This is a genomic window from Gordonia hongkongensis, assembly GCF_023078355.1.
Classification (GTDB): Bacteria; Actinomycetota; Actinomycetes; order Mycobacteriales; family Mycobacteriaceae; genus Gordonia; species Gordonia hongkongensis.
Map to the genome: position 1 here is coordinate 4,199,124 of NZ_CP095552.1, position 230,686 is coordinate 4,429,809.

At 68.3% G+C, this 230,686-nt stretch carries 195 protein-coding genes, 7 pseudogenes and 1 riboswitch (1 of these 203 running past the window's edge); of the genes and pseudogenes, 85 read left to right on the top strand and 117 right to left on the bottom strand.

Going from position 1 to position 230,686, the window contains the following annotated elements; all coding sequences use genetic code 11:
• A protein-coding gene (locus MVF96_RS18980) for an amino acid permease (RefSeq protein ID WP_247450047.1) crosses the window boundary here: on the bottom strand, positions 1-1,373 show its 5' portion. Its footprint begins 217 nt before the window's first position; 1,373 of the gene's 1,590 nt are visible here — the first part of the coding sequence; it begins with the start codon at positions 1,371-1,373; its stop codon lies beyond the left edge, outside the window.
• A gap of 278 nt (positions 1,374-1,651) precedes the next feature.
• Between MVF96_RS18980 and MVF96_RS18985 the strand changes: the two genes are divergently transcribed.
• Positions 1,652-2,281 carry a TetR/AcrR family transcriptional regulator gene (locus tag MVF96_RS18985; protein WP_137810304.1) on the top strand — a complete coding sequence of 210 codons (630 nt, stop codon included), beginning with the start codon at positions 1,652-1,654 and terminating at the stop codon, positions 2,279-2,281.
• A gap of 52 nt (positions 2,282-2,333) precedes the next feature.
• Here MVF96_RS18985 and MVF96_RS18990 read toward each other — a convergent pair whose 3' ends face one another.
• The 3 genes and pseudogenes from MVF96_RS18990 to MVF96_RS19015 form a co-directional block, all read right to left on the bottom strand.
• Positions 2,334-3,284: a hypothetical protein gene (locus tag MVF96_RS18990; RefSeq protein ID WP_418930402.1), complete on the bottom strand. Its 951-nt coding sequence runs from the start codon at positions 3,282-3,284 to the stop codon at positions 2,334-2,336.
• 92 nt (positions 3,285-3,376) lie between these two features.
• Positions 3,377-21,795: pseudogene (locus MVF96_RS24775) on the bottom strand (amino acid adenylation domain-containing protein).
• A 641-nt stretch (positions 21,796-22,436) separates the two neighbouring features.
• Positions 22,437-22,928, bottom strand: a complete 492-nt coding sequence (locus MVF96_RS19015) for a DUF4188 domain-containing protein (protein WP_068970986.1) — start codon at positions 22,926-22,928, stop codon at positions 22,437-22,439.
• A 51-nt stretch (positions 22,929-22,979) separates the two neighbouring features.
• Here MVF96_RS19015 and MVF96_RS19020 point away from each other — a divergent pair, with 51 nt between their 5' ends.
• The 3 genes from MVF96_RS19020 (at position 22,980) to MVF96_RS19030 (ending at position 25,136) form a co-directional block, all read left to right on the top strand.
• Positions 22,980-23,576 (top strand): TetR/AcrR family transcriptional regulator, encoded by a 597-nt coding sequence (locus MVF96_RS19020; protein ID WP_068970985.1) that lies wholly within the window; start codon positions 22,980-22,982, stop codon positions 23,574-23,576.
• 72 nt (positions 23,577-23,648) lie between these two features.
• Positions 23,649-24,152, top strand: coding sequence for a MarR family winged helix-turn-helix transcriptional regulator (locus tag MVF96_RS19025; RefSeq protein WP_165629681.1), 504 nt, complete (start codon positions 23,649-23,651; stop codon positions 24,150-24,152).
• A gap of 114 nt (positions 24,153-24,266) precedes the next feature.
• Entirely contained in the window at positions 24,267-25,136 is an 870-nt protein-coding gene (locus tag MVF96_RS19030; protein WP_211538265.1) for a DUF559 domain-containing protein, read from the top strand.
• 68 nt (positions 25,137-25,204) lie between these two features.
• Here the strand turns inward: MVF96_RS19030 and mmsB are convergent, their stop codons facing one another.
• The 3 genes from mmsB to MVF96_RS19045 all read right to left on the bottom strand — a co-directional run bounded on the left by mmsB (position 25,205) and on the right by MVF96_RS19045 (position 28,874).
• The gene (gene mmsB, locus MVF96_RS19035) at positions 25,205-26,074 is read right to left on the bottom strand and encodes a 3-hydroxyisobutyrate dehydrogenase (RefSeq protein ID WP_058253828.1); all 870 of its coding nucleotides are present in this window, start codon (positions 26,072-26,074) and stop codon (positions 25,205-25,207) included.
• Between the two features lie 79 nt (positions 26,075-26,153).
• The gene (locus tag MVF96_RS19040; RefSeq protein ID WP_247450053.1) at positions 26,154-27,335 is read right to left on the bottom strand and encodes an acyl-CoA dehydrogenase family protein; all 1,182 of its coding nucleotides are present in this window, start codon (positions 27,333-27,335) and stop codon (positions 26,154-26,156) included.
• A 6-nt stretch (positions 27,336-27,341) separates the two neighbouring features.
• Positions 27,342-28,874, bottom strand: coding sequence for a CoA-acylating methylmalonate-semialdehyde dehydrogenase (locus tag MVF96_RS19045; RefSeq protein WP_078113656.1), 1,533 nt, complete (start codon positions 28,872-28,874; stop codon positions 27,342-27,344).
• 158 nt (positions 28,875-29,032) lie between these two features.
• Between MVF96_RS19045 and MVF96_RS19050 the strand changes: the two genes are divergently transcribed.
• Positions 29,033-29,473: a flavodoxin domain-containing protein gene (locus tag MVF96_RS19050; RefSeq protein ID WP_058253830.1), complete on the top strand. Its 441-nt coding sequence runs from the start codon at positions 29,033-29,035 to the stop codon at positions 29,471-29,473.
• A 25-nt stretch (positions 29,474-29,498) separates the two neighbouring features.
• On the opposite strand, the gene MVF96_RS19055 is transcribed toward MVF96_RS19050, so the two are convergent.
• Positions 29,499-30,416, bottom strand: a complete 918-nt coding sequence (locus MVF96_RS19055; RefSeq protein WP_247450055.1) for a DMT family transporter — start codon at positions 30,414-30,416, stop codon at positions 29,499-29,501.
• A gap of 115 nt (positions 30,417-30,531) precedes the next feature.
• Here MVF96_RS19055 and MVF96_RS19060 point away from each other — a divergent pair, with 115 nt between their 5' ends.
• The 4 genes from MVF96_RS19060 (at position 30,532) to MVF96_RS19075 (ending at position 34,250) form a co-directional block, all read left to right on the top strand.
• Positions 30,532-30,825 carry a hypothetical protein gene (locus tag MVF96_RS19060; RefSeq protein WP_247450056.1) on the top strand — a complete coding sequence of 98 codons (294 nt, stop codon included), beginning with the start codon at positions 30,532-30,534 and terminating at the stop codon, positions 30,823-30,825.
• Complete coding sequence (locus MVF96_RS19065) at positions 30,822-31,316, top strand: SixA phosphatase family protein (protein ID WP_065629727.1); 495 nt, start codon at positions 30,822-30,824, stop codon at positions 31,314-31,316. The genes MVF96_RS19060 and MVF96_RS19065 overlap by 4 nt, the downstream gene beginning before the upstream one ends.
• Before the next feature lie 21 nt (positions 31,317-31,337).
• Positions 31,338-32,162: an ammonia-dependent NAD(+) synthetase gene (gene nadE / locus MVF96_RS19070; protein WP_247452139.1), complete on the top strand. Its 825-nt coding sequence runs from the start codon at positions 31,338-31,340 to the stop codon at positions 32,160-32,162.
• Between the two features lie 66 nt (positions 32,163-32,228).
• Positions 32,229-34,250, top strand: a complete 2,022-nt coding sequence (locus tag MVF96_RS19075; RefSeq protein WP_247450058.1) for an NAD(+) synthase — start codon at positions 32,229-32,231, stop codon at positions 34,248-34,250.
• 319 nt (positions 34,251-34,569) lie between these two features.
• Here the strand turns inward: MVF96_RS19075 and MVF96_RS19080 are convergent, their stop codons facing one another.
• The 4 genes and pseudogenes from MVF96_RS19080 to MVF96_RS24715 all read right to left on the bottom strand — a co-directional run bounded on the left by MVF96_RS19080 (position 34,570) and on the right by MVF96_RS24715 (position 38,826).
• Positions 34,570-35,967 (bottom strand): WS/DGAT/MGAT family O-acyltransferase, encoded by a 1,398-nt coding sequence (locus MVF96_RS19080; RefSeq protein ID WP_247450059.1) that lies wholly within the window; start codon positions 35,965-35,967, stop codon positions 34,570-34,572.
• A gap of 132 nt (positions 35,968-36,099) precedes the next feature.
• Positions 36,100-36,507 carry a hypothetical protein gene (locus MVF96_RS19085; protein ID WP_247450061.1) on the bottom strand — a complete coding sequence of 136 codons (408 nt, stop codon included), beginning with the start codon at positions 36,505-36,507 and terminating at the stop codon, positions 36,100-36,102.
• Complete coding sequence (locus MVF96_RS19090) at positions 36,450-36,935, bottom strand: hypothetical protein (RefSeq protein WP_247450062.1); 486 nt, start codon at positions 36,933-36,935, stop codon at positions 36,450-36,452. The genes MVF96_RS19085 and MVF96_RS19090 overlap by 58 nt, the downstream gene beginning before the upstream one ends.
• Positions 36,935-38,826, bottom strand: a pseudogene (locus tag MVF96_RS24715) (serine/threonine-protein kinase). The gene MVF96_RS19090 and the pseudogene MVF96_RS24715 overlap by 1 nt, the downstream one beginning before the upstream one ends.
• A 105-nt stretch (positions 38,827-38,931) precedes the next feature.
• Here MVF96_RS24715 and MVF96_RS19105 point away from each other — a divergent pair.
• From MVF96_RS19105 to MVF96_RS19135, 7 genes are all read left to right on the top strand, one after another.
• Positions 38,932-39,483, top strand: a complete 552-nt coding sequence (locus MVF96_RS19105; protein WP_247450067.1) for a nuclear transport factor 2 family protein — start codon at positions 38,932-38,934, stop codon at positions 39,481-39,483.
• A 151-nt stretch (positions 39,484-39,634) separates the two neighbouring features.
• Complete coding sequence (locus MVF96_RS19110) at positions 39,635-39,796, top strand: hypothetical protein (protein WP_159371397.1); 162 nt, start codon at positions 39,635-39,637, stop codon at positions 39,794-39,796.
• Between the two features lie 34 nt (positions 39,797-39,830).
• Positions 39,831-40,823, top strand: a complete 993-nt coding sequence (locus MVF96_RS19115) for an acyl-ACP desaturase (protein WP_065629734.1) — start codon at positions 39,831-39,833, stop codon at positions 40,821-40,823.
• The gene (dusB, locus tag MVF96_RS19120) at positions 40,820-42,013 is read left to right on the top strand and encodes a tRNA dihydrouridine synthase DusB (RefSeq protein ID WP_272499273.1); all 1,194 of its coding nucleotides are present in this window, start codon (positions 40,820-40,822) and stop codon (positions 42,011-42,013) included. The genes MVF96_RS19115 and dusB overlap by 4 nt, the downstream gene beginning before the upstream one ends.
• A 176-nt stretch (positions 42,014-42,189) precedes the next feature.
• Positions 42,190-44,445, top strand: coding sequence for an LCP family protein (locus MVF96_RS19125; RefSeq protein WP_247450069.1), 2,256 nt, complete (start codon positions 42,190-42,192; stop codon positions 44,443-44,445).
• 106 nt (positions 44,446-44,551) lie between these two features.
• Complete coding sequence (gene phoU, locus MVF96_RS19130; protein ID WP_058253532.1) at positions 44,552-45,214, top strand: phosphate signaling complex protein PhoU; 663 nt, start codon at positions 44,552-44,554, stop codon at positions 45,212-45,214.
• Between the two features lie 165 nt (positions 45,215-45,379).
• Positions 45,380-45,529: a hypothetical protein gene (locus MVF96_RS19135; RefSeq protein ID WP_165629676.1), complete on the top strand. Its 150-nt coding sequence runs from the start codon at positions 45,380-45,382 to the stop codon at positions 45,527-45,529.
• Between the two features lie 80 nt (positions 45,530-45,609).
• Here the strand turns inward: MVF96_RS19135 and pstB are convergent, their stop codons facing one another.
• The 4 genes from pstB to pstS all read right to left on the bottom strand — a co-directional run bounded on the left by pstB (position 45,610) and on the right by pstS (position 49,584).
• The gene (pstB, locus tag MVF96_RS19140) at positions 45,610-46,386 is read right to left on the bottom strand and encodes a phosphate ABC transporter ATP-binding protein PstB (protein WP_004022008.1); all 777 of its coding nucleotides are present in this window, start codon (positions 46,384-46,386) and stop codon (positions 45,610-45,612) included.
• Positions 46,387-46,431: 45 nt separating this feature from the next.
• Positions 46,432-47,331: a phosphate ABC transporter permease PstA gene (pstA, locus tag MVF96_RS19145; protein ID WP_058253533.1), complete on the bottom strand. Its 900-nt coding sequence runs from the start codon at positions 47,329-47,331 to the stop codon at positions 46,432-46,434.
• Positions 47,332-47,333: 2 nt separating this feature from the next.
• Complete coding sequence (gene pstC, locus MVF96_RS19150) at positions 47,334-48,362, bottom strand: phosphate ABC transporter permease subunit PstC (protein WP_137810317.1); 1,029 nt, start codon at positions 48,360-48,362, stop codon at positions 47,334-47,336.
• Positions 48,363-48,504: 142 nt separating this feature from the next.
• Complete coding sequence (pstS, locus tag MVF96_RS19155) at positions 48,505-49,584, bottom strand: phosphate ABC transporter substrate-binding protein PstS (RefSeq protein ID WP_137810318.1); 1,080 nt, start codon at positions 49,582-49,584, stop codon at positions 48,505-48,507.
• 231 nt (positions 49,585-49,815) lie between these two features.
• On the opposite strand from pstS, the gene MVF96_RS19160 reads away from it, so the two are divergent.
• Entirely contained in the window at positions 49,816-51,114 is a 1,299-nt protein-coding gene (locus MVF96_RS19160) for a hypothetical protein (protein WP_247450070.1), read from the top strand.
• Positions 51,115-51,219: 105 nt separating this feature from the next.
• On the top strand, positions 51,220-52,119 hold the full coding sequence (locus MVF96_RS19165) for a thioesterase domain-containing protein (RefSeq protein ID WP_247450071.1): 900 nt from the start codon (positions 51,220-51,222) through the stop codon (positions 52,117-52,119).
• Here MVF96_RS19165 and mshD read toward each other — a convergent pair.
• Together mshD and MVF96_RS19175 are read right to left on the bottom strand one after the other, a co-directional pair.
• Positions 52,110-53,033: a mycothiol synthase gene (gene mshD, locus MVF96_RS19170; protein ID WP_247450072.1), complete on the bottom strand. Its 924-nt coding sequence runs from the start codon at positions 53,031-53,033 to the stop codon at positions 52,110-52,112. The two genes, MVF96_RS19165 and mshD, sit on opposite strands and share 10 nt — an antisense overlap.
• Positions 53,014-53,820 carry a winged helix-turn-helix domain-containing protein gene (locus MVF96_RS19175; RefSeq protein WP_065629742.1) on the bottom strand — a complete coding sequence of 269 codons (807 nt, stop codon included), beginning with the start codon at positions 53,818-53,820 and terminating at the stop codon, positions 53,014-53,016. The genes mshD and MVF96_RS19175 overlap by 20 nt, the downstream gene beginning before the upstream one ends.
• 211 nt (positions 53,821-54,031) lie before the next feature.
• On the opposite strand from MVF96_RS19175, the gene MVF96_RS19180 reads away from it, so the two are divergent.
• The 4 genes from MVF96_RS19180 to MVF96_RS19195 all read left to right on the top strand — a co-directional run bounded on the left by MVF96_RS19180 (position 54,032) and on the right by MVF96_RS19195 (position 57,438).
• A complete protein-coding gene (locus tag MVF96_RS19180; RefSeq protein WP_247450073.1) occupies positions 54,032-54,889 on the top strand; it encodes an LmeA family phospholipid-binding protein in 858 nt (285 codons plus the stop codon).
• Between the two features lie 387 nt (positions 54,890-55,276).
• On the top strand, positions 55,277-56,116 hold the full coding sequence (locus tag MVF96_RS19185; RefSeq protein WP_058253541.1) for a sulfurtransferase: 840 nt from the start codon (positions 55,277-55,279) through the stop codon (positions 56,114-56,116).
• 5 nt (positions 56,117-56,121) lie between these two features.
• The gene (locus MVF96_RS19190; RefSeq protein ID WP_010840619.1) at positions 56,122-56,427 is read left to right on the top strand and encodes a DUF1416 domain-containing protein; all 306 of its coding nucleotides are present in this window, start codon (positions 56,122-56,124) and stop codon (positions 56,425-56,427) included.
• Between the two features lie 309 nt (positions 56,428-56,736).
• Positions 56,737-57,438, top strand: coding sequence for a heme-binding beta-barrel domain-containing protein (locus tag MVF96_RS19195; RefSeq protein WP_065629744.1), 702 nt, complete (start codon positions 56,737-56,739; stop codon positions 57,436-57,438).
• Between the two features lie 6 nt (positions 57,439-57,444).
• On the opposite strand, the gene MVF96_RS19200 is transcribed toward MVF96_RS19195, so the two are convergent.
• From MVF96_RS19200 to MVF96_RS19265, 14 genes are all read right to left on the bottom strand, one after another.
• A complete protein-coding gene (locus MVF96_RS19200) occupies positions 57,445-58,458 on the bottom strand; it encodes a hypothetical protein (protein WP_247450074.1) in 1,014 nt (337 codons plus the stop codon).
• Between the two features lie 118 nt (positions 58,459-58,576).
• A complete protein-coding gene (locus MVF96_RS19205) occupies positions 58,577-60,700 on the bottom strand; it encodes a heavy metal translocating P-type ATPase (protein ID WP_247450076.1) in 2,124 nt (707 codons plus the stop codon).
• Positions 60,701-61,047: 347 nt separating this feature from the next.
• Positions 61,048-61,743 carry a hypothetical protein gene (locus MVF96_RS19210; RefSeq protein WP_247450077.1) on the bottom strand — a complete coding sequence of 232 codons (696 nt, stop codon included), beginning with the start codon at positions 61,741-61,743 and terminating at the stop codon, positions 61,048-61,050.
• Positions 61,743-62,666 carry a prolipoprotein diacylglyceryl transferase gene (locus MVF96_RS19215; protein ID WP_065629746.1) on the bottom strand — a complete coding sequence of 308 codons (924 nt, stop codon included), beginning with the start codon at positions 62,664-62,666 and terminating at the stop codon, positions 61,743-61,745. The genes MVF96_RS19210 and MVF96_RS19215 overlap by 1 nt, the downstream gene beginning before the upstream one ends.
• Positions 62,663-64,096, bottom strand: a complete 1,434-nt coding sequence (locus MVF96_RS19220) for an MCE family protein (RefSeq protein ID WP_205334170.1) — start codon at positions 64,094-64,096, stop codon at positions 62,663-62,665. The genes MVF96_RS19215 and MVF96_RS19220 overlap by 4 nt, the downstream gene beginning before the upstream one ends.
• Positions 64,096-65,346, bottom strand: a complete 1,251-nt coding sequence (locus MVF96_RS19225; RefSeq protein WP_247450079.1) for an MCE family protein — start codon at positions 65,344-65,346, stop codon at positions 64,096-64,098. The genes MVF96_RS19220 and MVF96_RS19225 overlap by 1 nt, the downstream gene beginning before the upstream one ends.
• The gene (locus MVF96_RS19230; protein WP_247450080.1) at positions 65,252-66,649 is read right to left on the bottom strand and encodes an MCE family protein; all 1,398 of its coding nucleotides are present in this window, start codon (positions 66,647-66,649) and stop codon (positions 65,252-65,254) included. The genes MVF96_RS19225 and MVF96_RS19230 overlap by 95 nt, the downstream gene beginning before the upstream one ends.
• Before the next feature lies 1 nt (position 66,650).
• Positions 66,651-67,871: an MCE family protein gene (locus MVF96_RS19235; RefSeq protein WP_065629747.1), complete on the bottom strand. Its 1,221-nt coding sequence runs from the start codon at positions 67,869-67,871 to the stop codon at positions 66,651-66,653.
• Entirely contained in the window at positions 67,868-68,926 is a 1,059-nt protein-coding gene (locus MVF96_RS19240) for an MCE family protein (RefSeq protein ID WP_065629748.1), read from the bottom strand. Before MVF96_RS19240 ends, MVF96_RS19235 begins: the two co-directional genes overlap by 4 nt.
• Positions 68,919-70,040, bottom strand: coding sequence for an MCE family protein (locus MVF96_RS19245; protein ID WP_065629792.1), 1,122 nt, complete (start codon positions 70,038-70,040; stop codon positions 68,919-68,921). The genes MVF96_RS19240 and MVF96_RS19245 overlap by 8 nt, the downstream gene beginning before the upstream one ends.
• A gap of 57 nt (positions 70,041-70,097) precedes the next feature.
• Positions 70,098-70,949 carry an MlaE family ABC transporter permease gene (locus MVF96_RS19250; RefSeq protein WP_137810434.1) on the bottom strand — a complete coding sequence of 284 codons (852 nt, stop codon included), beginning with the start codon at positions 70,947-70,949 and terminating at the stop codon, positions 70,098-70,100.
• Positions 70,950-70,952: 3 nt separating this feature from the next.
• A complete protein-coding gene (locus MVF96_RS19255) occupies positions 70,953-71,717 on the bottom strand; it encodes an MlaE family ABC transporter permease (protein WP_065629749.1) in 765 nt (254 codons plus the stop codon).
• Positions 71,718-71,780: 63 nt separating this feature from the next.
• A complete protein-coding gene (locus MVF96_RS19260; RefSeq protein ID WP_247450081.1) occupies positions 71,781-72,671 on the bottom strand; it encodes a 3-oxoacyl-ACP reductase in 891 nt (296 codons plus the stop codon).
• Between the two features lie 82 nt (positions 72,672-72,753).
• Positions 72,754-72,948 carry a ferredoxin gene (locus tag MVF96_RS19265; protein ID WP_065629750.1) on the bottom strand — a complete coding sequence of 65 codons (195 nt, stop codon included), beginning with the start codon at positions 72,946-72,948 and terminating at the stop codon, positions 72,754-72,756.
• 147 nt (positions 72,949-73,095) lie between these two features.
• Between MVF96_RS19265 and MVF96_RS19270 the strand changes: the two genes are divergently transcribed.
• The 11 genes from MVF96_RS19270 (at position 73,096) to MVF96_RS19320 (ending at position 82,255) form a co-directional block, all read left to right on the top strand.
• The gene (locus tag MVF96_RS19270; RefSeq protein WP_247450083.1) at positions 73,096-74,298 is read left to right on the top strand and encodes an acyl-CoA dehydrogenase family protein; all 1,203 of its coding nucleotides are present in this window, start codon (positions 73,096-73,098) and stop codon (positions 74,296-74,298) included.
• 213 nt (positions 74,299-74,511) lie between these two features.
• A complete protein-coding gene (locus MVF96_RS19275; protein WP_247450085.1) occupies positions 74,512-75,636 on the top strand; it encodes an acyl-CoA dehydrogenase family protein in 1,125 nt (374 codons plus the stop codon).
• A complete protein-coding gene (locus MVF96_RS19280) occupies positions 75,633-77,165 on the top strand; it encodes a long-chain-fatty-acid--CoA ligase (protein ID WP_068972598.1) in 1,533 nt (510 codons plus the stop codon). Before MVF96_RS19275 ends, MVF96_RS19280 begins: the two co-directional genes overlap by 4 nt.
• A gap of 178 nt (positions 77,166-77,343) precedes the next feature.
• The gene (locus MVF96_RS19285; RefSeq protein ID WP_058253553.1) at positions 77,344-77,754 is read left to right on the top strand and encodes a hypothetical protein; all 411 of its coding nucleotides are present in this window, start codon (positions 77,344-77,346) and stop codon (positions 77,752-77,754) included.
• Position 77,755: 1 nt separating this feature from the next.
• Positions 77,756-79,132 carry a hypothetical protein gene (locus tag MVF96_RS19290; protein WP_247450087.1) on the top strand — a complete coding sequence of 459 codons (1,377 nt, stop codon included), beginning with the start codon at positions 77,756-77,758 and terminating at the stop codon, positions 79,130-79,132.
• 51 nt (positions 79,133-79,183) lie between these two features.
• Positions 79,184-79,456 carry a hypothetical protein gene (locus MVF96_RS19295; RefSeq protein WP_139114248.1) on the top strand — a complete coding sequence of 91 codons (273 nt, stop codon included), beginning with the start codon at positions 79,184-79,186 and terminating at the stop codon, positions 79,454-79,456.
• Positions 79,453-79,794, top strand: coding sequence for a hypothetical protein (locus MVF96_RS19300; protein WP_068972596.1), 342 nt, complete (start codon positions 79,453-79,455; stop codon positions 79,792-79,794). Before MVF96_RS19295 ends, MVF96_RS19300 begins: the two co-directional genes overlap by 4 nt.
• On the top strand, positions 79,781-80,071 hold the full coding sequence (locus tag MVF96_RS19305; RefSeq protein WP_139115600.1) for a hypothetical protein: 291 nt from the start codon (positions 79,781-79,783) through the stop codon (positions 80,069-80,071). Before MVF96_RS19300 ends, MVF96_RS19305 begins: the two co-directional genes overlap by 14 nt.
• A gap of 50 nt (positions 80,072-80,121) precedes the next feature.
• Positions 80,122-80,328 (top strand): hypothetical protein, encoded by a 207-nt coding sequence (locus tag MVF96_RS19310; RefSeq protein WP_058253556.1) that lies wholly within the window; start codon positions 80,122-80,124, stop codon positions 80,326-80,328.
• A 141-nt stretch (positions 80,329-80,469) separates the two neighbouring features.
• Positions 80,470-81,066, top strand: coding sequence for a hypothetical protein (locus tag MVF96_RS19315; RefSeq protein WP_247450088.1), 597 nt, complete (start codon positions 80,470-80,472; stop codon positions 81,064-81,066).
• Positions 81,067-81,502: 436 nt separating this feature from the next.
• On the top strand, positions 81,503-82,255 hold the full coding sequence (locus MVF96_RS19320) for a DUF1275 family protein (protein WP_137810441.1): 753 nt from the start codon (positions 81,503-81,505) through the stop codon (positions 82,253-82,255).
• A 50-nt stretch (positions 82,256-82,305) separates the two neighbouring features.
• Here MVF96_RS19320 and MVF96_RS19325 read toward each other — a convergent pair whose 3' ends face one another.
• Together MVF96_RS19325 and MVF96_RS19330 are read right to left on the bottom strand one after the other, a co-directional pair.
• Positions 82,306-83,445 (bottom strand): NAD(P)H-dependent flavin oxidoreductase, encoded by a 1,140-nt coding sequence (locus MVF96_RS19325; protein WP_247450089.1) that lies wholly within the window; start codon positions 83,443-83,445, stop codon positions 82,306-82,308.
• Between the two features lie 22 nt (positions 83,446-83,467).
• Positions 83,468-85,093: an acyl-CoA synthetase gene (locus MVF96_RS19330; protein WP_247450091.1), complete on the bottom strand. Its 1,626-nt coding sequence runs from the start codon at positions 85,091-85,093 to the stop codon at positions 83,468-83,470.
• A 102-nt stretch (positions 85,094-85,195) separates the two neighbouring features.
• On the opposite strand from MVF96_RS19330, the gene MVF96_RS19335 reads away from it, so the two are divergent.
• The gene (locus MVF96_RS19335) at positions 85,196-86,017 is read left to right on the top strand and encodes a crotonase/enoyl-CoA hydratase family protein (protein ID WP_247450092.1); all 822 of its coding nucleotides are present in this window, start codon (positions 85,196-85,198) and stop codon (positions 86,015-86,017) included.
• A gap of 47 nt (positions 86,018-86,064) precedes the next feature.
• On the opposite strand, the gene MVF96_RS19340 is transcribed toward MVF96_RS19335, so the two are convergent.
• Positions 86,065-86,706: a PAS and ANTAR domain-containing protein gene (locus MVF96_RS19340; protein WP_159371973.1), complete on the bottom strand. Its 642-nt coding sequence runs from the start codon at positions 86,704-86,706 to the stop codon at positions 86,065-86,067.
• A gap of 225 nt (positions 86,707-86,931) precedes the next feature.
• Positions 86,932-87,969 carry an LLM class F420-dependent oxidoreductase gene (locus tag MVF96_RS19345; RefSeq protein WP_247450093.1) on the bottom strand — a complete coding sequence of 346 codons (1,038 nt, stop codon included), beginning with the start codon at positions 87,967-87,969 and terminating at the stop codon, positions 86,932-86,934.
• A gap of 91 nt (positions 87,970-88,060) precedes the next feature.
• Here MVF96_RS19345 and MVF96_RS19350 point away from each other — a divergent pair, with 91 nt between their 5' ends.
• From MVF96_RS19350 to MVF96_RS19360, 3 genes are read left to right on the top strand one after another with little or no spacing between them, the layout of a single operon-like run.
• Complete coding sequence (locus tag MVF96_RS19350; protein ID WP_247450095.1) at positions 88,061-89,092, top strand: OB-fold nucleic acid binding domain-containing protein; 1,032 nt, start codon at positions 88,061-88,063, stop codon at positions 89,090-89,092.
• Complete coding sequence (locus MVF96_RS19355) at positions 89,092-90,135, top strand: thiolase domain-containing protein (RefSeq protein WP_058253562.1); 1,044 nt, start codon at positions 89,092-89,094, stop codon at positions 90,133-90,135. Before MVF96_RS19350 ends, MVF96_RS19355 begins: the two co-directional genes overlap by 1 nt.
• Positions 90,136-90,141: 6 nt before the next feature.
• A complete protein-coding gene (locus MVF96_RS19360; protein WP_247450096.1) occupies positions 90,142-91,320 on the top strand; it encodes a thiolase domain-containing protein in 1,179 nt (392 codons plus the stop codon).
• 45 nt (positions 91,321-91,365) lie between these two features.
• On the opposite strand, the gene MVF96_RS19365 is transcribed toward MVF96_RS19360, so the two are convergent.
• The 5 genes from MVF96_RS19365 to MVF96_RS19385 all read right to left on the bottom strand — a co-directional run bounded on the left by MVF96_RS19365 (position 91,366) and on the right by MVF96_RS19385 (position 94,971).
• On the bottom strand, positions 91,366-91,914 hold the full coding sequence (locus MVF96_RS19365) for a carboxymuconolactone decarboxylase family protein (protein ID WP_247450097.1): 549 nt from the start codon (positions 91,912-91,914) through the stop codon (positions 91,366-91,368).
• Positions 91,911-92,525, bottom strand: coding sequence for a hypothetical protein (locus MVF96_RS19370; protein ID WP_247450099.1), 615 nt, complete (start codon positions 92,523-92,525; stop codon positions 91,911-91,913). The genes MVF96_RS19365 and MVF96_RS19370 overlap by 4 nt, the downstream gene beginning before the upstream one ends.
• Positions 92,522-93,001: an RNA polymerase sigma factor gene (locus MVF96_RS19375; RefSeq protein WP_247452140.1), complete on the bottom strand. Its 480-nt coding sequence runs from the start codon at positions 92,999-93,001 to the stop codon at positions 92,522-92,524. The genes MVF96_RS19370 and MVF96_RS19375 overlap by 4 nt, the downstream gene beginning before the upstream one ends.
• Before the next feature lie 201 nt (positions 93,002-93,202).
• Positions 93,203-93,655, bottom strand: a complete 453-nt coding sequence (locus MVF96_RS19380; protein WP_065629762.1) for a nuclear transport factor 2 family protein — start codon at positions 93,653-93,655, stop codon at positions 93,203-93,205.
• Entirely contained in the window at positions 93,652-94,971 is a 1,320-nt protein-coding gene (locus MVF96_RS19385) for a cytochrome P450 (RefSeq protein WP_137810448.1), read from the bottom strand. The genes MVF96_RS19380 and MVF96_RS19385 overlap by 4 nt, the downstream gene beginning before the upstream one ends.
• 338 nt (positions 94,972-95,309) lie before the next feature.
• Here MVF96_RS19385 and MVF96_RS19390 point away from each other — a divergent pair, with 338 nt between their 5' ends.
• The 3 genes from MVF96_RS19390 (at position 95,310) to MVF96_RS19400 (ending at position 98,683) form a co-directional block, all read left to right on the top strand.
• Positions 95,310-96,473 (top strand): steroid 3-ketoacyl-CoA thiolase, encoded by a 1,164-nt coding sequence (locus MVF96_RS19390; RefSeq protein WP_247450101.1) that lies wholly within the window; start codon positions 95,310-95,312, stop codon positions 96,471-96,473.
• The gene (locus MVF96_RS19395) at positions 96,473-96,964 is read left to right on the top strand and encodes a nitroreductase family deazaflavin-dependent oxidoreductase (protein ID WP_137810450.1); all 492 of its coding nucleotides are present in this window, start codon (positions 96,473-96,475) and stop codon (positions 96,962-96,964) included. Before MVF96_RS19390 ends, MVF96_RS19395 begins: the two co-directional genes overlap by 1 nt.
• A gap of 414 nt (positions 96,965-97,378) precedes the next feature.
• A complete protein-coding gene (locus tag MVF96_RS19400) occupies positions 97,379-98,683 on the top strand; it encodes an IS110 family RNA-guided transposase (RefSeq protein ID WP_247449427.1) in 1,305 nt (434 codons plus the stop codon).
• Positions 98,684-98,995: 312 nt separating this feature from the next.
• Here MVF96_RS19400 and MVF96_RS19405 read toward each other — a convergent pair whose 3' ends face one another.
• Positions 98,996-99,661, bottom strand: coding sequence for a TIGR03086 family metal-binding protein (locus tag MVF96_RS19405; RefSeq protein ID WP_247450102.1), 666 nt, complete (start codon positions 99,659-99,661; stop codon positions 98,996-98,998).
• A 94-nt stretch (positions 99,662-99,755) separates the two neighbouring features.
• Here MVF96_RS19405 and MVF96_RS19410 point away from each other — a divergent pair, with 94 nt between their 5' ends.
• Positions 99,756-100,712 carry a helix-turn-helix transcriptional regulator gene (locus tag MVF96_RS19410; protein WP_247452141.1) on the top strand — a complete coding sequence of 319 codons (957 nt, stop codon included), beginning with the start codon at positions 99,756-99,758 and terminating at the stop codon, positions 100,710-100,712.
• 77 nt (positions 100,713-100,789) lie between these two features.
• Entirely contained in the window at positions 100,790-101,908 is a 1,119-nt protein-coding gene (locus tag MVF96_RS19415; protein WP_137810454.1) for a DUF5685 family protein, read from the top strand.
• Positions 101,909-102,355: 447 nt separating this feature from the next.
• Here MVF96_RS19415 and fadD8 read toward each other — a convergent pair.
• Positions 102,356-104,001 (bottom strand): annotated as a pseudogene (gene fadD8 / locus MVF96_RS19420) (fatty-acid--CoA ligase FadD8).
• Positions 104,002-104,170: 169 nt separating this feature from the next.
• Between fadD8 and MVF96_RS19425 the strand changes: the two are divergent.
• Complete coding sequence (locus MVF96_RS19425) at positions 104,171-104,827, top strand: GNAT family N-acetyltransferase (protein WP_065629767.1); 657 nt, start codon at positions 104,171-104,173, stop codon at positions 104,825-104,827.
• A gap of 74 nt (positions 104,828-104,901) precedes the next feature.
• Here the strand turns inward: MVF96_RS19425 and MVF96_RS19430 are convergent, their stop codons facing one another.
• The 3 genes from MVF96_RS19430 to MVF96_RS19440 are packed head-to-tail and all read right to left on the bottom strand — an operon-like array spanning position 104,902 to position 107,015.
• The gene (locus MVF96_RS19430) at positions 104,902-105,282 is read right to left on the bottom strand and encodes a DUF8021 domain-containing protein (RefSeq protein ID WP_065629768.1); all 381 of its coding nucleotides are present in this window, start codon (positions 105,280-105,282) and stop codon (positions 104,902-104,904) included.
• Positions 105,279-106,175 carry an SDR family oxidoreductase gene (locus MVF96_RS19435; protein WP_065629769.1) on the bottom strand — a complete coding sequence of 299 codons (897 nt, stop codon included), beginning with the start codon at positions 106,173-106,175 and terminating at the stop codon, positions 105,279-105,281. The genes MVF96_RS19430 and MVF96_RS19435 overlap by 4 nt, the downstream gene beginning before the upstream one ends.
• Positions 106,176-106,226: 51 nt before the next feature.
• Positions 106,227-107,015 (bottom strand): SDR family oxidoreductase, encoded by a 789-nt coding sequence (locus tag MVF96_RS19440; RefSeq protein ID WP_058253930.1) that lies wholly within the window; start codon positions 107,013-107,015, stop codon positions 106,227-106,229.
• 91 nt (positions 107,016-107,106) lie between these two features.
• Here MVF96_RS19440 and echA20 point away from each other — a divergent pair, with 91 nt between their 5' ends.
• From echA20 to MVF96_RS19470, 6 genes and pseudogenes are all read left to right on the top strand, one after another.
• On the top strand, positions 107,107-107,892 hold the full coding sequence (gene echA20, locus MVF96_RS19445) for a (7aS)-7a-methyl-1,5-dioxo-2,3,5,6,7,7a-hexahydro-1H-indene-carboxyl-CoA hydrolase (RefSeq protein ID WP_247450103.1): 786 nt from the start codon (positions 107,107-107,109) through the stop codon (positions 107,890-107,892).
• Between the two features lies 1 nt (position 107,893).
• Positions 107,894-108,787, top strand: coding sequence for a CoA transferase subunit A (locus MVF96_RS19450; RefSeq protein WP_058253935.1), 894 nt, complete (start codon positions 107,894-107,896; stop codon positions 108,785-108,787).
• Positions 108,784-109,575 (top strand): CoA-transferase subunit beta, encoded by a 792-nt coding sequence (locus MVF96_RS19455; protein ID WP_247450105.1) that lies wholly within the window; start codon positions 108,784-108,786, stop codon positions 109,573-109,575. Before MVF96_RS19450 ends, MVF96_RS19455 begins: the two co-directional genes overlap by 4 nt.
• Positions 109,572-110,684, top strand: coding sequence for an NAD(P)H-dependent flavin oxidoreductase (locus MVF96_RS19460; protein ID WP_247450106.1), 1,113 nt, complete (start codon positions 109,572-109,574; stop codon positions 110,682-110,684). Before MVF96_RS19455 ends, MVF96_RS19460 begins: the two co-directional genes overlap by 4 nt.
• A gap of 143 nt (positions 110,685-110,827) precedes the next feature.
• Complete coding sequence (locus tag MVF96_RS19465) at positions 110,828-111,628, top strand: ABC transporter ATP-binding protein (RefSeq protein WP_247450108.1); 801 nt, start codon at positions 110,828-110,830, stop codon at positions 111,626-111,628.
• Between the two features lie 267 nt (positions 111,629-111,895).
• Positions 111,896-113,139 (top strand): annotated as a pseudogene (locus MVF96_RS19470) (HNH endonuclease).
• A 224-nt stretch (positions 113,140-113,363) separates the two neighbouring features.
• On the opposite strand, the gene MVF96_RS19475 reads toward MVF96_RS19470, so the two are convergent.
• From MVF96_RS19475 to MVF96_RS19505, 7 genes are all read right to left on the bottom strand, one after another.
• The gene (locus MVF96_RS19475; RefSeq protein ID WP_247450109.1) at positions 113,364-115,100 is read right to left on the bottom strand and encodes an ABC transporter ATP-binding protein; all 1,737 of its coding nucleotides are present in this window, start codon (positions 115,098-115,100) and stop codon (positions 113,364-113,366) included.
• Positions 115,097-117,001: an ABC transporter ATP-binding protein gene (locus MVF96_RS19480; protein ID WP_226513979.1), complete on the bottom strand. Its 1,905-nt coding sequence runs from the start codon at positions 116,999-117,001 to the stop codon at positions 115,097-115,099. The genes MVF96_RS19475 and MVF96_RS19480 overlap by 4 nt, the downstream gene beginning before the upstream one ends.
• 61 nt (positions 117,002-117,062) lie before the next feature.
• Positions 117,063-117,710 (bottom strand): TetR/AcrR family transcriptional regulator, encoded by a 648-nt coding sequence (locus MVF96_RS19485; RefSeq protein ID WP_058249973.1) that lies wholly within the window; start codon positions 117,708-117,710, stop codon positions 117,063-117,065.
• 87 nt (positions 117,711-117,797) lie between these two features.
• Positions 117,798-119,327: an aldehyde dehydrogenase family protein gene (locus MVF96_RS19490; protein WP_247450110.1), complete on the bottom strand. Its 1,530-nt coding sequence runs from the start codon at positions 119,325-119,327 to the stop codon at positions 117,798-117,800.
• Between the two features lie 192 nt (positions 119,328-119,519).
• Positions 119,520-120,677 (bottom strand): acetyl-CoA C-acetyltransferase, encoded by a 1,158-nt coding sequence (locus MVF96_RS19495; RefSeq protein WP_078112634.1) that lies wholly within the window; start codon positions 120,675-120,677, stop codon positions 119,520-119,522.
• Between the two features lie 37 nt (positions 120,678-120,714).
• Positions 120,715-121,554, bottom strand: coding sequence for an SDR family oxidoreductase (locus MVF96_RS19500; RefSeq protein ID WP_247450111.1), 840 nt, complete (start codon positions 121,552-121,554; stop codon positions 120,715-120,717).
• Between the two features lies 1 nt (position 121,555).
• The gene (locus tag MVF96_RS19505) at positions 121,556-122,815 is read right to left on the bottom strand and encodes an acyl-CoA dehydrogenase family protein (RefSeq protein ID WP_247450113.1); all 1,260 of its coding nucleotides are present in this window, start codon (positions 122,813-122,815) and stop codon (positions 121,556-121,558) included.
• Between the two features lie 42 nt (positions 122,816-122,857).
• Between MVF96_RS19505 and MVF96_RS19510 the strand changes: the two genes are divergently transcribed.
• The 3 genes and pseudogenes from MVF96_RS19510 (at position 122,858) to MVF96_RS19520 (ending at position 125,018) form a co-directional block, all read left to right on the top strand.
• Positions 122,858-124,444, top strand: coding sequence for a FadD3 family acyl-CoA ligase (locus MVF96_RS19510; protein WP_137809933.1), 1,587 nt, complete (start codon positions 122,858-122,860; stop codon positions 124,442-124,444).
• A 119-nt stretch (positions 124,445-124,563) separates the two neighbouring features.
• Positions 124,564-124,635 (top strand): annotated as a pseudogene (locus tag MVF96_RS19515) (hypothetical protein); the annotation flags it as partial.
• 134 nt (positions 124,636-124,769) lie between these two features.
• Positions 124,770-125,018: an endonuclease domain-containing protein gene (locus tag MVF96_RS19520; protein WP_240199163.1), complete on the top strand. Its 249-nt coding sequence runs from the start codon at positions 124,770-124,772 to the stop codon at positions 125,016-125,018.
• Positions 125,019-125,061: 43 nt separating this feature from the next.
• Here MVF96_RS19520 and lysS read toward each other — a convergent pair whose 3' ends face one another.
• The 3 genes from lysS to MVF96_RS19535 form a co-directional block, all read right to left on the bottom strand.
• Positions 125,062-126,630, bottom strand: coding sequence for a lysine--tRNA ligase (lysS, locus tag MVF96_RS19525; RefSeq protein WP_247450114.1), 1,569 nt, complete (start codon positions 126,628-126,630; stop codon positions 125,062-125,064).
• 59 nt (positions 126,631-126,689) lie between these two features.
• Complete coding sequence (locus MVF96_RS19530; protein WP_247450115.1) at positions 126,690-127,172, bottom strand: rhodanese-like domain-containing protein; 483 nt, start codon at positions 127,170-127,172, stop codon at positions 126,690-126,692.
• A 161-nt stretch (positions 127,173-127,333) separates the two neighbouring features.
• The gene (locus MVF96_RS19535) at positions 127,334-128,476 is read right to left on the bottom strand and encodes an FAD-dependent monooxygenase (protein ID WP_247450116.1); all 1,143 of its coding nucleotides are present in this window, start codon (positions 128,474-128,476) and stop codon (positions 127,334-127,336) included.
• An 81-nt stretch (positions 128,477-128,557) separates the two neighbouring features.
• Here MVF96_RS19535 and MVF96_RS19540 point away from each other — a divergent pair, with 81 nt between their 5' ends.
• Positions 128,558-129,028 carry a TetR/AcrR family transcriptional regulator gene (locus tag MVF96_RS19540; protein WP_068971992.1) on the top strand — a complete coding sequence of 157 codons (471 nt, stop codon included), beginning with the start codon at positions 128,558-128,560 and terminating at the stop codon, positions 129,026-129,028.
• 10 nt (positions 129,029-129,038) lie between these two features.
• Here MVF96_RS19540 and MVF96_RS19545 read toward each other — a convergent pair whose 3' ends face one another.
• Positions 129,039-130,004 (bottom strand): alpha/beta hydrolase, encoded by a 966-nt coding sequence (locus MVF96_RS19545; protein ID WP_247450117.1) that lies wholly within the window; start codon positions 130,002-130,004, stop codon positions 129,039-129,041.
• Positions 130,005-130,064: 60 nt separating this feature from the next.
• Between MVF96_RS19545 and MVF96_RS19550 the strand changes: the two genes are divergently transcribed.
• Positions 130,065-130,652: a TetR/AcrR family transcriptional regulator gene (locus MVF96_RS19550; protein WP_247450118.1), complete on the top strand. Its 588-nt coding sequence runs from the start codon at positions 130,065-130,067 to the stop codon at positions 130,650-130,652.
• 201 nt (positions 130,653-130,853) lie between these two features.
• Here the strand turns inward: MVF96_RS19550 and MVF96_RS19555 are convergent, their stop codons facing one another.
• From MVF96_RS19555 to MVF96_RS19570, 4 genes are read right to left on the bottom strand one after another with little or no spacing between them, the layout of a single operon-like run.
• Positions 130,854-131,657, bottom strand: coding sequence for a type III pantothenate kinase (locus tag MVF96_RS19555; RefSeq protein ID WP_058249901.1), 804 nt, complete (start codon positions 131,655-131,657; stop codon positions 130,854-130,856).
• A gap of 17 nt (positions 131,658-131,674) precedes the next feature.
• Positions 131,675-132,115 carry an aspartate 1-decarboxylase gene (gene panD, locus MVF96_RS19560; protein WP_247452142.1) on the bottom strand — a complete coding sequence of 147 codons (441 nt, stop codon included), beginning with the start codon at positions 132,113-132,115 and terminating at the stop codon, positions 131,675-131,677.
• 2 nt (positions 132,116-132,117) lie between these two features.
• Positions 132,118-133,065 carry a pantoate--beta-alanine ligase gene (gene panC, locus MVF96_RS19565; RefSeq protein WP_247450119.1) on the bottom strand — a complete coding sequence of 316 codons (948 nt, stop codon included), beginning with the start codon at positions 133,063-133,065 and terminating at the stop codon, positions 132,118-132,120.
• Positions 133,066-133,085: 20 nt separating this feature from the next.
• Entirely contained in the window at positions 133,086-134,120 is a 1,035-nt protein-coding gene (locus tag MVF96_RS19570) for a Rossmann-like and DUF2520 domain-containing protein (RefSeq protein ID WP_068971967.1), read from the bottom strand.
• Between the two features lie 312 nt (positions 134,121-134,432).
• Here MVF96_RS19570 and MVF96_RS19575 point away from each other — a divergent pair, with 312 nt between their 5' ends.
• On the top strand, positions 134,433-135,845 hold the full coding sequence (locus tag MVF96_RS19575; RefSeq protein ID WP_068971966.1) for a serine/threonine-protein kinase: 1,413 nt from the start codon (positions 134,433-134,435) through the stop codon (positions 135,843-135,845).
• Between the two features lie 26 nt (positions 135,846-135,871).
• Here the strand turns inward: MVF96_RS19575 and MVF96_RS19580 are convergent, their stop codons facing one another.
• The 9 genes from MVF96_RS19580 to hpt all read right to left on the bottom strand — a co-directional run bounded on the left by MVF96_RS19580 (position 135,872) and on the right by hpt (position 144,287).
• Positions 135,872-136,657: a hypothetical protein gene (locus tag MVF96_RS19580; protein WP_247450121.1), complete on the bottom strand. Its 786-nt coding sequence runs from the start codon at positions 136,655-136,657 to the stop codon at positions 135,872-135,874.
• 131 nt (positions 136,658-136,788) lie between these two features.
• A complete protein-coding gene (locus tag MVF96_RS19585; RefSeq protein WP_247450122.1) occupies positions 136,789-138,132 on the bottom strand; it encodes a DUF6779 domain-containing protein in 1,344 nt (447 codons plus the stop codon).
• A 115-nt stretch (positions 138,133-138,247) separates the two neighbouring features.
• Entirely contained in the window at positions 138,248-138,763 is a 516-nt protein-coding gene (locus tag MVF96_RS19590; RefSeq protein WP_247450123.1) for a DUF3180 domain-containing protein, read from the bottom strand.
• Positions 138,760-139,278: a 2-amino-4-hydroxy-6-hydroxymethyldihydropteridine diphosphokinase gene (folK, locus tag MVF96_RS19595; RefSeq protein ID WP_247450124.1), complete on the bottom strand. Its 519-nt coding sequence runs from the start codon at positions 139,276-139,278 to the stop codon at positions 138,760-138,762. The genes MVF96_RS19590 and folK overlap by 4 nt, the downstream gene beginning before the upstream one ends.
• Positions 139,275-139,646, bottom strand: coding sequence for a dihydroneopterin aldolase (gene folB, locus MVF96_RS19600; RefSeq protein ID WP_205333815.1), 372 nt, complete (start codon positions 139,644-139,646; stop codon positions 139,275-139,277). The genes folK and folB overlap by 4 nt, the downstream gene beginning before the upstream one ends.
• Positions 139,639-140,493, bottom strand: coding sequence for a dihydropteroate synthase (folP, locus tag MVF96_RS19605; protein WP_247452143.1), 855 nt, complete (start codon positions 140,491-140,493; stop codon positions 139,639-139,641). Before folP ends, folB begins: the two co-directional genes overlap by 8 nt.
• A gap of 50 nt (positions 140,494-140,543) precedes the next feature.
• On the bottom strand, positions 140,544-141,155 hold the full coding sequence (gene folE / locus MVF96_RS19610) for a GTP cyclohydrolase I FolE (protein WP_137809947.1): 612 nt from the start codon (positions 141,153-141,155) through the stop codon (positions 140,544-140,546).
• 9 nt (positions 141,156-141,164) lie between these two features.
• On the bottom strand, positions 141,165-143,552 hold the full coding sequence (gene ftsH, locus MVF96_RS19615) for an ATP-dependent zinc metalloprotease FtsH (RefSeq protein ID WP_065629596.1): 2,388 nt from the start codon (positions 143,550-143,552) through the stop codon (positions 141,165-141,167).
• A gap of 171 nt (positions 143,553-143,723) precedes the next feature.
• The gene (gene hpt, locus MVF96_RS19620) at positions 143,724-144,287 is read right to left on the bottom strand and encodes a hypoxanthine phosphoribosyltransferase (protein WP_068971960.1); all 564 of its coding nucleotides are present in this window, start codon (positions 144,285-144,287) and stop codon (positions 143,724-143,726) included.
• 333 nt (positions 144,288-144,620) lie between these two features.
• On the opposite strand from hpt, the gene MVF96_RS19625 reads away from it, so the two are divergent.
• Positions 144,621-145,328 (top strand): DUF8020 domain-containing protein, encoded by a 708-nt coding sequence (locus MVF96_RS19625; protein WP_247450125.1) that lies wholly within the window; start codon positions 144,621-144,623, stop codon positions 145,326-145,328.
• Between the two features lie 27 nt (positions 145,329-145,355).
• Here MVF96_RS19625 and tilS read toward each other — a convergent pair whose 3' ends face one another.
• From tilS to dacB, 3 genes are read right to left on the bottom strand one after another with little or no spacing between them, the layout of a single operon-like run.
• Positions 145,356-146,288: a tRNA lysidine(34) synthetase TilS gene (gene tilS, locus MVF96_RS19630; protein WP_418930403.1), complete on the bottom strand. Its 933-nt coding sequence runs from the start codon at positions 146,286-146,288 to the stop codon at positions 145,356-145,358.
• Entirely contained in the window at positions 146,285-147,415 is a 1,131-nt protein-coding gene (locus tag MVF96_RS19635; RefSeq protein ID WP_247450128.1) for a zinc-dependent metalloprotease, read from the bottom strand. The genes tilS and MVF96_RS19635 overlap by 4 nt, the downstream gene beginning before the upstream one ends.
• Entirely contained in the window at positions 147,412-148,815 is a 1,404-nt protein-coding gene (gene dacB, locus MVF96_RS19640) for a D-alanyl-D-alanine carboxypeptidase/D-alanyl-D-alanine endopeptidase (RefSeq protein ID WP_247450129.1), read from the bottom strand. The genes MVF96_RS19635 and dacB overlap by 4 nt, the downstream gene beginning before the upstream one ends.
• Before the next feature lie 164 nt (positions 148,816-148,979).
• On the opposite strand from dacB, the gene MVF96_RS19645 reads away from it, so the two are divergent.
• Positions 148,980-149,492 (top strand): inorganic diphosphatase, encoded by a 513-nt coding sequence (locus MVF96_RS19645; protein WP_058249886.1) that lies wholly within the window; start codon positions 148,980-148,982, stop codon positions 149,490-149,492.
• A gap of 180 nt (positions 149,493-149,672) precedes the next feature.
• Here MVF96_RS19645 and MVF96_RS19650 read toward each other — a convergent pair whose 3' ends face one another.
• The gene (locus MVF96_RS19650; protein ID WP_247450131.1) at positions 149,673-150,155 is read right to left on the bottom strand and encodes a hypothetical protein; all 483 of its coding nucleotides are present in this window, start codon (positions 150,153-150,155) and stop codon (positions 149,673-149,675) included.
• Positions 150,152-151,078, bottom strand: a complete 927-nt coding sequence (locus MVF96_RS19655; protein ID WP_247450132.1) for an aminotransferase class V-fold PLP-dependent enzyme — start codon at positions 151,076-151,078, stop codon at positions 150,152-150,154. Before MVF96_RS19655 ends, MVF96_RS19650 begins: the two co-directional genes overlap by 4 nt.
• A 19-nt stretch (positions 151,079-151,097) precedes the next feature.
• Positions 151,098-151,211, bottom strand: a riboswitch (SAM riboswitch).
• Positions 151,212-151,318: 107 nt separating this feature from the next.
• Between MVF96_RS19655 and MVF96_RS19660 the strand changes: the two genes are divergently transcribed.
• Complete coding sequence (locus tag MVF96_RS19660) at positions 151,319-152,395, top strand: isochorismate synthase (RefSeq protein ID WP_247452144.1); 1,077 nt, start codon at positions 151,319-151,321, stop codon at positions 152,393-152,395.
• Between the two features lie 50 nt (positions 152,396-152,445).
• Positions 152,446-153,390 carry an ERCC4 domain-containing protein gene (locus MVF96_RS19665; protein WP_058249882.1) on the top strand — a complete coding sequence of 315 codons (945 nt, stop codon included), beginning with the start codon at positions 152,446-152,448 and terminating at the stop codon, positions 153,388-153,390.
• A gap of 83 nt (positions 153,391-153,473) precedes the next feature.
• Here the strand turns inward: MVF96_RS19665 and MVF96_RS19670 are convergent, their stop codons facing one another.
• Genes MVF96_RS19670 through MVF96_RS19680 form a run of 3 tightly spaced genes read right to left on the bottom strand, consistent with a single transcriptional unit; the run spans position 153,474 to position 155,568 of the window.
• Positions 153,474-154,691: an O-succinylhomoserine sulfhydrylase gene (locus MVF96_RS19670; RefSeq protein ID WP_247450133.1), complete on the bottom strand. Its 1,218-nt coding sequence runs from the start codon at positions 154,689-154,691 to the stop codon at positions 153,474-153,476.
• A complete protein-coding gene (locus MVF96_RS19675; protein ID WP_165629651.1) occupies positions 154,688-155,101 on the bottom strand; it encodes a rhodanese-like domain-containing protein in 414 nt (137 codons plus the stop codon). The genes MVF96_RS19670 and MVF96_RS19675 overlap by 4 nt, the downstream gene beginning before the upstream one ends.
• Positions 155,098-155,568: an Rv0361 family membrane protein gene (locus MVF96_RS19680; protein ID WP_065629636.1), complete on the bottom strand. Its 471-nt coding sequence runs from the start codon at positions 155,566-155,568 to the stop codon at positions 155,098-155,100. The genes MVF96_RS19675 and MVF96_RS19680 overlap by 4 nt, the downstream gene beginning before the upstream one ends.
• A gap of 169 nt (positions 155,569-155,737) precedes the next feature.
• Here MVF96_RS19680 and MVF96_RS19685 point away from each other — a divergent pair, with 169 nt between their 5' ends.
• A complete protein-coding gene (locus tag MVF96_RS19685) occupies positions 155,738-156,763 on the top strand; it encodes an ABC transporter substrate-binding protein (RefSeq protein ID WP_165629650.1) in 1,026 nt (341 codons plus the stop codon).
• A gap of 180 nt (positions 156,764-156,943) precedes the next feature.
• Positions 156,944-158,341, top strand: a complete 1,398-nt coding sequence (locus tag MVF96_RS19690; RefSeq protein ID WP_247450135.1) for an FAD-dependent oxidoreductase — start codon at positions 156,944-156,946, stop codon at positions 158,339-158,341.
• A 205-nt stretch (positions 158,342-158,546) separates the two neighbouring features.
• On the opposite strand, the gene MVF96_RS19695 is transcribed toward MVF96_RS19690, so the two are convergent.
• Complete coding sequence (locus MVF96_RS19695) at positions 158,547-159,053, bottom strand: hypothetical protein (protein ID WP_247450136.1); 507 nt, start codon at positions 159,051-159,053, stop codon at positions 158,547-158,549.
• Positions 159,054-159,322: 269 nt separating this feature from the next.
• On the opposite strand from MVF96_RS19695, the gene MVF96_RS19700 reads away from it, so the two are divergent.
• From MVF96_RS19700 to MVF96_RS19710, 3 genes are read left to right on the top strand one after another with little or no spacing between them, the layout of a single operon-like run.
• Positions 159,323-160,366 (top strand): FecCD family ABC transporter permease, encoded by a 1,044-nt coding sequence (locus tag MVF96_RS19700; protein ID WP_247450137.1) that lies wholly within the window; start codon positions 159,323-159,325, stop codon positions 160,364-160,366.
• Entirely contained in the window at positions 160,363-161,496 is a 1,134-nt protein-coding gene (locus tag MVF96_RS19705; RefSeq protein ID WP_165629647.1) for a FecCD family ABC transporter permease, read from the top strand. Before MVF96_RS19700 ends, MVF96_RS19705 begins: the two co-directional genes overlap by 4 nt.
• On the top strand, positions 161,493-162,332 hold the full coding sequence (locus tag MVF96_RS19710) for an ABC transporter ATP-binding protein (protein ID WP_247450139.1): 840 nt from the start codon (positions 161,493-161,495) through the stop codon (positions 162,330-162,332). The genes MVF96_RS19705 and MVF96_RS19710 overlap by 4 nt, the downstream gene beginning before the upstream one ends.
• 321 nt (positions 162,333-162,653) lie before the next feature.
• Here MVF96_RS19710 and MVF96_RS19715 read toward each other — a convergent pair.
• Both MVF96_RS19715 and MVF96_RS19720 read right to left on the bottom strand, forming a co-directional pair.
• Positions 162,654-163,967 (bottom strand): annotated as a pseudogene (locus tag MVF96_RS19715) (ClC family H(+)/Cl(-) exchange transporter); the annotation flags it as partial.
• 26 nt (positions 163,968-163,993) lie between these two features.
• A complete protein-coding gene (locus MVF96_RS19720; RefSeq protein ID WP_247450141.1) occupies positions 163,994-165,031 on the bottom strand; it encodes an Lrp/AsnC family transcriptional regulator in 1,038 nt (345 codons plus the stop codon).
• Positions 165,032-165,176: 145 nt separating this feature from the next.
• Here MVF96_RS19720 and MVF96_RS19725 point away from each other — a divergent pair, with 145 nt between their 5' ends.
• On the top strand, positions 165,177-166,742 hold the full coding sequence (locus tag MVF96_RS19725) for an MFS transporter (RefSeq protein ID WP_159371425.1): 1,566 nt from the start codon (positions 165,177-165,179) through the stop codon (positions 166,740-166,742).
• Positions 166,743-166,757: 15 nt separating this feature from the next.
• Here the strand turns inward: MVF96_RS19725 and MVF96_RS19730 are convergent, their stop codons facing one another.
• The 7 genes from MVF96_RS19730 to MVF96_RS19760 all read right to left on the bottom strand — a co-directional run bounded on the left by MVF96_RS19730 (position 166,758) and on the right by MVF96_RS19760 (position 173,421).
• Positions 166,758-167,237 (bottom strand): hypothetical protein, encoded by a 480-nt coding sequence (locus tag MVF96_RS19730; protein WP_223258887.1) that lies wholly within the window; start codon positions 167,235-167,237, stop codon positions 166,758-166,760.
• Between the two features lie 32 nt (positions 167,238-167,269).
• Complete coding sequence (locus MVF96_RS19735; protein ID WP_068970722.1) at positions 167,270-168,151, bottom strand: LLM class flavin-dependent oxidoreductase; 882 nt, start codon at positions 168,149-168,151, stop codon at positions 167,270-167,272.
• A 109-nt stretch (positions 168,152-168,260) separates the two neighbouring features.
• Positions 168,261-169,544: a fatty acid desaturase family protein gene (locus MVF96_RS19740; protein ID WP_068970719.1), complete on the bottom strand. Its 1,284-nt coding sequence runs from the start codon at positions 169,542-169,544 to the stop codon at positions 168,261-168,263.
• An 8-nt stretch (positions 169,545-169,552) separates the two neighbouring features.
• Positions 169,553-170,665 carry a ferredoxin reductase gene (locus tag MVF96_RS19745; RefSeq protein WP_058249872.1) on the bottom strand — a complete coding sequence of 371 codons (1,113 nt, stop codon included), beginning with the start codon at positions 170,663-170,665 and terminating at the stop codon, positions 169,553-169,555.
• A gap of 142 nt (positions 170,666-170,807) precedes the next feature.
• The gene (locus MVF96_RS19750; RefSeq protein ID WP_068970718.1) at positions 170,808-171,287 is read right to left on the bottom strand and encodes a DUF456 domain-containing protein; all 480 of its coding nucleotides are present in this window, start codon (positions 171,285-171,287) and stop codon (positions 170,808-170,810) included.
• 15 nt (positions 171,288-171,302) lie between these two features.
• Positions 171,303-172,985, bottom strand: coding sequence for a formate-dependent phosphoribosylglycinamide formyltransferase (purT, locus tag MVF96_RS19755; protein WP_165629639.1), 1,683 nt, complete (start codon positions 172,983-172,985; stop codon positions 171,303-171,305).
• A 79-nt stretch (positions 172,986-173,064) separates the two neighbouring features.
• Complete coding sequence (locus tag MVF96_RS19760) at positions 173,065-173,421, bottom strand: UBP-type zinc finger domain-containing protein (RefSeq protein ID WP_068971293.1); 357 nt, start codon at positions 173,419-173,421, stop codon at positions 173,065-173,067.
• 43 nt (positions 173,422-173,464) lie between these two features.
• Between MVF96_RS19760 and MVF96_RS19765 the strand changes: the two genes are divergently transcribed.
• Together MVF96_RS19765 and MVF96_RS19770 are read left to right on the top strand one after the other, a co-directional pair.
• Positions 173,465-175,057 carry a Na+/H+ antiporter gene (locus tag MVF96_RS19765; RefSeq protein WP_247450142.1) on the top strand — a complete coding sequence of 531 codons (1,593 nt, stop codon included), beginning with the start codon at positions 173,465-173,467 and terminating at the stop codon, positions 175,055-175,057.
• A 235-nt stretch (positions 175,058-175,292) separates the two neighbouring features.
• Positions 175,293-175,691: a hypothetical protein gene (locus MVF96_RS19770; protein ID WP_065629576.1), complete on the top strand. Its 399-nt coding sequence runs from the start codon at positions 175,293-175,295 to the stop codon at positions 175,689-175,691.
• Positions 175,692-175,700: 9 nt separating this feature from the next.
• Here MVF96_RS19770 and MVF96_RS19775 read toward each other — a convergent pair whose 3' ends face one another.
• Both MVF96_RS19775 and MVF96_RS19780 read right to left on the bottom strand, forming a co-directional pair.
• Entirely contained in the window at positions 175,701-177,254 is a 1,554-nt protein-coding gene (locus tag MVF96_RS19775; RefSeq protein WP_247450143.1) for an adenylate/guanylate cyclase domain-containing protein, read from the bottom strand.
• Between the two features lie 328 nt (positions 177,255-177,582).
• Positions 177,583-178,869, bottom strand: a complete 1,287-nt coding sequence (locus MVF96_RS19780; RefSeq protein ID WP_065629574.1) for an adenylosuccinate synthase — start codon at positions 178,867-178,869, stop codon at positions 177,583-177,585.
• Positions 178,870-178,950: 81 nt separating this feature from the next.
• Between MVF96_RS19780 and MVF96_RS19785 the strand changes: the two genes are divergently transcribed.
• A complete protein-coding gene (locus tag MVF96_RS19785) occupies positions 178,951-179,607 on the top strand; it encodes a hypothetical protein (RefSeq protein ID WP_068971378.1) in 657 nt (218 codons plus the stop codon).
• Positions 179,608-179,615: 8 nt separating this feature from the next.
• Here the strand turns inward: MVF96_RS19785 and MVF96_RS19790 are convergent, their stop codons facing one another.
• The 5 genes from MVF96_RS19790 to MVF96_RS19810 all read right to left on the bottom strand — a co-directional run bounded on the left by MVF96_RS19790 (position 179,616) and on the right by MVF96_RS19810 (position 184,537).
• Positions 179,616-180,968, bottom strand: a complete 1,353-nt coding sequence (locus MVF96_RS19790; protein WP_211539626.1) for an MFS transporter — start codon at positions 180,966-180,968, stop codon at positions 179,616-179,618.
• A gap of 115 nt (positions 180,969-181,083) precedes the next feature.
• Entirely contained in the window at positions 181,084-181,908 is an 825-nt protein-coding gene (locus tag MVF96_RS19795; protein ID WP_247450144.1) for a polysaccharide deacetylase family protein, read from the bottom strand.
• A 49-nt stretch (positions 181,909-181,957) separates the two neighbouring features.
• The gene (locus MVF96_RS19800) at positions 181,958-182,869 is read right to left on the bottom strand and encodes a cation diffusion facilitator family transporter (protein ID WP_068971380.1); all 912 of its coding nucleotides are present in this window, start codon (positions 182,867-182,869) and stop codon (positions 181,958-181,960) included.
• A 48-nt stretch (positions 182,870-182,917) separates the two neighbouring features.
• Positions 182,918-184,042: an FUSC family protein gene (locus tag MVF96_RS19805; RefSeq protein ID WP_068971381.1), complete on the bottom strand. Its 1,125-nt coding sequence runs from the start codon at positions 184,040-184,042 to the stop codon at positions 182,918-182,920.
• A 42-nt stretch (positions 184,043-184,084) separates the two neighbouring features.
• Positions 184,085-184,537, bottom strand: a complete 453-nt coding sequence (locus MVF96_RS19810) for a DUF3151 domain-containing protein (RefSeq protein ID WP_065629570.1) — start codon at positions 184,535-184,537, stop codon at positions 184,085-184,087.
• Between the two features lie 186 nt (positions 184,538-184,723).
• Between MVF96_RS19810 and MVF96_RS19815 the strand changes: the two genes are divergently transcribed.
• Entirely contained in the window at positions 184,724-186,799 is a 2,076-nt protein-coding gene (locus tag MVF96_RS19815) for an Rv0361 family membrane protein (protein ID WP_247450145.1), read from the top strand.
• Positions 186,796-187,089, top strand: a complete 294-nt coding sequence (locus tag MVF96_RS19820; RefSeq protein ID WP_189340127.1) for a hypothetical protein — start codon at positions 186,796-186,798, stop codon at positions 187,087-187,089. Before MVF96_RS19815 ends, MVF96_RS19820 begins: the two co-directional genes overlap by 4 nt.
• 90 nt (positions 187,090-187,179) lie before the next feature.
• Here MVF96_RS19820 and fbaA read toward each other — a convergent pair whose 3' ends face one another.
• Positions 187,180-188,217: a class II fructose-bisphosphate aldolase gene (gene fbaA / locus MVF96_RS19825; protein ID WP_068971816.1), complete on the bottom strand. Its 1,038-nt coding sequence runs from the start codon at positions 188,215-188,217 to the stop codon at positions 187,180-187,182.
• A 227-nt stretch (positions 188,218-188,444) separates the two neighbouring features.
• Between fbaA and MVF96_RS19830 the strand changes: the two genes are divergently transcribed.
• Positions 188,445-189,179, top strand: a complete 735-nt coding sequence (locus MVF96_RS19830; protein WP_068971817.1) for a VTT domain-containing protein — start codon at positions 188,445-188,447, stop codon at positions 189,177-189,179.
• A gap of 119 nt (positions 189,180-189,298) precedes the next feature.
• Here MVF96_RS19830 and MVF96_RS19835 read toward each other — a convergent pair whose 3' ends face one another.
• From MVF96_RS19835 to MVF96_RS19860, 6 genes are read right to left on the bottom strand one after another with little or no spacing between them, the layout of a single operon-like run.
• Positions 189,299-190,000, bottom strand: coding sequence for a TrmH family RNA methyltransferase (locus tag MVF96_RS19835; protein WP_247450147.1), 702 nt, complete (start codon positions 189,998-190,000; stop codon positions 189,299-189,301).
• Entirely contained in the window at positions 189,993-190,571 is a 579-nt protein-coding gene (gene pyrE, locus MVF96_RS19840) for an orotate phosphoribosyltransferase (protein ID WP_247450148.1), read from the bottom strand. The genes MVF96_RS19835 and pyrE overlap by 8 nt, the downstream gene beginning before the upstream one ends.
• 38 nt (positions 190,572-190,609) lie before the next feature.
• Positions 190,610-191,521, bottom strand: a complete 912-nt coding sequence (locus MVF96_RS19845) for a type III secretion system chaperone family protein (RefSeq protein WP_247450149.1) — start codon at positions 191,519-191,521, stop codon at positions 190,610-190,612.
• 37 nt (positions 191,522-191,558) lie between these two features.
• Positions 191,559-192,560: a D-2-hydroxyacid dehydrogenase gene (locus MVF96_RS19850; RefSeq protein ID WP_165629632.1), complete on the bottom strand. Its 1,002-nt coding sequence runs from the start codon at positions 192,558-192,560 to the stop codon at positions 191,559-191,561.
• The gene (locus MVF96_RS19855) at positions 192,557-193,234 is read right to left on the bottom strand and encodes a YoaK family protein (RefSeq protein ID WP_247450151.1); all 678 of its coding nucleotides are present in this window, start codon (positions 193,232-193,234) and stop codon (positions 192,557-192,559) included. The genes MVF96_RS19850 and MVF96_RS19855 overlap by 4 nt, the downstream gene beginning before the upstream one ends.
• A 1-nt stretch (position 193,235) precedes the next feature.
• On the bottom strand, positions 193,236-194,222 hold the full coding sequence (locus MVF96_RS19860; RefSeq protein ID WP_247450153.1) for an Lrp/AsnC family transcriptional regulator: 987 nt from the start codon (positions 194,220-194,222) through the stop codon (positions 193,236-193,238).
• Between the two features lie 134 nt (positions 194,223-194,356).
• Here MVF96_RS19860 and MVF96_RS19865 point away from each other — a divergent pair, with 134 nt between their 5' ends.
• The 11 genes and pseudogenes from MVF96_RS19865 to MVF96_RS19915 all read left to right on the top strand — a co-directional run bounded on the left by MVF96_RS19865 (position 194,357) and on the right by MVF96_RS19915 (position 209,098).
• Positions 194,357-195,466, top strand: coding sequence for an NAD/NADP-dependent octopine/nopaline dehydrogenase family protein (locus MVF96_RS19865; RefSeq protein ID WP_065629563.1), 1,110 nt, complete (start codon positions 194,357-194,359; stop codon positions 195,464-195,466).
• Positions 195,463-196,452: a 3-hydroxybutyryl-CoA dehydrogenase gene (locus tag MVF96_RS19870; protein WP_247450154.1), complete on the top strand. Its 990-nt coding sequence runs from the start codon at positions 195,463-195,465 to the stop codon at positions 196,450-196,452. The genes MVF96_RS19865 and MVF96_RS19870 overlap by 4 nt, the downstream gene beginning before the upstream one ends.
• A 204-nt stretch (positions 196,453-196,656) precedes the next feature.
• On the top strand, positions 196,657-198,018 hold the full coding sequence (locus MVF96_RS19875) for an MFS transporter (RefSeq protein ID WP_065629561.1): 1,362 nt from the start codon (positions 196,657-196,659) through the stop codon (positions 198,016-198,018).
• A 74-nt stretch (positions 198,019-198,092) separates the two neighbouring features.
• Positions 198,093-198,698 carry a DJ-1/PfpI family protein gene (locus MVF96_RS19880; RefSeq protein ID WP_247450156.1) on the top strand — a complete coding sequence of 202 codons (606 nt, stop codon included), beginning with the start codon at positions 198,093-198,095 and terminating at the stop codon, positions 198,696-198,698.
• Positions 198,695-199,141 (top strand): MarR family winged helix-turn-helix transcriptional regulator, encoded by a 447-nt coding sequence (locus tag MVF96_RS19885; protein ID WP_247450158.1) that lies wholly within the window; start codon positions 198,695-198,697, stop codon positions 199,139-199,141. The genes MVF96_RS19880 and MVF96_RS19885 overlap by 4 nt, the downstream gene beginning before the upstream one ends.
• Positions 199,142-199,186: 45 nt before the next feature.
• Positions 199,187-200,509, top strand: a complete 1,323-nt coding sequence (locus MVF96_RS19890) for an aspartate aminotransferase family protein (RefSeq protein WP_247450159.1) — start codon at positions 199,187-199,189, stop codon at positions 200,507-200,509.
• Between the two features lie 20 nt (positions 200,510-200,529).
• A pseudogene (locus MVF96_RS19895) lies at positions 200,530-203,516 on the top strand (FAD-binding and (Fe-S)-binding domain-containing protein).
• A complete protein-coding gene (locus MVF96_RS19900; protein WP_247450160.1) occupies positions 203,513-205,021 on the top strand; it encodes an NAD-dependent succinate-semialdehyde dehydrogenase in 1,509 nt (502 codons plus the stop codon). Before MVF96_RS19895 ends, MVF96_RS19900 begins: the two are co-directional and overlap by 4 nt.
• Before the next feature lie 45 nt (positions 205,022-205,066).
• Positions 205,067-206,260, top strand: coding sequence for a M24 family metallopeptidase (locus MVF96_RS19905; RefSeq protein WP_058249840.1), 1,194 nt, complete (start codon positions 205,067-205,069; stop codon positions 206,258-206,260).
• A 394-nt stretch (positions 206,261-206,654) separates the two neighbouring features.
• Positions 206,655-207,893 (top strand): aminotransferase-like domain-containing protein, encoded by a 1,239-nt coding sequence (locus tag MVF96_RS19910; protein WP_058249960.1) that lies wholly within the window; start codon positions 206,655-206,657, stop codon positions 207,891-207,893.
• Complete coding sequence (locus tag MVF96_RS19915; RefSeq protein WP_247450161.1) at positions 207,890-209,098, top strand: M20 family metallopeptidase; 1,209 nt, start codon at positions 207,890-207,892, stop codon at positions 209,096-209,098. The genes MVF96_RS19910 and MVF96_RS19915 overlap by 4 nt, the downstream gene beginning before the upstream one ends.
• Here the strand turns inward: MVF96_RS19915 and MVF96_RS19920 are convergent.
• The 4 genes from MVF96_RS19920 to MVF96_RS19935 all read right to left on the bottom strand — a co-directional run bounded on the left by MVF96_RS19920 (position 209,095) and on the right by MVF96_RS19935 (position 213,294).
• Entirely contained in the window at positions 209,095-210,480 is a 1,386-nt protein-coding gene (locus MVF96_RS19920; protein ID WP_211539611.1) for an MFS transporter, read from the bottom strand. The two genes, MVF96_RS19915 and MVF96_RS19920, sit on opposite strands and share 4 nt — an antisense overlap.
• 75 nt (positions 210,481-210,555) lie before the next feature.
• Positions 210,556-211,344, bottom strand: a complete 789-nt coding sequence (locus MVF96_RS19925; protein ID WP_247450162.1) for a GntR family transcriptional regulator — start codon at positions 211,342-211,344, stop codon at positions 210,556-210,558.
• Between the two features lie 10 nt (positions 211,345-211,354).
• Positions 211,355-211,891, bottom strand: a complete 537-nt coding sequence (locus MVF96_RS19930) for a DUF3830 family protein (protein WP_165629617.1) — start codon at positions 211,889-211,891, stop codon at positions 211,355-211,357.
• Positions 211,888-213,294 carry an amidase gene (locus MVF96_RS19935; protein WP_247450164.1) on the bottom strand — a complete coding sequence of 469 codons (1,407 nt, stop codon included), beginning with the start codon at positions 213,292-213,294 and terminating at the stop codon, positions 211,888-211,890. Before MVF96_RS19935 ends, MVF96_RS19930 begins: the two co-directional genes overlap by 4 nt.
• 54 nt (positions 213,295-213,348) lie before the next feature.
• Between MVF96_RS19935 and MVF96_RS19940 the strand changes: the two genes are divergently transcribed.
• A complete protein-coding gene (locus MVF96_RS19940; protein ID WP_247450166.1) occupies positions 213,349-214,101 on the top strand; it encodes a maleate cis-trans isomerase family protein in 753 nt (250 codons plus the stop codon).
• 697 nt (positions 214,102-214,798) lie between these two features.
• Here MVF96_RS19940 and MVF96_RS19945 read toward each other — a convergent pair.
• The 10 genes from MVF96_RS19945 to MVF96_RS19990 form a co-directional block, all read right to left on the bottom strand.
• Positions 214,799-215,728, bottom strand: coding sequence for an aminoglycoside phosphotransferase family protein (locus MVF96_RS19945; RefSeq protein WP_247450167.1), 930 nt, complete (start codon positions 215,726-215,728; stop codon positions 214,799-214,801).
• Positions 215,725-216,429, bottom strand: coding sequence for a response regulator (locus tag MVF96_RS19950; RefSeq protein ID WP_137810959.1), 705 nt, complete (start codon positions 216,427-216,429; stop codon positions 215,725-215,727). The genes MVF96_RS19945 and MVF96_RS19950 overlap by 4 nt, the downstream gene beginning before the upstream one ends.
• Entirely contained in the window at positions 216,426-218,975 is a 2,550-nt protein-coding gene (locus MVF96_RS19955; protein ID WP_247450169.1) for a sensor histidine kinase, read from the bottom strand. The genes MVF96_RS19950 and MVF96_RS19955 overlap by 4 nt, the downstream gene beginning before the upstream one ends.
• Before the next feature lie 19 nt (positions 218,976-218,994).
• A complete protein-coding gene (locus MVF96_RS19960; RefSeq protein WP_247450171.1) occupies positions 218,995-219,630 on the bottom strand; it encodes a potassium-transporting ATPase subunit C in 636 nt (211 codons plus the stop codon).
• Between the two features lie 4 nt (positions 219,631-219,634).
• Positions 219,635-221,734 (bottom strand): potassium-transporting ATPase subunit KdpB, encoded by a 2,100-nt coding sequence (gene kdpB, locus MVF96_RS19965; RefSeq protein WP_247452145.1) that lies wholly within the window; start codon positions 221,732-221,734, stop codon positions 219,635-219,637.
• A gap of 44 nt (positions 221,735-221,778) precedes the next feature.
• Positions 221,779-223,584 (bottom strand): potassium-transporting ATPase subunit KdpA, encoded by a 1,806-nt coding sequence (gene kdpA, locus MVF96_RS19970; RefSeq protein ID WP_247450173.1) that lies wholly within the window; start codon positions 223,582-223,584, stop codon positions 221,779-221,781.
• A 4-nt stretch (positions 223,585-223,588) separates the two neighbouring features.
• Positions 223,589-223,687 carry a potassium-transporting ATPase subunit F gene (locus MVF96_RS19975; RefSeq protein ID WP_101819740.1) on the bottom strand — a complete coding sequence of 33 codons (99 nt, stop codon included), beginning with the start codon at positions 223,685-223,687 and terminating at the stop codon, positions 223,589-223,591.
• Between the two features lie 241 nt (positions 223,688-223,928).
• Positions 223,929-224,324, bottom strand: a complete 396-nt coding sequence (locus tag MVF96_RS19980) for a PPOX class F420-dependent oxidoreductase (protein ID WP_065629544.1) — start codon at positions 224,322-224,324, stop codon at positions 223,929-223,931.
• Positions 224,321-225,067: a maleate cis-trans isomerase family protein gene (locus MVF96_RS19985; protein WP_065629543.1), complete on the bottom strand. Its 747-nt coding sequence runs from the start codon at positions 225,065-225,067 to the stop codon at positions 224,321-224,323. Before MVF96_RS19985 ends, MVF96_RS19980 begins: the two co-directional genes overlap by 4 nt.
• Before the next feature lie 29 nt (positions 225,068-225,096).
• Entirely contained in the window at positions 225,097-225,702 is a 606-nt protein-coding gene (locus MVF96_RS19990; protein WP_247450175.1) for a DNA-3-methyladenine glycosylase I, read from the bottom strand.
• A 255-nt stretch (positions 225,703-225,957) separates the two neighbouring features.
• Between MVF96_RS19990 and sigK the strand changes: the two genes are divergently transcribed.
• Positions 225,958-226,512, top strand: coding sequence for an ECF RNA polymerase sigma factor SigK (gene sigK / locus MVF96_RS19995; RefSeq protein WP_247450177.1), 555 nt, complete (start codon positions 225,958-225,960; stop codon positions 226,510-226,512).
• A 326-nt stretch (positions 226,513-226,838) separates the two neighbouring features.
• Entirely contained in the window at positions 226,839-229,076 is a 2,238-nt protein-coding gene (locus tag MVF96_RS20000; protein ID WP_211539593.1) for an NADP-dependent isocitrate dehydrogenase, read from the top strand.
• A 324-nt stretch (positions 229,077-229,400) separates the two neighbouring features.
• On the opposite strand, the gene MVF96_RS20005 is transcribed toward MVF96_RS20000, so the two are convergent.
• Entirely contained in the window at positions 229,401-230,339 is a 939-nt protein-coding gene (locus MVF96_RS20005; protein WP_211539591.1) for an adenylate/guanylate cyclase domain-containing protein, read from the bottom strand.
• Between the last annotated feature and the right edge of the window lie 347 nt (positions 230,340-230,686).

Genomic DNA, 230,686 nt, shown 5'->3' on the forward strand with positions numbered 1-230,686 from the left:
AAATGGCCGAGGCTGAACAGCTTTCGTCCGCCGGCGTCGACGGCCGGTGTGTCCCGGCCGCTGCCGTGCGGCCAGCCCTGGAACCGCCGGTAGAGCATCGGGCCGGTGACGGCCAGGTAGGCGAGGTAGATCAGGATGATGCACACGCTGGCGAGGGTCGCGAAGATCGCCGAGTTGCCGACGTTGACGAGCAGGATGCCGATGCAGAGCACACCGATCAGGATCGACGGCAGGATCGGGGTGCCGGTGCGGCTGTTGACATGTGACAGTTGCGCCGAGAACGGGAGCCGGCCGTCGCGAGCCATGGAGAACATCAGACGCGAGCAGGCGGTCTGGATGGCGAGGGTGCAGATGAAGATGGCCACCGCCACGTCGGCGAGCAGGACCTTGCCCCAGAAGCTGCCGAGCACGGAATCGAGGACGTACGGCAGACCGCCGGTCGCGAGTTGCTCATCGAGGGTGGGTGCCGCCATCAGGGTGCCGAGCAGCATCAGTCCGCCGCCGATGGCCGAGACGGTCAGCGCCATCCGGATGGTGCGCGGTGCGACGCGGCGCGGGTCCCTCGTCTCTTCGGCCAGCTCACCCGCCGACCCGAAACCGACCATGACGTACGCGGCCATCAGACCGGAGACGATGAACGCCCAGATGTAACCGGGCTGCTGACCGGGAACGCCGGTGTCGAAGACGACGTCGGGACCGCGCTGGGCGTGGGTGAACAGTGCCAGGATCACCGCTACGACACCGACCAGTTCGCAGACGACGCCGATGCTGTTGACCCGGCTCATCCACCGGACACCGATGCAGTTGATCGCGGTCACGATGACCAGCAGGACCGAGCCGAGGAGCACCGCGTTGGCCGCACCGCTCGTGGTGGTGAGGGTTGGGTCGTCGCCGATGATCTGAAAGCCGATCCAGATCGACGGCAGGACGACCTGCAGGGCGATCGCGGCCGCGGCAGCGGTGACGACCTGCGCGATCATCATGAACCAGCCGCCGAACCAACCGACGACCTCGCCGCCCATTCGCCGGGACCACTGGTAGATCGCGCCCGAGATCGGGTATCGCGCCGCGATTTCGGCGAAGCACAGCGCCACCAGGAACTGGCCGGCGTAGACGATCGGCCAAGTCCAGAAGAAGGCCGGGCCGCCGAAACCGAAACCCAGACCGAACAGCTGGAAGATCGTGGTCAGGATCGAGACGAACGAGAACCCGGCGGCGAAGGACGCGAACTTGCCGAGCGAACGATGGAGTTGCTGGTCGTAGCCGAGTGCCGAGAGGTCGTGTGCGTCGGCATCTCCGGCGCCCGGGCCGGACGATGATCCAGCGGCCGAGGAGGGCGATGCCGCGGGAGCCACTTCGGGGGTGGAGGTCATGCGCGGTCTTCCTTTCCGAGAAGAAGCTCCACGTTGAGCACGGTTGAGGCAGGCACTGTTTCCTGTCACCTGATAGGTAAGCCCTCGCTGATTTCTATCGATTGACAGAATTGTTCCGGTCGTGAAAACTCCCGTTACGTCCGCGTAACGCGCCTGGGATTTTCCCGGTCGGCGGGTCCGCGAACGGCCGAAGCACGCGGCCTGTCGGCTAGGGTCGAGAAATCCGGGTCACAAGATGCCCGGGTTGCGAGATCTGTTGACGCAATTGAGGAGACGACATGCCGTCCGGCTCGAGTACGGCCCCGACGCCGACCGGCCGCGGCCGCCCGCGCCTGGTACAGGCCCGACGCCGCGGGCAGACCGCGCGCGAGGAGATCCTCGACGCCGCTGCCGAATTGTTCACCCGCCACGGGTACACCGGGACGTCGACACGCATGATCGCCGAGGCGGTCGGCATCCGACAGGCGTCGATGTACCACTACTTCGGCACCAAAGACGACATTCTCGCGACCCTGCTGGAGACGACAGTCGTCGCCTCACTCGACCGCGCGCGGGTACTCCTCGACGGGGATGGACCCGCGCTCGCGCGGCTGCTGGAGCTCGCGCGCTTCGATGTCGATCAGCTGGCACAGTCGCGCTGGAACCTCGGCGCCCTGTACCTGCTGCCCGAGGTCGCCGACCAGCGTTTCGTCGAATTCCGTTCAGCACGGCAGGAATTGGCCGACTCGTATGCCGCTCTAGCGGCCGCGGCACTCGGCGATGCCACCGACAAGCGGACGCTGCTCCCCTTCCGGCTGGTGGAGTCGGTCATCATGATGCGCGCCGACGAACAGCGCGGCGAGCTCGGCGAGCACACGGCTGCCGGTCTCGCCGCCACCGTCGTCGACGCGATCTCGCGAATCCTGTAGCAACAGAGCGCACATGGCCGACGTCGCTACGGAGTTCCCGCGAGCGTGACGGCTAGCAGGTTCCGATCACGCCACCCTGCAGCGCCACCTCCATCTTGCGCACGATGGAGCAGTCCGCCGGACCACTCCCGACACTCCGCATGGGTTCGACCTGCTTCACCGCGGGGGTCGGGGCGAGCTGCCGGCCGACCGGCCCGGTGACCTGCGGTACGACCGGCTCCGGGGCGGCATGCCGCGGCTGATGCGGGACGACGACCCGCTCGGCCGACACCTCGGTGGCGTCCGCGCGCAGGTGTCGCGGCTTGTCGACCGGCACCTTCCAGCCCTTGTCGTAGCCGTGCGCCGCACCGATCGCGACACCGGCCGCGACCGCGGGCAGCGCAACGAGGGTGGCGACCAGAGCCGTCCCCACCACGGGTCCGACGACGAGTCCGGTGGGCAAGAACGGGATTCCGAACAGCAGACCCAGTCCGCCGCCCACCACACCGCCGACCGCGAGGGCGAGGGGTGCTGCCACCCCGGCTCCGATGACGCCACCGACCGCGGCGTCACCGACCATCTGCTCGGCCACCCGGTCGGCCCGCGAGACCGGTACCCCGTTGCTCTGCAACACATCCGAGATTCCTTGGACGATCTCGCCGGCTCCCGCCGAGATCTGCGCGGCCAGTTGCGGGGACACCGCTCGCGGACGGGTCAGGTCCAGGTTGCCGACCCGAACCCGGTCCCCGACATCGGCGACCGGCACCGCCACCGAACCGAGTGGCCGTAGGTGCCGCGGCCCCGGCGTCGGGACGACCGACGTCACGTCCGGCCACGACCCGACCACCACCGGCGCCGCATCCGAGACCAGCGCGGCGTCGATCTGCGCGATGCGGAAAGCGTTGCCGGGCAGTGTTTGTGCTCCCGACGTCGATGAGGAGGGTACCACCGGGACGGGCAGGGCCACCCCGGGTGAGACCGCCTGGGCCACGGCCGGGGCCGTCACCGTGAGCGACGCGGCCATTGCGCAGCCAAGCAAGGCGCCCGCCGGGCGGCGACCGCGCGGACGTGGGCAACGGTGTGCGCCGGATTTGCCGTTCTTGTCCATGGACGACCTCATCTCTTGTTGGTGAACCGATCATCGTGAGAAAACGCTAACCCCGAAGCGGCTTTCCGCGAGGCACTTTCGCGCGTCAGATGATCGTCGAGGACGGTCGCGATCTGTCTGATCGCCTCGTCCTCGGTCATCCCGAGGTGGTGGGTGTCGATGTCGACATTCGTTATGCTCCCCCGGACGTACCGACCCCATCCGTTGGCGCCCAACGCATCCGGTCGCCGATCGCGCACTGCGGTGAAGTAGAGCACGTCGGTGTCGACGACCGGCGGGTGCCAGTCACCGGTGGCCCGGATCAACAGGTTGTAGGCGTCGGTCAGCCGCTCGATCGTCGCGGCGTCGATGCCGAACCCGGCGCCGAGGCGCTCGGCGATCTGCTCGGCGGCTTGTTCGGCGGTCGCGTCCGCACTGACGTAGTCGATGCCGAGGACCGGGCCGAGGTTGCTGATCAGCTCGCCGGCGGTGACGGTGGTGATCGCCGACGAATCGACACCGTCGGCCTCGGTGTCGAGCATGGCGAGCAGCGCGACCTCGGAACCGGCCGCCCGCATCTCGGCGGCGACCGCGTGCGCGATCACCCCGCCCAGCGACCATCCCAGCAGGTGATACGGCCCCACGGGCTGTACCGTCCGGATCTCGTCGGCGTACCTGCGTGCGATTTCGGAGATCGTGGTGGGGCCGGGTGCCTCGCCACCGATCTGTGGCGCCTGCAGGCCGTACACTGGCCGGCCGGGCGGGACCTGCCGGCTCAGCGTCTGGTAGCACCAGGCCAGTCCGGAGGCGGGGTGGACGCAGAACAGCGGCGGCAGTTCGCCTTCCGGCCGGATGGGGAGCAAGACGTCGAAGCCCACCCCGCCCGGCGACTCGTCCCCCGGCCCGCGCGCAACGTCGAACCCGTTACGCATCCCGTCCTCGATCCGCCGGGCCAGGTCGGCCGGGCTCGAATCGGACAGCATCCACCGGACCGGGATCTCGACGTGCAACTCGGTCTCGAGGTCGTTGACGACCTGGACCGACCGCAGCGAATTGCCGCCGAGCGCGTAGAAGTCGTCGTCGGCACCGACCCGCGGGACACCGAGCACGTGCTCGAAGGTCCGGGCGATCTCGGTCTCCAGCCACGACGACGGTGCTCGGAACGCCGAGGCATCCCGGGTCGGCTGCGGCAACCTCGCCCGGTCGAGTTTGCCCGAGGCGGTGATCGGCAGCGAGTCCAGCACCATCACCGCCGTCGGCATCATGTATCCCGGGAGCGCCGCCGACGCGAACGCGGTGACCTCGGCGGTGTTCACCGACCTCTCCCCGACGTCCCTCACGCCGACGCCGCGGTCGGCCCCCGCCGGCACCAGGTAGACGGTGAGATAGTCGACCGTGTCGGTGGAGGTGACCGCGGCCGCCGCGCGGGCGATGTCCGGGTGCGCGGCGAAGACCGCCTCGATCTCACCGAGTTCGATGCGCAACCCGCGGAGCTTGACCTGGAAGTCGCTGCGTCCCAGATACTCGAGCACACCGCTTCGGCGACGCCGCACCAGATCACCGGTGCGGTACATCCGGGCGCCGGCGGTGAAGGGATCGGCCACGAAGCGGTCGGCGGTCAGAGCCGGTCGTCCGTGATAACCCCGCGCCACCTGCGTCCCGGACAGGTAGAGATCGCCGGTCACCCCCGCCGGCACCGGACGCAGCCGCGAGTCCAGCACGTACGCACAGGCATTCCACACCGGCGCACCCATCGGCACCGCGCCGTCGTCGGCCGTCCCCACCGCGGAGGAGGTCGCGTGCACCGTGAACTCGGTCGGCCCGTACAGGTTGTACAACTCCACTTCCGGCAGCGCACGGCGGGCGGCGTCCACCACGTCGGGCCCGAAGGCCTCACCCGCGACGAGCAGGGCCCGCAACGACAGCGCCGCGCCGGTGGGCAGGGCATCGGCGAACACCGCCAGCATCGACGGCACGAACGAGGTGATGGTCACCCGATGGGTGGACATGGCCTCGGCCAGGTAGCGCGGATCGGTGTGGCCGTCCGGTCGCGCGATCACCAGTCGGGCACCGACGGAGAGGGTCGCGAACAGTTCCCACACCGACACGTCGAAGGTCGCGGGAGTCTTTTGCAGCACCACGTCCGATCGGTTCAGCCCATACTCGGCGCTGATCCAGCGAAGCTGGTTGACCACCGAACGATGCGACACGGCAACGCCTTTGGGTCGACCCGTGGAGCCGGAGGTGAACAGCACGTACGCGAGGGCGTCCGGGGTCAGCGGCGTGATCCGGTCATCGTCGGTCAGCGGCGAGTCGTCGAACCCCGAGAGGTCGACAGAGTCGAGCGCGGACAGCACCAGCACCGGCTCGGCGCACTCGACCATGTAGTCGATCCGCTCGGCCGGATGGTCCGGGTCGATCGGCACGTAACCACCGCCGGCGGCGTGCACCGCGTACATCGCCGTGAGCTGGTCGAGCGAGCGTCGCATACGGAGCGCGACCAGCGAGTCCGGCCCCACCCCCTGTGCGACCATCCAGCGGGCCAGCCGGTTCACCCGACCGGAGAACTCGGCGTAGGTCTGCGAGACCGTCCCGCAGATCACCGCGGTGTCCTCGGCGTACGCGACCGCGGCCGCGGCGAACATCGAGACGAGGGTAACGGCGGAGTCCACCTCATGCATCGTCGCGTTCGGACCCTGGAGGGCGGCAGACCGTTCGGCGTCATCGAGCAGGTCCACGTCGTGGACAGCGCGGTCGGCGTCGATCGTCATCGCCTCGAGCATCGCCACCAACCGTTCGACGAACCGCTCCACGGTCGACGCGTCGAAGAGGTCGGACGCGAAGGTGACACCACCGGTGATGCCGGCCGGCGCCCCGTGCGCGTCGTAGGAATCGGCGACCGTCACCTGCAGGTCGAACAGGGCGAGTCCGGTGTCCGGTTCGACGGCCCGCACCGACAGATCGGGCAGTTCGATGTCGGTGCTCGAGATGTTCTGGAACGCCAGCATCACCTGGAACAGCGGGTTGTGGGCGTCGGAGCGGACCGGGTTGAGTTCGGAGACGAGCCGTTCGAACGGGACGTCGGCGTGACCGAACGCCGCGAGGTCGGTGGCGCGCACGTCGTCGATCAACTCGGCGAACGACATCCCGCTCCGCACCCGGGTGCGCAGGACGAGCGTGTTGACGAACATCCCGACCAGATCGTCGAGAGCACGTTCCCCGCGTCCGGCGTACGGGGTCCCGACGGCGACGTCGTCGGTCGCGGCGAGTCGCGCGAGCAGGGCGGCCAGCGCGGCATGGAAGACCATGAACAGTGTCGTGTTGTGGGCGCGGGCGACCCGTTGCAACCCGGCGTGCAGATCGGCGTCGACGGTCAGGCCGACGGACTCCCCGGCGTAGGACTGGGTGGCCGGGCGCGGCCGATCGGTGGGCAGTTCGAGCAGCGGCGGTGTGCCGGCCAGTTGCTCGGCCCAGTAGTCGATCTGCGCGCGCAGCAACGAGTTCGGGTCCGATTCGGAGCCCAGGACCGCCCGCTGCCAGATCGCGTAGTCGGCGTACTGCACCGGCAACGGCACCCATCCGGGGGCCTCGCCCTGCAGACGCGCGACGTAGGCCGTCATGATGTCCCGCGCGAGGGGCCCCAACGAGGAGCCGTCACCGCCGATGTGATGCAGGATCACGGCGAGCACCCACTCGTCGCCGCCGAGCTCGAAGAGCACGATCCGGGTCGACGCCCCGGCGGTGAGGTCGAACGGTGCCGCGATCAACTCCGCGATCGCCTGATCGACATCGGATTCCGCAACCTGGACGACCTCCATCGGGACGGTGTCAGCGGGCAGGATCACCTGGGCCGGTTCGCCTTCGACGAAGGGGTAGACGGTACGCAGGATCTCGTGGCGGGCGACGACGTCACCGATCGCCCGGTGGAGGACGTCGACATCGAGACTTCCGGACAGCCGTACCACGACCGGGATGCTGTACGCCGGCGACTCGGGTTCGATCCGGTTGAGGAACCACATGCGTTGCTGCGCGTAGGACAGCGGGATCCGCTCCGGGCGTTCGTGTGCCACCAGGTCGACGCGCCCGGTGTCCGTGTGCGACTCGGCGCGAGCGGCCAGCCGCGTCACCGTGGACGCCTCGAAGATCACCGACACCGGGATCGTGGTGTCAAGCGCCGCACCGATTCTCGCCACCACCCGCGTTGCGGCGAGACTGTTGCCGCCGAGGTCGAAGAAGTCGTCGTCGGCGCCGACCGCGGCATCGACGGACAGGATGTCGGCGAACACCCCCGCGACGATCTCCTCGACCGGCGTGGCCGGGGCTCGGAAACTCCGGGTGGTGACGACCGGCGCCGGAAGGGCACGCCGGTCGAGCTTGCCACTGGGTGTCAGGGGGATCTCGTCGAGGACCACGACCGCCGCCGGGACCATGTACGTCGGCAACACCTCGCCGAGTTCGGCACGCAGTTTCTCACCGACGAGGGCGACGCCCGGCGCGGGCACCACGTAGGACACCAGGCGCATACCGATGCCGGAGTCGTGCCGCGGGACGGTGACGGCGTAGGCCACCCGAGCGAGTTCTGCCCGCGGCGTCGATCTCCCCGAGCTCGACCCGGAAGCCGTGGACCTTCACCTGGAAGTCGTTGCGTCCGATGAACTCCAGGTCGCCCGAGTGGTTGCGGCGCACGATGTCCCCCGTGCGGTACGCGCGTTCTCCGGCATCGCCGAAGGGGTGGGCGACGAATCGGGCGGCGGATACCCCGGACCTGTTCAGGTAGCCGCGCGCGAGCGCGGGTCCGGACAGATACAGCTCCCCCGCGACCCCGTCCGGCACGGGCTGCAGACGGGTGTCGAGCACGAGCGTCTGCATCCCGGCGAGCGCCGTGCCGATTGTCGACCGTTCTCCCACCCGCAGCGGAGTAGTGGCGGTGGCGACGATGGTGGTCTCGGTGGGGCCGTACAGCACCCGGAATTCCCGGCCAGTAGCCGGATCGGCACCCACCCACCGGCTCACCAGGTCGGTCGGTACCTCGTCACCGCCCGACATCACGACCCGCAGGTCATCGAGCCCGTCCGGGTCCACCGAGGCCAGCGCGGCCGGGGTGACGAACGCATGGGAGACGCGGTGATCGCGGAGGAAGTCGGCCAGCTCGCGACCACCCCGCATCCCGGTGGGCGCCACGACGAGGGTGGCCGCGGCGCTCACGGCGAGCAGGATCTCCAGCAGCGACGCGTCGAACGAGGGAGAGGCGAAATGCAGTACCCGCGGGCTGGTTCCGGGCTCACGGTCGATGTGCAGCGTGGCGAGGTAGTCGGCGACGCCGGCATGCGTGACGGCGACGCCCTTCGGCACGCCGGTGGAGCCGGAGGTGAAGACCACCCAGGCGGTGTTCGCGGGCCGGACCGGGCACACCCGATCGGTCTGTCGGATCGGCGACGACGACAGTTCGGCGACCTCGGCGGCGGTGGCGGGGTCGTCGAGCACGACCCAGTCGAGCGTCCCGGACAGCGTCGGCCGGGACCCACGTGTCGTGATCCCCAGTGGCGCAGCCGAATCGGACACCATCTGGTCGATCCGCGCGGCCGGGTAATGCGGGTCCACCGGGACATAGGGAGCACCCGATTTCACGACGGCCCACCACGCGACCAGCGATTCCGCCGACCGCTCCACGGCCACCGCCACGGGCCGCTCCGGTGCCGCACCATTGTCGATGAGGTACCGCGCCAGCCGATTCGATCGGCGATCGAGCTCGCCGTAGGACAGCTCGACGTCGCCGCAGATCACCGCCGCACCGTCCGGGTCGGCCACGACGGCGGCCGCGAAGATCTCCGGCAGCAGCACGGGCTCCGCGACCGCACCCGGTCCCACCTTCGCCAACAGTTCCGCGCGCTCGGCTCCACCGAGCCAGTCGATGTCACCGACGGGTGTTGTCGCGTCGTCGACGATCGCGTCGAGCACACGGTGCAACCGACTGGCGATGCCGGCCACCGTCCCCGGATCGAACAGGTCGCGGGCGAACATCACGGTTCCCGAGAGACCCTGTGCCGTGCCGTCTTCGGTGTAGGACTCGGCGAGGACCACCTGGAGGTCGAACTGGCAGATGCCGGTGTCGGCCTGCGCGCGGGAGACGCGCAGGTCCGGCAGGTCGAGATGGACGTCGGACAGATTCTGGAAAGCCAGCGCGACCTGGAACAGCGGATGATGCGCGGTGGACCGTTCCGGGTTGAGTTCGGAGACGATCCGCTCGAACGGGACGTCGGAGTGCTCGAAGGCGTCCAGGTCGACCTCGCGCACGCGGTCGAGCAATCCGGCGAACGACTCCGCGGCGTCGAGGTCGGTCCGGAGCGCGAGGGTGTTGACGAACATGCCCACGAGCGGTTCCAGGCCCGGTTCGCCGCGCCCGGCGACCGGGGTGCCGATCACGACGTCGTCGGCGCCGCTCAACCGGCCGAGCACTGCGGCGAGCGCGGCGTGCACGACCATGAACAACGACGCTCCGTGTGCGCGCGCGAGGGCCAGGAGTTGCCCGTGCAGGCGGGCGTCGATCGCCACCGGCACCTGCCCGCCCGCCAGGGTCGCCACCGGCGGTCGCGGGCGGTCGGTGGGCAGATCGAGGACGTCCGGGGCACCCGACATGGTCGACCGCCAGAAATCCAGCTGGGCGTGCATCAGCGAGGTCGGATCGTCCGCGCTCCCCAACATGTTTCGCTGCCACAGCGCGTAATCGGCGTACTGGACCGCGAGCGGTTCCCAGGTCGGTTCCGCGCCGGCGATGCGGGCGGCGTACGACGTCATCACATCGCGGGCGAGCGGCGCCATGGACTGGCCGTCACCGGCGATGTGATGGACCACGAGGACGAGCAGGAAACGCCCGTCGGTCCCCTCCCGGTCGTCGTGTGCGTCGCAGGTGTCCGGGCCATGGGGATCGTCCACGCCGTCCGGGTCGATCGCGACCACGGCCACACGCATCGGCACCGACGCGGTCACGTCGAAGCCGAGGCGCACGAACCCGGCGACGACGTCGCCGACCTCGGTGGCCGATGCCCGCATCGACTCCAGGAGCACCGGGGCGTGGTCGAGGACGAGTTGCCAGGGCTCGCCGTCGGTGTCGGGGTAGATCGTCCGCAGCACCTCGTGCCGCCCGACCACGTCGTCGAGGGCCCGCCCGAGTGCCGCGAGGTCCAGGTGCCCTGTGAGTTCGAGGACCACCGGGATGTTGTAGGCCGGCGACTCCGGCTCCATCCGATTGAGGAACCACATCCGCTGCTGCGCCAGCGACATCGGGATGCGCTCCGGGCGAACGGTTGCCGTCAGCGCGGTGCGCCGGTCGTCGCCCAGCGACCCGACCAGCTCCGCCAGGGCCGCAACGCCGGGCGCGTCGAACACCGACCGCAGCGGAACCCGTACTCCCAGCTCCGCACCCAGCCGCGCCGTCACCACCGAGGCGGTCAGCGAGTCGCCACCCAGGGCGAAGAAGTCATCGTCGGCGCCCACGCGCGGCACGCCGAGGACATCCTGGAAGACATGCGCCACGGCGGACTCGGCCGGGCCGGACGGTGCGCGGAACCCACGCGGGGCGATCACCGGTTCGGGCAGGCGACTCCGATCCAGCTTGCCGGTCGGCGTGAGGGGTATCTCGTCCAGTACGACCACCGCGGCCGGGACCATGTACGCGGGCAGCGATCGCTCCAGCGACGCACGTAGTTCGTCACCGGAGAGCGACGCCCCCGCGGTGGCGGTCACGTAGGAGACCAGACAGTGCGGCGTTCCGTTCCCGCCACGCGGGACGGTCACGGCGTAGGCGACGTCGGCGCGCGATCCGAGGCGCGCGTCGATCTCGCCCACCTCTACCCGGGTGCCGCGCACCTTCACCTGGAAATCGTTGCGTCCCACGTACTCCAGTGCACCGGACCGGGAGACCCGGACGAGGTCGCCCGTCCGGTACATCCGGGTTCCGGGCGCATCGGCGGGGCAGGCCACGAACCGCGCCGCCGTCGTCGCGGGCCGGCCGACATAACCGTCGGCCAGGCCGGGGCCGACGAGGTACAACTCGCCGACGACGCCCTGCGGAACCGGACGCATCCACGTGTCGAGCACCATCGTGCCCACCGGTCCCACCGCCGTCCCGATCGTGATCGGATCACCCGCCCGCAGCGGCGTGCCGGCGGTGGCCCAGATGGTCGATTCGGTCGGCCCGTACAGGTTGATCATGTTCCGGCCGTCGGCCCACCGTGAGACCAACTCGGGCCCGACCGGTTCACCCGCGGTCGCCAGTACGCGCAGCGTGTCGAGACCGTCGGCCGGCACGGTGGCCAGTGCCGACGGCGTCAGGACGGCATGCGAGACCTGCTCGCGCCGAATCAGTTTCGCGAGCGCGGGGCCGCCGTAGACATCGGGTGGCGCCACCACCAGACGTCCTCCGGTCCCGTGGGCCATCAGGAGTTCGAACACGAAGGCGTCGAAGCTCGGTGAGGCCACCTGCAACACAGTCGACGACTGGTCGACGCCGAGGACCGCGCGCTGCGCCGCGACCACCGGCGCGAGGCCGCGGTGGGAGACGACGACGCCCTTGGGCGTGCCGGTGGAACCGGACGTGTAGATCACGTAGGCGGTGTCCCCGAGCCGGATCGGGCCGCCTTGTTCGACGTCGCTGACCGGATTGCTGGAGCGACCCTTCGAGACGCTCGCAAGCTCGCTCCTCAGGGAGCGGGGGAGCCGCCGCCTTCGTTCGACTGGGGGCCGTCCGTCCGCAGTTCGTCGACGAGGAGCCAATCGATGCTGTCGGGCAGTGCGGCCCGGCGCGCGCCGACGGTGATCCCCAACCCGGCGCCGGCGTCGGCCAGCACGAACTCGATGCGTTCGGCGGGCAGGTTCGGATCCAGCGGCAGGAACGGCACTCCCGCCTTGGCCGCCGCCCAGATCGCGATCGCCGCCTCGACGGACCGCGGCAGTGCGCATGCCACGACGCCGGACCGCGCCTGCCGCGAGATCTGTCGCGCCAGGCGATCGGACTCGGCGTCCAGCTGCCGGTACGACAGCGACCGCTCGCCGTAGGTCACCGCGATCGCATCGGGCGCCTGACCGGCTGCGGCGGTGAGGATGTCGAGCAGGGTGGCCGGTTCCGTCTTCGCGTCGATCCGACCGGCGCCTGCCTCGTGCCCGATGTGACGGAGTGCGCCGAGGCGCGAACCCGGCTCATCGGCGATGCGGGCGAGACATTCCACGAAGTGGTCGACGATCTCTCGTGCGCGGCTCTCGTCGAACTCGTCCCGATGGAACCGCACGGTGATGCCGAGTCCCGGTTCCCCCTCGCCGCCGTCGATCTTCGGCGCCACGACGACGCTCAACGGGTAGGGCGTGGCGTCGAGCCCGGTGACGCTGTCGACGTGCAAGCCCGCCGCGGTGACCAGTTGTTGCAGTGCGTCCTCGCGCAGCGGGAACGACTGGAAGGCCAGTGCGGTGTCGAACAGATCCGACCGGCCCACCGCGCGGTGGATGGCCGGGAGTCCGACGTAGTGGTGGTCCAGGACCAGCGCGTTCGCGTCCTGCACATGAACCAGCAACTCGCGCAATGACATCGACGGTTCGAGACGGACCCGGATCGGTACCGTGCTGAGGAACATCCCCAGCGCCCGGTCGACGCCGGGCAGCTCCGGTGGCCGTCCGGCGACCGCGGAGCCCAGGACCACATCGGTGTCGCCGGTGAGGGTTCGCAGGACGAGGGCCCACGCCGCGGACAACGCGGTCCCGACCGTCACCGCGGACTCCGCGGCGGCCGACCGCAGACGCGCATACTCCTGCCCGGGCAGCTCGGCGATGACCTCACCGGCGTCGAACACGGTGGTCGCGGCGCCGAGTCGGGTCACGCGGGTGGGTCCGTCGACGTCGGCGTAGGCCTGCGCCCACGCGGCCGTCGAGGCGTCCTGATCCTGTTCGCCGAGCCACGCGAGGTAGTCCCGGTATGAGGCTGCCGGCCGGCATGCGCCGATCTGCCCCGGGTCGCCGTAATAGTGGAGCAGTTCGCCGAGCAGCAGGGGCATCGACCAGCCGTCGAGGATCACGTGATGGTTGGTGACGTGCAGGGCGAAGTGGTCGCTGTCGAGCCGCACGAGGGTGAAGCGGATCAGCGAGGGTTCGGTCAGATCGAAACCGGCGGCGGCGTCGTCGGCGGCGACCCGCCGGGCGGCCCCGCGGTCCGCGGCAACGGTGAGATCGACTGTCCGGAAGCGCACCTCGACGCCGTCGACGACGACCTGTCGCGGGCCACGCGACGTCTCGACGAAGGCCGTCCGCAAGACGTCGTGGCGGTCCACGAGCGCCTGCGCGGCGCGGCGCAGCAGGCCGGCGTCGACCGGACCGGAGAGGGCGATCGTCGACTGCACGGTGTAGGTGTCCACCGCATCGGGATCGAGGGTCGAGTGGAAGTGGATACCCGACTGCGTCGGCGACAACGGCCAGACGTCCGACAGCCTGGGGTAGTCGTTGCGCAGCCGGTCGAGATCGGCATCGGGAAGATCGACGAGTGGCGAATCCTGCTCGGTGACAGCCTGTTCGACGGCCGAACCGGTGGCAGGGTCGCCGGTCGCGGATGCGGTGGTGGCGATGGCGGCGAGCGCGGCGACGGTCTTCGCCTCGAAGATCGCCCGCGGAGTGAGGGACAGTCCGGCGGCCTTCGCCGCCGCGACCAGTTGCATCGAGACGATGCTGTCACCCCCGAGGGTGAAGAAGTTGTCGTCGGCGGTGACGTCGTCGAGTTCCAGCACCTCGGCGAACAGCGCGGCGATGATGCGCTCGGCCGGTGTCTCCGGCGGGCGGCCGCCCCCGCTCTCGGCACGGAACTCGCACTGCCGCAGCGCCTTCGTGTCGACCTTCCCCGACCGGGTGACCGGCATCGACTCCAGCTCGACGATCGCTGCGGGAACCATGTAATGCGGCAGGGTGTTCGCGAGGTCGTCGTGCAACGCATGCACGTCCATCGGCTCGTCCGGCGTCCCCACGACGTAGGACACGATGACCGGACGACCCGCCGGTCCGCGCTGGAGCACGGTCGCCGCCTGCGCGACGCCGGCGATCCGCGCGAGATGGGCATCGATGTCCCCGGTCTCGATGCGCAGGCCGTGGACCTTCACCTGCTGGTCGTTGCGCCCCAGATAATCCAGCCGCAGGGCGCCGTCCGTGCGAATCCAGCGCACGGCATCGCCGGTGCGGTAGAGGCGTTCGCCGGCGGAGCGTACGGGATCGGCCACGAACCTCGTCGCGGTGACGCCTGCGCGGTCGAAGTAGCCACGCGCCAGACCGGGACCACCGAGGTAGAGTTCGCCGACCACTCCGACCGGCACCGGCCGCAACCAGGTGTCGAGCACGAACGCCGAGACTCCCCGGATCGGTTCCCCGATCGTCACCGGCTCCCCGGGCCGGAGATCGTCGGCGCCGGTCGCCCAGATCGTGGTCTCCGTGGGTCCGTAGTGGTTCATCAGCCGACGACCCGGCGACCACCGGGTGACGATGTCCGCGCCCGTCGCCTCGCCGACCACCGCGACGATCCGCAGCTCCGGCAGACGCGACGGGTCCATCGTGTTGAGCACCGTCGGCGTGATGATGGCGTGGGACACCCGCTCGGTCCGCAGCAGGTCCTCGAGGTCGGAACCGCCGTAGATCTCCGGCGGCGCGACGGCCAGGCAGGCGCCGGCGCTGTGCGCGACCAACACCTCCGACACGCAGGCGTCGAAGCCCGGGGACGCGACCTGCAGGACCGTCGAATGGGGTTCCACCGCAAAGGATTCCGCGTACTCGACCACCAGGTCGGCGAGGCCGCGATGGGTGACGTGCACGGCCTTCGGCCGGCCGGTGGAGCCGGACGTGAAGATCAGATAGGCCGCGTTGTCCGCCCGGAGCGGGAGCGGGTCCCCGGTACCGAGCGGTAGCGCGTCGTCGGTACCGAGCGGGAGCGAGCCGGGTCCGGTGAGGGTCAGCCACTCGACCGTGTCCGGGAGGTTCGGGACGACGGCGTCGACGGTCACCCCGATCGTGGACCGCGCGTCGGCGAGCAGTTCGGCGATGCGGTAGGCCGGATTGCCCGAGTCGACGGCGACGAAGGCCGCTCCGGTCCGGGCGACCGCCCAGATCGCCACGATGAGCGCGGCCGACCGCGGGATCGCCAGGGCCACCGACGTCTCCGGTCCGGCGCCGCGGGCGGCGAGCTCGTCGGCGAGCCGGTTGCTGCGGCGCACGAGTTCGCGATATGTCATCGTGACGCCGTCGGCGCGCACCGCCGGTGCCTCGGGGTGTCGTCGCGCGGTGTCGGCGAGGATGTCCCGGAGTAGGCGGGGCGACACGGCGGGCGGCCCCTCGATCGGACAGAGGGCGGATCGTTCGCTGTCCCAACAGGATGAGAGCGTGGCGACCTTGCGGCCCGGTTCGGCGGCGATCTGGCGCAGCAACAGCACGAACCGCTCGAGCAGGACCTCGGCGGACTCCCGGTCGAGGCGGTCGACGGCGTACTTCACCACCAGTTCGTAGGTGCCGGGCCGATCGGCGGCCGGTTGGTCGGCCCGTCCGGGCCGGGGCGGCGTGACCTGGAGGCTGACCGGGTACGGGGTCGCGTCGTGGGCGGCCAGGCCGTTTAATCGCAGTCCCGCGTCGCCGAGCATGCGGTTGATCTCGTCCGGGTCGACCGGGTACGACTCCAGCACCGTGGCGGTGTCGAACATGTCGGCCACCCCGGTCACCCGCTGGAGTTCGGCGAGGCCGATGTCGCGGTGGCCGAGCATCGCCGCCTGCTCGGACTGCGCTCTCGTGAGCAGGTCGATCACCCGCTCGTCCGGGTCGAGCCGGATCCGCACCGGGAGGGTGTTGATGAACAGCCCGATCATCTGCTCGATGCCCGGGATGGAGGCGGGACGGTCGGACACCGTGTTGCCGAAGACCACGTCGGATCGGCCCGTCATGATCGAGAGCAGCATCGCCCACGCCACCTGGATCGAGGTGTTCGCGGTCACCCCGTGGGCGCGCCCGAGACCCGCGATCGCCTCCGTCGTCGCGATGTCGAGATCGAGCGCGGTCTCGTCGACCTCGGCCGTCGCGTCGCGCTCCGCGGCGCCGGTGAGTCGCGTCGGACTCTCGATGCCGGCGAGGGTCTCCTGCCACGCGCGTGCCGTGGCGTCGTGGTCGCGGGTGTGCAGCCACTGCAGGTAGTCCCGGAACGTCCGGGGTGCGGGAAGTCCGGTAGCGCCGTCGGCGTCATCGTCGGCCAGGTACAACTGCAGCAGTTCGGAGATGACGACCGGCATCGACCACCCGTCGAGGACGATGTGGTGGTTGGTGATCGACAGCAGGAACTCGTCGCCACCCGGGTTCTCGGTGTCGCGCGTCAACCGGATGAGGTGGAAACGGACCAGCGGCGGCCGAGCCAGGTCGAAGGGGGCCGCCGACCCGGCGATGAGACGACGCAGTGCACGGTCCCGGTCGTCGGCGTCGGCGATCCCGGTGAGGTCGGAGTCCGACCAGTCGACGGTCACATCGTCGAGCAGGATCTGCCGCGGCCCCGCGCCGGTCTCGACGAATGCGACGCGGAGACTGTCGTGCCGGGCGATCAGCGCCTGCGCCGCCCGACGCATCCGGTCCGGTTCGAGCCGTCCGCCGAGTCGCAGTTCGGCCTGCACCGTGTAACCGTCGACGGCGGCGTCGTCGTAGGTCGCGTGGAACAGCAGTCCGGACTGCAGCGCGGTCAGCGGCCACACGTCGACCATCGACGGATGGGCGGCGGTCCAGTGATCGATGTCGGCCTGGGTGGTCGAGACCAGCGGGAAGTCCGACGGCGTGTGGCCGCCGGCCGTCCCGGACCGGACGTGCTGGGCGAGACCCTTCAGGGCCTGCACCCACAGGCCGGCCAGCTCCTCGACGTCGACCCGGTCGAGCACCAGCGCGGCGTACTCCCAGCCGACGTCGAGTTCGACGCCGGCCGAACCCGGTTCGGCGATCGCGTTGATGTCGATGATGGCGGGCAATGCCATCCACGGGTGCCCGGTCCCGACCAGCGCGTCGAAGTCGCGCGCCGGCATCCACGGACCGGTGTGATCGCCGGTCCCCATCCGGCCCAGGTAGTTGAGGCTGATCTGGGGTTCGGGCCGGTCGCCCAGTTCGTCGCGGCCGGTCGGGTCGAGATATCGGATCATGCCGTAGCCGATCCCGTGGTCGGGTGCCGCCCGCAGCTGTTCCTTGATCTGCTTGATCGCCAGTCCGGCCGACGGACCACCGGTGAGGGCGTCCTCGACGTCGACGCCGTGCAATTCGAGCCGGACCGGGAAGCGAGAGGTGAACCAGCCCACCGTCGAGGTGAGGTCCGCGCCGGGTACCGCGGCCTCCTCGCGACCGTGGCCTTCGAGGGCGATCAACTCGCTGCCGTCGGCCTGCCCGCGCCGACGTCGCCAGTGCGCGAGCGCCAGGGCCAGCGCGGCCAGCAACGAATCGTTGGCACCGCCGTGGAACCGCGCGGGGATGGTGGTGAGCGCCGCCTCGGTCACGTCCGCCGGAATCCGCATCCGGATGCGGCCGGCGGTGGCGACGATGTCTCGATCCGGGTCGAGCGCGCGGCGCCCGAGCAACCGGTCGCCCGGCTCGAGGATCTCCGTCCATCGGTCGAGTTCGGCCGCGGCGCGCACGGGTGCCTGCTCGACGAGGCCGTGGACCCAACGGCGGACCGACGTCGTCGGCAGGCCGAGGTCCGGCACCGCGCCCCCGTGGATCTGGTGCCAGGCGGTGACGAGGTCGGCGAGGAGGATGCGCCAGGAGACCCCGTCGACGGCCAGATGGTGGATGACCAGCCACATCAGGTCGGGCGCGGTACGGTCGGGGTGCTGCATCCACACGAACCGCACGAGTACGCCGGCGCGTGGGTCGAGTCGATCGGCCGCGGCCTGGAGGTGGCGGTCGATCTCGTCGCCGTCCCGTCGGTCGAGCCACACGTGCTCGAGCGCCTCGTCGGCGTCGACCGCACCGGGTGGGCGGACCACCACGTGGGGTTGGTCGGCGAGATCGTCGACCAGCGTGGCCCGGAGGATGTCGTGCCGGTCGAGCACCGCGCTCAGTGTGCGCACCAGTTCGTCGCGCCCGGCGGCATCCGGGAGCTCGACCAGCGCGGCCTGTCCGAACCGGTCGACGGGACCGCGTTCGAGCATGGCGTGCATGATCGGTGACAACGGGATGGAGCCGACGGCGCCGCCGGGCAACTCGCGCAGTCCGTCGTCGTCGGAGACATCGGAAGCCATCGCGGCCAGCGCGGCGACGGTCTTGTGCTCGAACACATCCTGGGTCGTGAACGCGAGCCCGCTCGCCTTCGCCCGCGCCACGAGCTGGATGGACAGAATACTGTCGCCGCCGAGGACGAAGAAGCTGTCGTCGGCACCCATCTCGACCACCCCGAGTACCTCGGAGAAGAGTTGCGCCAGTCGGTATTCCCGGGAGTCGACGGCGGCCGCCCCGATCGCGCGGATGCGAACACGGGCGCGGGCAGGGCTCGTCGGTCGACCTTGCCGAACGCATTCAGCGGCAGGGTGTCGAGGATCGTGATGACGGACGGGACCAGGTGCGGCGGCAGGCACTCGCGTGCGAATCGCTCCAGCTCTGCCGGTTCGACCCGCTGTCCCGTCGCCGGCACCACGTACGACGCCAGGACGGTCGCGCCGGCGAGGTTGAGCGCGGGCACGGTGACGGACTGGTCCACCTGGGCGTGCCCGGTGAGGGCGGCGTCGATCTCACCGGGCTCGATCCGATACCCACGGATCTTCAGCTGGAAGTCGGTGCGGCCCAACAGCTCCAGCGACGGCGCGGTCCCCGCCCCGACCCAGCGGGCGAGATCGCCGGTCCGGTACATCCGTTCGCCCGGCGCGCCGTGCGGGTGGGCCACGAAACGCGCCGCGGTCTGACCGGGCAGACGCGCGTACCCGCGAGCCAGCCCCGGGCCGGCGAGGTACAGCTCGCCTGCGGTTCCCATCGGCACCGGTTGCAGTGTGTGGTCGAGGACCATCACCGACGTACCGCGGATGGGGCCGCCCACGGTGACGTCTGCATCGGGCTCGACCACCGCACTCGCCGCCGTGATCGTCGACTCGGTCGGCCCGTACTCGTTGATCATCGTCGCCGACCGGGTCCACCGTTCGACCACGTGCGGGGCGCACCGGTCACCGCCGACGACGACGGTCTGCATCCGGGTCAGCGATTCCGGCTCGATGGTCGCCAGCATCGCGGGCGTGAGGGTCAGGTGGGTGACCTCCTCCTCGGCGAGCAACTGGGTGAGCCGCTCGCCGCCGATCACCTCCGGAGGCACAATCACCAGGGCGGATCCGGTTGCGAAGCAGGTCAGCAGCTGTTCCATCGATGCATCGAAGCTCGGGGAGAGCGCGTAGGAGACCCGGGACGCCGGCGCGAGGCCATAGGCGCGGGTGCGATCGGCGATGAGACTCGCCAGCCCGGAGTGGGTGACCTGCACGCCCTTCGGCACGCCGGTCGAACCGGACGTGTAGGTCATGTACGCGACGTTCTCGAGCCGGGCCCGCGACGGAGCCGGCGGGTCGTCGAAGCCGCCGCCCGAGGCGTCGGTGTTCCCGTCGGGCGAGAGGTCGCCGAGGTCGATCCGGACCGCCGACGGGGGCACCCGCTCGGCGAACTCGTCGACGGTGATCGCCGCGCGAGCACCGCTGTCGGCGAAGATGTGCTCGATGCGCTTACGCGGGTATTCCGGATCCACCTGCACGATCGCGGCACCGGTCTTCGCCACCGCCCAGACGGCCACGACGGTGCCCAGGCACCGTCGCAGCAGGATCGCGACCGACTCCTCCGGCGCGCAGCCCGCGGCACGGAGGCGCCGCGCGAGTCGCGACGAGGCGGCGTCGAGTTCGCGATACGTCATCGAACGCCCGGACGCGCGCACGGCGGTCGACTCTCCATGTCGCGCAACGGTTTCGGCGAGAATGTCGGCGAGCACCCGCGGCGGGGCGCAACGCGCACCCCGCACGGGGAGCAATGTCTCCCGTTCATGCTCGTCGAGCAACGAGAGCTGTCCCACGCGATCGTCGGACGCCCCGCCGAGGAAGGCGTGCAGGAACATCAGGAAGCGACGGTGGTGCCCGGTGAGCTCGTCCGGGGTGTAGATGTTCGGGTTGCCCTGGAAATCGATGTGCGTGCTGCTCTTTCCCGCGCCCGGGTAGATGTTGACGAACAGATCGGACGTCGGACCCGAGGTCAACACGTGCAACCGCCCGGTGACCTCACCCAGCACGACCTCGCTGTCGACCATCATGAGGTTCACCGCCGGCCCGAAGGACGCCGACTCGTCTCGGGCCATCCCCATGTCGGCGAAGATGTCCTCCTGCCGGTACCGCTGCCGCCGCAGCGCACTCAGCAACTCCCCCTGCACGGAGGTCACCACGTCGCCGAGCGTGCGGCCGGCGACCGGCACACGCAGCGGCACGACGTTGGCCACCATGCCGCCCGACCGGCGCAGCACGGCGGAGTGGCGACCCGAGACCGGAAGGCTGAGAAGGACTTCGGCACTGCCGGTCATCCGCGCGAGGTACGCGGCGAACGCCGCGACGACCACCGGGGTCACGCCACCTCCCTCCTGCGCGGCCGCATCGAGCAGCGCGGCCGTCTCCGCGGGAATCGGCGCGCTCACGAGGATCGGGTGCAGCGTCGGCTTGCCGTGCCGGCCGGCCAGGGTCACGACCGGCGGGGCGCCGTCGAGATGGTCGCTCCAGTACCTGCGGTCGTTGTCGTGACGAGTCGACCCGGGGTAGGACGCGTCCTGGGCGATGATGTCGGCGATGTCGCTCGCCTTCGACGGCGGCGCGGGATCGCCGCGAACGGCCGCGTTGTACAGCTCGGTGATCCGCCGGACCATCGTCACCGCGGCGAATCCGTCGAGCGCGATGTGGTGCGCCCGCAGGTACCACATGTAGTGCGCGTCCCCGACGCGGTAGACGATGCTCGTCATCAGGTCGTCGGTGAGCAGGTCGAGCGGTCTCGTGTAGTCGAGCAGCATCAGCCGGTGCGCTGTCGCGGTCGGATCGGCCTCGCCGCGCAGATCCACGGTGCTCACCGGAGCGCTCTGGGAGGCGACGTATTGCCGCGGTTCGCCATCGACGACGACCAGGCGCAGGTGCCCCGAGCCGAACTCCCGCCCGGTGATCAGGCAGACCTCCGTCAGCAACTCGGTGTCCAGTTCGCCGTCGATGTCGACGTACTGTGCCACCGAGATCGGCAGGTCACCGGCCACATGCTGGGCGAACCAGATGCCGCGCTGCGCGGCGGACAACGGAAGTGAGTCCACACCGGGATCCGGTCTCGCCGACGTGGCGGCTCCGGTCGTCTCCGTGGGATGGTCATCGGCCGGCATCCGGGTCGACGAGGAGTGCGCGGACGGGGTGACGAGATCCTTGTCTGAGATGGTCACGTGGCCTCCATGCGTTCGTATCGATCGCACTCGTCCGGGTATCAGGACCACCCGGGCGCCCCCCGCAGACCACGGGATGGACAATTCACAACCCGCGCGAGATCAAGCCAGATAAGCCCCCTGGAGAGCTGTCGCCCCGTCGACAAATCGGACCATACTCCCGATTAACATTCGCCGACATCCCTTTTCGGCAAAGGTAAAACGTCAGTAAAGGCGAAGTAAAGACCAGCGAAAAAACGTCTCAGAATGGTCACGGAGAATTCGATGGTTCATTCGGATGAGTTTTCCGAAAGGCGTGGATTTTCGCCCGTGTCTCTGATTTTCAGATCAACTCATTCGGAAAGCGAATGTGGATTCATTACTCACACGGAGGCTGTCAAACCACAAGCAGCAGTTGTTCTTTGGGGCGACCGATCAATCGGTCCATCACGCCCTTCTCACGCAAATCGCCCAGAATGGACGGATCATCTTTAGGTGTCATTGCTAACGAATCGTTTATCCATGTTCAGCGTTTGGCGCCGAACTGGACTCATCGGAAAATCGACGCCGATGTCGACGACTCGGGACCAGATGATCGTCGACGTCATTCGCTGAGACGACACGACTGATGAATGAGAAAGAGCGAACGCAACTGCCCTGGGTCAGCCACGTTGCGGGGCCGGCCGGTTGCGCGTCAACCGAGCCGAGGCGGTTGCGGTTCCCGGCCCCACGGGGTGCCACCCGACCGCCCGGGCCAGGCCCTGCGGGGGCATCCCGCTCGAGATGGTCTCGTGTTCGCCGATGACGTAGGTCTCGTGCCAGATCCCGACCGAGTCGGTGTCGGCGAGCTCGCGATTGAACCACCGCCACATGGACAGATGCGGGGCGTCGGGGTCGGACGCGAACCGTCGGAGATCCTCGGCGCTGCGCCAGTACGACAACACCATCGGCGAACCGCCCAGATAGAGGCGCGCGTCGAGCATGCCCGCATCCGGTCGGCGCCGGAGGTGGATCAGCATCCGGGACATCGACGTAAGCACCGGTAACCAGGCGCGTACCCGCCAGGGTCGCGTCACCCGCATCCCGATCAAGAACACCGTCGTGCCCGGCGGCGGGGCGTCGTTGGTCATGCGGGCGGCTCGGCGAGCGGACATGAGACCTCCAGGACATTTTGTAACGTTGTTACGAAACGATGTTATGAAACGATTGCGGACATGGCAAGACCCCGATCCCACACCGAAGACGTCCGTGTCCGGCTCCTCGACGAGGCGGTTCGCATGGTGGCCGCCGACGGCATCGGTGCGCTGTCGGTGCGGGAGGTCGCTCGCGCCGCCGACACTTCCACCACCGCCGTCTACTCGCTGTTCGGCAACAAGGAGGGCCTGTCCCGCGCGATCCTGGTGCGGGCCTTCGATTCGTTCGCGCGGGCCCAGCGCTCCGCGAGCGTCGCCGCAACCGACCCGGCGACGCTCGCCGGCCTGGGGGTCGCCTACGTCGGGTGGGCGCTCGAGAATCCGCGCCTCTACGAGCTGATGTTCGGGGACGTGCTCGCCGGGGTCGAGCGCACCGAGGAGACCCGCTCGGCCGCGACCCGTGCGATCACGCCGTTGCGCGAGGGAGTCGAGCGAGCCATCTCCTCGGGCGCACTCCGCACCGCGGACATCGACACCGTCGTCGCATCGTTGTGGGCACAGGTGCACGGGACCGCGACGCTGCTCCTGTCCGGCAACTACCCGGCCGGCGCCGACCCGATGGCCGCGGCGACGGCCATCATCGACGGATGGCGAACTCCTGGTGCCTGACCGGCCGGACGAGGGCACGCGCACCGTCGGTACGTCTCGCCTCCTTCGGAGACACCCCACTAGGGTGTCGGTATGGCAGGGCGCAGCATGGATTTCGACCCCATCGCCGAAGCACGGGAGAACTGGACCCAGGCGGGGTGGGGCGAGGTGGCCGACGGCATGGTCGCGGTGACGTCGGTGATGCGCGCCCATCAGATCCTGCTCGCCCGTGTCGAGGCCGCCCTGCGTCCGTTCGATCTCAGCTTCTCCCGCTTCGAACTGCTCCGCCTGCTGGCGTTCTCGCGTCAGGGGTCCTTGCCGATCACCAAGGCCAGTGACCGGCTCCAGGTCCACGTGACCAGCGTGACCCACGCGATCCGTCGCCTCGAGGAGGGCGGGCTCGTCCGCCGCGTCCCGCACCCCACCGATGGACGTACCACGCTCGTCGAGATCACCGAACTCGGCCGCAAGACGGTGGGCGACGCCACGGAGACCCTCAACCGCGAGGTGTTCGGCAACGTCGGCATGTCCGACGACGAGATGACCGGCCTCGTCGGCGCCATCCAGTCACTTCGCAAGCACAACGGGGACTTCTGAAACGGCGCGCGGAATCCGTATGACGTCGTGCCCGGAATCCGGGTTCGACGTCATACGGATTCGCTCAGCTGCTCGGCGTTGGAACCGCGCGGTGATCGTCTGCGTCGAAACCCCATGGACCTCGCCGAACTGACCGCCCGCCGAGACGGCGTGTTCTCCACCCGCGAAGCGCGTGATTGCGGTGCGAGCTCGTCGACGATCCAACGCAAAGTCGCTGCCGGCGAGTGGAAAGCGGTAGCACGCGGGGTGTACCTCGTCGCCGGGCACCACCGCACAGCCCGGGCTCAAGCCCGCATCGCGGTCCTGTCGGTGCACAACATGGCGGTACTCGGCGGACCAGCGGCCGCCTGGTGGCTCGGACTGCACGACACCGAACCCCGAAAACACCTCGTCTACACCCCGACCCGCGGCAGCGCCCGACGCTCGTCCGCGACCGCGGTGGTCAGGTTCCGGCGACTACACGACGACGACATCACCGAGCATCAAGGTCTCCGAACAACGAGCGCCGCGCTGACCGTCCTCGACGCCTCCCTCGACCTCGGGATCAGCATCCTCGATTCAGCACTACTCAGCACCCGCGTCACCCTCGACGCTCTCCGCGCCGCCCACGACCGCTACCCCAACCGGCACGGGGCACCGCGCGTCGCTGCCTATCTGAAACTCCTCGGCGACGGAGCACGATCGGAAGCCGAACGACTCACCACCGAACTGCTGACCGCCGCTGGGATCTCCGGCTGGATGCCGAACATGCCCGCCTACGGCTACGTCATCGATTTCGCCTTTCCCGACAGGAAGGTCGCAGTCGAAATCGACGGCTTCTCCTTCCACCGTGACGCCGCGGCCTTCCAGCGCGACCGCACCAAGCGCAACCTGCTCACCGCCAACGGATGGACTGTCCTCAACTTCACGTGGACCGACCTCGTCGACCGGCCCGCCCAGGTCGCCGCGGACGTCAGGGCCGTGCTCCGACGAGCGGCCGCCTGAAACGCGTATGACGTTGTGCCCGGAAACCGGGCACAACGTCATACGGATCTCGTGAGGTCGGCGAACGACTAGTGCAGCGAGGTGATGATCGCGCTGAAGTCGAGGTCAGCGTGCTGTTCGGCGAAGCCGCGGTAGAGCTGTGCGGCGTGGGTGCCCAGCGGCGCACGGGCGCCGGTGCTGGCGACGGCGTCCATCGCGAGACCGAGGTCCTTGTTCATCAGGGCGGTGGCGAAGCCCGGCTTGAAGTCATTGTTCGCCGGCGAGGTGGGGACCGGCCCGGGGACGGGGCAGTTGGTCTCGACGGCCCAGCAGTTGCCCGTGGCGCCGGTGATCACGTCGTAGAGCGCCTGGTCGTCGAGGCCCAGCTTCTGGGCGAGTACGAAGGCCTCCCCCACCGCGATCTGCTGGACGGCGAGCACCATGTTGTTGCACACCTTGGCGGCCTGGCCGGCACCCGCGGCACCGCAGTGGATGATCTTGCCCGCCATCGGATCCAGGGTGGTGCGCGCTGCGGCGAAGGCCTCGTCCTCGCCGCCGACCATGAACGCCAGGGTGCCGGCGACGGCACCCTTCACCCCACCCGAGACCGGGGCGTCGACCTGTGCGAAGCCGTGCTCGGTGGCGCGCTGGTGGATGTCCCGCGCGTCGTCGACCGAGATCGTCGACGAGTCGATGAACAGGGCTCCGGTCGGAGTCGCCGGCAGGATCTCGTCATACAGCTTCTTCACGATGCCGCCGTTGGGCAGCATCGTCACCACGACCTCGGCGGCGGACACGGCCTCGATGGCGGCCGGGAAGGTCTCGATGCCGTTCTCCTGCGCGGTCTTCACCGCCTCGGGTACCGGATCGAAACCGCGGACGGTGTGACCGGCTTTCACCAGATTGGCGGCCATCGGGCCACCCATGTTGCCGAGGCCGAGGAAGGCGATCGTCGTCATTGTCTCTGCTTCCTACGAAAGTGGTTGTCTAAAGCGAAGTGTCAGCCCTTCGAGGCTCGTCGCTAACGCTCCTCGCACCTCAGGGGGCGAGGGACCGGTAGCGGGTCGCGATCGAACGGCCGAGCACGACCCGCATGATCTCGTTGGTCCCCTCCAGGATGCGGTGCACACGGAGGTCGCGGACGATTTTCTCGATTCCGTACTCGGTGAGATACCCGTATCCGCCGTGCAGCTGTAGCGCCTGGTCGGCGACCTCGTAGCAGGTGTCGGTGACGAAACGCTTCGCCATCGCGCACTGTTCGACCTTGTCGGGCGCGCCGTCGTCGAGCGCCGTCGCCGCCTGCCACAACATCAGCCGGGACGCCTGCAGCGAGGTGGCCATGTCGGCGAGGGTGAACCGGATGGTCGGCTCGTCGATGAGCGCGTTGCCGAACGCGCGGCGACTCGCGACATAGGCCGCCGCCTTGTCGAAGGCGGCTTGCGCCCCACCGAGCGACGACGCCGCGATGTTGATGCGGCCGCCGTTCAGACCGTTCATGGCGATGCCGAACCCGATGCCCTCGGTGCCGCCGAGGAGGTTGCCCGCGGGCACCCGCACCTCGTCGAGGATGACCTGGGCGGTGGGCTGCGCATGCCAGCCCATCTTGTGCTCCTGGGCCCCGAAACTCAGTCCGGGCGAATCCTTCTCGACCAAGAACGTGGAGATGCCCTTGGGTCCGGCGTCACCGGTGCGCGCCATGATGACGTAGAGGTCCGACGACCCGGCCCCGGAGATGAACTGTTTGACCCCGGTGAGCACGTACTCGTCGCCGGCCCGCTCGGCACGCGTGGCGAGCGCCGCCGCGTCGGAGCCGGCACCCGGCTCGGTCAGGCAGTAGCTCGCCACCGTCTCCATCATGGCCAGGCGCGGCACCCAGGTCGAACGCTGTTCGTCGGTGCCGTACTCGTCGACCATCCACGTGCACATGTTGTGGATGGACAGGAACGACGCGACGGCCGGATCGGCGTACGCCAGTTGCTCGAAGATGCGCACCCCGTCGAGGCGTCGCAGACCGCTGCCGCCGGAATCCTCGGCACAGTAGATGGCACCCATCCCGAGTTTCGAGGCCTCACGCAACTCGTCGACCGGGAAGTGGTTCGTGGCATCCCATTCGAGCGCGAACGGCGCCAGTTTCTTGGCCGCGAAACCCGCCGCGGTCTCGACGATGACACGTTCGTCACCGTCGAGCCGGGCGAGTGCGGCGTCGGCGAAAGTCGTCAACGCCGATCAGTCCATCGTCGGGATGACGAACTCGGCGCCGTCCTTGATGCCCGAGGGCCACCGCGTCGTGACCGTCTTGGTCTTGGTGTAGAACTGGATCGACGCCGGGCCGTGCTGGTTGAGGTCGCCGAAGCCCGAGCGCTTCCATCCGCCGAAGGTGTAGTACGCCACCGGAACCGGGATCGGCACGTTCACGCCGACCATGCCGACGTCGACCCGAGCGGTGAAGTCGCGGGCGGCGTCGCCGTCCTGGGTGAAGATCGCGACGCCGTTGCCGTACTGGTGATCCGACGCCAGGGCGAGGGCCTCCTCGTAGTCGCCGGCGCGCACGATCGACAGGACCGGTCCGAAGATCTCCTCGGTGTAGATGGTCATGTCCTTGGTGACGTGGTCGAACAGGGTCGGGCCGATGAAGAAGCCCTTCGAGATGTCCTCGTCGCCGAAGGTCTGCTCGTTGTTGGCGCGCTCACGTCCGTCGATGACGACCTCGGCACCCTCCTCGGCACCCTTGTCGATGAACCCGCGGACCCGCTCGAGAGCGGCGGCGGTGACCAGGGGGCCGTAGTCGGCCTTGGGGTCCAGGCTGTGACCGACGCGCAGTGCGTTGACCCGGTCGATCAGCTTGGCGCGCAACCGGTCTGCGGTCTGCTCGCCGACCGGGACCGCGACGCTGATCGCCATGCAGCGCTCACCGGCGCTGCCGTAGCCCGCACCGATCAGCGCGTCGACGACCTGGTCGAGGTTGGCGTCGGGCATGATGATCGCGTGGTTCTTGGCGCCACCGAAGCACTGTGAGCGCTTCCCGTGGGCGGCCGCGGTCGAGTAGATGTACTGCGCGATGTCGGAGCTGCCGACGAAGCCGAGGGCCTTGACGTCCGGGTGGGTCAGCAGCGCGTCGACCGCTTCCTTGTCGCCGTGGACGACCTGGAACACACCGTCGGGCAGGCCCGCCTCGGTGAACAGCTCGGCCAGCCGCACCGGCACGGACGGATCGCGCTCGCTGGGCTTGAGGATGAAGGCGTTGCCGCACGCGAGCGCCGGTCCGGCCTTCCACAGCGGGATCATCGCCGGGAAGTTGAACGGGGTGATGCCCGCGACGACACCGAGCGGCTGACGGATGGAGTGCACATCGATGCCGCCGCCGGCACCCGCGGTGAACTCACCCTTGATGAGGTGCGGGATGCCGATCGCGAACTCGATCACCTCGACGCCGCGCTGGATGTCGCCGAGCGCATCGGCGTGGGTCTTGCCGTGCTCGAGCGACAGCGTGGTCGCGAGCTCATCGGCGTTCTTGTTGACCAGGTCGACGAACCGCATGAGGACGCGGGCGCGGCGCTGCGGGTTCCAGGCGGCCCACTCCTTCTGCGCGGCCGATGCGGTCGCGATCGCGGCGGAGACCTCGTCGGTGGACGCCAGCGGAACCTGGGACTGCACGGCGCCGGTGCTCGGATTGAAGACGTCAGCAAAGCGGCCGCCCTCGGCGGTGACGCGCTTGCCGTTCAGGTAGTGCGGGATCGAGGGGACAGCAGGAGCGGACACGGAGATCACCTTCGACTTCGTTGGGGGGTATGGCCGGTGTCACCACATAGTAGGACATCCAAGTATTTCTTCCAACCCCTCTCAACTGGGATTTCGCCTCGGCGGGCGGGTTAGGCTACCCTCGCTTAGCGAAAACGCCGACGTCGAGAGGAGTTCACATGTCGGTCGTCATCCTCTACGGAACCGAAACCGGGAACGGTGAGCTCGTCGCCGACGCCATCGCCGACACGCTGGCCGCCGACCACGATCCGTCGATCTACGACATGAGCGAGTACGCGGTCGAGGATCTCGACCCCGAGGACTTCCTCGTCATCGTGTGCTCGACCTACGGCGAAGGCGAGCTGCCGACCGGTGCCGAGCCCTTCGCCGACGAACTCGAGAGCGTGAACCCCGACCTCACCGGTCTCCGCTTCGCGGTCTTCGGCCTCGGGGACTCGATCTACGACACGTTCAACCGCGGCGGCGAGATCGTCGCCGAGATGCTCACCAAACGCGGCGCGGTCCAGGTCGGCGAGCACGCCCGCCACGACAACTCCTCGCCCATCAAGCCGGCGAAGCAGGCCGCCGAGTGGGCCGAGGGCATCTCCCAGGAGATCTGAGCACGTCTGACGTCGACGCGGCCGGTCAACCCGCCGGGCGCGACGTCGCGCCCGCCGCCGGGCCCGCGTCGGCTGCGGCGTCGGCTGCGGCGTCGGCTGCGGCGGACTCCTCCGCCGCCACGGCCTGCTCGTATCCGCGCACGGCCGACAGCTTCGCGAGTTCGCACACAGCGCGCACCATGATCGCGAGCACGATGCCGAGGAACAGCGCGGTCGGCACAGACACCTTCAGGTTCTCACCGAGCAGCAGCACACCGAGCACCATCGCGACGGCCGGCTCGGCGACGGTCATCGACGGGAACGACGTCTGCAGATCACCGGCCCCGAACCCCATCTGCTGGGCGAGGATCGCACAGACCACCACCAGCACGAACAGGTAGATCTCGGGGTGGACGAAGGTACGCCAGAAGTGGTGCGTGATCTGGTAGATCACGGTCTTGACCAGCAACGCCGACACGCCGAACAGGATGCCGGCGACGAGCCCGTAGAACAGCGCCTTGTAGTGCGGACTCGAACGGTGGGCGAGGATCACCAGCGCGACCACGACGCCGATGACCGCCCCGACAGTGCCCCACAGCAGGAGAGCATCGGGGCGGCGCATCGACGGTTCGGGACGCGCCACGATCAGGAACGTCACCACGCACGCGACCAGAACCCCGCCCCACGCCCACTCGACACGGGCCGGATGTCGATGATCGGCCCACGCCTCCAGCGGAAGTGCGAACAGGACGGCGAGCACGACGAGCGGTTGCACGAGCAGGATGGAGCCGAGACCGAGTGCCGAGGCCTGCAAACCGAAGCCGCACAGCGCGATCGCCGCACCGGCCCACCATCCCGGGGTGATCGCACCGTTGACCCGGGAGGCGCGCTGACGCAACACGGTACCGGCGGCGATCATCAACGCGGCCAGCACCGCGAGGAGCGCGGGTACCCAGGTGTGCACGATCCCCAGGGTAACGGCGGTGAGCCGCGGTCGCGGTCCCGGCCGGGGTCGTCCCGGGCGACATCGACGGTGTCGTAACACCTACTGCCTGCCCGGACAACGTAGATTCGAACCCATGCGTTATCGGTCAGATCTGGAACGACTGGCCACCCTCGACGCCGCCGCGATCGAGGTGGCCTGCACCGACTGCACCTCGGTGGGTGAGCTCATCGACTGTGCCGTGGACGAGTACCTGGAGTTCGATGTCGCCGCCGACGAGGCCGAGGCCCGCGGTCACGACGAGCACGCGGCCTACCTCCGCCAGGAGGCCGCAGCCTGGCGCGCGACCGTGCGCGTCCTGCGGATGATCGAGTCCGAGTCGGGGTCCGGATCCCACGCCCGGGGCCGCGGCCGGCACGGCGCCGCATGAGCCGGACCCGCACGCTGGTCCTGATGCGGCACGGCAAGTCCGGCTATCCGCCCGCGACGCCCGACCACGACCGTCCGCTGGCCGAGCGCGGCGATCGGCAGGCCGCCCTCGCCGGGCGCTGGATGGCCGATGAGGGCCTGCGGATCGACGCGGTGCTGTGCTCGACATCGACGCGAACGCGCCAGACGCTCGCCCGAACCGGCATCGATGCGCCCGTGACCTTCGTCGAGGACATCTACGGCGGCGCGCCCGAGGAGATCCTGGAGGCCCTCCGCGTCCACGCGCCCGCCGACGCGCGGACGGTCCTCGTCGTCGGCCATGAGCCCGGGATGCCGTCGACCGCACTGACGCTCGATCCGCACGGGTACATCGAACGCTTCCCCACCTCGGCTTATGCGGTCGTCGGCATCTCCCACGAGTGGGACCGGATCGGGATGGCCCCGGACCCCGAAGCCCACCTCGTCGGCGTGCGGATCCCACGCGAGGAGTGACCGATGGCGCACACTGGGACCATGCGTGAGATCCAGCGAACCATCATCGACGCCCTCGCCGTGAAGCCCTCGATCGACCCCGGCGAGGAGGTGGAGCGGCGGGTCGGATTCCTCGTCGACTACCTCCGCGCCACCGGCGCCAAGGGTTATGTACTCGGCATTTCCGGCGGCGTCGACTCCAGCCTGGCCGGGAAGCTCGCCCAGCTCGCCGCCGAACGCATCCGGTCCGACGGCGGTGACGCGACCTTCATGGGCGTGCGGCTGCCCTACCAAGTGCAGCACGACGAGGACGACGCGGCCGCGGCCCTCGAGTTCATCGGCGCCGACGAGGTCGTGACCGTCAACGTGGCACCCGGCGTGGATGCCCTCGACGACGAGATCGAACAGGCCACCGGCACCCGGCTCACCGACTTCACCAAGGGCAACGCCAAGGCGCGGCACCGCATGGTCGCGCAGTACGCCCTCGCCGGTGACCGCGGATTGCTGGTGATCGGCTCCGATCATGCGTCCGAGAACGTCACCGGCTTCTTCACCAAACACGGCGACGGTGCGGCCGACGTGCTGCCGCTTTCCGGCCTGAACAAGCGGCAGGGGCGTGCCCTCCTGCGCCACCTGGATGCGCCGCAGCAGCTGTGGGAAAAGGTCCCGACCGCCGACCTGCTGGACGAGAAGGCCGGACAGACCGACGAGGACGAACTCGGCCTGCGCTACGACGACATCGACGACTACCTCGAGGGGCGCGAGATCCCCGAGGACGCCGCGGAGAAGATCGAGGCCGCCTGGCACCGCAACCGGCACAAGCGCACCACCCCAGTCGAGGTCGACGACACGTGGTGGCGGTCCTAGCGCTGCACCCAGCCGGCGCGTTCGGCGGACCCCACACGACGGCCTGTCCGCGATTAGGGTGTCGGAGTGTCTGTCTACGCAAATGGGTTCGCCCGCGTCGCCGGAGCCGTACCTGTCCTGACGCTCGCCGAACCCGCGGTCAACGCCGCGCGCACCGTCGAACTGGCGACGCAGGCCGCTGACGACGGCGCCTGCCTGGTCGTCTTCCCCGAACTCGGGCTGTGCGGGTACAGCGTCGACGACCTCTTCCACCAGGACGCCCTCCTCGACGCTTGCCGCACCGCACTCGACGACATCGTGACGGCCAGTGCCGGGCTGAAGCCGGTTCTCTGCGTCGGACTGCCGATGCGCGTGGGTGACGGCCTGTACAACTGCGCCGCCGTGATCCACGACGGCGCGGTCCTGGGGGTGGTCCCGAAGTCGTACCTGCCGAACTACCGCGAGTTCTACGAGCAGCGCTTCTTCGCCGCGGCGCGCGACGCGGTCCCCACGACCGTGCGGATCGGCGACGACGAGGTCCCGTTCGGTGCCGATCTCGTGTTCGAGGCCCGCGACCTGCCGGGTTTCGCACTGTTCGTCGAGATCTGCGAAGACGGCTGGGTGGCGATCCCACCGAGTACATGGGCAGCTCTCGGCGGCGCGACCGTGCTGGCCAACCTGTCGGGCAGCCCGGTCACCATCGGCAAGGAGAGCTACCGCACCAACCTGTGCACCGGGCATTCCGCGCGGACCATCTCGGCCCACGTGTACGTCGCTGCCGGGTACGGCGAGTCGACCACCGACCTCGCCTGGGACGGCGATGCCCTCATCACCGAGAACGGTTCGCTCCTCGCCCGCAGTGAACAGTTCGCGACGATCGACCAGATCATCACCGCCGACATCGATCTCGACCGCCTGCGGCAGGAACGCATGCGGATGATCAGCCTCCGGGACCAGGTCGGCGATCACTCCGACCGGTTGAAGTCGTTGCGTCGCATCGGTTTCGACTTCGGCGACCTGTCCGACGACGATGTCGTCCGGCGGGTGGTTCCCCGATTCCCTTATGTCCCAGCAGATTCCGCCGACCGCGACGAACGCTGCGCGGAGGTCCGCTCCATCCAGGTCCAGGGACTGGCCCAACGACTGCGCTCGACGGGTCTGGAGAAGATCGTCATCGGGGTGTCCGGCGGGCTGGACTCGACGCTCGCACTCTTGGTCGCGGTCGACACCTTCGATCGACTCGGTCTGCCGCGCACCAACATCCTCGGTTACACGATGCCCGGCTTCGCGACCGGCGGCCCGACACTGCGGCGCGCCCACGCGCTGATGAACTCGCTCGGGGTGAGCGGCGCGGAGATCGACATCCGGCCGTCCTGTGAGCAGATGCTCGCCGACCTCGACCATCCGTACGCGCGCGGCGAGAAGGTCTACGACGTCACCTTCGAGAACGTGCAGGCCGGTGAGCGGACCTCACACCTGTTCCGGCTCGCCAACGCCAACGGCGCCATCGTGCTCGGGACCGGCGACCTCTCCGAACTCGCGCTCGGATGGTGCACCTACGGCGTCGGCGACCAGATGTCGCACTACAACGTCAACGGGTCGGTGCCGAAAACGTTGATCCAGCACCTGATCCGGTGGATGATCACCAGCGGACACCACACCGCCGAGACCACCGAGACGCTCGTCGAGATCCTCGACGACGTCATCTCCCCCGAACTCGTCCCCGCCGGCGACGACGGCCGGATCCAGAGCACCGAGGACACCGTCGGCCCCTACGAACTGCACGACTTCTTCCTCTATCACCTGACGCGCTTCGGTTATCGCCCGAGCAAGATCGCCTATCTCGCGCGCCAGGCGTGGGGTGACCGCAGCCGCGGCCCGTGGTCGGATCTGCTGACCGAGGACAAGCGCAACGAGTACGACACCGCGACCATCGAGCACTGGCTCGAGGTGTTCCTGAAGCGGTTCATGGGCAACCAGTTCAAGCGCTCGGCGATGCCCAACGGCCCCAAGATCGGGTCGGGCGGGTCGCTGTCCCCGCGCGGCGACTGGCGTTCACCCTCGGATGCGTCGGCGCGGGTCTGGCTGGACGAACTCGCCGGGGGCTAGTGCGGCGGGTGGTCGCGCCCTGCGCAAGCTCCGGCCGCTCCTCAGTACCTGCGGCCGGGCGGCCGTCGTGGACTACGAAGAACCCCCTTGAGGGTCCACATCTCAGCTCCCTGAGGTGCGAGCGAAGCGAGCCACGAAGGGCTCCGCAGCCTGTGTCACTGGGCCCTTCGTGGCTCGTCGCTGGCGCTCCTCGCACCTCAGGGAGCAATGGTTATGTCGTTCTCTCGGGTTAGCGAGCAGGGGGTGGTCGCACCCTCCGCAAGCTCCGGCCGCTCCTCGGAGAACAGAACGTGGCCAGGGGTCATGCGGTTCTTCCGCCTCAGTCGCAGGCGGCCAGCAGCTGCTTGATCTCGTCGTCGAAGGCGTTCGCGATGGCCCACGGGTCCGGGGTCTGATCGGTGCAGCCGACGATGCCGATGTTGAGGTTGCCGTCGGCGGAGAAGACCGTGATGTTGAGTCCCAGGCCGTGCATGATCGGGCCCAGCGGGTAGACGCCGGTCACGCGCGCGCCGAGGAAGTACAGCGGGAAATCCGGGCCGGCGACGTTGGACACCAGGACGTTGAACACCGGCGGATGCGCCGACGCCCAGTTGCGGTCGCCGTAGATCTTCATCGCGGTGGACAGAGTCGTACCGGGAGCGAACTGCGCCCAGGACCGCAGGATGTTCGCGTCGATCTCGGCGTGGTGCTCCTTCGAGGTCCGGCTCAGCTCGGCCTGCTTGCGCAGCCGCGCGACCGGGTCGGGCTCGTCGGAGGACAGCAGGGTGAACATGCCGGTCACCTTGTTGGTGCCCTCGACGACGAGGTCCTTCTCGTCGGCGCCGTGCACCGAGACCGGGACCATCCCGACCAGCGGACGATCGGGGAGCTCGTCGTGGCCGAGCAGGTAGGTGCGCAGCGCCCCGCCGACCATCGCGAGCACTACGTCGTTGAGCTTCACCTCGAAGTGGTCTTTCACTCGCTTCACATCGTCGAGCGAGAGCTGGGTGACGGCGATGCTGCGGTGCGGCGTGATGGGTGCGTTGAACCGAGTCCGCGGGGCACGGAACGGTGCGGGCATCGCCGAATCCTGTTGTGCCCGACGGAACCAGCCGACAGGCACGCTCAACGTGCGGGGGAGCAGCTTGGCCATGGCGAGGGGCCGCTGCACGAAGTAGTTGACCGCGCCGCCGGCGGCCATCGCGACGCGCGACGACGGGCCGGCCGACTCCCCCACTTTCTCGGCGTCGAGATCCGGCGGTTCGGGCGTGAGCGTGCACATCTGGGCGAGCATCTCGGCGCCCGTCACACCGTCGGTCCCGGCGTGGTGCATGCGCAGCATCGCGCAGACCCGGCCGTCGGCGAGACCCTCGATGATCCACAGCTCCCACAGCGGCTTGCCCCGGTCGAGCGTCTGCCCGGCGAGATGACCGCACAGTTCGGCGACCTCGCCTGCGCCGCCGGGGGCCGGCACGCCGACCCGGTGCACGTGACGCTCGATGTCGAAGTCCTCGTCCTCGATCCACACCGGGTGGTCGATGTTGAACAACGAGTTGTCGAGTTTCCGCCGGAACGCGGGTATGGCAGCGATGCGTCGTTCCATCTCGGCGCGGAGTTTGTCGAAGCGGTAGCCGCCCGGCATGGTGCTCGGATCGATCTCGAACAGACCGATGACATGCATCAATTGCGAGCGCGTCTCGAGGAGAAACGATGCGTCCAGTCCGCTCAAGCGCTGCATGGGATTCGCCTTCCCTCGACGTCGGGCACCCGACCCCGTGGGCACCCCACGCCATCATGCCGCACGTGACGACCCCGGCGGGGTCGGTTCCGGCACAGCCGTGACGGCGTCGAGATGCCAGATGATCCCGGCTCAGAGCGGCAGCGAGTCGACCATGTCCAGAATGTCCTGTCCATCCGTTTCGAGGACGACGATCATGGCCAGCTCGCGCGACGGGTCGTCGGTGATCTTGAAGACCCCGCGTCCGTTCTCGTCGATCAACCCCGTCCCGTGCCGCCATCGCACCGGCCGCGACGTCTCCGAGGAACGCGAGTACTCCGCGTTCAGCGCATCTCGGGACGCGAACCAGAACACCCCGAAGGGGCGATCGACCGAGCCCGCGGCACATCGGACGACGAACACGGTGCGCACCTGACCCGCTCCGGTCTCCGACGGCCCGACCTCGTCGCGGCCGCCGGAGTATCGGCGAATGCACTCGGTGTTCATCCACTGCGCCGCGGTGTCGGGGGCCTGCGGGAGCAGCTCCGGGAACTGCGCCACCAGCGGCGCGAACTCCCCCAGCTCGCGCCCGTCCGGACCCGCTGCACGGGCCCGGGCTCGGAGTACACACCCGCGCGGATCGCGATGACCCGGTAATCATGTTCTCCGGCAGGCACACTCACGTCCTCGGCGGAGGTCTCGGGTCCCTGGTGGACGACGTAACCGTCGCCGCGGAGCAGCTGATAGGCCGACGCCCCGGACACCGGGTCCCACGACGCGATCACCCGTCCCGGTCGCGCCTGCAGGGTCAGGCCGCCGGGGGTGTCCGGCGCGTCGGGCGCGGTCACCGACCGGACGACGACGAAGCCGCCGACGGCGACCACCGCGGCGACGAGCACGATCAGCCCGATGAGCCACGGCCCCGACTCGAATCGGCGTGGCGAGCGCGGTGTCGTGGTAAGGGATGTCGAGGGTGTCGGCGAGGTCATCAGATCGGTAGCCTTCTCAGGACGTCGCCGGCTGCGGCGGCGGGCTCACCCGGGACGACCACCCACACCACCGACCGTGCGTGGTCGCCGTCGTCGAAGGTGAGGATCGCCTGCCCCTGATCCCGCTGCTTGTCCGACAGGTACAGCGTGCCGGTGTGCCCCTGCGCGGTGGTGTAGTCGACGCCGCGGAGGTCGTGGGCGGTCACCTTCGCCGCCGCGACCGCTTCCTCCGGGGTCTCGTAGGTGTCGACGATCACCTGATACGCCGCCACACCCGGGTCCGACGCCCGCCCGCTGTCGTCGCCGGTCGCGGCGTCGGCGTCGCGGGTACACGACACGGTGCGTTTGCTCGACGAGAACGCGAGATCGCCGTCCTCGCCCCAGCAGCGCATCGCGTCGAAGCCGTTGGTGCTCAACGGCGTGGCCGGGATCAGGTCGTGGTACAGGTCGGCGATGGGCTGCAACTCGCCCCATGTCATGAAGACATCGACCTGTTCGGAGTTCCGGGAGAAGTCCGACACCCGGCCGCCGTCGTGCGCCGCGACCTGATACGTATACATGCCGGGCACCGGCCGGGGCGCAGTGAACTCGGTGGCGGGCCCGGAATAGATCACGTCCTCGTTCTGGGTGACCACGTAGTCGGTGGCCCCGGCCACGCCGTTCCAGGTCAGTTCGACAGCGGTGGTCGTGACCTCCACGTCCGGGGGATCGGGGGTGTCCAGGGAGGTGGCCGACATGCGTGCGAAACCGATTCCGGCGCCGAGGATCCCGGCGACGAGCACCGCCACGATGCCGATCGCGGCGAGGTGGCGAGGCCGACGGACGGAAGTGGGTTGCGTCGCATCGTCATCGGGTGGCCAGGTCTGCACCGGTCCCGATTGCACGGGCGGTGGCGTGTACCCCGTGCTCCCCGCGACGCCGGCGCCGACGTGCCCGAACCCCGGGCTCGGTTCCGGACCGGCCGGTGCGGGCCCGGCGGGGTCCCGGCCGGGGGCTCGGTCGGGGCTCCGGGACTGATCGCCGGGCCGATGAGCGTTGCGCGGGAATCGAAGACGTCGGCGAGCGCGGCGGCGAACTCCCCCGCCGTCGGGTGACGGCGACCCGGCTCCTTGGCGATCGCCCGCGCGAGCACGGCGTCGACCCCGGCGGGCAGCGCCCGGTTGCGGGCGCTCGCCGACGGGGGTTCGTGATGCATGTGCGCGGTCATCAGTCCGTGCAGCGACGGCGAATCGAACGGCGGTGCACCGGTGAGGAGTTCGTACGCAGTGGCAGCGAGAGAATAGATGTCGCTCCGGCCGTCGACGCGCAACCCCTCGATCTGCTCCGGCGAGGCGTAGCGCATGGTCCCGATGGTGATCCCGGTACCGGTCAGGTGGGTCACCTCATCGAGGACCTGGGCGATGCCGAAGTCGGTGAGTTTGACGGCCTCCGGGGCGCTGTCGGTGGCGCCGTCCGCGCCCGGCGTGATGAGGATGTTGGCCGGCTTGATGTCCCGGTGCATGACGCCGCGCCGGTGCGCCGCGTCCAGACCCGCCGCCGCCCCGGCGATGATCGTGCACGCGAGACCGGGGTCGAGGGCCGATTCCCGGGCGAGCATCCGGGCCGCGTCGGTACCCGGCACGTACTCCATCGCGATCCACAGCAACTCGTCGAAGACACCACGGTCGTAGACGGCCACGATGTTGGGATGGTGCAGCGGAGCGACGATGTCGGCTTCGCGTTCGAACCGCGCGCGGAAGACCGGGTCCGCGGCATGGACCGAGCGGAGCACCTTCAGGGCGTCGGCGCGCGGCAGCCGGGGGTGCGCGGCCTGGTAGACCTCGCCCATGCCGCCGCGTCCGAGCACGTCGAGGACGCGGTACCCCGCGATCAGGTCCCCTACCTGGTACATGACGTCCTCACCGATCCGTGTGCGGTGGCTGTGCTGGGGACGAATGGTACCGATTGTCGCGAAACGCGGTGGACCACACCGGTGCGGACTCTACGATCGGCGGCGATGGAAACCACCGAGAACCCGACCCCGACGACCGCCGAATTCACCCCGGCAGAGCTCGACGAGGCCTTCGCACTGTTCCAGCGCACGGTCGCCGAGATCGCCGTGAGCCGGGACTGGGATCGCTATGCCGAACTGTTCACCGAAGACGCCGACTACATCGAGCACGCCTTGGGCACCATGCGCGGCCGCGAGGAGATCCGGACCTGGATCTGGCGGACGATGACGTCGTTCCCCGGCAGTCACATGACCGGGTTCCCCTCGCTGTGGCATGTGGTCGACGCGCCGACCGGCCGGGTCATCTGCGAAGTCGACAACCCGATGCGCGATCCGGGCGACTCGACACACATCACCGCCACCAACATCACCATCCTCACCTACGCCGGCGACGGCAGGTGGAGTCGCGAGGAGGACGTCTACAACCCGATGGAGTTCGGGCGCGCGGCGATGCGCTGGTGTGAGAAGGCACGCGAACTGGGCACCATCGACGAGCCGGCCACGGCGTGGATGGAGACGACGGGCGCGATGTTCGCCTCGCGTCCACGTTCCGGTTGAGGGCCTGCCGACCTGCGCGAACACCGGTTCCGGCGTCGCCCGCACCGACGTGACCGACACCACCGGCCGGTTGCGTAACGCGGCGCGCGGGCGTGAACGACACCCAGGCGACGGACTTGGGACACCGGTGTGCGTGCCGTACGCTAGAACTTTGACCAGTGGCGACGGGGCGGCGCGGGGGACCCGGCCCGACACCCCACGGTTCGGTGGGCGGGGTGCGCGCCTCCCCACGACGACGTCGCGAACCACGGTCGTGGCCGCCGGCCACGCGCGCGGATCGATCGACACGACGCACGACGACGACACGCAATGACTACACACGCGGACACCGTTCGGAGGACATCTATATGGCACGCGACCTGACGCAACTCGAGCTACTCAAGGAGCTGGCCCCGGTTGCCGAGGACAACGTCAACCGCCACCTCAAGATCGCCAAGGACTGGAACCCGCACGACTACGTGCCGTGGGACGAGGGCCGTAACTTCGCCGCCCTGGGTGGCGTCGACTACGACCCCGAGCAGTCGCAGCTCGACGAGGTCGCCAAGGCCGCGATGATCACGAACCTCCTCACCGAGGACAACCTGCCGTCGTACCACCGTGTCATCGCCGACAACTTCTCGATGGACTCCGCCTGGGGCCACTGGGTCGGTCGCTGGACCGCCGAGGAGAACCGCCACGGCATCGTCATGCGCGACTACCTCGTGGTCACCCGCGGCGTCGATCCCGTCGCCCTCGAAGAGGCGCGGATGATCCACATGACCAATGGTTACGACCCGATGCTGGCCGCCGCCGGACGCGTGGACGAGCTCGAGGAGCACGCCGACGAGCTCGGTCTGCTGCATTCAGTGGCGTACGTGACCTTCCAGGAACTCGCGACCCGCGTCAGCCACCGCAACACCGGCAAGGCGTGCAACGACCCGATCGCCGACAAGATGCTGCAGCGCATCGCGGCCGACGAGAACCTGCACATGATCTTCTACCGCAACATCTGCGGTGCGGGCTTCGACATCTCCCCCGACCAGACGCTGCGCGCCGTCACCGACATCGTGACCAACTTCCAGATGCCCGGCGCCGGTATGCCCAACTTCCGTCGCCACGGCGTGCTCATGGCCAAGCACGGCATCTACGACCTGCGCCAGCACCTCGAAGAGGTCGTCATGCCGGTCCTGCGCAAGTGGAACGTCTTCGAACGCGACGACTTCACCAGCGAGGGCGAGAAGACCCGCGAGGAGCTCGCCGCCTTCCTCGAGCAGCTCGAGAAGGACACCATCCGCTTCGAGGAGATGCGCGACCGTTCGCTCGCCCGCGAGGCCAAGAAGCGGGAGCAGCAGGCATCCTGAGCACCCTCGTCGACAGCCACCCGGCGCCCTCGACCACCGAGGGCGCCGGCTCTGCACTACGTATCGGGTCCATCGAACTGGCCAGCCCGGTCGTGCTGGCCCCGATGGCCGGTGTCACCAACGTCGCGTTCCGGACGCTGTGCCGCGAACTCGAGCTCGCCCGTACCGGTACCGTCTCCGGGCTGTACGTCTGTGAGATGGTCACGGCCCGCGCGCTCGTGGAGCGGCACCCGGTCACGATGCACATGACGACCTTCGGACCCGACGAGAACCCGCGGTCGATGCAGCTCTACACCGTCGACCCGGAGTACACGTACCAAGCCGCGAAGATGATCGTCGACGAGAACCTCGCCGATCACATCGACATGAACTTCGGCTGTCCGGTCCCCAAGGTGACCCGCAAGGGCGGGGGGTCGGCGATCCCCTACAAGCGCACGCTGTTCCGCAAGATCGTCGCGGCGGCCGTCCGGGCCACCGAGGGTACCGACATCCCGGTGACGGTCAAGTTCCGGATCGGTATCGACGACGATCACCGCACCCATCTCGACGCCGGTCGGATCGCCGCCGAAGAAGGTGCCGCCGCCGTCGCCCTCCACGCACGCACCGCATCGCAGCGGTACTCCGGTGAGGCCGACTGGGACGAGATCGCCCGCCTCAAGGAGCACGTCACCACCGTGCCGGTGCTCGGCAACGGCGACATCTTCGAACCCGCCGATGCGGTCGCGATGATGCGTCGGACCGGCTGCGACGGCGTCGTCGTCGGCCGCGGTTGCCTCGGCCGGCCCTGGCTGTTCGCCGAACTCGCCGCCGAACTCGGCGGATTCGACGCTCCGGCGCCGCCGAACCTGGGCGAGGTCGCCGACATCATGGTCCGGCACTGCCAGCTCCTCGTCGATCACCACGGCGAGATGAAGGGTTGCCGCGAGATCCGCAAGCACGTCGCCTGGTACCTTCGCGGCTTCCCGGCCGGCTCGGAGATCCGGCGGCGGATGGCGCTGGTCGGCAGCGTCGACGAACTGCGTGAACTGCTCGCCGAGCTGCCGGCCGACGCGCCGTTCCCCTCCGACGGTCACGGCCCGCGCGGCCGGCAGGGTTCGCCGGCGAAGGTCGCGCTTCCGGACGGCTGGCTCGACGACCCCGACGAGGACGTGATCCCCGCAGGCGCCGAGATCATGCACTCCGGCGGTTGAACCGGATTGCGAAAACCGTCACAACCGGCGCCTGGCTGAGACGCTTTCTCAGGTGGGATCAGTACAATTGCGCGGAGGTCCCGGCCGCCGTGGCCTGAATTCTGTGCGCACCGCGCTGGTCGAGCCCCGATCCGCGGTGACTCCGCGACACGACCACGGGGCATGAGGAACGTGCATTGAGTCGTAGGACACCGGGCCCGGACGACCCCGAGGTGGGCGACGCCGATCGCTCGCGTCGTGGTCGCCGCGCCGGACGCTCCCGCGACGACTTCGAGCCCGTCTCCGGTCCGCACGCACCCGGCCCCACCGACCCGGGCTCCCCTCCCCCGGCGCACCCCAGCCTCCGCGAGCCACGCTCGGCAGATCGCTTCGTCCGGGGACGCACTCGCCTGACGGTCCGCCAGCTTATGGAGCAGATGAACGCGGAGGAGTCGTCGCCGTCGGAGCCGCCCGCCGGCTCCGGCCGGTCCGGCGCCCGCCGCGCGACGCCGCCGCGCCCGGAGTCGCGGACGGGCGAGCCCCCGTCGTCGACCCGCGGGCGGTCCCGACGCCCCGGGCCACCGTTCGGCGGAAGTGCCGCGCCACCGTCGGCCCCGGGCGGGCGGGTCCCCGCCGCTCCGCAGCCGGCGCCCGACGACCGCCCGACCACCGTCCATCGTTTCGACAACGACGTCACCCAGAAGATCCCCACCGTCGGCGACGCCGCGCCCGACCTGTCCGATCGCGCGACCGAGAAGCGGGTGATCGAGGAATCCCGCGCCCAGGAGCCGGTCGCCGGCGGCCCGGCCGGACCGCCGGCCCCGCAGCCTCCGCTGGAACGCACACCCGACCTCACCGAACCCCTCGCCCTCCGTTCGGCGCCTCGTCGCCACCCCGGGCGTGACGAGGACCGGCAGGGCGCGATGCTCCGCAAGACGGCCGCGACCGGACGGATACTGGTCGCCATCGCGTGCGTGCTCGCACTCGTCGGCACCGGCTTCGTCTGGGGTTACCTCCAGTCGTGGAACGGCAACTGGCGCAACGTCACCGCCGTCGACCCCGACGACCAGAACATCCGGAACAAGGATGCCCAGTACGGCGACGAGACCTACCTCATCGTCGGCACGGACACTCGCGGTGGCCAGAACTCCAAGGTCGGCGCCGGCACCACCGCCGACGCCGAGGGCGCCCGTTCGGACACCGTCATCCTGGTGAACATCCCGGCCAACCGCAGTCGCGTCGTCGCGGTGTCGTTCCCGCGCGACCTGCAGGTGGATCAGCCGGCGTGCAACGCGTGGGACAACGAGACCGGTGAGTACGGCGCCGAGATGCCGGCCCAGTCCGGCGTCAAGCTCAACAGCGTCTACTTCTACGGCGGTCCGCAGTGTCTCGTTCGCGTGATCACCGCGATGAGCGGGCTCAACATCAACCACTTCATCGGGATGGACTTCTACGGCTTCGAGAAGGTCGTCCGCGCGATCGGCGGCGTCGAGGTCTGCTCGACGGTCCCGCTCTACGACTACGAGATCGGCCAGATCCTGCGTAAGCCGGGCAAGCAGAAGCTGACCGGCCGGCGCGCACTGAATTACGTTCGTGCCCGCAACATCAGCACGGAGGGCAACGGCGACTACGGCCGGATCAAACGCCAGCAGCTCTTCATGTCGTCGCTGTTGCGGTCGAGCCTGTCGGGCAATGTGCTGTCGAACCCCAACAAACTCAACGGGATCGTCAACACGTTCATCGAATACAGCTACGTCGACGGCGTCGACACCCAGTCGCTGATCAACCTGGCCGAGTCGATGCAGGGCATCGAGGCCGGCCGCGTCTCGTTCCTGACGATCCCGACGTCGGGTACCTCCACCGACGGCGCCAACAACGAGATCCCGCGCACCGACGACATCGACGCGATCTTCGACGCCATCATCGACGACCTGCCGCTCCCCGGCGAGCAGGCGCGCAAGAAGCCGCCGTCGTCGTCGAAGGCGCCGACGAGTCCCGGCGCACCGAGCACCGACTCGAACGCCGGCGCTCCCGGGCCCGTGACCGCGACCGCGCAGAACCCTGGCAATGTCGGCGTCCGGGTTCTCAACGGCACCGGCCAGACGGGCCTCGCCACCGAGGTGTCCGAGCAGCTCACGCCGTACGGATTCGACGTGCGGGGTGTCGCCGATGCGTCGGAGAACCGGGACGACACCGTCGTGCGGTACGGGCCGGGACAGCGCGACGCCGCCGCGACGCTGGCCGAGATGTTCCCGAACGCGAGCATCCAGCTCGACCGCACGGTCAAGTCGGGTGTCGAGCTCATCGTCGGTGCGGATTTCACCGGCTCTCTCGAGTCGGTACCGGCCTCCGGGGCGACCCTGACGGCGGACCAGCTCGCACCCGCGGAGAACACCGGCAATCTGCCCAACGACCTGGCCATCACGAACGCGGGCGACACCACCTGTACGTGATCTCAGGTGTCGGTGCACTCGCAGGTGGACGGATCTGCACCCGACGTTCACTGGACGTTCATCGATCGGAGTCGGCCTGGAGTGATCACGCACGTATCCTGGGACCATGCGTACCGCCTATCAAGAGCAACTCGAGGCGCTGACCTCGGTATTGGGTGAGATGTGCGAGCTCGCCGGCACCGCGATGGCGCGCGCCACGCAGGCACTGCTGCAGGCCGATCTCGCCATCGCCGAAGAGGTCATCGGGGACACCGACCGGATGAGCCGGCTGACGGCTCGCGCGGAGGAACAGTCCTTCGCGCTCCTCGCCTTGCAGGCCCCGGTCGCCGGTGACCTGCGTGGAGTCGTGAGTGGGTTCCAGATCGTCGCCGACGCCGATCGGATGGGCGCTCTCGCGCTGCACGTCGCCAAGGTCGCCCGCCGTCGGCATCCCGCCAAGGCGCTGCCGGAGGAGGTCAACGGCTATTTCGCCGAGATGGGCCGCCTGGCCGTCACCCTGGCCAAGAACGCACATGAGGTCCTCGTGACCAGCGACCCGCAGGCCGCCCTTCGTCTCCAGGAAGACGACGACGCCATGGACGACCTCCACCGCCACCTGTTCACCGTCCTGATGGACCGCGAATGGAAGCACGGCGTCGCCGCCGCGGTGGACGTGACCCTGCTCGGCCGCTACTACGAGCGGTTCGCCGACCACGCCGTACTCATCGGGCGCCGCGTGGTGTTCACCGCGACGGGCAAGACCCCGGAGCAGTTCCAGAGCGTGGGGTGATTTCTCTCGCTCGGTGCTGATCGTCGAGCGAGGGCCACACCGAAAGAGGCCGAGAATTCAGTTTCCAACACTGAATCTCGGCCTTTTTTCATGTCGGTGAATATCTGAGCCCCAACGACGTCGGGGAGATTTCACACGCGCCGAGGTCGTCGTTAGGGTGGCGACATGGCCCAGCACTATCCGACCGAGCCCGATTTCAATGCGGTGACCGACGAGGACGCAGAGGCTGCCGCCCACCGCCGCAAGATCCTGGCGTACCTGGGTGTGACCGCTTCGCTGGTCGCTCTGCTGGTGATCCTGCTGCTCAACATGTGACACCCGACACGACGACCCCCGGCACGACGAGGCCCGCTCCCCCGGACGGGTGAGCGGGCCTATTCGTGTCCTGCGGAACCTCAGCCGAAGCGGCCCGAGATGTAGTCCTCGGTCTCCTTCTTCGTCGGGTTCGAGAACATCGTCTCGGTGTCGTTGATCTCGACGAGCTGTCCCGGCTGGCCGACCGCCTCGAGGTTGAAGAACGCGGTCTGATCGCTGACGCGGGCGGCCTGCTGCATGTTGTGGGTCACGATGACGATGGTGTACTCCTTCTTGAGTTCACCCATCAGGTCCTCGATGGCCAGCGTCGAGATCGGGTCGAGCGCCGAACACGGCTCGTCCATGAGCAGGACGTCGGGAGAGACCGCGATGGCGCGGGCGATGCACAGACGCTGCTGCTGACCACCCGACAGTCCGCCGCCCGGCTTGTCCAGGCGATCCTTGACCTCTTCCCAGAGGTTGGCGCCGCGCAGGCTCTTCTCGGCGACGTCGTCGAGCTGTGATCGGTTCCGCACACCCTGCAGACGCAGGCCGGCGACGACGTTGTCGCGGATCGACATCGTCGGGAACGGGTTCGGCCGCTGGAACACCATGCCGATGGTCGCGCGCACGCTCACCGGGTCCACGGTCTTGCCGTAGATGTCCTCGCCGTCGAGCAGCACGCTGCCCTTGGCGTAGGCACCCGGGGTGACCTCGTGCATGCGGTTGAGGGTTCGGAGCACGGTCGACTTACCGCAGCCCGACGGGCCGATGAACGCGGTGATGCAGCGCGGCGGCACCTCGAGGGTGACGTCCTTGACCGCGTGGAAGTCGCCGTAATAGATGTTCAGGTCTTTGATGTCGAGGCGCTTTGCCATGTCATTGGTCCGTTCTGGAAAAGATGACCCGAGAAGGGTGGGTGGTCAGGAAGTCTTGGGGGCGAAGATCTTCGACACCGCCTTGGCGCCGAAGTAGACGATGGCAACGAGGATCACCAATGTCAGCGCCGCGCCCCATACCTGATCGAAGGCGCCCGGTCCGTTGTTGTACTGCTGCACCATCATCAGCGGCAGCGACTGCTGGTTGCCGTCGAAGGGATTCCAGTTCATCGCGCGGGTGGCACCGACGAGGATGAGGACCGGCGCCGATTCGCCCATGACCCGGGCGATGGCCAGCATGACGCCGGTGACGATGCCCGACAGAGCCGTCGGCAGGACGATCTTCACGATCGTCTTCCACTTCGGGATACCCAGGGCGTACGACGCCTCGCGCAGGTCCTGCGGGACGATCTTCAGCATCTCTTCGGTGGCGCGCACCACGAGCGGGACCATCAGCAGCACCAGCGCGATCGCGACCACGAATCCCGAGCGGGGCAATCCGAGGGTGGTGCGCCACACCGCGTAGACGAACAGCGCGGCGACGATCGAGGGCACACCCGAGAGGATGTCGACCATGAACGTGGTGACACGCGCGAGCAGCGATTTCTTCGTCGCGTACTCCACCAGATAGATGGCGACGAAGATGCCGAGCGGGATGGAGATGACCGCCGCGAGGGCGGTCTGCATCAGCGTGCCGACGATCGCGTTGGCGGCGCCGCCGCGTCGCTCGGCCTGGGTCCACCAGTCGATGTCGATGATCGTCTCGATACCCCGCGACACCAGCGTGAAGACCAACCAGAGCAGGGGAACCAGCGCCAGCAGCAGGGCGGCCATGACGGCGACACGGACGGTCCCGTCGGTGAAACGTCGGCGCCCGGACATCGGGGTGAAGCCGGAGGGCTTCTTGACCGGATCGGCCGCGGAAGTAGTCGTGGTCACAGACATGGTCACTTCTTTCCGGCGACGACCGCGCGGGCGGCGGCGTTGACGATGAAGGTCAGGACGAACAGGGTCAGGCCGGCCGAGATGTAGGCACCGGTCTTGGCGGGCGAGTCGAATTCGGCCGCGTTGTTGGCGATCTTGGTCGCGAAGGTCTCGCCGCTCTCCATGAGGTTGAAGTTCATGGGACCGGCGGTCGAGATGATGAGCAGCAGCGCCATCGTCTCGCCGAGCGCGCGACCCAGACCGAGCATAGAACCGGAGATGTAGCCGGAGAACCCGAAGGGCAGCACGGCGACCTTGACGACCTCGAACTTGGTGGCGCCCAGGGCGAGCGCGGCTTCACGATGCCCCTTGGGGGTCTGCATGAAGACCTCGCGCGTGACCGCGGTGATGATCGGCAGGATCATGACCGCCAGCACGATGCCTGCGGTCAGCAGCGTGCCGCCGGTGCTCATGTTCGCGATCTGGGTGGGCTCCTGGAAGAACGGCAGGAAGCCGAGATTGCCGACCAGCCACTCGTTCACCGGCACCAGCGCCGGGCCGAGCACGAGAATGCCCCAGAGGCCGTAGACGATGGACGGCACCGCCGCGAGGAGGTCGACGGTGTAGGTGATCGGGCCGACGAAGCGCTTCGGCGCGTACTCGGTGAGGAAGATCGAGATACCCAGCGCCACCGGCATGGCGATCAGCAGCGCGATGACCGACACCACGACCGTTGCGTAGAACAGCTGGGGGATACCGAAGGCGAGCTGATCTCCGCTGGTGATCCACTGCCCGGTGTAGGTGAAGAAGTTCTCCTCGTTCTGCGCCAGCGACGGAATCGCCTGTGCGAGAAGGAAGAGTGCGATCAGCGCGATGACGATCGAGACCACGAATCCCGAGCCGACGGCCAGGGTGCGGAACACCCGGTCGGCGACGCGGTGATGCGCGGCCGCGTGGAGCGAGGATCCGGGTTGGTCGGGCGATGACCCGGGGGCCTGGAATTCGCCGGTGTCCGGCGGGATCGCGCCACCCTCTTTGCTCAGCGAGGTCATGCGTCCTTCTTGTGATTCGGCTCTGGTCATTGGGGCCACTTCCCGCCGTCTCGTGGACACGCGAAATGTCGTGTCAGTGTGTCAACCACACGCGCGGGACCGCAACCGAGGCGGCCCCGCGCACGTGATCAGAGGGGATTGATCAGGCGTTCCCGGACCCACCGGACAGCGAGTCGATGGTCCCCTGCAGCTTGGTCTTGAAGGCGTCGGGTACCGGCACGTAGCCGATCTCCTCGAGGCCGGCCTGGCCGTCGTTCAGGACCGCGGTGAACGCGTCCTTCAGCGTCTGGCTGGTGGCCTCGTCCTCGTAGCCCGCCGAGCAGACGATCGAGTACGGGGTGAGCAGCAGCGGGTAGGCGCCCGGAGCCTTCGAAGCGAACAGGGCGTCGGTGTCGACGACGAGGTCCTTGCTGGCCGGATCGGCGAAGGCCAGCGACTCGAGGGCGTTGCCCGCGCTCTCCGCGTTCAGCGTGACCGGGCCGGCGCCGAAGTCGATCTGAGCGACACCGAGGTCGTTCTCGGTGGCGAAGCCCCACTCGACGTAGGTGATCGAACCCGGGGTCTTCTTGACGGTGTCGCCGACGCCGGTCGACTTCGAGGCACCGGAACCGACACCCTTGGGTGCGAATTCCTTGCTGTGCTCGTACGGCCAGTCAGCGGGGGCCGAGTTCTCCAGGAAGCGCTGGAAGTTGTCGGTGGTGCCCGAGCTGTCCGAGCGGTACACCGGCACGATGTCGGTGGTGGGCAGCGTCACGCCGGGGTTCAGCGCGGCGATCTTGGGATCGTTCCAGGTGGTGATCTTGCCGTTGAAGATCTGCGCGATGACGCTGGGGTTGAGCTTGAGGTCCTCGACACCGTCGAGGTTGTAGGCGACCGCGACGGGGCCGACGACCAGCGGGAGGTGCCAGGGGGCGTTGCCGTTGCAACGTGCGGTGGCGTCGGTGACCTCGTCGTCCTTGAGGGCCGAGTCCGAGCCGGCGAAGTCGACGTCGCCCGCGATGAACTTCTTGATGCCGTCGCCCGAGCCGCTGCCGGTGTAGTCGAGCACGATGTCGCTGTTGTCGGTGAGGACCTGGCTGAAGTGCTCCATGGCCTTCTGCTGCGCGGTCGAGCCCTCGCCGCTGACAGTCTGTTCGCTTCCCCCACCGCCGCACGCCGTGACGAGTGTCAGTGCCGCGATCGCCGACACCGACGCCAGGGCGCCGTTCCGATTGATTTTCACCGCTGGTGTTGCCTTTCCGTTCGCGTCCCCGCACCGACTGGCGTCGGCTCCGGAGTGTCCGAGTGGAAAGCTATGGGGGCGTGGTGGACTGATCCCCTCCAAAAGATGAACGACAGGTGAACTGGCCAAGGCAGACGGGGTGCGACCTGCCCAGGCGTGATCGTACGTGATCTGCGTAACCCGACATTCGAGACTTAGGCAAGCCTTGCTATAGTTCTGCGGATCGCACTCATGGCAACGCCTTCACCAACCCCGGATTCGACCCCCGGCACGTCGACCCCCCCGGCACCCCGACCCGGCGGGCTCCGGCGTATCCGAAGCGCGGCGATCGACCGGTTGCACGGACACAACCGGGCGGCGCTCGTCATCGGCCCCCTGGCTCTACTGTCCCGCGCGGTCGCCGCCGAACGGATCGTCCGGCTCGCGCGAATCGGTCCACACACCCGGGTCGGGCTCCTGCCCTCGCCGCACCGGCGACACTGGGTCTTCGATCCGGACGCGGCGGCCGACGCGGTCATCGCCGCACCACCCCCGGCGGCGGGTGCCGATCCGGCCCGCCTGTTCGAGGCCCTGTACTCGCTGCCACACCGGCCGCTTCGGATCGTGCTGGCCGGTGATCACCTCGCGCTGGACTACGACCACGGACTCGGCGACCTCACGCTGCTGAATCTGATCGTCGACGTGATCGTCGGCGCGGTCGACCCGTCGGGGTTGCCGCCCCGGGGCCCCGCCGTCCCCCCACTGCTCGTCGCGGCGGCGGCCACCGTGGCCGATCCACGACGAGCCCTGGCGCTCTTGCGTTTCCGGCGACACCGCGAAATAGTCCAGCCGGTGCCTGCGCGGCGACCGGTGCCTCCCCGACGACCGGCGGCCGCGAATGTCCACATCCCGGCCGACGACGTCGAAGCGATCCGGTCCGGCCGGGCGGCGTCGATGCCGGGAACCGGCCTGTTCGCCGTCTACACGGTCGCCCTGGTCGCCGCACTGACCGAGGCCGGCGTGGCGCTCAACCCGATGGTCACGCTGCCCTTCGACGCGCGCCATCACCTGCCGACGTCGATGCGGACCTACGCCAATTTCTCTGCAGGACTGAGCTTTCCGGTGTCCGACACCACGTCGGCGGCCGCCCTGCAACGGGAGATGACCGCGTCGGCCCGGATGGGCCGGCCGGCTGCCAACCTGGCGCTCGCCACCGTCAAGACCCTGCGCCGTGCCCGCACGGGCGGATCGGCTTCGCCGGCCCCGTGCGTCCCCGCCGAGGGCCCGGTCCATGCAGAGCTGCTCCATTCGAGTGTCGGTCACCTGCCCGGCCGCCGACGCGGCTGGCAGTGGTCCGACCCGGCGCGTGCCACCGTCATCGCCGTGGCCACGCCACCGTCGGCGGCCGGTATCACGGTCACGACCGGATTCGTGGACGGCGGGATCTCCATGACCGCCGCATTCCGCGACGACGTCTTCGACCCGGCCCGTATCCGCGCGGCCATGGATGCCGTCGCGGGGCACGCCGCCCGGATCGTCGGGGTGCCCTGACGCCCTCCGGTCCCCCGCCTCATCAGCGAACCCCATCCGACCCCGAGCTATCGAAGGCCGAAAAACGTGCTGTCCTCCCATCCTGTCGAGCCACTGGCCGACCCGGTGACCCCAGTCCCCGTCGCGGCCGTGCACGCTGATCCGGTCCCCGACGATGCAGTCCGGACAGAGCCGACCCTCTCGGTGATCGTCTGCTGCTACACGGAGCGTCGACGTCGGCTGCTCGACGCCGCGATCGCCGAGGTCCGCGCGCAACTGGGTCCCGCCGACGAACTGCGCGAGGGCGCCGGGCGACCGGTGTTCTGTTTCACCGGCGCGGGCGCATCCGCGCTCACCTTCGTGCCATTCGCCGATCGCATCGGCGAACTCGACGCCATCGGTTCGGTTTTCGCGTTCGCGCCACATGGCCTGGACACCCGCGGCATCCCCGACTGGACGGTCGACGCCGCCGTCCGGCGTCACCTCCGCGACCTACGTCGCATCCAGCCGGAGGGGCCTTACATCCTCGTGGGCCACTCTCTGGGCGGGTTCATCGCCCTGGAGACCGCGCGACGCCTCGAGGCCGACGGGCACCATGTCGATCTGGTCGTCGTGGTGGACACGTTCGTCCCACCGCGGGTGCTGCATCGCGCCAAACGCGCCGACCCGTCTCTCACGACGACCACCACATATGAACCGCTCCCCCGGAAAGAACTGTGGCGCCGACGAATTCGTGTTCCACTCGCCGGTGTGGTGAGAACCTCGCCGACCGCCGACGCGCAGGCACTCGAGGAACTCGGCGTCCGGGTGGCGCGGCTGCACCGCCCCCGCCCGTACACCGGTCGCGCGCTCGTGGTGCAGGGCAGCGAGAATCGTGACGACCCGTCGGTGTGGCGGCGGCACATCGTGACCGGGGACGTCGACGTCCTCCGTCTCGAGTGCAATCACCTGTCCGTGGTTCGCGAGCCCCACATCGGCGACGTCGTCGACGCCATCGGCGCCGCACTCGGGCAGCCTCAGCCGTAGGCGACGTCGACGGCGTATCGGGTGAACCCGAGGCGCTCGTAGGTGTGCAGCGCGGCGACGTTGTCACCCTCCACGTAGAGGTTGATCTGCGAGACGCCCTCGCGCGCAAGATGATGCAGACCGGCGAGCGTCAACAACCGACCCAGTCCGCGACCCTGCGCCGCAGGATCGACGCCGACGATGTACACCTCGCCGAGGTCCGCGTCGTGCCGCTTCGTCCAGTGGAACCCGAGGAGCTTGCCATCTCCCCCGCCCGACCCGTCGCCGGCACGGTCGAAGGCGAGGAACAAACCCGCCGGATCGAACCAGTCGGCGGCAACCCGTTCACGGATCTGCTCCGGCGACCAGCCACCCTGCTCGGGATGCCAGTCGAAGGCCGCGTTGTTCACCCGCAGGATCTCGGCGTCATCGGCCGCTCCGGCATAGGTCCGCAGGTCGACCGTCGGGTCGACGACGAGTTCGAAGAGTTCGTGGCCGGGTCCGACCGGGCGGCGCAGCTGCAGCAGTTCGCGACGTTTTGTCAGCCCCATCGCCGCGGCGAGCGCCACCGCACCAGGCAGATCCCCATGAGCCCACACCCGGACCCCCGACCCCGATTCGGGCGCGGCCCCGAACGCCGCGTCGAGCAGCGCCCGGCCGTGTCCCTCCCGGCGGTGCGCCGGGTCGACGACCGCCTCGATCATGGCCGGCTCGCCGTCGCGACCGGGGACGATGACGGCGTACCCGGCCTTCGACCAGACGTGCACGATCGGTGAACCCTCGGGGGCGTCGATCGCGGTGACCGCCCCCTCCGAGAGCGGGGCGACACCATCGGCGGCGTTCGCCTCGCGCACCAGCCGGTGAGCGAAATCAGCGACGTCGTCGGGCAGTGCGCCTCGACGCACCTGCGGGTCCTCAGTTCCCGGCACTGGCACTGAACTCCTCGTCGAACGGATCGGGACCGTCGAGCGCGTCGTCGAAGTCATCGGTGTCGACCGCATCGGGACCGGATGCGTCCTCGGACAGGTCGGCGTCCGCTGCGGGCGCCCGGCCACGCGTCGGACGGACTGCCTTGTATCCGACGTTGCGGACGGTCCCGATCAGCGACTCGTGCTCGCTGCCGAGTTTGGCGCGGAGTCGACGGACATGGACGTCGACGGTGCGGGTGCCGCCGAAGAAGTCGTACCCCCACACCTCCTGGAGCAGCTGGGCGCGCGTGAACACGCGACCCGCATTCTGCGCCAAGTACTTCAGGAGCTCGAACTCCTTGTAGGTCAGGTCGAGCGGACGTCCGCGCAGGCGTGCGGTGTAGGTGCCCTCGTCGATGACGAGTTCACCCAGCGTGACCTTGCCCGAGGACTCCTCCGCAGCAACCCCGCGGGTACGGACCACGAGCAGGCGCAACCGGGCATCGAGTTCGGCCGGACCGGTACCCGGCAGCAGGAATTCGTCTATGCCCCAGTCCGCGTTGACCGCGACCAGCCCGCCCTCGGTCAGCACCGCCGCGACCGGCACCGAGGAGCCGGTGCTGCCCAACAGGCGGCACAGCCCGCGGGCCGCCGCCAAATCGGCGCGGGCATCGACCAGCGCCACATCGGCGTTCCCCGCCTCCATGAGTGACGACACCTCGGTCGGAGCGGTCCGCACCGTGTGCGCGAGCAGCGACAACGACGGCAAGACCGACTCCGGATTCGGGTCGGCCGTCAACAACAAGAGATCCACCCAGCACTCCGATCTCGTTCGTCCCCGTCCCGGACCATCCAGATCGCTCACCACGACGTGAACGCCACCCGCGCGTGGCTCGGCGATTGTTTACGCCGCCTTACCAACGTGTGCGAGATAGGTGACAGAATAGCGCCACCGGCGCGCTCACCTGTTAACAAGGCGACCACGACCGCCGGATGACCACGACGGGGAGGGTGATCGGCCGAGCATGCCGCGCATCCGGAAAGTGCTTGTCATCGGTGTGGTCGCCGCCCTGGCCGCCGCGGGGGTCGCGCTCGGCGTGGACGTCGGGGCCGCCATTCGCGGGGAGCATCAGTTCTCCCGCGCCCTCGCCCAATCCCCCCGCGTGACATTCGATCCCGAGGTCACCATCGCGGGTTTCCCGTTCACCTCGCAGTCGTCCGCCGGTCACTTCGACGGGGCCACGATCGCCGCCCGCGGCGTCGAACTACCCGGATGTCCGCCCGCCCGCGGCGTCTGCCGCGGTGAGCTGGGTGCTTCTCTCGGCCCGTTCGACGTGGCCGACGGCAGCGGATTCTCGGCGAGTGATGTTCTCCACACCGGCTCGATCTCGGCGTACACCCGCCTCGATGCCGTCACCCTGGCCCGGTATCTGCGCATCGTCGACCTGACCGTCAGCACCCCGGGACCGGACGACACGGCGGGCGCAGGCGGGCCCCAGGACGGCATCGTCAGTCGCGAGAGCGGCGTCGTGCTCACCGGCACGGTCGCACTGCCGCCGGGCGACGGGCTCGATCCCGCCGACCCGCCGTCGGCGTCGTCCTACGACGGCCCCAAGGTGCGCGTGAGTGTGTCCGTCGACCTCTCGGTCGTCGACGGCGCACTGGACATCCGGGCGACCGGCTTCTACACCGGCCCCGAACGCCACGTCGACGCCGAGGTCCCGGCGGAATTCCGCGCCGCGGTGCTCGATCGGTTCAGCCTGACGCTCCCCCGCCTGCCGATGGCCTGGGATGTCGAACCCGATCGCGCGGAGAGTTTCGGCGGGGACGTCCAACTGGTCGGCGACTCCGGTCCGGCATCGGTGCGTCTCGACCGCTTCTGAGCAGTTCAGACCGTGTTCTCCCGGCCTCGGCGGCAAAGCACCCCGGCCGTTGGGGGCTCGATCGGCTCTGTTGTACCCTCGTGGGCATGCAGCAGCGCCGTGAGTACTTGCTCACACGACGCCGGGCGATCGACTTCTGTCGTGTCGCCGACTGCTGTTGTCGCACTCGCCGTTGACGGTGTGACCACCCGTGCTGCGTGAGCAGCCGGTCCGCCCACACCGTCGATGAGAACGGGGGCGTCTCCACCGAGGTCTGCGACCTCGTTCCCATGCGCCGTCACCCGTGCTCATCTCCCCGAGACGCGGGCATCCTTCCCGCGCCTCACCGTCTCCACCATCTCCATCTGTTCGACGACCATCACCGATCCACTCCGAAAGGACACCGCCATGGCACGTTCCGACGTCCTGGTCAGCACCGAATGGGCTGAGCAGAACCTCAATGCCGACAAGACCGTCTTCGTCGAGGTCGACGAGGACACCTCGGCCTACGACGGCGGGCACATCGCCGGCGCCGTCAAGCTCGACTGGAAGACCGACCTGCAGGATCCGGTTCGCCGCGACTTCGTCGATGCCGAACAGTTCGGCAAGTTGCTCTCCGAGCGCGGGATCGCGAACGACGACACCGTGATCCTCTACGGCGGCAACAACAACTGGTTCGCGGCCTACGCCTACTGGTACTTCAAGCTGTACGGCCACAACGACGTCAAGCTCCTCGACGGCGGCCGCAAGAAGTGGGAACTCGACGGGCGCCCGCTGTCCAGCGACGCCGTCAGCCGTCCCGCCACGACCTACAAGGCCGGCGAGCCGGATGTCAGCATCCGCGCGTTCCGCGATGAGGTCGTCGACGCCATCGGCACCAAGAACCTCGTCGACGTGCGCAGCCCGGACGAGTTCTCCGGCAAGATCCTCGCGCCGGCCCACCTCCCGCAGGAGCAGAGCCAGCGTCCCGGTCACATCCCGAGCGCGATCAACGTGCCGTGGAGCAAGGCCGCCAACGAGGACGGCACCTTCAAGTCCGACGAGGAGCTCAAGGAGCTCTACGGCGAGGCCGGACTCGACGGCTCGAAGGACACCATCGCGTACTGCCGCATCGGCGAGCGGTCGAGCCACACCTGGTTCGTGCTGAAGGAACTGCTCGGCCAGCAGAACGTCAAGAACTACGACGGCAGCTGGACCGAGTACGGCTCGCTGATCGGCGTCCCGATCGAACTCGGAGAAGGAAAGTAAGAGATATGTGTGCTGCACCCAAGCAGGGACAGAAGCTGCCCGCAGGCGTCGACGTGGAGAAGGAGACCGTCCTGACCGGACAGGTCACCGACGGCTCGGGTTCGCCCGTCGCCGGCGCCTTCGTGCGTCTGCTCGACTCGACCGGTGAGTTCACCGCCGAGGTCGTGGCATCGCCCACCGGCGACTTCCGTTTCTTCGCCGCCCCCGGCACCTGGACGCTGCGCGCCCTGTCCGCGGTGGGCAACGGCGACGTGACGATCAGCCCCGAGGGCCCCGGCATCCACGAGAAGGACATCACCGTCTCGAAGTGACGCCACGCTCGACCCGGCAGCCCGGTCACCGCACCCGCGGTGACCGGGCTGTCTCGTTCTCACCGCCCTGAGGAGGGAGCCCGCGACCGTCACCGCCCCCTGAGGAGGGAGCCTGCGACCGCCACCGCCGCCCCCTGAGGAGGGAGCCTGCGACCGTCACGAAGGGCCCACCCCTCGACGGCGCCCTGACCACGCCGGGGTTAGAATTTCCCTCGTGGTCCTCTTCTTCGAAATCCTGCTGATCCTGGCCGCTGTGCTGATCACCTGGTTCGGTGTCTACACCCTGTACCGTCTGGTGACCGACGAGTCGTGACGTCCTCACCCGGAGATCCGGCCGCGGACGGCCCCGCCGGCGCGGAGTCATCCGGTGACGGGTTCGCCGCCGACGCCCGCCGGTCGGGCGACGAGGCGATCAGTCAGGCCGAGGCCCGGGCGGTGGAGTCCGGCAGCCGTGAACGCAACGTCCCCACATGGGATGATCTGCCGCTCCCGGCCGACACCGCGAACCTCCGCCTCGGCGCGGACCTGCATCCCGGCCTCCTCGCACTCCTGCCGCTCGTCGGCGTATGGCGTGGCGAGGGCGAAGGCCACGATCCCCAGTCGGACACCGACTATCACTTCGCTCAGCAGATCGTCGTGTCCCACGATGGCCAGAACTTCCTCACCTGGGAGTCCCGCTCGTGGGTGATCGACGACGACGCTGCCTACCAGCGGCCCGACCTCCGCGAGTCCGGGTTCTGGCGGATCGGTGAGGACGACACCATCGAATTGCTCCTCGCCCACGCCGAGGGCTCGATCGAACTCTTCTACGGCACTCCCCTGAACCAGACCACCTGGGAACTCGCCACCGACGTCGTCATCAAGGCCGAATCAGGTCAACGCACCGGTGGCGCCAAACGCCTGTACGGACTCGTCGCCGACGGCGACCTCGCCTACGTCGAGGAGCGCGTCGACGCCGACGGGGACCTCACCCCACGGCTCTCCGCCAAGCTGCGCCGCCACGTCGGCTGACCCACCTCATCGACGGAACCCGCGGCAGGGACGCGCGCCCTGTTCCCGACGGCTCGCACATTCGCCCCGCTCGCTTCGCTCCCGGCGGCTCCCCCTGCTCCCTGAGGTGCGAGCGAAGCGCGCCTCGAAGGGCCGCCGATCCGAGAACGCAAGATACAGATTGCGTTTCGGCAGTGCGCTGTACACCGGCGCGCCGAGCATGACGACGACCGAACCGTAGGCGGTGACCTCCCCCGGCCGACCCGCCCAACCGGGATGCACGGTTCCCGACCTCGACATGTACGGTGCGTGCCCGGCCGTGCCGCCGCCCCGGCGACCGACGACCGAGAACACCTCGGCGCGGGCGGATTGCGGGGAGAGTTCGAAGACGGCACGCCCACCCGGTGGGCATTCGACGAAGGTGAACTCCGTGCCGGACCGATGGACCACCCCGATCCAGTCGCTGCCCGAGTTGCGTACGACGAACGTCGAGCCGCCCGTCCGGTACTGGTACGAGACACCGGCCGCCGCGGCATCGAGCATGTGCCGACCGGAGACACCGCCGTTCCACTCCGCGCTCCACGGGGTGAGATATCGCTGGTCGAGGAACTCGCGGCGGGTGGGGATCGGAACCGTCACCGGCATCACCCGCCCGTCGCGCACCCACACCGCGCCGTACAGAACCGGCCGGCCGGCAGCGGTGCGGGGGGCCTGGAGGTAGGTGAGCGAATCCACCTCCGGCAGAGCGATTTCCGAACCGGGAGTCAAGAGTTCGACATACGACCGGCCATCCTCGAGCAGGACCACGGCAGCCACGTCGTGCACACCGCGGTTGTGGACGGCGATGCGGTCACCGGGCTCCCGCGACAGGTCCTCGGCGTGGAACAAGCCGGCGGCGTGCGGGTCGGCGAACGCGAATCGGGGTGCCGACGCCGTCCCGAAGTCCGGGTCGCCCGGGGTCCAGTAGTTCTCGCCCACCACGGGTTCGATGCGATCGCGATCCTGCGTCCCGACCGCCGCGGCGACATGCATGGTCACCATGTCTTCTTCTCCCTCTCGACGCCCCGGCGGGCGCCGTGGACTGTGCTGTGCTCCCAGTCCAGCGGTTTCACGCCGCGGTTTCGCGAGTACTGCGCTACGCGAATCTCGTAGCGCTGCCCTACCTGCGCCCGGACCGGTTTCGGATGGAACCGGGACGCAGATCGAGTCGACGCAGCAGCTGTGCGTTCAACGCCACGACCACCGTCGAGGCGGACATCAGGATCGCGCCGACACTCATGGGCAGGACGAACCCGATCGGCGCCAGGATCCCGGCCGCCAACGGCACCGAGATGAGGTTGTAACCCGCTGCCCACCAGAGGTTCTGCGCCATCTTCCGGTAGCCGGCACGCGACAGCTCGATGACCGACAGGACCGATCGCGGATCAGAGGAGGCGAGGATGACGCCGGCCGAGCCGATGGCCACGTCGGTGCCGGCACCGATCGCGATCCCGACGTCGGCCTGCGCGAGTGCGGGGGCGTCGTTGACGCCGTCGCCGACCATCGCGACGCGACGACCTTCGTGCTGCAGGTCCGCGACAATGGCGGCCTTGTCCTCGGGCCGGACCCCGGCGTACACCCGGTCGATGCCCAACCGGCCGGCGACATCGTCGGCCACCGCCTGCGCGTCGCCGGTGATCATCACGACCTGCACGTCGAGAGCGTGGAGTTCGTCCACGGCCACACGCGACTCCGGACGGACCTCGTCGGCGAGCCGGAACGCCCCTACGACACGATCGTCGACGAGCACGTGCAGGATGATCGCCCCCTGCTCCCGCCACGACGACGCGACGGGCAGTTCGTCGAGGCCGTGCTCGGCGAGCAGGTTGGGTCCACCCACCCGGACCCCGTGGCCGTCGACGGATGCAGACACCCCCACCGCAGGCGACGAGGAGAAGTCCTGTGCGACGGGCAGATCGATTCCCTCATCTCGAGCGGCCCGCACGATCGCCGAGGCCAGCGGATGCTCACTGCCCGCCTCCGCGGCGGCCGCGAGGGTCAGCACTCGACGCCGGTCCTGCCCGGGAGCCGGTTCGAGCTCGAGGACGGTCGGTTCTCCCTTCGTCAGGGTGCCGGTCTTGTCGAAGAGCACGGCGTCGACGTTGCGCATCGACTCGAGGGCGAGCCTGTCCTTGATCAGGACCCCGGCACGCGCGGCCCGCTCTGTGGCGATGGAGACGACGAGCGGGATCGCGAGTCCCAACGCGTGGGGGCATGCGATGACCAGCACCGTGATCACGCGAACGACGGCCTCGTCGGGCGATCCGACCGCGGTCCAGGCGATCGCGGTGAGGACCGCGGCGCCGAGTGCGAACCAGAACAGCCACCCGGCCGCGGTATCGGCGAGTCGTTGGGCCCGTGACGACGATGCCTGCGCATCGGCGACGAGGCGTCCGATCCCGGCCAGCGCGGTGTCGTCGCCGGTCGCGGTCACGCGGACCCGCAGTCCGGAATCGGTCGCGACGGTGCCGGCGACCACGACGTCACCGACCTCCCGCCGAACGGGTGCCGACTCCCCGGTGACCATCGACTCGTCCATGCTCGCCGAACCGTCGACGATGGCGCCGTCGGCGGGCACGGACCCGCCGGGCCGGACGACGACCACGTCGCCGACGACCAGTTCCTCGGGAGATACCGAGATGATGTCGCTGCCCACGACCTTCTCGGCCTCGTCCGGAAGGAGCGCGGCGAGTGAGTCGAGAGCCGATGTCGTCCGGGCCAGCGAGCGCATCTCGATCCAGTGGCCGAGCAGCATGATCACGACGAGCAGTGCCAGCTCCCACCAGAAATTCAGGTGGTGGTCGAACAGGTGCAGCGTCGAACCCCAGGAGGCTACGAAGGCGACGGTGAGCGCGAGGGAGATCAGAAGCATCATCCCCGGGCGACGAGCTCGGAGCTCGGCGGCCGCGCCGACGAGGAACGGGCGCCCGCCCCACACATAGAGAACTGTGCCGAGCAGCGGCGACACCCACCGGACCCACTCCGCGTCGGGCAGACCGTAGCCGAGGATGTCGGCGAACATGTCGTTGAAGGCCACGGTCGGGACCGCCAGCACGAGCATGATCCAGAACAGTCGCCGGAACTGCGCGACGTGGTCGCCGTGGCCCGCGTGGCTGTCATGTCCGCCGTGGCCGGTGTGATCGGCGTGCTTCTCGTGGCCGTCGTGCCCGGGATCGACCTGGGGGCGGTGCGCGTGGTCGGCCGGTGCCGGCGTTGTCGGCGGATGGTCGTGGTGCGTGTTCATGAGGTCGAGGATATACCCCCCTAGGGTATGAACGCCAGGGGTACGTCTACCCTGTAGGGGTATTCCCGGAATGAACCCGTCAGCAGACATGGAACGGCCCCCGCACCGCCCTCGAAGGGCCTGTGCCGACCGGACCGGGTCGGGATACGGGGGCCGGGTGACCACCTGGTATTCGCTTGCGCCGACCGGCGGGAATCCCGCCTCGGTGCGACACGAATGCCACACGGTCAACTGCTAACGGATGGTCACCTCACATGTCCGATGAGAAATCACTATCAGACCACCTCCTTCCTTGTGTACCCGCGAACGTACGCCCGATTCGGGGGGGCCGCAACGGATTAAGGCGGTCAGGGAGTCGGCACCGGCGCCACGGACGGGCCGGGAGCCGGGGACGGCGCACCGGAGGGTGCCGAGCTCGGGCCGGGCAGCGGCTTCGCGTCGGGCGGCAATGACTCGACGACCTCGATCTTCGATCGGAACGTGTCGTCGGTGATCACCTCGATCGAGTTGATCATCCAACGGTCGCCCTCGCGTTTCATGTCGAAGGTCAGCCGCGACGGATTGATGCTCACGAGCTCCTTGTTGCCGCGGGTCACCGACTGGTTCATGAAGATCAGGACCTGCGAGGTGTCCTGGGTGTTGGTCACCACACCCGCGTCCTGGATCGTCACCTCGGACACCACCGACTGCTTGCGCACCTCGGCGGCGAGATTGTTGTCGGTGATCAGCTTCGTGTACTCCGGCTTCGCCGGCCCGGTGAGCACACTCATCGACTGGTCGATGTGCTCGGTGACGTTCTCGGCGTTGTACCCGAACATCGTCGTCGCGTAGTCCCGGGCCGCCGCCAGCGACGATGCGCGAGCGTCCTCGATCCCGCGGCCCTGGGTGAAGCGAAAGCCGAGAAATGCGGTCACGGCGATCGCGGCGACCAGCACCACGCCGAGTGCGATCAGACCCAGGCGCCCCTTGCGCAGGGCGAATCGAGATCCGGTCGACTTCGGCGCGGGCTCGGATCGGGGCGCGGACTCGGAGCGGGCCGACATCACGCCACCCACTCGAAGTCGGTCATCTTGAGGTCGCCGTTGATCCGCGTCATGTCCACCCGCCAGCGGAACACCTTCTCCTGTGACGGCACCTCGCCGTCGAGCGATCGCTGATGCCAGCCGAACACCATGATGACCGAGCCTTCGTCAGGTTCGGCCTTGGTCACCGCGGACGAGAGGATGAGCGAGCGGGTCTCGAGCTTGCCGTCCCGGACAAGGGCCGCCACCTGCTGGATGTTGTTCTCGACCTCTTGCTTGACCTTGCCGCTCGTGTCCTCCTGGACCGACGTCAGCGTCTGGTCGACGGTGTCGGGATTCATGCTGGTCAGGTTCACGAGAACCTGCGAAGCGAACGCGGAATACTCGGCCCGCAGGTCGTCGGTCCGGTCCTGACGCGCGATGCCGAGCGCGAACACCACCGATGCGATGGCGCACACGACGATGACCACAAGCGCCACGACAACGCCCACGACGGCGCGCGGTGAGCGACGCCCCGACCCGCGATACCTGATGCCGCGCTTGCGTTTCGGCGTGCCCGTGGACGCCGACGCCGCGGCCGTCCGGGCACGCCGGCGCTCCCGATAACTCACCGTCTTCTCGACCTCGGACGGGTCGGGCGCGATCTCCGCGGCGACGGACTCGGAATCCGGCGCGGTGTCAGCCGCCGGGGACGCCGTCGACGTCGCGTCCTGCGTCGGTTCCGCGGATGTCGGTGAGGCGCTGTCGACGTCTTCCGCCGCGGTGCCGGGCTCGTCGACCGGCGGCACCGGTGCGGCCGGCTTCGACGGCTTCTTGCCCGCCGGACGTCCACGCCGGATCGGCGCCGACCGCACGGGCCGCTTCGTATTCCGGCGATCGCCCGAACCCGCACGATCCGCGCCACTGCGATTCGGGGACGTCGTGCCGGGACCGTCCGGCGTCACGGGGTGACCGTCCCGCTGATCATCGTCTGCCATGTACTGCTCTGTTCCTGCTCATCGCTGCCGGCCCCGGCGTTGTACGTCTTGCCGTCGGGTCCGATGAAGTTGCCCGAATCCGGGTCGTAGGTCGTCGCATACACCGCGGGCTCCGCGTCGAAGTCCTTCGGTGTGCCCGGTGTCACGGTACCGGAGGACGCCGGCTGCCATTTCAGCCCGAAGGGCAACCCGCTCTGGAACGGGTCGACCGAGCCCGGTTTCGGTACGTAGCCTGTGGCACACTCTGCGGGGGTGGGTGCGCGACGGCCCGGAAACTCCGCGCACGGATAGTTACGCGCACCGCGGACGGCGATGTTGGAGTTCTGCGGCACCCGGCACAGCATTCCCGGCGGGAGCTCCCGGGCGGTCTGCACCGACGGCCAACGCCAGTCCTCCTTGGGGAGGAAACCGATGTTGCACGGCGGCCGGTCCTGGAAACCGAGCGAGAAGTTCACGTTCGGACCGAACCGGTTGGTGCCGGTGTTCACCGCCGTGATCAACGAACTGACCAGTCGCGGATAGAGAACGAGCACCTGCTTCCAGTTCGGCAGGTACACCACCTGGGTCTTGGCGATCGTACCGAGGTTCGACACGAGCAACGGGTACGACGCACCGAGGGATTCGAAGAGTTCCTGACTCTTCGACGCGGTCGACGGCCCCTTGCGCAGGATGTCGCCGATCTCGGGCCGGTTCGCCCGCAACTGATCGGTGAACGCGGTGACGTTTCTTGTCCAGGAACGGATGTCGTCGGCCGTACGTGACTGGGTTGCCAGCAGTGGTGCGCCCTGTTCGACGAGTTGGATTGTCGTGTCGGTGTTCTTGTTCGCCTCGTCGACGAACAGCACCATCGAGTCCAGCAGGCGCTGCAACGCCTCCCCGGTGCCGTTGAACGCGATGAACGCCTCGTCCATCAGCGACCGCAAACGGGTGTCACCGATCTCGGCCAGCAGGCGGTCGGCCTGGTCGAGCATCGCCGAGATCTCCACCGGGACCTCGTCGGTCGACACCGTCGCGCCGTCCTGCAGGTATTCGCCGGACTCGCCCGCCTCGGGATCCGGCGTGAACTCGACGAACTGCTCACCGATCGCGGAGACGCTGCGCACCGACGCGGTCGACGAAGCCGGGATCTCCGCGCTGTTCTCGATCGTCAGCACCGCTTCGACGCCGGTGTCGGTCAGCTGCACGGAGTCGACCTTGCCGACGTACACGCCGCGGTAGCTGACGTTCGCGTTCTGGTACAGCCCACCGCTGGTGGGCAGCAGCAGCTGCACCTGGTAACTGCCGACCCCGAACATCGACGGGATGCGGATGTAGAACAGCGCCATCACCACCATCGCGACCACGGTCACGATGGCGAAGATCATCAGCTGCATCCGGACGAATCTCGTGATCTTCATCAGCGGCCACCTCCCGCGGCCGGGACTGCCGCCGGCGTGGTCGGCGAGACCCGCGGGACCATGTTCGCCGGAATCGGTTCGGCCGAGTCGGGCACGCGTTCGCCGCCCGGTTGCAGGGGCGCGATGAACGGGTTCAGTCCGCGCGCGGCGGCGCCTGCGGGCCGTCCGAAGACGCCCTCGGGGCCGGTGACGCCGAGGCTGGCGAACATGCTCTTGCTCAGTCGTTCGACGGTGAGGTCGAGCACCAGATCGGAGTTCACGTAGTCACCCTTGACGATCTGTCGGATCGTCGGCTCGTAGAACGGGAAGGTCAGCAGGATGTTCAGCGATTGAGTCATCGCGGGACCCGCGGCCTGGAGCTGATCGAGGGCCGGTTCGATCCCCTCCACGATCGTCACGATGTCCTCGGAGTTGGCGTCGAGGATGTCGTTGGCGGTCTTCGACAGCGTCGCGACCGAACCAAGAGTGTCGAGGAACTGCTGACGCTGGTCGACGAGCAACTGCAGGATCTGCGGGGCGTCGGCGAGCGCCCGCTCGATGGTGCCCTTCTGCTCGTTCATGGTGCGCGACAACCGGTCGAGTCCCTCGGTCGCGCGGATGATGTTGCCCTTCTGCGCATCCAGATCGGCGACGAGGGTGTTCAACCGCGGGATGAGCTCCTTGATCTGCTCCTCGCGTCCGCCGAAGACGTCGCTCATCTCGTGCACGATGTCGCCGATCTGCGACAACCCACCGCCGTTGAGGACCACCGACAGCGAACTCAGCACCTGCTCGGTACTGGGGTAGGTACACGCCGACACCTGTTGTGCCGCATTGATGTCGGGCACCGCGGGCACCGACGGGTCGGTCACGATGTTGGACTGCTCGGGACACTTGGTCAGGGGGATCTGGTCGCCGGGTTCGAGCCGGCCGCCCTCGGGCTCGGCCGGTTGCACGATCTCGAGGTGCGTCGAACCCAGCACACTGGTCAGCCCGACCATGACATGCGAACCGCGCGGGACGATCACCCCGTCGTTGAGCCGCATCGTGACGAGCGCGTTCCAGTCCTGGACCTCGATGTCGCCGATGCTGCCGACCGTCGCGTCGTCGATGAGCACCGGCGCGTTGTTGACCAGTCCGGCCGCCGACGGGATGACCGCGGTGATCTCGTAGGATTCACCGCCGGTACCTTCGGCTCCAGGGACCGGGAGCGAGTTGGGGCCGTCGAAGGAACATCCGGCGAGGACGAGCGCGAGGCTCGCCGCGCCCACGATGAGCGAACCACGGGGTCGTACCGATCTCATCGCTCACCCCGAACGGCACCAGCAGATCCTCGAGCGGGCTGCCCCGGTTGTCACGACGGGTCTCGTTGTCGAGCCGGGTGACCCCGGCATTCGCACGAGCCCGGACGCTCGCGTTCTGGTACTCGAGCTGGCTCGGCGTGGCGTTGCGACCCTGCACCGGATTGGTCAGGAACGGTGGGTAGTTCATCGAGATCGACGACAGGACCGGAGCCAGGATCTCCACACACTTGTCGACATCCGCCATCGTCGATCCCGGCCGCTTGGTGGATTCCATGGTTCCGCACAACAGAGTGATGAGATTTGTTCCCATCCCCAAACCGAAGACACCCGACAGGGATCCCGAAAGCGGGTTGTAGATGTTGTAGAAGTTCGCGAGCTGGTTGGGCGCCGAATGCAACACGCCACGCACCTGTTCGTCCTTGTCCGCCACGATCTTCGTACTCGCGGCCAGACGCTCCACCGATGACGACAGCGCCGTCTGGTTGGTGTCGATGAAGGTCTGCACATCGGTCATCGCCGCGTCGAGACCTTTGAGCGCCTCATCGAGCTCGGTCGTGTTGTCCGCGAGCACGGAACTGACCGAGGCGATCCGGCCGTTGAACTGCACGAGTTGCTCGTGGCTTCCCGACAATGCATCGGTGAGTTTCTGAAGACTCTGGATGGTGGCGAACAGGTCGCCGCTGCCGGCTGCGAGGGTGCCGATCACGTCGGACACCTCCCGGATCGACGCGTTGATCGCCTCGCCGTTGCCCTCGAGATTCTCGTCGAAGACGTTCACCGCCTTGGCCGCCGAGCCCGGATCGGCCCCTTGCGGACCGATGGCCTCGGTGAGTCGGGTGAGCTGGGCCTTGATGTCGTCCCACTCCATCGGCACCGCGGTGCGGTCCATCGGGATGTCGGCGCCGTCGGACATCTCCGGCCCACCGGAGTAGACCGGCGTCAGCTGTACGAACCGACCGGAGACCAGGCTCTGCGCGACGATGACGGCCTTCGCGTCCTGCGGGATGTCGACGCTCTTGTCCACGCGCAGTTCGACTTTCACGTCGTTCTCGCGCGGGGTGATCGCGGAGACGCTACCCACGTTCACACCGAGCACCCGGACCGGGTCCCCCTTGTACAGACTGGCGACCCCGGCGAAGTAGGCGGTGAACGTATTCGTCGTCGACTTGGTGAACACCTTCCAGCCCACGAGGACCAGGGCGACCGCGAGAATCACGGCGAGTACCCCGAAGAGCACCTTGCGTCCGATGGACATACTTCCGACGGTCATGTCACCTCCCCCTCGTGGTCGGCGCGGGCGTGGGATAGGTCGGGCTGGGCAGTGGTCCGCGCGGCGTATCGCTACCCGCTGGAGGTCCCAGGCTCCAGCCCTGTGGAAGCAGCGGGTTGCCCGTGTACATCAGCGACTGCCACAGCTGCGGGTACCGACCGCGCAGGGCGTTGAGGAACACCGCGGTGTAGTCGCCGAAGGTGTTCACGCCGACGAGGGAATCGAAGTTCGGGCCCGACGCCACTGCTTCGCCGAGGGTGTTCGCGAACGGTCCGAGACGGTCGATCGTCTCCTTCAGCTCTTTCTCGTTGTCGGTGAGGATCGTCGCGACGCGGTCGAACTTCTGCAGCACGGGCGTCAGCTGCGCGTTGTTCTCGGCGATGAAGCCCCGCAGCTGAGCGGTGACGTCACCGATCCCCTTGATCAGCTGGTTGAGCGCGTAGCGCCGCATCTCGATCTCCCCGACGAGCGCGTTGGCGTCGATGAGCAACCGGTTGATCTGTTCGTTGCGGTCGCCGACGATCTTGCTCACCTGGTTGGCCTTGGCGAGCAGCGCCCGCAGTTCCTTGTCGCGGTCGGCGACCGCTTTCGACAGCCGCGCAACACCGTTGACCGCCCCCTGGACCTGATCCGGTGTCTCGGAGAACGTGATCGTCAGCGTGTTGAGCGCCTCGTTGAGCTGGTCGGTGTCGGTGTCGGCGACGGTGTCGGTCGCTCCTTCGAGTGCGTCCTGCAGCGAATACGGCGAGATCGTGTTGCCGACCGGGATCGAGCCACCGGGCTTGATCCGGTCGCCTCCGTGCGGGATGACCGTGAGATTGCGTCGGCCCAGGACGGTCTCGGTCCGGATCGCGGCCTGGGAGTCCGACCCCATCTCGACGGTGTCGTCCATGCGGAACCCGACCTTGACCTTGGTCCCGGCGTCGGTACCGGCCAATTCGATCGACTCGACCGTGCCCACCTGGACCCCGGACACGGACACGATGTCGCCCTTGGCGAGTCCGCCGGCGTCGTCGAAATAGGCACTGTAGGTGCTGATCGGCGAGAGATAGGGCAACTTGTCCATCTGCATGGCGGTGATCACCACCAGACCGATCACGACGATGCCGATGACGCCGACCTGGGCGCGGCTGCGCTGCCCGCGCTTCACCTCGCGGGCGACGTCGGCCTCGTCGGATTCGGATCTGCGGCTCGAGAACAGGCCCCCGAACGGAAGACTCATGAGCCGTCACACCTTCCGCCGGCCGTCGTGGTATTGCCCATCACGTTGTTCGACGTGTACAGGATCGTCTGGCCACCGGGCGCCGGCAGCATCAGCCGGATGCGGCAGAAGTAGAGTTGAAGCCACGCGCCGTAGGAGCCCAGGTTCGACAACGTCTTGTAGTCCTCGGGGAGTCGTGAGATCAGGTTGCGGACAAAGGGTTCCGCGGCCAGCAGCTCCTCCGAGACCCGACCGGTGTTGGTCACCATCGACTGCAGGGTCGGGCGGGTCGTCCCCAGCAGGTCGGCGAGACCGTTGGTGACACGGGAGGTCTGGGTCAGCGCGTTGCCGATGGTGCCCTTCTGCTCGGCGAGCCCGGTCACCAGTTGTTGCAGGAGGTCGACGCTGGTGTCTAGGCCCTCGCGGTCGCCGTCGAGCGTGGCGAGGGTCGTGTTGAGGTTGTCGATGACGTCGCCGATCAGTTCGTCGCGGTCGGCGAGCGTGTTGGTGAACGACGAGGTGTTCTCCAGCAGCGTGTTCAACGCGCCGCCCTGTCCCTGGAACACCGCGATCAGCGAGCTGGTCAGCGCATTGGCCTCGTCGGCGTCCAGAGTCCGGAACAGCGGTTTGAAGCCACCGACGAGCTTGTCGAGATCGAGCGCGGGCTCGGTCTGGGCGACCGGGATCTGGGCGCCGTCGGCGAGGAAGGTGGAGGTGTCGCCGGTCCCCTGCTGCAGCTCGAGATACCGGTCGCCGGTGAGGTTCTCGTATCGGATCAGCGCGCGGACCGATTCCGGTAGCGGATACTGCTGGTCGACGCTGAAGGTGATGACGGCGTCGTTGTCACGGTTCAGTTCGACGCCGCCGACGGACCCGACCTCGACGCCGGCGATCTTGACCTTGCTGCCCGACTGCATCGCCGAGGCGCTCGTGAAGACGGCGCTGTACTCGTTCGACGCCCCGGAGCGGTATCGGCTGAAGACGACCACCAGCGCCACGAACACCAGGACCATCACCACCGTGAAGGCGCCCAGCTTGATCAGGGTCGCGCGGAACGCGCGGGCGCGATTATCCACGGGGGGGCTCTCCGAACAGGATCTGGAACAGCTTCTGTGAGTTCGCCTTCGGCTTGGTTCTGGGTTGATAGGGCTGCGGCGCATTGTTTCCGACGTAGAACGGCGCGTGCACCTTGGTCGCCGGATCACCCAGCCCGCCCTGGCACGTCGGCGGGCCCTCTACCCCGACACGGGGCAGGTCGTACGGATATTGATACGGATCCTTGCCGGGGAGGATGCTCGCGTCGAGCATCAGCATGCCGTTGCGCTCACCGAGGAACGGTGCCGCGACCTCCGACGCGACCGCACTCGCGGTCAGGAAGCACTTGATCCCGGGCGCGTTGTAACCGAGCAGCGCGGCAATGGGATCGAGGTCGGACAGCGCACCGATGAGCGTGTTCTTCGACGGCGCGATGACCCCGTTGATGGTGTTCGCCATCCCGGTGGCATTGATGAGCAGGGCGTCGAGGTTGGACGTGTTGTCCACCAACGTGTTCCCGACGACGGTGAAGTTGTCGACGGTGCGCAGCAGATCCGGCATCGAGTCCGCGTACACGTTGGTGACGGTCGCACCTTCCCGGAACAGCCGGTTCAGCGCGGGCAGATGGGGATTGGTCTTGCCGAGCAGTGCGGTCAGCTGCTCGAGGGCGACGCCGATCTCCTCACCCTGCCCCTGCAGCGCGGTGTCGATCGCACCGAGCGTCGCGTTGAGCTTCTCCGGCTGCAGCTGTGCGAGCACCGAGACGAGCTGCTGGTACACGGTGTTCAGTTCGACGACGACGCGGTCGGCGGGGATCTCGGCACCCGCGGTCAGCGTGCCCTCCGGCTCGCCGGGCACCACGAAGTTGACGGCCTTGGCGCCGAAGATGGTGTTCGACTTGATGTCGGCGGCCACATTGGCGGGGATCTTCGCCATATCACCGTCGGCGATGTCGAGGGTGAGGATCGCGTCGCCCCCGCGCTCGGTGATCTCCGCGACGCGCCCCACCTCGACGCCGCGCAGCTTGACCTTGGCGTCGGGGTTCATCACCAGGCCGGCCCGGGGAGCCACGAGGGTGACCTGCTGGGTTCCCTGGAAAGCACCGAGGAACGACGCGCTGGCCCCGATGATCAGGGCCAGCAGCACCGCGACCATGACCACCGCCGCCGTCCGGCGGGTCGCCCGTGAACGCTCTTGTCTCCTGCTCATCGCTCAGCCCGCCAGGTTGAACTTGCCGTCGGCGCCATAGATGGCGAGGGAGGTCAGAAGTGTGATCACGACCACAACAACGAGCGATGCGCGGACCGCGTTCCCGACAGCGACACCGACGCCGACCGGCCCGCCCGAGGCGTTGTAGCCGTAGTACGTGTGGATCAGCATGACGGCGACCGCCATACAGATCGCCTGCACGAACGACCACAGGATGTCCGACGGGATGAGGAACGTGTCGAAGTAGTGGTCGTACACGCCGGGCGACTGTCCGTAGAGGAACACCGTCGCCGAGCGGCTCGCGAGGAACGACGCCAGTGACGCCAGCGCGTAGAGCGGGATGATCGCGATCAGCCCGGCGATGATGCGCGTGGACACCAGGTACGGGATGGACGAGATCGCCATCGTCTCGAGCGCGTCGATCTCCTCCGAGACGCGCATGGCACCGAGCTGCGCGGTCGCGCCCGCACCGATGGTCGCGGCGAGGGCGATACCGGAGATCACCGGGACGGCGATGCGCACATTGATGAACGCCGAGAAGAAGCCGGTGAGGGCCTCGACGCCGATGTTGGCCAGCGAGCTGTAACCCTGGACGGCGATCGTGCCGCCGGTGAAGAGGGTCAGGAACCCGACGACCACGACGGTGCCGCCGATCATCGCCAGCGCGCCGGTGCCCATGGAGATCTCGGCGATGAGCCGCAGCGTCTCCTTCTTGTAGTGCTTGATCGCACGCGGGATCGACACGACGCTGTCCCAGTAGAACAGCGCCTGGTCGCCGATCTGATCCCAGTCCTCGCCGGCTCGCTTGGCCGCGACGCGCGCGGTCCGGAACCGGGTGGTGAACGGAAGTACCATCGATCAGCCCGCCGTTGCCTTGAGACCGACCGCCGTCACGACGACGTTGACGACGAACAGCGCCATGAACGAGTACACGACGGTCTCGTTGACGGCATCGCCGACGCCCTTCGCGCCGCCTTTGACGTTGAGTCCCTGGTAGCAGCCGACCATCCCGGCGAACAGACCGAACAGAGCGGCCTTGACCATCGAGATCATCAGCTCGCCGAACCCGGTGAGCAGGGTCAGGTTGGCAACGAACGCACCGGGATTCACATCCTGGAGGTAGACGGAGAAGATGAATCCGCCGCCGATGCCGATCGTGCAGACGAGGCTGTTCAGCAGCAAGGCCACCCCGGTGGAGGCCACGATGCGCGGGACCACCAGCCGGTGGATCGGGTTGATGCCGAGCACCTTCATCGCGTCGATCTCTTCGCGGATGGTCCGGGCGCCGAGGTCGGCGCAGATCGCGGTGGCGCCGGCACCGGCGACGATCAGCACGGTGACGATCGGGCCGATCTGGGTGACGGTGCCGAGAGCGGCACCCGCGCCGGACAGGTCCTGCGCGCCGATCTCGCGCAACAGGATGTTCAGGGTGAAGCTGACGAGAACCGTGAACGGGATGGCGACCAGGAGGGTGGGCACCATCGACACGCGGGCGATCGCCCAGGACTGTTCGACGGTCTCCCGCCACTGGAACGGACGGTGGAACAGCTCGCGCGCCGACTCGACGCCGAGCGCCACGAAATCACCGATTCCACTGAGGGGTGTGGCCAGTTTGCTCAGCATCGCCCAACCCCCTTCACCCTCGCACCATCGCGAAACCTATCACGCACAATCGAGCTGAATTGGTCAGTTGACCAGAGCGCTGGCCGAGAATGTGCGTCCCGGATCGCGGTCGGCGAAGTGTCCCGTCAGGGTCTTCGCGAGGTCCTCGGCGGACCACGCATCACCCTCGGCGACGAAGACCTCGTCGACGGTCGGCGCGGCCATCAGGGTGACCTTGGGACCGTAGACGACGAACACCTGACCGGTGACGGCGTCGGAGTCGGAGCCGGCGAGGTAGGTGACCAGCCGCACGACATGCTCGGGATCGAGAGGGTCCACTCCGTCGGTGGGTGCGTCGCCGAAGACGGCGGCGGTCATCGCGGTCCGCGCCCGCGGGCAGATCGCGTTGGCGCGCACGCCGTATCGCTTGAGGGCACGCGAGGCCGACAGCGTGAGTGCGGTGATACCCGCCTTCGCGGCGCCGTAGTTGGCCTGCCCTTCGGGACCCAGCAGCCCGGCCTCCGAGGCGGTGTTGATGATCCGGCCGTACACCGGGCCGCCCGCCTCCTTGGAGGCCGCGCGCCAGTGGGCCGCCGCATTGCGGGTGAGCAGGAAGTGTCCGCGCAGGTGTACGCGGATCACCAGGTCCCACTCGTCGTCGGTCATGTTGAACAGCATCTTGTCGCGCACCACGCCGGCGTTGTTCAGAACGATGTCGAGCGAGCCGAGCTGGTCGGTCGCCGTCGTCATGATGGCGGCGGCGGTGGCCGAGTCGCCGATGTCGCCGGGCACCGCGACCGCGCGGCCGCCGGCGGCGGTGATCGTGTCGATCACGTCGCTCTGATCAAGCGCCGCGGGGAGGTCGTTCACGACGACCGTGGCCCCCTCGGCCGCCAATCCGATGGCCTCCGCACGACCGAGACCAGCACCTGCACCGGTGACGACCGCGACGCGACCGTCCAACGTGTAACCCACCCGATTTCCTCCTGAGCTAAAACTAGAACCTGTTCTAGCATGATTCGCGGATGGATGGAACAGATCGGCGTTTTCGCTCGGGTCAGTCCTCGACGACGGTCAGCGCCGACTTCGGACAGTTGGCGGCGACCTGACGCAGTTCCTCGACACGGTCCGCGGGGATGTCTTCTTGAAGAATCACCAGGTAGTCGTTGTCATCCAGATCGAAGAAGTCCGGAGCCATCCCCACGCAGATGGCGTTGGACTCGCAGAGGTCGAAATCTGCCTTGATACGCATCGGAACCGTCTCCTCGTCGATGGGTCACCTGTTGACTGGGCTGTGAGAACAGGTTAGAACGTGTTTCAGAAGTGCACGAGCACTTCGTCTGTCAACTTGACCATAAGCCGGGACCGGACGCTAGCCGATCCACCCCTTGGAGTGTCGATGCGCATCGCCTATACCGACCAACAAGCCGAGCTCCGAAGGGAACTCCGCGACTACTTCTCCGGCCTCATGACCGAGGAACGTCGTGCCGCCCTGTCCGGCGGCGACGGTGAACTCGGCGAGGGCGACGCGTACCGTGACGTCGTCGCGCAGATGGGCGCCGACGGCTGGCTCGCCCTGGGCTGGCCCACCGAGTTCGGTGGCCAGAACAGGTCGATGATGGACCAGCTGATCTTCACCGACGAGGCGGCGATCGCGGGTGCACCCGTCCCGTTCCTCACGATCAACTCCGTGGCGCCGACGATCATGAACTACGGGTCGTACGAGCAGAAGGCGTACTTCCTCCCCCGGATCGCGGCGGGCAAACTGCACTTCTCCATCGGGTACTCCGAGCCGGGCGCCGGCACCGACCTCGCCGCACTGCGGACCACCGCGGTCCGCGACGGCGACGACTACGTCATCAACGGCCAGAAGATGTGGACCAGTCTGGTCGCCTACGCCGACTACATCTGGTTGGCCTGTCGCACCGATCCGTCGACGCTGGAACCGGGCGGCAAGAAGCACAAGGGCATCTCGATGCTCATCGTGCCCACCACCGCCGAGGGCTTCAGTTACACGCCGGTGCACACCATGTCGGGGGTGGACACCAGCGCGACCTACTACCAGGACGTCCGGGTCCCCACGTCGTCGATCGTCGGCGAGGAGGGCGGCGGGTGGCCGCTGGTCACCAACCAACTCAACCACGAGCGGGTCGCGCTCTGCAGCGCGGCGCCGATCCAGACCGCCCTGCGCGAGACGATCGCGTGGGCTCAGCAGACCAAGACCGGTGACGGCCATCGGGTGATCGACGCCCCATGGGTGCAGCAGAACCTGGCCCGCGTCCACGCCAAGGTCGAGTTCCTCAAGCTGATCAACTGGAAGATCGCCTCGGTCGCGAGTTCCGGCGGATCGCCGAGCCCGGCCGACGCCTCCGCGACGAAGGTCTACGGCACCGAGTTCGCCACCGAGGCCTACCGACTCCTCATGGAGGTCGTCGGACCGGCCGCGACGCTGCGGACCGGGAGCACCGGCGCGCACCTGAACGGTCGCCTGGAGCGGTTCCAGCGCACGTCGCTGATCCTCACGTTCGGCGGCGGCACCAACGAGATCCAGCGCGACATCATTGCGATGCTCGCCCTCGGCCTGCCGCACCAGCGCAGGTAGCCCCGACCGCTGGTTGAGCAGCCAGCGAGCACGCCCTCTGGTTGAGCAGCCCCGAGCGAGCGCAGCGAGCACCCGCCCCACCCGCTGGTTGAGTAGCCCCGAGCGAGCGCAGCGAGCACCCGCCCCACCCGCTGGTTGAGTAGCCCCGAGCGAGCGCAGCGAGCACGCGGCGTATCGAAACCACCAACCGCACCCCGAACCTGGAGACCCACCATGGATTTCTCGCTTCCCGAGTCCGGCGCCGACGTCCGCGGGCTGGCCCGCGACATCGCGACGTCGATCAGCACCCCCGAGCGGGTCGCCGAACTGGAGACGGCTCGTGCCGCGCTCGACGCGGACCTGTGGCGCGAACTCGGCGGCGCCGGACTCCTGGGCCTCGAGTTGTCCTCCGAGACCGCCGGGGATGCCGGCGGCGACCTCGGGGTCGTCGAGAATGCGCTCGTGGCAACCGAACTCGGCCGCGTGCTGGCCCGCGTGCCGTTCGGTCCGCACGCGATCGCCGCCCTTCCGGTGATCGCCACGCACGGCTCGTCGGCACTCCGGGAGCGGATCCTGGGGTCCGGGGCCACCGGCGACTCGGTGCTCACGGTCGCGGTCGAGGAGGACCTGGCCACCGACTTCAGCTCGCCCGCAACCACCTTCTCGTCCGACGGCGGCCTGACCGGCGTGAAGGTCGACGTCCCCTACGCCGAGGCCGCGGACATGTTCGTGGTCACCGCGTCCGGACCCGACGGTGTCGTCGCGGTGGTCGTGGCCGCCGATGCCCCGGGCGTCGTCGTCACCCCGACCCCCGCCACCGGGCTGATCCCGTCGGCGCAGGTCGAATTCGACGGCACACCGGTGTCCGACGACGCCGTTCTCGACGGAGGCGCCGACACGGCCGCGACGCTCATCGCGCGTGCGACCCTGGCCTGCTGCGCCGAACAGACCGGCATCGTCGAACGCGGCCTCGAGCTCACCGCCGAGTACGCCCGCGAGCGCGAACAATTCGGCCGCGCCATCGGGTCGTTCCAGGCGGTCGCCCAACGTCTCGCCGACGGGTACATCGATGCCCAGGGGTTGGCACTCACGACGACGCAGGCGGCCTGGTTGCTCGACCATTCGACCGGCCACACCCCGGAACTGCAGAATGCGGTCGCCACCGCCAAGTTCTGGGCCGCCGAGGCCGGGCACCGGGTGGCGCACACGGCCGTGCATGTGCACGGTGGTGTCGGCCTCGACACCAGTCACCCGGTCCATCGTTACTTCTTGCGCGCCAAGCACAACGAGTTCGCATTCGGCTCCGCGACCGCCTCGGTGCGGGCCATCGGAGCCGAACTGGCCGCCACGCCGGCGTGAGCCGACCGGTCGCGGCGACGCACGCCTCGACGGTCGCCGATCTGCTCGCTCCGCTGATCGAGATCGACGACCGCGGGGTCTGGTTCGAAGGCGAATTTCGCACCTGGACCGATCATCTCGTCGATGCGGCGCTGCTGGCCGGGGTGTTGCGCGGCCGGTTGTCGGATGACCGCCCGCGTCACGTGGGCGTGCTGCTGGCGAATACGCCGGTGTTCAGCGCGCTCTTCGCCGCGGCGGCACGTCACGGATTCGTGCTGGTGGGCCTGAACACCACCCGGCGTGGCGACGCGCTCGCCGCCGACATCGCCCGTGCCGAATGCCAGATCGTGCTGTGCGGCGACGACACCCGGCATCTGCTGGACGGCCTCGACCTGGGCGGAACCCGCGTTGTCGATGTCGATTCGCCCGAATGGGCGGCCGCGGTGATCGCGGGTAAGCCGGCACCCCTTGCCGACGCGGCGCCGGACGACCTGCTGATGCTGATCTTCACGTCGGGGACGACCGGCGACCCGAAGGCCGTGCGATGTACGCACCGGACCTTCGCGACCAGCGGTCCGATGCTGGCCGAGCGCTTCGATATCGGGCCGGACGATGTCGCGTATCTCTCGATGCCGATGTTCCATTCGAACGCGATGATCGCCGGGTGGTGCGTCGCGGTGGCGGGCGGGGCGTCGATCGCGTTGCGGCGCAGCTTCTCCGCGCGTGGGTTCGTCGAGGACGTCCACCGGTACGGCGTGACATATGCCAACTACGTAGGCAAACCGATGCACTACATCCTCGCGACCGATCCGCGCCCCGACGACGCCGCGAGTCCGCTGCGGATCATGTACGGCAACGAGGCATCCGCCCGCGACCGCCTCCGGTTCTCCGAACGCTTCGGCTGCCGGGTGATCGACGGATTCGGATCCACCGAGGGCGGCGTGGCCATCACGCGCACCCCTGACACCCCAGATGATGCCCTGGGCCCACTGCGCGAACCGACCGCGGTCGTCGACGTCGACACCGCCGAGCCCGTTCCGGCCGGCGTGGTCGGTGAGATCGTGAACCTCTCGGGGCCCGGTCTTTTCGCCGGCTACCACAACGATCCCGACGCCACCGCCGAGCGCATGCGTGGCGGGATCTACCACACCGGCGACCTCGCCTGGGTCGACGACGCCGGTTACCTGCACTTCGCCGGACGTCTCGGCGACTGGCTGCGCGTCGACGGCGAGAACATCGGCACCGGCCCCATCGAACGAATCCTGCTGCGCCACCCGGCGATCCGGCAGGTCGCCGTGCACGGCGTGCCGGTGGAGATCGGGGACGAGATCGAGGCGGTCCTGGTCTCCGACGGACTCGCCGCCGACGATTTCAGCCAGTTCCTCTCCGCGCAGGACGATCTCGGCCCGAAACAGTGGCCGCACCGGGTGCGGCTCGTCGACGAACTCCCCGAGACCGCGACCTTCAAGACCGTCAAACGCCTCCTGGCTTCCGATGCCACCCCACCGACGTGGGTTCGGGACGGTCGGGTCTACCGCGCCGCGACGTAGGCTCCCTCCCACGATCCGTATGACGTTGTGCCCGGTTTCCGGGCACAACGTCATACGGATCTGCTGCCCCCTGTGGACGGCGTTCCGCGTTCGCGATCGTCACGCACTATGTTGACAGCGCACAGTTCTGGTATGCGCTGATCGTGCTAGCTTCTACGCACACTCTCGGGGGGAGACGATGGCAGATCTGACCGTAGATCCGGCAGCGCTGGTCACAGCCGCTATGGAGATCCAACAGTGCGCTTCGAACATCGGGGGGTTGCACCTCAGTGCAGGACTGGGGACCACCTACGCGACCCAGACGTTCGGCGGCCTCGCCGGCTCCTTCCGAGGCGCGACCGACGACATGAGCGATATCGCGAGCTCCGGTGATTCGCAGATCAAGACGTCGATGTCGAATGCTTCGAAGGCAATCTCTGCTTTTGCTGAGTTGGTGATCAACGCCCGCGACACCACCGTCGACACTGATCAATCCGGAGCAAACCGCATTTCGAGCGCGATCGCCTTCCCTTCGAGGACCGGCCCACTGACGGACCACCCAGTTCCGCTCGAAATTCTCCTGGGCGTCACGGAGAGGGGACCGCGGTAGCATGCCGCCGAGCTACAACGAGGTCACGGCATGGACGCCTGATCAACTCCGGTTCATCGCCAATGGACTCTTCGCTATGAAGGCTCGTCTCGACGCCGAGGCACCCAAGGCTGGAAACCCAGTCCTCAACCTGACGGGTGCGGAGTGGACGGGTAAGGCCAGAGGACCAGCCGATGACCGAGCGGAGGCCATCACACGCTGGCTCCGCGGCGTCGCGGACGAATACGGCGATCTCGCCGATGCGATGAACCGCGGCGCGTTTTCCATCGAAGGAGCAGTCACCGCCCTCGAGAACGGGACAACGTCATCAGAGTCCCAGGGTTATGTGCTGAATAGGGGAAGCCGCGAGTACGAGGTGACCTTCGAGAAAGCGAAGGCTCCGCCGGGCGCCGAGTACGACGCGAACGTCGCCTTTCAACATCAAACCGCCTTGCGCAATCTCGGTATCGCCGCGGACCAGGCGGTGAGCGACACGAGCGCAGCCGTCAACTCCGCTTTGGCTGCGCTGAGCGGAATAACACCGGCGTCGATCGCCACATCAAGCGGTTCGATGACACGGGTGACGAACCAAGTGGACGCGTTCCGCGAAGTCTACGGTCGAGTCCCGGTTGGTGAGAATGACTGGCGGATGGCCGCCGCGTTGGACCCGCATAGTTACAATCCGAAGAACAAAGGGGCCCCACCGGTTGTCAGCGTGATCAAGATCAATCCTGTACCCGGGCAGGGCGTCGTTGCCACGGGGCTGTTCATTCCCTCCGAGCGCGTAGTGTCAGGGCTAAACTTCTCCGAGTTCGAACTCAAGAGGAATCTCGGCGACGCCCGCGGGTTCGATCCGAACTTCGCTCCAGAAGACGCTCGCGTCTCATACTTCATCGATTACGAGAACGGCGTGATCGTGGCACGGCAAAACCCTTCGGTCGATGAGAATGGCAACGTCAAGACCGGAACACCTTCCGTCCATGCGAGCCAACTGCACGACGGTACCGTGGCAATCAAATATGACGCGTCCGATCCCCTGGCGCCACCTCATACAGAGGACATCGGTTGGAGTGTACGGGGCCAGACCATTGTCACGCCGGGCGCCGACGGTGCCAGCGTATCGGGTGAAAGAACGGACTTTCCCTCGATGGAGACGTACCAGTACATGCCTGACGGTCGTACTCGAATAATGTTCCAGGACGACGCTGGCGATCATACGGAATACGGGCCACTGCGCGACCTCCCCTCTCAGCATCATTATGGGCAATACACCTCAGATCTATCTCGATTCCCCAAGGACGCCGGGTCTGTCGTCTACGGCCCACCGCCCCACCCCATCGACGAGATGACCGAGTTCGGCGGTGCGGACGACCCTCCTAGGGTCAATCAGGCCAAATGACCATTCAAACGAGTTATTGACAGATACCGCAAAAAAATGAGGACGGCGTCCATGACCAACGAATCAAGCAGCAACGCACCACCCGGCGACCAGGCTGGTCAACGCGTCTTCGCTGCCCAAACGGCAACCGTCGTTGCCATCCTATGTTCGAGTTTCGGCATTCCGTTCCTATTCGCCGATAACCGAGTAGTAATAGCCTTGGTGCTGGCCACGACGACGTTGCTGATCGGATGCGCCCTTGCCCTACCTCGTCGCACCCGCTCGTGGGGAGGCGTGGTCGTTGCGGCCGCGGTGCCCGTCTACCTCATAACTGGTGTGATGTGACAAATCGCGACGACCGCCAATCGGCCAACCGATTCTTCGGACCGATCACGCCCTACATCTGCGTTGCCGCGATCACCCTCGCTTTGATTGCGGTGAATTACCTGTGGGTGATCGGAATATTGCTCAATATCGTGTTCGTATTCGTCGGCATTGCGCTCATGGCGAATCGGGGGGTGGCTCGTCAAGTCGGTACCGGGATTACTGTCGCGTACCTCACCTTCGTTGCCGCACTTGGCATCCTGATACTCTTCGACTACGTCAAGACTGGCGACGGCCCGTCCACGACATCGTCTTTGTCGGCTCCGCCCAACCCAGAAACGTCACATGGAAGTGACTGACGAAGTCGCCTCTGTGGGCGGAGAATCTTTCAACCCAACCCAATTGAGCTACGCGGCACAGACACTCGTGTCGTTGCTTCTGCCAGTCGCGATCTTTCTCGCTGCGCTCAACTCCGACACGTCACGCGTTCTCCCCGTCCTCGTAACGATCTCGCTAGCCACCGCGTGTGTCGTCGCCATCGTCAAACGTCCCGCTGCGCGCAGCTGGGTTATCACGATCACGACGGCCACCGTGACCATGAGTGTGGCCGTCATTCCCTACGGGGGTTGGCTGTGAACCCGTGCGATGAGCCACCCGACAACCGATTCTTCGGACCCGCGACTCCGATGACAGTGATCTTTACGCTGGTAGCGGCACCGTGCACGTTTCTGTTCGTGTGGGTCGCCAACGTCTTCCTGTTTCTGTTTCTCTTTGTCCTCGGCGCGGCAATGCTCGTCACCGGCACATCCCGCCAGATCGGCACCGGCCTAGTGGCCGGCAGCCTGACTTACGTACTGGTTCTCGCGGGTTTGCTCGTGTACGCCAGCGCCTGAGGAAGCGACACCGCCGCCTCACAAACCCCCTCGGTTCGACACCTGCGCCCGCCGGGACGATGAGGATTCTGTCCATTGGTGGTGGATGCGCTCCGAATGGGTGAGACTGGCACCGGTACGCCCGACGAGAGGCTGGACACCATGACCGGTAGGTACCTGCTCCGCACCCTGGGCATCGCACTCGGATGCGCAACCGCGGCAATCCTCTCCCCCGCGATCGCGAACGCCGCACCGAACGACGTGACGATCACACCCTCGGTGTCGGGCAACTCGGTCACCGTGACCGTCACGAACCGGTCCACGGCGGTGATCGGGTGCAAGATGTTCGGGCTCCCGGCCGGGTCCGTGGCCGACAGCGACTCGCGACCACCCTTCGGCTACGTCAACCCCGTCGACCCGCGCGCATTGATCGCGCCGGGTGGCACGCGCACCGTGGCGCTCGAGGTGTTCACCGACGAGGGTCCAAGCGGGTCCACCGTCCTGCCCGACGGCAACTGGGACCTGTACTGGGGATGCACCACCGTGCCAGGGTTCGACGGCGTCGAACAGTGGGGCACGCTGGGCCCGGCCGGAAAGCCGTCGACCGCGCGAACCACGCGGCTGACACTTCCCGCCGAAGTCGGCACCCTGATCGCACCGACCCCCATGCCGCCGGGGCCGTGCCCCGACGCGAGCTGCCTCCCGCCAGACGTCGCCGACATCGTCGACGACCTATGGGGCGAGTACACCTCGCCCTAGCCTGAGCCAAGCGGCGAGGCCGTTGCCGTCGGGGACACTCGCCCGGTCACCCAGTGGCTTCGACTCGGCTCCTCGCTCCGCTCGGTGCCGGCTCAACCAGCGGGGGGGTGGCCGACCGCGCGGGCACCTGCCTGCCGGCTCAACCAGCGCGGGGTGGCCGCTGGCGCGGGATCAAGACGACTGGCGGCCACGACGCAACGGTCGTGCCACCGCGTTGGTTCCGAAGACGGGTCGATTGGTGACCGATTGCCCGGCTGGTCCCGCATGTGGTCGGACTCACGTGGCGCCGACGGCCGACTTCCGGTGCTCTGGGAGATAGGGAACCGCTCAATTCGGGCTTCCCCGACGGGACAGACCGCCGATGCCGCCGGGACGCACTCCCCCGTTCGAAAGCCGATCACGACCACAGCCCTATCGACAGGACTGGAGCCGACCGATGACCGTAGCCGAACGCACCGCACCCGAATCCGACTCCCGCAGACAGTCAACCCGAACGGAGCTGCTGGGCCCCTTCCACGACGGGCGGGAAATGATTCTCGCCGCCGTCCTCGCCGCGTTGGCCGGGGCCACCGGCGCGGCGGCGTGGCTGTACTCCTCCGGGTGGTACGTGACCTTCATGACGGGCAACAGCGAGCGACTGGTGCTCGAACACGTCAAGGGGGCCCATCAGCTCGGCTTCACCGCTCTGCTCACCGTGGTGGTGTTCGTTCTCGGCGTGTTCGTGGCCACCCTGGCCAGGATGTACGTCTGGCGCAAGGCCCGGCACGGGGCGACAATGCTGACCGCGGGCTCGACGATCGCCGCGTGGCTCATCGACATCAACCTCGACAACGGCAACCGAGAATTCGGCGCCGGCCCGGTTCTCTGCCTGGCCTTCGGTCTCGGCGCACTCAACACCTCGATCAGCCGCAAGGGCGAGGTGGTCATGCCTCTGTCCTACGTGACCGGCACCCTGGTGAAAATCGGCCAGGGCGCCGGGTTGCACGTGTCCGGCGCCAAGCGATGGGGATGGGTCGCTCACTTGAGCACCTACGCGGGATTCCTCGCCGGTGCAGGATTCGGCGGCCTGCTGTTCAACGCCTTCGACGAACGGAACTCGCTGCTGACCCTGGCCGTGGTCGCGGTGGTCGCCGCGGCGATCACCTGGCGTCTGGATCATCCCAAGTTCTTGCGTGCCGACGTCCGCTGACATGACCAGCCGCGTCGTCGGCCGGTCGCGTCGACTCCTGGACGGGCCGGTCAGCCGCCCAGCGTCTTGTTCATCCGGCCGACGGCCTCGTCGTATTCGCTGACGAGGTCGGCGATGAGGTCGGCGACGGGCGTGATCGCGTTGCAGCGTCCGACGATCTGACCGGCCGGCATCGCGACGACATCGGGATTGTCGGCCTGTGAGATCCGTGCGTGCGCCTCGGCGACGAGCAGGTTCTGCAGCGGCATCGGCAACGGTTCGGGCGCGGACTCGGCGTCCCAGGCATCGGTCCAGGCCGTCTTCAGCAGTCGCGCAGGCTTTCCCGAGTAGATGCGGCGGCGCACGGTGTCCCGCGACGTCGCCTTCAGCAGCGCCTGCTGGACGGTCGACGGCTTGTCGGAACCCTCCGGCACGCCGAGCTTGTACTCCGCCGCCGTCAGCCAGTACGTGCCCATCCAGACGCCCTGCGCACCGAGCGCGATCGCCGCGGCGATCTGGCGGCCACTGCCCACGCCACCGGCCGCGAGGACCGGCGCGGTGTCGCCGACGGCGTCGACGAGATCCGGCCACAGGATCATCGAGGTGACCTCACCGGTGTGCCCACCGCCCTCGTAGCCCTGGGCGATGACGATGTCGACGCCCGCCTCGACGTGATGCAGCGCATGCTCTTTCGCGCCCGCGAGCGCGGCGACCAGGACGCCGTTGTCGTGCGCGGTCTGGATGACGTCGGCCGGCGGCGAGCCGAGTGCGTTGGCGATCAGCTTGATCTGTCCGTACTTACGACGATGCTCCATCGCGACGTCGACATGCGAGCGCGCGACCGAGTGCAACCAGCCGAGCACCCCGGCGTCGACCCGGTCTCCACCCGGGAGCGGGGGCACGCCCAGATCGTCCAGCGTGCGTTCGACGAACGCGCGGTGCTCCGGCGGGATCATCGAGTCGAGGTCCATCTTCGAGCCCTCGGTCGGGATCTTGGCGGGCATCACCACATCGACCCCGAACGGTTTGCCGTCGGTGTTGTCGTGCATCCACTCCAGGACTTCGTCGAGCTCCTCGGCCTCGTTGAAGCGGACACAACCCAGGACACCGAGGCCACCAGCCCGGCTGATCGCCGCCGCCACGTCCTGGCTGGGGGTGAATCCGAAGATCGGATACTCGATGCCGAACTTCTCGGCCAGTTCAGTACGCATGTTTCAGCTCGCTTCCGGCGCTCTACTGCGCCTCGTCGGCGGGACGTTCGGTGGTGACCGACGCTCCCCATCGATAGTCGGGTTTGCCTGCGGGAGAACGCTTGATCTCGTCCACGAACCACACGCTGCGCGGACACTTGTAGCCCGCCAACTCTTTTCGGACAACTTCGTTGAGACTCGTGAGCGACGGACGCGCACCGTCCCGAGTGGCGATGACCGCTGCGACGCGCTGACCCCACCGGTCGTCGGCCACACCCACCACGACGGTGTCGAACACGTCCGGGTGGGCCTTGAGCGCCCCCTCCACCTCCTCGGGGAAGACCTTCTCGCCGCCGGTGTTGATCGACACCGACCCACGGCCGAGCATGGTGATCGTGCCGTCGGCCTCGAGGACGGCGTTGTCGCCGGGCAGCGAGTAGCGCACGCCGTCGAAGACCTTGAACGTCTTCGCCGACTTCTCCGGGTCGTTGTGGTAGCGCAGCGGTACGTGGCCGGATCGCGCCAGCACACCGACCTCGCCGCTGCCCGGCTCGACCGGCGTACCGTCCTCCCGCAGGACGTGGGTCTCCTTGTCCGCCTTCACCCGCGGACCGCCGGTGTGCGGTGTGTCCTTCGCGACGACGCCCATCCCGCCGAAGCCGGTCTCCGACGATCCGATCGCGTCGATGATGACCGAATTCGGGAACCGGTCGAGGAACTGTTCCTTGACGCTCGGTGAGAACAGGCAGGCCGACGACGCGATCGACAGCACGCTCGACAGGTCACGGTCCCCACCGCTCTCCAGCGCCTCGATCATGGGGCGCCCCATCGCATCTCCGGTGATGAACACGACGTTGACCTTGTGTCGTTCGACGATGTCCCACGCCGACGATCCGCTGAACTCGGGGTACACCACCGCTTTTCCGCCGGCGAAGAGGGACTGGAAGATCGCCCACTGCGAGCCGCCGTGGATGAACGGCGGGATCGGGTACCGGACGAGCTGCCCGCCCTCGGCACCGGTCTTGGCGAGATGCCACTCGTCGGGTACGGGTTCGCTGGTGTACCAGTCGATTCCACCACCGAGGACGCGCCACACGTCTTCCTGCCGCCACACCACGCCCTTCGGCTTCCCGGTGGTACCGCCGGTGTAGAGCATGTACAGGTCGTCGTCGCTGCGTTCCCCGAAGTCGCGTTCGGTCGACGACGCCGCGATCGCCTCCTCGAAACGGATCGCATCGCTGTGGCCCGCACAGCACAGGTCCTCGTCCGACCCGTCCTCGATGACGACGCGGTACTCGAGATCGGGCGCTTTCGGCAACGTGTTGCACACGCGACCGGCGAAGCTCCGCTCGTGGATCAGCACCTTCATCCCGGAGTCGGTGAAGATGTGTTCCAGCTCGGCTTCGACGTAGCGGTAGTTGACGTTGACCATCACCGCGCGCGCCTTGAAGATGGCGACCATCGCCTCGACCGACTCGATGGTGTTCCTGCTGTACAGACCCACTCGGTCGCCCGGTTGTACGCCTAGTTCCCGGAGTTTGTGGGCGAGGGCGTTGGCACGCGCCTCCAGGTCGGCGTAGGAGCGCGAGCGGTCGCCCGACTCGAGCGCGACGCGCTCGGGAACCAGGTCGACGGCATGCTCGATGAGGTCGGCGATCGTGTAAGCCATGGGTTCAAAATTAGAACGTGTTATCGTTCTGGGCAAGCGGCAAAACGCGCCCGCCGCCATCACCTGATCACCACCCGAGCACAGCGACACCGGAGTGCAGCGATGACCACAGCAACCCCCGCCGAGTCCGTCACCGAGAAGGCACCCGAGTGCCTCGTCGAGAAGCGCGGGCACATCCTTATCGTGACGATGAACCGCCCGGAGGCGCGCAACGCGTTGTCGACGGAGATGATGCGGATCATGACCGAGGCGTGGGACCAGGTCGATGCCGATCCCGACGTCCGGGTGGCCATCCTCACCGGCGCCGGCGGGTACTTCTGCGCGGGTGCCGACCTGAAGAGCATGAACAAGAACGCTCCCGGCGACACCGTCGACTCCGGTGCGTGGAATCCGGCCTCGTTGCCGGCCCTGCTGAAGGGACGCCGTCTCACCAAGCCGCTCATCGCCGCAGTCGAGGGACCCGCCATCGCCGGCGGTACCGAGATCCTGCAGGGCACCGACATCCGGGTCGCCGGCGAGAGCGCGAAGTTCGGTGTCTCCGAGGCCCGTTGGGGCCTGTACCCGATGGGTGGCAGCGCGGTTCGCCTCGTCCGGCAGATCCCGTACACCGTGGCGTGCGACATCCTGCTGACCGGCCGCCACGTCACCGCGCGCGAGGCGCTCGAATACGGACTGATCGGCCATGTCGTCGACGACGGGACCGCTCTCGACAAGGCACTCGAACTCGCCGGGAAAATCGCGGCCAACGGTCCGCTCGCGGTGCAGGGCATCCTCAAGACCATCCGCGACACCGAGGGCCTACACGAACTCGACGCCTTCGAGATCGATGTGAAGATCGGCATCTCGGTCTTCAAGTCGAAGGATGCGAAGGTCGGACCCCGCGCGTTCGCCGAGAAGCGCACGCCGGAATTCACCGGGGAGTAGCAGCACCCGACAGTTCAGCCGCGCAGCGACTTCCGCGACGCCCCCGGTCAGCGGACGGCGTCCGACGTATCCCCCGACGACCTGCGTGGGCGCAGCACGATCTCGTCGAGACGCCGACGATGATGCTCTTCGATGGTCATGCCCGCCTGGATCTCGTCGACGAGGGCTGCAGCGACGTCGCGGATCTTCACGTTCTCCTGCTGTGAGCGCCACCGGAGCACATCGAACGCCCGGTCGGCGTTGACTCCGTAGACCAGCATGAGCATGCCCTTGGCCTGCTCGATCACGCCGCTGCTGTCGCGGAAGGCTCGTACCTGGTCGTCGACCCGCCGTTGCACCACGGCCATCTCGGCGTCGGTCAGGTCGAGGTAGAAGCCCTCGGTGCCGATGGCGCGCCCCGCGGCGTCGGTGATGGAATGCGCGATGACCGCAACCGGGCGGACCCGCCCGGACGTGTCGACGATGCGGTGCCGACTCGAGAACGGCGCGTGATTGGTGAGCATCTCGGCCAGCACGGCGTCGAAGTGGGCTCGATCGTCGGGGTGCTTGTGGCGGCGCATGAGTTCGGTGGTCGGTTCGACCTCCTCTGGCGCATAACCGTGCAGGGCGGCGACCTCATCGGACCATTCCCACTTCTCGCCCTCGTAGAAGAAGCGGAAGTCGCCGATACGTTGCATGCCCGCCGGCATTCGGTCGGGCACTTTGTTCTCTCGCCCCGTCGGCAGGCCGCCCCGTTCGTGGTCGGCGTCCCCGCAACGAGGACCGTGCTGACTTGGCTGCACGCGAGAAATTCTATGGTTCGATGTCGGGCCACGGCCGGAGTTCGCCGGTTACGGCTGTCGCCGGAGACGGTCGCACGCGGCGGATGACCGATACCGTGTCCCCTCCGGCACACACCGACACCGGGTGCGTCGTCACACCAACGTCGCGAGTTCCCGGATCGTCTCGGTGTCGCGGGCGGTGACCATGAGCATGGTGACGCCGGCCGCCTCCCACTCCTTGATCTGAGAGCGCACCTCGTCGGCCGTGCCGACGAGCATCGTCTCGCGGACCATCTCGTCGGGCACCGCGGCCATCGCCTCGGCCTTCTTGCCGCTGAGGAACAGGCTCACGATCTCGTCGACGGCGTCGGCGTAACCCATCCGCTTGTACAGCTCGGCATGGAAGTTCTTCTCCTTGGCGCCCATTCCGCCGACGTAGAGCGCCGTCGACGGCCGGTAGCGATCGATGGCCGCGGACACATCGTCGGTGATGACGACCTGAACCGTCGCGGCCACCTCGAAGTCGTCCCGGGAACGCCGTGCCCCCGGCCGGGCGAACCCCTCGTCGAGCCACGAGTTGTACTGGTCGGCGAGGCCCAGGCTGAAGAAGATGGCGAGCCAACCGTCGGCGATCTCGGCGGTCTGCGCGACGTTCTTCGGCCCTTCCGCGCCGAGCCAGATCGGCACGTCGGCGCGCAGCGGATGCGTGATCGGCTTGAGCGGTTTGCCGAGCCCGGTCGCCCCGGGCGCGTCGGCCGGATACGGCAGCGGATAGTGCGGACCCGAGCTGGTCACCTTGCCCTCCCGGGCGAGCACGTCCCGGACGACACGGACGTACTCGCGCGTGCGCGCCAACGGTTTTGCGAACGGTTCGCCGTACCAGCCCTCCACCACCTGCGGGCCCGACACCCCGAGCCCGACGATGTGTCGGCCGCCGGAGAGATGGTCGAGGGTCAGCGCGTGCATGGCGAGGGAGGTCGGCGGCCGCGCCGACAGCTGGGCCACCGCCGTGCCCAGACGGATGCGCGAGGTCGCCGCGCCCCACCAGGCGAGCGGCGTGTACGCGTCGGAGCCCCACGACTCGGCGGTGAAGACCGCGTCGAACCCGCATTCCTCCGCGGTGGCGATCAACTCCGGCGCTTCTCGAATCGGATCGGCACCCCAGTACCCCAGTTGCAGACCGAGCTTCACAACCACTCCCCTTCTCGCCGGGCCGCGCTTCCCACGGCCTGACATGCATCTTGTGCCCAATACTAGAACGTGTTCTACTCGAGATGTGAGCATGAGCGTAACGTCTCCGGCCGCCCCGAATCCCGTCGCCGAGGTGCCCGAGCCGAAGTCCCCCATCCTGACCGCTCCCCTGACCAACTCCTTCGACTACACACGGTCGCTGGGCCCGGTCCTGAGCCAGTTCGCGCTCGCGTTGCGCGATGGCCGGATCATCGGGTCCAAGGGCAGCGACGGCAAGGTGTCGGTTCCCCCGGTCGAGTTCGACCCCGTCACCGGCACCCAGTCCGCCGAGTTCGTCGAGGTGTCGACCGTCGGCACGGTGACCACGTGGACGTGGAACCCCGAGCCGCTGCCGGGCCAACCGTTGGACACGCCGTTCGCGTGGGCGCTGATCCGTCTCGACGGCGCGGACACCACACTGCTGCACGCGGTTTCGGCCGACTCGCCCGACGACCTGTCGACCGGCCTGCGGGTCCACGCCGTCTTCGGCGCCGCGCGCATCGGCCGGATCGACGACATCGCGTACTTCGCCCCCGGCGAGGAACCCGCCACCGCTCCGGCCAACACCGCCGACGCCCCCCAGGGCGCGGAGGCGGGGCTGCTCGTCATCCCCACCCCGGTCAGCACCGCGATCACGCACTCGGCCAACGAGGAAGAGTCCGTGTACCTCGAAGGACTGAAGGCGGGCAAGCTGATCGGCACCCGCATCGGTTCGGGAGTCGACGCGGGGCGCGTGTACTTCCCGCCCCGCGGCGTCAGCCCCGCCGACGGTTCACCCGCATCCGAGCGCGTCGAGTTGGCCCACACCGGCATCGTCACCACGTTCTGCATCGTCAACGTGCCCTTCCAGGGACAGCGGATCAAGCCGCCCTACGTGGCGGCCTACGTGCTCCTCGACGGGGCGAACATCCCGTTCCTGCACCTGATCCTGGACTGCGAGGCCTCCGAGGTCCGGATGGGCATGCGCGTCAAGGCCGTCTGGCTCCCCGAGGACGAATGGGAGTACTCGATCGGCAACATCAGCCACTTCGCGCCCACCGGAGAGCCCGACGCCGAGTACGAGACCTATAAGGACCACCTCTGATGACACTGCCACCGATCGCGATCATCGGCTTCGCGCACAGCCCGAACATCGCCGGCTCCCACGGCACCACCAACGGCGTCGAGATGCTGATCCCCTGCTTCGACAAGCTCTACGCCGAACTCGGCATCGCCCGCACCGACATCGAGTTCTGGTGCAGCGGTTCCTCCGATTACCTTGCCGGACGGGCATTCTCGTTCATCTCCGCGATCGACTCGATCGGTGCGATGCCGCCGATCAACGAGTCCCACGTCGAGATGGACGGCGCCTGGGCGCTGTACGAGGCGTGGGTGAAGATCGCGACGGGCGAGGTCGATCTCGCCCTCGCCTACGGATTCGGCAAGGCCACCGCGGGCAACGCCGACCAGACGCTCACCCTGCAGACCGATCCGTACACCGTCGCCCCGCTGCATCCGGATGCCCGGTCGCTCGGCGCCCTGCAGGCTCGCGCCGGCCTCGACGCGGGCGTGTGGACCGAGGCCGACATGGCCGCGGTCGGTGCTCGGACCTTCGGCGGTTCCGTCGACGAGCTGCTCGGTCGTGAGTACGTCGCGAACCCGCTGCGACAGCACGACATCGCGCCGTACACCGATGCCGCCGCAGCGGTCGTCATCGCCAGCGAGCGCAAGGCCCGCGAGCTGGTGGCCAACCCTGCCTTCGTCACCGGGTGGGATCACCGCATCGACACACCCAACTTCGGGGCACGCGATCTCACCGTCTCACCGTCGACGAAGCTGGCCGGCGACACCGCCTTCGGCGACCGCAGCCGCGCGGTCGACGTCGCCGAGATCAACGCGTCGTACACGCACCAGGAGATCATCGTCCGCAACGCGCTCGGACTCCCCGACTCGGTGCGCATCAATCCGTCCGGCGGTTCGCTGGCCGGCAACTCGCTGTTCTCCGCAGGTCTCCAGCGGATCGGGTACGCGGCCAACGAGATCCTCGGCGGCAACGCCGGCACCGCGGTCGCCCACGCCTCGAGCGGCCCGCTGCTGCAACAGAACATGGTGGTCACCCTGAGTGCCCAGAACAACGAGGGGGCCTGAGAACTGATGGGACACAACAATCGTGCCGCGGTGCTGGGCACCGGGCAGACACGGTACGTCGCGAAGCGGTCCGACGTCACGATGGCGGGCATGGTCCGCGAGGCCATCGACGCCGCGCTGATCGACTCCAAGGTCTCGCTCGACGACATCGACGCGATCGTCATCGGCAAGGCCCCGGACCTCTTCGAGGGGTCGATGATGCCGGAGCTCGCGATGGCCGAGGCCATCGGCGCGGTCGGCAAACGCCTAATCCGCGTACACACCGCGGGTTCGGTCGGCGGTTCGACGGCCAATGTGGCCGCGTCGCTGGTCTTTGCGGGCGTGCACAAGCGGGTCCTGGCCGTCGCCTGGGAGAAGCAGTCCGAGTCCAACGCGATGTGGGCCCTGTCGATCCCGGTGCCGTTCACCAAGCCGGTGGGCGCCGGCGCGGGTGGCTTCTTCGCCCCGCACGTCCGCGCCTACATCCGGCAGTCCGGCGCGCCCGAGCACATCGGGGCGATGGTCGCCGCCAAGGATCGCCGTAACGGCGCGCTGAATCCGCTTGCGCACCTGCACCAACCGGATCAGACGGTCGAGAAGGTCATGAGCTCGCAGATGCTCTGGGACCCGATCCGTTACGACGAGACCTGCCCGTCATCGGACGGGGCCTGCGCGGTCGTCATCGGCAGCGAGGATGTCGCCGATGCCGCGATCGCCGCAGGCGATCCGGTGGCGTGGATCCATGCCACCGCGATGCGCACCGAGCCGCTGTCCTACGCGCACCGCAACGTCGTCAGCCCGCAGGCCGGTCGCGATGCCGCGGCCGCGTTGTGGAAGGCCGGCGGCATCAGCAACCCGCTGGAGGAGATCGACGCCGCCGAGATCTACGTGCCCTTCTCCTGGTTCGAGCCGATGTGGCTGGAGAACCTGGGATTCGTGGCCGAGGGCGAGGGGTGGAGGCTCACCGAATCCGGCGACACCGAGATCGGCGGGCGCATCCCGCTCAACGCGTCCGGCGGTGTGTTGTCGTCGAACCCGATCGGGGCGTCGGGCATGATCCGGTTCGCCGAGGCCGCCATCCAGGTCATGGGCAAGGCCGGCGACCATCAGGTCCCGGACGCCCGGAAGGCACTGGGCCACGCCTATGGCGGTGGCTCGCAGTACTTCTCGATGTGGCTCGTCGGCGCCGACAAGCCCCTGCACTGAGCGGAACCTCGTGGCATTCATGCGCGCCATATGTGCGCATGAATGCTACGAAGTGCGTTCGGGGACAGCGCAGGCGAGGCCGTCGGCCATTCCCGTGGGTCGCACACCCAGCGACTGGTTGAGACGCGCCCGCTGATTCTCCCAGGCCACGGTCATCGCGAGTTCGACGATCTGCGTCTCCGACAGGTGTTCGGCCAACCGGCGGCGCAGGTCCGCGAGATCGTCGCCGACAGCCGGCGTACGGGTCATCGCCTCGGCGTAGCCGATCACGAGTTTCTCCAGATCGGTGTAGGCCGTCGACTCCTGGTAGCGCGGCAGATCGCGGAGTTGCTGCTGGGTGATCCCGGCGCCCGACGCCAGCGCGGAGCCGATGTCGAGGCAGAACTCGCAACTGACCATCCCGGCGGCCTTGAGTTCGGCCAGTTCTTTGAGTTTCGGGTCCATCCGGTTGGACAGCAGCATCGCGCTCTCCATCCCGGCGATCCCGCCCGCCACCAGCGGCCGACGAGCGAGGTGGCCGACGAGTTCGGCGCGATGACGACGAGCCCGCCGCATCGCGCGTACATAATTCCGGATTCGATGCAGTGCTCTCATACCCGCCCTTCCCGATCCGGCCGAAAACTGTAACGCCGCCCCAGCACATATGTGACCAGCAGCACCAGGGCAGCCACACCGACCGCACCGTGGGCGACCGCACCCCAGGCGAAGACGCCGATCTCGTGGAGACCGCGTCCGCCCATCACCAGTCCGAGCGGCACGCCCACGATGACGGCGACGGGTAGCCACTGGCGACGCGTCGAGGCGACCGCGATCGCCGCGCCGACGGCGATGAACGCCAATCCGCCGTCGACCATCGCGTGCTGGTTGAACGGCTCGCCGAGCGACGCCGAGATCCACTCGCCGGCAATCATGTTCCCGACGCCATGGATGATCAGGATCGCGCCGAGCGCGGCCGCGGCCACCTGCGCCGCCGACCACCGTCTTCTCCGACGACCGGCAGGCGCAGGATGCAGTATCCGGTCGACCGCCGCGTAGGTCGACGCGGGCGGATCGGGCCGCAAGGCACCGGCGAGCAACTCGAGTTCCGGGTCCGGAGCATTCGGGACATCGCGCCCGTCGAGAACTGCCGATATCGCGTCATCGAGTCGTTCGGCCGCAGCGATGTCCACGGGGTCGAACTGTTCACTCGGATCGTGAGGCGTCACCTCGGCATCACCTCCCTCAATTTCGCCACCCCGCGATAGACGAGCATCCGCGCGGCCGTCGCCGAGATCCCCATCGCCGCGCCGATCTCCTCGGAGGTGAGTTCGGTGGCGAATCGGAGGGTCACGGCTTCTCGTTCGCGCGCCGTCAGAACCCACAACCGGCTGCGCACGTCGTCGGCCGCGGCGGCCCGCAGCATCGCGGTCTCGGGATCGCCGTCGTACCCAGACGCCCCGGCGTCGCCGACGTCGACCTCGGCGACCGGCACCTCGCGGGATCGCCGGACCCACCAGTCCGCGACGACATGCCGCGCGATCCCGATCAGCCAGGCGCCGACGCTGCCGCGCCGGTCGTCGAACCGGTCCCACGAGCGCATCGCCTTCACGAAGACCTCCGCGGTCACGTCGTCGGCGTCGGCGGCCCCGGGCACACGGGTCCGCACGTAGCGCCAGACCCCCGCAACGTGTTCGCGGTACACCGCGTCGAACTGATCGACCGCGCCGGACTTCGAGTCGCTCCCCCTCCGTCGACGACGCCGTGGGGGCGTCGGTGAACCTGTCACCCCATCTTCGGGCCCGGCCGACGCACTGTAACGACGGATGGGAGAACCCGGCCCACAAACGACCGCGGGCGGGACAGGGTGAGCACCCTGTCCCGCCCGTGGCGGCTCGTGTTGCGACTATCCGGCCTTGCGCACCGAGTTGATCGTCTTCTCGACTTCCCAGAAGGCGCGCAGCGCCGACAGCTTGCCGTCGGCGTCGGCGCGATAGGTGAACACCCCGCGCGCCTCGGAGACGTGGCCGGCGATGTGGGTGACGATGCTGCCGATGTAGGCGACCTCGTTCCCGCAGATGATCTCCTCGTCGAAGCGGAACTCGATGCTCTCGGTCGTCCCGATCGATTTGTCCCAGAATTCCGAGATCTGCTCATGCCCGCGGAATCCGACGCCGTCCGGGTCGAACATCGACGGGCCGACCGGGTCCTCGACCGTGGCGTCGGCCGCGAAGTTGTCGATCCAGGCCTGTTTGTCCCTGGATTCCACGAACTCACGCGAACGACGCCCAGCCACGACTGCGGGATGGTTCTCCCGGTCGATGCCGAGGTAGGCCGGTGTCTGCTCTGCTGCGGTCACTTGGTGCCGTAGTCGACGCGGAGTTCCTTGACGCCGTTGATCCAGCCGTGGCGCAGGCGGCGCGGTGCGTCGAGCTTGGTGATGTCGGGCACCATGTCGGCGAGCGCGTTGAACATCAGGTTGATCTCCATCCGCGCGAGGTTCGCGCCGACGCAGAAGTGCGCACCGTTGCCGCCGAACCCGACGTGCGGGTTGGGATCGCGCATGATGTTGAACGAGAACGGATCGTCGAAGACGTCCTCGTCGTAGTTCGCCGAACCGTAGAACATGCCGACGCGCTCACCCTTGGCGATGTCGACGCCGCCGATCTGCGTGTCGCGCTTGGCCGTCCGCTGGAAGCAGTTGACCGGGGTCGCCCACCGCACGATCTCGTCGACCGCGGTCGCCGGGCGCTCCTTCTTGAACAGTTCCCACTGATCGGGGTTGTCCAGGAAGGCATTCATCCCGTGGCTGATGGCGTTGCGGGTGGTCTCGTTGCCGGCGACGGTCAGCAGGATGAAGAAGAACCCGAACTCGGTCTCGTCGAGCGACTGCCCGTCGATGTCGGCGTTCACCAGCGTGGTGACGATGTCCTCACCGGGGTTCTTGCGCTTCTCCTCGGCCATCGTGTAGCCGTAGCCGAGAATCTCGGCATTGGCCTGCTGCGGGTCCGTGGTGTAGTCCGGGTCGTCGGCGTTCATCATCGAGTTCGACCAGTCGAACAGCTTCTCCCGATCCACCTCCGGCACGCCGAGGAGGTCGGCGATGGCCAGCAGCGGCAGGTCGACGGCGACGTCCTTGACGAAGTCGCCACTGCCCTTCTCCGCGGCCCGCGTCACGATCTCGCGCGCGGCGTCGTCGAGCTTCTCCTCGAGTGAATGCACGGCGCGCGGCGTGAACAACTTGGAGACCAGCTTGCGCAGGCGGGTGTGCTCCGGCGGATCGTGGTTGATCAGCAATGCCTTGGTGATCTCGATCTGATCGGCGGTCATGTCGTCTTCGAAACGCATGATGACGCCGTTGGCGTTGGTTTCCCAGTCCTCGTTGTTCTTGGAGATCTCGCGCACATGGGCGTGCTTGGAGATCACCCAGTACCCGCCGTCGTGGAAACCACCGCCCTTGCCGGGCGCCTGGGCATTCCACCAGACCGGCGCGGTCTTGCGCAGTTGCGCGAACTCCTTCACGGGGATTCCCTGCTCGAGCAGATCGGGGTTGGTGAAATCCCACCCCTCCTGCTCCATGAACGGGCACTTCGCGACTACGTCGGAAGGGCTCGTGCGCGCAGAATCCGCCGGGGTCGGCTCGCTGCCGATCGGGGCGCTCTGGGCCTGGGTCACGTCACACCACCTCGCTGTGAGATTTAGAACCTGTTTCAACCACATTGAAGCACACTGTGACGCATACGACACCCTCAGATGAGAACTTGTTCTAGTTTTGTTCCCGGTCCGGTATCCCGACCTGCGATCTTCTGTCGCAGATCCGTTCACATTCATCGTCGTGCAGCGTCGACGCATGGCGTCGAACACCCGCCGAGTGGGCCGTCCTGCCCGCATCATCCACCCCAGCGTAGACGCAAACATAGAACGTGTTCTAGCGTGATCACAGCGGCCTCGACGGACCGTCGTGGCCTCATCCGTGGACATCCGGGTTCACCGGTACGAACGAAGGAGTGGCGATGGGCGTTCCCGTCATCGTGGAAGCGGCGCGCACGCCGATCGGCAAGCGCAACGGTTGGCTCTCGGGCCTACACGCCGAGGAGTTGCTCGGCATCACCCAACGCGGCCTCCTCGAGAAGGCGGGCCTCGACCCCGCCCTCGTCGAGCAGGTGATCGGCGGCTGCGTGACCCAGGCAGGCGCCCAGGCCGGCAACATCACGCGCAAGGCCTGGCTGTCCGCGGGTCTGCCGGAGGCGACCGGAGCCACCACCATCGACGCACAGTGCGGTTCGGCGCAGCAGGCCAACCATCTGATCGCTGGGCTCATCGCCTCCGACGCGATCGACATCGGCGTCGCCTGCGGGGTGGAGACAATGTCGGTCGTTCCGCTCGGTGCGAACGTCGGCACCAATGCCGGTCCGTACCACGCGGATTCGTGGGACGTCGACATGCCGAACCAGTTCGAGGCCGCCGAACGGATCGCCAAACGCCGCGGTATCACGCGCGCCGACATCGACGCGCTCGGCGAGCGCAGTCAACGCAACGCCCGCAAGGCATGGGACGAGGGTCGATTCGACCGCGAGGTCCTGAGCCTCAAGGCGCCCGAGCGCACCAAAGAGGGCGAACTGACCGGGAACATCCTCGACATCAGCCGTGACCAGGGTCTGCGCGACACCACGCTCGAATCCCTGTCCGCGCTCAAACCCGTTCTCGAGGGCGGTATCCACACCGCTGGAACGTCGTCACAGATCTCCGACGGCGCGGCCGCCGTGCTCATCATGGACGAGTCCCGGGCACGCGAACTGGGCCTGACACCGCGCGCACGCATCAAGGCGCAGGCGCTCGTCGGCGCGGAGCCGTACTTCCACCTCGACGGTCCGGTCCAGGCGACCGAGCGCGTCCTGGCCAAGTCGGGTATGTCGTTGTCCGACATCGACATCTTCGAGATCAACGAGGCGTTCGCGTCCGTGGTGCTCAGCTGGGCCCAGGTCCACGGCGCCGACCTGGACAAGGTCAACGTGAACGGCGGTGCCATCGCCCTGGGACACCCCGTGGGCAGCACCGGGTCTCGCCTGATCACCACCGCCCTGCACGAACTGGAGCGTCGGGACGGTCAGACCGCGCTGGTCACGATGTGCGCCGGCGGCGCCATGGCCACCGGCACCATCATCGAGCGCATCTGATGCCCGCACTCGACCCGAACAACAAGCCCGCGCAGCTCGATTCGCCGATCGTCAGCAAGATCATCAAACTGGGGTCGAAGGCGAACACCGCGCTGTACAAGGCCACCGGTGGTCGTGTCGGGGGCACCTGGCGGGTCGGTGCGGGCCTCCGCAAGCCCGCGCCGGTGTGCTTGCTGACCACCATCGGCCGCAAGTCGGGACAGCCGCGCACCGCGCCGCTGATCTACCTACGACGCGGGGACGCCTTCGTCGTCGTCGCCTCCCAGGGCGGCTCGGCGAAGAACCCCGCCTGGTACCTCAATCTCCGGGACAACCCGCAGGTCACCATCCAGATCGGCAAGGAGAAGCACGACCTCGTGGCGCGCACCGCCACCGATGCCGAGCGCGCCGAGCTCTGGCCTGATCTCGTCGACACCTACGCGGACTACGACACCTACGCCGCCTGGACGGAACGAACGATCCCGGTGGTCATCTGCGAGCCGGCCCGCTGATCGCTCAACACCTTCTGCTCTCCCGAGGTGCAACATCCTCCGCTCCCTGAGGTGTGAGGAGAGCAAGATCCTCCGCTCCCTGAGGTGTGAGGAGCGATAGCGACGAGCCACGAAGGGCGGCAGGGCATCTCACCAGACCCTTCGTGGCTCGCTTCGCTCGCACCTCAGGGAGCAGTGGGCCGTCGCCCGCCTCAGGGAGCAGGGGGCCGTCACGCTCGCACCCTCGGTCGCCAGACCCTTCGTGACGCGCCCTCCGCAAGCTCCGGACGCTGCTAGTAATAGCTGGAAGGGCTGGTAACTGGGACATCCTCCTGATGTGGTCATAAGGGGCTTGGTTATCCCAACCACAAAAGGAGGATGTCAATGTCTAAGGCTAGTCGTTTGAGTCGTGGAGACAAGCGTCGCAACGATCGGTTGAGCAAGTTCCGGGGCATCGTGCGCCGTGACTACGCGGTCGCAGCGATTGATCTGGCGTCGAAAAAGCAAGTTGTCGCTGTGGTCGATCACGACTCCCGCATCGTGGCGCGCAGAACTTTTCACTGCGCGCCACCGCAGTTGGCCACCGCGATCGAGTGGAGCCGTACCGCCGCTACCGCTGCCGGGTTTGCCGGCATCGTCATCGCGTGTGAACCGACCGGGCATCGCTGGAAAACGGTCCGAGACCTGACCGCGGCGGTCGGGGTGCAGATGGTGTGTGTGCAGCCGATCGCGGTGGCACGGGCCCGAGAGACCGAAGACTTCACCCACGACAAATCCGATGACAAAGACGCCCTGCTGATCGCACGGCTGACCACCCAACTTCATATCTATCTGCCCGAACACGCCGACGAGCAATGGACCCGGCTACGTCACCTCGGCGTACGCCGATCCCAGCAACTCACCCGCCGTGGTGCGGCGCAGCAACAAGCCCGCGACCTCCTCGAAGGCGCCTGGCCCCACGCCCTTGACTGCGCCGGGCAACCGTTCAAATCGGTGACCTGGCTGGCCGCGATGGCCGTCATCGGTTGCACCCCGGAAACGTTGACCGCCCAGGGCAGCCGGGAACAGGCGGTGGCGTGGCTCCGCGAACACGTACGCGCCGAACTGCCCTGCTGGGGTGGGCGTCGGGTCACTACCCGCATCCTGGTCGCGATCGTCGATGCCGCTTTCGCCGTCCAGACCGAGACCACGATCACCGCCGAGGCCGGTGCGCTGGAACGGGCCCGCTACGCCTTGGCCGACTTTCACCACGCCCGCACCGCCTGCGAGCAGGTCGAGGCGGCCATGATCGAGGTCCTCACCGGGCTGGGCCTGCACGAACTCGCCGGATCCATTCCCGGAGTATCGGCGGTCTCGGTGGCGGCGATCCTCGCCGAAACCGGTGACCTGACCCGCTTCGACTCGGCGCGGGCGGTAGTCAAACATGCCGGACTATGCCCCCGGGAGAACTCCTCCGGCGCCTACCGCGGCGCCACCCGCATCAGTGGTCGTGGCCGGCCGCTGTTGCGGGTCGCCGCCTGGCGAGCGGCGTTCGCGGCGTTGACCCACAACGAGGTATACGCCGCCCGCTATCGGCACCTGACCAGCCGAGAAGCAAACCGCCTCAACCCCAACCAGGCCCGGGTAGCGATCGCCGCGGCTCTGTTGCGGCAGCTATACGTCGTCATCACCACCGCCACGCCGTGGAACCCTGACATCGCTGCCGGCCGTACCCGACCCGTAGAAAGGACCGCCGCCTGACCCCTAAACCCCTTCCGGCCGGGACAAGCTCGCTGCTCCTTGGGCACATAAGCCCGACCCTGAGCCTGAGCAGTCCCACCCCGGCGCGAACCAAGCTCGAATGAAGGCTGTTGGGTACCAACCCGTTTGACCGCTAGGTAGAGCCCGCGCCAGGCAACGACCCCGGCCATCCAAAACCCCACCATCATCCATCCCGCAGCCACCACCGGCCGCCGGGCCACACCCCCACGCCCACACCCATCACAGGACCCTGTTGACACAAACCCTCATAGGCTGCTCAGGGAGCAGGAAGACGCGCCCTCCGGGCGCTCCTCAGGGAGCAGAGGGGCTCAGGGAGCAGAGGCCGCCACCCGCCTCACGAAGCCGGGACCAGCCCGCGGGGTCCCGGCCGGTCCAGTTGGCCAGTCGCTCAGTGGGTCCGGCGCCGGGGCGGGGTTCGACGACGACGCCGAACGGCACGTTGGGGTCGGTGCGGATCTCGGCCGGGATGAACTGCTGCGCGACCGCGAGGGTCGCCTCGGCCGTCGCGCGATCGGCTTCCGCGGGTTGGCCTGTCGCGACGGCGAGGTCCCAGCCGTGCACGAGGGTCTCGCTGACATAGCCCCAGAGCGCGCCTGCGCCGGGTACCTCACCCCACGGCACCTGGACCATGCGGGTCAGCGACGCATCATCGGCCCATCCCTCCAGGGCGGCCTCGACCAGCGCGGAGTAGGTGGCAGCGTCGTGCTCCTCGGCGATCGTCCGCATCGTTCGGACGTCGAGTCCGTCGGCGAGGGCCCGGGCGCGCTCGGCGGTCGCCACGACGTGCGCCGAGAGTGTCCGGACGTCGAAGTCCTCGCAGGGAGTGGGCGCTTCCAGCTGCTCGTCGGCGATCCCGGTCAACAGTGCGGCGACCCAACTAGTTGCCACTCGGAATGCGGGACGGGGGTCGGCGGGTGCGGCCGGGGCGGGCACGGCCTCTGGTGTGGTTACGGTCATGATGACGTCCTTTCCTGGTAGTCGGTCGGTCTGACACCAGTGAATCCGCAATACACGACATCTACTGTCATGTATTCGGGAGAGAATCATGATCGTGCGCGCCGAACGTCTCATCGCCCTGCTGATGGTGCTGAAGAAGCACGAGCGGGTGACCGCCGCCGAGTTGGCCGCCGAGCTCGGGGTCTCCGAACGAACCGTGCTCCGCGACATCGACGCGCTGTCGCTGTCCGGCGTGCCGGTCTACGCCGAGCGCGGCCGGCACGGCGGCTTCGCGTTGTTACCGGGGTATCGCACCGATCTCACCGGACTGACCGTCGACGAGGCCACGTCGTTGCTCGCCGGTACCGGACGGGTCGACTCCCCCGCGTTCACCAGCGCCATGCGCAAGGTGACCGCCGCCCTGCCCGAGGCGCACCGGAGTCATGCCGTGCGCGCCGCGCAGCGGATCCTGGTCCGTCCGGAGGGTTTCGTCAGAACCCCGGAGATCCTCGACGGCCTCCAGGCCGTACAACTCGCCGTGTTCGAGGGCCGACGGATCCGTGTGAGCTACCGGAGCCGGGGTGCGCCCACCCCGCGCGAGCACGTCCTCGACCCGATCGGACTCATCGTGGCGGGCGAGACCTGGTACCTCGTCGCCACCTCACCGCGCAGCACGTCGCACGACGGCGCCGGCTCGGCGGAACGCATGTACCGCGTCTCCCGGATGAGCGACGTGGACGTCCTCGACGAACCCGCGCGCCGGTCCGATGACGTCGACCTCGGCGAGATCTGGGAGCGGCATCGTGACGCGTTCCGACGCTCCTTCGAACCCGTCGACGTGGTGATCGACTGCTCGGCCGACGATGCCGAGCAGATCGAGTCAATCGCCGCCGCAACATATCTCGACCGCTCACCAGAAGGACGATGTCGGCTCGGACTCCGGTTCGCCGACCGTCGCCACGCCACGCGCGCGTTGTGGGCGTCGATGTTCGACCACGACTTCGTGGTCTGCGAGCCGGAATGGCTCCGAACCACGCTCACGGCCCGCGCCCGCGTTGTCGGCGGCGACTGAGGCGAGCACATCGGGCCGCCTGCACCGAACGAATGAATCCTCTGGCGAGGCCCCCCTGCCTGTGGTCTGATTCTCGAATGTTCGGGGTTCTCACTCCATGTCGGCACGCACTCGACGACGACCTGATGGACCAGTGGCGCTCCCACCTGTGCGGGGTCTGTCTGTCGCTGCGCGACAACCACGGCCAGTCGAGCAGGTTGACGGTCAACACCGATGCGGTGATGGTGTCGATCCTCACCGCAGCCCAGTCGACGTCGGAGTGCGCCTCCACCGAGGCCGGTCGGTGTCCCCTACGCGGAATGCGCACGGCGACAGTCGTGTCCGCCGACGAACCGGGTGTCCGCCTCGCCGCGACCGCCTCCCTCACCCTCGCCGCCGCGAAGGCGGCCGACGTCGGCAACGAGCAGCGACACGCGCTGGCGCCCCGTCGGCCGGTACGCGCGAAGCTCGCCGACTATGCCGGGAGCCACCTGCGCCGGAATGCCGCGGCCGACACCGAGGTCGCCCGACGTCTCGATGTCGACGGGATGATGACGACGCTCTCTCGTCAAGCCGAGATCGAGTCGACGAGCGTCGTCCTCGACGACCTCACCCGGGCGTCGGCAGTGGCTGCGGCACAGGTCTTCTCCGCGTCGGCGATACTCGCCGACGCACCCCGCAACGAGGCAGCGCTCTCCGACATCGGTGCCGATTTCGGCCGGATAGCGCACCTCTTGGACGCGGTCGACGACTATGACTCCGACGCCGAGCAGGGACGGTACAACCCACTCCGGTCCACCGGAACGTCGCCGGAGACCGCGCTCGAGCAGTGCCGGCGACTCGCCTCCGCGATCCGGACCCGCTACGCCGACCTCGAACTCGTCGACGACCGACTCCTACGAGTGGTGTTGCTCGACGGACTGCGCCACGCGATCCACAAGCGCATGCACCCGCACGCGGAGGCCCCTTCGGTGGTCGCCGACTCGCGCACCCAGTGGCCGCCGCACCGGCCGTTCGGCTATCCGACCGAGTGGCCGTACCCGCCACCCTTCAAACCGAATCGATCGTTCCACGAACGGATTCTGCCGTTCATCGGCGTCTCGTGCTTCGGCAAGGCCTGCTGCGTCGACCACTGGAATCACTTCACCGACAAGTACAAGGACGCGGTCTGCGACGACTGCGACTGCTGCGATTGTTGCGACTGCTGCGACCTGTGACCCGCCCGGGCGGGTCAATTGAGGAGCGAGCAATGCGCTCCCCCTGTGCTCCTTGAGGTGCGAGCAATGCGCTCCCCCTGTGCTCCCCGAGGTGCGAGCAATGCGCTCCCCCTGTGCTCCCTGAGGTGCGAGCGAAGCGAGCCACGAAGGGCGCCGCAACCTGTCTCACCAGGCCCTTCGTGGCTCGTCGACCTCGATGCGCTCCTTCGTCGCTTGCTCGGCCCGGCGGCTAACGCTCCTCACACCTCAGTATCTGCGGCCAGGCGGCCGTCGTGGACAACGAAAGAACCTCCGCTCCCTGAGGAGGCCGGAGCTTGCGGAGCCGTCACGAAGGGTCCTGGTGAGCCGGTTGCGAAGACCCTTCGTGACGCGCCCTCCGCAAGCTCCGGGCGCTCCTCAGGGAGCAGGGGGCAGGTCGTTACTTTCGGATCAGGGAGCAGAGGGGATCTAGCCGACCCCGCGGTCGGAGTCGGCCCAGTACTGGGACCGCAGCGCCTTCTTGTCCGGCTTGCCGAGCGCGGTCAGTGGCAGGGCATCGGCGAAGATCACCCGCTTGGGTGACTGCACCGCACCCTTGCGGTCTTTCACGGACTGCTGGATCTCGGCGGTGATCCGGTCCTTCGCCGCGTCGTCGGCGTCGGCATCGTTGCGCAGCACCACGATCGCGGTGACCGCCTCGCCCCACTTGTCGTCCGGGACACCGATCACGCCGACCTGACCCACTGCCGGGTGTTCGGCGACGACGTCCTCGACCTCGCGCGGGAACACATTGAAGCCACCGGTGACGATCATGTCCTTGGTGCGGTCGACGATGAACCAGAATCCGTCCTCGTCCTCGCGGGCCACGTCGCCGGTGCGCAGCCAGCCGTCGCGGAAGGTGTCCGCGGTCTGTTCGGGGAGGCCCAGGTACCCGCCGGCGAGAAGTGGTCCCGCGACGCAGATCTCGCCGGGTTCGCCCTGCGGGACGGGCTTGTCGTCGGGCCCGAGCAGGGCGGTACGCAGGAAGGCCGACGGCCGTCCGCAGCTGCTCAGCCGACGCTGGTCCTCACCGGGACCCGGATGGTCACCCTTCGCCAGGTAACTGATGACCATCGGCGCCTCGGACTGGCCGTAGTACTGCGCGAAGATCGGCCCGAAGCGCTCGATCGCCTCGGCGAGCCGGACCGGATTGATCGGCGACGCACCGTAGTACACAGTCTCCAGCGAGGACAGGTCGCGCGTCTTCGAGTCCGGGTGGTCCATCAGTGCGTACAGCATCGACGGCACCAGCATCGTCGCGGTGATCTTCTGCTCCTCGATCGTGCGCAGCACCTCGGCCGGGTCGAACTTGGACAGCACCACCATCGATCCGCCCTTCATGAGGGTCGGGACGAAGAAAGCGGCACCCGCGTGCGAGAGGGGCGTGCAGAGCAGGAACCGCGGGTGTTCGGGCCATTCCCATTCCGCGAGCTGGATCTGCGTCATCGTCGACATCGCGCGGGCTGTCCCGATGACGCCCTTCGGCTTGCCGGTGGTGCCGCCGGTGTAGGTGATGGAGACGACGTGGTCGGGTGAGAGATGCGCGGCGACAAGGGGCTTCGGCTCGAAGCCGTCGGCTTCGGCGATCACGTCCCGCGCGTGGGCGGCGAGTTGCTCCGGCACCGGCCCGAGGGTCAGCACCTGCTTGAGACCGGGAACCCGTTCGAGCAGTGCCGCGGCCCGCTCGACGAACATGGGCACCGGGTCGATGATGAGAGTCGACACGCCGGCGTCCGAGAGCACGTACGCGTGGTCGTCGAGTGAGCCCAGGGGATGCAGAGCGGTGCGGCGCCATCCCTGCGTCTGGCCGGCGCCGATCACGAACAGCACCTCGGGCCGATTCAGCGCAAGTAGGCCGACCGCGGTTCCCGTACCAGCACCCAACCCTCGAACGCCTGGATGTAGCGGCTGATCGACGCCGCCATCTCACCGCCGGTCATCTCGGTGTCGCCGAGAGACAGCACGGTGCGGTCGGCGTGCCGCCGCAGCGCCGCGACCATCAGGTCGCCCATGTGCGTGCCCCCGCGCAGGTGATCGAAGTCGGCCGGTGCTGTCGTCGTACCCTCGTTCGTCATGACCACCAGACTAGGACGTGTTACAGCTCTAGGGAAGAATCTCCACCAAAACAGGCAGACCCAACGGTAGAACTTGTTCTAGATTCGCATTTCCGAGACGTCGTCCGACCCCCTGCGCACGCGCCGGATGTCCCCCACATGGGAACCACCGGTGACCTAGGATCGAGTCATGACTGATCTCGACCTCGCCACCACCCGGCGTGACATCGCCGACGCCCTGCTGACCGCCCTCGAGCGCCGCCACGAGGTCCTCGATGCCATCGTCGACGCCGAGAATCACGACGAGGCCGTCACCGCGATCGTCGACCTGCTCGGCAAATCCAAGCTCGGCGCCGAGGCCATCCTCGACATGAAGCTCGACCAGCTCACCAAGGACGACCGCCGCAAGAACCAGGCCGAACTCGACAACCTCAACAGCGCCCTCACCTTCACGCTCGCCGAACGTCCGGCCAGCAGTGGGGACACCCTTGATCTCCGTCCGTTCGACCCGTCCGCCGACGCCGAACTGTTCTCGGCGCGCACCAACGAGATCGGCACCGCCGGCGACGGTTCGGGCGCTCCCGCCGGCGATGTCGCGGCCGAGATCGATGCCGCCACCGCCCGGGTCGACGCCGAGGAAGCCGTCTGGCTGGTCGCCGTCGAAGGCGAGTCGAAGGTCGGCTTCGTGTTCGGCGAACTGAAGGACGGCGAGATCGACCTGCGCATCTGGATCCACCCGCAGTTCCGCAAGTCGGGGTACGGCACCGCAGCGCTACGCAAGTCCCGTTCGGAGATGGCGGCGTACTTCCCCGGCGTGCCGATGGTCGTCCGCGCGCCCAGCGCCTGACGGTCCACCTACAGTCGACGAACCCACCAGCCGTTCGGGGTGGTGGGTTCGTCTGTTGGTGGCGTGCCGGACGGTCAGGTCCGTTGGGGCCGCGGGAGGCCGAAGTGGGCGACGATCGCGCGGATCCGGTTGTCCTCGTCGACCACGAAGGTCTCGGACACGGTGGCACCCAGCCGAAGGGTCTTGGGTCGGACGTGGACGATGTAGCGCGTGGTGACGCTGTGCCCGTCCACCGTGGCGGTGAAGTCCGAGATCCGGTGGATGAGGCGGAATTGCGGGCCACGCGCGAGGCTGCGGGCGATGTGGTCGCCGTCGCGCCCGGTCCGCACACCGAACTCCACGCGGGTGCAGTCCGGGTGCAGGACGACCGACGACGGATCGTGACTCACCAAGGCGTCCACATAAGCGCGCGCCGCGGCGATCCGCTCGGCCGAGGGATCTCGGGGCGAGGTCATCGCGCGCCGTACACGGGCATCGGCACCGGCGCCTTGGCCAGGATCTCCTCGATCACCGGGCCGAGCTCGCCGGCCTCCCACCGAGAGCCCTTGTCCCGCTCGATGCTTCGCTGCCATCCATCGGTGATCGAGATCTTGCCGCCCTCGACTTCGAACACCCGGCCGGTCACCGAGCCCGCCGCGGGCGAACCCAGCCAGACCACGAGGGGCGAGACGTTCGCCGGATCCATCGTGTCGAAGGAACCGTCGGCGGGCGCCGCCATCTGAGCGGCCATCGCCTCACCGGCACCCATGGTCATCTGGGTACGGGCGGCCGGAGCGATCGCGTTCACGGTCACACCATACGACCCCAGTTCCGCGGCCGCCTGGATCGTCAGAGCCGCGATGCCGGCCTTCGCCGCGACGTAGTTGCCCTGCCCCACCGAACCGTACAGTCCCGCACCGGAACTCGTGTTGATGATGCGCGCCTGCGGAACGTCGCCGGCCTTCGCCTGGGCACGCCAGTGCGCGGCTGCGTGCCGCAGACCGACGAAGTGCCCTTTGAGATGTACGCGGACGACCGCATCCCACTCGTCCTCCGACAGCGAGACCAGCATCCGGTCGCGCACGAAACCCGCGTTGTTGACCAGTACGTCGAGGCGTCCGAACGCGGAGAGTGCGGTCTCGACCATGGCCGCACCCGAATCCCAGTCCGCGACGTCGCCCACCGACGCGACTGCCTGCCCGCCGGCGGCGACGATTTCGTCGACGACCTCACTCGCGGGGTCCTCGGCGTAGTCGTTGACGACGACCTTCGCGCCGTCGGCGGCGAACGCGAGGGCGTGGGCGCGTCCGATGCCCTGGCCGGCACCGGTCACGATGACGACACGACCCTCATTCAACTTGCTGGTCACTGATGTTCTTCCTTTCCGAAGTGTCTGCGGCCCCGAACCGCACACCGGGTCTCAGACTGCGTTACCGGCCGTGGCGGCGTCGAGGAATGCCGGCTTCTCGCCACCGCCGTGGACGGTCAGCGTCGACCCGGTGATGTAGCCGGCAAGCGGTGACAAGAGAAAGGCGACCGCGTTGCCGACATCGGCGGGCGTGGCCATCCGCCCCATCGGGATGGTCTCGCCGACGGCTGCCACACCGGCGTCGTCGCCGTAGTGCAGGTGGGACTGTTCGGTGACGACCGGGCCGGCCACGACCGAGTTCACCCGCACCCGCGGCGCCCACTCGACGGCGAGCGAGCTCATCAGGTTGTCGAGTCCGGCCTTCGCCGCACCGTAGGCCGAGGTGCCGGGTGACGGCCGGTGGCCGCTCACGCTCGAGATGTTCACGATGCCACCGCCATCCGGCTGCGTCTGCATCACCGCGTTGGCCGCGCGGGCCACGGCGAGCGGGGCGAGCAGATTGAGGTCGACGATCTTGCTCGCGAACCGGACCGACGCGTCGGCGGCCAGCGCGAACGGGGAGCCGCCGGCATTGTTCACGACACCGTCGATGCGTCCGGCCCGCCCGATGATGTCGTCCATCATCGCCACGACCGCATCCGCGTCGCGGACATCGCAGGACACGAAATCGAGATCGCGGAGGTCGTCGGCGAGATTGTCGGCGTTGCGACCACAGATCACCGGACGGGCGCCGAGCGAACCCAGGACGCGGGTGATCCCGGCACCCACCCCGCGCGCCCCGCCCGTGACCAGGATGACCTTCCCGACCAGGCCCAGCTCGACCTGTGACTGCGTCTGCATGGGTGCTACCCTACCAAACAACCAAGCACTTGCTTGGTGCGCTTCCGCAGTCCCCTCGGACTGTCCGGACCGCCCCATGAGAGGAGCCCGCGTGCCGATCACCACGACACGTTCCGATACCGGGATCGTGACCGTCACCGTCGACTATCCGCCGGTCAACGCGCTGCCATCGGCCGCATGGTTCGAACTCGGCGACGCCATCACCGCCGCCGGCCAGGACCCCTCCACCCACGTGGTGGTGCTCCGCGCAGAAGGTCGGGGCTTCAACGCGGGCGTCGACATCAAGGAGATGCAGGCGACCGACGGCTTCGACGCCCTGATCGGCGCCAACCGCGGATGCGCCGCCGCCTTCAGTGCCGTCTACGACTGCGCCGTCCCCGTCGTCGTCGCCGTCAACGGGTTCTGCGTGGGCGGCGGCATCGGCCTCGTCGGCAATGCCGACGTCATCGTGGCCTCCGACGACGCCGTCTTCGGACTACCCGAGGTGGACCGCGGAGCACTCGGCGCCGCAACCCATCTCGCGCGGCTCGTGCCACAACACATGATGCGCACCCTCTACTTCACCGCCAAGAACGTCACCGCCCGGCAACTCGAGCACTTCGGTTCGGTCTACCGGGTCGTGCCCCGCGAGGAACTGCTCGACGCGGCACTCGAGGTCGCAGAGGCCATCGCCGCCAAGGACACTCGCGTGATCCGCGCAGCCAAGGAGGCGATCAACAACATCGACCCCGTCGACGTCAAGGCGAGTTACCGCCTCGAGCAGGGGTACACCTTCGAGTTGAACCTGGCCGGCGTCGCCGATGAGCACCGCGACGCGTTCGTGTCGACCGGCAAACCACTTGCCGCGAATTCCGCCTCGGATGGAGGACGTGCCTGACATGCCCACCGACAAGACAAGCACTTTCGACGATGTCATCGCCGAGCTACGCGACGGCATGACCATCGGCATCGGCGGATGGGGTTCGCGCCGCAAGCCGATGGCGTTGGTCCGTGCGCTCGCCCGCTCCGAAGTCAAGGACCTCACCGTGGTGACCTACGGTGGCCCCGACCTCGGATTGCTCTGCGCGGCAGGGAAGGTGCGCCGCGCGTACTACGGCTTCGTCTCGCTCGACTCGGCTCCGTTCTACGATCCGTGGTTCGCCAAGGCGCGCACCAACGGCGAGATCGAGGTACGCGAGATGGACGAGGGCATGGTGAAATGCGGCCTCGAAGCAGCCGCCGCACGCGTGCCGTTCCTGCCCATTCGTGCCGGCCTCGGCTCCGACGTCCTCAACTTCTGGGAGGGTGAGCTGAAGACCGTCACCTCGCCCTATCCCGACGCCGATGGCCGGACGCAGACGCTGGTGGCCATGCCGGCACTGAAGCTCGACGCCGCCTTCGTGCACCTGGATCTGGCCGATGCCCACGGCAATGCCGCCTACACCGGGGTCGACCCGTACTTCGACGACCTCTACTGCGCGGCCGCCGAACGTCGCTATCTCGAGGCCGATCAGATCGTCTCCACCGAGGTGCTCGTCAAAACCGTCCCACACCAACGTCTTCTGCTGAACCGAATGGCCGTCGACCGCGTCGTCCACGCGCCCAACGGCGCTCACTTCACGTTTGCCGGGGAGTACGGCCGGGACGAGAAGTTCCAGCAGTTCTATGTGGCGTCGGCGAAGGAGCCCGAGACCTGGGACGCGTTCTCGCGCCGATTCCTCCAGGTCGACGAACAGACCTACCAGCGAGAAGTGACCGCCTGGCAGGACGAGCAGAAGGAGACCGGACAGTGAGCACCGCCGAAACCGCGACCACGCCCGGTGAATCGTCCGGTACGGATGAACCCACCCGCGCCGAGTACTGCGTGATCTCCTGCGCCGACATCTTCGCCGGCGCCGGCGAGATCATGGCCTCGCCGATGGCGCCCACTCCCCTGCTCGGCGCCCGGCTCGCGCGTCTCACCACCGAACCCGACCTGCTGATCACCGACGGCGAGGCGCTGATCCTCGCCGACACCCCGCCGATCGGGAAGACCGGGCCGATCGAGGGGTGGATGCCGTTCCGCAAGGTGTTCGACGTCGTGGCATCGGGTCGGCGCCATGTTGTCATGGGCGCCAACCAGATCGACCGGCACGGCAATCAGAACCTGTCGGCGTTCGGTCCGTTGCAGCACCCCACTCGTCAGATGTTCGGTGTGCGCGGCGCGCCCGGCAACACCATCAACCACCCCACCAGCTACTGGGTGGCCCGCCACACCGCGCGCGTCTTCGGCGAGTCCGTCGACATCGTGTCGGGCGTCGGTTTCGACAAGGTTGATCCGGAGAACCCGGCCTTCGACGACCTGAACATCCATCGCGTGGTCACCAACCTCGGCGTCTTCGACTTCGGCGGACCAGGCCACACCATGCGGGCCCTGTCCCTGCATCCCGGCGTCGGCGCCGACGAGGTCGCCGAGAACACCGGCTTCGAGGTCGAAGGCCTTGCCGACGCACCCGAAACGCGCCGGCCGACGGCAGAGGAGCTCGGTCTGATCCGGGAAGTCCTCGACCCGAAGGGCGTCCGCAACAAGGAAGTCCGATGAGCAGTCCCACCAGCGCACAACCGAGTCCCGCGCGCGCCGCCGGACTGTCGACGTCGTTCACCGAGCTCGTCGGCATCGAGTACCCGATCGTCCAGACCGGCATGGGATGGGTGTCCGGACCGTCGCTGACCTCGGCAACCTCGAACGCCGGCGGGCTGGGCATCCTGGCGTCGGCCACGATGACGTTCGCGGAACTCGAGGCGGCCATCGCGAAGACGAAATCGTTGACGGACAAGCCATTCGGTGTGAACATGCGTGCCGACGCGACCGATGCCCCCGAACGCATCGACCTGTTGATCCGAGAGGGCGTCAAGGTCGCCTCCTTCGCGCTGGCCCCGAAACCCGAACTGATCGCGAAGCTCAAGGACAACGGCATCGTCGTGATCCCGTCGATCGGTGCGGCCAAACATGCCGTCAAGGTCGCCTCGTGGGGTGCCGACGCAGTGATCGTCCAGGGCGGCGAGGGCGGTGGTCACACCGGACCGGTCGCCACCACCCTGCTGCTGCCGTCGGTGCTTGATGCGCTGTCCGCCAAGGGTATCGACATGCCGGTGGTCGCCGCGGGCGGGTTCTTCGACGGCCGTGGGCTCGCCGCCGCACTCGCCTACGGGGCTCAGGGCGTGGCCATGGGCACCCGGTTCCTGCTGACGTCGGACAGTGCCGTGCCCGACTCCGTCAAGCAGGAGTACCTCGCCCGCGGTCTCGGCGACACCGTTGTCTCGGTCAAGGTCGACGGCATGCCGCACCGCGTGTTGCGTACCCCGCTGGTGGAGGCGCTCGAGAGCGGGAGCCCGGCCCGGGCCCTCGTCGCCGCGGCCCGCAATGCCAACGAGTTCAAGCAGATGACCGGCATGCGCTGGACGACGATGCTCAAAGACGGGCGCACGATGAAGAAGTCGGGCGAACGCACGTGGCAGCAGGTCATCATGGCGGGCAACACCCCCATGCTGCTCAAGGCCGGCCTCGTCGAAGGTGACACCCGCGCCGGCGTGCTCGCCTCCGGCCAGGTCGTCGGCATGATCGACGACCTGCCCAGCTGTGACGAGTTGATCCAGTCCATCATGACCCGGGCGCACGAACGATTGAAGGCGCTCGGGTCGTTGGGCTAGGGGCCGCGGCCGCCGGGCCTTCGAGGCTCGTCGCTGGCGCTCCTCGCACCTCAGGCAGCGCAGGGCGGGCCGTCACCCCCTGCCCCCTGAGGAGGCCCGGAGCTTGCGGAGGGCCGTCACGAAGGGTCCGGTACCTTCGGACCGTGACGACCCCGGAAGTCCTGCGCCTGAATTCGGTCGACTTCGTGCGGCAGTCCCGCGCGATCCTCGCCGACATCGACCTCACCGTCCACGCCGGCGAGCGGTGGGCGCTCATCGGCCCGAACGGCGCCGGCAAGTCGACGATCCTGAGCCTGTGCGGCGCGGAACAGCATCCGACGCGCGGGACCGTCCATGTCCTCGGACACCAACTGGGGCGCGTCGAGACCCGGAAACTGCGTGAGTCCATCGGCCACGTCAATCCGCGGCATCCGCTGCGGTCGCCGCTGTCGATCCGCGAGGTGGTGCTGACCGGTGCGACCGGCACGACCGAGTTGATGGACCACCGGGAACCCGCACCGGAGACACTGGCCCGCGCCGACGAACTGATCGAGATGCTCGTCTTGAGCGCGCTCGCGTCGGCGCCGTGGACGAACCTGTCGCAGGGCGAACGCGGCCGGACCCTGATCGCCCGCGCGCTGCTCTCCGATCCTCGACTCCTGCTGCTCGACGAACCGTCGACCGGCCTCGATGTGGCTGCCCGCGAGCGTCTTCTGCAGACCGTCGACCGGCTACACCGGACACATCCCGATCTCGCAACGGTGCTCGTCACCCATCACCTCGAGGAACTACCCGAGACGACCACGCATGCCGTGCTGGTGACCGGCGGCCGGATCCTCGCCGCGGGGCCGGTTCACGACATTCTCACCACAGCCCTGGTGACCGAGTGCTTCGACTACCCGATCGAGATCGCCCACGACGAAGGGCGGTGGTCGGCGCGGGGCGTCGCGACCACTTCTCCCTGAACTCAAGCACCGCGAGTGGTCCCCAGTGCGAAGGCCGCCGGCGACGAGATGGCCCCCTGCAGATTTCGTGCGCTCCGAGGTCGGTGGCGAACCCGGGCCCTCTTGTCGGCCAGCCGCTGTGTGACTGGTGGGGTGTCTGTTCACCACGGTTCACTGCGGTTCACCATCGGGACGTGTGTGACAGTGACTGTGGAACAACCATTTTCGACGAAATCGGGGTTGTGGAGAAATCTCGTCGTCGAACGTTCTGGCGAGTACCTTGGTGTCATGACCCCGATCACCGAGCTCCGCGACACCCTCATTGGTCTACAATTTCCACCCGACGACGGGAGTGGTCGCGCGGTGGTCGAGCGACTCGACGAACTACGCGTGCTGCGCAACGTCCTCGATCACCAGATCGCCGTCCACATCGCCCTGTTGGAGGATTCGGGGGCACCGGCGCGAGCAGGGTCGACGACCCGATCCTGGCGTATCGAGATGGGCCTACCCCGACGGCCGCGCACCGCGGTGCACGGATCGCCACCGGACTGGGATCGTTGCCGAAAGTCGCCGACTGCGCCGCCGACGGATATCTGTCTGTTGAGTGTGTTGATGCGATGGTCCGCGGTATCGCGTTCATCGACAAACAGGCAGCGACTGCGTTGTCCAGCGACGACCTATCGGCGTTCGAAAGCGAGCTGCTCGCGCAGGCCTTCTCCGGGGCCACCCCCGCCGAGATCAACACTCACGCCCGGAGCATCGCCACGCGGGTCGCCGATGACGATCCGCACGCGGTCGCGGCAGCCGATGATGCGTCGCTGAACACCTTGCACACCAGAGTGACCGACGAAGGCCGGGTCGCGATCACCGGCGATGTGACGGCGGTGATCGGCGAGAAGTTCCTGGCGATGATCGACGAAAACTCCTGTCCGCGTCCCGAACCCGACGGGGCCGACGACCGCCGTGATGTCGGGCAGCGTCGTGCGGACGGGTTGGAGCTACTGCTCGATCAGGCCGCGATCGGTGCGGCGATGACCACCGCAGGTGCACCCCGCACTCAGGTAGTGGTGACCATCCCCGCTGATGGTGTGGGCCCGGCGATTCTGCCGTGGGTGGGCGCGGTCACGGCATCGACGGCACGTCGGTTGTCGTGTGACGGCGGGGTCGCCGAGATCGTCCTCGACGACGAGGGGGTGCCGCTACGGATGGGGACGACGAAGCGGTTATTCCCGCATCATCTGCGTCAGGCGATCGTCGTGCGGGATGTGTGTTGCGTGAAATGCGGTGCACCAGCCGCGCATACGCAGGTGCATCATCTGGTGCCATGGGCTGACGGCGGACCGACTGATCTGGACAACGGATGTCTACTGTGTCAGCGCTGTCATACCCAGGTGCATCATCATGGGTGGGAGGTGATGATGGGCCCTGATCGTCATCCGTGGTTGATCCCACCGGCCGATATCGACCCGCGGCGTCTACCTCGGCCGGCTTACAACCGGCGCACCATGCGCCTGGACGACGCCCTCGTCTGACCTCACCCCGCCCCCACCAGACCCTCCGGCGTCGACACCGACCGACGCCACACGACCTTTGACAACTCCACAGCGTTCAACAAGCCCTGGCCGCCGGGGTCTGGTGGCGAAAATCTCTTGCGCGTTGCGCAATTTCGCTCCGAGATCCCGGTGGGCGGGGGGCGATCGGTCTCGGAACGAGGTCGACAGGTCCAGCCCGCTCTCACCGCCTCGGAAGGGCGCGCCTAAGCCGACGGCGTCAGCGTCCAGCCGGCAGCTGCGGTCCGCTGGTTCCAGAACTCGGTGTATCGCCCGCCGCGGGTGAGCAGTTCGTCGTGGGTACCGATGTCGTCGACGCCGCCCTGGTCGTCGAGCACGACGATCTGGTCGGCGGCGATCACGGTGGACAGCTTGTGCGCGATGACCAGCACCGTGCTGCGGTCGGCGAGGCGGCGGATGGATTCCGCGACGTGGGACTCGTTCTCGGGATCGAGAGCGCTCGTCGCCTCGTCGAACAGCACGATCGGCGCGCCCTTCAGCAGGGCGCGTGCGATCGAGACTCGTTGCCGCTCACCGCCGGACAGGGCAGAACCGCCCTCACCGACGACGGTCTGCCAGCCATCGGGCAGCCGGTCGACGATCGAGGTGACCCCCGCGGTCTCGGCGGCTGCTCGGATCTCGTCGTCGGTCGCATCTGGCCGTCCGAGTTTGATGTTCTCCCACAGGGTGTCGTCGAACAGGTAGACGTCCTGGAACACCTGGGACAACTGGCCCATGAGTGCACCGGTCTCCTGCTCCCGCACGTCGACGCCGCCGACCCTCACGACGCCGCCGTCAACGTCGTAGAACCGTGCGATGAGACGGAAGATCGTCGACTTACCCGACCCCGACGGGCCGACGAGTGCAGTCATCGTGCCGGGGCGGGCTCGCAGGGACACATCGCGCAGGACCAGCGCGCCGGTCTCGTACCCGAAAGCGACACCGTCGAGTTCGACAGCACCCGGTTCGGTGATCGGCGTGGGTTGATCGGGGGTGGGCATCCGGTCGGTGTCGAGCACCCCGGTGATGCGGTTGATCTCATCGGTGGACATACGCAGCGTCGAACCCAGTTCGGCGAGTTCACCGATCGGGCCGAAGAAGCGTGCGGCGAGGCCGAAGACGGCGATCAGCAGGGCCGGCTCGATGTGGCCCGCCACGGCCAGCCCCGCGCCGAGCGCGAGCACGGCACTGAAGACGACCTGCACCGACAGTCCGTTCAGCAGGATGCCGAGGATCGAGCGCCAGAGCATCGACTTGCCCACGCGTGCTTGTTGTCCGAGTGCGTCGGCGAGCGGCTTGTGCGCGGAGTCCGAGTCGCCGAAGGCCCGCAGCACCGCCTGGCAGCGGGCGAACTCCAGGACCCGGTTGTTGACCTTGACGGCCTCGGCACGCTTACGGCCCTCGGACTTCGCGAGGAACGAACTCGACAGCTTGCCGACGTACATCAGCAGCAGCGTCCCGGCGACCATCAGAAGACCGATGCGCCAGTCGAAGAAGCAGATACCGATGACGACCACGACGGAGCTCACCATGTTGACGACGACCGGGGTGATGTAGTGCGCGCCGGTACTGCCCACGAACATCGTTCCCTTGACCGCGATCTGGGAGACGTCACCGACGCGGTCGCGGGTGAACCAGCCGAGCGGCAGCGTGACCATGTGATCGCCGAGACGGTGGTGCAGCATGCGCATCGCGTAGAGCGCCATCGTCATGCCCTTGAGCGACTGCACGTAGGCACTGACCGCACAGATGACGACCAGAACGGCCAACGGCCACAACCACATCGCGGCGGCGGAGAGGTCACCGGTCAGCAGGTGTTCGACGATCGGGACCAGGGTCAGCATCGCCAGCCCCTGCGCGACGCCGTAGACGACCACCCAGGTCAGGAAGACGACCATCCGGGCCCGTTCGGAACCCAGGATCGTATAGAAACCGCGGATCATCGTGCCGCCTCGCTGCTCGTGACCGCGCCCCGCGCGATCTCCTCGTCCTGCCTGGTGGTCCCGGCCTCGTAGGAGGCCCACATCGACGCGTACAACCCGCCGCGGGCGACCAGTTCGTCCTGCCGGCCCTGTTCGACGACCCGACCCCGATCCAGGACGACGATGTTGTCCGCGTGCGTGATCGAGCCCAGACGGTGCGCGATGACGAGCACCGTGCGCCCGACCATCAACGCGCCGATGGCCTGCTGGATCTGCGCCTCCGACTCCGGGTCGGCGAAGGCGGTGGCCTCGTCGAGGACGAGGATCGGGGTGTCGGCGAGCAGGGCCCGCGCGATCGAGACACGTTGCGCCTCACCGCCGGAGAAGTGTGCCCCGTCGCCGACCACGGTGTCGTAGCCGTCGGGCAGCTCGAGGATGCGGTCGTGGATCTGGGCGGCGCGGGCGGCGTCGTAGACCTGCTCGTCACTTGCGTCCGGACGGCCGAGCCGGATGTTGTCGCGCACCGACATCGTCAGCAGCTGCACGTCCTGGAGCACGAACCCGACGTGGCGATAGAGCTCGGTGGGTGCGATGTCGCGGACATCGACCCCACCGATGCGCACCGCACCGGAGTCGGGATCGCCGAAGCGGGGCAGCAGCGTCGCAAGCGTCGACTTACCGCTTCCCGACGGCCCGACGAGAGCGGTCACGGTTCCCTCGGCCAGTTCGACACTGACCCCGTCGAGCGCCTTCACCCCGGACGGGACTCCGAGGCGCGGCGGGTAGGTGAAGTGCACGTTCTCGATCCGCACATCGTGCCCGGCGGGCACCTGGGGGTTCTCCGGAACCGTCAGCTCCGGTTCGGCGAGCAACGAGGCGATACGCAGGGCGGCGGCCGAGGCCTGCTGACGGGTGTGCACCGCGGTCGAAACCGTGAGCAGCGCGGTCGGGAGCACCATCGCGATCAGCGTCGACCCGACGAGCTCGATAGGCTGGACCCACCCGTTGTCGACGAGCCAGTACCCGACTCCGAGGTTGACCAGCAGGATCAAGGGCGCGCTGATCAGGACGGTGGTGACCGCCTGTACGCGGAGCATCGGCCCCATGTAGCCGGCGAAGTCGTCGTTGAACTCATCGGCGGCATCGACGAACCGCCGGTGTGCCTTGCCGGTCTGCCCGAAGGTCTTCACCACGGCGACGCCCGAGATGAACTCGACGATCGTGGCGCTGATCCGCGCGACGCCCTTGTCCATCTTCTCCATCTCGGTCGTCAGGTCACGAGCCATGTAGGAGTACGTCAGCGCGTACAGCGGCACCGTCGCGATCGCGAGCAGCCCCAGGCGCCAGTCCAGGTAGAAGCAGTAGATCAGCGCGAAGATCGGCGACAGCATCGCGGCCGTGGCCTCGACGGTCGCGTGCGCGACGAGATAGTGCAGGTCGGCGACATCGTTCTGCACCGACTTGCGGACCGCACCCGAGCTGGTCCGGCTGAACCACCCCAGCGGCAGCCGACCCAGCTTGTCCGCGATGCGGATTCGAAGTTGCGCCTGGAGATCGAGATCGGCGAAGTGGGTGATCGCGAGCGCGAGGAAGCTGAAGGCGGCGCGAGCGCCGAGCCCACCGACCACCAGCCACACGACCATCCAGACGCGCCCGGAATCGACCGGTCCCGGTTCGAGCAGGATGCGCCCGAGTTCGACGATCCCGATGAACGGCACCACCGTGGCGGCGGAGGCGAAGACCTGGACGAACTGGGCGAGCAGCGTGCGCTTCTTCACCGGGGCCAGGACGTCGGCGAGGGCAGCGGCTTTCGCCTTGGACTCGGATCTGGCCTGAGCGCGCGCGGCTTTCGGATCGTCGGGTTCGACGTCGACGTCGGAGACTGGTGCCGGCGCGGCCACATCGGTTCCGCCAATTGTCATACGCGCACAATAACGGCCAGACGCTGGGAAAGGAAAGCTACCCTAACTTCGACGCGCGTGGTCAGCGCGGCAGGATGCCGTCGAGGACCACCGACAGGTACTGATCGGCGATCGAGTCGACCGTCATCGAGCCCCCGGGCCGATACCACCGCACGGCGACCCACACGGTGTCGCGCATGAAGCGGTAGACGAGTTCGACGTCGAGATCGGCCCGGAATTCCCCGTTTTCGACGCCGCGCTGCAGCACCGACTGCCACAACTGCCGGAACTCGACGTTCAGTTCGGAGATATAGGCGAAACGTTCCTGGCCCGAGAGACGCTTCGCCTCGTCCTGGTAGATCGCGACCGCGTTGCGTTCGGCATCGATGGACTCGAACGACGCGATGACGAGCCCCCGCAGGGTCTCGGTCGCCGACTTGCTCGACGCCGCGATCTGCCGGTAGCGAGCGAACAGGTCGTCGAGAAAACCCCGCAGGATCTCGTCGACCATCGACTCCTTCGAGTCGAAATGGTGATACAGACTCCCAGAGAGGATTCCGGCCGCGTCGGCGATGTCCCGGACCGTCGTCGAGCGCAGTCCCTGCTCGGCGAACATGCGCCCGGCGGTCGCCAACAACTCGTCCCGGCGCGACGAACGAGTCGGCGCGTCGGCGGTGCTCGCAGCGGTCCGTCCGTTCGCGTCGATCCTGGTCTGACCTCGTGGTGACAAGCGCATCCTCCTGGAAGAGTCTGCGCTCACCCTAGCAAGCGCTTGGCCGGGACCGTCGCACGACGATCCCGGCCAAGAGCACCGATGTTATGCGCCGAGGCGCTTCCGCACCTTCTTCATGGCGCGGTTGTTGAAGAACTTCCACAGCTTCAGCTGGTTGTTGGTCAGCCTGGTGTCCTTGGGCAGGAACGGTGGCGACATCATCTCGGCAACGCTGACCGGCAGCGTCGAGAACGCGACGGCCCGAGCATGGCTGAAGGTCTCGAAGCCGGTGCGGCCGTGATACCCGCCCATTCCGCTGTTACCGACGCCGGCGAACGGCAGCTCGCCGCTGAACAGGTGGATGGCGAAGTCGTTGCCGTTGATCGAACCACTGCGGGTGTTGTCGGCCAGCTTCTGGAACCGCTCGTTCTGATCGCCGCACCAGTACATGGTCAGCGGATGCGGGTGCGAGCCGATCTGGCTGATGACCTCGGACAGGTCGCGGTAGGGGTACACGGTCAGCACCGGACCGAAGACCTCGTCCTCCTCGATCTTCATGCCCGCCTTGACACCGGTGAGCAGCGTCGGCGGGATCTTGCGGCGTTCGGCGTCCGGCAGCGGTTCGCCGCCGGGGACCACCTGACGCTTGGTGGCGCCGAGCTGCTCGGCGTCGTCGATGAGCCCGAGGATCCGCTCGTAGTTCTTCTGGTTGATCGTCGACGTGAACTGCTCGTTGTCGATGATCGTCGGGAAGTTCTCGGTCCACCGCGCGACGACCTTGTCGGTGAACTCACCGAGCTTGGCCTCGGGAACGAAGACGTAGTCCGGGCACAGGCACACCTGGCCGCCGTTGACCATGCGGGCGTCGGCGAGCATCGTCGCGGCCTTGTCGATGTCGGCGTCGACGTCGACGACGGCAGGGTTCTTGCCGCCGAGTTCGAGGGTGACCGGGATCAGGTTCTTCGCGGCTTCCTGGGCCACCGAGGCGCCCACACCGGGCGAGCCGGTGAAGAACATGTGGTCGACCTTGAGCTTGGCGAAATCCGATCCGGAGCCGTGCTTGGAGGTGGCGATCGCCAACTCCTCGATCGAGAAGTAGTTCGGTGCGTGCTTGGCGATCACGTCGGTGGTCTTCGCGGTCACCGACGACGGTCGCATGATGACCCGGTTACCGGCGGCGAACGCCGAACCCGCGGGCACGACCGTCAGCTGCAGCGGGAAGTTCCACGGCCCCATGATGCCGACGACGCCCAGCGGGTCGTGGCGGATGCTCTGCTTGTACCCGAGCAGGCCCTGCACCTTCGCGACCTTCGACTCGGCCATCCACTCCTTGACCCCGCGACGCTGGTGGGCGAGGTCGATCATGCAGCCGGCCACATCGGCGGCGAGCGAGAGCTCGCGCGGGCGGGCACCGAAGTCCTCGGCCAGCGCGGCGGCGATCTCGTCGGCGTTGTCGAGGAGCAGGGCTGCAAGCCGCGTGATGCGGTCGATGCGCGTGTCGGCGTCGGGGATCCCGTCGCGCAGGAACGCCGCGCGCTGGATCTCGACCAGTTCGGTCAAACTATGCGCTTCCGACGAGACGCCACGCGTCGCGCCGGTGGCGCCGGTGCTGGTGTGCTCAGCAGGCTTGGTCATCGAGATCCCCTCAGCTAGGTCGTGCTGCACCTGACGTGCGGCGGTTGGAACGAAATGGTCCGCGTGTGCCACACAATAGTATGCGCCAGATCACACCCGTATGTGGGCACGCCTGTTGTCAGAATGGTACGGCCTCGAGAGGGGAACGTCGAGGGGCGAACTGTGGCCCTCAGGCAGCAGAGGTGGTGACTCTCAGCCGAGCCGCTCGATGATCGTGACGTTGGCGGTCCCGCCGCCCTCGCACATCGTCTGGAGTCCGTAGCGGCCGCCGGTGCGCTCGAGTTCGTTGAGGAGGGTCGCGAACAGCTTGGCGCCGGTGGCGCCGAGGGGGTGACCGAGTGCGATGGCGCCACCGTTGGGGTTGACCTTCGCCGGGTCCGCGCCGGTCTCCTTGAGCCACGCGAGCACGACCGGCGCGAACGCCTCGTTGATCTCGACGACGTCGATGTCGTCGATGGACATGCCGGTCTTGTCGAGGGCGTACTTGGTGGCCGGGATCGGCGCGGAGAGCATCATCACGGGGTCGTCGCCGCGCACGGACAGGTGGTGGATGCGGGCTCGCGGTGTCAGATTGTGTTCCTTCAGCGCGCGTTCGGAGACGACGAGGGTCGCCGACGACCCGTCGGCGATCTGCGAGGCGACGGCCGCGGTGAGCCGGGAACCATCGGCGAGGACCTGCAGGCCGGCCATCTTCTCCATCGAGGTCTCGCGCGGGCATTCGTCGACGACGCAGTCACCGAGGGCGACGTTCTCGTTGTCGAACTTGCCGTCGGCGATCGCTGCCCGGGCCCGCTCGTGCGACTGCAGCGCCCAGCGCTCCATGTCCTCGCGACTGATGTCCCACTTCTTCGCCATCATGTCGGCGCCGAGGAACTGCGAGATCTGCGCGTCGCCGAAACGTTCCTGCCAGCCGGCGGATTCAGCGGTGGGCGTGGTGAATCCGAACTCCTTGCCCGAGATCATCGCCTGCGAGATCGGGATGGCGCTCATGTTCTGCAGGCCGCCGGCGACGACGATGTCCTGGGTTCCGCTCATGATGCCCTGCGCTGCGAAGTGGATGGCCTGCTGGCTGGACCCGCACTGCCGGTCGACGGTGGTGCCGGGCACCTCGAGCGGGAGACCGGCTGCGAGCCAGGCGGTCCGGGCGACGTTGCCCGCCTGGCCACCGATGGCGTCGAGGCAGCCGAACACCACGTCGTCGACGGCCGCGGGGTCGATGCCGGTGCGCTCGACGAGTGCGGAGATGATGTGGGCGCCGAGATCGGCGGGGTGGGTCTTGGCCAGTGAGCCGTTGCGCTTGCCGACCGGGGTGCGGACGGCGTCGACGATGTAGGCCTGGGGTGTGGTCATGGTCGGTGCTCCTTGGTTCGGTGGAAGTCGTTGTCCGTCAAGCGCGTTGGCTGGAGATCGAGACGACCTCGCCGGTGAGGTAGGTGGTGTAGTCGCTGGCGAGCATCGCGACGGTCGCGGCGACCTCCCAGACCTCGGCGGCACGCCCGTAGGCTTCGCGGGAGGCGAGTTCGTCGAGGAGGTCGTCGCTGGTGACCTTCGCCAGGAACGGGTGTTTGGCGATCGACGGCGCGATCGCGTTGATGCGCACCCCGACGTCGGCGGCTTCGAGTGCCGAACACCGGGTCAGGGCCATCACCCCGGCCTTCGCCGCAGCGTAGTGCGCCTGTCCGCGCTGGGCCCGCCAGCCGAGGACAGAGGCGTTGTTGACGATCACGCCGTTGTGCTCGACCGAGCCGAAATACCGCAGGGCTGCGCGGGTGGCGCGGAATGTACCGGTGAGCGTGATGTCGAGGACACGATCCCATTCCTCGTCGGTCATCTCGGCGACCGGGGTCTCGCCGCCGAGCCCGGCATTGTTGACCAGTACGTCGATACGTCCGAGTTCGGTTGCGGCATCGGCGATCAGCGCGTCGACCTCCGCGGTGACCTGCACATTGCAGGTGCGCTGGGTGACCGTGCGCTCCGGGAATTCCGCCGACAGCTTCTCGGCGGCCTCACCGAGGCGTCGTTCATGCCAGTCGCTGATGAGCACATCCGCGCCTTCGAGCAACGAACGCCGGGCCGACGCGAAGCCGATTCCCGTTCCGGCGGCGGCGGTCACCACGACCTTCTTGCCCAGCAGCAGGCCGTGCCCGGCGATCTCGGCAGGCGGTGTGGCCAGCGGCGAGACCGCTCGGCCGGCCGCCCGGGCCCCGTTGACGTCGACTCCGGTCATCTCAGCGTGCCTCTCGGGGTAGGCCGAGCACACGCTCGGCGATGATGTTGCGCTGCACCTCGTTCGAGCCGCCGTAGATGGTGTCGGCGCGCGTGAAGAGGTACAGCCGTTGCCATTCGTCGAGTTCGACGTGCTCGGGGTCGGTGATGTCGTTGGCCCGACCCTCCGCCGTCGCGGCGGGACCGATCAGCGCCGGTGCGCCGACGACGTCCATGGCGAGTTCGCCGAGATCGCGATGCCAGTTCGCCCACAACAGCTTCGAGACCGACGCCGCGCCGGCTTGCGAAGTGACATCGCCGTCGAGTGTCCGCTGGGCGTGGGCGCGCATGACCGTCAACCCGATGTCCGCCCGGGCCAGCCGCGACGCGATCTCCGGGTCGTCCAGCGCCCCGTTGGCTCGCGCGAGATCGGTGAGATTGCCCAGCTCGCGCGCGAATCCGACCTGCTGACCCAGCGTCGACACCCCGCGCTCGAACTGCAGCAGCCCCATCGCGACCTTCCAGCCGTCGCCCGGGTCACCGACGATGAGATCGGCATCGGTTTCCGCGTCGTCGAAGAACACCTCGTTGAATTCCGAAGTGCCGGTGAGCTGTTGGATCGGACGGACGGTGACGCCCGGTTGGTCGAGCGGCACCAGCAGGAAACTCAGTCCGGCATGGCGCGACGATCCCTTCTCGGTACGCGCGATCACGAACACCCACTGCGCCACGTGGGCGAGCGAGGTCCAGATCTTCTGGCCGTTGATGATCCACTTGCCGTCTTCGAGCCGCGCCGACGTGGACACGCCCGCGAGGTCCGATCCGGCGCCCGGCTCGGAATAACCCTGCGACCACAACTCGGTGACATCGACGATGCCGGGCAGGAAACGCCGCTTCTGCTCGTCGGTCCCGTAGGCGATGAGCGTGGGGCCCAACAGTTCCTCGCCCAGATGATTCACGCGCGCAGGTGCGTTTGCACGTGCGTACTCGCGATGGAAGATGATGCGCTGTTCGAGCGTCGCACCACGACCGCCGTACTCGACCGGCCAGCCGATGCAGGTCCACCCGGCGCGCGCGAGGTGACGATCCCATTCGAGGCGCTCGGCGAAGAACTCGTGTTCGCTGCCCGGCCCCCCACGACCCTTCAGATCGGCGAAGTCGCCAGCGAGGTTCTCGTCGAGCCACGCACGCACCGCGGCCGCGAACTCGGTGGTGGCGTTCGGTGTCGATTTCGCCCATTCACCCAGGTCGACGGCACGATCGGCGAGATTCGTCGTGGTCATGGGCGCTAGCATAACGCACCAAGCAAGTGCTAGGTTGGGCGCATGGCGCAGACCCCACTGCACGAGGTCCTCCCCACGCCCACGACCCCGGCCGCACTGCGCCGGGCGGCGCAGACCTGGCCCGACCGTATCGCTCTCGTCGACGGTCAGTGGCAGTCTTCGACGCATCCGCGGATCGAGTCGACCTGGACCCGTCTCCACGAGTCCGTCCGGGATTTCGCGGCAGCGTTGGTGGCCTCGGGTATCGAGGCCGGCGACCGGGTCGCCATCTGGTCGCCGAACAGCTTCCACTGGCCGATTGCGGCGCTCGGGATCCACTACGCCGGTGCGACGCTCGTCCCCTTGAACACGCGCTACACCGCGGGCGAGGCGATCGAGATCATCGAACGGTCCGGGGCCCGGGCCGTCGTCGTGTCCGGCGAGTTCCTCGGTGCCGATCATGTGGCCGAGTTGTTGCGCGATCACCGCGCCACGATGCCCGACGTCGTGATCCGGGTGTCGCTCACGGACGACGCCGCCCCGCTCGACGGTGCCGTCGACTGGGATGAGTTCCTCAGTCGGGCGGCAACCCCCGACGCACTCGCCGAAGCCGACCGACGCGCCGATGCCGTCTCCCCCGACGATCTCTCCGACATCCTCTTCACCTCCGGCACGACCGGGAAGTCGAAGGGTGTGCTGGCGACCCACCGGCAGACCCTGACCGGCTCGTACGGCTGGGGCGCGAATGCCGGCCTGGGCCCGGACGACCGCTACCTGATGGTCAACCCGTACTTCCACACCTTCGGGTACAAGGCGGGCATCCTGCCGAGCGTGCTGTTCGGCGTGACCATGCTGCCACTTGCCGTCTATTCACCGGACCAGGCGATGAAGCTCGTGTCCGACGAGCGCGCGACGGTCTTCCCGGGCGCGCCCACCATCTTCCAGACCATCCTCGACGACCCGAAGCGCGCCGACCACGATCTCTCGAGCCTGCGCATCGTCATCACCGGCGCGGCGATCGTGCCCGTCGTCCTCGTCGAACGCCTCCAGCACGACCTGGGCGTCGACACCGTCATCACCGCCTACGGCCTGACCGAGGCGAGCGGCTTCGTCTCCACCTGCACCCCCGACGACGACGACGCGACCGTCGCCAACACCTGCGGACGTGCGTTCCCGGGCATGGAAATCAGACTCTCCGACGACGGTGAGGTGCTGGCGCGCGGAGACATGGTGATGGTCGGCTACCTCGACGACCCGGAGGCCACCGCCGCGACGATCGACGCCGACGGGTGGCTGCACACCGGCGACATCGGGATCCTCGACGAGCGCGGCAACCTCAAGATCACCGACCGGCTCAAAGACATGTACATCTGCGGCGGGTTCAACGTCTACCCCGCGGAGATCGAGCAGACCCTCGCGCGGCTCGACGGTGTCACCGAGTCCGCGGTCGTCGGCGTGCCCGACGACCGGCTCGGCGAGGTCGGCCGCGCCTACCTGACGGTCCGGGCGGACGCCGACCTCGACGAGGCGCAGGTCATCGCGTTCGCCAAGGAGCACCTCGCCAACTTCAAGATCCCCCGGTCGGTGGTCTTCGTCGACGAGTTCCCCCGCAACGCGTCGGGCAAGATCCTCAAGCGCAACCTCACCTGACCCCGGGATTTCGTAGCGCCAATGCGCGCTATTCACCTACTGACGCTACGAAATTCGGGGCTGGGAACCGGCCGGACGTGCGGTGCGTCGAAGTGTGTATGACCGACGACCTGCGCGCCATGATCGCTTCCCACGACGGCGTCTTCACCACGCATCAGGCACACTCGCACGGGGTGTCGGCCGACGGCATCCGGCATCGGGTTCGGACCGGACAGTGGGTCCGGGTCACGCGAGGTGTCTTCCGGGTGGCCGACCGGACGGTCGACGATCGGATGCGGATGCGGCTCGCCGGGGTTCGCCACGCGCGCGGGCGATGCTGGAGGCGATGTCGTCGGGCGCGAGGTCGGAGGCGGAGCGGATCACCGCGAAGCTACTCGACGGCAGCGGGTTCACGGGGTGGTCGGCCAACACGCCGGCGTGTGGCTACGTCCTCGACTTCGCGTTCGAGGCGTCGAAGATCGCCATCGAGATCGATGGGATGGCATTCCATAGTGACGCCGTCGCATTCCAGCGAGACCGCACCCGACAGAACGACCTCGTCAGATCCGTACAGCCCTACGACGGAAATCCGTAGCGTAGATGCGGATATAGCGCGTATCCGCGCTACGAAATCCCGGTCAGGAGCGGGGCTTCACCAGCGGGAACAGGATGGTGTCGCGGATGCCGAGGCCGGTGAGGGCCATCAGCAGGCGGTCGATGCCCATGCCGGTGCCGGTGGTCGGGGGCATGCCGTACTCCATCGCGGCGAGGAACTCCTCGTCGAGGACCATCGCCTCGTCGTCGCCGGCGGCGGCCAGGCGGGCCTGATCGGCGAAGCGTTCGCGCTGGATGACGGGGTCGACGAGTTCGGAGTATCCGGTCGCCAGCTCGAAGCCGCGTACGTAGAGGTCCCACTTCTCCACGACGCCGATCTGCGACCGATGTGCGCGGACGAGCGGCGAGGTCTCGACCGGGAAGTCGCGGACGAAGACCGGGCGGTCCAGCTTCTCGCCGACCATGTGCTCCCAGAGTTCCTCGACGAGCTTGCCGTGCCCGTATCCCTTGTCCTTCGGGATCTCGAGGCCGACGCGCGCCGCGATGGCCAGCAGCTGCTCGACGGTGGTCTCCCCGTCGGCGCCGGCCGGGACGATCTGCTCGCCCAGCGCCTCCGACAGCGACGGGTACATCTCGAGTGCGGTCCACTCGCCCGAGAGGTCGTAGGTGGAACCGTCCGGCATGGTCGGGGTCTGGGTGCCGAGCGCCGCCTGCGAAACCTCTTGCACCAGTTCGCGGATCATGACGGCGGAGTCGTCGTAGGTGCCGTAGGCCTGATAGGTCTCGAGCATCGCGAACTCCGGTGAGTGCGTGGAGTCGGAACCCTCGTTGCGGAAGTTGCGGTTGATCTCGAAGACGCGCTCGATGCCGCCGACCACACAGCGCTTGAGGAACAGCTCCGGTGCGATGCGCAGGAACAGATCGATGTCGAAGGCATTGGAGTGCGTGACGAACGGTCGCGCGGCCGCCCCACCGTGCAGGGTCTGCAGCATCGGGGTCTCGACCTCGAGGAAACCCCGACGGCCCAGCGCCGCACGGAGTTCGGCGATCACCGAGATCCGGGTGCGGGCGATGCTGCGGGCCTCCGGGCGCATGATGAGGTCGACGTAGCGCTGCCGGACGCGAGTCTCCTCGTTCATGTCCTTGTGCGCGACGGGCAACGGCCGCAACGACTTCGACGCCATCTGCCAGCCGTCGGCCATCACCGAGAGTTCGCCGGTGCGCGAGCTGATGACCTCGCCCGAGATGAACACGATGTCCCCGAGATCCACCTCGGACTTCCACCGCGCCAGCGCTTCCTCGCCGACGCCGTTGAAGCTGACCATCGCCTGCAGCTGCGTGCCGTCGCCCTCCTGCAGCGTGGCGAAGCACAGCTTGCCTTTGTTGCGCAGGAAGATCACGCGTCCGCTCACGCCGACGTGCTGTCCGGTCTCGGTACCGGCCTCGAGGTCGGGGTAGGCGGCGCGGATCTCACCGAGGCTGTGGGTGCGCGGGATGGCGACCGGGTAGGCCTCGCGACCCTCGGCCAGGATCCGCTCACGCTTCTCGCGGCGGATGCGCAACTGCTCGGGCGTCTGCTCGTCGGTCGCTTCGGGGGTGGCGGTGCTGGTCGGGCTGTCACTCACCCCACGCACCCTATCGGGGCCGGTCATCGACTCCAACTCACTGCCTCGCGGTGACCGCGGACACAACCGGGTCGCGCTGGGCGGGTTCAGCTCTCGTGGGCGGAGATGACAGCGAGGTCGTCGGGCCGAATCCGACCGTTGACCCGTGCCGACCGCATCCGACGGTGCCCGCCGACGACGAACACCGCGCCGTGCACCCCGCGCGCCTGCAGGTGCCAGGCGAGCCATTCGGCCTCGTGCCCGTCCTCGCTGACGAGGATCCATCGTGATTCCGGCCGGGCGACGCGCAGTGAGTCCGGGGTGTCCGGCGTGAGCCGGTCGAGAACCTCGACGGCGTCGATGGCCAGGGCCCCGAACAGTGCGCCGTCGAGCTGACGGCGCCGGTGGGAGCGGACGTCGACGGGGGTGGCACCGGCGGCGACGGCGAACGCGTAGTCCTCGACCCGCAACGACAGCGGCGCAGACGGGGCCGGGGCGACGGTCGGCGGTACAGCGGCAAACACCGAAGCAGGGGCGAACACCGAACCGGCGGAAGAAGGACGAACAGAAGAAACAACCGAAGCGGTCATGAGAGGGAGTCCTCAGGTGATCGAGATCGAGCGGGGAGCGCGAAGGAGGGCAGCCGCAGACGCGGTATCAGCCCTGACAACACTCCCGACAGCTCGTGATCACGACGACGAGTATGCCACAGCACACCCCCACCGGCCAGACCCCAATCGGACCGAGGTCGTCACACTTCCGGCGGCTGCCACCGCTGCACGCGTCGCATCTGTGCGTTCAGGACGGCGTCGGGCGTCATGCGCAGAGCGAGGTCGCGCGCCCAGACAGCGGGGCCGGCACGCAGTTGCCCGACCCGGCCGATCATCGACGCCTGCCGCGCGATCTGCTGGGTCCGCGGGCGTCGGAGCCGGTCGTAGGTGCGCAAGGCCTCGTCGAGGTCAGCGCGGCCGTGCCGGCGTAGCAGCGCGGTCAGGGTGGCCGCGTCCTCCATCGCCTGGTTGGCACCTTGACCCAGGTTCGGGGTCATCGCGTGGGCGGCGTCGCCGACGAGAACACTCGAGCACCCCCGGCCCGCTCTGACGAACGTGGGCAGCGGCTTGGCGAGCTCCTCGATCGGCAGGTATCCGACGGTCGCCGGATCGGTGGCGTCGAGCAACTCCCCGATCGGTCGATGCCACCCCGAAAACCGTTGCCGCACTGCATCGAGACCGCCCTCCGAGTCGCCCCCGTCGTCCGACACCGAGGCGAACCAGTAGACATGCCCGTCAGGGAGCGGCGCAATCCCGAAACGCGCCCCACGTCCGGTCGTCTCGCCGGCCGCGTCGACCGACACCGGGGTCGTCGTGATGGCCCGCCACGCGGAGTAGCCACATCGCCGGACGCCCGGGTCCTCGACGACCGCGGCACGCACCCGGCTGCGCAGACCGTCGGCGCCGACGATCAGGTCGCAGTCACCGATCTCGGTGCCGTCGGCCAGCCGCACGAGACCGCGGTCGGGCGCGATGTCGTCGACCCCGGAACCGGTCCTGATGTCCACGACGGCGGCCGCGGCGGCGAGGAGGGCCGCGTGGAGATCGGTGCGGCGGACGACGCGCATGTCGGTCAGCGACGCCGGATCGAACCGACTGAGCCATCGCCCGCCCGGTGTCCGGGTTCCGCTGGTCGGCGGGGTCGACGCTGCGGCGCCGCCGAGGACCGACCGCATACCCAATGCGTCGAGTGCGCGGACCCCGTTGGCGAAGATGCTCAGGCCGGCACCCCCGCCGCGTACCTCGGGCGCGCGCTCGACGACCGTCACCCGGGCACCCGTCGACGCCAGTCCGACCGCGGTACACAGGCCGGCGATCCCGGCCCCCACCACGACGACCTTCATGAGACTGTTCTCCACATGGAGAAGAAGCTAGCAGATAAAATTCTCCGCGTGGAGAAATCAGTCAATGGGTCGACACGCGATCTGCTACTGGACACCGGCATCACCCTCATCGGCACCGTCGGGAGCCGGCAGGCGTCGGCACGCGCGGTCGAAGACGCGTCCGGGGTGCCACACGGGAGCGTTCGGCATCATTTCGGCGGTCAGAGCGGTTTTCTCGCGGCTCTCGTCGAGCATGTGTTCAGCGCCGACCGCGCTGCGGAGGGCGAGTCGACCCAGGAGGTGATCGTCCGCTGGTTGGGCACCGACCGCGTCCGCACCAGGGCGCGGTACGAGCTCATGCTCCTGGCGACACGCGACGAGGACCTGCGACGGGCGATGGTCGGGCACCGTGAGCGCTACGTCGACGGACTCGTCGACGGCGGGTTGACCCGTACCGAGGCCCGGCAACTGGTCGCCGCGCTCGACGGCCTCGTCCTCGACGCGCTCCTGCGGAACTCCGACGGCACCGACGCCGACCACGATCCCACTCCCCTGCTGCGCGCGTTCCGCTGACGATCCGGGGTCACGTCGTCCCGATGAGATCGGCGGCCAGCGCACGGAGGTGTGCCGCGAGCTCGTCGACACCGGGCTGCTCGACCGGGAAGTGCCCGCACCCGGTCAGCAGATGGATGTCGGCGCGCGCCGCGATCCGGCGCGCGAAGCGCACGCTGACCTCCGGCGGCGTCCACGAGTCGGCCGCCGGATGGACCAGCAGCACCCGTGGACCCCGGTACCCCTCAGGGGTTGGCACCTCGTGCGTCATCAGGTCCGCCAGGAACCCCAGCGACACTGACGATCCGGCACCGAGACGGTCGTCGACGCAGGCCCGGGACAGGTCCGGGTCGAGACTCATCGCCGACATCGGCGCCACCCAGCGGATCGGAAACCGCATCCGGGCGAGCACCCCGACGCGGCCGAGCACCGGCATCAGCGGGGTGAGGCGACCGAGCGCCGGCGTACGCGCGACCGCTCGACGCGCATCGGGATCCCCGGCCAGATCGAGCAGGCAGGTCGCGACGACCGCGGCCACCCGTCCGGTCCGGCTCGCGACCTCGTAGGCAAGCATCCCACCGAGACTCGCCCCCAGCACGATGAGCGGACGCGGATCGTCCTCGGTCTCGGCCACCACGAGATCGGAGATCAGATCGACCCAGTCCTGGTAGCGGACCCTCCCCGGATCGGCCACCCGCGTGCGTCCGTACTGCGGCAGATCGGGGGCGAGGACCTCGAACCCCTCGTCCGCGAGGATCGCGCCCAGCGGCCAGACCAGGGCACTGTGTCCGCCACCGCCATGCAGCAGCAACACGCGCAGCGGTGCCGCGCTCCGGCGCGCCCGCAGGATGTGGACGTCGACCTCCCCGCAGGCCCGGCCGGAGCTCGACGGCCAGGTCCACCAGGTGGATTCGGCCGCGACCCCGGCGGCGACGGACCGCCACGGCTCGGGCAAGAAGCGAAAGTAGGATTCGGGGGTTCCGGATCGGCGGATCATGTATCCATCGTCGAACCGGCGGCGGGACTCCACAACTCGCATTCCCCGAGGATCGATCAGATGCGCAAAAGGCCACGGCAGCAACGCTCTTCGTTCACCGTCGACACGATCCTCGAGGCGGCCACTCAGCTTCTCGACACCGAGGGCGCGGAGATGACGACCAACCGCATCGCCGAGAGGGCCGGGGTGTCGGTGGGCTCGATCTATCAGTACTTCGGCGACAAGCAGGCGATCTTCGACGAACTCGCGCTTCGCCATCTCGACGCGGCCGCCGGGGCGATGACGGCCGTCCTCGCCGACCACCCGCCCGGTTCGTGCCCGTGGCCGGAGGTGCTTCATGCGGTGATCGAGGTCGCGGTCAGCGAGAACTCTACGCACGGCCGCGCCCATGGGCGGCTGCGCGAACTGGCCGACCCGACACGCCTGGCCACGGAGTACACCACCCTGATCGATTGGCTGATCGACCGGTTGAGCGCCCATCTCGTCGCCGACGGCTGGACGGCGCAGTCCGCGGCCGCCGACCTCCGGCTCGCCTTCGCCGCCGTCGACGCCCAGATCCACCAGCTGGCCGGCACCGACCTGACCGCCGACGAACTGACCGACCGCATCACGGCCTACACCGAGGCAGCACTCCGCGCGCACCGATGACACGCCGAATCCCCGTGCCGCCGTTCGGTTCGCCTAGTGTCCCGGGTCGGAAATTCGTTTCATGAGTTCGGCGGTCCAGGTGGATGCATCGCGAGGCGGCGGAGGACGCAGCTACTGGATGTACCTGCGACGACGCCAACGAAGCGAGGCGCCGCCTGGGCGTCGCAATCATCAACGAATTTCCGGCGCGGGACACTAGATCTACTTCCCGCGACGCGGATTCGCCTTGGCCCGTTCGTGGACCAGACGTAGACCATCCAGGGTCAGGTGCGGGTGATGATCGGTGAGGGAACGACATTCGTCGAACATCAGCGGGGCGAGAAATCCGGTGGCGACCACTGTCACGTCGTCGCCGTCGAATCCCGGGACGGTGTCGCAGACGCGGTCGACCAACCCGTCCACCTGACCGGCGAAGCCGTACAGGATGCCGGACTGCAACGCTTCGACGGTGTTCTTGCCGAGCACGCTGCGGGGCGGCATCAACTCGACCTTGCGCATGGTCACGGTGTGCTCCGACAGCGCCTCGACCGCGAGGTTGACGCCCGGTGCGATGGCCCCGCCGAGGAACTCGCCCGTCGCCGAGACCGCGTCGACGACCGTTGCGGTACCGAACGCGACCACGATGCAGGGCCCGCCGAATTCCGTATGCGCGGCAAGGCAATTGGCGACCCGGTCGGTGCCGACCTCTTTCGGGTTGTCGACCAGGAGGGGAACCCCGGTCCGCACACCCGGTTCGAGCAGCACGTGTGGCCCGTTGCCGAAGTAGCGCGGCACCATCACGCGCAGTTCGCGCAGGAGCGACGGAACCGTCGACAGCGCACTCACCCCGGTCACCTGCTCGATGTCGTCGCCGAGCATGCCGCGGAACGCCCACGCCAGTTCGTCGGCGGTGTAATGCGGGTCGGTGTGGATTCGCCAATCACGCACCAGGCGCGCGTGATCCCCGACCCCGGCGTACACGCCGAGATGGATGTTGGTGTTGCCGACGTCGACGGTGAGCAGCATCGAAGGTCGTCGCCGCGTCAGAGCAAGGCGTCGGCGAAGATCGGGCTGTCGAGGTGACGCGGGTCGAGCAGGCCCGACCCCGCGGGTACGTCTGCCGGATCGTCGCCCGTGGTCACGATGCGGTTCTGCGCGTCGACGAACACCACGTTCGGCGAGTACTCACGCAGCTCGGCCGCATCGAGCATGCTGTAGGCGATGATGATGACCAGGTCGCCGGGGTGAACGAGATGCGCTGCCGCACCGTTGATCCCGATGACACCACTGCCGCGCTCACCGGCGATCGCGTAGGTCACCAGCCGGGCACCGTTGTCGATGTCGACGATCGTGACCTGCTCACCCTCGAGCAGGCCCGCGGCGTCGAGCAGATCGGAGTCGATGGTCACCGAGCCGACGTAGTGCAAGTCGGCCTGGGTCACGGTGGCGCGGTGGATCTTCGAGGTCATCATGGTGCGCAACATGGTCATCGTCCCTCTGTCGTGGTTGTGGTGGCATTGGTCCAGGCGATTTCTTCTTCGAGCGCGGCGATCCCGCCGACCGTCACGCCGACGTTGTCGATCAGGCGAGCGCCGCCGAGCCGGGCGGCGACGAGCAACCGTCCCGCGCCCTTCTCCGGTGGTTCCTCGAGCTGACGCCCGCGCAGGTCCAGGTAGTCGACCTCGATCTCCGGGACCGTGGCGAGCACCGACCGTGCGGCGGCGAGAATGGCATCGCGTCCGCCTTCGGCCGCATGGGCCCCCGCGACGAGCGACGCCGAGAGCGTCGTCGCCAGCTCCCGCTGCTCCGGGGTGAGATAGCGGTTGCGTGACGACATCGCCAGCCCGTCGGACTCGCGGACGGTCGGGACCCCGACGATGTCGACGTCGAGGTTCAGGTCGGTCACCATCTGCTTGATGAGCACCAGCTGCTGATAGTCCTTCTCACCGAAGAACGCCGCATTGGGTCCGACGATGTTGAGCAGCTTGAGGACCACCGTCAGCATTCCGGCGAAGTGTGTCGGCCGCGAGATCCCATCGAGGATTCGGCCCGCCTCGCCCGGGTGCACCGTCGTCCCCGGGCCGTTCGGGTACATCGACGACGCGGACGGCGCGAACACCAGCTCGACGCCCAGCGGTTCGAGGAGCGCGAGGTCGGCGTCGAGAGTGCGCGGGTAGGCGTCGAGGTCCTCGCCGGCACCGAACTGCAACGGGTTGACGAAGATGGACACCACCACCACGGTGTTGCCCTTGGCCTTGGCGGCCCGGACGAGCTGCAGATGGCCGGCGTGCAGGGCGCCCATGGTTGGAACGAGCACCACACGCTTGCCGGCAGCGCGCAGCGCGCGGGTGACGCGGCTCAGGGACGCCGGCTCTCGATGCACGGTCATCTTGCCGGCCGAATAGGTGGGCTGTGCGTCGGACGGGCCGCTCACGCCGTCTCCTCCGCTTGATGTCATCGGTCCTCCAATGCGTCGATCAACGCCTGCGGTGCGTGGCTGTGGTCCGCGGCGCGCCGGGCGAGTGTGCGATATGCCTCGGCGATGCCGTGCGGTCCCGGGCCGGCGGGGACGGTGCGCAGCGCCGCCAGGTGTCGGGCGACCGCGGGCGCGTCACCGCGGGCGACGGGCCCGGTCAGCGCCGACGGGCCGAGTTCCAGCACGTTTCGCAGCGACGCCGCGGCCAACGGCCCGAGGATGCGTTCGGCGAGGCGGTTACCGTGTCCGTCGACGGTCGCGGTGTCGCGGCCGGAGTGGTCGATGGCGGCGTTGAGTGCGAGGACCGCGTCGGAGATCAAGGCGATCAGGTGGTTGGCGCCGTGGGCCAGTGCGGCGTGGTAGAGCGTGCGCTCGGCTTCGGCGATCCGCACCGGGTCACCGCCCATTTCCAGCACCAGCGACGACGCGATGGCCTCGCCGACCGCATCGGCGGCGGTGATGGCGAAACAGGCGTTGGTGAGGCGCGCGGTGTCGTCCTCCGAACCCACGAACGTCATCGCCGGATGCAGTGCGATCCCCAGTGCACCGCGGTCGGTCAGCGGTTGCAGCACGGCCACCCCGTGCGCGCCCGCGGTGTGCGCGACGATCGTCCCCGGACGGAGCGAGTCGGACGCCGCGATCTCGTCGACCACGGCGGCGAGCTCGGAGTCGGGCACGCTGACCAGCAGCAACTCGGATCGCGCGACGACCGCGTCGAGGTCGAGGACCTCGGAATCGGGAAGTCGACTCACCGCGCGGGCCCGGGACTCGGGCGACCGCGCCACCACGGCTCCGACCACATGCCCGGCCTTCTCGAGCGCCTCGCCCAGAGCGGTCCCGACGCGGCCGGCGGACACGAGGCCGACGGTGAGGCGAGCGGGCGTCGGCAGATTCGTCATGCCGGGAAACGGGTCGGTGAGACCGGAACGGAGGTGCGAGCCATCGACGAAGGCGTCGTCGCCACCGGTTCGCCGTGCCGATGGCATACCGGCATCACCGCTCGGTGAGGTCACCGCTGTCCTCCAGAGTGTCGTTCCAGTCCCGCATCTGCCGAGACGTCCGTCGGATGAGCGGACTCATCGCGGCGGCGTCGGCACGGGTACCAGACGTTGCAGAGCAAGAGTAGGTCCGACACCGCGGCCCGTGCCAACGTCTGTGACAGGTGTCACCTCGAGGGCGTCCGGTTGATCCGCCGGTCGTGCCGACCGATCCACCGAACCGCCGGTGACCTGCGCCGACGCGGCGTAGTCTGAGACAGCCGCAGTCCGCCCAGGATTGCCGGCCCGGACGACTTCGACACACCCGCGCACACGAAGGTCCCGCCCATGAGCTTGGAACCGGGCACAGAGTTCGCCGGTTACCGGGTCGTGCGCAGGATCGGTGCGGGCGGGATGGGTGAGGTGTACCTCGTCCGCCATCCACGGCTCCCGCGCCATGACGTGATCAAGGTGCTCGCCGAGCAGGTGTCGAACGATCCGATCTTCCGAGCCCGGTTCACCCGCGAGGCCGACCTCGCCGCCCAGCTGGACCACCCGTGCATCGTCAGCGTCTACGACCGGGGCGAAGTGGACGGACGACTCTGGATCTCGATGCAGTACGTGCCCGGCACGGACGCCGCGGCACTGCTCGCCACCAGCCCCGGCGGGCTCCCGCTCGCCGACGTCGCGGCCGTGGGCGACGCGATCGGCGCGGCGCTCGATCACGCGCACCGCTCCGGTCTGCTGCACCGCGACGTCAAACCGGCGAACATTCTGATCAGCCCCGGGGAGTCCGATCCGCGACTCCCCCAGCACGTCACGCGCCGGCGTATCCGGCTGGCCGACTTCGGGATAGCGCGCCCGACCGACGGTGGTGCCACCTCGCTCACCTCGACGGATCTCGTCATCGGCTCGTTCCCCTATTCGTCACCCGAACAGCTCTCGGCCGAGACCCTCGATGCCCGCAGCGACGTCTACTCACTGGCCTGCAGCCTCTTCGAATTGATCGCGGGCACAGTGCCGTTCACCGCACGGACCCCCGCCATGATGATCCACCACCACCTCAGCACCCCGCCCCCGGAGCTGGCCGACCTCCGTCCCGACGTGCCGAGGGCGGTGTCCGACGTGGTGCGCTCCGGTCTCGCGAAGAACCGGACAGACCGTCCGTCGTCGGCGGGCGCCTTTGCCGCCGAGCTCCGTTCGGCGATCGACTCGACGGTCTTCGCCCCGGCGCCACCGCGGCCGGAGCGCACCGTGCGCGGCCACGCCGCGGCGGCACCGATGTCCGGTCCACCGATGTCCCGACCCGCACCGCGGGCGCTGCCCCCGACCGCCTTCGCACCCACTGCTGCGATCCCGGTCGCCGGTGCCACCCGGCCGGGGGACGACGGCTCTCGGCCCACCATCGCACGGGGCGCGACGGCATACTCCGGACTCCCCGGACACGCTGTCCCCCAGCATGATCCCGGGTCGTCGACGGTCCGCGCCTCGCGCGATCTACCGGTGCTGGACCCACCTCGGCCCGGCCCGGGTGCGACCCGGCGGACCACCGCGTCGCTCGCATGCGGTGTGGCGGCGATCCCGTTGAGCGTCGTCGGCGGACTGGGCCTGCCGGTCGGCGTGGCCGGCTGGTATCTCGCCGGCCGTGGTCAGCCGGGTTCGGCCGGGCGGTTCGCCCGCATGCTGTGCGTCTTGGGCGTCGTGCTGAGCCTGGGGTTCATCGCGTTCACCGTCGGACGCGCCGTGGCGATGCAGTTCTGACTTCGACGTCGTCGCAACGGATTTCGTCAGCGCCGGCTCCCTGGCCGGGACTTCTGCGGCTCACGCGCCTGCCTGGACAACGCGCCGAACACGGCGTCGACCACCCACAGGGTCAGGATCCCCGCCACGATGTCGACCACGTCGTCGAACGGTGAACGGAATCTCGGCGAGAACGGGTCCAGTACCTGCGAGGCCGGGACGTCGAGGAGTCTCCCGGTGCCGTCGACGATCGCGTCGACCGGGTTCGACGCCCAGCCCTCATAGGCGTTGATCGCCAGCAGCATGATGACCGGAATGGCCAGCACCCACCAGAATCCACGACGACGCGCGACCGACCACGCCACGATCAGCATCGTGACGAAGGCGGGCATGTGCTCCGAACAGAACGTGAGAACGGGGTAGTCTCCCGATCGCACCAGGACCGGGACCTGACCACCCCAGAATCCGAGTGCCCCGACCGCGCCGATCACCACCGCGATCCCCGACCGCAACGGGTTACGAGCCCAGATCCCCAGCACGAGAACCATGTACAGCGGCATCAAAGCCGTCAGCGACCAGATGAGCAACAGGCTCGCCTCGGGACCGTTGGCCTGGAGGTTCGCGTGGTACTCGGGGAACGGGGTGCCGTCGAGCGGGTCGAAGGTGAAGAGCCACAACACCGTCGGCCACCACGCGATGACCGGCAAGAACACCGCGGTGCTCACCAGCGACTGCTTGACCGCGTTCCCGCGCTCGGTATGGCGGATCGCGGCCATCGACGGATCGGACCCCGGCCCGAGACCGAACTCCCCACCCGCGAGCGTCTCGCTCATACGGGAATACTAGGGCGATCGTCCAACTCGTATCGGCGAATCCGCGGCAACGCCGCAGATGCACTCGGACGGATGACAGGGGCATCGGACCGCGACCCGGCAGTGTTGCAAGCGGCCGGGCCCCCGGCCGATCAGCCGTTCCGTCGGCGCCGTCCGCCGCCGGTGGACTCGGTCTGTGACCGCAGCTGGCTCAGGAGTTCGGAGACGGGCAACCCCGCCGAGTGTGCCGATTCCGCGTCGTCGGCGACCGCTCGGCGTCGACGACCACCGCCGAAGGACTGCGTGGGCCGACCGCCCGGCTGATTCTCGTGTCGTCCAGCGGACCCGAGGAAGGGCGGGGGCTCCACGTCGTCGGAAGCATCCGCGCCGTCCGGGGTCTCATCGCTCTCGGGTGCTTCGCCCGACGCCGACCGGGTCGACCATTCGTCGGTCGGGGTGTCGTCGGTGTAGAGCGGTTGATTCGCGTCCGCGACCGGCGACTGCGATCCCGGGCCTCGGGTATCCGACGCGTCGGCATCGCTTCCGAGGTAGAAGCCCCCGGAGAACGGCACGGACGCGGACTCTCCGGCGCCGGTTGACGCACCACTGTCCGCACCCGAGGTCTCGCCGCCGGCGGTGGCTTCCGTGCCGCCGGGGTGATCGGTGTCGACGATCTCGGCGTCGGAGACGTCCGCATCGGACGTCCCCGTCGCGGCATCGGGTTCGGCCGGCGCGCTCGTCGCCGCGGCCTCGTCGGGCGATACCTCGGTGGCGATGCGGCCCGAGATCGGGTCGTCGGTGACGACCGGGATCACCTCGGTCATCTCGTTGGGATCGACCGGTCCCGTATGCCTGCCGTCGTCCGCGGTCGGAGCCGTCGCCGCGAAGTCGCGCGCGGCGAGCACCCCGTCGTCGGCGTAGGTGGCGCCGTAGGAGGACACGCCACCGATATCACCGGAGAAGCCACCGCCGTAGGGTGCGCCGGATCGACGTCCCGCGCGTGATTCGTCGTTCAGGCCCGAGGCCAGTTCGCGCATCTTCTCACTCGACAGGGCGACCCGCTGATCCGGCAGCGGTTCACCGAGGAGCATCTCCAGGCTGGAACGCAACGCCAGCACCTGGGCCTTGAGCTCGGAGAGTTCTTCGTTCGACTCGGCGGTGACCTCTTTGCGGATGGTCGTCTCGACATCGAGTTCGTACTGCCGACGCGCGGCGATCTCGCGTTCCAGCTGCAGTTCGTAGACCAACCGGAGGTCACGGCTCTTCGCCTCGGCGCTCTCGGCCTGTCGACGGAACTTCGTCACCAGGATCGCGCCGATGACGGCCGCCCACAACGCCGCGATGACTGCCAGCGAGCCGGTGATCGACAGCCTGTCGGTGAAGACCATCAGGATGCTGGCGATCAATGCGAGCACGATCAAGAGGCCGAGCAACCACTGAGCCGTCGACCGACTCGAGCGGCGCGAGTCGGCGGCACGGCCGTTCGAGGTCGTCATGATCGTGAATTTACCCGCTGTGAGTGCATTCGGACCGCAGGCGGGTGCGGAGTTTCTCCGATAGTCGACATGTTAGGCGACGAGTGCGCGGGGCGACCGACACTCGCCCCGACCCTCACGGACCGCCGACGGCGGACGGATCGTCGGGTGCTCGGCAGCAGTACTCGAGCCACAGCGCGGCACCGACGAGGACCACCCCGCCGATCAGTCCGACGATCGCGCCCGGCCGGTCGTGGTCGGCAGCGGCCAGATCGTGTTGGCCGAGCAGGAAGGCCAGCAGACCCAGCCACACCCCGACGGCGATCGCGCCGAGGATCGCAGAAGCCTTGGCCAGGGCCAGCACTCGCGCGGCCGTGAGTGGATGGAGTTGTCCCCGCGCGCGACCGACATCCCGCGAATCGACCCGGGAACGGACGACGAAGGCGATGACGATCTCGAGTGCGGCAAGCACATACAGCACCACACCGGCGAGCAACGGCAGCGGCGGGAAATCGGAGTAGTTGTACCGCACCAGGATCCACGCGACGATCGCCGTGACCGCCGCGATGACGGCGAGATCGCGGATCCGGGTGGGACCGAGACCGGTCTCCTCGTCGTCCTGATCCGGCCGGCGCGGATCCGGCGCGGTCACGACTCGACCCCGGTCAGGCGGCCGACCGGACGCACCGCGTCCCGCTCTGCGGCGTCGAGCCCGGCCACGAGATCGGACACCGCGCGCGTACCGTCCGGGGTCCAGAGGATGGCATCGGGTTCGATCTCGAGCCACGGGACGAGGACGAAAGCCCGTTGCGCGGCACGGGGATGGGGCAGTGTCAGGTCCGGGTCCCCGGACACGACGACCTGGCCGGACTCGGACACGGTGATCACGTCGACGTCGAGAGTTCGCGGCCCCCAGCGGATCTCGCGCGTCCGATCGGCCGCCCGCTCGAGATCGAATCCGCGCTCGAGCCACCCGCGCGCATCATGCGGGCCGTCGACGACGAGCGTGATGTTGCGGAAGTCCTCCTGCTCGACCCCGCCCCACGGCGGCGTCGAATAGACCGCGGACACCGCGACCAGGTCGTCGGCGAAAGCCTCGACGACCGAACGCAGGTGCGCGGTCGGGTCACCGATGTTGGAACCGGCCGAGAGCACCGCGCGGCTCATCGCGTCCCCTTGCGGGAACGTCTGGTCACCACCGCGACGTCGTCGAAGGTCAGTGGGATCGGCGCCGACGGCTTGTGCACGGTCACCTCGCAGGCATCGATGCGCTCGTCGGTCATGATCGACTCCGCGACCTCGGCCCCCACCTTCTCGATGAGGTTGCGCGGTTCGCCCCCGACGATGCCGGCGACCTGCTGCGCGAGCGCGCCGTAGTCGACGGTGTCGGCGAGGTCGTCGGACTCGCCGGCGGCCCGTAGGTCCAGCCAGAGCACGACGTCGATGTAGAAGTCCTGGCCGTCGGCCCGTTCATGGTCGAACACACCGTGATTGCCGCGGACCTTGAGGCCGCGCAGTTCGATCCGGTCAGCCATTCGTGTCTCCTACCGAGGACGAGGTTCGGGAACCGCCGGTGCGCCAGGCCGCCGCGACCGCGACCGCGTCGCGACTGCTCGCGACGTCGTGGACGCGCACCCCCCATGCGCCCGCGGCGGCGGACAGCGCCGAGACCGACGCGGTGGCGACATCGCGTCCGGCGGGCGGCCGGTCCGCACCGTCGCGACGCAGCAGCGCCCCGAGGAAGCGTTTGCGGGAGGCTCCGACCAGCACCGGGAAGCCGAGACCGGTGATGGTGGGCAGTGCGTTGAGCAGGGCCCAGTTGTGCTCGGCGGTCTTGGCGAAGCCCAGCCCCGGATCCAGGATGAGGCGGTCGGCGTCGACGCCGGCCGACACCGCCGCGTCGACCTGGGCCAGCAGTTCCCCACTCACCTCGGCGACCACGTCCCGGTACCCGTCGACGTCTCCACTGCGGTGCGTGAACCGCCGGTCCGTGCTGTCCCCGGCCGGGCGCCAGTGCATCAGGATCCACGGCAATCCCGCGTCCGCGACGACCCGCGCCATGTCGGCGTCGGCACGCCCGCCGGACACGTCGTTGACGATCGCGGCGCCGGCCCGGATCGCGGCGGCCGCGACCGGGGCGCGCATCGTGTCGACAGACACGGTCACCCCGCGCGCGGCGAGTTCGCCGATCACCGGGACCACGCGCTCCGCCTCGAGACCGGGGTCGACCCGGACCGCGCCGGGCCGGGTCGATTCGCCACCGACGTCGATGAGGTCGGCACCCTGCTCGATGAGTTCGAGCCCATGCGCGATGGCCGCATCGGCGTCGAGGTAGCGGCCGCCGTCGGAGAAGGAGTCGGCGGTGACGTTGAGGACGCCCATCACGAGAGTCCGGTGCACACCGCCGCCGGCGGGGACTGCGTGCGCCTGCGTCACCGGGTGATCAGGTCGAGGGCTTCGCCGCGGGACACCGCACTGGTCTTGAAGATGCCGCGCACCGCCGACGTGGTGGTCGTCGCGCCGGGTTTGCGGATACCGCGCATGGCCATGCACAGGTGCTCGGCCTCGATCACCACGATCACCCCGCGGGGCTCGAGTCTGCGCATCATCGCGTCGGCGATCTGGCTGGTGAGCCGCTCCTGGACCTGCGGACGCTTCGCGTACAGGTCGACCAGGCGTGCCAACTTGGACAGCCCGGTCACCCGGCCCGACGCCCCGGGGATGTAGCCGACGTGGGCGACGCCGTGGAACGACACCAGGTGATGCTCGCAGGTGGAGTACATCGGGATGTCCTTCACCAGCACCAGCTCGTCGTGGTCCTCGTCGAACGTCGTGGCGAGGACCTCGTCGGGCTCGGTGTACAAGCCGGCGAACATCTCCCGGTAGGCGTTCGCCACCCGCGTGGGCGTCCGGATCAGACCTTCCCGATCCGGGTCCTCGCCGACGGCGAGCAGCAACTCGCGGACCGCGGCTTCGGCGCGTGCCTGGTCGAAGTCGGACCGGGGTCCCTCGAGTACGGCGTCCCGCCGCTCGCTGATACTCATCCGGCCACTTTACGAACTCGGACGCGAGTCGTCGTCACCGGCGCGATGGCCCCAGCCGTTCGTGTCGCCGTTGCGACCCGACCGCGGGTCGGGCTCGGGCGGCCAACCGGGTGCGGACCAATCGCGCGGCGCGCCGTAATCCGGACGCGTGCCGCCCCCGTACGGCCCACCCGACCCGGGTGCCGTCCGGCCGTTGCCCGGGTCCGGGTACTGCGGGTTGGGGTAGTTCGGGTTCGGATACTGGGGGTTCGGATACTGGGGATTCGGATAGTGGGGGCCGGGATCGGCCGGCGGATATCCGTGGTCGGGGTACCGCGGTTCCGGATTGCCCTGCGTCGGGGGTGTCGGACCACCCGGCTCGGGATACATCGGCGGGTAGTTCGGCACCTGGCCGGGGACCTGCGGCCCACCGGGATAGCCGGCACCGACCGGCTCCGGGATCTTGGCCTGCTCCGGCGGCGGCCACGGCTCACCGCGTTCGATCGCCAGCTCTCCCGGCGTCTTCACCGGCGGTTTGTCACTCGGAGTGCGTTCGCCGAAGTCGTTGAACGCGGTGATCCGCGGACGCTTGTCGACGTCGGCGAAGATCTTCTCGAGGTCCTTGCGGGTCAGCGTCTCCTTCTCGAGGAGCTGCGTCGCGAGCACGTCCAGGGTGTCCCGGTACTCGGTCAGGATGGCCCACGCCTCGGTGTGCGCGGCCTCGATGAGCCGGCGCACCTCGTCGTCGATCTCGCTCGCGATTTCCGCGGAGTAGTCGGTGTGCGAGCCCATGGACCGGCCGAGGAACGGATCGCCCTGGTCCTGGCCGTAGCGCACCGCACCCAACTTCGAACTCATGCCGTACTCGGTGACCATCGCACGCGCGATCTTCGTCGCCTGGTCGATGTCCGACGACGCACCGGTCGTCGGCTCGTGGAAGACCAGTTCCTCGGCGGCACGGCCGCCCATCGCCATCACCAGCCGCGCGATCATCTCCGAGCGGGTCATCAGGTCCTTGTCCTGCTCGGGGACGGCGAGCGCGTGGCCGCCGGTGCGCCCGCGCGCCAGGATGGTGACCTTGTAGATCGGGTCGAGGTCGGGCATCGCCCAGGCGGCGAGGGTATGGCCGCCCTCGTGATAGGCGACGACCTTGCGCTCGTGTTCGCTGATGATCCGGGACTTGCGGCGCGGACCGCCGATGACCCGGTCGACCGCCTCTTCGAGGGCCTCGGCGGTGATCGTCTGCTTGTTCTCCCGTGCGGTGAGCAGCGCCGCCTCGTTGACGACGTTGGCCAGATCCGCTCCGGACATGCCGGGCGTGCGCTTGGCCAGACCGTCGAGATCGGCGTCGGAGTCGATCGGCTTGCCCTTGGCGTGCACCTTGAGGATGGCCCGGCGACCCGCCATGTCGGGGTTGCCGACCGGGATCTGCCGGTCGAAACGTCCGGGGCGCAGCAGAGCCGGGTCGAGGATGTCGGGGCGGTTGGTGGCCGCGATCAGGATGATGCCCGAGCGGTCGCCGAAACCGTCCATCTCGACGAGGAGCTGGTTGAGCGTCTGCTCACGCTCGTCGTGGCCACCGCCGAGACCCGCGCCGCGCTGTCGGCCGACGGCGTCGATCTCGTCGACGAAGATGATGCACGGACTGTTGTTCTTGGCCTGCTCGAACAGGTCGCGCACGCGTGACGCGCCGACGCCGACGAACATCTCGACGAAGTCCGAACCGGAGATCGTGAAGAACGGGACGCCCGCCTCGCCGGCCACCGCGCGGGCCAGCAGCGTCTTGCCGGTTCCGGGAGGGCCGAAGAGCAGCACACCGCGCGGGATCTTGGCGCCCAGCGCCTGGTACCGCGTCGGGTTCTGTAGGAAGTCCTTGATCTCGTAGAGCTCTTCGACGGCCTCGTCGGCGCCCGCGACGTCGGCGAAGGTCGTCTTCGGCATGTCTTTGGTGAGCTGCTTGGCCTTCGACTTGCCGAAGCCCATCACGCCGCCGCGGCCACCGCCCTGCATACGGCTCATCACGAAGAAGAACAGACCGAACAGCAGGATCATCGGCAGCACGAAGATGAGGATCTGCCACAGGACGGACTGCTCGTTGACGTTGGTCGTGTACGGGGCGCCGGTGCCCTGGACGGCCTCGAAGACCTGGTCCCCCGCCTGCGCCGGGTACTTGGCGCTGATCTTGTCGGCGTCGGCGTCGTTGACCTTGATCGGGGTGTTCAGCTCGATGCGCAGCTGCTGCTCGCGGTCGTCGATGCTGATGAACTTGGTGTTCTTGTCGTTGAGTTGCTGCAGTGCGACAGAGGTGTCGACGCCGCGGTACTCCCGACCGGAGTCGCTCATCACGCTCCAGCCCCACAGGGCGAGCAGGATGAGCGCCAGGATGGCGAGGTTGCGGAAGACTGTCTTACGGTTCATGCCAGTTGGTGGGGGTCGTGCGGGCTCACGGGATCGAGTCCCGGTGCCGACGCCGTTCCCATGTCCTTCCCGTCGACGTACACATTGAGGCTACCGGTCAACGATCGCGCTGGTGAAACCGTTCCCTCGCAGGTCGGACACGCGGGCGCCGCGTCATGCGCCGGCGATGGATCAGTGCGTGTACACCGACGGCTTCAGTCGTCCGATGTAGGGAAGGTCGCGGTATCGCTCCGCGTAGTCGAGGCCGTATCCGACGACGAACTCGTTGGGGATGTCGAACCCGACGTCGGCGACCCGGATGGTGGAACGCACGGCGTCCGGCTTGCGCAACAGAGCGCACACCTCCAGGCTGCGTGGCGACCGTGTGGCGAGATTCTTCATGAGCCAGGACAGCGTCAGACCGGAGTCGATGATGTCCTCGACGATCAGGACGTCGCGTCCCTCGATGTCGCGGTCGAGGTCCTTGAGGATGCGGACCACACCCGAGGACGAGGTCGACGACCCGTAACTGGAGACCGCCATGAACTCCATCTGCGACGGGATCGGCAGCGACCGGGCGAAGTCCGTCATGAACATGATCGCGCCCTTGAGGACACCGATGAGGACCAGATCCTCCTCGATGTCGGCATAGCGCGACGCCACGGACTGGGCGAGTTCGGCGGTGCGCTGCTTGATCTCGTCCTCGGTGATCAGGACAGCGTCGATGTCGGCGGCATACGGATCGGCAAACTGCACGGTCCCAGCTTGTCATGTTTTGCCGATACCGCGGCGAACGGGGGTTGCACGAGGGCCGCGACCGTCGGTCGGAGAAATGATCGAGCATCGACCTGCGGTTTTATCGAGAAATGCCTGCTCAAATCATTGTTGACCTTTCACACCGACATTTCGCGGAATTGCTATGTGCATAACGGTCCCATAACAACTCATCACACCGGCACCATTCCGAGTGGTTGCGTTTCGAAGTGGATCAAGCGTCTGACATTCTCGGAAACAGAGTGCTGAGCAACAGACCTCTGAATTCCCCTCCCCTTCTCACGCCCTGTCCCGTGCGGACAAGAAGGAGCGCTCGTGTTCCCCACTTCGCGTTCTCCCCTGCGCAAAATACGTTTCAGCGCAATTCTCTGCCTGGTCACCGCGGTCGTCACCGTCTTCGCCGCGACCGCCGAAGCTGCACCTCAGCGGGCCGCGGCTCCGACCTACGACGCGTCGTGGAATGCCTCGGCCCTCACTCTCACGGTGCACAACGCATCGGTCAGCACGGAGAACGGAAATCTGACGATCCGGGACACCGCCGGCGCGGAACTCTTTCGCATGCCGCTCATGTATCGCAGCGAGTATCGGCAGTTCCCGATCGACACTCGGACCACGGGAAACAAGGTGACCCTCATTCCTTCCCGTGAGGTCGCGCGTTCGACGGCGCTCAATCCGACCGCGGTCGATCAATTACGCGGGGTGGCCCGACACAATGTCGCGGCGCCGCAAACGCGCCAGGAACGTGACGACCAGGCACTCGACCGATTCCGGTCCCAACTCGCCACCGGAACCTCGATCGGGACATTGGTCGGAACAATCGTCGGTGCCATTGTCGGCGGCGCGCTCGGATGCCTCGTCTTTATGCTCGCCGCGCCAGTCGTGGGTTGTCTCGTCGGAGTCGCTCCGGCGGCGGCCATCGGCGGGCTCGCGGGACTCTCCCTGGTCGGCGGCGGCGCGCTCATCGGTGCCGGCATTCACTACTTCCAGACGATCAACTCGCCGTTCACCCCGCCGCGTCGCTGATCGCCCGTAACCCCACGACGGTCCGTCTCACCTTGCGGTGAGGCGGACCGTCAGTGTGTCCCCGGCACGTACGACGACGCGTCGTGCTTCGGGGTCGCCGCCGATGGCCACCTGCGACCGCGCGTTCCCGGTGGTGGCCACCAGATCGTCGACGGCCGAGATGACGCGGTGTGTCGGTTCGGTGGCGCCGACGCCGAGCAGCCAGGCACGCAGGACACGCGTCCGGACCGCGAGCGGCACGGCGAGCAGCGGCGCGATCGCCAGCCCCTCGTCGCGCCCGGCCTCGGCGAGGACACCGGCCGCCCACTCGTCCAGCGCGTCGTTGTCGGCCCGCAGGCCCTCGGCGGTGCGACCCAGCGCGTCGATGACCCCGCCGTGCAGAACCTCCTCGAGCAGCGGCAGCACCTCGGTTCGCAGTCGGACGCGGGTGAACCGCGGATCGTCGTTGTGCGGATCGCGATGGGGCGCGAGACCGAGTTCGGTGCAGGCCGCCAGCGTCTGCCGCCGGCGGACGCCGAGCAACGGCCGGGCCCAGGGGTCGTTCCACGCGCGCATGCCCGCGATCGAGCGTGACCCGGACCCGCGGGCCAACCCGAGCAGCACGGTCTCGGCCTGGTCGTCGGCGGTGTGGCCGAGCAGGACGGGCCGCTCGGCGCGAGCCTCGTCGAGCGCCGCATACCTGGCCTCACGGGCTCCGGCCTCGAGGCCGCCACGCCGCCCGACGCGCACCGGTAGCACCCGGACGCGGGCGCCCAGATTCCCCGCCACCTCTCCCGCCGCCGCGGCGACCCGAGCAGAGTCCGGCTGCAGTCCGTGGTCGACGATCAGCGCGGTGACGTCCAGACCGGCGCCGACGGCCGCTGCGGTCAGTGCGAGCGAGTCCGGTCCGCCGGAGAGGCCCACACAGACCTGTGGCCCGGAGAGATGAGCGGCCGCGAACTCCGCGACCGCCCGTCTCACAAGACCCGCTGAATCCATGCCTGCGGGTCGTCGATCTCGCTCGGCAGCGGCATCGTGTCCGGCGAGCTCCACACGACGTTGAACCGCTCCATCCCGACGGCCTCGACCACCGCGTCGACGAAGGCCTTGCCGCGGATGTACTGCGCGAGCTTGGCGTCCATCCCGATGAGCGCCCGGATGAGCCGCTGGACCGGGTTATGGGGTGCGGTGCGTCGTTTGTCGAAGGCGGCGCGGATACTCGCGACCGACGGCACATGCGCCGGTCCCACGGCGTCCATGACATGGTCGGCGTGACCCTCGAGCAGCGTGCCCAGGACCATCATGCGTTGGAAGGCGGCGTGCTGCTCCGGGCTCTGCAGCAGTTGCATCGCCCCGATCACACCCTTTTCGCGCGGACCGTCGGAACCCTTGAGCGCCTTTGTCATTCGCGTGACGATCTCGGTGGTGGACTCGCCGGCGTCGGAGGTCAGCACGGCCACGTTGTCCTGCATGTAGTCGCGCAGCCACGGGTTGGCCGAGAACTGCACCCGGTGGGTGACCTCGTGTAGGCACACCCACAGGCGGAAGTCCGACGGGATCACCTTGAGCTGACGTTCGACGTTGATGATGTTCGGCGTCACCACCATCAGCACACCCGGTTCGCCGGTCTCCGGGTCGGGGGTGAACGGGTCGTACTGGCCGAGGATCGCGGTGGAGAGGAAGGCGAGCAATCCGCCGGCCTGGAGGCCGCCGAATCGGGCCCCGAGTCCGGGCGATCCCGCATCGATCGACTCGTCGGAGCCGAGCATCGAGCGCATCGACCGGGACGCGGCGTCGATCCACCCGGCCCGGTCGAGGACCCGGGTGGTCGGTACGCGCAGGCCGTCGGCGAGCCCGGTGACCTCACGGACCGGGGCTTCGGCCCGGGTCGCGGCGTCGGCCAGTTCCGTACGGGCCGCCTCGTAGGTGTAGGCCGTGGTCTTGGGACCGGGACGGGCGAGACGTTTCGCGGTCGACGCCGCGAGCGACCAGTCGATCTGCGACCCGATGCCCGGTTGACGGTCGGCGGTCTCGGCGACCTCGGTGGTCCCGGTTCCGGTGATCCCGGCGTCGGCGACGTCCGATCCGGCGATTCCTGACGTGGTCATCGGCACCCGCACTCTCTCAGTTGGCCCACCACGGCGTCGAGGGCGGGTCGCGCGTCCGCCGGCGAGGTGCCGCCGGACATCAGGGCGAACGACAGCACACGGCCGTCGACTGTCTGCACTATGCCGGTCAACGAACTGACCCCGGTGAGTGTTCCGGTCTTGGCGCGTGCCCAGCCCGCGCCCGGGTTGCCCGGGGCGTCGAACCGGTCCGCGAGCGTACCGGTGCCACCGGCGATCGGCAGCCCGTCGAGCATCGGGCGCAGCGCCGGCCGGCTGGGCCCGCTGGCGGCCGTCATCACGGCGTCGAGCAGTTCCGGCGTGGTGCGGTTGGCGTAGGAGATCCCCGACGCATCGTGCAGGGTGGTGCCCGCCCACTGGTCCGGGAACATCGACGACAGGACTTGTTCGATCGCCTCCACGCCGCCGGCGTGCGTGGGCGGCCCGCCCCGGTGCACCGACAGTTCGATGGCCAGGGTCTCGGCGAGCACGTTGTCGCTGTAGCGCAGCATGTCGTTGACCCGGGTGACCAGCGGCGCCGACTGGACCTTCGCGATGACGCGGTCGTTCCCCGATGCGGCTGCGCCGGAACCGGTCACCTCCGTGACGGGACCCTCCACGCCGAGAGCCGCGGCCAGCGCCTCGCCGGCCATGATGCCCGGTTCCGCGGTGCGCGGCGAGTACTCGTCGAGCGGTTCGAGCCGGGCGCCGTCGACCATCAGCGATTCGATCGGCGCGATGTCGCCACCCTGGATGTCCCGGCGGTCCCAGGTGGTGTCCATCGTCGGACCCGAGAACGCGCTCAGGTCGACGGCCACCGACGTCACCGGGATCTCGGTGTCCTCGATCTGCCGCGCGAGGTCGGCGATGCGACCGGGGTCGGTGTAGAAGGTGTCGGTGCCGGCGGGCTGTGCGGACAGGGTCGGGTCACCCGCCCCTCGGAGGATGATCTGCCCGTTGCTGCCGGCCACCACCGTCGTGGTCAGTCGCTGATCGTGCGGCACGGCTTCGAGGACGGCCGCGGCCGAGAGGACCTTGGCGTTCGACGCGGGGATCCGCGGACGCTCGGGGTTGCTGGTCCACAGGACCGCGCCGGTCAGCGAGTCGCTGATCATGCCGGTGAGTTCGCCGAGCGCCGGATTCCGCAGTGCCGGCGCGATGGCCCGCGACACACCGCTCGGCGTGGGCTCCGGCGCGGAGGCGACCACCGGGTCGATCCGGGGGTCGACGGCGATCGCGGCGGGCTGCGGGGGAACCCCCGGCGGCAGTTCGGGTTCCCGGTCGAGCCGGAGCGCGATGACCACCGAGGCCGTCGCGACGAGGGCCAGGATCACCACCGCGGTGATCGTCCACCACAGAAGTCTCCGACCGGAACGACCGCCGTTTCGGGTGGATGCGCCCACAAAGCCTCCGGGTCTCTCGCGGTTGACGGTCGATGGAACGGCCCGGACATACGCACAACGAGGGGTACGAACATCGAGGTCGCCGGACCAACAGTATCGTTGGGGCAGCGTGCGGGCGTTTCGGCCCGACGCGGCATCCCCGATCAAGACTGCCAGGAGGAACTGTGGAATTCGATGTGACCATCGAGATCCCCAAAGGTGGCCGCAACAAGTACGAGGTCGACCACGAGACGGGCAAGGTCTACCTCGACCGCTACCTGTACACCTCGATGGGCTACCCGGCCGACTACGGCTACATCGACGGCACCCTCGGTGAGGACGGCGACCCGCTCGACGCGATGGTCCTGCTCCCCGAGTCGGTGTTCCCGGGCATCATCGTGCGGGCACGGGTCGTCGGCATGTACACCATGACCGACGAGGCCGGTGGCGACGACAAGCTCCTCTGCGTCCCCGCCAAGGACGTGCGCTGGGACCACATCAAGGACATCTCCGACGTGTCCGAATACGAGCTGGGACCCATCGCCCACTTCTTCGAGCACTACAAGGACCTCGAGCCGGGCAAGGAGGTCGACCCGGGCGGATGGGTCGGCCGCGACCAGGCCGAGAAGATCGCACAGGAGGCCATCGATCGCCTCGCCGCGCACCCCGACGCGGCCAACGAGCCCTCGCGCGGCTGATCTCTCCCGCACACGAGACCGCCGGCACCATCATTCGAGATGGTGCCGGCGGTGTCGTCTGGTCACCAGGTGGCTTCGACTCGGCGCCTCGACCTCGACGCGCTCCTTCGTCGCTTGCTCGGCCCGGCGGCTACGCTCGGTGCCGGCTCAACCAGCAGTGGGTCAGGCCACGCGGTACCGCTACTCGGCGAGCACCGGCAGGATCTGTTCGCGGATGCGGCGTTCGGTGGCCGCGCCGTCGATCGGGATGAGGATCACGGCGTCGGCGACCTCGGCTGCGTAGATGTCGCGGACCAGCGTGATCAGTCCGTGTGTCGTCCCGATGTAGCGGATGGTCCCCGAACTCGTCTCCGACGACGCGTTCACCGCCGCAGCAGCGGCCGTGCGCGCCGACGCGGCGTCCGGCGCGACAGCCACCTCCACCTCGAGTGCGACCACGAACTTGGCCTGATCGTGGCTGCCGGCCCGGAGCAGGGAGCGGGCGCGCTGCGCCTCGCGGAGGGTCTCCCGCCGCACGACGATCGGAAACGTCTGTGCGAGATCGTCTCCCGCGAGCGCGATCTGGAATCCCGGACGTCCGATGCTGATCGGGGCCGTCGGGGTGGCAGTCGGTGCGGCGATCACGGTGCCGCGGTCAGCACGTGCGTCGAGTTCGATGGTCATCTATTCACCCCTGGTCGAGTTCGGTCGGTCTGGTCGGTTCGCGCCCGGAATGCATCGAGAATCCGGTCGATGTCGTCGACGGTGGTGCCCGCTCCGAAACTCGCGCGCACCGTGTCGGCCGGCGGTGCGAGGCCGTCGACGGTGTAGCCCGCGACTCCCGCGCGGTCGGTGGAATCGGTGAAGATCCGCAGCGGCGTGAAGCCGCCGATCGCGGCCAGGCCGGCGTCGAGACGTTCGGCGAGGCGGCGTTCGTGCAGCCCGATCGTCTCGGGTCCGAGATCGGCGAGCACCCGACACGCCTCGGCGACCGCGATCGCCCCGGGAACGCCGTCGGCGTCCGGCGAGGCGTCGACATCGGCGGCGTCGAACCAGTCACGACGACCGATCAGGACGCCGGGGCCATCCGTCCTACGACCTGGTTCACCGAACGCGACGTAGTCGATGCCGTGGCTGACGACGGAGACGGGCCGGTGCCCGACGAGTTGCGCGGCGTCGACCAGGATGCGGGCCCCGGACCGGTGCGCGAGCGAGGCGAGCCGGCCGATCGGCAGCACCTCGCCGGTGATGTCCGATACCGCGGTCACGAGCAAGAGCGATGCCGGCGCCGAGGCGAGCTCGGTCTCCAGCGCGACCAAGGTGTCCTCGATGGTCTCGCAGGCCGGGACGAAGCGCGCCCGGTCGCGCCCCTGCCGTGGTGCGCACCACCGCAGCAGGTCGGCGCCCTGCCCGATGTCGAGGACGACGACGTCGCCGGGAGTGATGCGCGCCGCGAGGTCGAGGGCAACGGCGGCATCGCGGGTGAAGACGACGGTGTCGTCGACCCGCGCACGGACGAACTGCCGCACCGATTCCCGGGCGGCGTCGAAGCGGACGTCGACTGCGGGCGACAGGCGACCGGCGGGTGCGGACAGGACAGCGGTCACGGCAGGAAACTCCTCAGACAATTCGCGCTTGCCGCGTCCGGTCGGTACGCGGCCGGGTCGTCACCCGGAGCACCCCACCGCGAAGGAGGGTTGCCGACCAGCGAGCCGGGGCTTGTCACTGGCACTCATGACCTACGACCAAGGGTCGTCGATCTCGCGCGGACGTGTCAATTTTCACTCAACGTGATCGGAAGTTAGGGCACACTTACCTGTAGCGTGTCAGGGGTGTCAGCGACTGATGTGTTCGTGTTGTCCCGCCCGCACGGCACCGTGCGGGGCACGGGCGCGGTCCGTGCGTTCACCGACGTCGACGCCGCCTCGGCCGCCCTGCGCGCCGGGACCGTCGACGGTCTGACCGGCGCGATCCCCTTCGACCTCGCCGACCCCGCCGCGCTGGTGGTGCCCGAAGTCCTGCACGTCGACGCGGCGCCGCTGGCAGGCACACCACCGCTGACGCGCACCCCGGTGTCGACGACCCTGCACCCCACGGCCGACGAGCACCGCGAACGTGTCGCACACGCGGTGAAGCGGATCGTCGCCGGCGACGTCGGCAAGGTCGTACTCGCCCGCAGCGTCGACATCGTGCTCGACGCCGAGGTCGAGCCTCGGCAACTCCTCGACGCATTGGCGGGCGGCAATGCCGGACACAACGCATTCGGTGTCGATCTCGGCGCGGCCACCGGCTCGGGTTCGTGGCTGTTGGGCGCGAGTCCCGAAGTGCTGCTGCGCAAGTCGGGCTCCGTCGTCACCTGCCACCCGTACGCGGGATCGGCGCCGCGGTCACCCGACCCGGTCGTCGACCGCGCCGCTGCCGACGGATTGTTCTCCTCGGCGAAGGATCTCGCCGAGCACGCCTTCGTCGTCGACCACCTGCGAGACCGGCTGGGACACCTCTGCGACGACGTCGACGCGCCGTCGACCCCGCAATTGCAGTCGACCGGGGAGGTCTGGCATCTGGCCACCCCGATCCGCGCGCGGCTTCGGGACCCGGCGACCACTGCGCTCGATCTCGCACTCCTGCTCGGCCCCACCCCGGCGGTCTGCGGCACGCCGAGTGATGTTGCTGCGCAGATCATCCGCGAGGTCGAGGGTGAGCGCGGCTTCTATGCGGGGGCGGTCGGCTGGTGCGACGCCGCCGGCGACGGGGAGTGGATGGTCACCATCCGGTGCCTCGAACTCGAGGCCGATCGTCGCAGCCTCCGGACGTGGGCCGGCGGCGGTATCGTCGAACACTCCGACCCGCAGGGCGAACTCGAGGAGACGGCGTTCAAGCTGCGGACGGTCCTGAACGCGTTGGGCATCGCCGCACTCGACTGAGCGGATCAATTGCGGACGCGCGCGATCTTCGCCCGTTACGCTCGTCGATGATGCCCGACGACCTGATCATCGCCCGAAATCCGGAACAGGGCTCCTCACTGCCCTTTCTGGTCCGGATTCCGCTCGGCAGTGACGGGATCGTCTTGAAGGTGAGGGAGACCTGGCCGCGAACCAGCAAGGTCTATTGTCATCGCGCCGACGAATGGCCGACCACACCGCAGATCGTCGAACGTCTTCCGGTTCGGTCGGTGACGCGGCGCGGGGCGGCGATCGATCTGGTGCTCGACCGCGCTCGCGAGAATCGGTCACAGTTCGTCGTCACGCGGGCTCGCGGACGCGAGATGATCTTCTGGCAGACGCGCAAAACCACCAAGCAGGCGCGTCCAAACGTCACGCTTCCCAAGGCTCGGGCACACGGCCAGGCGCTCGAGATCGTCGTCGACACAGGCGAGAAGTACGCCTACTCCTTCGGTCATCAACAGGCGACCACCACTCGACACCGCCTCGATGCCGGCGATTACGCGATCGTCGAGGACGACCAGGTGGTCGCCGCCGTCGAACGCAAGTCGATCGACGACCTCGGCAACGGTCTCATGAAGGGAACTCTCACCTACCAGTTGGCAGGTCTCGCGGGACTCCGACGCGCCGCGGTGGTCGTCGAAGCCTCATACAGCAAGGTGTTCACGCGCGAATACGTCAGCGGCGCCGCGCTGGCCGAGGCGGTCGCCGAGGCGCAGGTCCGGTTTCCGACCGTGCCGATCGTCTTTTGCGACAACCGCAAACTCGCCGAGGAATGGACCTACCGCTGGCTCGGTGCCGCGCTACACGAATGGCGGCTCACCGTCGGCAGCGAGCCCATCGTGCAGGGCCTGCACGGTCCACCGGCGACACCGTCGGAGATCAGGGCGTGGGCTCGCGCCCAAGGGATCGAGGTGCCCTCCAAGGGACGGATCCCGAGTACGGTGCGAGCGGCCTGGGATCGCCGGAACGACTGAATGGCACCACCCTCCGGGGACTCGGCCCCGCTCACCGAGGCGGATTCGCGCTGTGCCGCAACGGAATACGTCAGCGCGTACCCTCAGCCCAGCGCGTGGTCCAGGTCGCCCAACAGGTCGTCGACCCCTTCGAGGCCGACCGACAGCCGCACCACCGAGTCACTCAGACCGATCGCCGCGCGTCCCTCGGGACCCATCGCACGATGAGTGGTGGTCGCCGGATGCGTGATCAGCGACTTCGAATCTCCGAGATTGTTGGAGATGTCGACGATCCGCAGGCCGTTGAGGACCTCGAAGGCGCGCTTCTTGCCGTCGATGCCGTCGTGATCGTTGAGCTCGAAGGTCACCACCGTGCCGCCGCCGGACATCTGCGATTTCGCCAAGTCGTACTGCGGGTGTGACTGCAGGAAGGGGTATTTGACCCAGCGCACGCGCGGATCGCTCTCGAGGAACTCGGCGATCCGCAGCGCCGACGACACCGAGGCGTCGACGCGCAGACGCATCGTCTCCAGCCCCTTCACGAGGGTCCAGGCGTTGAACGCGCTCAACGCGGGACCGGTATGTCGCATGAGTTGCTGCACCGGTCCGTCGACGTACTCCTTGGTCCCGAGTACCGCGCCACCCATGACGCGCCCCTGGCCGTCGATGTGTTTGGTGCCCGAGTAGACGATGACGTCGGCGCCGAGTTCGAGACCCCGCTGCAGCAGCGGGGTGGCGAAGACGTTGTCCAGCACCACCTGTGCGCCCGCGGCGTGCGCCATCTCGGACACCTTCACGACGTCGACGAGGCTCTGCATCGGGTTCGACGGTGTCTCGAAGAACACCGCGTCGGTGGGCTTGGACAGGGCCCGCTCCCACTGCTCGAGGTCATCACCGTCGACGAACTCGGTCTCGATCCCCCAGCGCGGGAGGATCTCGTTGCAGACCACGAAGCAGGAACCGAACAGGCTGCGGGCGGCGACGAGACGGTCGCCGGCCTTCAACAGTGCACCGAGCGCGACGAACACCGCGGCCATGCCGCTCGCGGTGGCGAAACACGCCTCCGCACCCTCGAGCCGGCGCAACCGCTCCTGGAACATCTCGACGGTCGGATTTCCGTAGCGCGAGTAGACGAATCGTTCGTCCTCGCCGGTGAAGGCTCGCTCGGCGGCCTCCGCGGAGTCGTAGACGTAACCGCTCGTGAGATAGAGCGCCTCGGCCGTCTCGTGGAAACCCGAACGCGCCAGCCCGCCGCGCACCGCGATCGTGTCAGCCGAGAGCCCTTCAGGCAGTTCACGACTGACGGGCAGATCAGAACTCACGATTGCCTCCACGGCAGGTTCTCGGCACGCCAGCCCGACGTCCCGCGGTGGTCGTTCTCGTCGAGGGCGCCTTCGAACCCGTCGATCACGTTGTATGCCTTCGCGATACCGTCGGCGGTCGCGGCTTCCGCAGCGCCGATCGACCGGTGCCCCGAACGGCAGATGAAGATGACCTCCTGGTCGTCGGAGACACCGGAATCACGCAGCTGTGCCACGAAGTCGTCGTTGCGACGCCCCTCGGGGAAGGTGGTCCACTCGGCGAAGATCGCGCGCTTGCCCAGGACCTCGAGGTCGGGCACGCCGACGAACGACCACTCCGCCCGCGTGCGACAGTCGACCAGCACCGCATCCGGGTTGTTCTCGAGCTTCTCCCACGCCTCGCGCGGGGTCAGGTCACCGGCATAGCTCATGAGGAACACACCTTCCACTCGCCGTTCTCGCGCACCACGATCGTGTCCACGACGTTCACATCATCGGGGGTCTTGTCATAGTGCCAATGAACCTTCGCGGTCGCCCGGTCACCGTCGACCACCAGCTCGGTGATCTCCGGGATCTCGATGTGACCGTTGGCGAGCAGCGACTCCCGGTTGTCGGCGAGGAACTGTTCCTCGGAGACGAAGTCGGCCGCCTCGACGTCGGCCGCGCAGGTGTTCGCCCGGTATTCGCCGAAGTTCGGACCGTTGCGCGCGGTGTAGATGTCGTTGATCGCGTACTGGACCTGAGCCGAGTCGCCGGCCCGGTCCTCGGCCGGACGGGTCACATTCGACAGCACGACGCCGAGCACCACGAGTCCCACGACGCCGGCCGCGACGAAGAACGGCCAGGCGTTCTTCCACGACGGGGGCTTCTGGTCGCCCTCACCTGCAGCTTCGGCCATGGCGGGCAGTCTATCGAGCGTCCCGGCGGCGGTTGAGGCCGGCGTCGCCGGACCCCGGACGCACCGGGCGGAGCGCCGAACGACGTCGACATCGAACACGTCCTGCGTAAGGTGGCCCTAAGTTCCCGGCGAACGACGTCGCCGACCGCAACGACCAGCGAGGACCCGGATGCGCGCTTCCACCCACCGTTCACTCATCCTTCTCGTCGGGCTGCTCGCGGCAGCCCTGGTGGTGACCTCGTGTTCGCCGCCGGACGAGACGGTCGACTCCGGCACGGCCCACGTCCCCGCGCCCGAGGCCGGCGCGATCCCGGTCACCGTGCAGCAGGCCTACGCCCCCGCGACCGTCGACCAGGCACCCAAGCGCGTCGCCGCGATGGGCGTGGGTGACGGCGACACCCTCCTCGCACTCGGTGTCACCCCCACCACGATCGCCCCGTTCGCCGACCCCGACCAGGCGTCGGCGCCGTGGAACGCCGAACTCCTTGCGGACTCCGACCCGGTGGTGCTGCCGAACGCGTCCGGCGCGTTCGGCGATGAGATCCCCAAGGCGCTGGCCACCGAGCCCGACCTCATCACCGCCGTCGGCGCCGATCCCACCCGCGACCAGTTCGATCTGCTGAGCAAGACCGCCCCGACGATCCTGCGGCCCGCCCAGTTCCAGCCGTGGCAGGTGCCGTGGGACGCGCAGACCCGCCAGATCGGTACCGCCGTCGGACTGCCCGAACTCGCCGATCGCAAGGTGACCGAGACCGAGCAGTTCCTCGCGAACGTGCGGGAGCAGAACCCGCAGCTGGCCGGGAAGACGGCGGTCGTGGTCACCGCCAGCCCCACCGGCGGCGTGTCGATCTACGGCCCCGGCGACGGGCGCGGACAGACCCTCACCGGTTACGGACTCACCTTCCCGCCCGCGCTGCAACCTTCGGTGACCAGCGGTTTCTACGGTGACCTGCCGGCCGAGAGCCTGAACCTGCTGGACTCGGCCGACGTCGTCGTCGCCGTCGACTGGCAGGGTTCCAACGACCGGCTCAAGTCCAACGCGGCGTTCAACCGGCTGGCGGTCGCGCAGTCGGGCCGCGTGGTCTATCTGCCCCAGGAGGTCGGCAGCGCGATGTCGGTGCCGACGGTCCTGACGATCCCGTGGGTCGCCGAGCAGGCCGTCGGACCGATCGCCGCGGCCGCCGGCAAGGCGTAGCGGGCCCGAACCCGCCGGACACCACGCACCCGCCGAGTGAGGGTTACCTCACAGACGGATTTTGGTCGGGGACAGCAAGCGCCTACCGTAGAAGGGATAGGCCTTATCCATACGCGCGGACCTGGGGGTCACCGAGATTTGCTTGTCCTCGCGTGCTGAGCAACGGAAGACACCTACTCCATGAGCGACAACAGCCGCCCGCTGCGGGTTGCGATCGTCGGTGCCGGTCCCGCCGGGATCTACGCCGCCGACGCGTTGATGAAGTCCGACACCGCCAAGGACCGCGGGGTCAGCATCGATCTGTATGAGCGCATGCCCGCTCCGTTCGGTCTGATCCGGTACGGCGTCGCACCCGACCACCCGCGCATCAAGGGCATCATCACCGCCCTGCACAAGGTCCTCGACAAGCCCCAGGTCCGCCTGCTCGGCAACGTCGACTACGGCACCGACATCACCATCGACGAACTACGCGCCCACTACGACGCGGTGATCTTCTCCACCGGCGCCACCGACGACCGCGACCTCGACATCCCCGGCATCGACCTCGACGGCAGCTACGGCGCCGCCCAGTTCGTCGCCTGGTACGACGGCCACCCCGACTTCCCCCGCACCTGGCCCCTCGAGGCCGAGAAGGTCGCGGTCATCGGCGTCGGCAACGTCGCCCTCGACGTCGCCCGCGTGCTCGCCAAGACCGGCGACGAACTGCTGCCCACCGAGATCCCGGCCAACGTCTACGAGGGACTCAAGGCCAACAAGGCCGTCGAGGTCCACGTGTTCGGCCGCCGCGGTCCCGCCCAGGCGAAGTTCACCCCGCTGGAACTGAAGGAACTCGACCACTCCCCCAACATCGAGGTCATCGTCAACCCCGAGGACATCGACTACGACGAGGGATCGGCCGTCGCCCGCCGCGGGTCGAAGATCACCGACCAGGTCGCCACGATCATCGAGAACTACGCGATCCGCGAACCCAAGCAGGGCGCGATCCACAAGCTGTTCCTGCACTTCTTCGAAAGCCCCACCGAAATCCTCGGCGCCGACGGCAAGGTCGTCGGTCTGCGCACCGAACGCACCCAGCTCGACGGCACCGGCAACGTCAAGCCCACCGGCAAGACCACCGACTGGGAGGTCGGCGCGGTCTACCGTGCGGTCGGGTATCTCTCGGACAACCTGCCGCAGATCCCGTTCGACTCCCAGGCCGGGGTCATCCCCAACGAAGCCGGACGCGTCTTCGACGAAGGACAGCAGCTCACCGGTATCTACACCACCGGCTGGGTCAAACGCGGCCCCGTCGGCCTCATCGGCCACACCAAGGGCGACGCCAACGAAACCGTCGACTGCATCCTCAAAGACATGGCAGCCGGCACCCTGCTCGACCCGGCCCACCCCGGCGAGGACGCCATCGTCGAACTCCTCGAGTCCAAGAACATCCCCTTCACCACCTGGGACGGCTGGTACCGCCTCGACGAACACGAACGCGCCCTCGGCGCCGCCGAAGGCCGCGAACGCGTCAAAGTCGTCGAACGCGAAGACATGCTCGCCGCATCGGAGCCGGACAAGGTGTCGCGCCCGTCCGCATGACCCCGCTTCCCGCCGGCTGAGTCCACCCCCGTCGGCTGAGTCCACCCCCGCCGGCTGAGCCTGTCGAAGCCATAAGAGCGGCGGCCGAGTTCTCTCGGTCGCCGCTCTTTCGCATGCGCCCGGCGGGTGCGGGGGCGTCCTCCCCGCACGCCGCCCGGCGCGAATGGTTCAGTTGTGAGGCACTCTCAACTGTCGTCGGATGAGGTCAGCGACCGGGAATCGCGGGGACGCCCGCGACGTCGGTGCCACCGCCGGTCAGGGCCGCCGCCGAGGCGGAGGAGCCGGTGCCGAATCGGTCCAACGGGTTGTCGACGCGCCGGACGTTCCACCAGAAACCGGCGTTGTCAGTCAGGTTCTCGGCGTAGTCCGAGATGGCGTACCCGGCGATGGAGGACGGGAAGCAGCCGAACCAGGTGGTCTTGATCGTGAGCGACTCGTTCTTCTTCAGCAGCGACTTGAACTTCGTCGCGCCGTTGATCTCCTGCAGCGTGACGTTACGGAAATCGCCGTCACGCGCGGTGACGCGCATGAACCGGGTCATGCTCCACGCCTGATTCCACGGCGTGCCAGGGGCTGCGAACTGGCAGTAGACCCCGCCCGTCATCTGGAGGTTGGGAACAGCGGCCTGTGCCGGCGCGGCACCCACCAGCGATCCACCGGCGATTCCTGCAGCGACCAGAACCCCTGTGAGAGCCCGTTTCAGCGATTTCATCGATCCTCCTCGTTCGTAGGCGACACTGTGTTTCCCGACGTCGCCGTCGTGGGAGCGGTTCACGCCACCCCACCGACGACCGGTCTTGCTGCGGTCGGCCCGAGATGCCCACCGACACCGGGACTATCGACCCAGCCTGAGCGAAGTGTTACCGCGCGCACAGCGATCCCTCAGGTTTCGTCGGCAATTCGTTATACGAACGACACCCGCCGAGGCGCTCGACGCTGCGCGCGACGCCGCGTCGAAGAAGGTTGGTAAGGTTTACCTTCGTGCGCCGATCCCTCCGACTTCTCGGAATCCCGCTGCTCCTGGCGGTCCTCGCAGCGCTGGTCGTCGCGTCGGTTCTCTTCGGCACCCGACCGGTCCCGGTCGACGAGATCTGGCCCAGCTTCACCGCTGGTGTCGAAGAGATCTGGAACGCGCTGATCAACCTACGGATGCCGCAGGTGCCCAAGGATTCCGATGTCGACGGCATCGTGTGGGATCTGCGCGTGCCGCGCACTCTGCTCGGCCTCGCCGCCGGACTCGCGATCGGCGCGGCCGGTGCCATCAGCCAGGGCCACACCCGCAACCCGATCGCCGATCCCGGCATGCTCGGCGTCAACGCGGGTGCCGCCTGCGCGGTCGTCGGCGGCATCTACCTGCTGGGCATCACCAGTCCGATCGCGTTCATGTTCTTTGGTCTCGTCGGGGCGATCATCGCCGCCACCGTGGTGTTCGGACTGTCGTCGCTGAGCGGCTCGAGCCCACTGACCCTGGTCCTCGCCGGCACCGGCCTGACCGCGATGCTGACCGCCATCACGTCCGCGATCGTGCTCGTCGACACCAATTCGCTGGACCAGTGGCGCTTCTGGAGCGTCGGCTCCACCGCGGGTCGGGGCATCGACGTGTTCTGGGCGAGCCTGCCGTTCATCACGGTGGGCCTCGTCCTCGCGCTGGCGAGCGGCTTCTTCCTGAACGTCCTGAGCCTGGGCGACGACATGACCAAGGCCCTCGGTTCCCGTGTCGTGCTCATCCGCGCCCTCGGCGTCCTGACCATCACGCTGCTCATCGGCGCGGCGACCGCGGCGTGCGGGCCGATCGTGTTCCTGGGCCTGGTCGTACCGCATATCGCCCGCGCCTTCGTGGGCGCCGACTATCGGTGGATCATCCCGTATTCCGCTCTGCTGGGCGCCATCCTGCTCGTCGGATGCGACATCCTCGGCCGGATCGTCGCCCGTCCCGGCGAAGTGCAGGTCGGCGTCATGCTGGCACTGGTGGGCGCACCCTTCCTCATCGTCATGGTCCGCCGACAGAGATTGGGGACCGTGTGAATCCGCCGACCTCCATCAAGACCGACATCACGTCCGGAACCACGACGAAGGGCCGGATCGCACCGCACCCCGGCGGTTATCGGATCGCCGTCGAACCGCTGTCGATGGTGGTGCGACCACGGATGCTCACCGTCGCGGTCGTGTCCACGGCCGTCACGGTCGTCCTGTTCCTCACGAGCGTCGGTGTCAGCGACTTCCCGCTGACCCCCGTCGACGTCGCCCGCATCCTGCTCGGCGGCGGCACCCGCGTCGAGAACGTGGTGGTCTTCGACGTCGCGCTGCCCCGTGCGCTGGTCGCCCTGCTCGTGGGATTCGGTCTGGGCCTTGCGGGTTCGATGACCCAGCTGATCGCCCAGAATCCCCTGGCCACACCGGACATGCTCGGCATCACCGCCGGCGCGAGCGTGGCGGCGGTGACCGCCATCGCGTTCTCGACCACCAGCTGGGGTGCCTGGCTGGGCGATCTCGGCGTCCCGGCGGCGGCGATGATCGGCGGGTTGCTCACCGCGGTCGCGATGTACGTCCTCGCCTGGCCGGGTCGCAAGGCCAACAGCGGCATCAACCCGTTCCGGCTCGTGCTGATCGGCGTCGGGATGACGTGGTTGCTGCAGGCGCTCACCCAGTTCCTCCTCTCGCGCGCCGACATCCGGGATGTGGCTCGTGCGCAGGTGTGGATCGTCGGGTCGGTGTCCAACGTCGGCTGGTCCAACGTGTGGCCGGTCGCCGCCGGTGTCGTCGCGAGCATCATCGTGGTGGTCGTCCTGGCCCGCCAGATCGGAATGCTCAGCCTCGGACCCGATCTCGCCCGCGGACTCGGAGTCCGGACCGGCGCGGTGTCGACGACGCTGCTCCTGACCGCGGTCCTGGTGAGCGCGCTGAGCGTGTCCGCGGCCGGGCCCATCGCCTTCGTCGCGCTGCTGGCCCCACAGATCGCGCTGCGGCTGGCCGGTACCGCCGTGCCCACGCCGCTCGTGTCCGGTGTCATCGGTGCGTCGTTGGTACTGGGCGGCGACCTGCTGGTGCGTACGGTTCTGCCGGGCGGCCTCCCGGTCGGCATCGTCACCGCGGCGATCGGCGGCCCGTTCCTGATCTACCTGATGATCGTCATGTCCCGAAAGGCGAGCGTATGACCGCGTCATCCCTCGAAACCCCCGCCACCACCGCCCGATTGCGGGGCGTCGGACTGACCGTCGGCTACGACGAGCGGATCGTCATCGACTGCCTCGACATCGACATCCCCGACGGTCAGGTCACGACGATCATCGGTTCCAACGGATGCGGCAAGTCGACACTGTTGCGTTGTCTCGCACGGCTGTTGCCACCCCGGGCCGGTGCGGTCTACCTCGACGGCGACGACATCTCCTCGGTCCGGCCCAAACAGGTCGCCCGCACCCTGGCGATCCTGCCGCAGAATCCCATCGCGCCCGAAGGGCTCACCGTCGCCGATCTGGTGGGGCGGGGACGTCATCCGCACCAGCGCTGGTTCGCGCAGGCCAGCGCGGCCGACGAGGCGGCAGTGGCGCTGGCGATGGAGATGACCGACACCCTCGACCTCGCCGACCGCACCCTCGACGCCCTGTCCGGCGGTCAGCGGCAACGGGTCTGGATCGCGCTGACGCTCGCACAGGACACCGACCTCATCCTGCTCGACGAGCCCACCACCTACCTCGACCTCGCGCACTCCATCGACGTCCTCGACCTGGTCCGCCGGCTCCGCGACGAGCACGGCAAGACCGTCGTCATGGTGCTGCACGACCTCAATCTGGCTGCGCGCTACAGCGATTCGCTGTTCGTCATGCGCAACGGAGCCATCGTCACCACCGGCTCGCCCACCGAGGTCATCGACGCCGAGACCCTCGACGCGGCGTTCGGCCTCCGGGCGCACGTCATGACCGATCCGATCACCGGTGGCCCGCTCATCGTGCCGCTGGACTCCCGGACCCGCGCTACCCCCACCGCGCTCTGATCCGAAGCGCGGCCCCTGCTCCCTGCTCCCTGCTCCCTGCTCCCTGCTCCCCGCTCCCCGCTCCCCGCTCCCCGCTCCCTGCTCCCCGCTCCCCGCTCCCTGCTCCCTGCTCCCTGAGGTGCGAGCGAAGCGAGCCACGAAGGGCTTCGCAACGTGTCTCACCAGGCCCTTCGTGGCTCGTCGACCTCGACGCGCTCCTTCGTCGCGTGCTCGGCCCGGCGGCTTACGCTCCTCGCACCTCAGGGACCAGTGGGTGTGTGGCTCTTCCGGATTAGGGAGCATGGGCGGCAGCTCGCAAGCTCGCTCCTCAGGGAGCGGGGGAGGCTCTTCTCGTCCAGCCGGTTTCGCGAGCATCCGCTCGCGAAGAGAGTCGTAGACCGGCGGCGACCCGGACAGATGGGCGACGAGCACCGCGGCGGCCGTCGCGGCCAGCATGGGGAGGGCGACCGTGGTCGTCGCGGTCATCTCCATCACGACGACCATCCCGGTGAGCGGGGCCCGGACGACCGCGCCGAACAGCGCCGCCATCCCGGCGAGGATCATCGCGCCCCGGAATCCCGACGCACCTGAATCCGGTTGTTGCACAATGATGTCGGCGACCTCGGCGAAGGCGGCACCCCACAGGGCGCCGAGCGCGAGCAGCGGTGCGAACAGGCCACCCGGCGTGCCCGCGGCATAGGAGAGCGGACCCGCGACGAACCGGACGAGGAAGAGCGCGACGAGTGCGGGGAGTACGACACCGCCGTCGACGACCGCCTGGGTGAGGCCGTCCCCGCCGCCCGCGGTGCGAGCGTCGAGGGCGAGAAGCGCACCGATCGCCGCGCCGATGAGGGCGGCACGACCGATCGGCGGCACCCGCGAGAATCGACCGACCCAGCCGAGGGTGCCGAGAACCATTCGGCTGTAGGCGATCCCGATGAGTCCGGAGACGAGACCGAAGACCACGAAGACGGGCAGCACCGTCACCGACGGCACGTCGAGCGAGGGCACGTCGAACTCCGGGCGGTCTCCCAGGATGACCCGTCCGGCGGCGACGGCGGCCACCACCGCGAACACCGTCGGCACCACGAGACGCAACCGGACCGAGCGGCCGACCTCCTCGAGTGCGAAGAGCGCGCCGCCGATCGGAGCCGTGAACGCCACCGCGAGTCCGGCGCCGCTGAGTGACGTCTGCATCACCCGGACGTCGGCGTCGTCGAGACCGCCGCGCCGGCCGGTCTCCGCACCGACGACCGAACCCATGTGCACCGTCGGGCCTTCGCGGCCCAGCACGAGTCCGGAACCGATCGCGGCGAGAGCGCCGACGAACTTGGCCGGGATGAGGCGCAGGGGCGCCGGAGACGCCTCCCCGCGCTCGACGGCCTCCACGTGTTGGATACCGCTTCCCGCCGCGGTCGGCACCAGCCGGACGGCGAGCGCGCCGAGCGCCGCACCGGTAGCGGTGACCGCGATCGGGACGAGCCACCCGGGGACACCGAGTCCCGCCGACCAGTCGAGCATCTCGACCCGCCAGCGGTCCAGGTGGTTCAGGCACCAGCGGAAGGCTCCACCGAGTACGCCGGTCACCAGACCGGCGATGACCGCCAGCAGACACAACCGCACCAGGCCGCGGTCGGCACGCTGTGGCGAGATCACACGTGGACGCTACCCTGCCGCGGGTATCACACCGGCTGAATCAACCGCCCCTGCACCACAAGCGAGGCGTTCTGCTTCAGCCGGCGCATCCGGATGCTGACCGAGTATCCAGTGACGCCGCCGATTGCGGCGACCCGGGTGCGCAGATACTCGTGGAAATGCGCGGTGTCCCGGCAGATCACCGACACCATGAGGTTCCACTCGCCGCTGATCGCCGCCGCGAACGCCACCTCGTCGTGAGCCGCGAGTTCGGTGCCCACCTGATCGAGAGCCGAGGGGGTCACCGTCAACCACAGCGTGGCGCTCAGGTCGAAGCCGAGCCGGTCGGGGAGGATCTCGACGTCGTAGAAGAGCGCACCCCCGCGCTCGAGCGTGCGCAGCCGGCGGCGCACTCGTCCGACCGTCCATCCGCAGATCCGAGCCAGTTCGCGGTGCGCTCGCCGACCGTCCTGGGTCAGCGCGTCGATCAGCACGGCATCGTCGGCCGTCAACCGCGCGCCACCCGCCGGGGCATCCGACGACGGATCGTCCTGCTCGGAGTCCTCCGGCATGTCGTCGACCACGGCAGCCGCAGCGGAAGCGAGGAGGTCGCGGTCCCGATCAGAGAGGTGGCCACCGAATCCGGTCCACCTCGACGCGGGGTGACCGGGATCGAAGGCGTGCAGGACGAGATCGATGCGGACGTCGGTCACCGAGGCTCGGGCGGGGAACGTCTTGGCGATGGCCTCCTCACCGGCCATGCCGAGCGGCGCCCGGATGAGACAGATGATCTCCGCACCACCGGACGCGACATACGCGAAGGCGACATCACGTCGGCGGGCGAGCGAGGACGCGAGCGGTTCCAGCCGGTCCGGACGGCACCGCACCCGCGCCACCCACTCCGACTGGCCGCGGACGGACGGCTTGATGATCCCGACGACCTTCATCACGCCGGCCCGCCGCATCGCCTGGTAGCGGCGCGCCGCGGTCTGCTCCGAGATCCCGGCCACCTCACCCAGCTGGCGGAACGTCGCACGCGGCGACACCTGCAGCGCACGGAGGATCGTGCCGTCGATGTCGTCCATGGTGGAGGAAGTGTATCGCCGCGCGACCCACAGTGCAGTATCGATACCGGCACTCGGGATCTGTGCGTGGTTTCGTAGACGCGGACCAGACAATGAACTCCTGCGCCGTTCGGCGACCCTTCATCGACCTGCGAAAGCGAGCGCGTTGACCGCGACCATCTCCCCCGTTCCCACCGGCGTACCGACTCCCCCGGCACGTCGGACGGCCACCGTCGTGATGGCCTGCCTCGGCGTCTTCGTCGCCTACCTGCCCATCACGAGCGTCGCCGTCACCCTGCCGGCGATCGGCACCGCTTTTGGCGCCTCGACCGCCCAGTTGTCCTGGGTACAAGACGCGTTCGTCCTGCCGATGGCCGCATTCATCCTCACCGCCGGAGTGTTCGGCGACGTGCACGGCCGTCGCAAGGTCTATCTGGTGGGCCTCTGCCTCACGGCGTCGGGCGCGTTGGTGGCGCTGTGTGCGCAATCGATCAGCATGGTGTGGATCGGACAGGCGCTCGCCGGAACGGGCGCGGCCGCCCTCCTGCCCACGACCCTGGCACTGATCAGTCACGCGGTCCCCGACTTCCGGGAACGGGGCAAGTTCATCGGCATCTGGGCGTCGGCGCTCATGCTCTCGCTGACCGTCGGGCCGCTGGTCGCGGGTCCGGTCGCCGAGTCCGCCGGCTGGCGATGGATCTACCTGCTGCCGATCCCGATCGCCCTCATCGCGCTGGCGGTGGCCGCGACGATGCTCCCGGAATCCCGCGCACCCCATGCCCGTCGCCTCGACTGGTCCGGCCAGATCTCGGCCGCGATCGCCGTCACGGCACTCGTCTTCGGCGTCATCGAGGCCGGCGTCTACGGCTTCGGCGACCCCCGCGTCGTCGTCGCGCTGCTGGCCGCCGCGGTCGCCGCAGTCGGGTTCGTCGTCATCGAAAAGCGTTCGGCGAGTCCGATGCTCGACCTCGACCTCTTCCGGAGCCGCGCCTTCACCGCCACCACCCTGGTCGCGATGATCGCCTTCCTGGCTCTGATCGGGTTCATCTTCGTGCTGAGCATGTATTTCGCGCTGGTGCAGCAACTCGGCACCGTCGAGGCCGGTTGGCGGCTGGCCCTCATGAACGGCGCCTCGATGCTGGTCGGCGGGCTCGCCGGCAAGATGATGCATCGGATTCACGCCCGGTTCCTGATCGGCGGCGGACTCCTGATGGTCGCCGGCGCCCAGTTCGCGCTGCTGACCCTCGACGCCCACACCTCCTTCGCCGCCATCTCGTGGCGTCTGGTCGTGCTCGGGCTCGGAATGGGACTGGTGATGGCGCCGATGACCGCGACCGCGGTGTCGGCGGTGCCCTACCACCTGTCGGGGATGGCCGCAGCCGGGAACAACGCCTTCCGTCAGGTCGGCGGCGCGCTCGGCCCGGCCGTGCTCGGCGCCCTCTTGACCGCCGGTGCGGTGAACTCGTTGCCGCAGAAGCTGATCGATGCCGGTGTCGCCGAGCCGGTACGTGACCGGGTGATCGGCGCGGTCGACACCGAGGGCCTGGCCGCCGCGAGCGGCCTGAACCTCGGCGCCGACGCCCCGGCCGTGATGAACGCCGTCGGCGACGCCTTCCTCGACGGAATGCGTCTGTGCCTCACGTTCTCCGGCGTGCTCACCGCGGCCGCTGCGATCCTCGCACTCGTGATGCTGCGCCCCGGGCGGGCCGTCGAGGAGCAGCCGGCGGGCTGACCGCCGGTCGGTCCGTCAGCTCCGGCGGCCCCCGACGAGTGAGGTGACGTAGCGCGCCGGGACGTCGAACCACACCTCGCGCACCGGGGCCTGCTGGAGCACCGAGCCGGGCAGCTCGGTCAAGTAGGTCAGACTCAATGTTCCGCTGAAGTCGGGGTTCACGCGCTCGAGCGCCGGGATCTCGATGACGAGCCCGCCGTCGTCGATGACCGCGCGGACCATCGAACCGCGCGGGGTCGTCCACTCGTGGTCGATGGCACGACCCGCCCGACCGGGCACGCTCGACATCGTCGCGAGGACGCGTCGAGGCGTCAGGACTACAGCACCGGTGAAGGGCCGGACGTTGCCCTGCGCCGATCGACCGGGCACTTGCCCGCTGAATCTCAGTGTCACGGGCACGAATTCGACGATGAGGTAGGCGCCGTCGGAGACGACCTGCGCACGGAGGTCGTCTGGGAGCTTGCCGATGCCGAGCATCCGGCGCAGGGAGGCCACCGCCACACCCTAGATCTCGGGACGCCGCGTCGTCAGGAGAACGCCGCCGCCACGTCCGCGGCGCGCCGGAGCTGATCAGGGTCCGAACTCGTCGGGATGAGTTGCACCTCGTCGGTACCGATGTCGGCAAACCGCCGCAGGACCTCGGCGAGCTCGGCCTCGGTGCCCGCCCACCCGGTGGTGGGTGCGATCGCGTCGACGAACTCCGACGGGATCCAGTTCATGTAGTGATGCAGGTGCCGGGTCACCTGCGCTCGGGGACCGTCGCCCTCACCGATCGCGAACCAGAACGACGTCGCGAGATGCGGTGCCGCCCGACCGGCATCCGCCCATGCCGACCGGGCAACATCGAAGAGCTCGTTCTGCTTGTCGGCATCGAGATCAAGGGTGACTCCGGCGATTCCGTCCGCCCAATCAACCGCGCTACGAATCGTCTTCGGCCCGGTGGTCCCGACATGCAGTACCGGACCGCCCTTCCGGTGCGGCGGCGGACCGACCGGCAGGACCGACTCGGTGAGTTTCTCCCCGGCCCACACCCGTTTCATCGTCTCGGCCCGGTCGGCGAGTTGACGCATCGTCTGCGTGGACGGGTCCGCGCCGACGGCCCGGTAATCCTCGTGCCGCCCGCCGACCCCGAGTGCCACGGTGAGGCGTCCTCCCGACAGCATGTCGCCGGTCGCCAACGACTTGGCGAGCATCACCGGGTCGTGCAGCTGCGGCACGACGACCGTCATCACGAGCGGCACCCGTCGCGTCCACGCCGCCAGCGCGCCGAGGAAGGTCAGGCATTCCGGATTGTCGAACGCGATACGTTCACCCCAGCACAGCGAGCTGAACGGACCGTCGTCGATGGTGGTGGCCCACGAATGGAGCATCTCGGCGTCGAGATCCGGCTCCATCACAGGCATGGTCATCCCGATGCGCACGTGCGTCATTCTGACACGGACGCACGATGCCCCGGGGGTTATTCGCAGATGTCGCGCATCGTCGCGAAAAGCGCAACGATGCGCGACATCTGTTATGTCACAACTGGTTCCATGCCGGGCGGCCCGACGCGGCCCGCCCCACATGCGCCGACCGCACCGGGGAATTCTTGAGTTCACGCAACGCCGTCCGCAGACCCCGTCGCTTCCCGGTCGCCGGGTCGACGCCGAAGTGGTCACTCATGCCCTCGCGGATCGCGAAGCGCAGCTCCGACGCCGTCTCCGGCGCGTCATCCGACGTCGCCTTCAACAACGAGTTCGGCAGTGCCAGCTTCGCGATGGTCCGGAACGACTGGGCATATTGACCCAGGAGGGTCCCCGTCGTGTACGGCAGGTCGTATTTGTCACACAACTCGCGGACACGCACACCGATTTCCTCGTACCTGCTGCTCGGCAGGTCGGGGAACAGGTGGTGTTCGATCTGATGACTGAGGTTCCCGCTCATGAACCGCATCAGCGGTCCGGCCTTGAAGTTGGCCGATCCCAACATCTGACGCAGATACCAGCGCGGTTGGTCCTCGTTCTCGAACTCGTCGACCGTGAACTTCTCGGCTCCGTCGGGGAAGTGACCACAGAAGATCACCATGTACGCCCAGTAGTTCCGGATGATGTTCGAGGTGAAGTTCGCGGTGAGCGTCGTCTTCCAGTTCGGACCCGCCAGAGCCGGGAAGATCAGATAGTCCTTGGCCGCCTGTTTGCCGACCTTGGTGCCGATCACCCGGAGATCCTTGGCCGCCTGACGGTAGGTCTTCTCTTTGTTGCGCAGCTTCTCCGTCTCCAGATGGTGCAGCGCCACACCGTATTCGAAGAACGTGCCGAGCGTCAGGTTGTAGATCGGGTTACCGACGTTCCACCACTCCCAGGGCTGGTCCCGGGTGACGCGCAGGATTCCGTAGCCCACGTCGTCGTCCATCCCGACGACGTTCGTGTACTTGTGATGGACGAAGTTGTGCGAGTGCTTCCACTGCACGCTCGGGCAGGTGGTGTCCCACTCCCACGACGACGAGTGGACCTCCGGATCGTTCATCCAGTCCCACTGGCCGTGCATCACGTTGTGGCCCAGTTCCATGTTCTCGATGATCTTGGCGAGCGAGAGCATCGCGGTCCCGGCAGCCCAGGCGACCTTCTTGTCGCTGAACATCAGGGCGAGCCGGCCACCGGCAGCGAGGCTGCGCTGCAGGGTGATGGCCCGGCGGATGTACTTGGCGTCGGCCTCGCCCCGCGACTCCTCGATGTCACGACGGATGGCGTCCAACTCGGCGCCGAGGGTTTCGACGTCGCTCTCGGTGAGATGTGCGTATTGATCGATGTCGGTGATGGCCATGAAGCCTCCTACAGATCTAGGGTGCATTCACCAGACACGGCGCTGATGCATGTCTGGATTCGTTCTCCTTCGCGACGTTCCTCGCCGGTGCGCAGGTCACGCACGTAACCCCCGGCGAGCGGCACGACGCAGGTCTGGCAGATACCCATCCGGCAGCCGAACGCCATCTGGATTCCCAGGTTCTCCCCTGCTTCGAGAAGTGTTGTGGCGCCGTCGATCTCGGCTTCCTTGTCTGAGATCGCGAACTTCACGGTGCCGCCTTCGCCGCCGTGGTCGGTGCGGGCGATGGCGAACCGCTCGACGTGCAGCCGCTCGCGCAGGCCGCCGTCCTCGTAGTGCGACTCCATCGCGTCGAGCAGCGCGACCGGTCCGCAGGCCCAGCATTCGCGTTCACGCCAGTCCGGCGCCCACTCGTCCATCCGCGAGACGTCGAACTTGCCCATCTCCTTGGTCAGCTGGAGATTCAGATCGTAATCATCGGCCTCGTCGGCGAGCGTCTCCATCTCGTCGAGGAAGATCACGTCGTCGCGGGTGGGCGCGGAGTGGATGTGCACGATGTCGGGTGTCTGACCGTGCGAACTCAGCTGCCGCAGCATCGCCATGACGGGAGTGATCCCGCTGCCCGCGGTCACGAACAGGATCTTGCCCGGAACCGGCTCGGGCAGATGGAAGTCGCCCTTGGGCGACTGCAGCCGGATGATCGTCCCGGGGCTGACGCCGTCGACGAGATGCGACGACAGGAATCCGTCGGGGTTCGCCTTGACCGTGATCGCGATGGTCTTGTCCTCGTTGGCGCCGAACGACGTCAACGAGTACGACCGCCAGTGCCACTTGCCCTCGATCTGCAGACCGATCCCGACGTACTGGCCCGGTTTGTACGACTCGGGGAACCCCCAGCCCGTCCGAATGGTGACGGTGGCGGTGTCGTCGGTCTCCTTGGTCACGTCGAGCACCTTGCCGCGGAGCTCGCGCGCGCTCCACAGCGGATTGATCAGGTGCAGATAGTCGTCGGGCAGCAACGGGGTGGTCGCTCGGGCCACCAGACCCCGGATGATGTTGACCTCCGGTTTCCGGGCCTCGACCCCGGCCGCCGGCCGCTTGCTCCACTTCAACAGGTTCACTCAGACTCCTCCCCTAGAAATCCCCACGGCTGGAGTTACTGACCGGTATTACCCTTCGGTGCACGACTGTACACATCAATCGGTGACCGCGATCACAAGATTTGATACTGGCAGGTCACGACCGGTGCCGCGACCCGTTCGGTCACCAGGTGAAGGCGCCGCCGGTCCAGATGCCCGTCGCGATCAGCGCGAAGAGGAGTTCGATGCCGATCGTCTTCACCGCCGCCTTCAGCGCCGAGAACGCGCCCCGCCACGCGCCGTCGAAGCTGCGCGTGCGAACGAGTTCCGATGCCAGCGCGCCCACGATGAAGCCGAGCAGCAGGCCGATGACGGGGACGACGAAGAAGCCGACGATGCCGACCAGGCCCCCGACCACGATCGTGCGGTTCGGGATCGCGTCCGCGCGCAGCGACCGGCCCGCGATCAGGTACTTGAGCACCTCGCCGACGCCGATGACGACGAGGGCCAGAGCGAATACCGACCAGGCCCAACCACCCACGACGAGGGCCCAGACGAACAGTGCGCCGACGATGAGCAAGGTGCCGGGCAGGATCGGCACGACGATGCCCACCAGGCCCACCAAGATCACCGCTGCGACCAGCAGCTCACCCCAGAACGGCACCCGGACCTCGTCCGATCACTCGCCGGGCTTCGACGACGCACCGGGGCGCGCGTCGGCGGGCCGGTCGTCGGTCTTGACCATCGAGGTCATCGCCGGGGCCTGATCGTGCGGGGCCTTTTCGTGCGGGGCCGGCCGTGGCGGCGGGCCCGACGGACGCGGCGGGGTCCCCGACGGGGGTATCGGCGCGGGCGGTACCGGGCGCGGACCCCCGGCCGGCCGCGGTACGGGTGGCCGGGGCCCGGGCGGCGGTCCCGGACGACCGGGCGGCGGTCCCAGCGGCGCACCCGGTGGTTTCAGTACACCGGGAGGCGGACCCACGGGTCCGCGCGGCGGGCCGACCGGGCCGGGCGGTGGCCCGGGGCGTCGCGGGGGCGCCGGGGGCGGGGTCGGCGGAAGGGTGGCGGCCTTGCGAACGGCCGGGCGGCCCGGCACGGGTGTGACGAGCGACGCGGCGCGGACGGCACGCTCACGCGCGACCGGCACGTCGTCGGCTGTCGCAGTGACCACGCCCATGCGCCGGCGGTGGAAGCTCTCGGGCTTGCCGAACAGTCGGATGTCGGTCTCGGGTACGGCAAGTGCGGCGGCGACGTTCTCGAAACCGATCGCCGGCTCGTCGAGTTGCCCGTAGATGACGGCCGAGGCACCCGGGGACGCGAGCGTGACGTCGACCGGGAGACCGAGGATCGCCCGCGCGTGCATCTCGAACTCCGACAACCGCTGGGTCGCCATCGTGACGAGACCGGTGTCGTGCGGGCGGGGACTGACCTCGGAGAAGTAGACGTCGTCTCCCTTGACGAACAGTTCGACGCCGAAAACGCCGCGCCCGGCCAGCTTTCCGTCACCGAGGGCGGTGGCGATGCGCGCCGCGATCGAGGTCGCCGAGGCGTGCGCGTCGGCGCTCATCTCATGGGGCTGCCAGCTCTCCACGTAGTCGCCGTTGATCTGCCGGTGGCCGATGGGCGCACAGAAGTGGGACGTGAGCCGGCCGGTGGCCGGATCGATCGCACGAACCGTGAGAAGGGTGATCTCGTAATCGAATTCGACGAAGCCCTCGACGATGACGCGACTGCCCTGCACCCGACCGCCGGTGTTCGCGGTCTCCCAGGCCGAGGCCAGCTCCTCGGGGCCCCGCGCAACGGACTGCCCCTTGCCCGACGACGACATGACCGGCTTGATCACACACGGGAACCCGACCTGACGCGCCGCGACAGTGAGGTCCTCGAGAGTGTCGGCGAAGAGATACGGCGACGTCGGCAGCCCGAGTTCCTCGTCGGCGAGACGCCGGATTCCCTCGCGGTTCATCGTGGCGACGACAGCGCTCGCGGTCGGGATGACCTCGGCGATACCGCGTTCGGCGACGTCGACGAGGGCCTCGGTGGCGATCGCCTCGATCTCGGGCACCACGTACGCGGGACGATGCTTGTCGATGACCGCGTGCAGGGCGGCGGGATCGGTCATGTCGATGACCTCGGCATGGTGTGCGACCTGGTGGCCGGGCGCGTCGGCGTAGCGATCGACGGCGACGACCTCGACGCCGAGGCGCTGGAACGCGATCACGACCTCTTTGCCGAGTTCACCTGCCCCGAGGACCATCACCTTGGTCGCGGTCGGACTCAGCGGCGTGCCGATGACGTCCGGCGGCCCGGTCGTCGGCGCCGGCTGGGCTGCGCTGGTCGCACTCTCGCTGTTCGACGTCATCCTCAAATCCTACTTGCCGCCAGCACAGATCCCGGCGCACTCCTCCACCTCGTCGAACACACCAAGGACCGTCGGGTGATCATCCCGTCACCTCGTGCACGAAGCACCACCGCCACACCTCGCCCGGCTCGGCCGAACGCATGACCGGGTGCCCGGTCTCGTGGAAGTGACCGGTCGCGTGTCGTCGCGGGCTCGAATCGCAACAACCGATGTGCCCGCACGTCAGGCACTTCCGCAGATGTGCCCAGTGGGTCTCGCCGATCGCGACACAGTCCTGGCAACTGCGGTCGTCGCCCGATGCCGGCGCCGGGTCGGCGGCCGGCGCGGCGTCGAACGACTCCAGTTCGACGCAGCGCGCCGTGCTCGAGGCGTCGGAACCGGACCCCGCCGGCCCGGACGCGGCCGCGGCCGATGACTTCCGCCGAAAGATCTTCATGCCCGACATTATCCATCGGGCCGGCGCGATTAGAGTCGCTCGAATGGGCGCATCGCTACTGCTGGTCGCGGTCATCGCCGTGGCGGTCGCCGCGTTGTGTCGTCGCTATGGCTGGTCCTCGCCGCTGGTGCTGGTCACCGTCGGTCTCGGGATCGCATGGATTCCCGAGTTGCCCTCGGTGGCCCTGGAACCCGAGCTCGTGCTCTTCCTCATCCTGCCGCCGCTGCTGTACTCGGCCGCGCAGGAGAGTTCATATCAGGCGTTCCGCGCCAACTGGCGTGCGATCGGATTCCTGGCGGTCGGCCTGCCGCTGGTGACGACCCTGGTGGTCGGATACGTCGCATACCTCGTCGTCCCCAATCTCCCGCTCGCCGCGGCACTGGTCCTCGGCGCGGTCGTCGCGCCGCCGGACGCGGTGTCGGCGCAGGCGATCGGCCGCCGGCTCGGTCTGCCGCGCCGGATGATGACGCTGCTCGGCGGCGAGAGCCTGCTCAACGACGCGACGGCCCTCACCGCGTTCCGGATCGCGCTCGCCGCGGCGGTGGGGGCCACCGCGACGGTCGGCGAAGGCGTCCTGACGTTCGCGGTGGCCGCCCTCGGCGGCCTGGTCGTGGGCCTCCTCGTCGGGGTGGTCGTGTCCTGGGTGCGTGTCTGGCTCACCGACCCGCCGATGGAGACAGCGATCGGCATCATCGTCCCGTTCGCCACGTACTACGCGGCCGAGGAACTGCACGGCTCGGGTGTCATCGCGGTGGTCACCGCCGGTCTCTACCTCGGCCACCGGTCGGTGCGGCTGGGCTATGCGACCCGTCTGCAGGACGAGGCGGTGCGCAAGTCGATCGACACCATCCTCGAGTCGTTCGTCTTCTTGCTCATCGGGCTCCAGCTGCCCATGCTCATCGAGGGTGTCGAGAACGAGTCGTGGACGCAGATCGCCATCGACGCCGCGGCGGTCCTGGCGGCGACGATCCTCGTGCGCATCGTCTGGGTCTACCCGGCGACCTATCTGTCCCGACTGCTATCGCGACGGATCCGCGACCGCGAGCCGCCGCCGAGTCCGGCGTCGGTGTTCGTCGTCTCCTGGGCCGGTATGCGTGGCGTGGTGTCACTGGCCGCCGCGTTCGCCATCCCCGTCTACACCGAGACGAACGAACCGTTCCCCGCCCGCGCCGAGATCCTGTTCCTGACCTTCGTGGTCGTGGTGGGGACGTTGCTGATCCAGGGCACCACCCTGCCCTGGGTCATCCGCTTCCTCGGGGTGAGCGGCGACGAGCGCGCCCAGGACCGGCTGGCGTATGCGGCCGCGCAGGACCGTGCGTCCCGGGAATCCGAACGGCGCCTCGACGATTACGCCACCGAACTGTCCGACGACGATCCGCGCCGGCTCCAGGTGGCGATGCTGCGCAAGTGGATCACCACGCAGCGCAATGTGGCCTGGGAGGAACTCGGCCGGGGTCCCGAGGATCTCGGCGAGAGTCCGACGTCCGCCGGGGCACGACTCCGGACGGAGATCCTGCAGATCCAGCGCGCGGTCTTCATCGCCGAACGCGATGCCGGACGCATCGACGACGAGGTCCTGCGAATCGCGTTGCGTCGTCTCGACTTCGCCGAGGGGCAGGGCGACCGGGATCCCTAGCTCCCTGAGGAGCCCGGAGCTTGCAGGCGACACCCCCTCGCTCCCTGAGGAGCCCGGAGCTTGCAGGCGACACCCCCCTCGCTCCCTGAGGAGCCCGGAGCTTGCGGGCGACACCCCCGTCGCTCCCTGAGGAGCCCGGAGCTTGCGGAGGGCGTCTCGAAGGGTCCCCCATCCGAACGAACCCGGGGAGTTCTGCCCATTCCCACTCGACAAGCCCTGTCCTACCTTCGCTCTCATGAACACGACCATCACCCGCCTGGCCACTGCCGGCGCTTCCCTCGTCCTCACCGCCGGCGCGCTCGCCGTCGGCACCTCGACCGCGGTCGCCGCGCCCTCGGCACCGTCCTGCGATCCCGGACAGCGGACCGTCACCTCCGTCGTCACCACCCGGTCGGCGGCGTCGATCTGTCAGTGGCGCGCCGACGGCACCCTCGAATACCGGGGTGTCGCGCGTTCGAGTGGCAACACCCTGTGCATCCCGGTGTCCGAGGTGCACGTGCAGGAGAACGGCAGCGGCCGTCACTACTACGTCGCCTACAACAACGGGTACAAGTACTCGGTCTTCGACGGACTGGGCCTCAGCATCGTCGGCCCGGACGGGCGGCTGATCAGCTCCGAAGACGCGATCGGCTGAGCGAGGCCCTCACTCGTCGTCGACGAATGCGGCGAACACGGTCGTCTCCTCGGTCCGGCCGCGCAGCGAGGTGGTCTCCTGTTCCTCCCACCGCTCGGCCTCGTCCCGCTGCGCGGCCTTGACCGCGCGTCCGGAGGCCAACGGCCGCCGCGGATCCCGTTTGGCCAGTTCCGACAGGCGGGCACTCTCGTTGACCGGGTCGCCGATGACGGTGTACTCGAATCTCTCGATGGCACCGACGTTCCCGGCGACCACGGCCCCGTGGCTGACCCCGATACCGGCCGACAGGTCGGGCACCTCCTCGGCCAGGCCGCGGGCGATGTCGCGCGCGGCGGCGAGCGCGCTGCCCGCGGCGTCGTCGAGATCGATGGGTGCGCCGAAGATGGCGAGCACCGCGTCGCCCTCGAATTTGTTCACCAGGCCGTCGTGTTCCTCGACCGCCCGCACGATGACCGCGAAGAACTTGTTGAGGATCTCGACCACCTCGGTAGGGCGTCGTTGCGCGGCAAGCGTCGTCGAACCGATGACGTCGACGAAGAGCGTGGCGGCGAGACGTTCGGTCCCGCCGAGTTCCGGGTTCGACGACATGGCCGCCTCGGCGACTTCGTGGCCCACGTGCCGTCCGAACAGGTCCCGTATCCGTTCTCGCTCACGGAGTCCCGCGACCATCGAGTTGAAACCCACCTGCAGGTCGCCGAGTTCGGTGCCGTCGTAGACGACGAGGTCGGCGTCGTCGAGGTCACCGTCGCTCACGCGGTTCATCCCGGCGCGCACGCTGCGGATGGGGCCGGTGACGCTCATGCTCGACAGCAGCGTCAGCAGCAGGCCGGTGAAGAGTGCGGTGACCCCGAGGACCGTGGCACCGACGAACAGGTCGAGCTTGGAGGTCTCGTCTCGCGCGAGCCCGAACGCCAGCACCAGCAGGATGCCGATGATCGGGGTCGCCGAACCCACCATCCACGAGACGACCGAGCGCGCCCGCACACCGGTACGTTTGCGCCGGCGGTGGCCGGCCGAGATCAGTTCCGCCGCAACGGGACGCAGGGTGAAGTCGATGAACAGATATGAGATCGCCACCACCACAACACCACTGAGGCTCACCACGAAGATGGTCTTGGGGATCAGCTGTGGGTCGACGATCCCGTACATGATCGTGAGCATGATGGCGGCGATGCCCCACAGGAATCCCTGCACCAGCGACAGTCGCCACGGCAGCCGCATGGTCCGCCGGGCGTCGCGTTTCGTCGGGGTGACATCGCGGATCGCCCACCGCAGATCACGGACGCCGACATAGGTGCCCCACCCGATCCCGACCACGAACGCCGCGGTGATGTAGACCGGCACGACGATGAAGTTGACCCACCACAACTCGGCGGTGAACACCGTCGGCTGCGGGATGCCGACCGCGGTGAGCGCGACCGCGATGATCGCCCCGAACAGGTTGGCCACCACGATGGATGCGGTCAGCAGGGTCTGGATACGGATCCGTTGTTTGACCGTGCTCTCGCCGACGGACCCGAGCAGGATGGATCCGTAGTCGCGACTCCCCCGCTTGGCACGCATGGGCACTAGCTAATCACGAGCCGACCGCGAATCCGCGACGAGCTCGCCGAGCGGAGCATCACCCCGCCCCAACCCTGCTCCCTAATCCGAAAAAGCGACCCCATTGCTCCCTGAGGTGTGAGGAGCGCAAGCAACTGCCCGCCGCCCCACTGGCCCCTGAGGTGCGAGGAGCGCAAGCGACGAGCCACGAAGGGCCTGGTGAGACACGTTGCGAGCCCTTCGTGGCTCGCTTCGCTCGCACCTCAGGGAGCATGAAATCAGACGCTCACGGGTGTTCTTTCGTAGACCTCGACGGCCGCCAAGCCGCCGAAACCCCAGGAGCGAAGGGTCAGACGATCTCGCGCCGCACGATCGTCTGGTCCCGTCCCGGACCGACACCCACGCACGAGATGTGCGCACCCGAGAGCTCCTCGAGCCGCAGGATGTAGTTCTGCGCGTTCTGGGGCAGTTCGTCGAAGGTCTTGCACTGGGAGATGTCCTCCCACCAGCCGGGCATCTCCTCGTAGATCGGCTTCGCGTGGTGGAAGCCGGTCTGGGTCATCGGCATCTCCTCGACGCGCTCACCGTCGACCTCGTAGGCCACGCAGATCGGCACGGTGTCGAGGCTGGAGAGGACGTCGAGCTTGGTGAGGAAGTAGTCGGTGATGCCGTTGACGCGGGTCGCGTAGCGGGCGATCACGGCGTCGAACCAGCCGCAGCGGCGGGCGCGACCGGTGGTGACACCCACCTCGCCGCCGGTCTTGGCGAGGTAGGCACCCCACTCGTCGAAGAGTTCGGTGGGGAACGGCCCGGAGCCCACGCGCGTGGTGTAGGCCTTCAGGATCCCCAGGACGGTGGTGATCTTGTTGGGTCCGATGCCGGCGCCGACCGCGGCGCCGCCGGCGGTCGGATTCGACGACGTCACATACGGATAGGTGCCGTGGTCGACATCGAGCAGGGTGCCCTGGGAGCCCTCGAGCAGCACCGTCTCGCCGTTCTCCAGGGCCTGGTTGAGCAGCAGCCGGGTGTCGGCGATGCGGTGCTTGAATCCTTCGGCCTGCCCGAGGACCTCGTCGACGACCTGCGCCGGGTCGAGGGCCTTGCGGTTGTAGATCTTGACCAGGATCTGGTTCTTCAGCTCGAGCGCCGCCTCGACCTTCTGGGTGAGGATCTTCTCGTCGAGGACGTCGGCGACGCGCACGCCGACGCGGGCGATCTTGTCCTGGTAGCAAGGACCGATGCCGCGGCCCGTGGTCCCGATCTTCTTGTTGCCCAGGAAACGCTCGGTGACCTTGTCGATCGCGACGTGGTACGGCATGAGCAGATGCGCGTCGGCGGAGATCAGCAGGCCGGAGGTGTCGACGTCGCGGTCCTCGAGGCCACCGAGCTCGGTGAGCAGCACGCCGGGGTCGACGACCACGCCGTTGCCGATGACGTTCTGCACGCCGGGCGTCAGGATGCCGGACGGGATGAGGTGCAGCGCGAAGGATTCCCCGGTGGGGAGTACGACGGTGTGCCCGGCGTTGTTGCCACCCTGGTAGCGGACAACCCAGTTGATCCGGCCTCCGAGGAGGTCGGTCGCTTTGCCTTTGCCCTCGTCACCCCACTGGGCTCCGATAAGCACGATCGCGGCCATGTCCGGTACTCCTTTGTGTGGCGCGCTTGGGACCAAACCTGACCAACACTACTGGGTCGGCGCGCTCGATACGCTATCCGCGTGCCGTTTGCCCTTCTGAGCCAGACCAGCCGCGCCGACGACAAGAAGGCCGTCCGCGCCGCGGTCGCCGACGCCCTCACCGATCCCGACGTCACCCGACTCGTCGTCGAGCCGCGCGTCGCGGAGCGCTTCGCACCGACCGTGGCGCACGAGAACGACATCTTCCTGTCCCAGGTGCTGGCCGCACTGATGGTCACCGAACGACTCGACGTCGAGATCGCATACGTCTCCGCCGAGGCCACGCCCGCGACGCGTCGCTACCGGTTGCCGCACGGGCCGGCGGCCCGCGAGCTCGCCGAGCACGGCACCGCGGTCGCGGTGCCGCTCGTCCGCGACGACGCCGCGACCGTCATCGTCGGCAGCGCGCGTCACCTGGGCGCCGAGGGCGCGAAGCTGCACGGTGAGACCTACGTCGACAACGAGCGCCTCTTCGACGGCGAGGTGCGTTCGATCCTCATCGAACCGACCCTGACCGCACCCGGCCTCCGCGCGCAGGTGGAGCGGATGTTGTTGCCGGGCAAGTGGTTCACCGGGCGCGCGTGTCAGACGGGCGGGACCAACGTCGTCGTCGAGCGCGAGGGCGTCGTGAACCCGCGCGTGCTCAAGCGCTCGACGTTCTACCGCCACGTCACCGATCTCCTGCTGGTGCGCCCCTGATCCGGGACTCAGGCGACCGGCCGCGCCTGGGGGCCCGTCGTGAGGTGGAGATCGTCGCGCCGGATGAGCGTCGTGGCCACGACGCTGATGATCGCGGTCAGCACGAGGTAACCGGCGGCGAGCCACGGTGACCCGCCGGCCGCCCCGATCAGCGCGGTGAGGATCAGCGGCGTCAGACCCGAGGCGTAGATGCCGGAGAACTGGTAGACGACCGACAGTCCGGTGTAGCGCACCGGGGTCGGGTACAGGCTCGCGAACAGGGTGCCCTGCGCGCCGTAGAAGAGTGCGTGGATCACCCCGAAGACGATCACCAGTCCCACGGTGAACCACAGCAGGTTCGAGGTCCCGAACAGCGCGAACACCGGGTAGACCGCGACGCCGTAGGCGGTGATCCCGATCAGGTAGATCGTTTTGGCGCCGTACCTGTCGGTGAGCAGTCCGGAGAACGGGAGCAGGGCCGCCATCACGAGCGAGGCGATGGTCACGGCCACCAGGACCGGGACCTTCTCCATGTCGAGTTCGCTGGTCGCGTAGGCGATCGCGAAGACGCCCCAGGTGTTGAAGGCCGATCCCTCTCCCCATCGGGCGAGGAGGCCGAGAACGGTGTTGCGCGTGTTCGGCGGGACCACGACGTCGCGCAGTGGTGCCGTGGACTTCTTGGCGAGCTCGGCCACTTCGGCGAACGCCGGCGTCTCGTCGACCTTCAACCGCACGACGAACCCGATGACCACCAGGACGATGCTCACCAGGAACGCGATGCGCCAGCCGTAGGTCAGGAACGCCTGCTCGTCGAGGGCCACCTGCAGCAGCGCGAACACTCCGGTGCCCAAGGCGAGTCCGAGGGCCAGGCCCATCTGCGGGATGCTCCCGAACAGACCGCGCTTGCCGTCTGGGCTGTGCTCGACCGACAGCAGCACCGCACCTGCCCACTCCCCGCCCAGCGCGAAACCCTGCACGATGCGCAGGAGGAGCAGGAGGATCGGGGCGAGCACACCGACCGTCTCGGCGGTGGGCAGCACACCCATCAGGGCGGTCGCGACGCCCATCATCACCATGGTGATCGCGAGCGTGCGCTTGCGGCCGATGCGATCGCCGATGTGCCCGAAGACGACTCCGCCGATCGGGCGCACGACGAAGCCCACCGCGAACGTCGCGAAGGACAGCAGGGTGCCGACGAACGAGCTCTGGTCGGGGAAGAACAACTGGTTGAACACGAGGCTCGCCGCGGTCGCGTAGAGGAAGAAGTCGTACCACTCGACGGTGGTGCCGAGAAGGCTTGCGGCGACGACGGTCCGGAGCCGTTTGCGACGTTCGACGTCGGTCTCGCCGGCGAGCACGGGTGGAAGCGTGGAGGTAGCCATGACCGACACACGGTAACGACGCGGCCACCCGATCCGACGACTACGAATCAGCGTGAACGAAAAGTTGCGGTCGGTGTCCGCACCTCGCCGTCGCCACGGGAGGGGCGGTCGGACCTCAGCGGCCCGCGGCGAAGTAGTCGTCGAGTGTCACCATGCGCAGCTTGCGATTTCGGATGATCTCGACGAGTTTTGGATACACCTTGGTCACCGGTTCGTGATTGGCGTGGCCGATGAAGATGCTCTGCGGACGGAAGTACTTGCGCGCGCAACGGATGAGGTACTTCTCGGTGATCAGGCCGGAGTCGGACAACGAGCCGTACCAGAGGGTCGGCACCGTGTAACCGAGGTCGGCGGCCACCGCGTCGACGCCAGCGTCGTGGTACCCGAACGGCGGGCGATAGTACGGCGTCCCGTCGACACCGAACTGGTTGCGGAGGAACCGTTTGGTCCGCCGCAGTTCGTCGGCCACCGCGCGCGAGGACAGCTCGGTGAGCGCGGGATGACTCCACGTGTGGTTGCCCAGCTGGATCTGGCCGGACTCGACGAGCGGCCGCAGGGTGCTGCGGTGGTCGGTCCAGCCGTCGAATGAAACGGTGACGAAGAAGGTGAACCGGGCACCGGTGTCCCGGGCGAACTTCACATAGGCGCCGATCACCTCCGAGCTCGCGCCGTCGTCGACCGTGAGCGCGAGACACCGGCCGGGACCGGGCAGTGCGGTGATGGCCCCGTCGGGCAGCGGTCGGCGGGTTCCGACCGCCGGCGGCAACAGTCCCGACGACGGGACGGGCGTCGTGCTGGTCGTCCGCGGCGGCGTGGACGGCCCATCGGCCGGGTCGATTTCGGCCGCCGGGACCGGCGTCGCGCAGCCCACGAGGGCGCTCGAGGTCAGAGCCCCCACGGTGCCGGCGGCGAGCACCGCGAGAAAATCGCGTCGTTCCATTCGCCGAAATGTAGGGCATAACCGACATTCACGGCGCCACGACGCACGGTCACCAGGTCATCTCGTCACGACAACGTCGCTGGTGGTCGTCGGGGTCGATCTGCACCGTCGCATGTTCGAGGCCGTGACGGGCCAGGACGGCCTGCGCGGCCGGCAACACCTCACCGTTGGGCCGACTGCTGCCGAGATGCACGGTGGCGACGTCCATCCCGGTCGTCAGCGTCCAGACATGAAGGTCGTGCACGTCGTCGACGACGGGGATGTCGGCCAGATCGGCCCGCAGGGCCTCGACGTCGATGTGGGCCGGCGCCTGCTGGTTGAGGATGCGCAGCGCATCGAGCGCGAGTCGCACCGCCCGCGGGACCACCCACAGCGCGATCAGCACCGCGACGACGATGTCGGCGTAACCCCATCCGGTCGTCATCGCGACGACGCCGGCGATCAGCACGCCGACGCTGCCCACGGCGTCGGCCAACACCTCCAGGTAGGCGCCGCGAACCGCGATCGACTCCTTGGCGTCCGCCCGCAACAGCAGCATGACCCCGAGATTCACCAGCAGGCCGATCAAGGCCACCACGATCAAAGTGAGGCCCGGGACCTGCGGGTCGCTACCGATACGCTCAACCGCCTCGTACAACACGAAGACCGCGACGCCCATCAGCAGGACGGCGTTGGCGACGGCGGTGAACACCTCGGCGCGATGCCATCCGAAACTTCGGGTGTCGGTGATCCGCCCGTGCCGGCCGAGCAACAGCGCGATCAGACCCATGACGAGTGCGACGACATCGGTCAGCATGTGCCCGGCGTCGGCGATCAGCGCGAGCGAGTTCACCACAATGCCGGTCACGAGCTCGACGACGAAGTAGCCGCCGATCAGCCCGACCGCCAGCACCATCGGCCAGAGCCGACGCTGTCCCGCAGCCGCGGCGGGAGCGTGCGAGTGCGAATGTGAGTGCCCCATGATGCCGGTCAATATATGCAGAACTTCGCATATGTGGCAACAGCCGGGTCAGCTCCGCAGGGTCGCCAGCGCGGAGGATCGGCGGAGCCCCGCGGTCATCAGCAGGTCGACGAGCAACGACCGGATCTCGGCCAGCAGGGCGGCCTCCGACAGTTCGCTGTTGGTCACCAGATCGGCACGCGCCTTGCGCACGATGCTGCGGATCACCCGCGCGGCATCGGCCTGATCGGGTTCCTCCCCGGGGTCGGCCATCATCATCGCGCGTAACACCTCGAACGCCCCGGCGAGATCGTCGATGATCTCGATCAGCTCCGGCTGCACCGCGACACCCCGCTGGGTGAGGCCGAGGGAACGCCGGGCGATGATCCGGAAGTTGCGGACCGCGTTGTCGATGGGGTCGGCCGTTGCCGAGATCCGGTCCAGCCGCATCCTCGATCCCCAGTACAGGGGCGAGATGCGGGTGACCTCGCGGCCGCCGGTCATGTCCGATCGCATCTTGTTGATCTCGGCCTGCGTCCCGCGACCGGATTCCAGGGCGGCCGCGATGAGCTCCTCGTCGCGTTCGCGGAGTCCGGTGGCCAGCTGGCGTGCCGCGTCACGAACGGTCGCCAGGACGCCCGCCGCGTCGCGTCGCGCCCGGCTGGCCGGGTTCACCGGCAGCAACGCACCCACGAGAATGCCCACCAGCCCGCCGATGAGGGCGTCGATCGCGCGATGGAAACCCGCCACCCCACCGGGCGGGAGGAGCGTCGCGACCAGCGCGGCCGACGAGGCGGCCTGCATGGGGACGAGCGGTCCGTCGTCGAGGAAGACCGCCACCGTCATCGCCAGTGCGACGACGACCATGATCTGCCAGGCGCCTTCGCCGACGAGACTGATGAAGAGGTCGCCGACGAGGATGCCGATCGCGACGCCGCCCACGAGTTCGGCGGCCCGGCGCCAGCGCTGTCCCAGAGAGAGGCCGAGCGAGATCACCGCGGCGATCGGCGCGAAGAACGGATCGGGATGATCGAAGATCTCCACCGCGATCCACCACGACGCCCCCGCCGCCAGCGCGCACTGGACGATCGGGACCAGCGACACGCGCAGCCGGCGCAGGCGGCTCTTCAGAGGCGCGGGCATCGCGTTGAACACCCGGCGCGGGTACGACGGGTTCGCGGCACTCGGAGCCATCAGGCGGACGTCATCCGCAGGTGACCGATCGACTCGGTGCGATCACACGAGGCCGAGTTCGGCGGCCGCGCGCGGGTCGCTGTCGTTGAGCAGGTCGAGGCAGCGCAGGTGCTCGTCCTCCTCGCCGATCAATTCGGCGGCCCGGGCCAGTGCCCCGACGCAGCGGAGGAAGCCGCGGTTGGGTTCGTGACTCCACGGCACCGGCCCGAAACCCTTCCAACCGTGGCGTCGGAGCTGGTCGAGGCCGCGGTGGTAACCGGTCCGGGCGTAGGCATAGGCCGCGATGACCGCGGCGGTGTCGATGTCGTCGCCGGCGGAGGCCGTCTTCGACGACTCGAGAGCCGCCTCGGCCAGGTAGGCCCAGGCGATCGAGGCGGTCGGGTGTGCGGCTGCGACCGCGGCCGGCGCGGCGCCGTTGAGCAGGTCCGATTCGGCGTCGTCGTCCCCGGTGAGCAGAACGGGTTGCGGGCCGAGTAGATCTCCGAAAGACGTCATGTCCTCTATTCAAGCACCGCCTGCGGACTCCGACGCCGTTCGCTCGCGGCGGCCGGCGCCCATTCGATCAAATGCCCTAGTGCTGGACCGCCGGGCCGTTCGCTAGGGTGAATGGCGCAATCGGTCCTGCTGCCCGCCGCTGAACGGCGACGCCGGGCGGCCGGGCCGTAGTCGTGCACGGGCGAGATGCGGGGTGATTCAGTCGATGGCGCGATCCGACAGGCCGAGAGCCGCTGTCACCAAGGCTCTGTCGACGCTCAAGCAGGTGCGGGACGAGCGCCGGGCTCGTCAGACGGACACGCGGCCGACCCCCGATACTGTTCCGACCGGCACCGACGCCGCTCCACCCAGCACCAGCAGAGAGGGTCACGAGCCACCCGTGGACGATCCCACCGAGAACGAGACCGCCGACGACACGGCCGCCCCGACCGAGGCGACCCCAGCGGAGTCCACGACAGACGCGTCCACGTCCGAGGAGACCACGACGCGCAAGGCAGCGACCGACAGGGACGCGACGGACAGGGACGCGGCGACGGACAAGGCCGCGAAGCAGCCCGCGGCACCCACCCCGAGAGGGGGCGTGGGATCGACGGCGCCACCCAGATCATCAACCGCGACAACCTCCCGTCCGCCGAGGACCTCGAGGACCTGGACGACATCGACCCGCTCAGCGAGGCCTCCGACACCGCGGAGACCGAAAAGACCGAGCCCGACGACGCCGAGGCCGCCCCGCCGGCGCCGGCCCGGCTCGGCCCGAGCGACTCCGCGACCACCGTCATCCGTCGCTCGGACCTCCCGGACGCCGCTGAGCTCGAGGACCTCGACGACATCGACCCGACGGCCCCGGGGCCCGAGGCAGCGTCCGCCGGAGAAGCGAGCGCCGACTCCACGACCGAGGGCTCCGACGCCGAGACCGCGTCCACCGAGTCCGGGTCTGCGCCCGAATCCGAGTCGGACCAGGACACCGGTGCGGCCGTCGAACCGGCGCTCGCCGACGACGACACGGACCCGTCGACGGGCACCGCGGTCAGCGCCGGTGTGGCCGCGGCGGGCGCTGCGGCCGTGGCAGCCGGAACGACTCGTGACGCCGACGACGAGTCCGAGTCCGAGTCCGTGGACACCGACGTGGCTCCAGACGAGGCAGCGACGGACGAGGCCACAGCAGACGACGCAGAGGCTCACCAGGACCCCGTCGCCGAGTCGGATGCCGACGACGAGCCGGTCGAAGCCGAGGGCGCAGAGGCAGAGGGCGCAGAGGCAGAGGGCGCAGAGGCAGAGGGCGCAGAGGCAGAGGGCGCAGAGGCAGAGGGCGCAGAGGCAGAGGGCGCAGAGGCAGAGGGCGCAGAGGCCGAGGGCGTCGAGACCGAACCAGCACCGGGGGAGCCGGTCGCGGAACAGCCTGTCCAGGATGAGACCCCCGCGGACGCGGCGACAGCAGACGCCTCGACAGCAGACGACTCGGCCGTGACGGAGGTCGACTCGCCGACCGAGACCGACGCTGCCGCCGACGTTGACTCCGACGCCGACTCCCCCACCGAGGCGATCGCCGTCCCGACCGGCGAGAACACCGACGCCACCGAGCCGGACAACGCCGACACCGACACCGAGGACGAGGACGACTCCGGTTCGGACGCGGCGACGGCCGTCATCCCGGCGGCAGTAGCGGCATCCGCCGCCGCCAAAGCCCGGACCGAGCCCGACGCGCCGGCCGACGACGACGCGCGGACGACCCCGGAGCCGGCCGTGGCCGCGTCGACCGCCGGATGGACGACCACCGACCGCGAGCCCCAGGTCATCCCGGGCAGTGACCCCAAGGCACCGCGCAAGAAGCGCGGCAAGGGTCTGCTGATCGCCGCGGCAGCGATCGTGGTGGCCATCGTGGCCGTCGTCGGCGGTATCTTCGCCTACAGCAGCCTGCAGGCACCGGCGCCCGCGGACGAAGCCGCGACCGTGGCCATGGATTACACCACCGCGCTCTACGAGGGCGACCTCGAGACCCTGCGATCGGTCACCTGCGGTGAACTCAATGCGTTCTACACCGACTTCGACGACGCCGCGTACGAGCGGACCTACGAGGCCCAGCGGTCTCGCAACGAGCTCGTACAGACGCAGGGAATCAACGCGGTCCGGGTCGTCGAGGGCGGCAATCAGGCTGTCGTCGAAGTCGTCGCGGTGCACACCAACGCCCCGGACCAGCCCGAAACCGTCACGCTGAACCTGCAGCGCGACGGCGACGACTGGAAGGTGTGCAACCCCACGTGACGAGCGGACACCGGCCGGGCCCGCCGCCCGGACCGGGTGGCCGCTCCGCGCCGGGTTTCTACACCCCGCCGTCCCGTCCGGTGGCACCCGCCGCATCGACGCCGCGGCCGCGTCCCGCCGCGGACAACCGTCTCGTAGGGCAGAGCCGGGTACCGAGCAATCGAATCCGGCCCTATGCGGTCGAGCCGCCGCGGCGATCGCGGTCGCGTGTCGACCCGGCCGTCGTGATCGCGGCGCTCGTGATGATCGCTCTCGCGGGTGCGGTCGTCGTCGGACTCGCCATCACCTGAACCCGGCCGCCGCGGGGACCGGGCCTTCCAAGCCTGAAAACAGTTCTGCCCGCACCCCTTTCAGGGTGCGGGCAGAGTGCTTTGTGACCGTCAGGCGGTCAGGGACTTGCCGTTGGACTTGAGGTCGTTGCACGCCTCGACGACGCGCTCGCTCATGTTGGTCTCGGCCTTCTTGGACCAGCTGCGCGGGTCGTAGACCTTCTTGTTGCCGACGTCGCCGTCGACCTTCAGCACACCGTCGTAGTTGCTGAACATGTGGCCGGCGACCGGGCGGCTGTAGGCGTACTGCGTGTCGGTGTCGACGTTCATCTTCACGACGCCGTAGCTCAGGGCCTCGTCGATCTCGCTCTTCAGCGAGCCCGAACCGCCGTGGAACACGAAGTCGAAGGGCTTGGCGGCATCGCCGAGGCCGAGCTTCTTGGCCGCGACCTCCTGGCCGGTGTTGAGGACGTCGGGACGCAGCTTGACGTTGCCCGGCTTGTAGACGCCGTGCACGTTGCCGAAGGTCGCCGCGAGCAGGTAACGGTTGCCGGAGTCGCTGGCACCGAGCGCCTCGATGGTCTTCTCGAAGTCCTCGGGGGTGGTGAACAACTTGTCGTTGATCTCGTTCTCGACGCCGTCTTCCTCACCGCCGACCACGCCGATCTCGATCTCCAGGATGATGTTGGCCGCTCCCGCCTTGGCCAGCAGTTCTTTGGCGATCTCCAGGTTCTCGTCGAGCGGTACGGCGCTGCCGTCCCACATGTGCGACTGGAAGAGCGGGTTGCGACCGGCGTCGACGCGCTCCTGCGAGATCTGCAGCAGCGGCCGGACGTAGGTGTCGAGCTTGTCCTTGGGGCAGTGATCGGTGTGCAGACCGATCAGGACGTCGTACTTGGCCGCGACGACGTGCGCGAACTCGGCGAGGGCGACCGCTCCGGTCACCATGTCCTTGACACCCTGGCCGGACCCGAACTCGGCGCCGCCGGTCGAGAACTGGATGATCCCGTCACTGCCGGCATCGGCGAAACCCTTGATCGCGGCGTTGATCGTCGACGACGAGGTGCAGTTGATCGCGGGGAATGCGTAACCGCCCTTCTTCGCCTTGTCGAACATCTCGGCGTACTGCTCCGGGGTTGCAATGGGCATCGACGAATCCTCCAGGGTGGTGATGTGCTCTGGTGTTCGGGTTCTCTCGCCGTCGACTGATGTTTCGGTGGCGAGCAGCCGGACTTCCCGCGGCCGGACTTCTCCCAGTATGGCAGGTGCCACATCGCCCGGCGCGGGCACCATTCGTGCCCGGACCTGCTGGAAAACGGCGGTGGCGGACCCGTGAGATTCTGTCCTCGACGGACGCGCAGGTACTCTGGCTCCCCGTGATCGACTCCGCACTTGCCACCACGACCACCAACCTGGCGCTGCTACCGGGATTCCTGGATCCGGTGAACCTGCTGAATTCGTTCGGCACGTGGATGCTGGCCGGTCTGCTGCTGGTCGTGTTCATCGAGTCGGGTCTGCTGTTCCCGCTGCTCCCCGGCGACTCGCTGCTCTTCACCGCGGGCCTCATCGTCGCGGCGAAGTCGGCGGAGATCGAGCCCTTCGCCCCGCTGTGGGTGCTGCTCGTCCTGATCCCCATCGCGGCGTTCCTGGGCGACCAGGTCGGCTACTGGATCGGCAAGAAGGCGGGGTACTCGCTGTTCCGGCCGGACGCGAAGATCCTGAAGCAGGTCTACATCGAGGAAGCGCACGAGTTCTTCGAGAAGCACGGCCCGGTGACGATCATCCTCGCGCGTTTCGTCCCGATCGTGCGCACCTATGCGCCGCTCGTCGCCGGCGCCGCGAAGATGCGGTACCCGATCTTCCTCACGTACAACATCGTCGGCGCGATCGCCTGGGGCGCGGGTGTCACCCTGCTCGGCTACTTCCTGGGCCAGATCGAGTTCATCCGCGACAACATCGATTACATCTTCCTGTTCATCGTCTTCATCTCGGTGCTGCCGATCATCTCCGAGATCGTCAAGCGCATCCTGCGCTCGCGGAAGAAGGTCGTCGAGGAGGAGCCCCTCCCCGCCTCCGACGAGGCCAACAACTCCGCCCCTCCCGCTGGTTGAGCTCCGTCACCACGCCTACCCCCGCTGGTTGAGCCGGCCCCGAGCGAAGCCGCCGGGCCGAGCAAGCGACGAAGGAGCGCGTCGAGGTCGCGGCGCCGAGTCGAAGCCACCCGCGCCCGTCACCACGCGGCGTCGAGGTCCGCGTGCTGACGGACCCACGCGTGCATGGCGATCCCGGCCGCGACGCCCGCGTTGATACTGCGCGTCGAACCGAATTGCGCGATCGACACGGTGAGGTCGGCCGCGCGCTGCGCGTCGTCACTGACCCCCGGACCCTCCTGCCCGAAGACCAGCACGCAGTCGCGCGGTAGATCCGCCGTCTCGAGCGGCAGGGCTCCCGGCGTGTTGTCGACCGCCGCCACGGTCAGTTCCTCGTCACGAGCCCAGTCGATGAGATCTGCCACCGTCTCGTGGTGCATCAGGTGTTGATAGCGGTCGGTCACCATCGCTCCGCGACGATTCCACCGACGTCGTCCGACGATGTGGACGGCGGCCACCGCGAAGGCGTTGGCGGTGCGCACCACGGTGCCGATGTTGGCGTCGTGGGCGAAGTTCTCGATGGCGACGTGCAGCGGATGCCGCCGGGCATCGATGTCGGCGACGATCGCCTCGCGCGACCAGTACCGGTAGGCGTCGACGACGTTGCGGGTGTCGCCGTGGGCGAGCAACTCGGCGTCGAGGCGCGGGTCGGCGGGTGCGAGTTCACCGGGATGTTCGACGGCCCAGGGCCCGACTCCCACGGCCGGCCCGGTCTGCCATTCGGTGGGACCGGGTACCGCGCCGGACTCGTCGGCGGAACCCGCCGGGCCGGCCTCAGTCAAGCCCGAGGTCGCCGAGATCGAGGAGCGAGCGGTACGGCACGCCGAGACCGGTGATGACCGCGTCCGCACCGGTCGCGCGGTCGACGACAGTGGCCACCCCGACGACGTTGCCGCCGATACCGCGGACGGCTTCGACAGCCGTGGACGGTGACGCGCCGGTCGTGCTGGTGTCCTCGACGACGAGCACGTCGCGGCCGACGATGTCGGGACCCTCGATCTGGCGTTGCATGCCGTGTGCCTTGGCGGCCTTCCGGACGACGAAGGCGTCGATCGGCCTCCCGTCGGCGTGCATGATCGACGTCGCCACCGGGTCCGCGCCGAGGGTGAGGCCGCCCACGGCGACGTAGTCCCAGTCCGCGGTCAGTTCCCGCATCAACCGGCCGATGAGGCGGGAGGCCTCGTGGTGCAGCGTCGCGCGGCGCAGGTCGACGTAGTAGTCGGCCTCCTTGCCCGACGACAGCGTCACCTTGCCGTGGACCACGGCGAGGTCGCGGACGAGCTCGGCGAGCCGCGCCTTCGCGGTCGGGTCGACCTGCGGGGTCTCGGCGGGAACCGGGGCGGACGAGGACATGCGGCTTCCCTCTCGGTCGAACATGGAGCGTTTCGCAATCAGTTGCGGTGCCGGTTGGGCCGCTCGCCGGTGTCGCGGCGGGGTGCGTCGTCGGAGGTCCCGGCGGACCCGCGGACGGGCATCGGCGACATCCGGCGGCCCCCGGTTGAAGGGGCCGGGGGCTTGCGGGCCGCAGCCGGGCTCTCGGTATCTCCGGACGCGCCGGTCTGGGACGCCGCTGCCGTCGGGGTGCCGACGGCCTGTCGACGGCGCTTGTCGCGGAGGGATTCGGTCTTCTCGTCGGCGAGCTCGGCCCGCGTGGGTCCGTGCGGGTCGCGCGGATCGGGTGAATCCTCCGGCTCTCGCATCGGCGGCAGCACCCGGAGGAGATCGGCGAACCGGCGGACGACCTCCAGGCCGGTGTTCAGCTTGGCCGGGTCGTTGGTCACCGGCATCGAGCCGAGCGCCCAGTTGCCCTCGTTCCACAGGACCTCGACGAACGCGGGCGCCTTGTTGGCGAGGGCCACCATGCGGCGGTCGCAGACCCGGCGGGCGACGTCGAGGTTGTTCGAGAACATGACGCGCGGGCCCATCGCGCCCAGCAGTTCCACGTCTTCCTCCGCGGGCGCGAGGACGTCCTCGTGCCGGAGGTCGACGACGACGTGCGAGGGCGAGGAGCGTCGGACGGCGATCACGGTCGCGGTCTCGGACAGGTCGAAGACCACGGCCTCCACCCCGGCGTAGTGGCCGTAGGCGACGTCCTGGACCGGGATGTGGTCGCCGACGTTCATCGTGGCGCGCCGAAAGACCTTGCGCAGCTTGGTGTCCGACTCGCGGAACTTGAACTCGTGCTCATCGCCCCAGACCGCACGCTGGTGCCGTGCGACGCTCGACCGCTGGCGGTCGAGCCACAACAGGACACCCGCACCCAGTAGGGCCACGGCGGCGATCAGGAAATAGACGGTGGTCATCGCGCTACAGCCTACTATCGGCGGGCCCGCGGTGAGGTCATCCGCCTACCCGGATGTACCCGCGTTCCTTGTCGACGACGTTGACCAGCATCTCGGCCGGGTCCGCGGTACCCGCCGCGACGTAGCGCCGCAGGTTGTCGAGGACCTGCTCGGCCAGCGCCTCGCGCCATCCGACGGCATCTCCGCTCATGTGCGCCGAGATCGCGACCCCGGGCAGATCCCAGAGCGCGCTGTCGGCGGGCAGCGGCTCGGTCACGAAGACGTCGAGGGTGGCCGCACCGAGGTGGCCCGAGCGGAGCGACTCGACGAGGGCCGCCTCGTCGACGAGTTCGCCGCGGCCGACGTTGACGAGGTGGGCGCCGGGTTTCATCGCCGCCAGCACCGTCGCGTCGATCATCCCGGCGGTCTGCTCGGTCAGCGGCGCGATCGCGACGACCGTGTCGAATCCGCCGACCTGTGCGGCGAGATCGTCGGTGGCCACGACATGCCCGAAGTCCGGATCCGAGTCGCGAGCGGTCCGACCCGCCCCGACCACCCGGACACCCACGGCGCGAAGCAGTTTCGCGATCGCGCGGCCGATCCCGCCGGTCCCGATGACCAGGGCGGAGGTGCGGTGGGTCGCCACGGTCTCGCGGTGTCGCCATTCATGATCGCGCTGCAGCGCCATCGATTCGTGTAAACCCTTGTGCCGCGCGAGGACTGCGGCGAGGACGAACTCCGCGATCGGCCGGTCGAAGACGCCGTGGGCGTTGGTCACCACGACGTCGGAGGCCCGTAGCCCGTCGAAGAGCAACGAGTCGACGCCCGCCGCACACACATGAACCCAGCGCAACGATGCCGTGGCCTCGCCCCAGTGGTCGGCGAGGCCACGGGAGAAGAAGTCCCACAACACGAGAACGTCCGCACCCGGCAGGGCCGCGCCGAGATCGTCGGCCGTGCAGAGCCGTACCGTCGCGAGCTCCTCGAGCTCGGCGAGGTTCCCCGGCGGGGGATCGTCGGGCGAGATCAGCAGGGCGACCACGGGCGCGTGTGGGGTCATGACCCCACCGTAGGTGACGGGTCGGTGCGTTCGTCGATGACGAAGAGCAGCAGCGTCACCGCGAGGAAACCCGCCGGCACCCAGGCGGCGCGGCCACCCATCACCTGGGTGCAGACCGCCCCGACGAGTGCGCCGCCGGCGAACACCCCGACCACGCGGCCGTAGACCGTGAGGGCCTTGCGCGCGTCCGGTGCCCGGTCGACGGTGACGCCGTACCCGGCCTCCACGAGGCGCATCAGATTCCCGGTCGTGGCCACCGCGATGTAGTTGAGATCGCCGATGTTGCGGAACAACTCGATCTGCATGGCGGTGATGAACGAGATGGGGATGGTGATGAACGAGTGCGGGACGGAGGTGGGGACGAAGCCGATCACGACGAGGATGCTCACCTGCAGCGCCATCGTCACGCGGATCGGGTACACGAGGAGATGGTCGAAGCGGCCGGCCTTCACGTGCACCGCCAGCACGACGCCGACGAGGAACGCGAGGATCGGCCAGAGATGACCCGAGGCCTGATACCAGTGCTGCTCCGACAGATTCAACGCGAGCAGGATGACGTTCCCGGTCTGGGCGTTGGCGAACACCCCGCCCCGGGACAGATACGTGTAGCTGTCGAGGAAGCCACAGGCCGCGGTGATCAGCAGGGCGAAGCGCAGCGAGGTCGACGTGGTCATCTCACAGCACCACCGGGATCGAACCGGTCCGGCACCCCGACCGGTCGAGCAGCGAACCCAGTCGCTTCGGGGTCTCCAGCGTGACCGAGCGGTCGGCGACGACGAGTCCCGGCACCCGGCTCTCGAGCTGCTGCTCGAACTCGGACAGTTCGCCGACGGTGTGCAACCAGACAGCCATCAGGATGTTCGCGGTACCGGTGACCTCACAGCAGACCCGTACCTGGGGCAGTTCGTCGAGCGCGTCGACGAGCGCCGCGATCGACCTCGACGACGCCCGCGCCCACACGTTCGCCGTGACGGGCCATCCGCTGATCACGTGCGACACCTCGCATCTGATCGACAGGACGCGTTCGGCGACGAGTGCGGTCAGCCGACGCCGAACGGTCGGTGCGCTCAGACCACTCGCGGCGGCCAGGTCGACCGCCGAGCGTCGACCGTCCTCGGCCAGGGCGGCGATGAGTCGCAGATCCATCTCATCGGGTTCGTGCGCCAGCGGGCGGTGCTCGGGTCGGTGCTCGGCGAGTACCGACTCGTCGGCGTCGGACAGCGTGTGCACCCGCCAGCGTTCGCTCTCGCCGAAGACACGCATCACCACCCTCGTCCGGGTCCGGGCGACCCCCTCGAGGTCGGCGAGTCGCTGCACCCAGTCGCCGAGGAAGCCGAGATCCGGGACCATCACGGTCAGCAGCAGGTCGCCGTCGCCCGCGGTGCGCTGGATGGTGGCCACGTGCCGGTCCGCCGACAACCGCTCGACGAGCGCCGCACGCCGTGACGAGGCCTGGACCTCGACGAACGCGCTGCAGCGGGTGTTCAGGTACGCGGCCCCGGGATAGGTCACGATCCAGGCGAGACCGCTGTCGACGAGCCGCTCCCAGCGTCGGGCCGCGGTCGCCGCGCTCACGCCCACGACGTCGCCGACGACGCCCCACGGCGCCCTCGGCGCGACCTGCAGAGCGTGAACGATCTGATAATCGAGGTCGTCCGGCACGCAACAATCCTGCATCACGAGGTGAACTTTTTTCGGTTTCGGCAGACGCCGGGACAGTCCGCGGCAGCGCTCCTACGTTTCCTCCCAACACCCCAGTGGCCGCTCGAGCGGCCCGAGATCGAGGAGGACGATTCGTGAAGGTCTGCGTCATCGGCGGAGGTCACGGCTCTTATGCGGCCGCGGCCGAGCTCAGCGAGAAGGACCACCATGTCACCTGGTGGCGACGGGACGGCGCAGCGTTCTCGTCCCTGGTCGAGCGCGGCACGCTCGAGATCGACGACCACCGCGGCCGGCGGCAGATCGGCGTCGACGGCGGAGCGGGCGGCGGGATCTCGATCGTCGCCGACCTCGCCGAGGCGGTGTCCAACGCCGAGGTCATCGTCGCGCCGGTCCCGGCGTTCGCCCACGAGTCGCTCGCTCGGCAGCTCGCCCCGCACCTGCGCGACGGCCAGGTCGTCTACCTGCCGCCGGGCAGCTTCGGGTCGTTCGTGTTCGCGCGGGCGGTGCGCGCGGCCGGCAATCCCGCGGACGTCGCGTTCGCCGAGACCGGGACCCTGCCCTACCTCGCACGCAAGCACGGCGACACCCGGGTCGTCGTCAGCGGGTACGCCACCCGTCTGCCCACCGGAGTGTTCCCGGCCCGGCACACCGATCGGGCGCTGGCGGTCCTCGGTGAGGTCTATCCCGCCGTCGAACGCAGCGAGGACGCCCTCAGCGGCGCGCTCATGAACGCCGGCCCGATCATCCACCCGCCGCTGATCCTGATGAATGCCGGTCCGCTGGAACACTTCCCGTCGTGGGACATCCACAACGAGGGCACCCAGGACGCCATCCGGCGGGTCACCTCCGCGCTCGACGCCGAGCGCATCGCGGTCCGGGAGGCGCTCGGCTACGGCGCACCGCACTTCCCGCTCGCCGACCACTACACCGCCGACGGCGACGAGTGGATGTACGGCAACGCCGCCCACGAGAAGCTCACCGACAGCGGCGACTGGCGCGAGAACATCGACCTGCACACCCACCGCTACATGACCGAGGACGTCGAGATCGGGCTGGCGCTGCTGAGCTCGGTGGGGCGGTGGGCGTCGGTACCGACGCCGGTGGCCGACGGCCTGCTCGCCCTCGCCGGCGCGGTCACCGGACGTCCGGCCGCAACCGGCGGCCGGACCTTGGAGAATCTGGGACTGGCCGACCTCGACCGGTCCGGCATGCAGGCACTGCTCCACGACGGACCGGCGCAGTGACGGGTCGCCACGTCGCCGTCGTCGGCGCCGGCCGGATGGGTCAGGGCATCGCCGCCGCGCTGGCCTTCGGGAACGTGTCGGTCACCGTCGTCGACCTCCGCGACCGCGGTGCCGACGCCGCGGCCTACCTCGACGGGGTTCGCACCGCGGTCCGTCAGGCACTGGCGCACAAGGTCACGCTCGGCCTGCTGGCGATCGAGGACCTCGACGACGTCGCGGCGCTGGTCACCGTCGTCGGCGAGGTCGACGCCCTGGGTCCGATGGCCGGCGCCGATCTGGTGTTCGAGGCGGTACCCGAGGTCGCCGAGATCAAGCGCGACGCGCTCACGTGGATCGAGGCGATGGTCGGCGACACCGTCCCCATCGCGTCGACCACCTCGAGCTTCCTCGTCGACGAGCTCGCCGGGGCGTTGTCGGCCCCGGAGCGATTCCTCAACGCGCACTGGCTGAATCCGGCTGACCTCATGCCGCTCGTCGAGGTCGCGCCGGGCACCGCCACCGGCCGCGGGGTCGTCGACGCCACCCGCGACCTGCTCGTCGCGGTCGGCAAGGTACCCGTGGTGTGCGCCCCGTCGCCCGGGTACATCGTGCCCCGGCTGCAGGCGCTCGTGATGAACGAGGCGGCCCGGATGGTCGACGAGGGGGTGGCCAGCGCCGAGGACATCGACACCGCGGTGCGCATCGGATTCGGCTCGCGCTTCGCGGTTCTCGGCCTGCTCGAGTTCATCGACTGGGGCGGCTGCGACACCTTGTTCCACGCGTCGAATTACCTGCGTGGTGAACTCGGCGAGCGGTTCGCGCCCGCCCCGCTGGTCGAGTCCAACATGACCTTCGGACGTCGTGGGATATCCGACGGCGCAGGCTTTTACGAGTTCGACCCGGCCACCGTGGCCGACTACCGCGCCCAGCGGATCGCTGACTTCGCCCGCGTACTCGACGCGGTCGGGCGTCTCGCCCGCCACGAGGAGTTCAGCACGGCCGACTGACGGATCGGGCGACGACCTCACCCGCCACCGGACCCGGTTCCGGTGGCGCGGTGAAGCGTGCCCGAACGCGGCCAATAGCTCGGCGCGGTAAAGCTTTTCCCGATTCCCCCCGCCTCGCGGGTTCGACACAATCGATCCATCCACGAGTACAGCCAACGAACGACGGCCTCGAGGGTCCGTTCGCCCACCGATGAGGAGTGATCCGTGGTAACTCTCGACAATTCTGCACCACCCGACCCCTCGGCCACCGGCACCGGCCGGCCGCGCCGGGAACGGACCACCCGCGTCGCCGTCGCGTCCGGTGTCGGCACGATCATGGAGTTCTACGACTTCGCGATCTACGGCACCGCGACGGCACTGGTCTTCAACAAGATCTTCTTCAACGTCGACGATCCCTGGTTCGGCACCTTCCTGGGCTTCGCGACCTTCGCGGTCGGCTTCGTGATGGCGCCGATCGGCGCGCTGATCTTCGGACACTTCGGGGACAAATTCGGCCGACGCAAGGCGCTGACCGCCGCCTTCCTGCTCATGGGCGGATCGACCCTGGCCATGGGCGTCCTCCCCGACTACCAGGCCATCGGGATCGTGGCACCGATCATCCTGGTCTTCCTGCGCATGGTGCACGGCATCTCGCGCGGCGGTGAGATCGGCGGCGCCGCCCTGCTCGCCGCCGAGCACGCGCCGACGCACCGGCGCGGTCTGTACGGCTGCTTCGTCACCCTCGGTTCGCCGGTCGGCGGCATCCTGGCCAACCTGTCGTTCGCCCTCGTCCTGCTGATGCCGATGGAACAGGTCCTGGCCTGGGGCTGGCGGATCCCGTTCCTCATCGGCGGTGTCGTGCTGGCGATCGGGGTGTGGACCCGGTCCCGCGTCAGTGAGACTCCGGACTTCGTCGAGTCCAAGCAGGCCGAGGAGAAGTCGCCGCCGGCCTTCGCCGTGCTCCGCCAGAACTGGCGTCGCGTCGCGCTGGCCGCCGGTATCAACGTCGGACAGAACTGTTACGCCTTCCTGCTGTTCACGTTCATGCTCTCTTTCCTGACCGAGACCGATCCGGGACGCGGCTTCGACCGGTCCCCGGTGGTCTTCGGCAGCACGCTGGCGCTCGCCTGCCACGCCGCGACGGTCGTGCTGGGCAGCTACCTGTCCGACCGGCTGGGCCGCAAGACGGTGATCGGCTTCGGGATGATCACGTCGCTGCTGTTCGCTCCGATCCTGTTCTCCGTCACCGCATCCGGGTCGTTGGCCGCCTGCATCACGGTCATCTCCATCGGCTTCGCACTGACCGGGTTCGTCTATGGTCCGATGCTCACCACCTTCGCCGAGTTGTTCCCGATCACGCAGCGCTACAGCGGCATCGGGATCGGTTTCCAGGTCGGCGCGGTGCTGGGCGGCGGCCTGGCGCCGATGATCGCGAACCGGATCGTCAGCGCCACCGGCAGCGTGATCCCCGTCGGTTTCTATGCGGCGGCGCTGATGGCGATCAGCCTCTGCTGCCTGATGGTCATCCGCGAGACGGCTCCCGCGCTCGCCGGGCGGCCCACGTTGCGGCAACGTCTGCGCAGCTGACCTCGCGGGCCAACTATTGACAGCATCCTGTCATTAATGACAGGATGCTGTCATAGTTGTCCGAAGGAGGCACCATGAAGACCGTCCATCTCGCCCTGTACCCGACGCTCGCCGATTGGGAGTTCGGGTACGTCGCGTCCGGCATCAACAATCCCGAGTACCAGGCCGAGCCGGGAACGTTCCGGATCGTGACCGTCGGCGCGACGACCGAGCCGGTCCGCACCATCGGCGGGGTCACGATGGTCCCCGACACGACGCTCGACGAGATCACGCCCGACGACAGCGCGATGCTCGTCCTGCCCGGCGCCCAGATCTGGGAGACCGACGACGCCTTCGTCGACGCCGCGCGGCGCTGGTCCGAAGCCGGCACCCCGGTTGCCGGGATCTGTGGCGCGACAATGGGTCTCGCGCGGGCCGGACTACTCGACGACCGACGCCACACCAGCAACGCGCCGGAGCAGTTGTCGCCCACCGGTTATGCCGGTGCCGCCCACTACGTCGACGCCCCCGCCGTCACCGATCGCGGCGTCATCACCGCGGCGGCGATCGCCCCGGTCGACTTCGCACGGGAGGTCTTCGCGCTGCTCGGCGTCTACACGCCGCCGGTGCTCGACGCCTGGTACCAGCTCTACGGCCACCAGGACCCCAGCGGCTTCTACGCGCTCGCCGGCGAGCAGTGAGAGACCCGCAGGACCTGTTGTCGGCCTCCGCGCTGACAGCGTTCCGGCTGAACGGGCAGTTCCTAGCCCTCGCCGAGCGTCTCGCCGAACCCGCCGGGCTGACCGCCACGCGGTGGCAGGTGCTCGGCGCGGTGCTCGACGAACCGCTGCCGGTCGCGGGCATCGCACGGGCGATGGGGATCACGCGCCAGAGCGTGCAGCGCACCGCCGACCTCCTCGTCGCCGACGGACTGGCCGAGTACCGCGACAATCCGGCCCACCGTCGCGCCAAGCTCGTCGCCCCCACCGACGCCGGCCTCGCGGCCGTCCGCGCGATCAACCCGGGACATCGCGCGGCGGCCATCCGGTTGGCGGCCGCACTCGACCCGGCCCGGTGGGAGCACGCCTTGACCGTACTCCGCGATCTCAGCGCCGCCCTTGACGAACTCGACGACCAGCGCTGATGTCTAATTGTTGACAATCGTACGATCGAGCGTCACCGTGTAGCCATGACTGCCGGCGTCGAGTCCCAGATCCACAGTTCCCAGGTCCGCACCGACCAGACCGCGTCGCTGAGCCCCGCCCTGAAACAGGCGACTCCCGTCGTCGTCGACACTGCGGCCGGTTCGTGGATCCGGGGCACCGACGGTCGCGACTACCTCGACTTCACCACCGGTATCGGCGTGACCAGTACCGGCCACTGCCACCCGCACGTCGTCGCGGCCGCGCAGGCGCAGTGCGCCAAGATCATCCACGCGCAGTACACCACCGTGATGCACACCCCGCTCCTCGAGCTCACCACCCGACTCGGGGCGGTACTGCCCACGGGCCTCGACTCCGTCTTCTACGCGAACTCCGGTTCCGAAGCCGTGGAGGCCGCCGTCCGTCTCGCCCGGATGGCCACCGCGAAGCCCAACATCATCGTGTTCCAGGGCGGCTTCCACGGCCGGACCGTCGCCGCGGCCAGCCTGACGACGGCCGGCACCCGCTTCTCCGCCGGCTTCTCGCCCCTGATGAGCGGCGTGCACATGGCTCCGTTCCCCTATGCCTACCGCTACGGCTGGGACACCGACACCGCCGTCGACTTCGCACTCCGTGAACTCGACTACCTGCTGCAGTCGCGCGTCGCGCCCAACGACACCGCGGCCTTCCTCATCGAGCCGGTGCTGGGCGACGGCGGATACCTGCCCACCCCGCCCCGCTTCCTCCAGGGCCTGCGGGAGCGCGCCGACCGCCACGGCGTCCTCCTGATCCTCGACGAGGTACAGGCGGGATTCGGTCGCACCGGCAGGTTCTGGGGTCACCAGCACGCGGCGGGCCTGACCCCCGACATCCTGATCACCGCCAAGGGCCTGGCGTCGGGATTCCCGATTTCGGCGATCGCGGCGCCGACGGAACTGATGAGCAAGGCGTGGCCGGGGTCGCAGGGCGGCACGTACGGCGGCAACGCCGTCGCGGCCGCCGCCGCGATCGCGACCCTCGATGTGATCGAGTCAGAGGGCCTCGTCGAGAACGCGCGCGTCCGCGGTGAGCAGCTGCTCGCCGGTCTGCGGCAGGTATGTGCACCGTTCCCGGGCGTCGGCGACGTCCGCGGGCTGGGGCTGATGGCCGGCATCGAGTTCATCACGACCGATGCCGCCGGGAGCACGACGCCCGACGCGGCGGCCGCGCTCGCCGTTCAGCAGGCCACCACCACCCAGGGGTTGCTCTCGCTCACGTGCGGGCCGTCGGCCAACGTCGTGCGCCTCATCCCCGCCCTGGTCGTCACCGCCGAGGAGATCGACCTCGGCGTCGCCCGCTTCGGTGCCGCGCTCGCCGCGGCCCTGGGCTAGACCTGACAGCCCGGTCTCACATGCCACGGGTGGACATCGCAGCCGAACTCACCGCTCTCGGTGTCGATGCGGACGCCTCGACACGTCGCCTGGCCGAATACTCCTACGACGCCTCGAATTACCGTGTCCCGCCCCTGGCGGTCACCTTCCCGCGCAGCGCCCGCGACGTCGCGACGGTGGTCGGGTGGTGTCATGACCACCGCGTCCCGGTGATTCCCCGCGGCGGTGGGACCTCCATGGGCGGCAACGCGATCGGACCCGGCGTCGTGCTCGACCTGTCCCGGCATCTCGACCACGTCCTGTCCGTCGACGCCGAATCCGCGACCGCGGTCGCGGGCGCCGGGATCGTCCTGACCACACTGGCCGCCGACGCACGAGCCGCCACCGGCGGCAGGCTCACCTTTGCGCCGGACCCGTCCTCGGCCTCACGCGCGACCCTCGGCGGCGCGATCGGCAACGACGCCTGCGGCAATCACTCGGTTCGGTACGGCCGTACCAGCGACCACATCGTCGAACTGCACCTCGTCACCGCCGACGGCCTGATGCTCACCGCAACCCGTGACGGCCTGCGGGCCACCGATCCCGCCGATGCCGCGGCAACGGAGCGGGCGGCCGAGATCACCGCGTCGCTGCGGGAGCTGACCGCCGCGAACCTGGCAATCCTGCGCACCCAGCTCGAGACCATCCCGCGGCAGGTCTCCGGTTACCATCTCGCGAAGCTGCTGCCGGAGAACGGTTTCGACGTGGCTCGCGCACTCGTCGGCAGCGAGGGGACCTGCGCGATCGTCGTGTCGGCACGCGTCACGCTGGTACCGGTCCCGACGTCTCAGCTCCTGCTGTGCGTCGGCTACCACTCCCCCGCCGACGCCGCCCGGGACGTACCGGCGATCCTTCCGTTCGCACCGTCGGCCATCGAGGGCATCGACCGCAAGATCGTCTCCACGATGGCGGCGCGGCGTGGCCACGACGCCGTCGCCGGCCTGCCCGACGGATCCGCGTGGTTGTTCATCGATGTCGACGAGGACAGCGCTGCCGCACAATCCGAGTCGGACGTACCGGCGACCGCCAAGCGGTTGCTCGACCACCTGCGTGCACAGGGACGGATGACCGACGCCACGGTGGTCGACGACCCCGCCCGCCGCCGGGCGCTGTGGCGGGTCCGCGAGGACGGCGCGGGTCTGTCGTCCCGACTGGCCGACCCCGACGACGAGAGCATCGGCGCGGGCTACGAGTCGTGGCCTGGTTGGGAGGACGCGGCCGTCGCACCCGAGCGGCTCGCCGACTACCTCGACGAGTTCGCCGGCCTGCTCGACCGGCACGGCCTCACCGGGGTCATGTACGGCCACTTCGGCGCCGGGTGCATGCACGTGCGCATCACGTTCGACCTGCGCTCCCCCGAGGGGCGCGCGGTGATGGCACGCTTCTGCACCGAGGCCGCCGAACTCGTGGTGCGACACGGCGGTTCACTGTCCGGTGAACACGGCGACGGGCGGGCCCGGTCGGCGCTGCTGCCACTCATGTACAGCCCGGCGATGATGTCTGCCTTCACCCGCTTCAAGGCGATCTGGGACCCGCACGGAATCCTCAACCCGGGCAGCATCGTCGATCCGCCCCCGATCACCGCCGACCTCGCCCTCGCCGACGTGCCGCGTCGCCACTGGCCCACCGCTTTCGACCTGGGGCACGAACTCCCGCTCGTCGACCCGTTCGTCCACGCGGTACAGGGATGCATCGGCGTCGGACGGTGCCGGGCGGACTCCGGCGGGGTGATGTGTCCGAGCTACAAGGCCACCCGCGACGAAAAGGACTCCACCCGCGGGCGCGCCCGTGTGCTGCAGGACATGGTCCGCACCGCGCCGAGCGTCGACGAGGGATGGCGGTCCACCGATGTCGCGGAGGCGCTCGAACTGTGCCTGTCGTGCAAGGCGTGTTCCACCGACTGCCCGACCGGCGTCGACATGGCCACCTACAAGTCGGAGTTCCTCGACCACCACTATCGACGTCGGCTCCGCCCGCTGTCGCACTACTCCCTCGGCTGGATGCCCGCGTGGCTGTCGGCGGCGGGGCTCGCGGCACCGGTCCTCAACCGCGCACTGCGATCCAGGCTGAGCGGTCTCGCCGCGCGCGCCGGCGGACTCGACCCCCGGCGCACGATGCCCGCCTTTGCGACACGGCGTGCGCGGCGCACCCATCTCGGTGCACTCTCACCGGTCGACGCGTCGTCCACGGTCGTGCTGTTCGTCGACTCCTTCACCCGCGCCTTCCGGCCGCAGGTGGCCACCGCGGTCGCCGAGATCCTCCGGGCCGCCCACTCCGTCGACCGTGCGTCAGATCCCGTCGACCGTGCATCAGCTTCCGTCGGCTGTGCGGCCGACAACTGCTGCGGTCTCACGTGGATCTCCACCGGCCAGCTCGATCGTGCCCGAAAGGTGCTGCGCCGTACCGTCGCCGACCTCGACGACGGGACGGACCGACCGATCGTCGTCGTCGAACCCAGTTGCGCCGCGGCGCTCGCGAAGGACCTGCCCGAACTCGTGCCGACCGACGCCGCCCGTCGCGTGGCTGCACGCGTGCGAAGTTTCGCCGCCCATGTGCCCACTCTGCTCGATGCCGGCTGGCGACCACCACCACTTCCCGACGAGGTGACGTTGCAGACCCATTGCCACGAGTACGCGGTGTTCGGCGCCGGGGTCGGCATCACCGCCCTGGAGGCCCTGGGGGTCACCGTGCACACCGCGGACGGTTGTTGTGGCGTGGCAGGCAACTTCGGTTTCGAGAAGGGTCACTACGAGGTGAGCATGGCCGTCGCCGAGAACGGACTCGCACCGGCGCTGCGGAACGCGCCGCAGCGGGCCGTCGTCACCGACGGGTTCAGCTGCGCGATGGCCGTCGAACACCTCGCCGCCGTCGACGACGCCCTCGCCCCCGCGCGCGCGTACGCGGAATCCATCTCGCCGAACTGCTCAGGGCATCACCCGATACCGATACTCCAGGAGTACAACCATGACGACCATCGCGCCCCAGACCGCTGCCGAAGCAGTGTCCCGCGTCCACACCGACCTGTTCGTCGACGGCGAGTGGGCTCCGGCCGCGTCGGGCAAGCACTTCGACGTCGTGAACCCGGCCACGGAAGAGGTACTCGCCCAGGTGGCCGACGCCGACGCCGTCGACGCTCGGCGCGCGCTCGAGACCGCGGCCGCGCACCAGGCCGAGTGGGCCACGACCTCACCGCGGTTCCGCAGTGAGATCCTCTATCGCGCACATCAACTCATCATGACGCGCGCGGACGAGATCGCCGCGGTGATGACCGCGGAGATGGGCAAGCCCCTCGCTGAGGCCAAGGGCGAGGTCGCCTATGGCGCCGAGTTCTTCCGCTGGTTCGCCGAGGAAGCCGTGCGCATCGGTGGCGACTCCACCACCACCGGCGACGGATCGCACCGGGTCGTGGTGACCAGGCAGCCCGTCGGCCCGTGCATCCTCATCACGCCGTGGAACTTCCCGCTGGCCATGGCGACCCGCAAGATCGGGCCGGCCGTCGCGGCCGGTTGCACCATGGTCTTCAAGCCCGCCGAACTCACCCCGCTCACCTCCCTACTGCTGGCCGACATCCTCGTCGAGGCCGGTCTGCCCGCGGGGGTGCTGAACATCGTCACGACCAGCGACCCGTCGACCGTCGTCACCGAGTGGATGGAGAGCGGACTCGCCCGCAAGGTCAGCTTCACCGGGTCGACCGAGGTCGGGAAACTACTCCTGCGTCAGGCGGCGGGCACGGTCATGCGGACGTCGATGGAGCTGGGCGGCAACGCGCCGTTCATCGTCTGCGCCGACGCGGACATCCCGCGGGCCGTCGACGGCCTGATGTTCGCCAAGATGCGCAACATCGGTCAGGCCTGCACGGCCGCCAATCGAGTCTTCGTGCACCGCAGCGTGATCGACGAGTTCACCGACGCCTTTGCCGCGAAGATGGCTGCGTTGCAGGTGGGTGATGGTGCGGCCGACGGTGTGCAGGTCGGCCCGCTCGTCGAATCGAAAGCCGTCGAGAAGGTCTCGGCGCTGGTGTCCGATGCCGTGGCCAAAGGCGCCACGGTCGTCTGCGGGGGCGAGAACCCGGACGGCCCGGGCTTCTTCTATCCGCCGACCGTCCTGACCGACGTCGGGCTCGACGCGGATCTCACTCGTACCGAGATCTTTGGGCCCGTCGCCGCGATCATCCCGTTCGGAAACGCCGACGACGCGGACGATCCCGCGGCCGACGACGAGGTCATCGCACTGGCCAACGACACCCCGTGGGGGTTGGTCAGCTACTTGTTCAGCCAGGACGTCGACCGCTGCGCCACACTGTCGGCCGCGTTGGAAACCGGTATGGTCGGGGTCAACACCGGCGCCGTGTCCAATCCGGCGGCCCCCTTCGGGGGTGTCAAGGAATCGGGACTCGGCCGCGAGGGCGGACGCGTGGGTATCGAGGAATTCCTCGACATGAAGTACACCGCCACGCCGATTCCCCGTCGCTGACAGGGGTTCCGTTATCCATCCCGTTCAGACAGGAGCGAGAAGACCATGTACCTGGGTGCTCAGCTGTTCACCGACAGCGAGTACGAACAGCGCCTGACACGGGTCCGCGAACTCATGGACCGTCAGGGGCTCTCGGCCATCATCGTCACCGATCCAGCGAACATCTTCTATCTGATCGGCTACAACGCGTGGTCGTTCTACACCCCGCAGATGCTGTTCGTGCCGATCGACGGCGAGATGATCTTCTACGCCCGGGAGATGGATGCGCATGGCGCACATCGCACGTCGTGGTTGCCTGCCGACCAGATCGTCGGCTACCCGGAGAGTTACGTGCAGCGCCCACATCTGCACCCGTTCGACTGGGTCGCCTGGTCACTGCGACAGCGCCACCAGATCGCACCGGCGTCCAAGGCCGGCTCGGTGGGGCTGGAGATGGACTCGCATTTCTTCTCTCCCAAAGCCTATCGGGCGCTGTTCAACGCGATCCCGGAGTGGAAACTCGTCGACAACTTCGAACTCGTCAACTGGGTGCGGTCGGTGAAGTCCGACGCCGAGATTCAGCTGATGCGGCAAGCCGGGATGGTGTGCTCGGAGGCCATGCGCGCCGCGATCGACACCATCGACATCGGGGTCCGGCAATGCGATGCGGCCGCGGCCATCTCGCAGGCGCAGATCACGGGCACCCCGGAGTACGGCGGCGACTACCCGGCGATCGTCCCGATGATGCCCACCGGCGCGGCGGCCGACACCCCGCACCTCACGTGGCACCAGGGCACTTTCGTCGAGGACGAGGCGGTCGTCATCGAATTGACCGGTGCGCACAACCGATATCACTGTCCGCTTGCCCGGACGGTGTCCCTCGGCACCCCGAGCAAAGACCTGGACTACGTCGCCAAGGCAACCGCCGAGGGCCTGAACAACGTGCTGGAGGCCATCAAGCCGGGCGTGGCCACGCGCGAGCTCGCCTCGACGTGGAACTGGACGCTCGCGAAGTACGGCCTCGAGAAGCCCTCGCGCCTGGGCTATTCGATCGGCATCGGCTACCCGCCCGACTGGGGCGAGCGCACGATCAGCATCCGCAGCGAGGACGAGTCGGTGCTGGAGACGAACATGACCTTCCACATCGTCTGCGGAATGTGGATGGACAACTACGGTTTCGAGCTGTCCGAGTCGGTCCGGGTCAGTCCGACCGGCGTCGAATGCTTCACCGACTTCCCGCGCGAACTGATCCAGAAGTAGCCACACAACCTGATCGACACCAGCACGACGACCACACAATCTGATCCCTGAGGTCCGAAACCAACACGACGACCACACCACCTGATCCCTGAGGTCCGAAACCAACACGACGACCACACCACCTGATCCCTGAGGTCCGAAACCAACACGACGACCACACCACCTGATCCCTGAGGTCCGAAACCAACACGACGACCACACCACCTGATCCCTGAGGTCCGAAACCAACACGACGACCACACCACCTGATCCCTGAGGTCCGAAACCAACACGACGACCACACCACCTGATCCCTGAGGTGCGAAACCAACACGACGACCACACAATCTGATCCCTGAGGTGCGAGGAGCGCAAGCGACGAGCCACGAAGGGCTGCCGAGACGAGGTGAAGAAAGTGACCACAACCGAAACCGCCTATCAGAACCGACATTCGGCACCAACACTGCCGTTGGCGGGCCGCGCCAAGGACCTCGTCGGTTCGATGATCGACTCGTCGACCTCGCTGCTCGCCGCGCAGTCCCACGACATCGTGCGGTTCGCGATGGGCTCCCCCGCGGACGAGGCCGTACCGGCCGACGAGTTCCGTCAGATCGCCGGTGAGATCCTCGATCACACCTCGTTCACCTACGGTGCCACGGAAGGCGAACCCCGGCTGCTGCAACTGCTCGTCGACTATCTCGCCACGACCCCCGACCCGTCGTCCCTCGACCGGTTGGTCATCACCACCGGCGGGATGCAGGGACTCGACCTCGCCTGCAAGCTGTTCGTCGATCCCGGGGATCTGGTCATCGTCGAGTCCCCCACGTACACCAATGGCAGTGCGACTGCGCTGTCCTACGGCGCGCAGTTGCTCGAGGTTCCCGTCGACGACGACGGCATGCAGGTCGATCAGCTCGAAGCGCTCGTCGCACGCACCCGTCAGACGCCGAAAGCGATCTACACGATCCCGACATTCCAGAATCCCTCCGGCGTCACCATGTCCGAGGAGCGCCGCCGCGAACTGCTGCGGCTGGCGCACACCTGGGGGTCGGTCATCATCGACGACGACCCGTACGGGCTGTTGCGGTTCGCCGGCACCGACATCCCGACCTTCCAGACGCTCAGCCCCGGCGACCCGCTGATCTTCTCGGTGCGCACGTTCTCCAAGATCCTCGCGCCGGGCTGGCGTGTCGGCTGGGTCGACGCCGATCCCTCCCTACGCCAGCTGCTGATCAACGGCAAGCAGGCGATGGACACCTGCACCAACGTGCCCAACCAGCACATCGTCGCCGAGTACATCGCCCGCGGCGGACTCGAGGACCATCTCGCCGGGATTCGCCTGCTGTACCGCGAGCGCAAAGAGGCCATGCTCGACGCCATCAGACGTCATCTCGGCGATCGGGTGGTGACCACGGACCCCGAGGGCGGCTTCTTCCTGTGGGTCACGTTGCGCGACGAGTTCGCCGAGATCGACACGCGAGAACTCTTCGAGGTCGCGCTCGCGGACGGGGTGGCGTTCATTCCCGGCCCCGCGCTGTCGCCCGGTGGACGCTTCCGCAACTCGATGCGTCTCTGCTTCGCGTCGAGCACCCCGGAACGGATCGACGAGGGTGTCCGACGTCTCACGGCCAGTCTTGAGAAGATGGCCGGGTGAGTCGTGAACCAGACCTGACCGCCGCCGAGACCGCGGTGCTCGGCTTCATCGACGAGGCCGCGATCACCTCGCTCACCTCGGCACTGGTCGAGACGCCCAGCGAGAACCCGGGCGGTACCGAGGAAGCCGCGGTCGACGTGCTCGAGAGTGCCTGCCGCGCGCTCGGTTTCGACGTCGTGACCCACGAAGTGGCACCGGGGCGGCCCAATCTCGTCGCCACCGTGCCTGCCGGCACCGGACCGGGACTGATGTTCCTCGGACATTCGGACGTGGTCCCGGCCGGTCCCGGTTGGTCAGCGGACCCGTACACGGTCCGCATCCGCGACGGCCGCATCTACGGCCGCGGTGCCACCGACATGAAAGGCGGACTCGCCGCCGTCGTCGCGGCGATGACCGCGCTACGCCGGGCCGCCGAGGTCGGGGTCGAACTCTCCGGACCGGTCCGCCTGGTGTGCACCGTCGACGAGGAGGAACACGGGACCGGGGTGCGGGACTTCGTGGGCCGCCCCGCCGACCTCGAGTTCCGCGGCTGCGTGGTCGCCGAACCCACCGACATGCAGGTGGTTCGGGGTTGCCGCGGTGCGTCGTACATCGAGGTCGAGGTGACCGGTCGCGCGGCTCATTCCGGACGTCCCACCGATGGTCGCAGCGCCATCGACGCCGCGGCCGCCGTCGTCGACATCATCCGCGCCGACGGTGAACGGCTGGCCGAGACGGCCGACGACCTGCTCGGTCACGGCACCTGGAATGTCGGCACCATCACAGGCGGACAGGGCATCTCGGTGGTGGCACCGGGTTGTTCGCTCGGCATCGACCGGCGCCTGATGCCCGATGAGGACCCGCACCGGATCGCCGACGATCTGCGAAGAGCGATCAGCGACAGAGGAATCGACACCGACGGCATCAGCGTCGACGTCCGGGTGACCATGGAGATGCCCGGTTTCGCGACGGAAGCCACGCACCCGCTCGTCACCACAGCGGTCGGTGCGGTCACCGATGCCGGGGCGGACACCTCGGTCGGCGGCTGGACTGCCGCCTGCGACGGTGGCTTCGTCAGCCGCGACCTCGGTGTCCCGTCGATCGTCCTCGGTCCGGGAAACATCAACACCGACGCCCACCAACCGGACGAGTCGGTGGCCATCGCCGACCTGGCCACCGCGGCGAGAGCCTACGCCCTCGCCGCGATGCGGCTGCTGGGCCCCTAGTTCACCTTCTGCTTCTGCAGACTCGTGAAATCGTTTTCCAGACTCGGGATCTCGGTACCGCGCAGCGAGGCGCCCGCGGTCTCCTTCAGGAAGACCAGGGCGACCATGCCGATGGCGCAGGCACCCATCATGTAGACCGCGGGGAACAGGTTCCAGTCGGTGCTCTCGACCACCGCATCGTTGACCAGCGGCGCGGTTCCGCCGAATGCCGCGGTCGCGACGTTGTAGGAGATCGCGAAACCGGCATAGCGGACCTGGGTCGGGAACATCGCCGGGAAGGTGGCCGAGATGGTCGCCAGCTGGGGGATGTACAGCACACCCAGGATGACGAATGCCACTATGGCCCAGGCGAATCCCTGCCCCATCAGCCAGTAGAGCGGCAGCGCGAGGACGAACAGGCCGATCAGCGAACCCCACCACATGGGTTTGCGGCCGGTCGAGTCCGACCACCATCCGAAGAACGGGATCAGCAGCATCATCACGAGCTGGCCGATGAGGTTGACGACGCTGGCCGAGGTCTCGGACAGATCGATGGTGTTCTGCAGGTAGGTCGGCTGGTAGGCCAGCAGGGTGTAGTTGGCCACGTTGAGCGCGATCACCAGACCGAACATGGTGATGATCGGACGCCGGTAGTTGACCAGCAGATCCTTGAACCGGGTCCAGGCCGAGCCCTTGATCTCGTTGTCCTGCTCGAGTTCCTGGAACACCGGCGTGTCTTCCATCTGCGACCGCAGGTACAGCCCGATCAGGCCCATCGGCAGCGCGAGCAGGAACGGGATGCGCCATCCCCACTGATCCATCTGGCTGTCGGACAACGCCAATTGCAGCAGGAGGACGAAGAGTGTGCCGCCGCAGAAACCGGCCAGGGTGCCGAATTCGAGGAACGAGCCGTACTTTCCGCGCTTGTTGTCGGGCGCGTACTCGGCCATGAACGTTGCGGCACCACCGTATTCGCCGCCGGTCGAGAAACCCTGGATGACGCGGAGCAGGATGAGCAGGACGGGCGCCCAGAACCCGATCGACGCATGCGTCGGCAACAGGCCGATCAGTGCGGTCGCGCCGGAGATGAGCAGGATCGTCATCGCCAGAACCGATTTGCGGCCGATGCGGTCGCCGATCGGTCCCCAGACCATACCGCCGAGGGGCCGCAAGACGAAGGAGATCGCGAAACCCAGCATGGTGCCGACGGTTCCGAACTCCCCCGGGAAGAACGCCTGCGTCAGGTAGACCGAGGCCGCGGCGTAGACGCCGTAGTCATACCACTCGGTCGCGTTGCCGATCGCCGAGGCGCCGATGGCCTTGCGGAGAAGTCTCTTGCCCTCTGGTGAGTTCGGGTCTGGTGCGAGCTGCTCGTAACTGTCTGCTGTCGTCGTGTCGCTCATCTGCGCTTCCTGAGTCGTGGGGCCGCTGAGGGTCGATCTCGTAGCTGCGATCGGTGGACCCGGGGCCGCGGGCGATCAGCCCCTCGCCACCTGCAGGTTCACGGCGTCCTCGCCGTTCCCGAGCAGGCGACGCAACCCGTCGGCCATGTGCTCGATCATCAGAGCATCGGCCGCCGCGGCGTCTCCCGCGGCAATGGCGTCCACCAACGCCTGGTGTTCGTCGATCCGGTCCTTTCCCGAGGAGTACGTCCCTCGCATGGCTCGCAGACACATTCGCGTCTCCACGAGGATCGTCTCGTGCAACCGCGAAAGTCGTTGACTTCCAGCATATTCCACCAAGGTCTGGTGAAAGGCCATGTCGGCCTCGGCCATCCCCGCACCGTTCGGCTCGTCGACGAAGACGCGCATCGCGTCGACCGCGCCGCCCAGTGCCTCCACCGCCTCCTGCTCGCGGTGCGCGATCACCTGTTGCACAGCAGCGCGTTCCACCGCAGTGCGGGCGACGTACATGTCCCGGATGTCGTCCTCTTCCATCGAGACGACGAACAAGCCGCGGTTACGGTGGCTGACCAGCAGTCCTTCCGCGGTCAGGCGCTGCATGGCCTCGCGCAGCGGACCACGACTGACGCCCAGATCGGCCGCCAGCCCCGACTCCGTCAACTGCGAGCCGGGTGCGAAGTCCCCGTTTGCGATCGCATCGTGCAACTTACGCGCGATGATCGCCGGTGTCGATTCCTGAACCAGCGGCGACAGCACCCGCCGACGTGGCGATTTGTCCTGTTTCGCCTGGTCGACGACGGTTCGATTCGTCCCCGGGTCCTGTGGACCCGGCGTCTTCGCCCCCACCTTCATGGTCACCGTCATTCCCTCTTTCTTACCGTGAATGGCGCGCGTAAGTCAGTGTTTCCCCGCGCGCGCCGCCCATCCAGACGTCATTGCAGGCTGCGGCGAAGTCGTCCAGACCCTCGATGATCGTGGCGAACACATTGCCCGGCACCCATCCGACGTCACCGTTGACCAGCAGATTGTTGCGGCCGTAGAACACTGCGAGGTCGATGAGGAGCCGGTGCTCGGCGGGGGCCGAGCCGAGCTCGTAGCCATACGCCGGGTTCTCGAGCACCCCGTCGAAGGTGAAGTAGCACAGGTCGCCCGGGATGGGCGTGATGGTGGTGTTCTCCATGCCCGGTTCGGTCGCGGAGAAGGCCGGCAGTAGAGTGTAGATCTCGTTGCGGGCGAACTTTCCGTGAAACACCTGACCGCCCAGCGGCAATGCGTCCCAGACCGCAGCTGCGGTGCGAGGCGCCTCGGCATCGAGCATCCGGGCGACCGCCGTGACCCCGCGCTTCTCCAATGTCACGGTGATGAACCGGTCATGTCGGGCCGCGGGGCCGGTTCGCTGTTCGTCGGTCACGCGCGGTCTCCCAACATCGTGAAGCCGGCGGCCGCCTCGTACGCTGCCGCGACGCGCAACACCGTCGCGTCGTGATGCCGGGCGCCGACGAACTGTGCGCCGGTCGGCAGACCATCGGCGAATCCACTCGGTACGGTGATCGCCGGCTGACCGGTGAGATTGAACGGGTAGCTGTAGGGAGTCCAGGATGTCCAGTCGGGCGACCCCGCCCCGTCCGGGACGATACGACCGGCCTCGAATGCCACCGTCGGCATCGACGGCGTCAGCAGGACGTCGAATTCCTCATGGAGCAGGCTCATCTGGGTACCCATCTCCATCCGTAGCGCGGTTGCGCTGACGAAATCGGTCGCAGTGAAACCGGAATGCCGTTCCACCGCGTCGATCAGCAGCGGGTCCACGTGTTCGGCCGCGTGCGGTCCGAGCCCGCGGACGACGACGTCGGCACCCGCGAACCAGATGACGTGGTAGGCCCAGGCCGGGTCCTCCCATCCGAGATCGACCTTCTCCACGGTCGCCCCGAGCTGTTCCAGTACCGACGCCACCCGGTCGGTGTTGGCCTGTACGCCTGGGTCGTTGGTGCCGAAGCCGAGATCGGCGCTGTAGCCGACACGCAGATCGGCGAGGTCGCGAACGTCGGCGACCGCGGTGACCGCACTGGTTGTCGGCGACGGCAGTGCGGACCAGTCACGGGGATCGAACCCGCTCAGGACATCCAGCAGCGCAGCGCAGTCCGACACCGTCCGCGTCATCGGACCGACGTGGGCCACCGGCGCGAACGGGCTCGGCGGATACATGGGCACCCGGCCGAGTGTCGGCTTGAACCCGACGACGCCGCAGTAGGCGGCCGGTATCCGGATGGAACCGCCACCATCGGTGCCGACCGACAGCGGACCCAAGCCGGCCGCGAGCGCCGCGGCACTGCCTCCGCTCGACCCGCCCGACGTACGCGAGGTGTCCCACGGATTGCGGGTGACGCCCGTGCGCGGACTGTCGGTGACGCCTTTCCATCCGAATTCCGGTGTGGTGACCTTTCCGAGCAGGACCGCACCTGCCTCACGCAGACGTGCCACCGCGGGAGCGTCGATGTCCCACACCATCTGATCGGGCTCGATCATCAGCGAGCCGCGCAACGTCGGCCATCCGGCGGTCAGCAGCAGGTCCTTGATCGAGACCGGAACCCCGTCGAGCGGGCCGAGGGGTGTCCCGGCGGCGAATCGCTCAGTGGACTCCCGGGCCTGGGCGCACGTGCGTTCGCGGTCGATGAGGCAGAACGCATTGATGGACGGATCGACGTCATCGATGGCGTCGAGCAGTTCCGCCGCCACCGAATCCGGCGTCAGCTCGCCGGTACGGTAGGCCTCGGCCAGTTCCGTGGCGCTGAGCCACCGCGTGGCGTCCGTCATGCGCCCCCTCGGAAGATTGGTAGATTGTTGACAATCTACCTTGGAGGTGTGGGCGTGACAACCACCGTCGCAATGCTCTATCCCGGCCACGCAGCCGAGGACGACTTCGAACTGATCGAGGCGGCGATCGGCACTGCCGAGCCCCACTCCGAGGTCCGATTGCCGGTCGTGATCACCGAGGTGGACTCCGACGACCACACCGTCCAGGCCATGACTGCGGTCAGCGAGCAGGACCGCCTCTTCGACGGCGTGCGGCGAGCGCAGGCCCACCACCCATCGGCGCTGATGTGGGCGTGCACCTCGGGCAGCTTCGTCTACGGTTTCGACGGTGCCCGACGCCAGGCCGCCGATGTCGCGGGAAAGTCCGGCCGTCCGGCGTCGTCGACGTCACTGGCCTTCGCCGCGGCCTGCCGGCATCTCGGTCTGTCACGGGTCGCGATCGCCGCCACCTATCCGGAACCACTGGCGAGTCGCTTCACCGGGTTTCTCGCCGACGCGGGTGTCGAGGTGGTGGCCCTGCGCGCCAACGACATCGGGACGGCGACCGAGGCCGGGATGTTCGACGGCGACGGACTGTTCGACATGCTGTCGGCCGCTGATTCCGGCTCGGCACAAGCAATCCTGGTCCCCGACACCGCATTGCACACCGCGATGTGGGTCGTCGACCTCGAGGCCAAGTTCGGCAAACCCGTGCTGACCGCGAATCAGGTCACCGCGTGGGAGGGGCTCCGACTCACCGGGCTCACGGTCGACGTTCCCCGGCTCGGGAGCTTGTTCACCTCTCCGCCCGGCCCACTCGCTGGTTGAGGGGTGTCCCTACCCGCTGGTTGAGGGGTGTCCCCGCCCGCTGGTTGAGTGCCTCCACCCGCTGGTTGAGCCGGCCCCGAGCGGAGCGAGGCGCCGTGTCGAAACCACTCACCAGTCTCGTCAGAGTGTGTCCCCACCCGCTGGTCGAGGGGCGTCCCCACCCGCTGGTTGAGGGGCGTCCCCACCCGCTGGTTGAGCCGGCCCCGAGCGGAGCGAGGCGCCGAGTCGAAACCACTCACCGGTCTCGTCAGAGTGTGTCCCCTACCCCTTGGTTGAGGGATGCCCCTACCCGCTGGTTGAGGGGTGTCCCCGCTCGCTGGTTGAGCCGGCCCCGAGCGGAGCGAGGCGCCGAGTCGAAACCACCTGGTAACCAGACAAACCCGTAAAGACCTCGGCCCTTGTTCGACCAACCCGAAAGCGCCGCAAATGCGTACGTCGAGTTGATGTCGTCGCGGAGGCGTAGCCCGACAAGCTGGCGTGTCACGCCGGCAGGCCGAAATCCAGAGACAGTCCGGAATGGCGCCGGCCTGATTGTTGGTAGTTGAGGTTCTCGGGTCGCCAGGTGGTTTCGACACGGCGACTCGCCTAGCGGCTCGTTGCCGGCTCAACCAGCGGAGGGGGGTGCCGGCTCAACCAGCGGGGGAGGGCTCCTCGACCTCGACGCGCTGTCAACGGGATTCGGCGCACGGTCGACGGGTCAGTCGATGACCGCTTTCGCGACGGTGATGCAGGTGGTGATCCACTCCCGGTCGGCCGGTCGGAGCGGGCGTGACGCGCGGTCGGCATCCTCGATCGCCCAGTGCGCGTTGAGGATCATCCGGACGATGACCCAGTCGCGGGCCCGGTCCGGATCGAGGTCCGCCGCATCGGTGATGGTGTAGAAGCGGCGGCGGATATCGTACCGGACGTCGGATACGCGCGGGCCGAGGCGATTCCACAGCATGGGGGCGAGTTCGTAGTGCGCATCCCCCGACATCGGGCTGGGGTCGATGGCGACCCATCGGCCGTCGGCATCGGCGAGGACGTTCTCGTGGTGCAGGTCGCCGTGCACGATGAGACCCACGGTGGCCGTGTCGGCCACGAAGTCCCGGCCGACCGACAGCGCCTGCTCGACAAACCGTCGCGGTACCGGAGCGTCCCGCGGGATGCGGGCCAGGTTGTCCAGCCAGCGCTCGAGATGTGTGGTGAGGAGCGCCAGACGCCCCGGGGCGGGGACGTGCAACCGGCCGTAGAGCCCGGCGACCACCAGGCATGCTTCGTCATCGTCGACGGTGGTCAGATCGCGTCGCGTCAGCCGTTCGAGGAGGATCGCGCGACGACGCGGATCGGCGCGCAACATGCGTACCGCTCCGCGACCGTGCCAATGTTGCAGTCCCAGTGCCTCTTGCGCACCTTCGTCGTCACCGTCGAACGCCACCTTGAGGACCGCCCGCGCACCCTGCCGATCGAGCACGGGAACGACGAGTGACTCGAACCCGTGCCACAACTCGTCGCCGTCACGACGCAATCCCCACTCGTCCAGGAGCGCCGAGACCGCGCCCGGTAGACGCGACAGCCAGTCCACCCACAGCGGACCGAGCGCGGCCTGCTCCGACAGACCGACCGGGATCTCCGACGCCGTGATCACGGTGCGCCACGGACGAACCGGTAGCCCATTCCGGCCTCGGTCAGGAGGTGCCGCGGGTGCGCCGGGTCCTCCTCGAGTTTGCGTCGAAGACTCGCCAGGTAAACGCGCAGGTAGTTGCTCTGCCCCAGGTACCCCGGGCCCCACACCGTGGTCAGGATGTCACTCTGCGACACCAGTTTTCCCTCGTGACGCACCAGCATCTCCAGGATGCCCCACTCGGTCGGCGTCAGGTGGACCGGAACCTCCCCGCGCGTCACCTGTTTGGCGGCCAGATCCACGACGAAGGCACCCGCGTCCACGACCGGTGCTTCCGACGTCGCGTTCGACACGGCTCCGCGCCGTAGCGCGGCTCGCAGCCGGGCCAGGAACTCCTCCATGCCAAAGGGTTTGGTGACGTAGTCGTCGGCCCCCGAGTCCAGCGCGACGACCTTGTCGGCAGCGTCGGTGCGCGCCGACAGGACGATGACGGGCACCGTCGTCCATCCGCGCAGTCCCTCGAGAACCGTCAGACCGTCGATGTCGGGCAGGCCGAGATCGAGCACCACGACGTGCGGGTTCTCCCGCGCGGCCGCTGTCAGCGCGGCGGCCCCGGTGGCCGCGGTCGTCACCGCGAAGCCACGCGCGTTGAGGTTGATCCGTAAGGCTCGCAACAACTGCGGTTCGTCGTCGACGACCAGGACCCGCGTCTTCTCGGCGCTCATCGAGTCGGCCCTTCGGTCTCGGCGTGCGTATCCTCGTCGGTCGCGGGCAGGTCGACGACCATGGTGGCGCCACCGCCCGGCGTGTCCTCGACGCTCAGCACGCCCCCGATTGCCGTGACGAATCCCCGCGCCACCGACAGCCCCAGGCCCACCCCCGACGACGCGCCGCTGGTGTCGCCATTCTGATGGAAGGGTACGAAGATCTGGTCTCGATCCACCATCGGGAGACCGGTTCCGTGGTCAACGACCCGGATCACGCATCGCGGCGGGTCGGCGGGGGTCAACCGGGCGGTGATCTCGACCTGCCCGCCGCCGTGTCGGCGCGCGTTGTCGATGAGGTTCGCCAGCGCACGCTCCAGTAGTCCGGGATCGGTATACGCCCAAGCATGTTCGAGATCGAAGACCGGGCCCGGTTGCCGGTCGGGTCGCCCCGCCGTCACCGCGGCGCGATGCACGACCTCGGGGAGGAAGGTCCGCTGCCGCTGGGGCCGGACCGCCCCTGCCGCGAGCCGCGAGGAGTCCAGCAGGTTCCCCACCAGCGAGGTGAGGTGATCGACCGACTCGTCGACGGTCGCCAGCAGTTCCGCGGTGTCCTCGTCGCTGAAGGTGACGTCGTCACTGCGCAGGCTCGACACCGCCGCCTTCGCCGCGGCCAACGGCGTCCGCAGGTCGTGTCCGACCGCCGACAGCAGGGCCCGCCGTAGCTCGTCGGTGCGCGCGAGCGCGTCGGCCGTCGCCGCCTCGGCTTCGAGGGCGTGACGCTGCACGGCGCCCGCCGCCTGCCCGGCCACGGCCGACAGGACGCGACGATCCCGCGCCCCGAGCTTCGGCCCGCGCAGGAGCAGTTCGAACTCGTCACCCGGCACGACGCAGACGGTGTCGGCGTCCTCCGGGGTCGTCGGCGGTGAGTCGCCCACCGCGGCCTCGACCGTCCGGCCGGCCCGCGAGGTCCGCCGTACAACCGACACGGCCGACTGATCGTAGGTCTCCCGGAACCGATCCAGCAGGACCGGGACGTCGGCACCGCCGAGCACGACGCTGGAGAACAGCGCCAGCAGTTCGGCCTCGCGGGCGGCGTCCTGCGCCTGTGCACGTCGAACGGTCGCCGAATCCACCAGCGCGGCAACCGCGATCGCGATCAACAGCATGACCAGGATGGTGATCAGATTGTCGGGCTGGCTGATCGTGAACGTGAACCTGGGATCGGTGAAGAAGTAGTTCAGCAGCAGGCCGGAGATGACCGCCGACAACGCGGCCGGCAGGATGCCACCGAGCATCGACACCGCCAGCACCGCAACGAAGTACAGCGCCGATTGGCTGGCGAAACCGAGCCACGGGTCGAGCAGCTGGAGCACCCCGGTGACGACGGCCGGGACCAGCACCGCGAAGACCCAGCTCAACGGCCGGTGGAAGCGGGTGTCCCGGATGTCTAGTCGGGACCGCCGGGTCGTCTCGTCGTGGGTCACCATGTGCACGTCGATGCGGCCGCTCTCGCTCACCACGGCGGCGCCGACGCCTTCGTCGAAGATCCGCTGCCATCGCGGTCGGCGCGAGGTGCCGAGTACGAGCTGGGTGGCGTTGACGCCACGTGCGAAGTCCAGCAGCGTGTCCGGGATGTCGTCGCCGACGACGGTGTGGATTCGCGCCCCGAATCCCGTCGCGAGTTCCTTGAGCGCGGCGAGGTCCACGCCCGCACCGGTCAGCCCGTCGCCCCGGACCACATGGACGGCCAGCAGTTCGGCGCTCGACCGCGATGCGATCCGGCTCGCGCGGCGGAGCAGGGTCGGCGATTCGGCGCCACCGGTGACGGCCACCACGACCCGTTCACGCGCTTCCCAGGTCTCGGTGATGGAGTGCGCCGCACGATAATCCGCAAGCTTGTCGTCGACCTGGTCGGCGAGCCACAACAGCGCGAGCTCGCGCAGCGCGGTGAGGTTGCCCTGCCGGAAGTAGTTGGCCAGGGCACCGTCGACCCGCCCGTTCGGATAGACCTTGCCCGCGGACAGGCGCTGGCGCAACGCTTGCGGATCGATGTCGACGAGTTCGATCTCGTCGGCACCGCGCACGATGTCGTCGGGCACGGTCTCCCGTTGCACCACTCCGGTGATCTGGGCGACGACGTCGTTCAGACTCTCCAGATGCTGGATGTTGATCGTCGAGTAGACGTCGATCCCCGCGGCGAGCAACTCTTCGATGTCCTCCCACCGCTTGCGGTTTCGGAGCCCGGGGACATTCGTGTGGGCGAGCTCGTCGACCAGCACCACCTGCGGCCGGCGAGCCAGCACCGCCTCGAGATCCATGTCCTCCAGCGGTGTCCCGCGGTAGGGCCGTCTGGTGCGCGGGACGACCTCCACACCTTCCGCGAGAGCGGCAGTCGCGACCCGACCGTGAGATTCGACGACCCCGATCACGACGTCCACACCCTCGTCGACAAGGGTTCTGGCCTGCGCGAGCATCTCGTAGGTCTTGCCGACGCCGGGCGCACAACCGAGGAACACCCGCAGCTTGCCGCGACCATCGTGGTGCCCGGTCACCGCTGATGTCATCGACCGAGTCTAACCGCGCTCACGGGGCGCGACAGCCGGGCGGCACGTGCCCCAGCGCGAGGTTCACCTCGAGGACATTCACGCGGGGCTCACCGAGGAATCCGAACTGTCTGCCCTCGGTGTGCGCGTCGATGACCGCCTCGATCTCCGCGGGTGACCGACGGTTCTCGCGCGCGAGCCGAGTGACCTGTAGCTCGGCATAGGCGGGACTGATGTGCGGGTCGAGTCCCGACCCCGACCCGGTCACCGCGTCGGTGGGCACCTGCGCGGGTGTCACTCCCTCCCGTGCGGCGATCAGCGCACGACGCGCGGTGACGTTGGTCAGCAGGAGCTCGCTGTTGGGCCCCTGATTGGTGGGCGCGGACGCTGCCGGGTCACCGGTCGCCATCGGGTCGTCCGGGGCGCCCACCACCCGGGCGTGCAGGTAAGGGTCGGGCGCACCCGAGTCGACCTGCGGATCGACACCGATCAGCGTCGAACCGACCGCACATCCCGCGGCGTCGAACACCCGCGAGCCCTCCGCCCCGTCGGTGTTCACCCGCGAGATCGCCCACACGGCAGCGGGATAGACGAGACCGAGGATGATCGTGAGACCGAGGAGCATGCCCGCGGCGGCGACGCATTGCCGGACGAAGCCGGACCAGACTGTGTTCATGACGTCATCCCATTCCCGGAAGAACACGAACGAGGAGATCGATCAGCCAGATGCCGACGAACGGCGTGACCACCCCACCGATTCCGTAGACCAGTAGGTTGCGGCCCAACACCTTCGACGCCGAGTCCGGCCGGTAGCGCACGCCGCGCAGCGACAGCGGGATGAGCGCCACGATGATCAGAGCGTTGAAGATCACCGCGGACACGATCGCCGACTGCGCCGAATGCAGGCCCATGATGTTCAGGGCGTCGAGTTGTGGATAGACGGCGGTGAACATCGCGGGCAGGATCGCGAAGTACTTCGCGAGGTCGTTGGCGAGCGAGAACGTCGTCAGGGCACCTCGGGTGATCAGCAACTGCTTGCCGATGCCGACGACCTCGATGAGTTTCGTCGGGTCGGAGTCGAGATCCACCATGTTGCCGGCTTCCTTGGCCGCCGAGGTCCCGGTGTTCATCGCGAGACCCACGTCGGCCTGCGCCAGTGCGGGTGCGTCGTTGGTGCCGTCGCCGGTCATCGCGACGAGACGTCCGGCGGCCTGCTCCGAGCGGATGAGATCCAGCTTCTGCTCGGGTGTGGCCTCGGCGACGAAGTCGTCGACACCGGCCTCGGTCGCGATGGCCCGGGCGGTGAGCGGGTTGTCGCCGGTGACCATCACGGTGCGGATGCCCATCGCTCGGAGCTGCGCGAACCGCGCTGTCATGCCGGGCTTCACCACATCGGACAGCGCGACCACGCCCATGACCCGGGCCGGTTGCCCGTGGGCACGGACGCCGACCACCAGGGGTGTGCCACCCGCCGACGAGATCCGTTCCACGTCGGCGGCGACCGTGTCGTCGACAACGCCATTCCCGGCCGTGACCCACCGGGTGACCGCATCGGCGGCGCCCTTGCGGTATTCGACCGGGTTCCCGCCGGCCCGGGAGTCTACGCCGCTCATCCGGGTCTGCGCGGTGAACGGGATGATCGTGTCGCTGACCGGACGGTCTGGGCCCGTCTCCACGTCGGCGTCCACCCCGTATGCGGTCCGGCAGAGGTCGACGATGCTTCGTCCCTCGGGGGTGTCGTCGGCGAGGCTGCACCGGTGGGCGATCCGTGCCAGTTCCTCGACGGCCACGCCCGGTGCCGGGAACAGGTCGGTGGCACGACGATTGCCGTAGGTGATCGTCCCGGTCTTGTCCATCAGCAGGGTGTCGATGTCGCCGGCCGCCTCGACCGCGCGCCCCGACATGGCCATGACGTTGCGCTGCACCAGCCGATCCATGCCGGCGATGCCGATCGAGCTGAGCAGGGCGCCGATGGTCGTCGGTATGAGGCATACCAGCAGCGCGATCAGTTTCACCGGGTCGGGTGACTGCCCGGCGTACTCCTGCATCGGTGCGACGGCGACGACCGCCAGGAGGAAGATCACCGTCAGGCTCGTCAGCAGGATGTCGAGCGCGATCTCGTTGGGGGTCTTCGTCCGCGCGGCGCCCTCGACGAGCGTGATCATCCGGTCGACGAAGGTCTCCCCCGGCGCCGTGGTGATCCGAACGACGATGCGGTCGGAGAGCACCACGGTTCCGCCGGTGACCGCCGACCGATCGCCACCGGATTCGCGGACGACCGGCGCCGACTCACCGGTGATCGCCGACTCGTCCACGGTGGCGATTCCGTCGACGACGTCGCCGTCACCGGCGATGACCTCGCCCGCTTCGACCACGACGAGGTCGCCGATCCGCAGGTCGCTGCCGGCGACCTCCTGGGTCGCCCCGACCCCGGCGACGTCGTCGTCGACAATGAGCCGACGGGCGACGGTGTCCCGCTTCACCTTTCGAAGGCTGTCGGCCTGCGCCCGGCCGCGTCCCTCGGCGACGGCTTCGGCGAGGTTGGCGAACAGGACGGTGAACCACAGCCAGGCGGCGACGGTCCAGCTGAACCAGGACGGCCGCAGCACCGCGAGCGCGGTGGTCACCACCGCGCCGAGGAACACGACGAACATCACCGGGTTCCGGGCCTGATCGGGCGGGCTGAGCTTCCGCAGTGCCAGCGGCATCGACGTCACCAGCGAACGCCCGTCGAAGGCGCCGCGCGACACCAGTGTCGGCTCGGGGTCGGTGGGATCCACGACGCTCGTCTTGTCGGGATCGTCGGTGGTGACGAGTTGTGTGGTCACAGCAGTGCCTCGGCAATCGGTCCCAGCGCCATGGCCGGGAAGAAGGTGAGACCGGCGACGAGCACGATGGTCGCGGTCAGGAGGAATCCGAACAGGAGTCCGGAGGTGGGCAGGGTCGAACGCGTCTCCGCCGCAACGTCATCGGTGGCGGTGTCGGCAGGGACGGTGAGAACCGCGGTCGACGCGCCGCCGACTCGGTCCCCGGTGGCGGCCGACGGTCGCGCGGGGTCCCCGGACCGGGCGTCACCACCGCGTGGCGTCTGCCGGGCGAGCAGCCCGGCCAGCGCGAGCACCAGCACGATGGGCAGGAAACGGCCCAAGAGCATGGCCATGCCGAGCGAGGTCTGGAACCAGTCACCGGTCACCGTGAGTCCGCCGAACGCACTGCCGTTGTTGTTCGCCGCCGACGCGTACGCGTACAGGACTTCGCTGAACCCGTGGATCGAGCCCGGAGTGCCCGGCTCTCCGCTGTTGCCCTGCGCCTGCGTCGTCGATCCCAGGATCATGGAGATCCCGGTGCCGATCAGCACGAGCGCCGGCATCACCAGCACGTACAGCGCGGCCATGGTGATCTCGTGCTGTCCGATGCGTTTACCGAGGAAGGTGGGCGAGCGCCCGACGAGCAGACCACCGATGAAGACGGTGATCATCGCCATCACGAGGATGCCGTACAGACCCGATCCCACACCGCCGGGTGCGACCTCACCGAGCAGCATGTTCCACAGGACGGCGCCGCCGCCGACCGCCGAGAAACTGTCGTGCGCGGAGTTCACCGCGCCGGTCGACGTGCCGGTCGTCGACACCGCGAACAGCGCCGATCCGGGGATCCCGAACCGGACCTCCTTGCCTTCCATCATCGCCCCGGCAGCCGCGGAAGCGGCCCCGGCGGTGCGGCTCTCGAAGACCCATACGAGCGTGAGCATCAGCGACCAGATCGCGGCCATCACGGCCAGCAGCGTCAGTCCCTGCCGGCGGTCGCCGACGAGTGTTCCGTAAGTGCGCGTCAGGCAGACCGGGATCAACAGGAGTGCGGCGATCTCCAACAGGTTCGACAGCGGCGTCGGGTTGGAGAACGGGTGTGCCGAGTTCGCCGACAGTGTCCCGCCACCGTTGGTGCCGAGTTCCTTGATGGCCTCCTGCGAGGCGAACGGGCCGAGCATGCTCCGCGCGTCGGCACCGTCGAGGGTGGTCCACCCGAACCCGGTGTGCCAGGACTGCACCAGCCCCTGGGTGATCAGCAGTGTCGCGAGGACGAGGCTGAGCGGCAACAGGATTCGGACCGATCCGCGCACCAGGTCCACCCAGAAGTTCCCGATCTCGCCGGTTCCGCGGCGGCTCACGATCCCGCGGATGACCGCGATCGCGACCGCCAGACCCACCGCTGCCGAGACGAAGTTCTGGACGGCGAGGCCGAGCATCTGTGTCAGGTTGCTCATCACCACTTCGGGCGAGAAGGACTGCCAGTTGGTGTTGCTGACGAAGGAGATCGCGGTGTTGAACGCCATCGACGGGGCCACACCGGACTTTCCGTCGGACCACGGCAACACCCCCTGCAGACGCTGCAGCAGGTAGACGACGAGGAACGAGATCAGCGAAAAGGCCAGCACCGCAAGGGCGTAACCCACCCAGGTCTGCTGGCGGCGCGAATCGACCCGCGCCATCCGGTAGAGGACGCGCTCGACGCGCAGGTCCTTGTCGCTGCTGTACACCCGCGCCATGTGATCGCCCAACGGGATGTAGGCGACGGCGAGGATGACGAGGAGCGCGGCCCCCTGGAGCAGTCCCGCAACAGTTGTGTTCACGGCGTCAGAACCTCTCCGGGAACACGAGCGCCACCAGGAGGAACAGCACCGTCGCGGCGGCCAGGGCCAGCAGCACGACGTTGGTCACCCCGTCCGCGGTCACGATCTGGTCCGCACATCGAGGGCCCGCACCGCCAGCACACACAGGGCGAACCCCGCGAGGGCCGGCAGCACGTACACGAGGTCCGCCACGCAGTCACTCTCCGATCACATCGACATCCACCACTCGGTGGCCACGTCGAAGGATCACGCAGCCCGACGGGCCGCGAAAGAGTCCTTAACGCATTCCATACGCGGGCCACGCCGTTATTGATGCGGCGTTGACATCCGCGCGGTGCGGACCTCTACGTCGTAGGCGTGATGACGATCCCCACGCTGCCGTGATCGCCCCGGCGGAGCTTGCTGCCCAGGATCGTGATCTTGCCCAGGAGTCCGTACTTGTCCGCGATGGCCTTCTTGACGCGGCCGCTGTCCGCCGCGTCGAGCACTTCGGCGGTACCGCTGACCGGTGCGCCGAAAGACTTGTGGCCCCGCACATCACAGGCCTGCACGACGACGCGCGGATCCCGGCGGAGGCGCTTGACCTTCCACGAATCCGCGACGGTCCACATGACGAGCTGGTCGCCGTCGAGCGCCGCCCACAGCGGCGAGGTCACCGCGGTGCCGTCCTTGCGGTAGGTCGTGAGATTCACGTACTTGGCGGTGCCTGCTTCGCCGAATGTCGCCGCGCTCGAGGTCATGCGGCAATGCTACGGGCAAACAGTGTCTGCGCATGGCCGTCCGACGTGCCCGCGGGCCCGTTGATCTCGCCGAGGACTCCGGCGTCGCACAGGGTCGCCCAGGCGGTGACCTGGTTCGCCGACAGGACGGGCTTGCCGAGTTCGGCTTCGAGGCCGGCGAGGATGTCGTAGGTCCACAGGTTGGTGCAGGACACGAAGATCGCCTCGGCGTCGGGGTGGTCCGCGGCGCGGATGAGGTCAGCGGTCACGTGGTACGGAATGGTCCAGATCTCGGAGTTCCGCCCGAGCCCCGCCTGGGCGACGACGCTCCGGCCGGACTCGGCGAGGAAATCGCACAGCAGGCCGGTGAGGGACGCGGTGTACGGCGTGGCGACCGAGAGCGTGCCGACGTTCAGCGCATCGAGGGCGCGGATCAGGGCCTCGGACGTCGTCACCGCCCGGTCGGCGCCGGCCGCGACCATGCAGTTCGAGATCTCGAGCGCACCGGCCATCCCGTAAACGAAGCTGCCCGACGCGCAGGCGTAACCGAAGGAGCGCGGACCGACCGACGAGACGGCGCGCACGGCGGCGGCGATCTCGGCGTGGTTGTTGAGGTCGCGGCACAGTTCCACGTCCACCGGCGCGTCGATGAAACCGGTGCGGGTGAAGTACAGCGACACCGAATCCGGCATCCACCGCCACAGCTCACGATCGAGAGCCATGTCGAACGGGCACACCATCCCGATACCGATCTGGGCCGTCATGCACGGATGATGGCACATTGTCGGATTGTCTACAATTTGTGCGGGCTCGCCTTGCGCAGCGCCGCTTCCACGTCCTCGCGGATCACGCAGCCGTACGCGTGGTCGTTGACCATTCCCGTTGCCTGCATGAGGGCGAACATCGTGGTCGGACCGACGAACCGCCAGCCGCGCTTCTTCAGGTCCTTAGACAGAGCGAGCGACTCGGGCGAGGTCGTCATCGAACCGGGTACGTGGTCCCCGGCGGGGGCATAGTTCCAGAAATAGGACTCCAGCGACCCCTGCTCGTCGATCAATTCGACGGCCCGGCGAGCATTGTTGATCGATGCCTCGATCTTGCCGCGGTGTCGGATGATGCCGGCGTCGGCGAGCAGCCTGGCGACGTCGGCCTCGGTGAAGCGTGCCACGCGTTCGATGTCGAACCCCGCGAACGCCGCACGGAAGTTCTCCCGCTTGATCAGGATCGTCCGCCAGCTCAGACCCGACTGGAAGCCCTCGAGGCAGACACGCTCGAACAGCGCCGTGTCACCGGCGATCGGGAACCCCCACTCCGTGTCGTGGTAGGTGGTCTCCGGCTCACGCGCCGCCCACAGGCAACGCGCTCGACCGTCGGCGATCGTTATGGTGTCGTCAGGCATGCACGCCCCTCTCGTCGCGAGGAGGCTACTCCGCGACACCGACATCCCAGCTCACCGGCGGTTCGGAGGGCGCGAGCGCCGCCGTTATCTCCCCGTTACCAAGTATTGCGAAAGCGTCCCGTTGTGTGTCGCGATGATCACTTTGCGCAGCGCGGGGCCTAGCGTTGGACACATCGCAACTCGGCCACCCGGCGCAGTGCCGCCCGACGTGAGCCCCGAGAGCGGGACAATCCATCTGCGGCAAGGAGCTTCGTGATGAATGACACCGAACTGAGCACTCTCCTCGCCCGGGTGGCCACCGGCGACATGGACGCGTTCGCACAGTTCTACGACGCGACGTGTGACCGGGTCTACGGCATGACGCTGCGTGTCCTCCGCGATCCGGGCTACAGCGAGGAGGCCACCCAGGAGACGTTCCTGGCGGTCTGGCGCAATGCCGATGCCTACGATCCCGCGTCCGGCTCCGCATTGTCGTGGATTCTCACGCTCGCGCATCGTCGCGCGGTCGATCGCGTGCGCTCGGAGTCGGCGGCGACCCGCCGGACCGTCGCCTACGGCATCGCCGACACCGGCCGCGAGGTCGACGAGGTCAGCGAATCGGTGGAGCGACGCGAGATCGCCCGCCTGATCCACACCGGCCTGGAAACCCTCACCCCGCTGCAGCGCCAGGCGATCGAGCTCGCCTACTTCCATGGGCTCACCTACCGCGAGGTCGCCGAACATCTCGACGTCGCCCTGCCGACCGTCAAGTCCCGCATCCGGGACGGCCTGATCAGGCTCCGGCAGACCGTGCCGGTTCGCGTCGCCTGACACCACCCGCACCAAGCCCCACCGTCCCGACCGGCCCCGCTCGACGGCGATCACCCGCCAACCGAGTGGGGTCGACTCATGTCGGCACCCGGGCGAACCATCTGTGGCGTCGACCACACAAATTTTGGGACGCAGGCCAGGTCACAGCCGTTACCACCTGGCGTTCGACGCGAATCCACCGACCACGTCTCCCGCCGCCCGGCCCGGACAGGCAAAATCATGGGTGGATGTCACGCGAGTCCATCCCCGTCGTGATATCGGTAAACCGGACCCACAAGGCCGCACACACAAACGCGTCGACCAAGACAGAATCGAGAACACATCGCATGAGTGCCGAACAGCCGACCATCATCTATACGCTGACCGACGAGGCACCCATGCTCGCCACTCACGCGTTTCTGCCGGTCGTGCGCACGTTCGCCGGGGCGGCCGGGATCGCCGTCGAGACCAGCGACATCTCCGTCGCGGCTCGCATCCTCGCCGAGTTCTCCGACCTCCTGCCCGATGACCAGAAGGTCACCGACAACCTGGGCGAGCTCGGCAAGCTGACCCAGGAGTCCGACACCAACATCATCAAGCTCCCCAACATCTCCGCGTCGGTCCCCCAGCTGCTCGCCGCCATCAAGGAGCTCCAGGGCAAGGGTTACGACCTGCCCGACTTCCCGGGCAACCCGAAGACCGACGAGGAGCGCGCGATTCGCGACCGGTACACCAAGTGCCTCGGTAGCGCCGTGAACCCCGTTCTGCGCGAAGGCAACTCGGACCGTCGAGCACCGAAGGCGGTCAAGGAGTACGCGAAGAAGCACCCGCACAGCATGGGTGAGTGGTCGATGGCATCGCGCACCCACGTCGCCCATATGCGCGAAGGCGACTTCTACCACGGCGAGAAGTCGATGACCGTCTCCGGCGACCGCAAGGTCAAGATGGAGCTGATCACCGACTCCGGCGAGACCCTCGTGCTCAAGCCCGAGGTGTCGCTGACCGACGGTGACGTCATCGACAGCATGTTCATGAGCAAGAAGGCCCTGATCAAGTTCTACGAGGAACAGATCGACGACGCCTACAAGACCGGCGTGATGTTCTCGCTGCACGTCAAGGCCACCATGATGCGGGTCTCGCACCCCATCGTCTTCGGGCACGCGGTCAAGGTCTTCTACCGCGAGGCCTTCGAGAAGCACGGCGAACTCTTCGACGAGCTCGGCGTCAACGTCAACAACGGGCTGTCGGATCTCTACAGCAAGATCGAGTCGCTGCCCAGCGCGCAGCGCGAGGAGATCATCGACGACCTGCACAAGTGCCACGAGCATCGCCCCGAGCTGGCGATGGTCGACTCGGCCCGCGGCATCACCAACTTCCACTCCCCCAGTGACGTCATCGTCGACGCCTCGATGCCGGCCATGATCCGCGCGGGCGGCAAGATGTACGGCGCCGACGGCCGGCTCAAGGACACCAAGGCCGTCAACCCGGAGTCGACCTTCTCCCGCATCTACCAGGAGATGATCAACTTCTGTAAGACCAACGGGCAGTTCGATCCCACGACGATGGGCACGGTGCCCAACGTCGGTCTGATGGCGCAGAAGGCCGAGGAGTACGGCTCGCACGACAAGACCTTCGAGGTCCCTGCGGGCGGCACCGCCAACATCACCGATCTGGAGACCGGCGAGGTGCTGCTCACCCAGACCGTCGAAGAGGGCGACATCTGGCGTCTGTGCATCGTCAAGGACGCGCCCATCCAGGACTGGATCAAGCTGGCCGTGAACCGGTGCCGCGATTCCGGGATGCCGGTGCTCTTCTGGCTCGACCCGTACCGCCCGCATGAGAACGAGCTGATCAAGAAGGTCCACAAGTACCTGCCGGATCACGACACCGAGGGCCTCGACATCCAGATCATGTCGCAGGTCCGCGCCATGCGGTACACCCTCGAGCGCGTCGTCCGCGGCCTGGACACCATCTCGGCCACGGGCAACATCCTGCGCGACTACCTGACCGACCTGTTCCCGATCCTGGAACTCGGCACCAGCGCCAAGATGCTGTCGATCGTCCCGCTGATGGCCGGCGGCGGACTCTACGAGACCGGCGCGGGCGGTTCAGCGCCGAAGCACGTCAAGCAGCTCATCGAGGAGAACCACCTCCGCTGGGACTCGCTCGGCGAGTTCCTCGCGCTCGCGGTGAGCCTCGAGGACGTGGGCAAGAAGTTCGACGACAAGCGCGCCGTTCTCCTCGCGAAGGCCCTCGACACCGCCACCGGCAAGCTGCTCGAGAACGACAAGGGACCGTCGCGCAAGACCGGCGAACTCGACAACCGCGGCAGCCAGTTCTACCTGGCGCTCTACTGGGCGCAGGAACTCGCCGCGCAGACCGAGGACGACGAGCTCGCGAAGCACTTCTCGTCGCTGGCCGAAACCCTCGCGGCCAACGAGGACAAGATCGTCGAGGAGCTCAACGCGGTGCAGGGCGAGCAGGTCGACATCGGCGGCTACTACTACCCCGACTGGGACAAGACCGCCGCCGTCATGCGTCCGAGCACGACGTTCAACGAGGCACTCGCCGCCGCGCAGCGCTGACTGGAAGCCGGCGTGGGTCTCGAGTGAGACCCACGCCGACTCGTCAGACCCATTCGAACTGGTTCAGACGCTGGCCCGAACTATTCGTCGCGACAACGACATCCGGACTGCGGAGTAGTGCATGCGATCGACAACATCCTCGAGGATTGGAACCGCAGCCGGGGTTGACCAGTCGTGCGGTGTCACGGCCCGTCGTGCGCCCATCGTGCGTGTCGGCGGGCACAGGCAACGCGTCTATCGCCCCGTGAAGCTCGGCGCGGCCGCACGTAGTCCTCTCGATCTCTTCGGCGTACACACGCTGCTAGCAAACAGGCCGGGGATCGGTCAGTCGGAGTAGCGGGGCACGACGGCGAACACCTCGATGTCGCGCGGTACCCCCTTGGCGCGGAATCGCCGACGACGAGTGGCGTACCGATCGGCGCCGGCGGCCTCGACGGTCGCTCCGCTGGCCAACAGCTCACCGGCTCCCGCCGCTGCCGCGACCCGAGCGGCGACGTTCACATCGACACCGAGGAAATCGTCACCGACCGCCCGCGGTTCGCCGGTGTGGAGACCGGCTCGCAGCTGTGGCCGGTAGTCCCCGACCGTCAGGGCACTCACGGCGACGATCACCTCGTGACCGGCCTCGATCGCTTCGACACCGTCGATGAACACGGCCATCGTCCCGTCGCCGAGATGTTTGACGATGCGTCCGCCGCGGCTGCGCACGATGTTCTCGGTGACGCCGTTGACGTCGCGCAGGAGTTGGAGGACCTGGTCGTCTCCGGCATGCAGGGCCCACGTCGAGAATCCGACGAGATCGGTGAACAAGATGGTGGCGGGGACTGGGGTGCGTTCGGATCGACGACGTCGTGTGGTCACCAACGCCTGCCACACCTGGATCGATGCGAGGCCGAGCTCTCGTATGGCACTGGGTTTTTCGGGCCGGGACTCGCTGATGAGGCGTGCCACGCGGTCGGATGCACGCGGCCCGGTGATCGGGCTCTCGTCGTGCGGGATCAGATCTCGTGCGGCGCGAGCCGCCTTGACGACCCCGGCGCTGGAGTCGGTGCGGGCCAGCAGGTCGGCCATCCGGCGCCCGGGTCCGGGACGGTCGGGATCGTCGCGTCGGACGGGAAGCCGGTCGCCCCGACGACGGGTCGACCCACCGGTTCTATCGTTCGCTGCGGAGGGTTCGTCCGCGTCGGATGTCGCATCGTCGTCAGTCGGACCGGGATCCGGGAGACCGTCGCGGTCACGTGTCGAATCGTCGGCTCCGGTCACGCCTTGAGTCTAGTGGCCCCGCTCATCGCGAGACCGACACCGCCGCGGCCTCGGTGACACCGTTCCAAACGCTGAACAAGCCACACAACGCCGACCCACGTCGCACTGCGACGGGGCCCGATGTGACGACTGATGACGTCGACAGTCGCGAACATCGACAAGGTGATCCAGACGCAGAACAACACAAACAACGCGAAACCGATATAGAACGGCCAGTTGTCCGCGCGGCAATCAGCAGCGCATTCGGATAGTCCGGCCGTGGCCATCAGCACATCCACAATCTAATCGCCGCGGGAAGCCCTACCCGACGGCCTTGTCGAGGAGGACGACCGTGTCGACGAGCGCAC

Coding starts and splice junctions, on each gene's coding strand:
- MVF96_RS18985 (WP_137810304.1), top strand. CDS start 1,652: ATGCCGTCCGGCTCGAGTACGGCCCCGACGCCGACCGGCCGCGGCCGC.
- MVF96_RS18990 (WP_418930402.1), bottom strand. CDS start 3,284: ATGGCCGCGTCGCTCACGGTGACGGCCCCGGCCGTGGCCCAGGCGGTC.
- MVF96_RS19015 (WP_068970986.1), bottom strand. CDS start 22,928: ATGTCCGCTCGCCGAGCCGCCCGCATGACCAACGACGCCCCGCCGCCG.
- MVF96_RS19025 (WP_165629681.1), top strand. CDS start 23,649: ATGGCAGGGCGCAGCATGGATTTCGACCCCATCGCCGAAGCACGGGAG.
- MVF96_RS19030 (WP_211538265.1), top strand. CDS start 24,267: ATGGACCTCGCCGAACTGACCGCCCGCCGAGACGGCGTGTTCTCCACC.
- mmsB (WP_058253828.1), bottom strand. CDS start 26,074: ATGACGACGATCGCCTTCCTCGGCCTCGGCAACATGGGTGGCCCGATG.
- MVF96_RS19050 (WP_058253830.1), top strand. CDS start 29,033: ATGTCGGTCGTCATCCTCTACGGAACCGAAACCGGGAACGGTGAGCTC.
- MVF96_RS19060 (WP_247450056.1), top strand. CDS start 30,532: ATGCGTTATCGGTCAGATCTGGAACGACTGGCCACCCTCGACGCCGCC.
- MVF96_RS19065 (WP_065629727.1), top strand. CDS start 30,822: ATGAGCCGGACCCGCACGCTGGTCCTGATGCGGCACGGCAAGTCCGGC.
- nadE (WP_247452139.1), top strand. CDS start 31,338: ATGCGTGAGATCCAGCGAACCATCATCGACGCCCTCGCCGTGAAGCCC.
- MVF96_RS19080 (WP_247450059.1), bottom strand. CDS start 35,967: ATGCAGCGCTTGAGCGGACTGGACGCATCGTTTCTCCTCGAGACGCGC.
- MVF96_RS19090 (WP_247450062.1), bottom strand. CDS start 36,935: ATGACCTCGCCGACACCCTCGACATCCCTTACCACGACACCGCGCTCG.
- MVF96_RS19105 (WP_247450067.1), top strand. CDS start 38,932: ATGGAAACCACCGAGAACCCGACCCCGACGACCGCCGAATTCACCCCG.
- MVF96_RS19115 (WP_065629734.1), top strand. CDS start 39,831: ATGGCACGCGACCTGACGCAACTCGAGCTACTCAAGGAGCTGGCCCCG.
- phoU (WP_058253532.1), top strand. CDS start 44,552: ATGCGTACCGCCTATCAAGAGCAACTCGAGGCGCTGACCTCGGTATTG.
- MVF96_RS19135 (WP_165629676.1), top strand. CDS start 45,380: ATGGCCCAGCACTATCCGACCGAGCCCGATTTCAATGCGGTGACCGAC.
- pstB (WP_004022008.1), bottom strand. CDS start 46,386: ATGGCAAAGCGCCTCGACATCAAAGACCTGAACATCTATTACGGCGAC.
- pstA (WP_058253533.1), bottom strand. CDS start 47,331: ATGTCTGTGACCACGACTACTTCCGCGGCCGATCCGGTCAAGAAGCCC.
- pstC (WP_137810317.1), bottom strand. CDS start 48,362: ATGACCTCGCTGAGCAAAGAGGGTGGCGCGATCCCGCCGGACACCGGC.
- MVF96_RS19160 (WP_247450070.1), top strand. CDS start 49,816: ATGGCAACGCCTTCACCAACCCCGGATTCGACCCCCGGCACGTCGACC.
- MVF96_RS19180 (WP_247450073.1), top strand. CDS start 54,032: ATGCCGCGCATCCGGAAAGTGCTTGTCATCGGTGTGGTCGCCGCCCTG.
- MVF96_RS19185 (WP_058253541.1), top strand. CDS start 55,277: ATGGCACGTTCCGACGTCCTGGTCAGCACCGAATGGGCTGAGCAGAAC.
- MVF96_RS19190 (WP_010840619.1), top strand. CDS start 56,122: ATGTGTGCTGCACCCAAGCAGGGACAGAAGCTGCCCGCAGGCGTCGAC.
- MVF96_RS19200 (WP_247450074.1), bottom strand. CDS start 58,458: ATGGTGACCATGCATGTCGCCGCGGCGGTCGGGACGCAGGATCGCGAT.
- MVF96_RS19205 (WP_247450076.1), bottom strand. CDS start 60,700: ATGAACACGCACCACGACCATCCGCCGACAACGCCGGCACCGGCCGAC.
- MVF96_RS19210 (WP_247450077.1), bottom strand. CDS start 61,743: ATGTCGGCCCGCTCCGAGTCCGCGCCCCGATCCGAGCCCGCGCCGAAG.
- MVF96_RS19220 (WP_205334170.1), bottom strand. CDS start 64,096: ATGAAGATCACGAGATTCGTCCGGATGCAGCTGATGATCTTCGCCATC.
- MVF96_RS19230 (WP_247450080.1), bottom strand. CDS start 66,649: ATGACCGTCGGAAGTATGTCCATCGGACGCAAGGTGCTCTTCGGGGTA.
- MVF96_RS19235 (WP_065629747.1), bottom strand. CDS start 67,871: ATGAGTCTTCCGTTCGGGGGCCTGTTCTCGAGCCGCAGATCCGAATCC.
- MVF96_RS19245 (WP_065629792.1), bottom strand. CDS start 70,040: ATGGTCGCGGTGCTGCTGGCCCTGATCATCGGGGCCAGCGCGTCGTTC.
- MVF96_RS19250 (WP_137810434.1), bottom strand. CDS start 70,949: ATGGTACTTCCGTTCACCACCCGGTTCCGGACCGCGCGCGTCGCGGCC.
- MVF96_RS19255 (WP_065629749.1), bottom strand. CDS start 71,717: ATGCTGAGCAAACTGGCCACACCCCTCAGTGGAATCGGTGATTTCGTG.
- MVF96_RS19265 (WP_065629750.1), bottom strand. CDS start 72,948: ATGCGTATCAAGGCAGATTTCGACCTCTGCGAGTCCAACGCCATCTGC.
- MVF96_RS19270 (WP_247450083.1), top strand. CDS start 73,096: ATGCGCATCGCCTATACCGACCAACAAGCCGAGCTCCGAAGGGAACTC.
- MVF96_RS19275 (WP_247450085.1), top strand. CDS start 74,512: ATGGATTTCTCGCTTCCCGAGTCCGGCGCCGACGTCCGCGGGCTGGCC.
- MVF96_RS19285 (WP_058253553.1), top strand. CDS start 77,344: ATGGCAGATCTGACCGTAGATCCGGCAGCGCTGGTCACAGCCGCTATG.
- MVF96_RS19290 (WP_247450087.1), top strand. CDS start 77,756: ATGCCGCCGAGCTACAACGAGGTCACGGCATGGACGCCTGATCAACTC.
- MVF96_RS19295 (WP_139114248.1), top strand. CDS start 79,184: ATGACCAACGAATCAAGCAGCAACGCACCACCCGGCGACCAGGCTGGT.
- MVF96_RS19305 (WP_139115600.1), top strand. CDS start 79,781: ATGGAAGTGACTGACGAAGTCGCCTCTGTGGGCGGAGAATCTTTCAAC.
- MVF96_RS19310 (WP_058253556.1), top strand. CDS start 80,122: ATGACAGTGATCTTTACGCTGGTAGCGGCACCGTGCACGTTTCTGTTC.
- MVF96_RS19315 (WP_247450088.1), top strand. CDS start 80,470: ATGACCGGTAGGTACCTGCTCCGCACCCTGGGCATCGCACTCGGATGC.
- MVF96_RS19320 (WP_137810441.1), top strand. CDS start 81,503: ATGACCGTAGCCGAACGCACCGCACCCGAATCCGACTCCCGCAGACAG.
- MVF96_RS19325 (WP_247450089.1), bottom strand. CDS start 83,445: ATGCGTACTGAACTGGCCGAGAAGTTCGGCATCGAGTATCCGATCTTC.
- MVF96_RS19330 (WP_247450091.1), bottom strand. CDS start 85,093: ATGGCTTACACGATCGCCGACCTCATCGAGCATGCCGTCGACCTGGTT.
- MVF96_RS19335 (WP_247450092.1), top strand. CDS start 85,196: ATGACCACAGCAACCCCCGCCGAGTCCGTCACCGAGAAGGCACCCGAG.
- MVF96_RS19340 (WP_159371973.1), bottom strand. CDS start 86,706: ATGCCGGCGGGCATGCAACGTATCGGCGACTTCCGCTTCTTCTACGAG.
- MVF96_RS19350 (WP_247450095.1), top strand. CDS start 88,061: ATGAGCGTAACGTCTCCGGCCGCCCCGAATCCCGTCGCCGAGGTGCCC.
- MVF96_RS19355 (WP_058253562.1), top strand. CDS start 89,092: ATGACACTGCCACCGATCGCGATCATCGGCTTCGCGCACAGCCCGAAC.
- MVF96_RS19360 (WP_247450096.1), top strand. CDS start 90,142: ATGGGACACAACAATCGTGCCGCGGTGCTGGGCACCGGGCAGACACGG.
- MVF96_RS19365 (WP_247450097.1), bottom strand. CDS start 91,914: ATGAGAGCACTGCATCGAATCCGGAATTATGTACGCGCGATGCGGCGG.
- MVF96_RS19390 (WP_247450101.1), top strand. CDS start 95,310: ATGGGCGTTCCCGTCATCGTGGAAGCGGCGCGCACGCCGATCGGCAAG.
- MVF96_RS19395 (WP_137810450.1), top strand. CDS start 96,473: ATGCCCGCACTCGACCCGAACAACAAGCCCGCGCAGCTCGATTCGCCG.
- MVF96_RS19405 (WP_247450102.1), bottom strand. CDS start 99,661: ATGACCGTAACCACACCAGAGGCCGTGCCCGCCCCGGCCGCACCCGCC.
- MVF96_RS19415 (WP_137810454.1), top strand. CDS start 100,790: ATGTTCGGGGTTCTCACTCCATGTCGGCACGCACTCGACGACGACCTG.
- MVF96_RS19425 (WP_065629767.1), top strand. CDS start 104,171: ATGACTGATCTCGACCTCGCCACCACCCGGCGTGACATCGCCGACGCC.
- MVF96_RS19430 (WP_065629768.1), bottom strand. CDS start 105,282: ATGACCTCGCCCCGAGATCCCTCGGCCGAGCGGATCGCCGCGGCGCGC.
- MVF96_RS19440 (WP_058253930.1), bottom strand. CDS start 107,015: ATGCAGACGCAGTCACAGGTCGAGCTGGGCCTGGTCGGGAAGGTCATC.
- MVF96_RS19450 (WP_058253935.1), top strand. CDS start 107,894: ATGCCCACCGACAAGACAAGCACTTTCGACGATGTCATCGCCGAGCTA.
- MVF96_RS19460 (WP_247450106.1), top strand. CDS start 109,572: ATGAGCAGTCCCACCAGCGCACAACCGAGTCCCGCGCGCGCCGCCGGA.
- MVF96_RS19475 (WP_247450109.1), bottom strand. CDS start 115,100: ATGATCCGCGGTTTCTATACGATCCTGGGTTCCGAACGGGCCCGGATG.
- MVF96_RS19480 (WP_226513979.1), bottom strand. CDS start 117,001: ATGACAATTGGCGGAACCGATGTGGCCGCGCCGGCACCAGTCTCCGAC.
- MVF96_RS19490 (WP_247450110.1), bottom strand. CDS start 119,327: ATGACCAAGCCTGCTGAGCACACCAGCACCGGCGCCACCGGCGCGACG.
- MVF96_RS19495 (WP_078112634.1), bottom strand. CDS start 120,677: ATGACCACACCCCAGGCCTACATCGTCGACGCCGTCCGCACCCCGGTC.
- MVF96_RS19500 (WP_247450111.1), bottom strand. CDS start 121,554: ATGACCGGAGTCGACGTCAACGGGGCCCGGGCGGCCGGCCGAGCGGTC.
- MVF96_RS19505 (WP_247450113.1), bottom strand. CDS start 122,815: ATGACCACGACGAATCTCGCCGATCGTGCCGTCGACCTGGGTGAATGG.
- MVF96_RS19510 (WP_137809933.1), top strand. CDS start 122,858: ATGGCGCAGACCCCACTGCACGAGGTCCTCCCCACGCCCACGACCCCG.
- MVF96_RS19520 (WP_240199163.1), top strand. CDS start 124,770: ATGTCGTCGGGCGCGAGGTCGGAGGCGGAGCGGATCACCGCGAAGCTA.
- lysS (WP_247450114.1), bottom strand. CDS start 126,630: ATGACCGGCCCCGATAGGGTGCGTGGGGTGAGTGACAGCCCGACCAGC.
- MVF96_RS19530 (WP_247450115.1), bottom strand. CDS start 127,172: ATGACCGCTTCGGTTGTTTCTTCTGTTCGTCCTTCTTCCGCCGGTTCG.
- MVF96_RS19535 (WP_247450116.1), bottom strand. CDS start 128,476: ATGAAGGTCGTCGTGGTGGGGGCCGGGATCGCCGGCCTGTGTACCGCG.
- MVF96_RS19545 (WP_247450117.1), bottom strand. CDS start 130,004: ATGATCCGCCGATCCGGAACCCCCGAATCCTACTTTCGCTTCTTGCCC.
- MVF96_RS19550 (WP_247450118.1), top strand. CDS start 130,065: ATGCGCAAAAGGCCACGGCAGCAACGCTCTTCGTTCACCGTCGACACG.
- MVF96_RS19555 (WP_058249901.1), bottom strand. CDS start 131,657: ATGCTGCTCACCGTCGACGTCGGCAACACCAACATCCATCTCGGCGTG.
- panD (WP_247452142.1), bottom strand. CDS start 132,115: ATGTTGCGCACCATGATGACCTCGAAGATCCACCGCGCCACCGTGACC.
- MVF96_RS19575 (WP_068971966.1), top strand. CDS start 134,433: ATGAGCTTGGAACCGGGCACAGAGTTCGCCGGTTACCGGGTCGTGCGC.
- MVF96_RS19580 (WP_247450121.1), bottom strand. CDS start 136,657: ATGAGCGAGACGCTCGCGGGTGGGGAGTTCGGTCTCGGGCCGGGGTCC.
- MVF96_RS19585 (WP_247450122.1), bottom strand. CDS start 138,132: ATGACGACCTCGAACGGCCGTGCCGCCGACTCGCGCCGCTCGAGTCGG.
- folK (WP_247450124.1), bottom strand. CDS start 139,278: ATGAGCCGCGCGGTGCTCTCGGCCGGTTCCAACATCGGTGACCCGACC.
- folB (WP_205333815.1), bottom strand. CDS start 139,646: ATGGCTGACCGGATCGAACTGCGCGGCCTCAAGGTCCGCGGCAATCAC.
- folP (WP_247452143.1), bottom strand. CDS start 140,493: ATGGGCGTCCTCAACGTCACCGCCGACTCCTTCTCCGACGGCGGCCGC.
- folE (WP_137809947.1), bottom strand. CDS start 141,155: ATGAGTATCAGCGAGCGGCGGGACGCCGTACTCGAGGGACCCCGGTCC.
- ftsH (WP_065629596.1), bottom strand. CDS start 143,552: ATGAACCGTAAGACAGTCTTCCGCAACCTCGCCATCCTGGCGCTCATC.
- MVF96_RS19635 (WP_247450128.1), bottom strand. CDS start 147,415: ATGACCACGTCAGGAATCGCCGGATCGGACGTCGCCGACGCCGGGATC.
- MVF96_RS19650 (WP_247450131.1), bottom strand. CDS start 150,155: ATGACCATCGAACTCGACGCACGTGCTGACCGCGGCACCGTGATCGCC.
- MVF96_RS19665 (WP_058249882.1), top strand. CDS start 152,446: ATGCCCGACGACCTGATCATCGCCCGAAATCCGGAACAGGGCTCCTCA.
- MVF96_RS19675 (WP_165629651.1), bottom strand. CDS start 155,101: ATGAGCTATGCCGGTGACCTGACCCCGCGCGAGGCGTGGGAGAAGCTC.
- MVF96_RS19680 (WP_065629636.1), bottom strand. CDS start 155,568: ATGGCCGAAGCTGCAGGTGAGGGCGACCAGAAGCCCCCGTCGTGGAAG.
- MVF96_RS19685 (WP_165629650.1), top strand. CDS start 155,738: ATGCGCGCTTCCACCCACCGTTCACTCATCCTTCTCGTCGGGCTGCTC.
- MVF96_RS19690 (WP_247450135.1), top strand. CDS start 156,944: ATGAGCGACAACAGCCGCCCGCTGCGGGTTGCGATCGTCGGTGCCGGT.
- MVF96_RS19695 (WP_247450136.1), bottom strand. CDS start 159,053: ATGAAATCGCTGAAACGGGCTCTCACAGGGGTTCTGGTCGCTGCAGGA.
- MVF96_RS19710 (WP_247450139.1), top strand. CDS start 161,493: ATGACCGCGTCATCCCTCGAAACCCCCGCCACCACCGCCCGATTGCGG.
- MVF96_RS19720 (WP_247450141.1), bottom strand. CDS start 165,031: ATGGACGACATCGACGGCACGATCCTCCGTGCGCTGCAGGTGTCGCCG.
- MVF96_RS19735 (WP_068970722.1), bottom strand. CDS start 168,151: ATGACCATGCCTGTGATGGAGCCGGATCTCGACGCCGAGATGCTCCAT.
- MVF96_RS19740 (WP_068970719.1), bottom strand. CDS start 169,544: ATGGCCATCACCGACATCGATCAATACGCACATCTCACCGAGAGCGAC.
- purT (WP_165629639.1), bottom strand. CDS start 172,985: ATGACGTCGAACAGCGAGAGTGCGACCAGCGCAGCCCAGCCGGCGCCG.
- MVF96_RS19760 (WP_068971293.1), bottom strand. CDS start 173,421: ATGAAGATCTTTCGGCGGAAGTCATCGGCCGCGGCCGCGTCCGGGCCG.
- MVF96_RS19765 (WP_247450142.1), top strand. CDS start 173,465: ATGGGCGCATCGCTACTGCTGGTCGCGGTCATCGCCGTGGCGGTCGCC.
- MVF96_RS19770 (WP_065629576.1), top strand. CDS start 175,293: ATGAACACGACCATCACCCGCCTGGCCACTGCCGGCGCTTCCCTCGTC.
- MVF96_RS19775 (WP_247450143.1), bottom strand. CDS start 177,254: ATGCGTGCCAAGCGGGGGAGTCGCGACTACGGATCCATCCTGCTCGGG.
- MVF96_RS19780 (WP_065629574.1), bottom strand. CDS start 178,869: ATGGCCGCGATCGTGCTTATCGGAGCCCAGTGGGGTGACGAGGGCAAA.
- MVF96_RS19790 (WP_211539626.1), bottom strand. CDS start 180,968: ATGGCTACCTCCACGCTTCCACCCGTGCTCGCCGGCGAGACCGACGTC.
- MVF96_RS19795 (WP_247450144.1), bottom strand. CDS start 181,908: ATGGAACGACGCGATTTTCTCGCGGTGCTCGCCGCCGGCACCGTGGGG.
- MVF96_RS19800 (WP_068971380.1), bottom strand. CDS start 182,869: ATGGGGCACTCACATTCGCACTCGCACGCTCCCGCCGCGGCTGCGGGA.
- MVF96_RS19805 (WP_068971381.1), bottom strand. CDS start 184,042: ATGGCTCCGAGTGCCGCGAACCCGTCGTACCCGCGCCGGGTGTTCAAC.
- MVF96_RS19810 (WP_065629570.1), bottom strand. CDS start 184,537: ATGACGTCTTTCGGAGATCTACTCGGCCCGCAACCCGTTCTGCTCACC.
- MVF96_RS19815 (WP_247450145.1), top strand. CDS start 184,724: ATGCGGGGTGATTCAGTCGATGGCGCGATCCGACAGGCCGAGAGCCGC.
- fbaA (WP_068971816.1), bottom strand. CDS start 188,217: ATGCCCATTGCAACCCCGGAGCAGTACGCCGAGATGTTCGACAAGGCG.
- pyrE (WP_247450148.1), bottom strand. CDS start 190,571: ATGTCCTCGTCCGCCCCGGTTCCCGCCGAGACCCCGCAGGTCGACCCG.
- MVF96_RS19845 (WP_247450149.1), bottom strand. CDS start 191,521: ATGACCACCGTCTATTTCCTGATCGCCGCCGTGGCCCTACTGGGTGCG.
- MVF96_RS19850 (WP_165629632.1), bottom strand. CDS start 192,560: ATGACCCCACACGCGCCCGTGGTCGCCCTGCTGATCTCGCCCGACGAT.
- MVF96_RS19855 (WP_247450151.1), bottom strand. CDS start 193,234: ATGACCACGTCGACCTCGCTGCGCTTCGCCCTGCTGATCACCGCGGCC.
- MVF96_RS19880 (WP_247450156.1), top strand. CDS start 198,093: ATGAAGACCGTCCATCTCGCCCTGTACCCGACGCTCGCCGATTGGGAG.
- MVF96_RS19890 (WP_247450159.1), top strand. CDS start 199,187: ATGACTGCCGGCGTCGAGTCCCAGATCCACAGTTCCCAGGTCCGCACC.
- MVF96_RS19900 (WP_247450160.1), top strand. CDS start 203,513: ATGACGACCATCGCGCCCCAGACCGCTGCCGAAGCAGTGTCCCGCGTC.
- MVF96_RS19905 (WP_058249840.1), top strand. CDS start 205,067: ATGTACCTGGGTGCTCAGCTGTTCACCGACAGCGAGTACGAACAGCGC.
- MVF96_RS19920 (WP_211539611.1), bottom strand. CDS start 210,480: ATGAGCGACACGACGACAGCAGACAGTTACGAGCAGCTCGCACCAGAC.
- MVF96_RS19925 (WP_247450162.1), bottom strand. CDS start 211,344: ATGACGGTGACCATGAAGGTGGGGGCGAAGACGCCGGGTCCACAGGAC.
- MVF96_RS19935 (WP_247450164.1), bottom strand. CDS start 213,294: ATGACGGACGCCACGCGGTGGCTCAGCGCCACGGAACTGGCCGAGGCC.
- MVF96_RS19950 (WP_137810959.1), bottom strand. CDS start 216,429: ATGAGCGCCGAGAAGACGCGGGTCCTGGTCGTCGACGACGAACCGCAG.
- MVF96_RS19955 (WP_247450169.1), bottom strand. CDS start 218,975: ATGACATCAGCGGTGACCGGGCACCACGATGGTCGCGGCAAGCTGCGG.
- MVF96_RS19960 (WP_247450171.1), bottom strand. CDS start 219,630: ATGAACACAGTCTGGTCCGGCTTCGTCCGGCAATGCGTCGCCGCCGCG.
- MVF96_RS19980 (WP_065629544.1), bottom strand. CDS start 224,324: ATGACCTCGAGCGCGGCGACATTCGGCGAAGCAGGCACCGCCAAGTAC.
- MVF96_RS19985 (WP_065629543.1), bottom strand. CDS start 225,067: ATGACGGCCCAGATCGGTATCGGGATGGTGTGCCCGTTCGACATGGCT.
- MVF96_RS19990 (WP_247450175.1), bottom strand. CDS start 225,702: ATGCCTGACGACACCATAACGATCGCCGACGGTCGAGCGCGTTGCCTG.
- sigK (WP_247450177.1), top strand. CDS start 225,958: ATGAATGACACCGAACTGAGCACTCTCCTCGCCCGGGTGGCCACCGGC.
- MVF96_RS20000 (WP_211539593.1), top strand. CDS start 226,839: ATGAGTGCCGAACAGCCGACCATCATCTATACGCTGACCGACGAGGCA.